The organism is Streptomyces sp. NPDC023541 (genome assembly GCF_055559995.1).
The window spans coordinates 229672-454511 of sequence record NZ_JBVHJO010000002.1; the positions used below are offsets into that span (position 1 = coordinate 229672).

224 protein-coding genes, 4 tRNA genes and 5 pseudogenes (2 of these 233 only partly in view) are annotated in these 224840 nt (G+C 70.7%); 136 read left to right on the top strand and 97 right to left on the bottom strand.

Annotation, left to right across the window (positions count from 1 at the left end; genetic code table 11):
• Positions 1-310, top strand: partial view of an AMP-dependent synthetase/ligase gene (locus tag ACZ3X1_RS04965; protein WP_356813303.1) — the final stretch only. Its footprint begins 1583 nt before the window's first position; only the last 310 of its 1893 coding nucleotides appear in the window; the start codon falls outside the window, past its left edge; it ends in the stop codon at positions 308-310.
• A 212-nt stretch (positions 311-522) separates the two neighbouring features.
• The gene (hemW, locus tag ACZ3X1_RS04970; RefSeq protein WP_356813304.1) at positions 523-1755 is read left to right on the top strand and encodes a radical SAM family heme chaperone HemW; all 1233 of its coding nucleotides are present in this window, start codon (positions 523-525) and stop codon (positions 1753-1755) included.
• Positions 1756-1768: 13 nt separating this feature from the next.
• Here the strand turns inward: hemW and ACZ3X1_RS04975 are convergent, their stop codons facing one another.
• Together ACZ3X1_RS04975 and ACZ3X1_RS04980 are read right to left on the bottom strand one after the other, a co-directional pair.
• Positions 1769-2578, bottom strand: a complete 810-nt coding sequence (locus tag ACZ3X1_RS04975; RefSeq protein WP_356813305.1) for a DUF3097 domain-containing protein — start codon at positions 2576-2578, stop codon at positions 1769-1771.
• Positions 2579-2588: 10 nt separating this feature from the next.
• Entirely contained in the window at positions 2589-3332 is a 744-nt protein-coding gene (locus ACZ3X1_RS04980) for an MBL fold metallo-hydrolase (RefSeq protein ID WP_467276689.1), read from the bottom strand.
• Positions 3333-3484: 152 nt separating this feature from the next.
• Here ACZ3X1_RS04980 and hrcA point away from each other — a divergent pair, with 152 nt between their 5' ends.
• From hrcA to era, 14 genes are all read left to right on the top strand, one after another.
• Complete coding sequence (gene hrcA / locus ACZ3X1_RS04985) at positions 3485-4501, top strand: heat-inducible transcriptional repressor HrcA (RefSeq protein WP_030649845.1); 1017 nt, start codon at positions 3485-3487, stop codon at positions 4499-4501.
• Positions 4502-5641 (top strand): molecular chaperone DnaJ, encoded by a 1140-nt coding sequence (dnaJ, locus tag ACZ3X1_RS04990; RefSeq protein WP_030649843.1) that lies wholly within the window; start codon positions 4502-4504, stop codon positions 5639-5641.
• Between the two features lie 156 nt (positions 5642-5797).
• Positions 5798-6889, top strand: a complete 1092-nt coding sequence (locus ACZ3X1_RS04995) for a nitronate monooxygenase (protein WP_467276696.1) — start codon at positions 5798-5800, stop codon at positions 6887-6889.
• Positions 6886-7629 carry a 16S rRNA (uracil(1498)-N(3))-methyltransferase gene (locus ACZ3X1_RS05000; protein WP_467276699.1) on the top strand — a complete coding sequence of 248 codons (744 nt, stop codon included), beginning with the start codon at positions 6886-6888 and terminating at the stop codon, positions 7627-7629. The genes ACZ3X1_RS04995 and ACZ3X1_RS05000 overlap by 4 nt, the downstream gene beginning before the upstream one ends.
• Positions 7630-7708: 79 nt before the next feature.
• A complete protein-coding gene (locus ACZ3X1_RS05005) occupies positions 7709-8068 on the top strand; it encodes a histidine triad nucleotide-binding protein (protein WP_030027777.1) in 360 nt (119 codons plus the stop codon).
• 3 nt (positions 8069-8071) lie between these two features.
• Complete coding sequence (locus ACZ3X1_RS05010; protein WP_362634806.1) at positions 8072-8977, top strand: ribonuclease Z; 906 nt, start codon at positions 8072-8074, stop codon at positions 8975-8977.
• 177 nt (positions 8978-9154) lie between these two features.
• Positions 9155-10249 carry a carbohydrate kinase family protein gene (locus tag ACZ3X1_RS05015; protein WP_356813310.1) on the top strand — a complete coding sequence of 365 codons (1095 nt, stop codon included), beginning with the start codon at positions 9155-9157 and terminating at the stop codon, positions 10247-10249.
• A 172-nt stretch (positions 10250-10421) separates the two neighbouring features.
• Positions 10422-11462, top strand: a complete 1041-nt coding sequence (locus ACZ3X1_RS05020; protein WP_356813311.1) for a PhoH family protein — start codon at positions 10422-10424, stop codon at positions 11460-11462.
• A gap of 13 nt (positions 11463-11475) precedes the next feature.
• Positions 11476-11973 (top strand): rRNA maturation RNase YbeY, encoded by a 498-nt coding sequence (gene ybeY, locus ACZ3X1_RS05025; protein ID WP_356813312.1) that lies wholly within the window; start codon positions 11476-11478, stop codon positions 11971-11973.
• A complete protein-coding gene (locus ACZ3X1_RS05030) occupies positions 11970-13274 on the top strand; it encodes a hemolysin family protein (RefSeq protein ID WP_356813313.1) in 1305 nt (434 codons plus the stop codon). The genes ybeY and ACZ3X1_RS05030 overlap by 4 nt, the downstream gene beginning before the upstream one ends.
• Positions 13271-13624, top strand: a complete 354-nt coding sequence (locus ACZ3X1_RS05035) for an MmcQ/YjbR family DNA-binding protein (RefSeq protein ID WP_467276712.1) — start codon at positions 13271-13273, stop codon at positions 13622-13624. The genes ACZ3X1_RS05030 and ACZ3X1_RS05035 overlap by 4 nt, the downstream gene beginning before the upstream one ends.
• Before the next feature lie 60 nt (positions 13625-13684).
• Entirely contained in the window at positions 13685-14041 is a 357-nt protein-coding gene (locus tag ACZ3X1_RS05040) for a cytidine deaminase (RefSeq protein WP_356813315.1), read from the top strand.
• Between the two features lie 336 nt (positions 14042-14377).
• A complete protein-coding gene (locus tag ACZ3X1_RS05045) occupies positions 14378-15691 on the top strand; it encodes a WxL domain-containing protein (RefSeq protein WP_467276714.1) in 1314 nt (437 codons plus the stop codon).
• A gap of 384 nt (positions 15692-16075) precedes the next feature.
• A complete protein-coding gene (gene era / locus ACZ3X1_RS05050; RefSeq protein WP_031145754.1) occupies positions 16076-17026 on the top strand; it encodes a GTPase Era in 951 nt (316 codons plus the stop codon).
• A gap of 239 nt (positions 17027-17265) precedes the next feature.
• On the opposite strand, the gene ACZ3X1_RS05055 is transcribed toward era, so the two are convergent.
• The 4 genes from ACZ3X1_RS05055 to ACZ3X1_RS05070 form a co-directional block, all read right to left on the bottom strand.
• Positions 17266-17955 (bottom strand): SAM-dependent methyltransferase, encoded by a 690-nt coding sequence (locus tag ACZ3X1_RS05055; protein WP_467276716.1) that lies wholly within the window; start codon positions 17953-17955, stop codon positions 17266-17268.
• Between the two features lie 143 nt (positions 17956-18098).
• On the bottom strand, positions 18099-18926 hold the full coding sequence (locus ACZ3X1_RS05060; protein ID WP_390076873.1) for a GNAT family N-acetyltransferase: 828 nt from the start codon (positions 18924-18926) through the stop codon (positions 18099-18101).
• A gap of 27 nt (positions 18927-18953) precedes the next feature.
• The gene (locus tag ACZ3X1_RS05065; protein ID WP_390076871.1) at positions 18954-19223 is read right to left on the bottom strand and encodes a protealysin inhibitor emfourin; all 270 of its coding nucleotides are present in this window, start codon (positions 19221-19223) and stop codon (positions 18954-18956) included.
• A gap of 9 nt (positions 19224-19232) precedes the next feature.
• Positions 19233-20306: a M4 family metallopeptidase gene (locus ACZ3X1_RS05070; protein ID WP_356815196.1), complete on the bottom strand. Its 1074-nt coding sequence runs from the start codon at positions 20304-20306 to the stop codon at positions 19233-19235.
• A 407-nt stretch (positions 20307-20713) separates the two neighbouring features.
• On the opposite strand from ACZ3X1_RS05070, the gene leuA reads away from it, so the two are divergent.
• The 6 genes from leuA to ACZ3X1_RS05100 all read left to right on the top strand — a co-directional run bounded on the left by leuA (position 20714) and on the right by ACZ3X1_RS05100 (position 28128).
• A complete protein-coding gene (gene leuA / locus ACZ3X1_RS05075) occupies positions 20714-22477 on the top strand; it encodes a 2-isopropylmalate synthase (protein ID WP_467276723.1) in 1764 nt (587 codons plus the stop codon).
• Between the two features lie 584 nt (positions 22478-23061).
• On the top strand, positions 23062-23757 hold the full coding sequence (locus ACZ3X1_RS05080) for a TerB family tellurite resistance protein (RefSeq protein ID WP_467276726.1): 696 nt from the start codon (positions 23062-23064) through the stop codon (positions 23755-23757).
• A 537-nt stretch (positions 23758-24294) separates the two neighbouring features.
• A complete protein-coding gene (locus tag ACZ3X1_RS05085) occupies positions 24295-25854 on the top strand; it encodes a nucleobase:cation symporter-2 family protein (RefSeq protein WP_467276730.1) in 1560 nt (519 codons plus the stop codon).
• A 95-nt stretch (positions 25855-25949) separates the two neighbouring features.
• Positions 25950-26696, top strand: coding sequence for a DNA repair protein RecO (gene recO / locus ACZ3X1_RS05090; protein ID WP_030649778.1), 747 nt, complete (start codon positions 25950-25952; stop codon positions 26694-26696).
• 11 nt (positions 26697-26707) lie between these two features.
• Complete coding sequence (locus ACZ3X1_RS05095; RefSeq protein WP_362634783.1) at positions 26708-27535, top strand: isoprenyl transferase; 828 nt, start codon at positions 26708-26710, stop codon at positions 27533-27535.
• Between the two features lie 26 nt (positions 27536-27561).
• Positions 27562-28128, top strand: coding sequence for a YcxB family protein (locus ACZ3X1_RS05100; protein WP_356815201.1), 567 nt, complete (start codon positions 27562-27564; stop codon positions 28126-28128).
• On the opposite strand, the gene ACZ3X1_RS05105 is transcribed toward ACZ3X1_RS05100, so the two are convergent.
• The 4 genes from ACZ3X1_RS05105 to ACZ3X1_RS05120 are packed head-to-tail and all read right to left on the bottom strand — an operon-like array spanning position 28125 to position 31251.
• Complete coding sequence (locus tag ACZ3X1_RS05105; protein ID WP_030649766.1) at positions 28125-28553, bottom strand: Fur family transcriptional regulator; 429 nt, start codon at positions 28551-28553, stop codon at positions 28125-28127. The two genes, ACZ3X1_RS05100 and ACZ3X1_RS05105, sit on opposite strands and share 4 nt — an antisense overlap.
• Before the next feature lie 42 nt (positions 28554-28595).
• Positions 28596-29459, bottom strand: coding sequence for a metal ABC transporter permease (locus ACZ3X1_RS05110; protein ID WP_356815202.1), 864 nt, complete (start codon positions 29457-29459; stop codon positions 28596-28598).
• Positions 29459-30277 (bottom strand): metal ABC transporter ATP-binding protein, encoded by an 819-nt coding sequence (locus ACZ3X1_RS05115; RefSeq protein ID WP_390076866.1) that lies wholly within the window; start codon positions 30275-30277, stop codon positions 29459-29461. Before ACZ3X1_RS05115 ends, ACZ3X1_RS05110 begins: the two co-directional genes overlap by 1 nt.
• A complete protein-coding gene (locus ACZ3X1_RS05120) occupies positions 30277-31251 on the bottom strand; it encodes a metal ABC transporter substrate-binding protein (protein WP_467276747.1) in 975 nt (324 codons plus the stop codon). The genes ACZ3X1_RS05115 and ACZ3X1_RS05120 overlap by 1 nt, the downstream gene beginning before the upstream one ends.
• A 155-nt stretch (positions 31252-31406) precedes the next feature.
• Between ACZ3X1_RS05120 and ACZ3X1_RS05125 the strand changes: the two genes are divergently transcribed.
• On the top strand, positions 31407-32789 hold the full coding sequence (locus ACZ3X1_RS05125; RefSeq protein WP_467276750.1) for a glycine--tRNA ligase: 1383 nt from the start codon (positions 31407-31409) through the stop codon (positions 32787-32789).
• A gap of 184 nt (positions 32790-32973) precedes the next feature.
• Here ACZ3X1_RS05125 and ACZ3X1_RS05130 read toward each other — a convergent pair whose 3' ends face one another.
• The 3 genes from ACZ3X1_RS05130 to ACZ3X1_RS05140 are packed head-to-tail and all read right to left on the bottom strand — an operon-like array spanning position 32974 to position 34910.
• The gene (locus ACZ3X1_RS05130; protein WP_362627672.1) at positions 32974-33567 is read right to left on the bottom strand and encodes a TetR/AcrR family transcriptional regulator; all 594 of its coding nucleotides are present in this window, start codon (positions 33565-33567) and stop codon (positions 32974-32976) included.
• A 21-nt stretch (positions 33568-33588) separates the two neighbouring features.
• Positions 33589-34671, bottom strand: coding sequence for an aldo/keto reductase (locus ACZ3X1_RS05135; protein ID WP_467276754.1), 1083 nt, complete (start codon positions 34669-34671; stop codon positions 33589-33591).
• Positions 34672-34730: 59 nt separating this feature from the next.
• Positions 34731-34910 carry a DoxX family protein gene (locus ACZ3X1_RS05140; protein ID WP_467276757.1) on the bottom strand — a complete coding sequence of 60 codons (180 nt, stop codon included), beginning with the start codon at positions 34908-34910 and terminating at the stop codon, positions 34731-34733.
• Here ACZ3X1_RS05140 and ACZ3X1_RS05145 point away from each other — a divergent pair.
• Positions 34882-35289 carry a MarR family winged helix-turn-helix transcriptional regulator gene (locus ACZ3X1_RS05145; protein ID WP_467276761.1) on the top strand — a complete coding sequence of 136 codons (408 nt, stop codon included), beginning with the start codon at positions 34882-34884 and terminating at the stop codon, positions 35287-35289. The two genes, ACZ3X1_RS05140 and ACZ3X1_RS05145, sit on opposite strands and share 29 nt — an antisense overlap.
• A 189-nt stretch (positions 35290-35478) precedes the next feature.
• Here the strand turns inward: ACZ3X1_RS05145 and ACZ3X1_RS05150 are convergent, their stop codons facing one another.
• On the bottom strand, positions 35479-36927 hold the full coding sequence (locus tag ACZ3X1_RS05150; RefSeq protein ID WP_467276765.1) for an MFS transporter: 1449 nt from the start codon (positions 36925-36927) through the stop codon (positions 35479-35481).
• A gap of 33 nt (positions 36928-36960) precedes the next feature.
• On the opposite strand from ACZ3X1_RS05150, the gene dusB reads away from it, so the two are divergent.
• The 3 genes from dusB to ACZ3X1_RS05165 all read left to right on the top strand — a co-directional run bounded on the left by dusB (position 36961) and on the right by ACZ3X1_RS05165 (position 42581).
• Entirely contained in the window at positions 36961-38121 is a 1161-nt protein-coding gene (gene dusB, locus ACZ3X1_RS05155) for a tRNA dihydrouridine synthase DusB (protein ID WP_467277573.1), read from the top strand.
• 364 nt (positions 38122-38485) lie between these two features.
• Entirely contained in the window at positions 38486-41194 is a 2709-nt protein-coding gene (gene ppdK, locus ACZ3X1_RS05160) for a pyruvate, phosphate dikinase (protein ID WP_467276769.1), read from the top strand.
• Between the two features lie 388 nt (positions 41195-41582).
• Positions 41583-42581, top strand: coding sequence for an ArsR/SmtB family transcription factor (locus tag ACZ3X1_RS05165; protein WP_185558549.1), 999 nt, complete (start codon positions 41583-41585; stop codon positions 42579-42581).
• Between the two features lie 54 nt (positions 42582-42635).
• Here ACZ3X1_RS05165 and ACZ3X1_RS05170 read toward each other — a convergent pair whose 3' ends face one another.
• A complete protein-coding gene (locus tag ACZ3X1_RS05170) occupies positions 42636-43796 on the bottom strand; it encodes an alkaline phosphatase PhoX (RefSeq protein ID WP_467276776.1) in 1161 nt (386 codons plus the stop codon).
• Between the two features lie 562 nt (positions 43797-44358).
• Here ACZ3X1_RS05170 and ACZ3X1_RS05175 point away from each other — a divergent pair.
• Complete coding sequence (locus ACZ3X1_RS05175; RefSeq protein ID WP_362627654.1) at positions 44359-44772, top strand: VOC family protein; 414 nt, start codon at positions 44359-44361, stop codon at positions 44770-44772.
• A 24-nt stretch (positions 44773-44796) separates the two neighbouring features.
• Here the strand turns inward: ACZ3X1_RS05175 and nirD are convergent, their stop codons facing one another.
• Genes nirD through ACZ3X1_RS05190 form a run of 3 tightly spaced genes read right to left on the bottom strand, consistent with a single transcriptional unit; the run spans position 44797 to position 48942 of the window.
• Positions 44797-45129 carry a nitrite reductase small subunit NirD gene (nirD, locus tag ACZ3X1_RS05180; RefSeq protein WP_356810400.1) on the bottom strand — a complete coding sequence of 111 codons (333 nt, stop codon included), beginning with the start codon at positions 45127-45129 and terminating at the stop codon, positions 44797-44799.
• The gene (gene nirB, locus ACZ3X1_RS05185) at positions 45126-47651 is read right to left on the bottom strand and encodes a nitrite reductase large subunit NirB (protein ID WP_356810399.1); all 2526 of its coding nucleotides are present in this window, start codon (positions 47649-47651) and stop codon (positions 45126-45128) included. The genes nirD and nirB overlap by 4 nt, the downstream gene beginning before the upstream one ends.
• A gap of 1 nt (position 47652) precedes the next feature.
• Positions 47653-48942 carry an NAD(P)/FAD-dependent oxidoreductase gene (locus ACZ3X1_RS05190; RefSeq protein WP_467276780.1) on the bottom strand — a complete coding sequence of 430 codons (1290 nt, stop codon included), beginning with the start codon at positions 48940-48942 and terminating at the stop codon, positions 47653-47655.
• A 361-nt stretch (positions 48943-49303) separates the two neighbouring features.
• On the opposite strand from ACZ3X1_RS05190, the gene ACZ3X1_RS05195 reads away from it, so the two are divergent.
• The gene (locus tag ACZ3X1_RS05195) at positions 49304-50080 is read left to right on the top strand and encodes a sulfite exporter TauE/SafE family protein (protein WP_467276782.1); all 777 of its coding nucleotides are present in this window, start codon (positions 49304-49306) and stop codon (positions 50078-50080) included.
• Between the two features lie 64 nt (positions 50081-50144).
• Here the strand turns inward: ACZ3X1_RS05195 and ACZ3X1_RS05200 are convergent, their stop codons facing one another.
• Both ACZ3X1_RS05200 and ACZ3X1_RS05205 read right to left on the bottom strand, forming a co-directional pair.
• Positions 50145-50774, bottom strand: a complete 630-nt coding sequence (locus ACZ3X1_RS05200) for a class F sortase (RefSeq protein ID WP_356810396.1) — start codon at positions 50772-50774, stop codon at positions 50145-50147.
• A gap of 130 nt (positions 50775-50904) precedes the next feature.
• Positions 50905-51447 (bottom strand): hypothetical protein, encoded by a 543-nt coding sequence (locus tag ACZ3X1_RS05205; RefSeq protein ID WP_390076855.1) that lies wholly within the window; start codon positions 51445-51447, stop codon positions 50905-50907.
• A gap of 332 nt (positions 51448-51779) precedes the next feature.
• Between ACZ3X1_RS05205 and ACZ3X1_RS05210 the strand changes: the two genes are divergently transcribed.
• Entirely contained in the window at positions 51780-52322 is a 543-nt protein-coding gene (locus ACZ3X1_RS05210) for a gamma-glutamylcyclotransferase family protein (RefSeq protein WP_467276786.1), read from the top strand.
• On the opposite strand, the gene dnaG is transcribed toward ACZ3X1_RS05210, so the two are convergent.
• The 4 genes from dnaG to ACZ3X1_RS05230 all read right to left on the bottom strand — a co-directional run bounded on the left by dnaG (position 52319) and on the right by ACZ3X1_RS05230 (position 57758).
• The gene (gene dnaG / locus ACZ3X1_RS05215; protein ID WP_467276789.1) at positions 52319-54271 is read right to left on the bottom strand and encodes a DNA primase; all 1953 of its coding nucleotides are present in this window, start codon (positions 54269-54271) and stop codon (positions 52319-52321) included. The genes ACZ3X1_RS05210 and dnaG overlap by 4 nt on opposite strands.
• Positions 54272-54305: 34 nt before the next feature.
• Positions 54306-55580, bottom strand: a complete 1275-nt coding sequence (locus ACZ3X1_RS05220; RefSeq protein ID WP_356810392.1) for an NAD(P)/FAD-dependent oxidoreductase — start codon at positions 55578-55580, stop codon at positions 54306-54308.
• 93 nt (positions 55581-55673) lie between these two features.
• A complete protein-coding gene (locus ACZ3X1_RS05225) occupies positions 55674-56999 on the bottom strand; it encodes a deoxyguanosinetriphosphate triphosphohydrolase (protein WP_362627636.1) in 1326 nt (441 codons plus the stop codon).
• A gap of 36 nt (positions 57000-57035) precedes the next feature.
• Entirely contained in the window at positions 57036-57758 is a 723-nt protein-coding gene (locus ACZ3X1_RS05230; RefSeq protein ID WP_390076852.1) for a sirohydrochlorin chelatase, read from the bottom strand.
• Positions 57759-58249: 491 nt separating this feature from the next.
• Here ACZ3X1_RS05230 and ACZ3X1_RS05235 point away from each other — a divergent pair, with 491 nt between their 5' ends.
• The 3 genes from ACZ3X1_RS05235 (at position 58250) to ACZ3X1_RS05245 (ending at position 61529) form a co-directional block, all read left to right on the top strand.
• Complete coding sequence (locus ACZ3X1_RS05235) at positions 58250-58864, top strand: SanA/YdcF family protein (RefSeq protein ID WP_467277576.1); 615 nt, start codon at positions 58250-58252, stop codon at positions 58862-58864.
• Between the two features lie 140 nt (positions 58865-59004).
• Positions 59005-59367, top strand: a complete 363-nt coding sequence (locus tag ACZ3X1_RS05240) for a hypothetical protein (protein WP_467276794.1) — start codon at positions 59005-59007, stop codon at positions 59365-59367.
• Positions 59368-59435: 68 nt separating this feature from the next.
• Entirely contained in the window at positions 59436-61529 is a 2094-nt protein-coding gene (locus ACZ3X1_RS05245; RefSeq protein ID WP_467276797.1) for a molybdopterin oxidoreductase family protein, read from the top strand.
• Positions 61530-61581: 52 nt separating this feature from the next.
• Here ACZ3X1_RS05245 and ACZ3X1_RS05250 read toward each other — a convergent pair whose 3' ends face one another.
• The 3 genes from ACZ3X1_RS05250 to ACZ3X1_RS05260 form a co-directional block, all read right to left on the bottom strand.
• A complete protein-coding gene (locus tag ACZ3X1_RS05250) occupies positions 61582-62046 on the bottom strand; it encodes a hypothetical protein (protein WP_467276799.1) in 465 nt (154 codons plus the stop codon).
• Positions 62047-62149: 103 nt separating this feature from the next.
• Entirely contained in the window at positions 62150-62830 is a 681-nt protein-coding gene (locus ACZ3X1_RS05255; RefSeq protein WP_467276801.1) for a hypothetical protein, read from the bottom strand.
• 70 nt (positions 62831-62900) lie between these two features.
• Positions 62901-63347, bottom strand: coding sequence for a hypothetical protein (locus tag ACZ3X1_RS05260; RefSeq protein WP_467276803.1), 447 nt, complete (start codon positions 63345-63347; stop codon positions 62901-62903).
• Positions 63348-63597: 250 nt separating this feature from the next.
• Here ACZ3X1_RS05260 and ACZ3X1_RS05265 point away from each other — a divergent pair, with 250 nt between their 5' ends.
• Positions 63598-64650, top strand: a complete 1053-nt coding sequence (locus ACZ3X1_RS05265; protein ID WP_030657144.1) for an RNA polymerase sigma factor — start codon at positions 63598-63600, stop codon at positions 64648-64650.
• Between the two features lie 93 nt (positions 64651-64743).
• On the opposite strand, the gene ACZ3X1_RS05270 is transcribed toward ACZ3X1_RS05265, so the two are convergent.
• From ACZ3X1_RS05270 to ACZ3X1_RS05285, 4 genes are all read right to left on the bottom strand, one after another.
• Positions 64744-66666, bottom strand: coding sequence for an ABC transporter ATP-binding protein (locus ACZ3X1_RS05270; RefSeq protein WP_467276806.1), 1923 nt, complete (start codon positions 66664-66666; stop codon positions 64744-64746).
• Positions 66663-68396, bottom strand: a complete 1734-nt coding sequence (locus ACZ3X1_RS05275; RefSeq protein WP_467276809.1) for an ABC transporter ATP-binding protein — start codon at positions 68394-68396, stop codon at positions 66663-66665. The genes ACZ3X1_RS05270 and ACZ3X1_RS05275 overlap by 4 nt, the downstream gene beginning before the upstream one ends.
• A gap of 159 nt (positions 68397-68555) precedes the next feature.
• Entirely contained in the window at positions 68556-70004 is a 1449-nt protein-coding gene (locus ACZ3X1_RS05280) for an FGGY family carbohydrate kinase (RefSeq protein WP_356810384.1), read from the bottom strand.
• 96 nt (positions 70005-70100) lie between these two features.
• Positions 70101-70406: a YtxH domain-containing protein gene (locus ACZ3X1_RS05285; RefSeq protein WP_356810383.1), complete on the bottom strand. Its 306-nt coding sequence runs from the start codon at positions 70404-70406 to the stop codon at positions 70101-70103.
• A gap of 145 nt (positions 70407-70551) precedes the next feature.
• Between ACZ3X1_RS05285 and ACZ3X1_RS05290 the strand changes: the two genes are divergently transcribed.
• The 3 genes from ACZ3X1_RS05290 (at position 70552) to ACZ3X1_RS05300 (ending at position 70964) form a co-directional block, all read left to right on the top strand.
• Positions 70552-70624, top strand: a tRNA-Asn gene (locus tag ACZ3X1_RS05290).
• Between the two features lie 5 nt (positions 70625-70629).
• Positions 70630-70702: transfer RNA gene (locus ACZ3X1_RS05295), tRNA-Asn, on the top strand.
• 188 nt (positions 70703-70890) lie between these two features.
• Positions 70891-70964, top strand: a tRNA-Ile gene (locus tag ACZ3X1_RS05300).
• A 157-nt stretch (positions 70965-71121) separates the two neighbouring features.
• Here ACZ3X1_RS05300 and ACZ3X1_RS05305 read toward each other — a convergent pair.
• Positions 71122-72993, bottom strand: a complete 1872-nt coding sequence (locus tag ACZ3X1_RS05305; RefSeq protein WP_467276813.1) for a tyrosine-type recombinase/integrase — start codon at positions 72991-72993, stop codon at positions 71122-71124.
• A gap of 127 nt (positions 72994-73120) precedes the next feature.
• On the opposite strand from ACZ3X1_RS05305, the gene ACZ3X1_RS05310 reads away from it, so the two are divergent.
• Together ACZ3X1_RS05310 and ACZ3X1_RS05315 are read left to right on the top strand one after the other, a co-directional pair.
• Complete coding sequence (locus tag ACZ3X1_RS05310) at positions 73121-73363, top strand: helix-turn-helix domain-containing protein (RefSeq protein ID WP_467276815.1); 243 nt, start codon at positions 73121-73123, stop codon at positions 73361-73363.
• 107 nt (positions 73364-73470) lie between these two features.
• Positions 73471-74442: a recombinase family protein gene (locus ACZ3X1_RS05315; protein ID WP_467276817.1), complete on the top strand. Its 972-nt coding sequence runs from the start codon at positions 73471-73473 to the stop codon at positions 74440-74442.
• On the opposite strand, the gene ACZ3X1_RS05320 is transcribed toward ACZ3X1_RS05315, so the two are convergent.
• Together ACZ3X1_RS05320 and ACZ3X1_RS05325 are read right to left on the bottom strand one after the other, a co-directional pair.
• Positions 74432-75205 (bottom strand): hypothetical protein, encoded by a 774-nt coding sequence (locus tag ACZ3X1_RS05320; RefSeq protein WP_467276819.1) that lies wholly within the window; start codon positions 75203-75205, stop codon positions 74432-74434. The two genes, ACZ3X1_RS05315 and ACZ3X1_RS05320, sit on opposite strands and share 11 nt — an antisense overlap.
• Before the next feature lie 9 nt (positions 75206-75214).
• Entirely contained in the window at positions 75215-75739 is a 525-nt protein-coding gene (locus ACZ3X1_RS05325) for a hypothetical protein (RefSeq protein WP_467276820.1), read from the bottom strand.
• Positions 75740-76401: 662 nt separating this feature from the next.
• Between ACZ3X1_RS05325 and ACZ3X1_RS05330 the strand changes: the two genes are divergently transcribed.
• From ACZ3X1_RS05330 to ACZ3X1_RS05370, 9 genes are all read left to right on the top strand, one after another.
• A complete protein-coding gene (locus ACZ3X1_RS05330; protein WP_467276822.1) occupies positions 76402-77517 on the top strand; it encodes a ParB/RepB/Spo0J family partition protein in 1116 nt (371 codons plus the stop codon).
• Between the two features lie 59 nt (positions 77518-77576).
• Entirely contained in the window at positions 77577-77918 is a 342-nt protein-coding gene (locus ACZ3X1_RS05335; RefSeq protein ID WP_467276824.1) for a hypothetical protein, read from the top strand.
• Positions 77915-78721, top strand: a complete 807-nt coding sequence (locus ACZ3X1_RS05340) for a class I SAM-dependent methyltransferase (RefSeq protein WP_467276826.1) — start codon at positions 77915-77917, stop codon at positions 78719-78721. The genes ACZ3X1_RS05335 and ACZ3X1_RS05340 overlap by 4 nt, the downstream gene beginning before the upstream one ends.
• A gap of 252 nt (positions 78722-78973) precedes the next feature.
• Positions 78974-79165: a hypothetical protein gene (locus ACZ3X1_RS05345; RefSeq protein WP_355406567.1), complete on the top strand. Its 192-nt coding sequence runs from the start codon at positions 78974-78976 to the stop codon at positions 79163-79165.
• Positions 79166-79460: 295 nt separating this feature from the next.
• On the top strand, positions 79461-80132 hold the full coding sequence (locus ACZ3X1_RS05350) for a ParB N-terminal domain-containing protein (protein WP_467276830.1): 672 nt from the start codon (positions 79461-79463) through the stop codon (positions 80130-80132).
• Positions 80125-81534, top strand: a complete 1410-nt coding sequence (locus tag ACZ3X1_RS05355; RefSeq protein ID WP_467276832.1) for a ParB N-terminal domain-containing protein — start codon at positions 80125-80127, stop codon at positions 81532-81534. The genes ACZ3X1_RS05350 and ACZ3X1_RS05355 overlap by 8 nt, the downstream gene beginning before the upstream one ends.
• A gap of 64 nt (positions 81535-81598) precedes the next feature.
• On the top strand, positions 81599-82108 hold the full coding sequence (locus tag ACZ3X1_RS05360) for a hypothetical protein (protein WP_467276835.1): 510 nt from the start codon (positions 81599-81601) through the stop codon (positions 82106-82108).
• Between the two features lie 665 nt (positions 82109-82773).
• On the top strand, positions 82774-83310 hold the full coding sequence (locus ACZ3X1_RS05365; protein WP_467276837.1) for a hypothetical protein: 537 nt from the start codon (positions 82774-82776) through the stop codon (positions 83308-83310).
• A complete protein-coding gene (locus ACZ3X1_RS05370; RefSeq protein WP_467276839.1) occupies positions 83310-84848 on the top strand; it encodes a terminase large subunit domain-containing protein in 1539 nt (512 codons plus the stop codon). Before ACZ3X1_RS05365 ends, ACZ3X1_RS05370 begins: the two co-directional genes overlap by 1 nt.
• A gap of 957 nt (positions 84849-85805) precedes the next feature.
• Here the strand turns inward: ACZ3X1_RS05370 and ACZ3X1_RS05375 are convergent.
• Positions 85806-86771 (bottom strand): restriction endonuclease, encoded by a 966-nt coding sequence (locus ACZ3X1_RS05375; protein ID WP_467276841.1) that lies wholly within the window; start codon positions 86769-86771, stop codon positions 85806-85808.
• Between the two features lie 149 nt (positions 86772-86920).
• On the opposite strand from ACZ3X1_RS05375, the gene ACZ3X1_RS05380 reads away from it, so the two are divergent.
• The 4 genes from ACZ3X1_RS05380 to ACZ3X1_RS05395 all read left to right on the top strand — a co-directional run bounded on the left by ACZ3X1_RS05380 (position 86921) and on the right by ACZ3X1_RS05395 (position 91122).
• Positions 86921-88735 carry a hypothetical protein gene (locus ACZ3X1_RS05380; RefSeq protein WP_467276843.1) on the top strand — a complete coding sequence of 605 codons (1815 nt, stop codon included), beginning with the start codon at positions 86921-86923 and terminating at the stop codon, positions 88733-88735.
• A 119-nt stretch (positions 88736-88854) separates the two neighbouring features.
• Positions 88855-89562, top strand: a complete 708-nt coding sequence (locus ACZ3X1_RS05385) for an HNH endonuclease (RefSeq protein ID WP_467276846.1) — start codon at positions 88855-88857, stop codon at positions 89560-89562.
• Positions 89563-89663: 101 nt separating this feature from the next.
• Entirely contained in the window at positions 89664-89858 is a 195-nt protein-coding gene (locus ACZ3X1_RS05390; RefSeq protein WP_467276848.1) for a hypothetical protein, read from the top strand.
• 382 nt (positions 89859-90240) lie between these two features.
• The gene (locus ACZ3X1_RS05395) at positions 90241-91122 is read left to right on the top strand and encodes a helix-turn-helix domain-containing protein (protein ID WP_467276851.1); all 882 of its coding nucleotides are present in this window, start codon (positions 90241-90243) and stop codon (positions 91120-91122) included.
• 20 nt (positions 91123-91142) lie between these two features.
• On the opposite strand, the gene ACZ3X1_RS05400 is transcribed toward ACZ3X1_RS05395, so the two are convergent.
• A complete protein-coding gene (locus ACZ3X1_RS05400) occupies positions 91143-91391 on the bottom strand; it encodes a hypothetical protein (RefSeq protein WP_467276854.1) in 249 nt (82 codons plus the stop codon).
• 551 nt (positions 91392-91942) lie between these two features.
• Between ACZ3X1_RS05400 and ACZ3X1_RS05405 the strand changes: the two are divergent.
• A pseudogene (locus ACZ3X1_RS05405) lies at positions 91943-92185 on the top strand (trypco2 family protein); the annotation flags it as partial.
• Positions 92186-92280: 95 nt separating this feature from the next.
• Here the strand turns inward: ACZ3X1_RS05405 and ACZ3X1_RS05410 are convergent.
• Complete coding sequence (locus tag ACZ3X1_RS05410; protein ID WP_467277623.1) at positions 92281-92604, bottom strand: hypothetical protein; 324 nt, start codon at positions 92602-92604, stop codon at positions 92281-92283.
• Positions 92605-92717: 113 nt separating this feature from the next.
• Between ACZ3X1_RS05410 and ACZ3X1_RS05415 the strand changes: the two genes are divergently transcribed.
• From ACZ3X1_RS05415 to ACZ3X1_RS05445, 7 genes are all read left to right on the top strand, one after another.
• Complete coding sequence (locus ACZ3X1_RS05415; RefSeq protein WP_467276857.1) at positions 92718-93395, top strand: hypothetical protein; 678 nt, start codon at positions 92718-92720, stop codon at positions 93393-93395.
• Positions 93396-93520: 125 nt separating this feature from the next.
• Positions 93521-93937 (top strand): head decoration protein, encoded by a 417-nt coding sequence (locus ACZ3X1_RS05420; RefSeq protein WP_467276859.1) that lies wholly within the window; start codon positions 93521-93523, stop codon positions 93935-93937.
• A 10-nt stretch (positions 93938-93947) separates the two neighbouring features.
• Positions 93948-95003, top strand: coding sequence for a major capsid protein (locus ACZ3X1_RS05425; protein ID WP_467276861.1), 1056 nt, complete (start codon positions 93948-93950; stop codon positions 95001-95003).
• On the top strand, positions 95003-95287 hold the full coding sequence (locus ACZ3X1_RS05430) for a hypothetical protein (RefSeq protein ID WP_467276864.1): 285 nt from the start codon (positions 95003-95005) through the stop codon (positions 95285-95287). The genes ACZ3X1_RS05425 and ACZ3X1_RS05430 overlap by 1 nt, the downstream gene beginning before the upstream one ends.
• A gap of 65 nt (positions 95288-95352) precedes the next feature.
• Positions 95353-95679 carry a hypothetical protein gene (locus ACZ3X1_RS05435; RefSeq protein WP_467276866.1) on the top strand — a complete coding sequence of 109 codons (327 nt, stop codon included), beginning with the start codon at positions 95353-95355 and terminating at the stop codon, positions 95677-95679.
• A gap of 29 nt (positions 95680-95708) precedes the next feature.
• The gene (locus ACZ3X1_RS05440; RefSeq protein ID WP_467276868.1) at positions 95709-96515 is read left to right on the top strand and encodes a hypothetical protein; all 807 of its coding nucleotides are present in this window, start codon (positions 95709-95711) and stop codon (positions 96513-96515) included.
• A gap of 78 nt (positions 96516-96593) precedes the next feature.
• Positions 96594-97637, top strand: coding sequence for a phosphotransferase (locus tag ACZ3X1_RS05445; RefSeq protein WP_467276871.1), 1044 nt, complete (start codon positions 96594-96596; stop codon positions 97635-97637).
• On the opposite strand, the gene ACZ3X1_RS05450 is transcribed toward ACZ3X1_RS05445, so the two are convergent.
• The 10 genes from ACZ3X1_RS05450 to ACZ3X1_RS05495 form a co-directional block, all read right to left on the bottom strand.
• Positions 97624-98670 (bottom strand): glycosyltransferase, encoded by a 1047-nt coding sequence (locus ACZ3X1_RS05450; protein WP_467276874.1) that lies wholly within the window; start codon positions 98668-98670, stop codon positions 97624-97626. The two genes, ACZ3X1_RS05445 and ACZ3X1_RS05450, sit on opposite strands and share 14 nt — an antisense overlap.
• Entirely contained in the window at positions 98670-99293 is a 624-nt protein-coding gene (locus tag ACZ3X1_RS05455) for a hypothetical protein (RefSeq protein WP_467276876.1), read from the bottom strand. The genes ACZ3X1_RS05450 and ACZ3X1_RS05455 overlap by 1 nt, the downstream gene beginning before the upstream one ends.
• A gap of 1 nt (position 99294) precedes the next feature.
• A complete protein-coding gene (locus tag ACZ3X1_RS05460) occupies positions 99295-100167 on the bottom strand; it encodes a PIG-L deacetylase family protein (protein ID WP_467276880.1) in 873 nt (290 codons plus the stop codon).
• Entirely contained in the window at positions 100164-100889 is a 726-nt protein-coding gene (locus tag ACZ3X1_RS05465) for a glycosyltransferase (RefSeq protein WP_467276883.1), read from the bottom strand. Before ACZ3X1_RS05465 ends, ACZ3X1_RS05460 begins: the two co-directional genes overlap by 4 nt.
• Positions 100886-101704, bottom strand: a complete 819-nt coding sequence (locus tag ACZ3X1_RS05470) for an aminoglycoside phosphotransferase family protein (RefSeq protein WP_467276885.1) — start codon at positions 101702-101704, stop codon at positions 100886-100888. The genes ACZ3X1_RS05465 and ACZ3X1_RS05470 overlap by 4 nt, the downstream gene beginning before the upstream one ends.
• Before the next feature lie 56 nt (positions 101705-101760).
• A complete protein-coding gene (locus tag ACZ3X1_RS05475) occupies positions 101761-102636 on the bottom strand; it encodes a glycosyltransferase (protein WP_467276889.1) in 876 nt (291 codons plus the stop codon).
• Positions 102637-102800: 164 nt separating this feature from the next.
• Complete coding sequence (locus tag ACZ3X1_RS05480; protein ID WP_467276894.1) at positions 102801-103040, bottom strand: hypothetical protein; 240 nt, start codon at positions 103038-103040, stop codon at positions 102801-102803.
• Positions 103037-103279 carry a hypothetical protein gene (locus tag ACZ3X1_RS05485; RefSeq protein ID WP_467276896.1) on the bottom strand — a complete coding sequence of 81 codons (243 nt, stop codon included), beginning with the start codon at positions 103277-103279 and terminating at the stop codon, positions 103037-103039. The genes ACZ3X1_RS05480 and ACZ3X1_RS05485 overlap by 4 nt, the downstream gene beginning before the upstream one ends.
• 420 nt (positions 103280-103699) lie before the next feature.
• Entirely contained in the window at positions 103700-104902 is a 1203-nt protein-coding gene (locus ACZ3X1_RS05490; RefSeq protein WP_467276899.1) for a helix-turn-helix domain-containing protein, read from the bottom strand.
• A gap of 115 nt (positions 104903-105017) precedes the next feature.
• Positions 105018-105680: an HAD-IA family hydrolase gene (locus tag ACZ3X1_RS05495; protein WP_355406511.1), complete on the bottom strand. Its 663-nt coding sequence runs from the start codon at positions 105678-105680 to the stop codon at positions 105018-105020.
• Positions 105681-105854: 174 nt separating this feature from the next.
• Between ACZ3X1_RS05495 and ACZ3X1_RS05500 the strand changes: the two genes are divergently transcribed.
• The 37 genes from ACZ3X1_RS05500 (at position 105855) to ACZ3X1_RS05680 (ending at position 136399) form a co-directional block, all read left to right on the top strand.
• Entirely contained in the window at positions 105855-106292 is a 438-nt protein-coding gene (locus ACZ3X1_RS05500; RefSeq protein WP_355406510.1) for a DUF6093 family protein, read from the top strand.
• A complete protein-coding gene (locus ACZ3X1_RS05505) occupies positions 106289-106711 on the top strand; it encodes a DUF6093 family protein (protein ID WP_467276904.1) in 423 nt (140 codons plus the stop codon). The genes ACZ3X1_RS05500 and ACZ3X1_RS05505 overlap by 4 nt, the downstream gene beginning before the upstream one ends.
• A 40-nt stretch (positions 106712-106751) precedes the next feature.
• A complete protein-coding gene (locus ACZ3X1_RS05510; RefSeq protein ID WP_355406506.1) occupies positions 106752-107162 on the top strand; it encodes a hypothetical protein in 411 nt (136 codons plus the stop codon).
• The gene (locus ACZ3X1_RS05515) at positions 107146-107577 is read left to right on the top strand and encodes an HK97 gp10 family phage protein (RefSeq protein ID WP_467276906.1); all 432 of its coding nucleotides are present in this window, start codon (positions 107146-107148) and stop codon (positions 107575-107577) included. Before ACZ3X1_RS05510 ends, ACZ3X1_RS05515 begins: the two co-directional genes overlap by 17 nt.
• 26 nt (positions 107578-107603) lie before the next feature.
• Positions 107604-108056, top strand: a complete 453-nt coding sequence (locus tag ACZ3X1_RS05520; protein ID WP_467276908.1) for a hypothetical protein — start codon at positions 107604-107606, stop codon at positions 108054-108056.
• 148 nt (positions 108057-108204) lie between these two features.
• Positions 108205-108696, top strand: coding sequence for a phage tail tube protein (locus ACZ3X1_RS05525; protein WP_467276910.1), 492 nt, complete (start codon positions 108205-108207; stop codon positions 108694-108696).
• 11 nt (positions 108697-108707) lie between these two features.
• Positions 108708-109310 (top strand): hypothetical protein, encoded by a 603-nt coding sequence (locus ACZ3X1_RS05530; protein WP_467276912.1) that lies wholly within the window; start codon positions 108708-108710, stop codon positions 109308-109310.
• 26 nt (positions 109311-109336) lie between these two features.
• A complete protein-coding gene (locus ACZ3X1_RS05535) occupies positions 109337-109648 on the top strand; it encodes a hypothetical protein (protein WP_355406498.1) in 312 nt (103 codons plus the stop codon).
• Positions 109645-114465, top strand: coding sequence for a phage tail tape measure protein (locus tag ACZ3X1_RS05540; protein WP_467276916.1), 4821 nt, complete (start codon positions 109645-109647; stop codon positions 114463-114465). The genes ACZ3X1_RS05535 and ACZ3X1_RS05540 overlap by 4 nt, the downstream gene beginning before the upstream one ends.
• Complete coding sequence (locus ACZ3X1_RS05545) at positions 114462-115367, top strand: phage distal tail protein (RefSeq protein ID WP_467276918.1); 906 nt, start codon at positions 114462-114464, stop codon at positions 115365-115367. Before ACZ3X1_RS05540 ends, ACZ3X1_RS05545 begins: the two co-directional genes overlap by 4 nt.
• Complete coding sequence (locus ACZ3X1_RS05550) at positions 115364-116290, top strand: hypothetical protein (RefSeq protein WP_467276921.1); 927 nt, start codon at positions 115364-115366, stop codon at positions 116288-116290. The genes ACZ3X1_RS05545 and ACZ3X1_RS05550 overlap by 4 nt, the downstream gene beginning before the upstream one ends.
• Positions 116287-117393, top strand: coding sequence for a hypothetical protein (locus ACZ3X1_RS05555; RefSeq protein WP_467276923.1), 1107 nt, complete (start codon positions 116287-116289; stop codon positions 117391-117393). Before ACZ3X1_RS05550 ends, ACZ3X1_RS05555 begins: the two co-directional genes overlap by 4 nt.
• Entirely contained in the window at positions 117390-120308 is a 2919-nt protein-coding gene (locus ACZ3X1_RS05560) for a hypothetical protein (RefSeq protein WP_467276926.1), read from the top strand. Before ACZ3X1_RS05555 ends, ACZ3X1_RS05560 begins: the two co-directional genes overlap by 4 nt.
• A gap of 66 nt (positions 120309-120374) precedes the next feature.
• Positions 120375-120695 (top strand): hypothetical protein, encoded by a 321-nt coding sequence (locus ACZ3X1_RS05565; RefSeq protein ID WP_136224778.1) that lies wholly within the window; start codon positions 120375-120377, stop codon positions 120693-120695.
• A gap of 38 nt (positions 120696-120733) precedes the next feature.
• Positions 120734-121606 carry a peptidoglycan-binding protein gene (locus tag ACZ3X1_RS05570; protein ID WP_467276930.1) on the top strand — a complete coding sequence of 291 codons (873 nt, stop codon included), beginning with the start codon at positions 120734-120736 and terminating at the stop codon, positions 121604-121606.
• Positions 121607-121632: 26 nt separating this feature from the next.
• Positions 121633-121884, top strand: coding sequence for a hypothetical protein (locus ACZ3X1_RS05575; protein WP_467276932.1), 252 nt, complete (start codon positions 121633-121635; stop codon positions 121882-121884).
• Between the two features lie 150 nt (positions 121885-122034).
• On the top strand, positions 122035-122616 hold the full coding sequence (locus tag ACZ3X1_RS05580) for a hypothetical protein (RefSeq protein ID WP_467276935.1): 582 nt from the start codon (positions 122035-122037) through the stop codon (positions 122614-122616).
• A gap of 224 nt (positions 122617-122840) precedes the next feature.
• Positions 122841-123188: a hypothetical protein gene (locus tag ACZ3X1_RS05585; RefSeq protein WP_136224774.1), complete on the top strand. Its 348-nt coding sequence runs from the start codon at positions 122841-122843 to the stop codon at positions 123186-123188.
• Between the two features lie 26 nt (positions 123189-123214).
• Positions 123215-124315 carry an AAA family ATPase gene (locus ACZ3X1_RS05590; protein ID WP_467276938.1) on the top strand — a complete coding sequence of 367 codons (1101 nt, stop codon included), beginning with the start codon at positions 123215-123217 and terminating at the stop codon, positions 124313-124315.
• On the top strand, positions 124315-125451 hold the full coding sequence (locus ACZ3X1_RS05595) for a PD-(D/E)XK nuclease family protein (protein ID WP_467276940.1): 1137 nt from the start codon (positions 124315-124317) through the stop codon (positions 125449-125451). Before ACZ3X1_RS05590 ends, ACZ3X1_RS05595 begins: the two co-directional genes overlap by 1 nt.
• A gap of 92 nt (positions 125452-125543) precedes the next feature.
• Positions 125544-126587, top strand: coding sequence for a hypothetical protein (locus ACZ3X1_RS05600; RefSeq protein WP_467276942.1), 1044 nt, complete (start codon positions 125544-125546; stop codon positions 126585-126587).
• 63 nt (positions 126588-126650) lie between these two features.
• Positions 126651-127310: a hypothetical protein gene (locus tag ACZ3X1_RS05605; protein ID WP_467276944.1), complete on the top strand. Its 660-nt coding sequence runs from the start codon at positions 126651-126653 to the stop codon at positions 127308-127310.
• Complete coding sequence (locus ACZ3X1_RS05610; RefSeq protein ID WP_467276946.1) at positions 127307-127501, top strand: hypothetical protein; 195 nt, start codon at positions 127307-127309, stop codon at positions 127499-127501. Before ACZ3X1_RS05605 ends, ACZ3X1_RS05610 begins: the two co-directional genes overlap by 4 nt.
• Positions 127498-127644: a hypothetical protein gene (locus tag ACZ3X1_RS05615; protein ID WP_366267397.1), complete on the top strand. Its 147-nt coding sequence runs from the start codon at positions 127498-127500 to the stop codon at positions 127642-127644. Before ACZ3X1_RS05610 ends, ACZ3X1_RS05615 begins: the two co-directional genes overlap by 4 nt.
• 57 nt (positions 127645-127701) lie before the next feature.
• Entirely contained in the window at positions 127702-128124 is a 423-nt protein-coding gene (locus ACZ3X1_RS05620) for a hypothetical protein (protein WP_467276950.1), read from the top strand.
• Between the two features lie 55 nt (positions 128125-128179).
• Positions 128180-128665 (top strand): hypothetical protein, encoded by a 486-nt coding sequence (locus ACZ3X1_RS05625; RefSeq protein ID WP_467276952.1) that lies wholly within the window; start codon positions 128180-128182, stop codon positions 128663-128665.
• A gap of 81 nt (positions 128666-128746) precedes the next feature.
• Positions 128747-130234, top strand: a complete 1488-nt coding sequence (locus ACZ3X1_RS05630) for a DNA cytosine methyltransferase (protein WP_467276954.1) — start codon at positions 128747-128749, stop codon at positions 130232-130234.
• Positions 130231-130656 (top strand): hypothetical protein, encoded by a 426-nt coding sequence (locus ACZ3X1_RS05635; protein WP_467276956.1) that lies wholly within the window; start codon positions 130231-130233, stop codon positions 130654-130656. Before ACZ3X1_RS05630 ends, ACZ3X1_RS05635 begins: the two co-directional genes overlap by 4 nt.
• A gap of 11 nt (positions 130657-130667) precedes the next feature.
• Positions 130668-131021, top strand: coding sequence for a hypothetical protein (locus tag ACZ3X1_RS05640; protein ID WP_467276958.1), 354 nt, complete (start codon positions 130668-130670; stop codon positions 131019-131021).
• A 438-nt stretch (positions 131022-131459) separates the two neighbouring features.
• Positions 131460-131852: a hypothetical protein gene (locus tag ACZ3X1_RS05645; protein ID WP_467276960.1), complete on the top strand. Its 393-nt coding sequence runs from the start codon at positions 131460-131462 to the stop codon at positions 131850-131852.
• A gap of 65 nt (positions 131853-131917) precedes the next feature.
• Positions 131918-132583, top strand: coding sequence for a RusA family crossover junction endodeoxyribonuclease (locus ACZ3X1_RS05650; protein ID WP_467276962.1), 666 nt, complete (start codon positions 131918-131920; stop codon positions 132581-132583).
• Positions 132584-132693: 110 nt separating this feature from the next.
• The gene (locus ACZ3X1_RS05655) at positions 132694-132993 is read left to right on the top strand and encodes a hypothetical protein (protein WP_467276965.1); all 300 of its coding nucleotides are present in this window, start codon (positions 132694-132696) and stop codon (positions 132991-132993) included.
• A gap of 277 nt (positions 132994-133270) precedes the next feature.
• Entirely contained in the window at positions 133271-133837 is a 567-nt protein-coding gene (locus ACZ3X1_RS05660; protein ID WP_467276968.1) for a hypothetical protein, read from the top strand.
• Between the two features lie 57 nt (positions 133838-133894).
• Positions 133895-134965 (top strand): N-6 DNA methylase, encoded by a 1071-nt coding sequence (locus ACZ3X1_RS05665; protein ID WP_467276971.1) that lies wholly within the window; start codon positions 133895-133897, stop codon positions 134963-134965.
• Between the two features lie 89 nt (positions 134966-135054).
• Complete coding sequence (locus ACZ3X1_RS05670) at positions 135055-135354, top strand: hypothetical protein (protein ID WP_467276975.1); 300 nt, start codon at positions 135055-135057, stop codon at positions 135352-135354.
• 50 nt (positions 135355-135404) lie between these two features.
• Positions 135405-136070, top strand: a complete 666-nt coding sequence (locus ACZ3X1_RS05675) for a hypothetical protein (RefSeq protein ID WP_467276977.1) — start codon at positions 135405-135407, stop codon at positions 136068-136070.
• A 77-nt stretch (positions 136071-136147) separates the two neighbouring features.
• Positions 136148-136399, top strand: a complete 252-nt coding sequence (locus ACZ3X1_RS05680) for a hypothetical protein (RefSeq protein WP_467276981.1) — start codon at positions 136148-136150, stop codon at positions 136397-136399.
• Positions 136400-137044: 645 nt separating this feature from the next.
• Here ACZ3X1_RS05680 and ACZ3X1_RS05685 read toward each other — a convergent pair.
• Positions 137045-138202: a carboxylate-amine ligase gene (locus ACZ3X1_RS05685; RefSeq protein WP_356810382.1), complete on the bottom strand. Its 1158-nt coding sequence runs from the start codon at positions 138200-138202 to the stop codon at positions 137045-137047.
• A 216-nt stretch (positions 138203-138418) separates the two neighbouring features.
• On the opposite strand from ACZ3X1_RS05685, the gene ACZ3X1_RS05690 reads away from it, so the two are divergent.
• Positions 138419-139681: an MFS transporter gene (locus ACZ3X1_RS05690; RefSeq protein ID WP_467276985.1), complete on the top strand. Its 1263-nt coding sequence runs from the start codon at positions 138419-138421 to the stop codon at positions 139679-139681.
• Positions 139682-139856: 175 nt separating this feature from the next.
• Here ACZ3X1_RS05690 and ACZ3X1_RS05695 read toward each other — a convergent pair whose 3' ends face one another.
• From ACZ3X1_RS05695 to ACZ3X1_RS05705, 3 genes and pseudogenes are all read right to left on the bottom strand, one after another.
• Positions 139857-141209 carry a carboxyl transferase domain-containing protein gene (locus tag ACZ3X1_RS05695; protein WP_467276987.1) on the bottom strand — a complete coding sequence of 451 codons (1353 nt, stop codon included), beginning with the start codon at positions 141207-141209 and terminating at the stop codon, positions 139857-139859.
• A gap of 69 nt (positions 141210-141278) precedes the next feature.
• Positions 141279-141600 (bottom strand): annotated as a pseudogene (locus ACZ3X1_RS05700) (TSUP family transporter); the annotation flags it as partial.
• Positions 141601-141622: 22 nt separating this feature from the next.
• Positions 141623-142294 (bottom strand): hypothetical protein, encoded by a 672-nt coding sequence (locus ACZ3X1_RS05705; protein ID WP_467276990.1) that lies wholly within the window; start codon positions 142292-142294, stop codon positions 141623-141625.
• Between the two features lie 70 nt (positions 142295-142364).
• Here ACZ3X1_RS05705 and ACZ3X1_RS05710 point away from each other — a divergent pair, with 70 nt between their 5' ends.
• Positions 142365-142805: an Lrp/AsnC family transcriptional regulator gene (locus ACZ3X1_RS05710; protein ID WP_356810378.1), complete on the top strand. Its 441-nt coding sequence runs from the start codon at positions 142365-142367 to the stop codon at positions 142803-142805.
• Positions 142806-142818: 13 nt separating this feature from the next.
• On the opposite strand, the pseudogene ACZ3X1_RS05715 reads toward ACZ3X1_RS05710, so the two are convergent.
• Both ACZ3X1_RS05715 and ACZ3X1_RS05720 read right to left on the bottom strand, forming a co-directional pair.
• Positions 142819-143445, bottom strand: a pseudogene (locus ACZ3X1_RS05715) (sensor histidine kinase); the annotation flags it as partial.
• Positions 143446-143478: 33 nt separating this feature from the next.
• Positions 143479-144516: a rod shape-determining protein gene (locus ACZ3X1_RS05720; protein ID WP_030037471.1), complete on the bottom strand. Its 1038-nt coding sequence runs from the start codon at positions 144514-144516 to the stop codon at positions 143479-143481.
• Between the two features lie 210 nt (positions 144517-144726).
• Between ACZ3X1_RS05720 and ACZ3X1_RS05725 the strand changes: the two genes are divergently transcribed.
• Positions 144727-145437 carry an esterase/lipase family protein gene (locus ACZ3X1_RS05725; protein WP_467276994.1) on the top strand — a complete coding sequence of 237 codons (711 nt, stop codon included), beginning with the start codon at positions 144727-144729 and terminating at the stop codon, positions 145435-145437.
• A 317-nt stretch (positions 145438-145754) separates the two neighbouring features.
• Here ACZ3X1_RS05725 and ACZ3X1_RS05730 read toward each other — a convergent pair whose 3' ends face one another.
• Positions 145755-146306 carry an RNA-binding protein gene (locus ACZ3X1_RS05730; protein ID WP_467276996.1) on the bottom strand — a complete coding sequence of 184 codons (552 nt, stop codon included), beginning with the start codon at positions 146304-146306 and terminating at the stop codon, positions 145755-145757.
• Positions 146307-146384: 78 nt separating this feature from the next.
• Here ACZ3X1_RS05730 and ACZ3X1_RS05735 point away from each other — a divergent pair, with 78 nt between their 5' ends.
• A complete protein-coding gene (locus ACZ3X1_RS05735; RefSeq protein ID WP_467276998.1) occupies positions 146385-147104 on the top strand; it encodes an SCO2400 family protein in 720 nt (239 codons plus the stop codon).
• An 11-nt stretch (positions 147105-147115) separates the two neighbouring features.
• Here the strand turns inward: ACZ3X1_RS05735 and ACZ3X1_RS05740 are convergent, their stop codons facing one another.
• A complete protein-coding gene (locus ACZ3X1_RS05740; RefSeq protein WP_356810373.1) occupies positions 147116-147538 on the bottom strand; it encodes a MarR family winged helix-turn-helix transcriptional regulator in 423 nt (140 codons plus the stop codon).
• A 96-nt stretch (positions 147539-147634) separates the two neighbouring features.
• Here ACZ3X1_RS05740 and ACZ3X1_RS05745 point away from each other — a divergent pair, with 96 nt between their 5' ends.
• The 3 genes from ACZ3X1_RS05745 to ACZ3X1_RS05755 all read left to right on the top strand — a co-directional run bounded on the left by ACZ3X1_RS05745 (position 147635) and on the right by ACZ3X1_RS05755 (position 150011).
• A complete protein-coding gene (locus tag ACZ3X1_RS05745; protein ID WP_467277001.1) occupies positions 147635-148657 on the top strand; it encodes an NADP-dependent oxidoreductase in 1023 nt (340 codons plus the stop codon).
• A 65-nt stretch (positions 148658-148722) separates the two neighbouring features.
• Entirely contained in the window at positions 148723-149145 is a 423-nt protein-coding gene (locus tag ACZ3X1_RS05750; RefSeq protein ID WP_356810371.1) for an organic hydroperoxide resistance protein, read from the top strand.
• Between the two features lie 65 nt (positions 149146-149210).
• Positions 149211-150011, top strand: a complete 801-nt coding sequence (locus tag ACZ3X1_RS05755) for an EI24 domain-containing protein (protein ID WP_467277004.1) — start codon at positions 149211-149213, stop codon at positions 150009-150011.
• Positions 150012-150055: 44 nt separating this feature from the next.
• Here ACZ3X1_RS05755 and ACZ3X1_RS05760 read toward each other — a convergent pair whose 3' ends face one another.
• Entirely contained in the window at positions 150056-150943 is an 888-nt protein-coding gene (locus tag ACZ3X1_RS05760) for an NAD(P)-dependent oxidoreductase (RefSeq protein WP_467277006.1), read from the bottom strand.
• Positions 150944-151039: 96 nt separating this feature from the next.
• On the opposite strand from ACZ3X1_RS05760, the gene ACZ3X1_RS05765 reads away from it, so the two are divergent.
• From ACZ3X1_RS05765 to ACZ3X1_RS05775, 3 genes are all read left to right on the top strand, one after another.
• Positions 151040-151435, top strand: a complete 396-nt coding sequence (locus tag ACZ3X1_RS05765; RefSeq protein ID WP_356810368.1) for a winged helix-turn-helix transcriptional regulator — start codon at positions 151040-151042, stop codon at positions 151433-151435.
• Between the two features lie 106 nt (positions 151436-151541).
• Positions 151542-153233, top strand: coding sequence for a hypothetical protein (locus tag ACZ3X1_RS05770; RefSeq protein WP_356810367.1), 1692 nt, complete (start codon positions 151542-151544; stop codon positions 153231-153233).
• Between the two features lie 13 nt (positions 153234-153246).
• Entirely contained in the window at positions 153247-154833 is a 1587-nt protein-coding gene (locus tag ACZ3X1_RS05775; RefSeq protein WP_467277009.1) for a DUF2142 domain-containing protein, read from the top strand.
• Positions 154834-155005: 172 nt separating this feature from the next.
• Here ACZ3X1_RS05775 and ACZ3X1_RS05780 read toward each other — a convergent pair whose 3' ends face one another.
• Positions 155006-155722: a carbon-nitrogen hydrolase family protein gene (locus ACZ3X1_RS05780; RefSeq protein WP_467277011.1), complete on the bottom strand. Its 717-nt coding sequence runs from the start codon at positions 155720-155722 to the stop codon at positions 155006-155008.
• Between the two features lie 4 nt (positions 155723-155726).
• Positions 155727-156635 carry a LysR family transcriptional regulator gene (locus ACZ3X1_RS05785; protein ID WP_467277013.1) on the bottom strand — a complete coding sequence of 303 codons (909 nt, stop codon included), beginning with the start codon at positions 156633-156635 and terminating at the stop codon, positions 155727-155729.
• 49 nt (positions 156636-156684) lie between these two features.
• Between ACZ3X1_RS05785 and ACZ3X1_RS05790 the strand changes: the two genes are divergently transcribed.
• A complete protein-coding gene (locus ACZ3X1_RS05790) occupies positions 156685-157485 on the top strand; it encodes an NAD(P)-dependent oxidoreductase (protein WP_356810363.1) in 801 nt (266 codons plus the stop codon).
• 65 nt (positions 157486-157550) lie between these two features.
• On the top strand, positions 157551-157874 hold the full coding sequence (locus ACZ3X1_RS05795) for a putative quinol monooxygenase (RefSeq protein WP_467277016.1): 324 nt from the start codon (positions 157551-157553) through the stop codon (positions 157872-157874).
• On the opposite strand, the gene ACZ3X1_RS05800 is transcribed toward ACZ3X1_RS05795, so the two are convergent.
• The gene (locus ACZ3X1_RS05800) at positions 157871-158449 is read right to left on the bottom strand and encodes a TetR/AcrR family transcriptional regulator (protein ID WP_362627573.1); all 579 of its coding nucleotides are present in this window, start codon (positions 158447-158449) and stop codon (positions 157871-157873) included. The genes ACZ3X1_RS05795 and ACZ3X1_RS05800 overlap by 4 nt on opposite strands.
• Positions 158450-158626: 177 nt before the next feature.
• Between ACZ3X1_RS05800 and ACZ3X1_RS05805 the strand changes: the two genes are divergently transcribed.
• Positions 158627-161116 (top strand): beta-glucosidase, encoded by a 2490-nt coding sequence (locus ACZ3X1_RS05805; RefSeq protein WP_467277018.1) that lies wholly within the window; start codon positions 158627-158629, stop codon positions 161114-161116.
• 85 nt (positions 161117-161201) lie between these two features.
• Here the strand turns inward: ACZ3X1_RS05805 and ACZ3X1_RS05810 are convergent, their stop codons facing one another.
• Positions 161202-162098, bottom strand: a complete 897-nt coding sequence (locus ACZ3X1_RS05810; RefSeq protein ID WP_356810359.1) for an SGNH/GDSL hydrolase family protein — start codon at positions 162096-162098, stop codon at positions 161202-161204.
• Positions 162099-162346: 248 nt separating this feature from the next.
• Between ACZ3X1_RS05810 and ACZ3X1_RS05815 the strand changes: the two genes are divergently transcribed.
• Entirely contained in the window at positions 162347-162841 is a 495-nt protein-coding gene (locus tag ACZ3X1_RS05815; protein ID WP_356810358.1) for a DUF3145 domain-containing protein, read from the top strand.
• Between the two features lie 70 nt (positions 162842-162911).
• On the opposite strand, the gene fabF is transcribed toward ACZ3X1_RS05815, so the two are convergent.
• From fabF to ACZ3X1_RS05840, 5 genes are all read right to left on the bottom strand, one after another.
• Complete coding sequence (gene fabF / locus ACZ3X1_RS05820; protein ID WP_356810357.1) at positions 162912-164177, bottom strand: beta-ketoacyl-ACP synthase II; 1266 nt, start codon at positions 164175-164177, stop codon at positions 162912-162914.
• Between the two features lie 79 nt (positions 164178-164256).
• Positions 164257-164505 carry an acyl carrier protein gene (locus ACZ3X1_RS05825; RefSeq protein ID WP_356810356.1) on the bottom strand — a complete coding sequence of 83 codons (249 nt, stop codon included), beginning with the start codon at positions 164503-164505 and terminating at the stop codon, positions 164257-164259.
• Between the two features lie 54 nt (positions 164506-164559).
• The gene (locus ACZ3X1_RS05830) at positions 164560-165564 is read right to left on the bottom strand and encodes a ketoacyl-ACP synthase III (protein ID WP_356810355.1); all 1005 of its coding nucleotides are present in this window, start codon (positions 165562-165564) and stop codon (positions 164560-164562) included.
• 19 nt (positions 165565-165583) lie between these two features.
• Entirely contained in the window at positions 165584-166501 is a 918-nt protein-coding gene (locus ACZ3X1_RS05835; protein ID WP_467277023.1) for an ACP S-malonyltransferase, read from the bottom strand.
• Between the two features lie 89 nt (positions 166502-166590).
• A complete protein-coding gene (locus ACZ3X1_RS05840) occupies positions 166591-167808 on the bottom strand; it encodes a PucR family transcriptional regulator (RefSeq protein ID WP_467277025.1) in 1218 nt (405 codons plus the stop codon).
• Between the two features lie 81 nt (positions 167809-167889).
• Between ACZ3X1_RS05840 and ACZ3X1_RS05845 the strand changes: the two genes are divergently transcribed.
• Entirely contained in the window at positions 167890-168546 is a 657-nt protein-coding gene (locus tag ACZ3X1_RS05845; RefSeq protein WP_362627563.1) for a pirin family protein, read from the top strand.
• A gap of 7 nt (positions 168547-168553) precedes the next feature.
• On the opposite strand, the gene ACZ3X1_RS05850 is transcribed toward ACZ3X1_RS05845, so the two are convergent.
• Positions 168554-169372: a serine hydrolase domain-containing protein gene (locus tag ACZ3X1_RS05850; RefSeq protein ID WP_356810406.1), complete on the bottom strand. Its 819-nt coding sequence runs from the start codon at positions 169370-169372 to the stop codon at positions 168554-168556.
• Between the two features lie 78 nt (positions 169373-169450).
• On the opposite strand from ACZ3X1_RS05850, the gene ACZ3X1_RS05855 reads away from it, so the two are divergent.
• The gene (locus ACZ3X1_RS05855) at positions 169451-169828 is read left to right on the top strand and encodes a MerR family transcriptional regulator (protein WP_467277028.1); all 378 of its coding nucleotides are present in this window, start codon (positions 169451-169453) and stop codon (positions 169826-169828) included.
• A 25-nt stretch (positions 169829-169853) separates the two neighbouring features.
• Positions 169854-170876 carry an aldo/keto reductase gene (locus ACZ3X1_RS05860; protein WP_356810351.1) on the top strand — a complete coding sequence of 341 codons (1023 nt, stop codon included), beginning with the start codon at positions 169854-169856 and terminating at the stop codon, positions 170874-170876.
• 153 nt (positions 170877-171029) lie between these two features.
• Here the strand turns inward: ACZ3X1_RS05860 and ACZ3X1_RS05865 are convergent, their stop codons facing one another.
• The 3 genes from ACZ3X1_RS05865 to ACZ3X1_RS05875 all read right to left on the bottom strand — a co-directional run bounded on the left by ACZ3X1_RS05865 (position 171030) and on the right by ACZ3X1_RS05875 (position 173981).
• Positions 171030-171872, bottom strand: coding sequence for a DUF4429 domain-containing protein (locus ACZ3X1_RS05865; protein ID WP_467277030.1), 843 nt, complete (start codon positions 171870-171872; stop codon positions 171030-171032).
• A 75-nt stretch (positions 171873-171947) separates the two neighbouring features.
• Entirely contained in the window at positions 171948-173087 is a 1140-nt protein-coding gene (locus ACZ3X1_RS05870; protein WP_467277584.1) for an alpha/beta hydrolase, read from the bottom strand.
• A 237-nt stretch (positions 173088-173324) separates the two neighbouring features.
• Complete coding sequence (locus tag ACZ3X1_RS05875; RefSeq protein WP_362627545.1) at positions 173325-173981, bottom strand: TetR/AcrR family transcriptional regulator; 657 nt, start codon at positions 173979-173981, stop codon at positions 173325-173327.
• Between the two features lie 380 nt (positions 173982-174361).
• On the opposite strand from ACZ3X1_RS05875, the gene ACZ3X1_RS05880 reads away from it, so the two are divergent.
• The gene (locus ACZ3X1_RS05880; RefSeq protein WP_467277032.1) at positions 174362-174757 is read left to right on the top strand and encodes a peptidase inhibitor family I36 protein; all 396 of its coding nucleotides are present in this window, start codon (positions 174362-174364) and stop codon (positions 174755-174757) included.
• Here the strand turns inward: ACZ3X1_RS05880 and ACZ3X1_RS05885 are convergent.
• Positions 174738-175559: a potassium channel family protein gene (locus ACZ3X1_RS05885; RefSeq protein ID WP_467277034.1), complete on the bottom strand. Its 822-nt coding sequence runs from the start codon at positions 175557-175559 to the stop codon at positions 174738-174740. The genes ACZ3X1_RS05880 and ACZ3X1_RS05885 overlap by 20 nt on opposite strands.
• 166 nt (positions 175560-175725) lie before the next feature.
• Complete coding sequence (gene aceE / locus ACZ3X1_RS05890) at positions 175726-178458, bottom strand: pyruvate dehydrogenase (acetyl-transferring), homodimeric type (RefSeq protein WP_356810346.1); 2733 nt, start codon at positions 178456-178458, stop codon at positions 175726-175728.
• Positions 178459-178919: 461 nt separating this feature from the next.
• Between aceE and ACZ3X1_RS05895 the strand changes: the two genes are divergently transcribed.
• From ACZ3X1_RS05895 to ACZ3X1_RS05920, 6 genes are all read left to right on the top strand, one after another.
• On the top strand, positions 178920-179348 hold the full coding sequence (locus tag ACZ3X1_RS05895; RefSeq protein ID WP_030819485.1) for a DUF3052 domain-containing protein: 429 nt from the start codon (positions 178920-178922) through the stop codon (positions 179346-179348).
• A 188-nt stretch (positions 179349-179536) separates the two neighbouring features.
• Complete coding sequence (locus ACZ3X1_RS05900) at positions 179537-179995, top strand: peroxiredoxin (protein WP_030819487.1); 459 nt, start codon at positions 179537-179539, stop codon at positions 179993-179995.
• A 139-nt stretch (positions 179996-180134) separates the two neighbouring features.
• Positions 180135-180710, top strand: coding sequence for a TerD family protein (locus ACZ3X1_RS05905; protein ID WP_030657021.1), 576 nt, complete (start codon positions 180135-180137; stop codon positions 180708-180710).
• A 157-nt stretch (positions 180711-180867) separates the two neighbouring features.
• Positions 180868-181443: a TerD family protein gene (locus tag ACZ3X1_RS05910; RefSeq protein ID WP_030657020.1), complete on the top strand. Its 576-nt coding sequence runs from the start codon at positions 180868-180870 to the stop codon at positions 181441-181443.
• A 34-nt stretch (positions 181444-181477) separates the two neighbouring features.
• Entirely contained in the window at positions 181478-182590 is a 1113-nt protein-coding gene (locus ACZ3X1_RS05915; RefSeq protein ID WP_362627699.1) for a DUF475 domain-containing protein, read from the top strand.
• A 123-nt stretch (positions 182591-182713) separates the two neighbouring features.
• The gene (locus ACZ3X1_RS05920) at positions 182714-183454 is read left to right on the top strand and encodes a TerD family protein (protein WP_467277040.1); all 741 of its coding nucleotides are present in this window, start codon (positions 182714-182716) and stop codon (positions 183452-183454) included.
• Between the two features lie 73 nt (positions 183455-183527).
• Here ACZ3X1_RS05920 and ACZ3X1_RS05925 read toward each other — a convergent pair whose 3' ends face one another.
• Entirely contained in the window at positions 183528-184301 is a 774-nt protein-coding gene (locus ACZ3X1_RS05925) for a TerD family protein (RefSeq protein WP_356810343.1), read from the bottom strand.
• 194 nt (positions 184302-184495) lie between these two features.
• Between ACZ3X1_RS05925 and ACZ3X1_RS05930 the strand changes: the two genes are divergently transcribed.
• From ACZ3X1_RS05930 to ACZ3X1_RS05945, 4 genes are read left to right on the top strand one after another with little or no spacing between them, the layout of a single operon-like run.
• Positions 184496-185683: an HpcH/HpaI aldolase/citrate lyase family protein gene (locus ACZ3X1_RS05930; RefSeq protein WP_356810342.1), complete on the top strand. Its 1188-nt coding sequence runs from the start codon at positions 184496-184498 to the stop codon at positions 185681-185683.
• A gap of 8 nt (positions 185684-185691) precedes the next feature.
• Positions 185692-188241: a phosphoribosyltransferase gene (locus ACZ3X1_RS05935; RefSeq protein ID WP_467277043.1), complete on the top strand. Its 2550-nt coding sequence runs from the start codon at positions 185692-185694 to the stop codon at positions 188239-188241.
• Entirely contained in the window at positions 188238-189068 is an 831-nt protein-coding gene (locus ACZ3X1_RS05940) for an HAD family hydrolase (RefSeq protein WP_467277045.1), read from the top strand. Before ACZ3X1_RS05935 ends, ACZ3X1_RS05940 begins: the two co-directional genes overlap by 4 nt.
• Positions 189065-189724 (top strand): O-methyltransferase, encoded by a 660-nt coding sequence (locus tag ACZ3X1_RS05945; RefSeq protein ID WP_356810340.1) that lies wholly within the window; start codon positions 189065-189067, stop codon positions 189722-189724. Before ACZ3X1_RS05940 ends, ACZ3X1_RS05945 begins: the two co-directional genes overlap by 4 nt.
• Positions 189725-189799: 75 nt before the next feature.
• Here ACZ3X1_RS05945 and ACZ3X1_RS05950 read toward each other — a convergent pair whose 3' ends face one another.
• The 3 genes from ACZ3X1_RS05950 to ACZ3X1_RS05960 all read right to left on the bottom strand — a co-directional run bounded on the left by ACZ3X1_RS05950 (position 189800) and on the right by ACZ3X1_RS05960 (position 192447).
• Entirely contained in the window at positions 189800-190024 is a 225-nt protein-coding gene (locus ACZ3X1_RS05950) for an FmdB family zinc ribbon protein (protein WP_356810339.1), read from the bottom strand.
• A 41-nt stretch (positions 190025-190065) separates the two neighbouring features.
• Positions 190066-190800, bottom strand: a complete 735-nt coding sequence (locus tag ACZ3X1_RS05955) for a DUF4383 domain-containing protein (RefSeq protein WP_390074757.1) — start codon at positions 190798-190800, stop codon at positions 190066-190068.
• 363 nt (positions 190801-191163) lie between these two features.
• Entirely contained in the window at positions 191164-192447 is a 1284-nt protein-coding gene (locus ACZ3X1_RS05960; protein WP_356810337.1) for a hypothetical protein, read from the bottom strand.
• A gap of 65 nt (positions 192448-192512) precedes the next feature.
• On the opposite strand from ACZ3X1_RS05960, the gene ACZ3X1_RS05965 reads away from it, so the two are divergent.
• Positions 192513-192587: transfer RNA gene (locus ACZ3X1_RS05965), tRNA-Val, on the top strand.
• 83 nt (positions 192588-192670) lie between these two features.
• On the opposite strand, the pseudogene ACZ3X1_RS05970 reads toward ACZ3X1_RS05965, so the two are convergent.
• From ACZ3X1_RS05970 to ACZ3X1_RS05995, 6 genes and pseudogenes are all read right to left on the bottom strand, one after another.
• Positions 192671-193161, bottom strand: a pseudogene (locus ACZ3X1_RS05970) (tyrosine-type recombinase/integrase); the annotation flags it as partial.
• Positions 193158-193355 (bottom strand): helix-turn-helix domain-containing protein, encoded by a 198-nt coding sequence (locus ACZ3X1_RS05975; RefSeq protein ID WP_467277049.1) that lies wholly within the window; start codon positions 193353-193355, stop codon positions 193158-193160. The gene ACZ3X1_RS05975 and the pseudogene ACZ3X1_RS05970, both read right to left, overlap by 4 nt.
• A 448-nt stretch (positions 193356-193803) precedes the next feature.
• A pseudogene (locus ACZ3X1_RS05980) lies at positions 193804-194890 on the bottom strand (ATP-binding protein); the annotation flags it as partial.
• 674 nt (positions 194891-195564) lie between these two features.
• A complete protein-coding gene (locus ACZ3X1_RS05985; protein WP_467277051.1) occupies positions 195565-196413 on the bottom strand; it encodes a hypothetical protein in 849 nt (282 codons plus the stop codon).
• A 341-nt stretch (positions 196414-196754) separates the two neighbouring features.
• Positions 196755-198296 carry an AAA family ATPase gene (locus tag ACZ3X1_RS05990; protein WP_467277053.1) on the bottom strand — a complete coding sequence of 514 codons (1542 nt, stop codon included), beginning with the start codon at positions 198294-198296 and terminating at the stop codon, positions 196755-196757.
• Between the two features lie 71 nt (positions 198297-198367).
• Positions 198368-199564 (bottom strand): DNA cytosine methyltransferase, encoded by a 1197-nt coding sequence (locus ACZ3X1_RS05995; protein ID WP_467277055.1) that lies wholly within the window; start codon positions 199562-199564, stop codon positions 198368-198370.
• Positions 199565-200174: 610 nt separating this feature from the next.
• On the opposite strand from ACZ3X1_RS05995, the gene ACZ3X1_RS06000 reads away from it, so the two are divergent.
• Complete coding sequence (locus ACZ3X1_RS06000) at positions 200175-201005, top strand: hypothetical protein (RefSeq protein ID WP_467277056.1); 831 nt, start codon at positions 200175-200177, stop codon at positions 201003-201005.
• Between the two features lie 45 nt (positions 201006-201050).
• On the opposite strand, the gene ACZ3X1_RS06005 is transcribed toward ACZ3X1_RS06000, so the two are convergent.
• Both ACZ3X1_RS06005 and ACZ3X1_RS06010 read right to left on the bottom strand, forming a co-directional pair.
• Positions 201051-201716 (bottom strand): DUF4389 domain-containing protein, encoded by a 666-nt coding sequence (locus ACZ3X1_RS06005; protein WP_390074761.1) that lies wholly within the window; start codon positions 201714-201716, stop codon positions 201051-201053.
• A 183-nt stretch (positions 201717-201899) separates the two neighbouring features.
• A complete protein-coding gene (locus ACZ3X1_RS06010; protein WP_099895366.1) occupies positions 201900-201974 on the bottom strand; it encodes a 50S ribosomal protein bL37 in 75 nt (24 codons plus the stop codon).
• A gap of 115 nt (positions 201975-202089) precedes the next feature.
• Between ACZ3X1_RS06010 and ACZ3X1_RS06015 the strand changes: the two genes are divergently transcribed.
• A complete protein-coding gene (locus ACZ3X1_RS06015) occupies positions 202090-202749 on the top strand; it encodes a TRADD-N-associated membrane domain-containing protein (RefSeq protein ID WP_390074763.1) in 660 nt (219 codons plus the stop codon).
• Positions 202750-202765: 16 nt separating this feature from the next.
• Positions 202766-202990, top strand: coding sequence for a DUF2277 domain-containing protein (locus ACZ3X1_RS06020; RefSeq protein WP_356810318.1), 225 nt, complete (start codon positions 202766-202768; stop codon positions 202988-202990).
• A 10-nt stretch (positions 202991-203000) separates the two neighbouring features.
• On the opposite strand, the gene ACZ3X1_RS06025 is transcribed toward ACZ3X1_RS06020, so the two are convergent.
• From ACZ3X1_RS06025 to ACZ3X1_RS06040, 4 genes are all read right to left on the bottom strand, one after another.
• The gene (locus ACZ3X1_RS06025; RefSeq protein ID WP_467277061.1) at positions 203001-203534 is read right to left on the bottom strand and encodes a hypothetical protein; all 534 of its coding nucleotides are present in this window, start codon (positions 203532-203534) and stop codon (positions 203001-203003) included.
• A gap of 197 nt (positions 203535-203731) precedes the next feature.
• On the bottom strand, positions 203732-204376 hold the full coding sequence (locus ACZ3X1_RS06030) for a DedA family protein (protein ID WP_362627511.1): 645 nt from the start codon (positions 204374-204376) through the stop codon (positions 203732-203734).
• A 221-nt stretch (positions 204377-204597) separates the two neighbouring features.
• Entirely contained in the window at positions 204598-206256 is a 1659-nt protein-coding gene (locus tag ACZ3X1_RS06035) for an alkaline phosphatase D family protein (protein WP_467277063.1), read from the bottom strand.
• Between the two features lie 141 nt (positions 206257-206397).
• Entirely contained in the window at positions 206398-207042 is a 645-nt protein-coding gene (locus tag ACZ3X1_RS06040) for an HNH endonuclease family protein (RefSeq protein WP_356810403.1), read from the bottom strand.
• Positions 207043-207582: 540 nt separating this feature from the next.
• Here ACZ3X1_RS06040 and ACZ3X1_RS06045 point away from each other — a divergent pair.
• A complete protein-coding gene (locus tag ACZ3X1_RS06045; RefSeq protein WP_467277065.1) occupies positions 207583-208164 on the top strand; it encodes a TMEM165/GDT1 family protein in 582 nt (193 codons plus the stop codon).
• Between the two features lie 208 nt (positions 208165-208372).
• A complete protein-coding gene (locus ACZ3X1_RS06050) occupies positions 208373-208894 on the top strand; it encodes a DinB family protein (protein ID WP_467277593.1) in 522 nt (173 codons plus the stop codon).
• A gap of 33 nt (positions 208895-208927) precedes the next feature.
• Here ACZ3X1_RS06050 and ACZ3X1_RS06055 read toward each other — a convergent pair whose 3' ends face one another.
• Both ACZ3X1_RS06055 and ACZ3X1_RS06060 read right to left on the bottom strand, forming a co-directional pair.
• Positions 208928-209629, bottom strand: coding sequence for an HAD-IA family hydrolase (locus ACZ3X1_RS06055; protein ID WP_356810313.1), 702 nt, complete (start codon positions 209627-209629; stop codon positions 208928-208930).
• A 182-nt stretch (positions 209630-209811) separates the two neighbouring features.
• On the bottom strand, positions 209812-210540 hold the full coding sequence (locus tag ACZ3X1_RS06060) for a peptidoglycan-binding domain-containing protein (protein ID WP_467277068.1): 729 nt from the start codon (positions 210538-210540) through the stop codon (positions 209812-209814).
• A 371-nt stretch (positions 210541-210911) separates the two neighbouring features.
• Here ACZ3X1_RS06060 and ACZ3X1_RS06065 point away from each other — a divergent pair, with 371 nt between their 5' ends.
• The gene (locus tag ACZ3X1_RS06065; protein ID WP_467277072.1) at positions 210912-212981 is read left to right on the top strand and encodes a DHA2 family efflux MFS transporter permease subunit; all 2070 of its coding nucleotides are present in this window, start codon (positions 210912-210914) and stop codon (positions 212979-212981) included.
• Between the two features lie 22 nt (positions 212982-213003).
• Here the strand turns inward: ACZ3X1_RS06065 and ACZ3X1_RS06070 are convergent, their stop codons facing one another.
• Positions 213004-213528 (bottom strand): GNAT family N-acetyltransferase, encoded by a 525-nt coding sequence (locus ACZ3X1_RS06070; RefSeq protein ID WP_356810310.1) that lies wholly within the window; start codon positions 213526-213528, stop codon positions 213004-213006.
• A 107-nt stretch (positions 213529-213635) separates the two neighbouring features.
• Here ACZ3X1_RS06070 and ACZ3X1_RS06075 point away from each other — a divergent pair, with 107 nt between their 5' ends.
• Entirely contained in the window at positions 213636-214031 is a 396-nt protein-coding gene (locus ACZ3X1_RS06075; RefSeq protein WP_356810309.1) for a nuclear transport factor 2 family protein, read from the top strand.
• An 85-nt stretch (positions 214032-214116) separates the two neighbouring features.
• Here ACZ3X1_RS06075 and ACZ3X1_RS06080 read toward each other — a convergent pair whose 3' ends face one another.
• Positions 214117-214458: an antibiotic biosynthesis monooxygenase family protein gene (locus ACZ3X1_RS06080; protein ID WP_356810308.1), complete on the bottom strand. Its 342-nt coding sequence runs from the start codon at positions 214456-214458 to the stop codon at positions 214117-214119.
• Between the two features lie 107 nt (positions 214459-214565).
• Between ACZ3X1_RS06080 and ACZ3X1_RS06085 the strand changes: the two genes are divergently transcribed.
• Positions 214566-216644, top strand: coding sequence for a bifunctional glycosyltransferase 87/phosphatase PAP2 family protein (locus ACZ3X1_RS06085; protein ID WP_467277077.1), 2079 nt, complete (start codon positions 214566-214568; stop codon positions 216642-216644).
• Positions 216645-216654: 10 nt separating this feature from the next.
• On the opposite strand, the gene ACZ3X1_RS06090 is transcribed toward ACZ3X1_RS06085, so the two are convergent.
• Positions 216655-217596, bottom strand: coding sequence for a GlxA family transcriptional regulator (locus ACZ3X1_RS06090; RefSeq protein WP_467277081.1), 942 nt, complete (start codon positions 217594-217596; stop codon positions 216655-216657).
• A gap of 108 nt (positions 217597-217704) precedes the next feature.
• Here ACZ3X1_RS06090 and ACZ3X1_RS06095 point away from each other — a divergent pair, with 108 nt between their 5' ends.
• Positions 217705-218220 (top strand): PaaI family thioesterase, encoded by a 516-nt coding sequence (locus tag ACZ3X1_RS06095; protein WP_362627483.1) that lies wholly within the window; start codon positions 217705-217707, stop codon positions 218218-218220.
• Between the two features lie 155 nt (positions 218221-218375).
• Here ACZ3X1_RS06095 and ACZ3X1_RS06100 read toward each other — a convergent pair whose 3' ends face one another.
• Positions 218376-219620: a cytochrome P450 gene (locus ACZ3X1_RS06100; RefSeq protein WP_356810304.1), complete on the bottom strand. Its 1245-nt coding sequence runs from the start codon at positions 219618-219620 to the stop codon at positions 218376-218378.
• 242 nt (positions 219621-219862) lie between these two features.
• On the opposite strand from ACZ3X1_RS06100, the gene ACZ3X1_RS06105 reads away from it, so the two are divergent.
• Positions 219863-221032 (top strand): steroid 3-ketoacyl-CoA thiolase, encoded by a 1170-nt coding sequence (locus tag ACZ3X1_RS06105; protein WP_467277086.1) that lies wholly within the window; start codon positions 219863-219865, stop codon positions 221030-221032.
• 151 nt (positions 221033-221183) lie between these two features.
• Here ACZ3X1_RS06105 and ACZ3X1_RS06110 read toward each other — a convergent pair whose 3' ends face one another.
• The 4 genes from ACZ3X1_RS06110 to ACZ3X1_RS06125 form a co-directional block, all read right to left on the bottom strand.
• The gene (locus tag ACZ3X1_RS06110; protein ID WP_467277088.1) at positions 221184-221588 is read right to left on the bottom strand and encodes an aggregation-promoting factor C-terminal-like domain-containing protein; all 405 of its coding nucleotides are present in this window, start codon (positions 221586-221588) and stop codon (positions 221184-221186) included.
• A gap of 247 nt (positions 221589-221835) precedes the next feature.
• Positions 221836-222765, bottom strand: coding sequence for an ECF transporter S component (locus tag ACZ3X1_RS06115; RefSeq protein ID WP_467277090.1), 930 nt, complete (start codon positions 222763-222765; stop codon positions 221836-221838).
• On the bottom strand, positions 222762-224543 hold the full coding sequence (locus ACZ3X1_RS06120; RefSeq protein WP_356810300.1) for an ABC transporter ATP-binding protein: 1782 nt from the start codon (positions 224541-224543) through the stop codon (positions 222762-222764). Before ACZ3X1_RS06120 ends, ACZ3X1_RS06115 begins: the two co-directional genes overlap by 4 nt.
• Positions 224540-224840, bottom strand: partial view of an energy-coupling factor transporter transmembrane component T gene (locus tag ACZ3X1_RS06125; RefSeq protein WP_467277093.1) — the 3' portion only. Its footprint extends 860 nt past the window's final position; the window shows 301 of its 1161 coding nt (coding positions 861-1161); its start codon lies off the right edge, out of view; the stop codon is at positions 224540-224542. The genes ACZ3X1_RS06120 and ACZ3X1_RS06125 overlap by 4 nt, the downstream gene beginning before the upstream one ends.

A 224840-nucleotide genomic window follows, 5' to 3' on the forward strand; every position in this document is an offset into this window, starting at 1 on the left:
CTGCACCGCCCTGATCGCGCTCGACGAGCCGTCGATCCTGGTCTGGGCGGCCGAGAACGGGCTGGAGGGCCGGACGTACAAGGAGGTCCTGGCGGCGCCCGAGACCAACCGGCTGATCGAGACCTACGTCCAGACCCTGAACGAGGGCCTCCAGCGGTGGCAGACGGTCAAGAAGTTCCGGATCCTGCCGCGCGACCTGGACGTCGAGCACGGCGACCTCACGCCCAGCCTGAAGCTGAAGCGGCCGGTGGTCGAGCGTGAGTTCAAGCACCTGATCGAGGAGATGTACGAGGGGTCGCGCGAGGCGTAGCGCCTGCCGCGGGCCAGGCGGGCCGGGCGGTGGCCCGCCCCGCGGCCCCGCTGCTCCCCGGCGGGCCCGGGGAGGGCCGGGGCTGCGGGGCCGTGCTTCCCTGCGGGTCCGCTCCCCGGGGCTCCGCCCCGGACCCCGCGCCCGGAACGCCGGCGGGGCCGCAGTGGTGCCCGGCGGGGCCGACCACGTGCCGGGTGCGGGATGATGGGGGCATGCCTTCCGCACTCCCCGACGGTGAACCCATGCCCGAAGACGGCTCACTGCCGTCGCATGCCCTGGCGGGCGCGGGGGAGCGGCCGCTCGGGTTCTACCTGCACGTCCCGTACTGCGCCACGCGCTGCGGGTACTGCGACTTCAACACCTACACGGCCACCGAGCTGCGGGGCACCGGAGGCGTGCTCGCCTCCCGCGAGAACTACGCCGACACCCTGATCGACGAGGTCCGCCTCGCACGGAAGGTCCTCGGCGACGACCCGCGGCCCGTCCGCACGGTCTTCGTCGGCGGCGGCACGCCGACGCTGCTGCCCGCCGCCGACCTCGTGCGGATGCTCGCGGCGATCCGGGACGAGTTCGGCCTGGCCGACGGCGCCGAGATCACCACGGAGGCCAATCCGGAGTCCGTCGACCCGGCGTACCTGGCCGAGCTGCGCGCCGGGGGCTTCAACCGGATCTCCTTCGGCATGCAGAGCGCCAAGCAGCACGTCCTGAAGGTCCTGGACCGCACCCACACGCCCGGGCGCCCCGAGGCGTGCGTCGCCGAGGCGCGCGCGGCGGGCTTCGAGCACGTCAACCTCGACCTGATCTACGGCACGCCCGGCGAGAGCGACCAGGACTGGCGGGACTCCCTCTCCGCCGCCCTCGGGGCCGGCCCGGACCACGTCAGCGCCTACGCGCTGATCGTCGAGGAGGGCACGCAGCTGGCACGCCGGATCCGCCGCGGCGAGGTCCCCATGACCGACGACGACGTCCACGCCGACCGCTACCTGATCGCCGACGAGGTCATGGCCGAGGCCGGCTACTCCTGGTACGAGGTGTCGAACTGGGCCACCTCGGAGGCCGGCCGCTGCCTGCACAACGAGCTGTACTGGCGCGGCGCCGACTGGTGGGGCGCCGGGCCGGGCGCGCACTCGCACGTGGGCGGCGTGCGCTGGTGGAACGTCAAGCACCCCGGTGCCTACGCCGCCGCCCTCGCGGAGGGCCGCTCCCCGGGAGCGGGGCGCGAGCTGCTGTCGGAGGAGGACCGCCGCGTGGAGCGGATCCTGCTGGAGCTGCGCCTCGTGGACGGCGTCCCGCTGTCCCTGCTCGCCCCGGCCGGCCTCGCGTCCTCCCGCAGGGCCCTCGCGGACGGCCTCCTGGAGTCCGGACCGTACGAGGCGGGGCGGGCCGTCCTGACCCTGCGCGGGCGGCTGCTGGCCGACGCCGTGGTCCGGGACCTGGTCGACTGACCAGGCGCCGCCTTCAGGCGTCGCCGCCGGCCGTGACGAAGTCGATCAGTTCTTCCACGCGGCCCAGCAGGGTCGGCTCCAGGTCCTTGTAGGAGCCCACCCGGGACAGGATGTGCTGCCAGGCGGCCCCGGTGTTCTCCGGCCAGCCCAGGGCCCTGCAGACGCCCGTCTTCCAGTCCTGGCCGCGCGGGACCACCGGCCACGCCGGGATGCCCAGCGCGGACGGCTTCACCGCCTGCCAGACGTCCACGTAGGGGTGGCCCACCACCAGGACGTCCGGCGAGGTCACCGAGGCGGCGATACGGGACTCCTTCGAGCCCGGCACCAGGTGGTCCACCAGCACCCCCAGCCGGGCGTCGGGCGCCGGACCGAACTGCGCCACCACCGCCGGGAGGTCGTCGACGCCCTCCAGGTACTCGACCACCACGCCCTCGATGCGCAGGTCGTCGCCCCAGACCCGCTCCACCAGCTCGGCGTCGTGCCGGCCCTCGACGTAGATCCGGCCCGCACGGGCCACCCGTGCCCGGGCGCCGGGGACGGCGATCGACCCCGACGCCGTACGGGCCGGCGCCGACGGGCCCCGGGGCGGGCGGACCAGGGTGACCACCGCGCCGTCCAGCAGGAAGCCCCGCGGCTCCATCGGGAACACCCGGCGCTTGCCGAAGCGGTCCTCCAGGGTCACCGTGCCCGCCTCGCAGGCCACCACCGCGCCGCAGAAGTCCGTACCCGCCACCTCGACCACCAGGTCCGGTTCCGCGGCGACCTCCGGCACGGCCCTGGGTCGCTTCCACTGCGGGGTCAGGTCGGGGGAGTACTCGCGCATCCGGCCGACACTAGGAGAGCCGCGCGCCTCCCGGCAACGACACGCCCGAACGGGCCGCCGGTGTGGCGCGTTGCGCACGCACGAACCCAGCGGTGACCACCGCTCCGTGACCCGGCACGTACAGCGCGTCCTCACCGCCCAGCGACAGCAGCCGGTCCAGGGCGGCGGGCCACTGCCGCGGCACCGCGTCCGGGCCGGCCGACGGCTCGCCCGACTCCTCCACCAGGTCCCCGCAGAACACCGTCTCGCGCTCGCCCGGGACGAAGACGGCCAGGTCGTGCCCGGTGTGCCCGGGCCCCACGTTGGCCAGCAGCACCTGCACCCCGCCCAGCTCCAGCGTCCACTCGCCCGAGACCGGATGGGCGGGCAGCACCAGCTGGTCCACCGCCTCGGCCGCCTCCTCCTCCGCGAGCCCGTGCCGCACCGCGTCCCCGCGCAGCTCCTCGCGGCCCGACGCGAGCAGCGCGTCCAGTCCGACCGCCCCGAAGACCTCGACCCCCGCGAAGGCGGACGCTCCCAGCACGTGGTCGAAATGACCGTGCGTGAATGCGATATGGGTCACGCTCCGGCCCGTCAGCCGCTCGGCCTCCGCCCGCACCCGCGCGCCCTCGCGCACGCTCGAACCGGGGTCGATCAGGAGGACGGACTCGTCCCCCACCACCAGTCCCACCGTGCAGTCCCACACCGGCAGACGCCGCCGGCCGGCCCGTCCGGTGAGCCGTTCCCAGCCCGCCTCTTCCCATCGCACGTCCATGCCGCGACGCTACCCTGGCGGGCCTCCCTTGCCAGGGTCTCCGTACCCGGCCGTACACTGAGCGGGGGATTCTTGGCACTCGAACGGACAGAGTGCCAACGAACGCCAGAACTCGGCAGAACACGGCAACGGATCACGCTGGAGGTGTGCGCATGCTCAGCGAACGCAGACTCGAAGTGCTGCGCGCCATCGTCCAGGACTACGTCGGGACGGAGGAGCCGGTCGGCTCCAAGGCGCTCACCGAGCGGCACCGGCTCGGCGTCTCGCCCGCCACCGTGCGCAACGACATGGCGGTGCTGGAGGAAGAGGGCTACATCGCCCAGCCCCACACCAGCGCCGGCCGGATCCCCACCGACAAGGGCTACCGCCTCTTCGTCGACAAGCTGGCGGGGGTCAAGCCGTTGTCGACGCCCGAGCGCCGGGCCATCCAGAACTTCCTCGACGGAGCCGTCGACCTCGACGACGTCGTGGGCCGTACGGTGCGGCTGCTCGCGCAGCTCACCCGGCAGGTCGCGGTCGTGCAGTACCCGAGCCTGACCCGGTCGACCGTCCGGCACGTGGAGCTGCTCTCGCTCGCCCCCGCGCGTCTGATGCTCGTACTGATCACGGACACCGGACGCGTCGAGCAGCGGCTCGTCGACTGCCCGAGCCCCTTCAGCGAGGCCTCGCTCGCCGACCTGCGGGCCCGGCTCAACAGCAGGGTCGTCGGCCGGCGCTTCACCGACGTCCCCCCGCTCGTCCAGGACCTCCCGGAATCCTTCGAGGCCGACGACCGCGGCACGGTCTCCACCGTGCTGTCGACCCTCCTCGAAACCCTGGTCGAGGAGGCGGAGGAGCGGCTGATGATCGGCGGTACCGCCAATCTCACCCGCTTCGGACACGATTTCCCCCTGACGATCAGGCCGGTGCTGGAGGCGCTGGAGGAGCAGGTCGTGCTCCTCAAGCTGCTCGGCGAGGCCAATGAGTCGGGAATGGCCGTAAGGATCGGGCACGAGAACGCCTACGAGGGGCTCAACTCCACGTCGGTCGTCTCGGTCGGTTACGGTTCGGGCGGCGAAACGGTCGCCAAACTCGGCGTGGTCGGACCGACCCGCATGGACTACCCCGGAACGATGGGAGCGGTACGCGCAGTGGCACGTTACGTCGGACAGATCCTGGCGGAGTCGTAAGTGGCCACCGACTACTACGCCGTTCTCGGCGTACGCCGCGACGCATCGCAGGACGAGATCAAGAAGGCCTTCCGGCGCCTCGCGCGTGAACTTCACCCGGACGTGAATCCGGACCCGAAGACGCAGGAGCGCTTCAAGGAGATCAACGCGGCCTACGAGGTGCTCTCGGACCCGCAGAAGAAGCAGGTCTACGACCTCGGGGGCGACCCGCTGTCCTCCTCGGGCGGTGGCGGTGGGGCCGGCGGCTTCGGAGCGGGCGGCTTCGGCAACTTCTCCGACATCATGGACGCCTTCTTCGGCCAGGCCTCGCAGCGCGGTCCGCGCTCGCGTACCCGCCGCGGCCAGGACGCCATGATCCGCCTGGACCTGGAGCTGGACGAGGCGGCCTTCGGGACGACCAAGGACATCCAGGTCGACACGGCCGTCGTCTGCACCACCTGCTCCGGTGAGGGTGCCGCCCCCGGCACCTCGGCGCAGACGTGTGACATGTGCCGCGGCCGCGGTGAGGTCTCGCAGGTCACCCGGTCCTTCCTGGGCCAGGTCATGACCTCGCGGCCCTGCCCGCAGTGCCAGGGCTTCGGCACCGTCGTCCCGACCCCGTGCCACGAGTGCGCGGGCGACGGCCGGGTCCGCTCCCGCCGCAGCCTCACGGTCAAGATCCCGGCCGGTGTCGAGAACGGCACCCGGATCCAGCTCGCGGGCGAGGGCGAGGTCGGCCCCGGCGGCGGTCCCGCCGGCGACCTGTACGTGGAGATCCACGAGCTGGCGCACCCGACCTTCCAGCGGCGCGGGGACGACCTGCACTGCACGGTCACCATCCCCATGACGGCGGCCGCGCTGGGCACCAAATGCCCGCTGGAGACGCTCGACGGCCTGGAGGAGATCGACATCCGGCCCGGCACCGGGTCCGGCCAGGCGATCCCGCTGCACGGGCGCGGCGTCACGCACCTGCGCGGCGGCGGGCGCGGTGACCTGATCGTCCACGTCGAGGTCACCACCCCGGGCAAGCTGGACGCCCAGCAGGAGGAGCTGCTGCGCCAGCTGGCGAAGCTGCGCGGCGAGGAGCGGCCCATGGGCCAGTTCGCGCCGGGCCAGCAGGGCCTGTTCAGCCGTCTGAAGGACGCGTTCAACGGTCGCTGACCGAAGGGCGTGCACCGCTTCGAGCCCGGCAGGGGGGATCCCCCGGCCGGGCTCTTCGCGTGGCCCGCAGCCGGCCGCGGGCCCGCCGGGAAGGGGACTATGCCAGGCGAATGCGGTGATTCGGCCCCATGGGCCGGACGTGGCACGATGCAGTCCATGTCCACCGCGGCGAACGGTCTCTCCTCCCACCCGATCGTGCAGGCCCCCATGGCGGGCGGCGCCTCCTGCCCGCCGCTCGTCGCCGCCGTGTGCGAGGCGGGCGGGCTGGGGTTCCTGGCCGGGGGCTACAAGACCGCCGACGGGATGTACCAGGAGATCAAGCAGGTGCGCGCGCTCACCCGGCGCCACTTCGGCGTCAACCTCTCCATGCCGCAGACCGGGTACGTCGACCCGGCCGCGGTGGAGGCGTACCGCGGGCAGCTGGCCGGCGAGGCCAGCTGGTACGAGATCTCGCTCGCCGAGGAGGACATCATCGGCACCAGCGACGACGGCTACGACGCCAAGCTCGCCATCCTCCTCGAAGACCCGGTCCCGGTCGTGTCGTTCACCTTCGGCTGCCCGGACTCCGCGGCCCTCGCCGCCCTGCGCAAGGCCGGTACGTACACCGTCGTCACGGTGACCTCCGTGGAGGAGGCCCGCAGCGCCCAGCGGGCGGGGGCCGACGCCGTCTGCGTCCAGGGCGTCGAGGCCGGCGGCCACCAGGGCACCCACCGCGACGACCCGCAGATCGACGGCACCGCTGCCGTGGGACTGCTCGCGCTGGTGGCGCAGGTACGGGAGGCCGTGGCCCTGCCGATCATCGCGGCGGGCGGCGTCATGCGCGGCGCGCAGATCGCCGCACTGCTGGCGGCCGGCGCGGCGGCGGCGCAGCTCGGGACGGCCTTCCTGGTCTGTCCGGAGTCGGGTGCGGACCCCGTGCACAAGAAGGCGCTGACCGACCCGCTCTTCGTGCGGACGGAGCTGACCCGGGCCTTCTCCGGGAGGCCGGCGCGGGGGCTGGTCAACCGCTTCGTGCGGGAGCACGGCCCCTACGCCCCGGCCGCCTACCCCCAGGTCCACCACCTGACCTCGGGGCTGCGCAAGGCGGCCGCCGCGGCCGGCGACCCGCAGGGCATGGCCCTGTGGGCGGGCCAGGGGCACCGGCTCGCACGGGCGCTGCCGGCGGCGCAGCTGGTGGAGGTGCTGGCGGCGGAACTGGCCGAGGCACAGAGCACGTTGAAGGACATGCAGATGAGGAGTGCGTCATGACGGCCCCGGTGTTCGTGGTCGCAGAGGTCCCCACGGGGGCGGAGTTCGTCCTGGACGGCCCGGAGGGCCGGCATGCCGTGTCCGTGAAACGGCTGAACCCGGGCGAGCGGGTCGTCCTGACGGACGGCCGGGGCGGCTGGGCGGAGGCGGTCGTCAAGGCGGCCGAGGGCAAGGACCGGCTCGTCGTCGCGGTCGCCTCGGCCGGGCGGGAGGAGGAGCCCGCGGTCCGCATCACCGTGGTCCAGGCCCTGCCCAAGGGGGACCGGGGCGAGCTGGCCGTCGAGACCATGACCGAGACCGGCGTGGACGCGATCGTGCCCTGGCAGGCCTCGCGCTGCATCACGCAGTGGCGCGGCGACCGCGGCGCCAAGTCCCTCGCCAAGTGGCGGGCCACGGCCCGGGAGGCGGGCAAGCAGTCCCGCCGGGTCCGCTTCCCGGAGGTGGCCGAGGCCATGTCCACCAAGCAGGTCGCGGCGCTGCTGGCCGGCGCCGACCTGGCGATGGTCCTGCACGAGGACCGCGACACCCCGTCGCAGGCCCTGGCCACGGCCGAGCTGCCCGCCTCCGGTTCCGTCGTCCTCGTGGTCGGCCCGGAAGGCGGGGTCTCCCCGGAGGAGCTGGAGGTCTTCGCCGCGGCCGGCGCGCACCCCTACCGGCTGGGCCGTTCCGTCCTGCGGACCTCCACCGCCGGCACCGCGGCCACGGCGGTCCTGCTGGCCCGTACCGGACGCTGGGCCTGACCGGCCGAAATGCACGCCCGCCGCGGGCGCCCGGCTGGATACGATGCCCGCACCGATCAACATCACGGGAGGGTGAGCAATGGCCGGGGAACCGCAGGCCGACTGCCTGTTCTGCAAGATCGTCGAGGGTGCCGTCCCGGCGACGGTGGTCCGGGAGACCGAGACCACCGTCGCCTTCCGGGACATCAACCCGCAAGCGCCCACGCACGTGCTCGTCATCCCCAAGGTGCACTACCCCGACGCGGCCTCCCTCGCGGCCGCCGAGCCGGGCGTCGCCGCCGACATACTGCGTGAGGCCGCACAGGTCGCCGCCGACGAGAAGATCGACGACCACGGTTACCGGATCGTCTTCAACACGGGCTCCGGCGCCGGGCAGACCGTCTGGCACGCCCACGCGCACGTCCTGGGCGGCCGCGGCCTCCAGTGGCCCCCGGGGTAGCACGTGTCCGTCAGGGAGTTCGTGGTGCTGGGCACCGCCAGCCAGGTGCCCACCCGCCACCGCAACCACAACGGCTACCTGCTGCGCTGGGACGGCGAGGGCATCCTCTTCGACCCGGGCGAGGGCACGCAGCGCCAGATGCTGCGTGCCGGGGTGGCCGCGCACGACATCAACAGGATCTGCGTCACCCACTTCCACGGCGACCACAGCCTCGGCCTCGCCGGGGTGATCCAGCGGATCAACCTCGACCAGGTCCCGCACCCCGTCGCCGCGCACTACCCGGCGTCGGGGCAGAAGTTCTTCGACCGGCTGCGGTACGCCACGGCCTACCGGGAGACCGTGCCGCTGCTCGAAGAGCCGGTGTCCGAAGACGGGCCGGTGGCGCGCGGGGCCTCATACGTCCTGGAGACCCGGCGGCTCTCGCACCCGGTGGAGTCCTTCGGCTACCGGATCACCGAGCCCGACGGGCGCCGGATGGTGCCCGAACAGCTCGCCCGGCACGGGATCAAGGGACCCGACGTGGGCCGGATCCAGCGGGAGGGGCGGCTCGGCGGGGTCACGCTGGAGGACGTCAGCGAGCCCAGGCCCGGGCAGCGCTTCGCCTTCGTCATGGACACCCGGCTCTGCCCCGGCGTGGACGAGCTCGCCGACGGCTGCGACATGCTGGTGATCGAGTCGACCTTCCTCGACGAGGACGAACGGCTGGCCACCGACCACGGGCACCTCACCGCCGGCCAGGCGGCGCGGGCGGCGCGGGACGCGGGGGTGCGCCACCTCGTGCTGACGCACTTCTCGCAGCGCTACACCGATCCGACCGAGTTCGAACGCCAGGCGCGGGCGGCGGGCTTCGAAGGGGAACTCACCGTGGCCGCGGACCTGATGCGGGTGCCGCTGCCGAAGCGGGGCTGACGCGGGCGGCCAGGGGGAGCGCGCCGCCCCGGGCCGCCCCCGCGGGTTGTCGATGATCGGTTCGGAGGGCATGTTCGAGGTGACCTGCGCCACACTGGGTTTTGATCGCGCCCGGGCGGGAAGGCCTGGCAGCTTTCACCGAGAAACGACCCTTCGAGATCAGCAGGGGAGACCACCGTGGCCAGTGGGGACCTCGACAGCCGCACCGCAGCCCTGGACCCGCTCGGTCCGCTGCGCGACCCGGAGGAGCCGGGCTGCGACGTCTTCCTGACCGGAACGGTCTTCCTCGACATCATCTTCACCGGCCTCGACTCGGCGCCCGTGCGCGGTACGGAGTCCTGGGCGCGAGGCATGGGCTCCAGCCCCGGCGGCGTCGCCAACATGGCCACCGCCCTGGCCCGGCTCGGCCTGCGCACCTCGCTCGCCGCGGCCTTCGGGGACGACCACTACGGCGAGTACTGCTGGGACGCTCTGGAGCAGGGCGAGGGCATCGACCTGTCCATGTCGCGCATCATCCCGGGCTGGCACAGTCCGGTCACGGTCTCGATGGCGTACGAGGGGGAGCGCACGATGGTCTCCCACGGCCACGAGGCCCCTCCGCCGGCGGGCCCCGGGCCCGTCCCGCAGTGCCCGCCGCGGGCCCGCGCCGCCGTGGCCTCGCTGGGGCCCGGCCGCGGCGAGGAGTGGATCGGCGAGGCAGCCCGGCGCGGCTCGCGGGTCTTCGCGGACGTGGGCTGGGACGAGAGCGGGCGCTGGGACCTGGGGGCCCTGGCAGACCTGGAGCACTGCGAGGCCTTCCTGCCGAACGCCGGCGAGGCGATGCGGTACACGCGCACCGAATGCCCCCGGGCGGCGGCCCGCGCACTGGCCGAGAAGGTGCCGATCGCGGTGGTGACCATGGGCCCCGAGGGCTCGTACGCGGTGGACGGGCGCACCGGGGAGACCGCGCACGTCCCCGGCATCGCCGTCGACGCCCTGGACCCCACGGGGGCGGGGGACGTGTACGTGGCGGGCTTCGTCACCGGGACCCTGGCGGGCTGGCCGCTGGCGGACCGGCTGGCCTTCGCCGGGCTGACCGCCGCCCTGTCGGTCCAGGAGTTCGGAGGCTCCCTGTCGGCCCCCGGCTGGCCGGAGGTCGCCCACTGGTGGCGGGCCGCCCCGCACGCGCTGCGCGGCCGCTACGGCTTCCTGGACGACCTGATCCCGTCGGCCGCCACACCGGCCGCCCGGCGCAGAGCCGTGCCGACCATCGGCTTCCGGCACTCCGCGTAGCCGGGGGAGCGCGGAGCCGGGCGGCGGCGCGGGCGGCGGCGCGGGCGGCGGCGCGGGCGGCGGGTAAAACCTCTCGGGGAAGCAGCGGCGGCGACGTACGCTTGGTACTCCGGAGGTCGTCGATCGGCGCGGCCCCTCAGCGGGAGGTATGCGCAGGCCACAGTGCCGGCCCATGACTCAGACACCGACAGCCCACATCCCCGCGCCGGGGCAGGCGCGAGCGCACTTCACCGTACCGGCGACGCACCCGATGGTGACGGTGCTCGGCTCGGGCGACGCCCTGTTGCGCGTGATCGAGAAGGCCTTCCCGAAGGCCGACATCCATGTTCGGGGCAATCAGGTCAGCGCGATCGGAGAAGCGGCGGAAGTCGCCCTGATCCAGCGACTGTTCGACGAGATGATGCTGGTGCTCCGCACCGGGCAGCCGATGACGGAGGACGCAGTGGAACGCTCGATCGCCATGCTCAGGGCGAGCTCGAACGGCAACGGCGACGGGCCCGAGACGCCCGCCGAGGTACTCACCCAGAACATCCTCTCCAGCCGCGGCCGCACCATCCGGCCCAAGACCCTCAACCAGAAGCGGTACGTCGACGCGATCGACAAGAACACGATCGTCTTCGGCATCGGCCCCGCCGGTACCGGAAAGACCTACCTCGCCATGGCCAAGGCGGTCCAGGCCCTGCAGTCCAAGCAGGTCAGCCGGATCATCCTGACCAGGCCCGCCGTCGAGGCGGGGGAGCGGCTCGGCTTCCTGCCGGGCACCCTCTTCGACAAGATCGACCCGTACCTGCGCCCGCTCTACGACGCGCTGCACGACATGCTCGACCCCGACTCCATCCCGAGGCTGATGGCGGCGGGCACGATCGAGGTCGCGCCGCTGGCCTACATGCGCGGACGCACGCTCAACGACGCGTTCGTGGTCCTCGACGAGGCCCAGAACACGACCACCGAGCAGATGAAGATGTTCCTGACCCGGCTCGGCTTCGACTCGAAGATCGTGATCACCGGTGACATCACCCAGATCGACCTTCCCGGCGGGGCCAGGAGCGGTCTGCGCCAGGTCCAGGAAATCCTCGACGGGGTACCGGACATCCACTTCTCCAGGCTCACGTCCGAGGATGTCGTCCGGCACAAGCTGGTCGGCCGTATCGTCGACGCGTACGAGAAGTACGACGACGGCCAGCAGGCCGCCACCGGCTACCAGCGGAAGTAGACCCCAGCGCACCATGTCGATCGACGTCAACAACGAGTCCGGAACCGAGGTCGACGAGCAGGCGATCCTCGACATCGCCCGCTACGCGCTCACCCGGATGCGGATCCACCCGCTCTCGGAGCTCTCCGTCATCGTCATCGACGAGGACGCGATGGAGCAGCTCCACATCCAGTGGATGGACCTGCCGGGCCCCACCGACGTCATGTCCTTCCCGATGGACGAGCTCCGTCCGCCGACCAAGGACGAAGAGGAGCCCCCGCAGGGGCTCCTCGGCGACATCGTGCTCTGCCCCGAGGTCGCGAAGAAGCAGGGTGAGGAAGCCCCGACGCAGCACTCCATGGACGAGGAGCTCCAGCTCCTGACCGTCCACGGGGTGCTGCACCTGCTCGGCTACGACCACGAGGAGCCGGACGAGAAGGCCGAGATGTTCGGCCTCCAGGCGGCCATCGTGGACGGCTGGCGCAGTGAGCGCGGGCTGACCGGCCCGTCCCCGGCTCCCACCGTCTCGTGAGCGCCCCGCAACTGATCACCGGCGCGGTGCTGCTGGTGGTCGTGGCCTGGTTCGCGGCGTGCGCGGAGTCCGGCATCGCCCGCATCTCGATCTTCCGTGCCGAACAGGCCGTACGGGAGGGCAGGCGCGGCAGCGAGAAGCTCGCCCAGGTGGCCGGCGACCCCACCCGCTACCTCAACGTGGCGCTGCTGGTCCGCGTCACCTGCGAGATGGCGGCCGGGGTGCTCGTCACCTACGTGTGCCTCGACGAGTTCGGCGAGAACTGGACCGCCCTGCTCGCGGCCATCGCCGTGATGGTGCTGGTCTCCTTCGTCGCCGTGGGCGTCTCCCCGCGTACGATCGGCCGCCAGCACCCGCTGAACACGGCGACGGCGGCCGCGTACGTCCTCGTACCGCTCGCCAGGATCATGGGACCGGTCCCGCAGCTGCTGATCCTCGTCGGCAACGCGCTCACGCCCGGCAAGGGCTTCCGCAAGGGACCCTTCGCCTCCGAGGCCGAGCTGCGGGCGATGGTCGACCTCGCCGAGAAGGAATCGCTCATCGAGGACGACGAGCGCCGGATGGTGCACCAGGTCTTCGAACTGGGCGACACGCTCGTGCGCGAGGTGATGGTGCCGCGCACCGACCTGGTCTGCATCGAGCGCTACAAGACGGTCCGTCAGGCGACCACGCTCGCCCTGCGGTCGGGCTTCTCGCGCATCCCGGTCACCGGGGAGAACGAGGACGACATCGTCGGGATCGTCTACCTGAAGGACCTGGTCCGCAAGACGCACATCAGCCGTGAGGCCGAGGCCGACCTGGTGTCGACGGCGATGCGGCCGGCCGTCTTCGTGCCGGACACCAAGAACGCGGGCGACCTGCTGCGCGAGATGCAGCAGGTGCGCAACCACGTGGCCGTCGTGATCGACGAGTACGGCGGCACGGCCGGCATCGTCACCATCGAGGACATCCTCGAGGAGATCGTCGGCGAGATCACGGACGAGTACGACCGGGAGCTCCCGCCGGTCGAGGACCTGGGCCAGGACCGCTACCGGGTCACGGCGCGCCTCGACATCACCGACCTCGGCGAGCTCTTCAAGGTCGAGGCGTTCGACGACGAGGACGTCGAGACGGTCGGCGGGCTGCTGGCGAAGGCGCTGGGGCGGGTACCGATCGCGGGAGCCTCGGCGATGGTCGACCTGCCCGACGGGCGGCCGCTGCGGCTGACGGCCGAATCGCCGGCGGGCCGGCGGAACAAGATCGTGACCGTACTGGTGGAACCGGTGGCCGCGGCGGGTGCCGCGGGGGAGGAGGGGGAATGACCCCGGCGCAGCTGCGGGAGTTCCTGCTGGGCTTCAACGCGGCGGTGGAGGAGTTCCCCTTCACGCCCGAGACCTCGGTGTTCAAGGTGAAGGGCAAGATGTTCGCACTCAGCGCGCTGGACGCCGAGCCGCTGAAGATCAACCTCAAGTGCGAACCGGAGCTGGCGGTGCGGCTGCGCGAGGAGCACGAGGCGATCGCGCCGGGCTACCACATGAACAAGCGGCACTGGAACACGGTGACCGTGGGCGGGATCCCCGACGCGATACTGCGCGAGCTCGTCGAGGACTCGTACGACCTGGTGGTCGCGGGGCTGCCGCGCGCGGAGCGCCTGAAGCTCGACCGGCCCTGATCCCGGTCCGCGGCGGGGTCGTTGCACGGCCGGGCAGCGGCGCTCCCTATGCTTTCGACCATGACGGAGAGCACCGGGATCGACCCCGAGGACAGCAAGATCATCACGCTGGCGCGCAGCGCCCGGGCCCGCAACGGGGTGCCCGAGGGGGCGGCGGTACGGGACGAGACGGGACGGACGTACGTCGCCGGGACGGTGGAGCTCGACTCCCTGAAGCTGAGCGCGCTGCAGACCGCGGTCGCGATGGCCGTGGCCAGCGGTGCTCGCTCCCTGGAGGCCGCGGCCGTCGTGAGCGCGGCCGAGGCTCCGGCGGAGGCCGACCGCGCAGCCGTCCGCGACCTCGGCGGCCCGGACACCCCGGTCCTCCTGGCGGCTCCGGACGGCACCCTGAGGTCCACGACCCCCGCCGGGTCGTAGCCGCCCATCCAGCCCCGCCCGGGGCCGTTTTCCGTTCCTGCGGCGCCACCCTGCCGGCCTCGCCCCAGGGGGCGCCGCCGCAGCCGCTGCGCAAGCACGTGCAGGCGGCCCCGGGGGTGGGCCCGACGGCCCACCGGCGTACGTTCCGGGCCACCGGGGGCGGCGGTGCCACGCTGTCATCCCCTGATGGGCCATCAGTTGATGCCGGGCCCCCGCATTGACTTCTCCCGCCGCCCGCTCGTGAATGGCCCCCTGCGCGGGGCTCGGCGCGAGAAAACCAGGGGGCGGGCAGTGCGAACACGGGCGCGGAACCGTAGATGGCCGGCGGCGGTCGCCGTGGCCGCACTCGCGGCCACGGCCGCAGGCACACTCGGCGCACCCGCCGCGGCCGAGGGGGAGACGCCCCCGGGACAGGTGGAGTTCCCCACGCAGTGCCTGGCGCCCCAGGAGGCCGGACTCCCGCCCGCCGACGGGCCGACCACCGCCCGGATCACCGTGGACGACCCGGCACCCCGCGTCGGCGACACCGTCACCGTGACCTACCAGGTGGTCAGGACCCCGGCCCGGAACCCGGCCGGCGGGGCCGGCGGCGAACTCCCCGCCGACGTGCTCACCCCGACCGGCCGGATCCTCCTGGCGGGCGCCCAGAGCGGCGAGGTCACCGTCGTCGGCGCCGAGCGCAACGACCCCGTCCCGGCCGGCGCGCCCCTGCCCGCCGTGACCATGACCGGCACCTTCACCGTCACCGCGCCCGGCGAGATCACCCTGGCCCCGGGCCCCTACACCCTGCACACCGGCCACCCGGCGGACCTCGACACCACCTGCACCGCCGCCGGCCCCGCCTCCGACCCGTCCGCGGCCCCCGTCTCCGCCCGCCTCACCGCCACCGAACTGCCCACGGCCAACCTGCGCAGCGTGTTCCTCGCCGCCGCCCACGGTAGGCCCGGTGCCGGGGTCGGGGTCACCGCCGCCGGATTCCCCCCGGGCGCGGCCGTGACCGTCGCAGGGCGGGCCGGCGCCGCCCAGACCGCCGACCGGGTGAGCGCCACCGCCGACGACCTGGGTACGGCCGTCCTGGAGTTGCCGGTCACGGACCGAACGACCACCGCCGTCGTCGCGTACGAGGGCGCGGCCTGGTCCGCGCGGCAGGGCTCCGGCCCGGCCGCGTACACGGTCGTCGACGCCGCCCCGCCGGCGTCCGCCACCCAGAAGGTCACCGCCACCGTCGAACCGGGCGCGCTCGGCATGACCCAGGCGGGCCGGGACATCACCCTCGGCACGGTCCCGTACGGCGACGGGGGAGCCGCCCCCGGCCGGATCGGCACCGTGACCGTCACCGACGCCCGCGGCGGCCCGGCAGGCTGGTCCCTGACCGGCAAGGCCACCGTCTTCACCGGACCGGGCGGGATGCGCATCCCGGGCGCGTCCCTGTCCTGGACCCCGTCCTGCGTGGCGGCCCCGGGCAGCCGGAGTACCTGTACGCCGGGCAGCGCGGGCGTCGTCGGCCCGCAGGGCGCGCTCCTGGCCTCCACCCCGGACGGCCCGCTGGTCGGCGGCACCTTCACCATCGACGCGACGGTTGCCCTGCACGTCCCGCCGTACACCCCGCCGGGCGCCTACACGGCGGTCCTGACGCTGACCCTGTCGTGACGTGTTCAGCCTCGCCGGCGATCGAGGCGCGGGGGGCCGGGCCGAAACGGCGCCGCCGCGGAGATCTCGTACACCCTCCACAACACCGGCAACGCCACCCCCCGGCCCCGCGCCGGCCTCACCGCCTCCGGCGCGCTCGGCCGCCGGCTGCTCGGCCGCGGGCTCACCGGGCTGCCCGCCGAACTGCTGCCGGGTCAGGAAGTGCGCCTCGCAACCCGTTGGGACGGCCTGCCCGACACGGAATGGGCACAGGTCACGGTGCATGCGCGGGCCGACGGAACCACAGCTCAGGGCCGTGCGGCCCACGCCGGGCACCCGCCGCTCGCGCCCGTGCCGGCCGTCGTCGCACTGGTCTGGTCGGCGCTGGGAGCCGCATCGGGGAGAATGGCCCGTATGAGCGATCGTTCCCCCGAGTCCACCGCCCCGCACCGTGCGGGCTTCGCCTGCTTCGTCGGCCGTCCCAACGCCGGCAAGTCGACCCTCACCAACGCACTCGTGGGCACCAAGGTCGCGATCACCTCCAACCGGCCGCAGACCACCCGCCACACCGTCCGCGGCATCGTGCACCGCCCCGACGCCCAGCTCGTCCTCGTCGACACGCCCGGCCTGCACAAGCCGCGCACCCTGCTCGGCGAGCGCCTCAACGACATCGTGCGCACCACCTGGGCCGAGGTCGACGTCATCGGCTTCTGCCTGCCGGCCGACCAGAAGCTGGGCCCCGGCGACAAGTTCATCGCCAAGGAGCTCGCGGGGATCAAGAAGACCCCCAAGATCGCCATCATCACCAAGACCGACCTGGTCGAGTCCAAGGTGGTGGGCGAGCAGCTCATCGCCGTCCACCAGCTCGCCGAGGAGCTGGGCTTCGAGTGGGCCGAGATCGTCCCCGTCTCGGCGGTCGGCGACAGCCAGGTCCAGCTGCTGGCCGACCTGATCGCGCCGCTGCTGCCGGAGAGCCCGCCGCTGTACCCGGAGGGCGACCTCACCGACGAGCCCGAGATGGTCATGGTCGCGGAGCTGATCCGCGAGGCCGCGCTGGAAGGCGTGCGCGACGAGCTCCCGCACTCCATCGCGGTCGTCGTCGAGGAGATGATCCCGCGCGAGAACCGCCCGGCGGACCGCCCGCTGCTCGACATCCACGCCAACGTCTACATCGAGCGGCCGAGCCAGAAGGGCATCATCATCGGCCCGAAGGGCTCCCGCCTGAAGGAGGTCGGGATGAAGTCGCGCAAGCACATCGAGGCGCTGCTCGGGACCCCCGTCTTCCTCGACCTCCACGTGAAGGTCGCCAAGGACTGGCAGCGGGACCCCAAGCAGCTCCGCAAGCTCGGCTTCTGACCGGCGGACACGCTCCAGTGGGTGCCTCGCCGATCTTGCCGGGCTCGCGTGATACGGCCTGATCGACAGGGCACCCCCTAAGGGCTGTCCCGTGACCCGGCGGGCGCACGACGACAGCCACGGCACCTCGCCGCGTTGTCGGAACGCCCGGATACGCCCAGTATCAGCACGCTCCTCCGCCTTGCGATGCACCGCATCTGACGCCGCGCGCTGATCCACCGGGGGTTACGGGACAGCCCTTAGGCAAGGCGCCGGACCGTCAGCACGTTGTCGGGGCGGGTCCCGGGCCGGCCCTCGGGGTCGGTCATGGGCTGGACGTGCTCCGCCGCGGTCAGGACCTCCCAGCCGCCCTCCGGCAGCTCCAGCTGCGCGAGGACCTCCTCCGGGTTCGGGAAGTGCATGTCCGCGTGGACGTCCGGGTTCCACGACGGCCCTCCCGCGTGGCCCACCACGAGGAGGGTCCCGCCGGGGGCCACCGCGGCGGCGGCCCTGCGCAGGATCCGCTCGCGCGGGAACTCGCCGTAGCTGTGCAGGAAGCACGCCGAGACGAGGTCGAACTCCCCCTCGGGGAAGGACTGCGCGAAGTCGTGCCGCTGCCAGTCGACGAGGTCGGCGACCCCGGCCTCGTCGGCGTGCTCGGCCGCGCGGGCGAGAGCCACCTTCGAGATGTCGGTGGCGGTGACCCGCCACCCGCGGCGGGCCAGCCAGACGGTGTCGGCGCCCTCCCCGCAGCCGAGGTCGAGGGCCCGGCCGGGGGCGAGGTCCTGGGTCTCACGGACCAGGAGGGCGTTCGGATTGCCGCTCCAGATGCGGGCGCTCTCGCTGTAGCGCTCGTCCCAGAACTCCTCGCCGCCGGCGACCGGGCCGTTCTCGTTCTCCGGCGTGTTCGCGTGCGCGTGCTGGTGCGCGTGGTGGTCGTGCTTCGACATGGGGGCCTCTTCCGCTCGGCGTCTCGTGCCACCGATGCTGCGCCCGCCCCACCCCGACTGGCAAACCTTGTTGCCGACCCGGCAAACAGGGCCGTGCGGTCAGAACGGTGCCGGCCGCCCCCGCGGCAGCCGGAACCGGTCGCTCACGCCGCGGGCTCCGCCGGCGGCTCGGCGATCAGGGCCGTGGCCACCCGGCGGAAGCCGGCGCGGGCATAGATCCGGGCCACGTCCTCGTCGCCGGCCGAGAGGAAGACCGTACGGGCGCCCCGCTCGCGGGCCTGCGCGACGAGGGCCGCGGTGACCCCGAGGGCCAGGCCCTGGCGGCGGGCCGACGGGAGGGTGCCGACGCCCACCACCTCGGCGACGTCGCCGACCGGGTTGAACATGCCCGAGCACAGGACCACGCCGTCCCGCACCGCCGCGGCCATCCCCGAGGTGCCCGCGGCGAGCTTCGCCGAGACGTTCGCCCGGTGCGGCTCCGCCGCCGGGTCCGCCGCCGCAGCCGCCAGCTCTGCCGGGCCGGCCTCGCCGACGGCGGTCCCCGGGGCGGCGAAGGCCAGCCCAGGGACCGCCACCGCGGCGGCCAGCAGGGGGTCCTCGGCGTCGAGCAGCCGCACCTCCGGGTGCGGGGGCAGCTCTTCGCCGGCCTCCAGCACCATCAGCGGGTGCGCGTGGACGTGGAGCCCCGCCGCCTCCACGGCGGCGCGCAGCGCGGGGCTGGTCTCGGCGACCCACTCGAAGGCCTCGGGCACGCCGAGTTCGCGCTGGCGGGCGAGCACCCGCTGCACGTCGGCGGCGCTCGCGTCGGAGCCGCCGAGCGCGGGCCGCGCGTAGAACGGCCAGCCCGAGCCCTCCTGGACGAACAGGGTCAGCGGCCCGAAGTCCTCGGCCCGGGCCCCGCCCACCCGCGGCACCGCGTCGTAGTACCGCTCCAGCTCGGACAGCATCGGATCGATCATGTGATTGGTCATCCGGTCATCCAAGCGCAAGGGCGTCCCTCAGGCACCTTCTTTCAGGACCCGTGAGATCAGCGCCCGCTGGGCCTCCGACAGGCGCGGCTCGGCGCAGGAGACCGTCCGCCCGTCCACCGTGATCCGGTACGAGAAGCCGTCCCGCACCCGGTCCGCCGGGTCGCCCGGCGGACCGGGCCGCAGGGCGAGCTGGGCCAGGGCCTTCCATTCCTCCTCGTCCGCCAGGCCCGCGGTGTCCACCTCGGCCCGGCGCTCGATGCCCGCGAAGCCGCCCGTCCTCACCACCTGAATCCGCATGGGAGCCCTCTACCCCGCCAGCGGGACGCCCACGGCCGACCACGCCTTCTGAAGGGCCTGGTGCTCCGCCCCGCCGTCCCCGTACCGGGTGGCGGCGGCCGCCGTCGAGAGCCGGGCGAAGTCCGCGAAGTCCGCCTTCGGGGTGAGGTCCCCGCCGGTCAGGGTGTCGTACCAGATCTGTCCGGCCCGCTCCCAGGCCTTGCCGCCGAGCTCGGTCGCCGCGATGTAGAAGGCGTGGTTGGGGATGCCCGAGTTGATGTGGACGCCGCCGTTGTCGCTGTGGGTGTTCACGTAGTCGTCCATGGTGGCCGGCTGCGGGTCCTTGCCGAGCTCGTCGTCGTCGTACGCCGTGCCCGGCGCCTTCATCGAGCGCAACGCGACCCCGGTCACGTCGGGGCCGAGCAGCCCGGCGCCGATCAGCCAGTCGGCCTCCTCGGCCGTCTGCTCCAGCGAGTACTGCTTGATCAGGGAGCCGAAGACGTCCGACATGGACTCGTTCAGGGCACCCGACTGGCCGCGGTAGCGCAGGTTCGCCGTGTACTGGGTGACGCCGTGCGTCAACTCGTGCCCGATGACGTCCACCGACACGGTGAAATCGAGGAAGAGGTCCCCGTCCCCGTCGCCGAAGACCATCTGCCGGCCGTCCCAGAAGGCGTTGTTGTAGTCCTCGCCGTAGTGGACGCTGGCTTCCAGCGGGAGTCCGGAATCGTCGATCGAGCGGCGCCCGAAGCCCTTCAGGAACAGCTCGTACGTCGCCCCGAGTCCCGCGTAGGCGCGGTTCACGGTGGCGTCCTTGCTCAGCGGGTCGCCCTCCTCGCGGACCTTCGTCCCGGGGAGCTGCGTGCGGTGCTGGGCGTCGAAGATCGTCCGCTGAGGGTCGTCCCCGGCGGGCGCGGCGAGCGTGGGCACGATCCCGCGCACGGCGGTGACGCGGCGCCGGGTGCGCAGCAGGGAGTCGCGTTCGAGGGTGCGCTGGGCGAGGTCGGCGCGCCGGGTGTTGCCGGACAGTGCGGCCTTGTCGAGGAGGTGCGGCGGCACGACCGTGCAGAAGACGGGGAAGCGGTGAGTGTGGGAGGCATCCATGCCCGGCAATGTGGCACCGCGTCACCTCGCTGTCACTAGGTGCAACCATGATTCATTCGGTTGTGTCACGTCCCCCCGCTGCAGAAACGTGCCTGGTGTGATCGCACGGCCGCTCCGAGGGGTCTTTCGGGGGATCGCCCCGACCTGGACCCGGCGAACGAGGCTTGGCTCACATTTGGTGCAAATCGGACGCTCGGGTCTTGCATACTGAAACAGGTCCTCGCGTTACGGCGCGGCTCGGATAGGCTCGGCCCATCATGCGTTTCGGGCTGCTTCTCCTTAGCTGCCGCGGCGAGGGTCTGTAGTCGTAGGCCGGCCCCCTCCCCGCGGAGTTTGGTGTTGCGGTTTTTACGACCGCCGTCGGCCGTCCCAGCGAACTACCGCGGACACGCGAGGAGCCCAACGCCATGAGCCAGCAGCCTTTTGTCGGTCGCCCCACGCCCATCACGAACGCGACCCACTCCCAGAAGCCCTCCGGGATGCCGATCCACAAGTACGGCTCGTACGAGCAGGTGGACATCCCGGACCGCACCTGGCCCGATGCCCGCGTCACCAAGGCCCCCCGCTGGCTGTCCACCGACCTGCGGGACGGCAACCAGTCGCTGATCGACCCGATGACCCCGGCCCGCAAGCGCGAGATGTTCGACCTGCTGGTGCGCATGGGCTACAAGGAGATCGAGGTCGGCTTCCCGTCCTCCGGCGAGACCGACTTCGCCTTCGTGCGCTCCATCATCGAAGAGGGCGCGATCCCGGACGACGTGACCATCTCCGTACTGACCCAGGCCCGCGAGGACCTGATCGAGCGGACCGTCGAGTCCCTGGTCGGCGCCAAGCGCGCCACCGTGCACCTGTACAACGCGACCGCGCCGACCTTCCGCCGGGTCGTCTTCCGCGGCTCCAAGGAGCAGATCAAGCAGATCGCCGTCGACGGCACCCGCCTGGTCATGGAGTACGCGGAGAAGCTGCTGGGCCCGGAGACCACCTTCGGCTACCAGTACAGCCCGGAGATCTTCACCGACACCGAGCTGGATTTCGCCCTGGAGGTCTGCGAGGCCGTCTGTGACGTCTGGCAGCCGGCCGAGGGCCGCGAGATCATCCTGAACCTGCCCGCCACCGTGGAGCGTTCGACGCCGTCCACCCACGCGGACCGCTTCGAGTGGATGGCCCGCAACCTGACCCGTCGCGAGCACATCTGCATCTCGGTCCACCCGCACAACGACCGCGGCACCGCCGTCGCCGCCGCCGAGCTGGCCCTGATGGCCGGCGCCGACCGCATCGAGGGCTGCCTGTTCGGGCAGGGCGAGCGCACCGGCAACGTCGACCTGATCACGCTGGGCATGAACCTGTTCTCCCAGGGCATCGACCCGCAGATCGACTTCTCGCAGATCGACGAGATCCGCCGCACCAGCGAGTACTGCAACCAGATGCCGGTCCACCCGCGCCACCCCTACGCGGGCGACCTGGTCTACACCGCCTTCTCCGGCTCCCACCAGGACGCCATCAAGAAGGGCTTCGACGCCATGGAGGCCGACGCGGCCGCCCAGGGCAAGACCGTCGACGACATCGAGTGGGCGGTCCCCTACCTGCCCATCGACCCCAAGGACGTCGGCCGCTCCTACGAGGCGGTCATCCGGGTCAACTCGCAGTCCGGCAAGGGCGGCGTCGCGTACGTCCTGAAGAACGACCACAAGCTGGACCTGCCGCGCCGCATGCAGATCGAGTTCTCCCGGATCATCCAGGCCAAGACGGACGCCGAGGGCGGCGAGGTCACGCCCAAGGCGATCTGGGACGTGTTCTGCGACGAGTACCTGCCCAACCCGGAGAACCCGTGGGGCCGCATCCAACTGCGCTCCGGCTCGACGGCCACCGACAAGGACGGCACGGACACGCTGACCGTCGAGGCGGTCGTGGACGGCGTGGACACGGTCCTGAACGGCACCGGCAACGGTCCGATCTCGGCCTTCTTCGACGCGCTGGCCGGCATCGGCGTCGACGCCCGCCTGCTGGACTACACCGAGCACACCATGAGCGAGGGCGCGTCCGCCGTGGCCGCCTCCTACATCGAGTGCGCGATCGACGGCCGTGTCCTGTGGGGCATCGGCATCGACGCCAACACCACCCGCGCCTCCCTGAAGGCGGTCATCTCCGCCGTCAACCGCGCGGGGCGCTGACCACTCGTACGTGAGCCCCGCTCCTCCGGCCGGAGGAACGGGGCTCCGTCGTCCCCCGGGCCGCGGGGCGCGTCAGCGGGCCAGGTAGCCGCCGTGCACAGGCCCGATGGCCATGACGTGGTCCCAGGCCCGCGCGGTGGTCTCCCGTACGTCCGAAAGAGGGAGTACCCCGGCGTTCGCCACGGCGACGTCGAGGCGCCCCGTAGGCCTCCACGGCGGCGGCGACCATCGTCCGGTTGTCGTCCGGATCGGAGACGTCACCGCGCACCGCGGTGATCGTGTGGCCCTCGGCGGCCAGATCCGTACGCGGCGCCTCGACCCCGGGGCCGGTGATATCGGCCCCGGTCACCCGGCGCCGGAGCGTGCCATCAGCACGGCGGTGGCCCGGCCGATGCCGCTCGCGGCCCCGCCACCAGACACGACTGCTCGTTCATGCGGCAGCCCCTGAGCGGAACCGGGGGTGCAGATCGGCCAACTCCCGGGCGGGGGACATGTTGTCTTGTCGCACGACTGACGCATCCTCACCGATGTGGCTAACATCACGCCAACCCGGCGATGCTGCCGGACGACCACGGAGGTGCGACGTGCTGCCAGTTCGGGGTGGGGACGGCCGGAAGCTGACGGTCTGGGGCATCCGTACCACCTGGAGCACCGTGAGTGACGGGGAGTTCTTCTGCCCGGACTGCGGTGGGGACCGCAACTACCGCAGGCGCACCGGCCGCCGCCGGTTCACCGTCCTCGGGGTGCCGCTGCTGCCGCGCGGGCAGGCGGGGCCCGTGGTCGAGTGCCAGGGCTGCCGCGCGCGCTTCGGCACCGACGTCCTGGACCACCTCACCACCACCCGGTTCACCGCGCTCCTGCGCGACGCCGTGCACACCGTGGCGCTGGCCGTGCTCACGGCCGGCGGGACCGCCTCGCGCAGCGCGCTGGAGGCGGCCGTGTGCGCCGTACGGGCCGCGGGCTTCCAGGACTGCACCGAGGAGCAGCTGGAGTCCCTCGTGGAGGCGCTGTCCACGGACGAGGGCCGGCTCGGGCTGTACGACATCCCGGAGTGCTGCGGGGCCGCGCTGTCGATAGAGCTCCACGAGGCCCTGGAGCCGCTCGCCCCGCACCTGGCCGGCCCGGGCCGGGAGTCGATCCTGCTCCAGGGCGCGCGGATCGCCCTCGCGGACGGCCCGTACATCCCGGCCGAGCGCGAGGTGCTGGCCACCGTGGGGTCGGCGCTGCGGATCGGCGCGGACGAGGTGACCCGGCTGCTGTCGGCGGTGCGCGCGCCCTGAAGGGAGCCGGAGCCGCCCCGGAACCGTCCGGAACGAGTCGGTCGGACGTAACGATCCGGCCTCGTGGGGGCCGAAATCTCGCCTGGTGAACACTTTGTGAACAGCGGAGTCGACGACTCCGGGCCCGTTCCGGCCGCCTTCAGGGGCGCCGGAAGGGGCCCTTCTCTTTTGCTCCACCGAAGGGCCGCAAAGCACGTCGTGGCAGCTCGCAGCCAGTGCTGTTCGCACTCGCAGAGCCGGATCGCCTTCCTTCGGAAGGCCGGGCTCATACCCCTGCGCCGGATTCTCCACCACTGGAGAAATCTACAGATCTGGTGCCCGGTGAGGTCAACAGTTTGTAGAAGTCGACGATATCTGTGAGGCCTCCCACAGGCGTTCAATTCCGGTCACACGCCGAGAAGCCGCCGCCCCGCACAGCGGGACTTCGACCCACGTGAACGTACTGAAAACCCTGGCGAACCAACGGGTTAACGACCCACTTCGCCCAGGGATAACCAGATCTCCTCTCACTTACCTACCTTGAAGGGCAAGGCTGAGATGGCACGTGTCGCCGCCCGGCTTTCCACTGGCGGAAAGCAGAGCACGCACCCGGTCGACGAGGTGCTCCCCCTCCCCAAGCTCGCGCTGTACGGCTTCCAGCACGTACTCGCCTTCTACGCCGGCGCGGTGATCGTCCCGATCATCGTGGGCAGCGCACTCAAGCTGAGCCCTGAACAGCTGGTCTACCTGATCAACGCGGACCTCTTCACCTGCGGCATCGCGTCGATCATCCAGGCCTGGGGCATCGGCCGGATCGGCGCGCGACTGCCGCTGATCCAGGGCGTGACCTTCACCGCCGTGTCACCGATGATCGCCATCGGCCTCGGAGCGGGCGGCGGAACGGCCGCCCTGCTGGTCATCTACGGCGCGGTCATCACCGCCGGCATCGCCACCTTCGCCTTCGCCTGGCTGCCCGCCAAGGCGTTCCGGACGGTGATGCGGCTCTTCCCGCCGGTCGTCACCGGCACGGTGATCACCGTCCTGGGCATCGTCCTGATCCCGGTCGGCCTCAACGACGCCGCCGGCGGCCTCGGCAGCCCCGACTTCGGCGAGCCCGAGAACTTCGCCTACGCCGGCGGCACGATGCTCTTCATCCTCATCCTGATGAAGATCGGCAAGCCGTTCCTCTCCAGCATCGCGATCCTCCTCGGCCTGGTCGTCGGCACCGGGGTCGCCTTCCTCCTCGGCGACGCGAAGTTCGGCGACGTGGGCAAGTCCGACTGGATCGGCGTCACCACCCCCTTCCACTTCGGCGTCCCGAAGTTCGAGTGGTTCCCGATCGTCCTGATGCTCATCGTCATGCTGATCACCATGGTGGAGACGACCGGTGACACCTACGCGGTCGGCGACATCGTCGGCAAGGAGGTCGACAGCGAGACCGTGGCCCGCGCCCTGCGTGCCGACGGCGCCGCCACCGCCCTCGGCGGTGTCCTCAACTCCTTCCCGTACGTGGCCTTCGCCGAGAACGTCGGCCTGGTGCGGATGACGAAGGTGAAGAGCCGCTTCGTGGTCGTCGCCGCGGGCGTCTTCATGATCGTCCTCGGTCTGCTGCCCAAGGCCGCCGCGATCGTCGCCGCCGTACCGCACGGCGTCCTCGGCGGCGCCGCGACCGTCATGTTCGCCATGGTCGCCCTGGCCGGCATCCAGACCCTGGGCAAGGTGGACCTCAAGGAAGAGAAGAACGCCCTGATCGTCGGCGTCTCCCTCGCCTTCGCCCTGCTCCCGGCGACCGTCCCGGTCTTCTTCACCAAGCACATGGACGCGGACCTGTCCTCGCTGCTCAACAGCGGTGTCACCCTCGGCGCCACGGCCGCCATCGTGCTCAACCTCATCTTCAACGGCCTGGCCGAGGACAACGCCCACGACGCCCCGGAGGCGGGAGCCCGGGCCCTCGCCGAGGCGGAGGTCGACACCGCGCCCGGCTCCGACGCCACGGCCGCCGAGGCCCCCGAGGTCCCTGCAGCGGTACCGGCCCGGGCCGCGGCGTCCGCCGCCCCCGCCGCCTCGGCCGAGAAGGCGGACGACGCCGACCCCACGCCGTCCCCGTCCGCTCCCTGATCCTCCCAAGGGGTGCTGACCCCTCGCCCGGACCGACGTCCGGGCGAGGGGTCGTCGCTGTCTCCCGGCGGGTCCCCGTACGGGACAATGGGCGCATGAGTCTGTTCCGCGACGACGGCATCGTGCTGCGCACCCAGAAGCTGGGTGAGGCGGACCGCATCATCACGCTGCTGACCCGGGGCCACGGACGGGTACGGGCGGTCGCCCGCGGGGTGCGGCGCACCAAGTCCAAGTTCGGCGCCCGGCTGGAACCTTTCTCCCACGCCGACGTGCAGTTCTTCGCCCGCGGCAGCGAACTGGTGGGCCGCAGCCTGCCGCTCTGCACCCAGACCGAGATCATCGCCCCGTACGGCAACGGCATCGTCACCGACTACGCCCGCTACACCGCCGGCACCGCCATGCTGGAGACCGCCGAGCGGTTCACCGAGAACGAGGGAGAGCCCTCCGTACAGCAGTACCTGCTGCTCGTCGGAGCCCTGCGCACGCTCTCGCGCGGCGAACACGAACCGCACCTCATCCTGGACGCCTTCCTGCTGCGCTCCCTCGCCGTCAACGGCTACGCACCCAGCTTCGAGGACTGCGCGAAGTGCGGGATCCACGGCCCCAACCGGCACTTCTCCGTCGCCGCGGGCGGGGTCATATGCGGGGACTGCCGGGTGCCCGGCAGCGTCGTACCCTCGTCGGAGGCCATCGCCCTGCTCAGCGCCCTGCTGACGGGCGACTGGGGGCATGCCGACGCGTGTGAGGCGCGTCACGTGCGGGAGGGCAGCGGGCTGGTCTCCGCCTATTTGCACTGGCATCTGGAGCGCGGGCTACGCTCCCTGCGATACGTCGAGAAATAGGAGCTGGGCACATGGCACGACGCGGGATTCTGGGACGCTCTCGCCGGGAGTACAAGGTTCCCGAGCCGCACCCCTCCGGTGCGGTCCCGCCGAAGATCCCCGGCGAGCTGGTCCCGAACCACGTCGCCGTCGTCATGGACGGCAACGGCCGGTGGGCCAAGGAGCGCGGCCTGCCCCGCACCGAAGGGCACAAGGTCGGCGAGGGCGTCGTGCTCGACGTGCTCAAGGGCTGCCTGGAGATGGGCGTCAAGAACCTGTCCCTGTACGCCTTCTCGACGGAGAACTGGAAGCGCTCGCCCGACGAGGTCCGCTTCCTGATGAACTTCAACCGCGACGTCATCCGGCGGCGCCGCGACGAGATGAACGAGCTCGGCATCCGCATCCGCTGGGTCGGCCGCATGCCGAAGATGTGGAAGTCGGTCGTCCAGGAGCTGCAGGTCGCGCAGGAGCAGACCGTCGACAACGACGCCATGACCCTGTACTTCTGCGTGAACTACGGCGGCCGCGCGGAGATCGCCGACGCGGCGCAGGCCATCGCCCGGGACGTGGCGGCGGGCAGGCTCGACCCGTCGAAGGTCAACGAGAAGACCTTCGCCAAGTACATCTACTACCCGGACATGCCGGACGTGGACCTGTTCCTGCGCCCGAGCGGCGAGCAGCGCACCTCCAACTACCTGATCTGGCAGAGCGCGTACGCCGAAATGGTCTTCCAGGACGTGCTGTGGCCGGACTTCGACCGGCGCAACCTCTGGGCGGCGTGCCTGGAGTACGCCCAGCGAGACCGCCGCTTCGGCGGCGCCGTTCCCAACCAGCCGGAGGCACCCGGCGCGGCGGGCTGACGGGCTCCGGCCTAGGATCCCTGCCCATGGACGATACGGGCGGGGATCAGCTGTACCGGATACACGAGGCGGCAGGGGGCGGGCAGGCGATCGAGCTCCGCTACCGGCCGACGGTGGTGGACATGGCCGAGGCGCTGAGGTTGCGCAACCGGACCCCGGCCGGGCGTCGCCAGCGACGGCCGTGGTTCCTCCTCGGCCTGCTGGGCCCAGTGCTCGCCGCGGCGCTGATCTGGCAGGACGGCGGGCCGGAGCCCGTGTCGGCCGGGCTGCTCGCGCTCGTCGTCTTCAGCTGGGTCTTCGTGTTCTCCGGGCACCGGATCATGGCCCGGGCCCACCGGGGCGTGCTCGACGCGGCGGGCGACTGCCGGGCGGTCGTCGACGGCGACGGGGTGGCGGTCACCGGGTCGGGGACCTCCACGCACCACCGGTGGACCGCGCTGGCGCACTACGCGGAGACGCCGGCCCACTTCGCGGTGTTCTCGGCCGACAGGCAGGCGCTCACGGTGATGGTGCTGCCGAAGCGGGGCCTCGCCGACCCTGCGGACGCGGACCGGATCCGGGCGATCCTGGACCGGAACCTGGACCGGATCTAGAGGGCGGCCGCGCAGTCGGCGCAGGTGCCGAAGATCTCCACCGTGTGGGCGACGTTCACGTAGCCGTGCTCGGCCGCGATGGACTCCGCCCACTTCTCCACGGCCGGGCCCTCCACCTCGACGGCCTTGCCGCACTTGCGGCAGACCAGGTGGTGGTGGTGATCGCCGGTGGAGCAGCGGCGGTACACGGACTCGCCGTCGCTGGTGCGCAGGACGTCGACCTCTCCGGCGTCCGCGAGGGACTGAAGGGTGCGGTAGACGGTGGTCAGGCCCACGGAGTCACCACGGTGCTTGAGCATGTCGTGGAGTTCCTGGGCGCTGCGGAACTCGTCCACCTCGTCCAGCGCCGCAGCCACTGCGGCCCGCTGGCGGGTGGATCGTCCTCGTACTGGCGCGGTATTCATCTCGCCAGGCGCAGTCGCCACCGGTTCCTCCTCGTATAGGCCTGCGGCCATTGTGCCAGCCCGCTAGACCTTCACATCGTCGCGCGTGCAGACCTCTTCGACCGCCGGGGCGGCTTTGGCCCGGCGGCGGGCCAGGGGAGCGGAGAGGGCGGTCAGCACCACGAAGACGCCGATCGCGAGCAGCACGATCGTCGCGCCCGAGGGCACGTTGATGTAGTAGGTGGCCGCCGTGCCGGTCAGGGAGACGGTGACGCTGATGGCCATGGCCAGGCCCAGGGTGGTGGCGAAGCTGCGGGTGAGCCGCTGGGCGGCGGCGACCGGGATCACCAGCATCGCGCTGACCAGCAGCAGGCCGACGATGCGCATGGCGACGGTGACGGTGACCGCGGCGGTGACCGCGATCAGCAGGTTCAGGGCGCGTACGGGCAGCCCGGTGACCCGGGCGAACTCCTCGTCCTGGCAGACGGCGAAGAGCTGCCTGCGCAGACCGACCGCGACGGCGAGGACGAACGCGGCGAGGATCGCCATCGCGGTGACGTCCTCGGTGGCGACCGTGGTGATCGAGCCGAACATGGAGCCCAGGAGGCTGGCCGTCTGGCCGCCACCGAGGTTGATGATCATCACACCGCCGGCCAGGCCTCCGTAGAAGAGCATGGCGAGGGCGACGTCCCCGCTGGTCCTGCCGCGGGCGCGGATCAGCTCCATGCCGACGGCGCCGACGACGGCGACGAGGGTCGCCATCCATACCGGGCTGGTCTGGAGGACGAAACCGAGAGCGACACCGGTCATGGCGACGTGGCCGAGGCCGTCGCCCATGAGCGCCTGGCGGCGCTGGACGAGGTACGTGCCGATGGCGGGGGCCGTGATGCCGACCAGGGCGGCCGCGATCAGCGCTCGCTGCATGAAGGCGTAGTCGAGAATGTCCATCAGCTCAGCAGTCCCGTCCGCAGGGGCTCGGCGTCGTGCGCCGCGTGGGGGTGTACGTGGTCGTGGCCCGGCAGGGCGTGCTGGCCCACGGCCTCCGGCGGCGGGCCGTCGTGGACGACGCAGCCGTCGCGCAGCACGACGGCGCGGTCGATCAGGGGCTCCAGCGGGCCCAGCTCGTGCAGGACGAGCAGGACGGTGGAGCCGGCGGCGACCTGCGCGCGCAGGGCGCTCGCCAGGACCTCCTGGTTGGCGAGGTCCACGCCCGCCATCGGCTCGTCCATGATCAGCAGTTCGGGTTCGACGGCGAGCGCCCGGGCTATGAGGACGCGCTGGTGCTGGCCGCCCGAGAGGGCGTCCACCGAGACGTCGGCGTGCGAGTCCATGCCGACCAGGGCCAGGGCGTGCTCTATGGCGGCCTTGTCGGCCTTGCGTAGGAGCCCGAAGCGGGAGCGGGCGAGCCGGCCGGAGGAGACGACCTCGCGGACGGTGGCCGGGACGCCGCCGGCGGCGGTGGTGCGCTGCGGGACGTACCCGACGCGCGACCAGTCGCGGAAGCGCTTGAAGTCGGTGCCGAAGAGGCTGAGGGAGCCGTCGCTCAGCGGGACCTGGCCGACCACGGCGCGGACGGCCGTGGACTTGCCGGAGCCGTTGGCTCCGAGCAGGGCGACGACCTCGCCGCGCCGGACGGTGAGGTCGATTCCGCGCAGCACGGGGCGCGAGCCGAGCGAGGCCTTGGCCCCGCGCAGGGATATGACGGGCCGGTCGTCGGCCGGTCGGGGCGGGGACTGCATGGCTCGCGCCTCCGTTGCTGCTGTCATCACTTGGCTCCGAGTGCCTTCTGGAGGTTCTTCAGGTTGGACCGCATGACCTCGAAGTAGTCGGCGCCCTGGGACGTGTCGGTGATGCCCTCGAGCGGGTCGAGGACGTCGGTCTTCAGGCCGGTGTCCGTGGCGAGGGTCTTGGCCGTCTTGTCGCTGGCCAGCGTCTCGAAGAACACGGTGGTGACATTGTCCTTCTTCGCGACCGCCTGAAGATCCTTCATCCGGGCCGGGCTCGGCTCGGACTCGGGGTCGACGCCGGAGATGCCCTCCTGGTCGAGGCCGTAGCGCTCGGCGAGGTATCCGAAGGCGGAGTGGGTGGTGATGAAGGTCCTGGAGGCCGTGTTCTTCAGGCCGTCCTTGAACTCGGTGTCCAACGCCGCCAGCTTGCCGACCAGTTCGTCGGTGTTCTTCTTGTAGTCCGCCGCGTGGCCGGGGTCGGCCTTCTCCAGGGCCGCGCCGACGCCCTTGGCGATCTCCGCGTACTTGACCGGGTCGAGCCAGACGTGGGGGTCGGTACCGCCCTCGCCCTGGCTGTGGTCGTGGCCCTCGCCCTCGGTGTGGGCCTCCTCGGCGGCGTGGTCGTGGTCGGAGGCGCCGTGGGCCTCCAGCTCGGTGAGGGTGGCTGCGTCGACGACGTTCTTCACGCCGGACTGGGCGACGGCCTTGTCGACGGCGGGCTGCAGGTTCTTGAGGTAGAGGACCACGTCGGCCTCGCCGAGCTGCGCGGTCTGCTTGGGAGTGATCTCCAGGTCGTGCGGTTCGACGCCCGGCTTGGTCAGGCCGTCGACCTTCACGTGCTCCTTGCCGATCTGCTCGGCGACGAACTGGAGGGGGTAGAACGACGCCGTCACGCCGAGTTTGCCGTCCTCGCCGCCGGCGGCACCCGCTCCGGAGCAGGAGGTCAGGGCCGTGGCGCCGAGGGCGACGGCGCCGGCGAGGGCGGCGGTGGGTATGAGGCGTCGTACGTTCATGACATCCATTTTCATCAAAGATGGAAACGATTGTCAAAAACCCAGGTGGGAGGGCCGGGCGGGCGGGCGTGGAAGGGGAACCGATTTGAAAGCGGGGGTGCGGGCGCCGGTAACCTAAAGACTTCGCCGTTCGTCCTCGTAATGAAGAGAGCACCGTGGCCGCCGACAAGATCGAAACCATCGTCAGCCTGAGCAAGCGCCGTGGCTTCGTTTTCCCGTGCAGTGAGATCTACGGCGGCTCCAAGGCCGCCTGGGACTACGGCCCGCTCGGTGTCGAGCTCAAGGAGAACATCAAGCGCCAGTGGTGGAAGGCGATGGTCACCGGGCGTGAGGACGTCGTCGGTCTCGACTCGTCCGTGATCCTGGCCCCCGAGGTCTGGGTGGCCTCCGGCCACGTCGCCACTTTCTCGGACCCGCTGACCGAGTGCACCTCCTGCCACAAGCGCCACCGCGCCGACCACCTCGAAGAGGCGTACGAGGCCAAGCACGGCCGCCTCCCCGAGAACGGCCTGGCCGACATCAACTGCCCCAACTGTGGTGTGAAGGGCCAGTTCACCGAGCCCAAGCAGTTCTCCGGCATGCTGGAGACCCACCTCGGCCCGACCCAGGACACCGGCTCCAAGGCGTACCTGCGCCCCGAGACCGCGCAGGGCATCTTCACGCAGTTCGCCCAGGTCCAGGTCACCTCGCGCAAGAAGCCGCCCTTCGGCATCGCGCAGATGGGCAAGTCCTTCCGCAACGAGATCACGCCGGGCAACTTCATCTTCCGCACCCGCGAGTTCGAGCAGATGGAGATGGAGTTCTTCGTCAAGCCCGGCGAGGACGAGCAGTGGCAGGAGTACTGGATGCAGGAGCGGTGGAACTGGTACCGCGACCTCGGCATCCGTGAGGAGAACATCCGCTGGTACGAGCACCCGAAGGAGAAGCTGTCCCACTACTCGAAGCGCACCGCCGACATCGAGTACCGCTTCAACTTCGGTGGCAGCGAGTTCTCCGAGCTCGAGGGCGTCGCCAACCGCACCGACTACGACCTCAAGGCGCACGCCGCGGCCTCCGGCCAGGACCTCACCTTCTTCGACCAGGAGGCCGGTGAGCGCTACACCCCGTTCGTCATCGAGCCGGCGGCCGGTGTGAACCGCGCCATGCTCGCCTTCATGCTCGACGCCTACAACGAGGACGAGGCCCCCAACGCCAAGGGCGTCATGGAGAAGCGCACCGTGATGCGCCTCGACCCGCGCCTGTCCCCGATCAAGGTCGCCGTCCTGCCGCTGTCCCGCAACGCGCAGCTGTCGCCGAAGGCCAAGGGCCTGGCCGCCGACCTGCGCAAGAACTGGAACATCGAGTTCGACGACGCGGGCGCCATCGGCCGCCGCTACCGCCGCCAGGACGAGATCGGTACGCCGTTCTGCGTCACCGTCGACTTCGACACTCTGGACGACAACGCGGTGACCGTGCGCGAGCGCGACACCATGAAGCAGGAGCGCGTGTCCCTGGACCAGATCCAGGGCTACCTCGGCAGCCGCCTGCTCGGCTGCTGACGGGCGCCGCACGAACGACCGGTGGCCCGGCGCGCACTGCGCGCCGGGCCACCGGTCGTTGTCGTACGTCGTAGGGGAACCGTAGGAACCTTGACAGCGTACGGACAAGGTGGGGGCGCCAAAAATGATCACAAAGCCGCGCCGGAAGGCCTGTTCGGGATGTCCGGCGGGTGCCGGAGGTGCCTCAGGCGCGCAGGCCCCTGATCACCAGAGCGGTGACCGCCTCGAACTCCGCGAGGATGGTGGGGGAGAACCATTCCGCCGCGTACTGCGGGTCGTGGAAACGGCCGGTGGCGTCGAAGACCGCGCGGGCCGCGGCCGGCACGTCGGGTGCCGCGAGGGAACCGTCGGCGACGCCCTGCGCGATGATCCGGGCCAACTGGTCGATCAGCTCGGTCAGATGCTGCTCCACCGTCCCGCTGTTCTCGGCGAGGAGCACCGTGTACGTCGCGAACAGCTCCGGATCGTCGCCGGCCTTGTGGCGCTTGGCCGCGAACAGCGCCTCCAGCCACGCCTCCAGCTTGGAGGGTGCGCTCTCGGCGGGGGCCGAGGCGATCCGCTCCAGCACGACGACGCTCTTGGCGAGCCAGCGGTCGGTGACGGCCTCGCGCAGCGCGGCCTTCGAGGGGAAGTGCCGGTAGACGCTGCCGTGGCTCACTCCCAGGGCGCGCGCCACGTCCACCACGGTCGCCTTGGTGGGGCCGAAGCGACGCAGCACCTCCTCGGTGGTTTCGAGGATGCGCTCGGGGGTGAGGGGCTCGGCGGCAGCGGGTGGCATGGGTACGACCGTACCGCCAGCTCAGTGCTCGCTGTCGAGGTGGGCCATCTGCGCTGCCGGATAGCGCTCGCCCGCCGCCGCACCGGCGGGCACGGCCTCCTCGACGGCGGCCAGGTCTGCCGGGCTGAGGGTGAGGTCCATGGCACCCAGTGCCTCGGTGAGGCGGTCGCGGCGCCGGGCGCCCACCAGCGGCACGATGTCCTCACCGCGCGAGAGCACCCAGGCTATGGCGATCTGGGCGACGCTCACGCCCTTGTCGTCGGCGACCTTGCGCAGGGCGTCGACGAGGTCCAGGTTGCGGTCGAGGTTCTCGCCCTGGAAGCGGGGGCTCATCCCGCGGAAGTCGCCCGGGGCCAGGGTTCGGTCGCGGGTGAAGTGGCCGCTGATCAGGCCGCGGGACAGCACCCCGTATGCCGTGACGCCGATGCCGAGCTCGCGGGCGGTCGGCAGGATCTCGTCCTCGATTCCGCGCGAGATCAGTGAGTACTCGATCTGGAGGTCGCAGATCGGGGCCACGGCGGCGGCCCGGCGCAGGGTGTCGGCGCCGACCTCCGAGAGGCCGATGTGGCGCACGTGCCCGGCCTGGACCGCTTCGGCGATGGCTCCGACGGTCTCCTCGATCGGCACGTCCGGGTCCACGCGGGCGATCCGGTAGATGTCGATGTGGTCCCGGCCGAGCCGCTGGAGCGAGTAGGCCAGGAAGTTCCTGACGGCCTCGGGGCGGCCGTCATAGCCGGCGAAGCCGCCCTCGACCGTGCGCAGCGCGCCGAACTTGACGCTGGTCAGCGCCCGGTCGCGGGCCGCCGCGGACGCCGTGCGGAGGGCTTCGTTGATCAGCAGCTCGTTGTGGCCCATGCCGTAGAAGTCGCCGGTGTCCAGCAGCGTGTTCGTGCCCTCGGGGACGGCGTCCAGGTACGCGTGGACGGTCGCGATGGACTCGGCGCGGTCGGCTTCCCCGTAGAGGGCGGACATCCCCATGCAGCCCAGCCCGAGCGGGAAGACGCAGGGGCCGGTGCTGCCGAGGCGCCGCGGGCGGGCCGTGGTCGTCGTGGTGGTGCCGACCGGGTCGGCGGTGGTCGCATCGATGGTCTCGTTCCTGGTCATGGAACGAGAATGACAGGACGGGTGACAGATTTCAATATCTGTCACCCGTCAGTGTCGGGTCAGGCGAGGACGCGCAAAGTCATTGCCGCCGCGGCGACGAGCGCGAGGCCGGCCGCCGGTGCGAGCTCGTAGTCCTTGACCCGCAGGTGGCTGATGAGGGCGCCGATGAAGTAGAGGGTTGCGCCGGACCCGGCGGCCACGCCGAGCGGAGTGACCCACAGGCCCGCGACCAGGCCCATCGCGCCGGCGGCCCAGGCTCTCGGCGCGGCCGGCCTCACCCCGCGGCACGTGGTGACGCTGATGCACCTCGAAGGCGGCCCCATCAGCCAGCGGGCGCTCGCCGACCGGCTGGAGGTCGACCCGAGCGTGCTCGTCGGAGTCCTGGACGACCTGGAGGGCGAAGGCCTCGCAGAACGCCGCCGCGACCCCGCCGACCGCCGCCGCCACAACGTGGCCATCACCCTCGCCGGGCAAGCCGCTCTGGCGAAGACGAACGCAGCCCTGGACGAGGTCGAGGACGGCATGTTCGCGAGCCTGTCGGTCCAGGAACGCGACCGTCTGCGCGCCCTTCTGGACCGGGTCAACACCTCGGCCGAGGACTTCGACTGCGGCGAGTAGGGGCCGCCGTCCGGCAAGGTCCGAAAGACACTGCCCAAGGGCTGTCCCGTAAGCCCCGGTGGATCAGCGCGTGGTGTCAGACGCGGTGCATCGCAAGGCGGAGGAGCGTGCTGATACTGGGCGTATCGGGGCGTTCCGACAACGCGGCGAGGTGCCGTGGCTGTCGTCGTGCGCCCGCCGGGACAGCCCTTAGCCGCGCGCAGACCCCACGGCCGCGGCGGGTCCGCTGGCCTCCTCCAGGGTGCGGGCCGTGCGTTCCGCCGTCCCGCGGGCCCAGGTGCCGCTCGTCGCCGCGCCCACGACCAGGACGAGCAGCCCGCACAGGGTGATGATCCACCAGGCCGGCTGGGCGGCCCCGGAGAAGTCCTGGCCGCCGGCCAGGCCGGCCGCCAGGACCGAGCCGATGACCGCGACGCCCAGTGTGCCGCCCGTCTGCCGGCTGGTGGAGGCGATGGCGGCCGCGACACCCGCCTGGGAGCGCGGCATCCCGGACACGGCCGTATTGGTGATCGGCGCGTTCACCATGCCGAAGCCGAGCCCGAACAGCACGTACCCGGTGAACAGGAGCGGGTTGGACGTCTCCGCCTCGAACAGGGCGAACAGCAGCCCGCTCGCCGCCATCGCCACTCCCGCGATCAACAGGCAGATCCGCGGCCCCCGGCTGCCGACCAGCCGCCCCGCCAGCGGTGCGAACAGCACGGTCAGGCCGGCCATCGGCAGCATGTAGAGCCCCGCGTGCAGGGCGCTGAGCCCCCGGACGTCCTGGAGGTAGAGCGTGTTCAGGAAGAGGAAGCCGGCCAGCCCGGCGAAGGCGCTGATCGCGATCACCGTCGAGCCGCTGAAGGGCGCGCTCCGGAAGAACCGGAGGTCGATCAGCGGCTCCGCGCGCCGGGGCTCGTGGACCAGCAGGCCCACGAGCGAGGCGACGGCCACCACCGCGCACCCCATGATCAGCGGCGAGCGCCAGCCGGCGGCGGGCGCCTCGATGATCCCGTACGTCAGGCTGCCGAGCAGTGTGATCACCAGCACCTGACCCAGCGGGTCGGGGCGGCGCGGCCGGGCCGCCCGGGACTCCGGGATGTGGCGCAGGGTCAGCACGAGCGCCGCCAGGCCGATCGGCAGGTTGATCAGGAAGATCGAGCGCCAGCCCACGGAGTCCACCAGCACCCCGCCGATCAGGGGGCCCGCGGCCATCGAGATGCCTCCGACCGCGCCCCACACGCCGATGGCCCGGGCCCGCTCGGCCGGATCGGTGAAGGTGTTGGTGATGATCGACATCGCGACCGGGTTGAGCATCGCGCCGCCGACCGCCTGCACCATCCGGAAGACGATGAGCCAGCCGAGGCTCGGCGCGAGGGAGCAGAGCAGCGAGCCCAGCCCGAAGGCCAGCAGACCGGCGACGAACACCTTGCGGCGGCCGATCCGGTCGGCCGTGGAGCCCATGAGCATCAGCAGCGAGGCGAGGACGAGCGTGTACGCGTCGATGGTCCACTGCAGCCCCGCGACCGAGGCGTCGAGCTCGCGGCGCATCGACGGGAGCGCGACGTTGAGCACGGTGTTGTCGAGGCTGACGATGAGCAGGCTCATGCAGCAGATCGCCAGGACGATCGTGCGCTGCCGGTGACTCGGCTCGATCATGCGCCGATGCTACGTCCGCCCGACCCCCTCGGCATGCGGGACAATGGGCGGATGACCACGCTCCCTCCGCCTCTCGCGATCGGCCCGCACACCGTGCAGCCCCCGGTGGTGCTCGCGCCCATGGCCGGCATCACCAATGCCCCGTTCCGTACCCTCTGCCGGGAGTTCTCGGGCGGCAAGGGGCTGTTCGTGAGCGAGATGATCACGACCCGCGCCCTGGTCGAGCGCAATGAGAAGACCATGCAGCTGATCCACTTCGACGAGACCGAGAAGCCCCGGTCGATTCAGCTGTACGGGGTCGACCCGGTGACGGTGGGCAAAGCGGTCCGCATGATCGTCGAGGAGGACCGGGCCGACCACATCGACCTCAACTTCGGCTGCCCCGTCCCCAAGGTCACCCGAAAGGGCGGCGGCTCGGCGCTGCCGTACAAGCGCAACCTGCTGCGCGCGATCCTGCGCGAGGCCGTTGCCGGGGCCGGCGACCTGCCCGTGACCATGAAGATGCGCAAGGGCATCGACGACGACCACCTCACCTACCTCGACGCGGGCCGCATCGCCGTCGAGGAGGGGGTCACCGCCATCGCCCTGCACGGACGGACCACCGCGCAGCACTACGGCGGCAACGCCGACTGGGAGGCCATCGCGCGGCTCAAGGAGCACGTGCCGGAGATACCGGTCCTCGGCAACGGCGACATCTGGTGCGCCGAGGACGCGCTGCGCATGGTCCGCGAGACCGGCTGCGACGGCGTGGTCGTGGGCCGAGGCTGCCTGGGGCGGCCGTGGCTGTTCAACGACCTGGTGGCGGCCTTCGAGGGGCGGCCGGAGGACTTCCACCGGCCCACCCTGCGCGAGGTGGCCCGGAGCATGCACCGGCACGCCCAGCTGCTGGGGGAGTGGATCGGCGACGAGGCCCGCGGCGTGATCGACTTCCGTAAGCACGTCGCTTGGTACCTCAAGGGCTTCTCGGTCGGGTCCGAGATGCGCAAGAAGCTCGCGGTGACCTCTTCGCTGGCCGAGTTGGACGCTCATCTGAGCGAGCTCGACTTGGATCAAGCATGGCCGGAGAGTGCCGACGGTCCGCGCGGCCGGACGTCCGGAAACAACCGAGTTGTCCTGCCCGACGGCTGGCTGAGGGATCCGTACGACTGTGCGGGCGTGGGCGAGGACGCGGAACTGGACACCTCCGGAGGCTGACAAATCGCCCTCCGTGGTGCGTGATATACGCCACGCATGGGAGAGGTTTCGCTCAGATGAGCAGATAAGTCACGGGTAAGACTTTCAAAGGGTGGCACTGGGTGCCACCCTTTGTGTGTTCAATACTTGAACGCAAATGTATCGATGATCGCTCATCCGAGCGTGAACAAGCCTCAGTGGCACCCTCTCCCTTCGGGACCTGAACGCTCTTGGTGCTTTCTGGTTACCCCTGAGTTACTTTCGATCTGCTGGCGCACGGGTGGTTACGGCCGCATGACGGCCAAGTGGACGTACCCAGAAGCCTTCGATCTGGGTATGTTCCTGGCCGTCAGGGCAGCCACCGAGCCTCGAGGAGTCGAGACCCGTGTCGGAAAACAAAGATCAGAAGTTCGTCTACGACTTCACCGAGGGCAACCGCGACCTCAAGGACCTTCTCGGCGGCAAGGGTGCCAACCTCGCCGAGATGACCAACCTGGGTCTGCCGGTCCCTCCCGGCTTCACCATCACCACCGAGGCCTGCAAGGTCTACCTCGAGAGCGGCTCGGCCCCGGCCGCGCTGCGCGACGAGGTCAGCGCCCACCTTGCGGCCCTGGAGTCGAAGATGGGCAAGAAGCTCGGACAGTCGGACGACCCGCTGCTGGTCTCCGTGCGTTCCGGTGCCAAGTTCTCGATGCCCGGCATGATGGACACCGTCCTGAACATCGGCCTCTCCGACGAGTCGGTCACCGGCCTCGCCTCCCAGGCCGGCGACGAGCGCTTCGCGTGGGACTCGTACCGCCGCCTGATCCAGATGTTCGGCAAGACCGTCCTCGGCGTCGAGGGCGAGCTCTTCGAGGACGCCCTCGACGAGGCCAAGGCCGCCAAGAAGGTCACCGTCGACACCGACCTCGACGCCGCCGACCTGAAGAAGCTCGTCAAGGTCTTCAAGAAGATCGTGGCGAAGGAGGCCGGCCGCGAGTTCCCGCAGGACGCCCGCGAGCAGATGGACCTCGCCGTCGAGGCCGTCTTCAACTCGTGGAACACCGACCGCGCCAAGCTCTACCGCCGCCAGGAGCGCATCCCCAGCGACCTGGGCACCGCGGTCAACGTCTGCTCGATGGTCTTCGGCAATCTGGGCCCCGACTCCGGCACCGGCGTCGCCTTCACCCGCGACCCCGCCAGCGGCCACGCGGGCGTCTACGGCGACTACCTCCAGAACGCCCAGGGCGAGGACGTCGTCGCGGGCATCCGCAACACCGTGCCGCTTGCGGACCTGGAGTCCATCGACAAGGCCTCGTACGACCAGCTCATGACGATCATGACGACGCTGGAGAACCACTACAAGGACCTCTGCGACATCGAGTTCACGATCGAGCGCGGTCAGCTGTGGATGCTCCAGACCCGTGTCGGCAAGCGCACCGCCGGCGCCGCCTTCCGCATCGCCACCCAGCTCGTGGACCAGGGCCTGATCGACGAGGCAGAGGCCCTCCAGCGCGTCAGCGGCCACCAGCTGGCGCAGCTGATGTTCCCGCGCTTCGACGAGGGTGCCAAGACCACCCTGCTCGGCCGCGGCATCGCCGCCTCCCCGGGCGCGGCGGTCGGCAAGGCCGTCTTCGACTCCTACACGGCCGTCAAGTGGTCCCGCTCCGGCGAGAAGGTCATCCTGATCCGCCGCGAGACCAACCCGGACGACCTGGACGGCATGATCGCCTCCGAGGGCATCCTGACCTCGCGCGGCGGCAAGACCTCTCACGCGGCCGTCGTCGCCCGCGGCATGGGCAAGACCTGTGTCTGCGGCGCCGAGGAACTCGACGTCGACACCAAGCGCCGCCGCATGACGGTCGGCGAGACGGTCATCGAAGAGGGCGACGTCGTCTCCATCGACGGCTCCACCGGCAAGGTCTACCTCGGTGAGGTGCCCGTCGTACCCTCCCCGGTCGTCGAGTACTTCGAGGGCCGCATGCACGCCGGCGCCGACGACGCCGACGAGCTCGTCGCCGCCGTGCACCGGATCATGGCGTACGCGGACCGCGTCCGCCGCCTGCGGGTGCGCGCCAACGCCGACAACGCCGAGGACGCGCTGCGCGCCCGCCGCTTCGGCGCCCAGGGCATCGGCCTGTGCCGCACCGAGCACATGTTCCTCGGTGAGCGCCGTGAACTGGTGGAGCGACTCATCCTCGCGGACACCGACGAGGAGCGTGAGGAGGCACTGAGTGCCCTCCTGCCGCTGCAGAAGAAGGACTTCGTCGAGCTCTTCGAGGCGATGGACGGCCTGCCCGTCACCGTCCGCCTGCTCGACCCGCCGCTGCACGAGTTCCTGCCCGACATCACCGAGCTGTCGGTGCGCGTCGCCCTCGCCGAGTCCCGCAAGGACGCCAACGAGAACGACCTGCGCCTGCTCCAGGCGGTCCACAAGCTGCACGAGCAGAACCCGATGCTGGGTCTGCGCGGTGTCCGCCTCGGCCTGGTCATCCCCGGTCTGTTCAAGATGCAGGTGCGGGCGATCGCGGAGGCCGCTGCCGAGCGCAAGAACGCCAAGGGCGACCCGCGCGCCGAGATCATGGTCCCGCTCGTGGGCACCGTCCAGGAACTGGAGATCGTCCGCGACGAGGCCGACCAGGTCATCGCCGACGTCGAGGCCGCCACGGGCACCAGCCTCAAGCTGACCATCGGCACCATGATCGAGCTGCCGCGCGCCGCGCTGACCGCCGACCAGATCGCCGAGGCCGCGCAGTTCTTCTCCTTCGGTACGAACGACCTGACCCAGACGGTGTGGGGCTTCTCCCGCGACGACGTCGAGGCCAGCTTCTTCACCGCGTACCTGGAGAAGGGCATCTTCGGGGTCTCGCCGTTCGAGACCATCGACAAGGACGGCGTCGGCTCGCTGGTCCGGCACGCGGCCAAGCTGGGCCGGGCCACCCGCCCCGACCTCAAGCTCGGCGTCTGCGGCGAGCACGGCGGTGACCCCGAGTCCGTCCACTTCTTCCACGAGGTCGGCCTCGACTACGTCTCCTGCTCGCCCTTCCGGATTCCGGTGGCGCGCCTGGAGGCCGGTCGTGCGGCCGCCGAGGCGAAGGGCAGCGACAGCCGCTGACCCCGCCTGGCCCCCCAAGGGCCCCATAAGACCGCGCCTGTCCCCGGGTTCCCTGACTGCCCGGGGGCGGGCGCGCCTCAATTTGTTGTTCAATAAATCTTTACGCCAGCAGGCGGTGGACGGATCCCCACCCGTCCACCGCCGCTGTCATTCTGCCGGGCACGTCGGCGCTTCCCAGTGCGACCGACCGCCAGGCCCCGCAAAGCCCCCCACGGCCTTCGCGGAGCGTTTCGGTCGCACCGGAGTGTGCCCGGCGGAGTACAGGATTTCGGTTGTCACGCCCCTGCCGAAAGGGGTTTCAACTGTGGCCGAAAGGGCGTGGTGACCACGTGTGACTGTGTGCATACTCATGGGGCGGGGGGATTGCGGTTGCACAGGTGGGGGTTCGGTGCTGCGTATCCATTTCACTGGAGTGGACCTGGCACGCGTACGGATGGCAGGGCGTCCCGATGCGTTGTGGGAAACGATTCTCAGCTTTCACCGCTTAAGAGACCGGCGCGACGCCCGGTTGTTCGGTGAATGGCGTACGGAAACCCGGAGCAGGTTGAACAGTGAAACACGCACGCTCGGTATGCTCATACCGAGCCGCGGTTATTTCCCCGATTTCCTGACCCCTGTGGAGGGACAGTACGGGTGGGACGTGGGCCTCGACGCGCTGCGCGGGATCCGTCCCGAGCGCATGCGCCGCGAGCTCCAGCTGCTGGGCGCCGGAGCGCCCACGACACCGCGGCTGCGGGACTTCATGGAGGGCGGCACCAAGCAGCTCCCGAGGCTGATGGGCGAGCTGCGCGCCTACCACCGGGCCGCCGTGGAGCCGTACTGGACCCACATACAGGCCCAGATAGAAGCCGAACGGGCGGCACGCGGCCGCGCGTTGCTCGACGGCGGAGCCGACGAGCTGCTGGCCTCGCTGCCGCCCATGCTGCGCTGGCGGGCCCCGGTACTGGAATGCGACTACCCCGTGGACCGGGACGTACGGCTGCGGGGGCGCGGGCTGCTGCTCCAGCCGTCCTTCTTCTGCCGGCGCACCGCCGTGACCCTGCACGACCCGGAGCTGCCGCCGGTGCTGGTCTACCCGGCCGCCGCGCAGCTGGCCTCCGCGCCGGGGAGCGGCGAGGCGGCCCGGCCCGCGGAGGACCAGCGCCAGCGCACCCTGGGCAAGCTGGTCGGGCACACCCGCTCGGTCGTGCTGCGGGCCATAGGGGACGGTGCCACCACCAGCGAGCTGGCCCGCCGGGCCGGCGTCTCGCTGGCCTCCGCGAGCCAGCACGCCTGCGTGATGCGCGAGGCGGGCCTGGTCACCACCCTGCGCCGCGGCAACGCGGTCCTGCACACCGTGACGCCGCTGGGAGCGGCGCTCCTCAAGGGCGGGGCGGTGGCGTCGTGAGACGCCGGCGGCCCCCCGGCCCGGGAGCGGGCCGGGGGGCCGCCGGGACGGCCGTCAGGTGCGGAAGGGGCCCGTCACCTCGTAGGTGATGCCGCCGGAGGAGCTGCCGCTCGTACCGCGCTGGCTGGAGAAGTAGAGGCGGTTGCCGGCGGGCGAGAAGGCCGGTCCGGTGATCTCGGAGGAGGACTGGCCGGTGATCCGCAGGAAGGGCGCCACCACGTCGTCCGGGGTGATCACGCATATCTCCATGTTGCCGCCGTCCTCGGCGACGTACAGGTCGCCGTACGAGGAGCCGGTGACGTTGTCGACGCCCGTCAGCGGGGCGGCGCCGCCGGGTACGAGCGAGTCGTCGTAGGCCAGCTCGTACGTGTTGTTTGCGAGGTTGAGCTGCCAGACCCGGTTGTCGCCCTTGGTGGTGAACCAGACGGTGTCGTTGGCGTAGTGGCAGCCCTCGCCGCCGTTGAACTTCTTGGAGCCGGAGACCTGGCTGCGGGTCACCGTCGGGGAGCCGTCCGGGTCCGGGACGTTCTGCCAGGTGAAGGAGCCGGAGGTGGCCGTTCCGGCCTTGAGGACCTGGAGGGTGCCGGAGGAGAGGTCGCCCCAGGTGGTGGGGACGAAGCGGTAGAAGCAGCCGCTCGTCTCGTCCTCCGTCAGGTAGATCACCTGGCGGACCGGGTCCGCCGCGGCCGCCTCGTGCTTGAAGCGGCCCATCGCCGGGCGCTGGACGGCCGCGTTCACGCCGTACGGGTCGGATTCGTAGACGAAGCCGCGGTCGACCTCCTCGCAGGACAGCCAGGTGTTCCACGGTGTCTTGCCGCCGGCGCAGTTCTGCCGGGTGTTCGAGAGGATCCGGTACGCGCCGGTGACGGTGCCGGAGGAGTCGAACCTCACCGCGCTCGCGCCGCCGGAGGGGTTGATCTCCGAGTTGGACACGTAGATCCAGCCCGAGCCGTCGGCGTAACAGGCACCGCCGTCGGGTGCGCTGTGCCAGGTGTACGAGGTGCCGCTGACGGTCTGGCCCGAGCGGGCGATCACCCGACTGGTGAAACCGCTCGGGAGCATGATGCCGTTGGCGTCGGCGGCACCGAGCGCCCCGTACGGGCCGGCCCCGGGCTGGGCGGGAGCCGCGTAGGCCGCCCCGTGCATCAACGTGCCGCCGAAGGCGGCGGCCGACGAACCGATCACTGCGCCGCGCAGGAAGGTACGACGTTCCACGGTCACTCCTGTGGGAGGAAGGCCCCGCGGCCGGTCGGACGCGGGGTCGCACGCGTCGAGGAACCTAGGAGACGCCAGTTGACGTGGCGCCAAATCCTCATTACGCCCGAGCGACCGGTCGGCGTTCAATCCTGCGGCGGGGATTTCCGCGCGCCCGCGGCTTTCTTTACCGAAGGCCTCCGGAACCCGGCCACATCGGCGCCGGGCGGATTCGCGGGGTCGGACCCGCCTGCGGCAGACGGCGTTCGCACAGCGCCGCGTCCGCGAAGACCCCGTGCCCGGCCGTCCCCGGTACGGGCCGCAAGGCGGGCCGCACCCACCAGTTCCGGCCTGTCTCGGAGGCCGGGGTTTAGGCTCCCCCGCCCGGTGTCCCACCCGGTCAGGCCTGCTGGGCCCCGCGGTGCTCAAGCTGCGTTCACCGCCCTGACCTGCGATGTCGTCGGTCCGGCAGGAAAGTTCAGAAAAACTTCGCGAGCGGCGATGAGTTTTCCCCGGCCCCGCGGTCTACCTCTCGAAAGCACCGATTGAACGCACCGACCGAGCAGCAGAGAGAGGGACCTCGATGTCCGCGACCATGATCTTCGTCAACCTGCCCGTCAAGGACCTGGACGCCAGCAAGGCCTTCTGGGGCAAGCTGGGCTACTCCTTCAACGCCCAGTTCACCGACGAGAACTGCGCCTCCATGGTCATCAGCGACACCATCGTCGCGATGCTCCTCACCGAGGCCCGCTACAAGGACTTCACCCACAAGGAGATCGCGGACGCCACGAAGACGTCCGAGGTGCTCCTGTGTCTGAGCGCCGAGAGCCGCACCGCGGTCGACGAGCTGGTGGACGGGGCCCTGGCGGCCGGCGCCACCGAACCCCGTCCGGCCCAGGACCACGGCGTCATGTACGGCCGTGCCTTCGACGACCTCGACGGCCACACCTGGGAGATCATGTGGATGGACCCGGCCGTGATCCAGAAGCAGGACTGACCGCCGGGCCCACCACCCCTCCGGTCAGGAGGTCGCGGCGGTCCGCACCGGGTAGGTGAGGACCGCCACCTCCTCGTCGTCCAGGCAGCGCCCCGTCTCCAGGTCGAAGCGCTGCTTGAGCAGCGGGGAGGCCACGAAGGGCCGGCCCGCCGCGGCCCCCACCAGACCGCGCGAGAGCACCTGCGCCCCGGTGAAGGGGTCCTGGTTGCCGATGGCGTACGCACGCCCCGCACGGTCGACGAACACCGCGGCCTGGCTCCCGTCGGGCAGCAGCGCCGCGACCCCGCGCCCGGGGATGAGCGCCGACAATTCGCACACCGTCAGCCAGCCCTGCGCCACTTGCAGTTCCACGGTCATCGGACGGCACCTCCTATGGTCAGGACGGCCAGGTCGGGCTTGACCTGGTCGCGCTCGGGGACGAACTGCACGGTCGGGTCGGGGGCGCCGGGCGCGTTCACGAAGGACACGAACCGGCGCAGCCGCTCCGGGTCCTGGAGCGTCTCGGCCCATTCGTCCCGGTAGTGGGCCACGTGGTCGGCCATCAGGGACTCCAGCTCCGCGCACAGCCCCAGCGAGTCGTGCACGACCACGTCCCGCAGGTGGTCCAGGCCGCCCTCCAGCCGCTCCAGCCAGGTGGAGGTCCGCTCCAGCCGGTCGGCGGTGCGGATGTAGAACATCAGGAACCGGTCGATCAGCCGGATCAGTTCCGCGTCCGACAGGTCCTGGGCGAGGAGGTCGGCGTGGCGCGGCGTGGCACCGCCGTTGCCGCCCACGTAGAGGTTCCAGCCGCTCGCCGTCGCGATGACCCCGAAGTCCTTGCTCTGCGCCTCCGCGCACTCGCGGGCACAGCCCGACACCGCCGACTTCAGCTTGTGCGGGGCGCGCAGCCCCCGGTAGCGCAGCTCCAGGTCGATGGCCATCCGCACGCTGTCCTGGACGCCGTAGCGGCACCAGGTCTGCCCCACGCAGGACTTCACCGTCCGCAGGGCCTTCCCGTAGGCGTGTCCGGACTCGAAGCCGGCGTCGACGAGCCGTGCCCAGATCCGCGGGAGCTGGTCAACGCTCGCGCCGAACAGGTCGATCCGCTGACCGCCGGTGATCTTCGTGTAGAGCCCGAAGTCGCGGGCGACCTCGCCGATCACGATCAGCTTGTCGGGGGTGATCTCACCGCCGGGGATGCGCGGGACGACCGAGTAGGAGCCGTTGCGCTGCATGTTCGCGAGGAAGTGGTCGTTGGTGTCCTGGAGGGCGGCCTGCTCCCCGTCCAGGACGTAGCCGCTCGCGCCGAGCGTCGCCGCGAGCGAGGCGATGATCGAGCCGACGGCGGGCTTGCAGACCTCGCAGCCGTCGCCGCCGCGCGCCTCGGGGCGGCCGTGGCCGTCGAGGATCTGCTCGTAGGAGGTCAGCCGGCGGGTGCGGACGATCTCGTAGAGCTCGGCGCGGGTGTACGGGAAGCAGCCGCACAGCCCCTTGTCGGCGGCGGCCGGGAGCAGCTGCCCGATGACCTTGAGGCAGGAGCCGCAGCCGGTACCCGCCTTGGTGCACTTCTTGACCTCGGGGAGGGTGGTGCAGGCGGTGATGGCCTTCTTCGTGACGTTGTGGCAGGAGCAGATCACCGCGTGGTCCGGGAGCGCGGACGGCCCGAGCGCGACGGGCGCGCCGACGCCCGCGGGCAGGACAAGCTGCTCGGGGGCGACGGGCGGGACGCTGCCGGTGAGCGGGCGCAGCAGGCCGTAGGAGTCGGCGTCGCCGACCAGGACCCCGCCGAGGAGGACCCCGTCGGGGGAGACCACCAGCTTCTTGTAGACGCCGGAGCGGGAGTCGGACCAGACGACGTCGAGGCTGTCGGGGGTGTTTCCGTGGGCGTCGCCGAAGGAGGCCACGTCCACGCCGAGCAGCTTCAGCTTGGTGGAGAGGTCGGCTCCGGTGAATTCCTTCTCCCGGCCCAGCAGGTCGTCGGCGGCGGTCTCGGCCATCTCGTAGCCGGGGGCGACCAGGCCGTAGACGCGGCCGTCGACGGCCAGGGCGCACTCGCCGATGGCGTAGACGTGCGGGTCGGAGGTGCGGCAGCGGGCGTCGACCGCGATACCGCCGCGCTCGCCGACGTCCAGACCGGCGTCGCGGGCCAGCTGGTCGCGGGGACGGACGCCGGCGGAGAAGACGACGAGGTCGGTGTCGACGGTGGAGCCGTCGGAGAGCCGCATTCCGCTGACGCGGCCGTCCTCGCCGGTCACGACCTCCTGGGTGCCGACACCGGTGTGGACGGTGAGGCCCATGGACTCGATGGTGCGCAGCAGCGCGGCGCCGCCGCCCTCGTCGACCTGGACGGGCATCAGGCGCGGAGCGAATTCGACGATGCGGGTGGCGAGACCGAGGCCCTGGAGGGCGCCGGCGGCCTCCAGGCCGAGGAGTCCGCCGCCGACGACCGCGCCCGTGGTCCTGTCCTTCGCGTACTCCTCGATGGCGAGGAGGTCCTCGATGGTGCGGTAGACGAAGCAGCCGGCGGCGTCCTTGCCGGGGACGGGCGGCACGAAGGGGTAGCTGCCGGTGGCCAGGACCAGCACGTCGTACGGGAACACCTGCCCGGAGCGGGAGGTGACGGTGCGAGCGGCCCGGTCGATGTGCTCGGCAGGGTCGTCGAGGTGGAGGGCGATGCCGTGCTCGTCCATGAACCCGGCCGGCGTCATGGACAGGTCCTCGGGGGTGCTGCCGGAGAAGTACGAGGTCAGGTGCACGCGGTCGTAGGCGGGCCGGGGCTCTTCGCAGAGCACGGTGATCCGGTGCGTGGTGGTGACCCCGCGCTCGGCGAGCGCTTCGAGGTAGCGCTGGCCGACCATGCCGTGCCCGATGAGCACGATCGTGGGCAAGGGCTCGGTCATGTCAGTGGCCTCCGTCGTCGGTGAGCAGGTGGAACAGGTCGTGCGGTGGTTCCCCGCCCTCCCAGGTGCGGGCGAGGGCGCCCACCGTGGAGAGTTCGCCGAGCAGCACCCCGCCGACGAGGCGGTCGCCGCGCAGGACGACCTTGCGGTAGGTGCGCCGGGTGCCGTCGGTGAGACGGACCACGTCGTCGCCGGGCAGGGCGGTGGTCTCGCCGAAGGCGGCGAGGTCCAGGGAGTCGTCGCCGGTCCCGCCGAGGGTGAGGCGGGTGAGGGCGCGGGTGCCGGTGTAGGGGGCGGAGCCGCCCGTCAGGACCGCGGCGAGGGCGTCGGCCTGCTCCAGGGCGGCGCCGGCCAGTCCGTAGACCTGGCCGGCGTGTTCGGCGCAGTCGCCGATGGCGTGGATGCGGGGGTCGCTGGTGCGGAGCTCGTCGTCGACGAGGATGCCCTTGCGGGTCTCCAGGCCGGCGGCCTGCGCCAGGCCCGTGCGGGGGCGTACGCCGCAGGCGAGGACGACGATGTCGGCCTCCAGCCGGTAGCCGTCGGCGAGCTCGACGCCGGTGACCTTGCGGGGGCCCGCCGCGGCGCCCGGGCGCGGCGCCGCTGCCGGGGGCGCGGCCCCGGCACTCACGCTCCTCGAATGCCGGAGGGGCTGGATTTCCAGGCCGCGGGCCCGGCATTCCGTGTGGATCTCCACGCCGAGTTCGGTCAGGTGCGTCGCCAGCAGGGCGGAGGCTTCCGCGTCCAGTTGGCGTTCCATCAGGCGCTCGCCCTGCTGGGCCAGGACCACCACCGCGCCGCGCGCGGCGAGCGCCCGGGCGGCCGAGACGCCCAGCAGACCCCCGCCGATCACCACCGCCCGCACCCCCGGACGTACGGCCGCCGAGAGCGCCAGGCAGTCGTCCATCGTGCGGAACGCGTGTACTCCGTCCGGGAGTTCCCGCCCCTCGGGTTCGAACAGGCCGCGCAGCGGCGGGAGCACCGCGTTCGATCCGGTGGCCAGTACCAGCGTGTCGTACGGGGCCATCGTGCCGTCGTCGCAGTGCACGGTCCGGTCCGCGCGGTCGACGCGCACCGCCCGGACCCCGCGCCGCAGCACCGGGCCGGGGGCCGGGAGGGAGGTCACCTCCGGCGCGTACCGGCCCGCCAGGACCTCGGCGAGCAGCACCCTGTTGTACGGGACGTGGGTCTCCTCGCCGAGGACGGTCACCGTCGCGGCCGGGCCCAGCCGGCCCGCGAGCCGCAGGCCCGCGAGGCCGCCGCCGATCACCACCACACGCTTTTCCGAGGTCATGCCATGAGGGTGCGCGGCCGCTGTTTCCCCGCCGCATCGCCTCTGTTACCCGGACGGAACGCCGACCTCAGCGACCGGTTCAAGGGTCGGTGAGGCCCTCCTCAAGGCCGCCTTGAGGATCATCACGGCCTCCGCAGACCCTCGCCGGTGCGGACGGCGCCGGCCGTACTGGCCCGCGTACCCCCGGGCGGGGCGGCTCGCGGCGGGGCTGGGGGCGGCCGGCGTGCCGGTCGGCAGTGGCTCACCGCGGTCGTGGACCCGGCCGCTCCGGACCGGGCCCCGGCCCGGCAAAGCTCAACCTTTGCGCAACTTTCCGGCGATTGAATGGTCACTGCACCCGACAGCTCCATAGGGTCGGTACGTGCCTGACATATCTACGACCGTGATCATCGTGCTGTGCGTGGCCGCCGCGGCGGCGGGCTGGATCGACGCGGTGGTGGGCGGCGGCGGCCTGCTGCTCCTGCCCGCCCTCCTGTTGGGCCTGCCCAACGCGCATCCCGCCACCGTCCTCGGCACCAACAAGGCGGTGGCCATCGTCGGCACGGCCGGCGCGGCCGTGACGTACGCCCGCAAGGCCCCCGTGGACGTGAAGCTCGCCGTCCGCATCGGCCTGGCCGCGCTCGCCGGATCGATGGGGGGCGCCGCACTCGCCGGCGGCATCAGCAAGGACGCCCTCCGACCGATGATCATGGTGGTGCTGGTGGTCGTCGCCGGCTTCGTGCTCTTCCGGCCCGGCTTCGGCACCGCCCCCTCCACCTCGCCCGTCAGCCGTGCCCGGGTGCTGCTCGCCATCGGTCTGGCCGGCCTCGGCATCGGCTTCTACGACGGCCTCATCGGACCGGGCACAGGCACCTTCCTGGTGCTCGCGCTCACGGCCCTGCTCCACCTCGACCTGGTCACGGCCTCCGCCACCGCCAAGATCGTCAACTGCTGCACCAACGCGGGGGCGCTCGCGATGTTCGCCTACCAGGGCATGGTCCTGTGGCAGTTGGCCGCGCTGATGGCGGTGTTCAACCTGGCCGGCGGCACGATCGGCGCCCGGATGGCGCTCAAGAAGGGCAGCGGCTTCGTCCGCGGGGTGCTGCTGACCGTGGTCGGCGCGCTGGTGGTCAAGCTCGGCCTGGAGCAGTGGGGCTGACCGGCCGCAGTCGCCAGGGGGTGTCCTCGTCGAGGCCGGGCTCGCCCCGATCGACGAGAGACCCCTAGTAGGTCCCGGTGAGGTGGGCGAAGACGACCACGTTGCCTCGGTAGCCCGTCCGCGGTGAGAACCCGCCGCCGCAGGTGATCACCCGTAGCTCGGCGCGCGACGAAGGGCCGTACACACGGGTGTCGGGGAAGGTCCTGGCATCGTGGACCTCGACCGCGTGGACCGTGAACACCGCCGTACGGCCGTCCGCGCGCGGGACCTCGATCGAGGCGCCGCGGCGCAGCGCGCCCAGGTGGTAGAAGACGGCAGGCCCGGCGGAATCGTCCACGTGCCCGGCGATCACTGCGGTGCCGGTGGCGCCCGGGGTGGTGCCCTCGCGGTACCAGCCGGCGATGTCCCGCCGGTCGGGCGGAGGCACTTCGAGATGGCCGGCCCGGTCCAGCCCGAGCCCGATCAGCGGGGCGTCCACCCGGATGGAGGGGATCCTGATCCGGCCGGGCGGCGAGCCGGGGAGCGGGGCGATGCCGGGGCCGACGACGCCGGCGGCCGTCAGGGCGTCGGCCGGGGAGGGCAGCGGTGGCCCGACCGGCTCACGGGAACCGCTGGTCACCAGCCAGATGCCGATGCAGGCGGCGAGCGCGACGAGTCCCCCGTGGCGGGCGGTCGGACGGAAGTCGCCGGCCATGCGTACCCCCTCCGCGTCTCGTCCGAGGTGACTGGCCGTCGCCCGGCCCCGCGAACGGGGGGGACCTCGCGGGGCGGGCGACGGGGGACGGTACCGGTCGGACCGCGGCCGGAGCCGCGGTGGGCGTCCGTCAGCTCCGCGTGCCGCTCGCCCGGCGACGCAGGAGCCAGGTACCGCCGACGGCGGTCGCGGCCAGTACGGCCGCTCCCGCCGCGATCTTGGCGGGGTCGGTGGTGGTGGTCGTGCCACCGCCCACCCCGGTGTTGACGTGGCCTTGCGGGCCGCGTTCGGTGACCACCAGGTCGCCGGTCGCGAACTTGCCGTTCGCGCAGGTCGCCCCGATGCCGTAGGTGCCGGGACGGGTGCCGCGGGCCACCTGGAACTGCCCCACGACCACCTCCTTGTGGGTGCCCGGGACCAGCTTGAACCGGCCGCCGCCGACCGTGGTGGCATCGCCGTCGGCGTGGCTGCGGGGGCCGCAGGCGGCGGTGTTCACGGTGACGGTCGCGCCGGGGGCGGCGGACTTCGGCCAGACCTCCAGCGCGGCGAAGTCCCCGGGCGCGAAGCCCACCATGCCGAGGTCCGCGGCGGCGACCGCGCCGGCGACCGGGCCGGTGAACGCGACGGCGGTCAGCGCGGTCGCGGTCAGCACGTGTGCGGTACGTCGGCGCATGGGACTCTCCCTGAGATGCGGGGTCGTGTATCCGAGGAAACCCGGCCCGCCCGCCACCCGCCTGCTGATGTCCCGTCAGGTCGGCCCAGCCGCGCGCCGGCAGGGGGTGTTCTCACAGGTCAGGATGGGTGTGGGGCCATCCGGGCCGCCCGCGCCGTCCGGGTGACCGACTGGCCCGGACGGCCGCCGGCCGGAGCAGGGTCCGACACCGGACGGCCGGGCCCACGGGTGCCGGGCGGTTGCGCGACAGCGGTGCGTACGGTGGTGGGGCGCGTGAAGCCGGGACTTCAGGCCCGGCCGCGCGGCGCCGCGCCACAGCCGAGGGAGGGTCCGTGACATCGGTCGAACGGCCGCAAGAGACGACCACCGTTCCGCTCCCGTTCTTCGTGTACGGGACCCTGCGCCCCGGCGAGGTCAACCACGACCTGTTCCTGCGCGGCCGCACCGCCTCCGAGGAGCCCGCCGTCCTCCCGGACGCGGCCCTCTACGACGGCCCCGGCTATCCCTACGCTGTCCACCGGCCGGGCACCACCGTCGTCGGGGAGCTGATCACCGCGGCGCCGGGCGGCTACGGGGCACTGCTGGCCGCGCTGGACCGGCTGGAGGAGTACGAGGGCCCAGGGCGGCCGGGGAACGTCTACGACCGGATCGCCCGCGAGGCCCTGCGCCCCGACGGCACCGCCGTGCGCGCCTGGGTTTATCTGGCGGCCCCGCTGATCGCCCGCGACCTGCGGGAACGAGGGACCGAGATACCCGGGGGCGACTGGTTCAACCGCTCCGGCGATCCGTCCCGGCACTCCCTGCAACCGTGCCAGGAGGTGCCTTGCCGATCATGCCGGGCCGACGGCCGGCATGATCGACAAGAGAGCCCCTAGAGCCCTTCGGCGCCGCGGTTGCGCAGTCGCTGGCCGTACTGCTGGAGGACCCACAGCTCCTCCTGCACCGCGGCCAGTTGCTCCGGCGGGGCCTGCGCGCCCAGCCGGGACAGGGTGCCCTGGATCTCGTGGACCCGGCGGTCGACCGCGCGCAGCCGCACCTGGACCAGCTGGACCCCGGCGTAGACCTCGTCGACCGTCTTCGCGTGGATGGCCTCGACCGCCAGCTCCGTGACGAGGGCGCGCACGGTGTCGTTCGGGGCGGCCTCGCGCACCCGTGCCAGGTAGTCCTCGGTGCCGAGCGAGGCGCCGCCCGCGTCCATGATCGCTTGGCGCACGGCGGCGTAGGGCGGGGCGGTGAACTCGTCCATCCCGTACGCGTCGAAGGCCGGGGAGACCAGCGCGGGCCGCTGGAGGGCCAGCTTCAGCAGCTCGCGCTCGGTGCGGTGGGCGGGGCTGCGCAGGTTCAGCGCGGGGCCGCCGGCCGGCTGGGCGGCGGGTGCCTCCGCGGCCTCGTAGGAGGGCCGGCCCCGCTGCGGACCGCCGCGTTGCGGACCGCCCCGCTGGGGGCCGCCGTGCTGCCCGCCCTGCGGTCCGCCGCCCTGGCCGCGCTCGCGCGCCCACCGGGCGAGCTGGGCGACCCGCTTGACCACGAACTGCTCGTCGCGGATGCCCAGCATGCCCGCCAGCTGGACCGCGGACTCGTGCTGGATGGCGACGTTCTTGATGTTGGCGACGACCGGAGCGGCCTCGTCCAGGGCGGCCGCCCGCCCGGCCGGGTTCTCCAGGTTGTGCCGGGCGACGATGTGGCGCAGCGCGAACTCGAACAGCGGAGTGCGGGAGTCCACCAGGGAGGCCACCGCCGCGTCCCCCTGGGCGAGGCGCAGGTCGCAGGGGTCCATCCCGCCCGGGGTGATCGCGATCGAGGTCTCGGCAGCGAACTTCTGGTCGTCCTCGAAGGCGCGCAGGGCGGCCTTCTGGCCCGCCGCGTCGCCGTCGAAGGTGAAGATCACCTCGGCGGTGGCGTTGTCCATCAGCAGCCGGCGCAGGATCTTGATGTGGTCGCCGCCGAAGGCGGTGCCACAGGTCGCGATCGCGGTGGTGACGCCGGCCATGTGGCAGGCCATCACATCGGTGTAGCCCTCGACCACCACGGCCCGCGAGGTCTTCGCGATCTCCTTCTTCGCCAGGTCGATGCCGTAGAGGACCTGGGACTTCTTGTAGATCGCCGTCTCGGGGGTGTTCAGGTACTTCGGCCCGTTGTCGTCGTCGCGCAGCTTGCGCGCGCCGAAGCCGACCACTTCGCCGCTGATGTCGCGGATCGGCCACATCAGCCGGCCGCGGAAGCGGTCGATCGGCTTGCCGCTGCGGCTGTCCTGGGCGAGCCCGGAGGTGATCAGTTCCTTGTCGGTGAAGCCCTTGCCGCGCAGGAAGCGGGTCAGATGGTCCCATCCGGCGGGGCTGTATCCCACGCCGAAGTGGGCGGCCGCGGCCTGGTCGAAGCCGCGCTCCGCCAAGAACTTGCGGCCGATCTCGGCCTCGGGGCCGTCCAGCTGGTCGACGTAGAACAGGGCGGCCGCCCTGTGCGCCTCGACCAGCCGGATGCGCTCACCGCGGCCGCTGGTGCCGGCGGTGTAGCCGCCCTCCTCGTACCGCAGGGTGATCCCGGCCAGGCCGGCCAGGCGCTCGACCGCCTCGGAGAAGGAAAGGTGGTCGATCTTCATGACGAAGTCGAGGGTGTCCCCGCCCGCCTGGCAGCCGAAGCAGTGGTAGAGACCCTTGCTGGGGCTGACCTGGAAGGAGGGGGACTTCTCGTCGTGGAAGGGGCACAGGCCCTTGAGGTTGCCGCCACCCGCGTTGCGCAGCTGGAGGTAGTCGGAGACCACGGCGTCGATCGGGACCGCGTCCCGTACCGCCTTCACGTCGTCGTCGTTGATCCGTCCTGCCACCCGTGAAGTCTACGGCCGGGCGCGGACAAACCCGTCAGGCCCCCTCCGCCGGAACCAGCGAGGCAAGCGGAACCGACGGGTCCGCGAGGGCCTCGCGGTCCACGGGCGCCTTTGACCTGATCAGCGCCTGGATGTGCTCGGTGACGTCCCACACGTTCACGTTCATTCCGGCGAGGACCCGACCCTCCGACAGCCAGAAGGCGATGAACTCCCGCTTGCCGGCGTCCCCGCGGACCAGCACCTGGTCGTAGCCGCCGGGCGGGGCGTATCCGGAGTACTCCAGGCCCACGTCGTACTGGTCCGAGAAGAAGTACGGCACCCGGTCGTAGCTGACCGGCTGTCCCAGCATCGCCCGGGCGGCGGCCGGGCCGCCGTTCAGCGCGTTGGCCCAGTGCTCGACCCGCAGCCGGGTCCCGAGCGCCGGGTGGTGGGCGGCCGCCACGTCGCCGACCGCGTAGACGTCAGGGTCGGACGTGCACAGCGAGGCGTCCACGGCGATGCCGCCGCCGTGCTCCCGGTCGACCAGGGCCAGCCCGGAGGTCTCGGCGAGCGCCGTCCGCGGCGCGGCCCCGATCGCGGCGAGCACCGCGTGCGCGGGGTGCTCCTCCCCGTCGTCGGTACGGGCGGCCAGCACCATGCCGTCCTGGCCCACGATCTCGGTCAGCCGGGCCCCGAAATGGAAGCGCACCCCGTGATCGGCGTGCAGGTCGCCGAAGAGCCGGCCGATCTCGGGACCGAGCACGGCGTGCAGCGCGGTGGCCTCCGGTTCGACGACGGTCACCTCGGCGCCGTACCCGCGGGCCGCGGCGGCGACCTCCAGGCCGATCCACCCGGCGCCCGCGATCAGCAGGTGGCCGTTGTCCCTGCCCAGGCCGGCCAGGACGTGGCGCAGCCGCTCGGCGTGGGCCAGCCGGCGCAGGTGGTGCACCCCGGCCAGCCCGGTGCCGGGGATGTCCAGGCGGCGCGGCTCGGCGCCGGTGGCCAGCAGCAGCTTGTCGTAGTGCACGACCGTGCCGTCCCCGAGGACCACCCGCTTGGCTTCACGGTCGAGGTGGACGGCCGGCTGGCCGAGGTGCAGCTCGATGTCGGAGGCCGCGTACCAGGACGGCTCGTGGACGAAGACGCTCTCGCGCTCCTCCTTGCCCGTCAGGTAGCCCTTGGACAGCGGGGGGCGCTCGTAGGGATGGTCACGCTCGTCGCCGATCAGGATCACCCGCCCCGTGAACCCCTCCGACCTCAGCGTTTCGGCCGCCTTCGCCCCGGCGAGTCCCGCGCCGACGATGACGAATGTCCGGTGTGCGTCGACCACCTGATGCCTCCTCATAACCTCTACGCCACATGCGACCACATGCGAGCGTCCCGCACTGAGCCTGCCGCGTGAAGGGGGAGTGGCTCGATCAGCTCACCCTTCGGCGCGTCGGGTGCGCCGGGTGAGGCGTGCGTGAAGGGAACGGGCGGAAGCGTCGGTGAGACACGCGATCTGATCGATGACCGCGCGCTTTCGGGCCCTGTCGTCCGCGGCGGTGTCGAAGATGGCGCGGAACTGCGGGTCCAGGCCCTCGGGGGCGCGGGCGCTGAGCGCCTCGGCCAGTTCGGCCAGGACGATGCGCTGGTCGGCGCGGATGCGCTCCTGCTCGTCGCGCTGCATGACGTACAGGTCGGCGACCGCCTTGAGGACCGCGCACTCGTTGCGCGCCTCGCGCGGGACCACCAGTTCGGCACCGTACCGGGTGAGGCGGCCCGAGCCGTACGCCTCCCGGGTGGCTCCTTCGGCGGCCAGGCAGAAGCGGCCGATCAGCTGGCTCGTGGCGTCCTTCAGACGGGCCTGGGCGACGGCGGAACCGTCGTATCCGTGCGGCCACCACTCCTGCTCCATCAGCCGGTCCAGGGCGGCGCGCAGTTCCTCGGGGGAGGTGTCGGCGGGGACGTACCGGCCGATGGCGACCCGCCAGATCGCGGCCCGCTCGGGCTCGGCGAACAGGAGGTTGGGGTCGAGGTGCCCGGCGTGCAGGCCGTCCTCGAAGTCGTGGACGGAGTACGCGACGTCGTCCGCCCAGTCCATGACCTGGGCCTCGAAGCACTTGCGGTCGGCGGGCGCGCCGAGCCGCAGCCACTCGAAGACGGGCAGGTCGTCCTCGTACGCCCCGAACTTGACCGAGCCGGGGTCGGTCGGATGGCCGCCGCGGGCCCACGGGTACTTGGTGGCGGCGTCCAGGCAGGCCCGGGTGAGGTTGAGGCCGACGCTGACCTGCTGCCCGCTCGCCGGGTCGGGCACGAACCGCTTGGGCTCCAGCCGTGTCAGCAGGCGCAGTGACTGGGCGTTGCCCTCGAAGCCGCCGCAGTCCTTGGCGAACTCGTTGAGCGCCTCCTCGCCGTTGTGGCCGAAGGGCGGGTGGCCCATGTCGTGCGAGAGGCAGGCGGCCTCGACGAGGTCGGGGTCGCAGCCGAGCGCGGCGCCCAGCTCCCGTCCGACCTGGGCGCACTCCAGGGAGTGGGTCAGGCGCGTACGGGGGCTGGCGTCCCAGTCGTACGAGCGGCTGCCGGGGGTGACCACCTGGGTCTTCCCGGCGAGGCGGCGCAGCGCGGCGGAGTGCAGCACCCGGGCCCGGTCGCGCTGGAAGGCGGTGCGCCCGGGCCGTTTGTCGGGCTCGGCGGCCCAGCGCTCGGTGTCGGCCGGGTCGTAGGGCGAGTAGAGGTCGTCTGCGGGGGCGTGCGCGGTGCCTTCCATGACAAGACGGTAACCGCAACGACTGACAAACCGGGATCAGGCGGAGACGAGTTCCGGCCGGGGGCGGGCGGCGGGACGGCCCAGGGCCTCGTCGTAGCGGCGCAGCAACAGCCGCGCCAGGGCCGGGTGGTCGCCCAGGGGGGCGGCGGCGAGGGCGGGCGAGGCATCGGCGGTCTGGGTGGCGAACCGGCCGGGAGCGGCGAAGTACGAGGCCACGGCGATCCGGTGGTGGCCGCGGGCGGAGAGGGCCCGGACCGCCTCGGGGGCGCTGGGAGCGGTGGCCGAGGCGTAGGCGGGCACCACCGGGACGCCGCCGAGTCGCCCGGCGAGCAGGGCGGCGGTGCGGCGGGTGTCGGCGGCCGAGTCGGGGTCGCGGGACCCGGCGGCGGCGAGCACCACGGCCGTGCCGGCGGTCCAGCCGGCCTCCACGAGCCGCTCGTACAGGGCCTCGACGAGCAGCGGGTGGGGGCCCAGCGGGGCGGCCACGCGGGTGTCCAGGTGGGTGGCCCGGGCGGCGGCCGCGGGGAGGTCGCGCTTGACGTGGTACCCCCGGCCGAGCAGCAGCGGGACGAGCACGGCCGCGCCGGACGTCGCGCGCAGGGTGTCGTCGAGCAGCGGCTCGTTCAGCTCGATGTGGCCGAGCCGGACGTCGAGGCGCGGGCGGAGCTCGCGGACCCGTTCGAGGAGGGCGAGGGCGGTGCGCAGGGCGCGCGGGTCCCGGCTGCCGTGGGCCACGGCGACGAGGGTGGGCTGCTGCATGGGCGGTCTCCCAGGGGGCGGGTGCGGGGCGGTCGCAGTCCGCTGAGCTGCGTGCCGAGTTGGGCGGTGATCCGGGTCAGCAGCTCGGCCGCGCTGCCGAACGGGAGGGAGGGGCTGTCGGGAGGGTGCACCGGCTCCGTCATGAACCGATCCTGCGGGTCGCACATTGCGGGTGCGTTGCGCGGGGGTGACGGGTGTTTGCGGGGTGCTCACTCGGTCGTTCGTACGAGTGAAAGGGGGCGGCGGCGGAACTCCGGGCCAGTCGGTGATCGTCAATGTGTGCGAACGGTGTGTGGTGCGGGCGGTGCACGGGAGGGGCGGTCATGGAGATCAAGGGCTGGGCGAGGGCTGTCGCGAGGGCGGTGGCGAGGTCGACGGCGCGAGCGAGGGCGGGAGCGAGGGCCGTGGTGGGCGCGGTGGCGGACCGGCGGCCGGGACCGGCGCGGCGGCTGCGGGGGGTCCCGGCCAGGCGGCTGGCGGTGCAGGCCGTCATGGCGGCCTGTGTGCTGGCGCTGCTCCCGTCGGCGTGGACGCACGCGTCGGCCGCCGACCGGCTGCGGACGACGGCCGAAGCGCCCGCCGCCGACGTGGCGGTGGTGTTCGGGGCCGGCCTGTGGCGGGGGCGGCCCACCCCCTATCTCGCCGACCGGCTCGACGCCGCCGCCGAGCTGTACCGAACCGGCAAGGTGAAGGTCGTCCTGGTCACGGGGGACAACAGCCGCCGGGAGTACGACGAGCCCGACGCCATGCGCAGGTACCTGACCGACCACGGGGTTCCCGACACCCAGATCGTCAGCGACTACGCCGGCTTCGACACCTGGGACTCCTGCGTGCGGGCCAAGGAGATCTTCGGGGTCGAGCGGGCCGTGCTGGTCACCCAGGGCTTCCACATACGCAGGGCCGTCGCCCTGTGCCAGGCGGCGGGCCTGGACTCGTACGGCGTGGGCGTCGCCGACGTGCACGACTCCACCTGGTACTACGGCCAGGCGCGCGAGTTCTTGGCCTCGGGCAAGGCGGCCCTGGACGCGGCCTTCAAGCCCGCACCGCACTTCCTGGGGCCGAAGGAACAAGGGGTGTCGCGGGCCCTGGCGGCACTGGGAGACTGACGCACCGCTAGATGGGGAAACACCTGACGGGCCGCTGACGCGTGCGGCGGCTCCCGCCCGCCGCACGCCATGCCGCCCCGCCGGTCCTGCGGCCGCATAATCGCGTGCCTCGACGGGGGCGCCGGGCTACGGTCCGCCCTGTGCAACAAGTCGACCACACCACCGCACCCCTGTTGCGCGACGTCCTCCCCGGGCTGAGCGCCGAACTCGTCCGACTGCTGGAGGAGGAGGGTGAACGCGATCTCGCCGTCTGCGCCCACGACCTCCGACTCCTCGCCGACTGCGGCTGCGGTGACGACTTCTGCCAGAGCTTCCGCACCGAGCCCCACCGGCCGGGGACGCCCTACGGGCCGGGCCACCGCAACGTGGCGCTGGTCCCGGCCAGGGGGTGCCTGATCCTCGACGTCGTCCACGGCCGGATCATGTTCGTGGAGGTCCTCGACCGGCCCGAGCTGCGGCCGGCCCTCGCCGCAGCCCTCACCGGGGGCGGCGCACCGTGCTGAGGTGGAGCACCCCGAGCCGTAACGCGGGGCGGCGGCGGGCGTAACACCCCCGACGCACGCTGGACCGTATGCACACCCCGGGAGCCACCACCGCCACCGCCACGCACTGCCCCTACTGCGCGCTGCAGTGCGGGATGAACCTGCGCCCCGAGCTGGGCGGCGCGGGCGTCACGGTGGAGGAGCGCGCCGACTTCCCGGTCAACCGGGGCGCGCTGTGCGGCAAGGGCCGCACCGCGCCCGCCGTGCTCTCCTCCCGGGTGCGCCTGACCGAGCCGCTCGTCCGCACCCACGCAGGGCGGCTCGAACCGGCGACCTGGGAGGAGGCCCTCGACGCCGTCGCCGCGGGCCTCGCCCGCACGGCCCGCGCTCACGGGCCCGACGCGGTCGGCGTCTTCGGCGGCGGCGGGCTCACCAACGAGAAGGCGTACGCGCTCGGAAAGTTCGCCCGCGTCGCCCTGCGCACCTCGCAGATCGACTACAACGGCCGCTTCTGCATGTCCTCGGCCGCCGCCGCGCACCAGAAGGCCTTCGGGCTCGACCGCGGCCTGCCCTTCCCGCTGGAGGACATCCCCCGCACCGGCTGCGTGATCCTCGTCGGCTCGAACCTGGCCGAGACCATGCCGCCCGCCCTGCGCTACCTCACCGAGCTCAAGGCCAACGGCGGCACCCTGATCGTCATCGACCCGCGCCGCACGCGCACCGCCGAGCAGGCCGACCTGCACCTGGCCCCGCGCCCCGGCACCGACCTCGCCCTGGCCCTCGGCCTCCTGCACCTCGTGGTCGCCGACGGCCGCACCGACGAAGAGTTCATCGCCGCCCGCACCACCGGCTGGGAGGAGGCCCGGGCCGCCGCCATGGCCCACTGGCCCGAGCTGGTGGAACGGATCACCGGCGTCCCGGTCCCGGCCCTGCGCGAGGCGGTCGGCCTCTTCTGCGCCCCGGACTCCGCGATGGTGCTGACCGCCCGCGGCCCGGAGCAGCAGTCCAAGGGCACCGACACCGTCGGCGCCTGGATCAACCTGTGCCTGGCCACCGGCCGGGCCGGCCGCCCGCTCTCCGGCTACGGCTGCCTCACCGGCCAGGGCAACGGCCAGGGCGGACGCGAGCACGGGCAGAAGGCCGACCAGCTCCCCGGCTACCGTAAGCTCACCGACCCGGCCGCGCGGGCGCACGTCGCGGAGGTCTGGGGCGTCGACCCCGACAGCCTCCCCGGGCCCGGCCGCAGCGCCTACGAACTCCTCGACGCCCTCGGCACCGACGTGAAGTCCCTCCTGCTGATGGGCTCCAACCCGGTGGTCTCGGCGCCGCGCGCCGCACACATCGAGGACCGGATCCGCTCACTGGACTTCCTCGCCGTGGCCGACGTCGTGCTGTCCGAGACGGCCGCCCTCGCGGACGTCGTCCTCCCCGTCACCCAGTGGGCGGAGGAAACCGGCACCACCACCAACCTGGAGGGCCGCGTCCTGCTGCGGCGCCGCGCCCTGACCCCGCCCCCGGGGGTCCGCAGCGACCTAGACGTCCTGCACGGGCTCGCCGCCCGCCTCGGCGTCGAGAAGGGCTTCCCCACCTCCCCCGAGGAGGTCTTCGACGAGCTGCGCCGCGCCTCGGCCGGCGGCCCGGCGGACTACTCCGGCATCACCTACGCCCGCATCGAGGCCGAACAGGGCGTCTTCTGGCCCTGCCCCGAGGGCTCCACGGGCACCGAACGCCTCTTCCTGGACCGCTTCGCCACCGACGACGGCCGGGCCCGCTTCGTCCCCGTCGCCCACCGTGACGCCGCGGAGGTCCCCGACGCGGAGTACCCGCTCCTGCTCACCACCGGCCGCGTGGTCGCCCAATACCAGTCCGGCGCCCAGACCCGCCGGGTGGAAGAGCTCAACGAGGCCGCACCCGGCCCGTTCGTGGAACTGCACCCCCGCCTCGCCGCCCGCATCGGCGCGGTCGACGGCAGCCCCCTGGCGGTCACCTCCCGGCGCGGCCGCGCCGTGGCACCGGCGCGGATCACGGACGCCATCCGCGCGGACACGGTCTTCATGCCCTTCCACTGGCCGGGCGAGGGCCGCGCCAACACCCTGACCAACCCGGCCCTGGACCCCACTTCGCGCATGCCGGAGTTCAAGGTCTGCGCGGTCCGCGTCGAGCCGGTCCAGGGCCCGGCCTGATCGGCGGGGCGGGCCGGGGAGCGCCGCGAGGGCAGACCCGGGCCGGCCCCGCCTACTTCGCGGGGAGCGGTTCCAGGACCACGCTGCCGGGCAGTGCCGCGGCCATGTCGTAGGCGTAGACCCCGGGCCGGACCCAGATGAACCAGTTGCTGGCGGCGACGATGGTGTGACCGTACGCCCGGCGTCCCACCTCGATGCTGTCGCCGACCTCGTCCCTGCTGAAGCGGGCCGTGCTCAGCACGTCGATGTCGTTGTAGACCGTCGTTCCACGGTGCTGCACCTCGCAGACCCCGTTCGACCCGTGCGGGAAGACGTTGCGTACCGTCACCTTGCAGTCGAAGCCGCCCTTCCCCAGGGCGGTGACCACGTCGTCGACCGTGGCGTACTCGGGTCCGGCCGGCACGTTGCCCGGCATCGGCGTCAGCGGAGGGCGTCCCCGGTCCTTGTCGACGAGGCCGCACGCGCTCAGTGTCAGCAGCATCCCCAGCAGCAGGGGGACGCACTTCGGTGTGCGCATGCGTCACTTGCTCCTCGGCGGTGTGGGCGCCGGGCCCGGGCTGGGGGAGGGAGTACCGGGTTCGGCGGGGCCGGTGCCCGTTCCGGTGTGCGGCCCGCCGCCCTCATGGTAGATCGGGTCGACGGAGACGTGGTGTCCGGCCGGGGTCTGCGACTCGAGCTGCCGCACGGCGCCGGATCGCCAGGAGCAGCTTGCGGCTGATGCCGGTCTCGGCCGCGGCCCGGTTCACCGCGGCGAACTGGGCCGGAGAGACGTTGATCGGGTGCAGTCCGTCCGTCCCCCCCGCCAGGGCCAGGGCGACCGCCAGCGGGGACCCGTGCGTCAGGGCCTCCTTGGCCAGCTTCGGATCGGAGACCGCGGTCAGACCCTCGATCGTGCGGAGGACGCGCGCCGTGTCCACGTCGGCCTGGCCGGCCTTCCGCAGGGCTTCGGTGATGATTCCCTGCGCGTGGTCGACGGGTTCGAGGTGCTCGGTACTGCCCTGCGGCACCATGACGGGCTTCGCCAGCTGGACCCGGCCGCTGTCGTCGACCTTCAGGTCACGGGCGCGGGCGCAGTCCAGGGCGCTGTTCAGGTCCCGCTGTGCCCCCACGATCGCCTCGGCCAGGTCTTCGTAGGCCTTGGCCATCGCGCGCAGGGCCAACGCGGACGTCTCGTAGTCGTCGGCGTGCTTCACGAACCGTTCCGTGGCGGCGCGTCCGGCCTCGCCGACCCAGCACCGGTCGACCGTCCGGGCGACGTCCTGGCGCGCGTACGAGGCGAGGCCGTCGCACTGTTTCGCCACGGCCACCGCGTCGTCGGCCGCGGTGCGCCACTTCTGCGGATCGGCCTGCTTCAGTTCGGGACGGAAACCATCAGGCGCCCTCCAGCACGCCGCCGGCCGCGCGCAGCCGGTCGGCTATCGCCTGGTCCTCGGCGTTGACGGCGTTCGTGTTGCCCGTCGTCAGGGCGTCGGCCGCGTCGTCGACCAGGTCGGCGAACTCCCGCAGTCGGCGCTGCCAGGCGGCCACGCAGTCGTTGCTGGCCGTCCCCGCCGCCCACCCGGCGTGGCTTCGGCCCACGGCCTCGGCGTCGTCGAGTGTGGACCTGCCCCGGGCCTCGGCGTTCGCCGTACGGATCCCGGACGCCTTGGAGCGCACGGGGCCGTGGACGAGGGCGAGGTCGGGGTCCCCCGCCGCAGGGGCCGGGGTCGCGGAGGGGCTCGCTGAGGGAGCCGGTGACGGCGACGGCCCGGCGGAGGCCAGACGCAGGGCGGCGTCCCCCTTCGCCCGTGTCCATTCCGCTTCGAAATCGAGCGTCATGTCCCCAGCCTCGCACACCCCGATTCGCACTGGGGTACCCGTTTTTGACAGGGGGTCAGTCATCTGTACGCGGTCCGGCAATCGATCATCTCGGACATGTGTCCGACCCGCATCGGGGTTCCCGGCCGAGGGTAACCATCGGTCACGCGCCGGACTCAGAAAGTGCTCGCACGCCCCTCGTGGCAGCGATGCGTCTTACCCCACACTGAATGCGGTGCCCCCGTCCTCGGAGCCCCTGGAGGTCGCACCCGTGCAGACCCGGACCCTGACCGTGAACGCGAGCGAGTCCTCGGAGGCCAAAGCCGTGGACGAAGAGCCCGAGGTACTGGAGCTGATCGAGCCGGTGCCCGTGCAGCGCAGGCGGGACAGCGGCGAGAACGGGGGCGGAGCGGGACCCTCCGCCGACCTGTTCCGCCAGTACCTGCGCGAGATAGGCAGGATCCCGCTGCTCACCGCCGCGGAGGAGGTGGATCTGGCACGGCGTGTCGAGGCCGGGCTGTTCGCCGAGGAGAAGCTCGGCACCACTCCGGACCTCGACTCCCAGCTCGCCCTCGACCTCGACCGGCTCGTCGTCATGGGACGCATGGCCAAACGCCGTCTCATCGAGTCGAACCTGCGCCTGGTCGTCTCCGTCGCGAAGCGGTACGTCGGCCGCGGGCTCACCATGCTCGACCTGGTGCAGGAGGGGAACCTCGGGTTGATCCGGGCCGTTGAGAAGTTCGACTACGCCCGCGGGTACAAGTTCTCCACCTACGCCACCTGGTGGATCCGGCAGGCGATGTCCCGGGCACTCGCCGACCAGGCCCGGACCATCCGCGTGCCCGTCCACGTCGTCGAGCTGATCAACCGCGTCGTGCGCGTGCAGCGCCGCATGCTCCAGGAACGCGGCTACGAGCCCACCGCCGAAGAGGTAGCCGTCCACCTGGAGCTGACCCCCGAGCGCGTCCTGGAAGTGCTGCGCCTCGCCCAGGAGCCGGTCTCCCTGCACGCCCCCGTCGGCGAGGAGGACGACGTCGCGCTCGGCGACCTCATCGAGGACGGCGACGCCGCCTCCCCCGTGGAGTCGGCCGCCTTCTTCCTGCTGCGCGAGCACCTGGAAGCGGTCCTGTCGACCCTCGGCGAACGCGAGCGCAAGGTCGTGCAGTTGCGGTACGGGCTCGCGGACGGGCGGCCCCGCACCCTGGAGGAGATCGGCCGGATCTTCGGCGTGACGCGCGAGCGGATCCGCCAGATCGAGTCCAAGACCCTCAACAAGCTGCGCGACCACGCCTTCGCCGACCAGCTGCGCGGCTACCTCGACTGAACGACGGCAAAAGAAACGGCAAGGGGGAACGGGAACGGGAAGGGGAACGGGAAAGGGCGCCCCGAAGGACGCCCCCACCCGCTCATGCCGTGGTCAGTCGACCTCGGCGACCGCCTGGGCGAACTGCGCCGCGTACAGCCGCGCGTAGGCACCGCCCGACGCCAGCAGCTCCTCGTGCGTGCCCTGTTCCACGATCGAGCCGCTCTCCATCACCAGGATCAGGTCGGCGTCGCGGATCGTGGACAGCCGGTGCGCGATCACGAAGGACGTCCGGCCGTGCGCGAGCCGCGCCATCGCCTTCTGGATCAGCACCTCGGTACGGGTGTCCACCGAGCTCGTCGCCTCGTCGAGGACCAGGATCACCGGGTCCGACAGGAACGCCCGGGCGATGGTGATCAGCTGCTTCTCGCCCGCGCTGACGCCCGCGCCCTCGTCGTCCAGCACGGTGTCGTAGCCGTCCGGCAGGGTCCGGATGAACCGGTCCGCGTGCGCCGCCCGCGCCGCCTCCTCGATCTCGGCGCGCGTGACCTCGCGCGAAGCACCGTAGGCGATGTTCTGCGCGATGGTGCCGCCGAACAGCCAGGTGTCCTGGAGCACCATGCCGATGCCGCCGCGCAGCTCCTCGCGGGTCATCTTGGCGATGTCCACCCCGTCCAGGGCGATCTCCCCGCCCGTGACCTCGTAGAACCGCATCAGCAGGTTCACCAGGGTCGTCTTGCCGGCGCCCGTCGGGCCGACGATCGCGACCGTGTGGCCCGGCTCCACCGAGAGCGAGAGGTTCTCGATGAGCGGCCGGTCCGGCTCGTAGCGGAAGGCCACCTTGTCGAAGGTGACCTGGCCGCGCAGCTCCTGCGGACGCTCCGGCACGTCGGCGTCGCGCTCCTGCTCCGGAGCGTCCAGCAGCTCGTAGACCCGCTCCGCCGAGGCGACCCCGGACTGCACGAGGTTCGCCATCGACGCGACCTGGGTCAGCGGCATCGAGAACTGCCGCGAGTACTGGATGAAGGCCTGCACGTCACCGATCGACAGGGTGCCGGAGGCGACCCGCAGCCCGCCGACCACCGCGATCAGCACGTAGTTGATGTTCGAGATGAAGAACATCACCGGCTGCATGATGCCGCTGACCAGCTGCGCCTTGAACGAGGCCCGGTACAGCGCCTCGTTCTGCTCGGCGAAGACCGCCGCGGACTCCTTCTGCCGGCCGAAGACCTTGACCAGGTTGTGCCCCGAGTACATCTCCTCGATGTGGGCGTTGAGCGTGCCGGTCGTCTTCCACTGCTCCACGAACTGCGGCTGCGACTTCTTGCCGATCTTCGCGGCGACGTAGACCGAGACCGGTACGGTCCCCACCGCGACCAGCGCCAGCAGCGGCGAGATCCAGAACATCATCGCGAGCACGCCGACGATCGTCAGCAGCGAGTTCAGCAGCTGACCCATCGTCTGCTGGAGCGTCTGGCCGATGTTGTCTATGTCGTTGGTGGCCCGGCTCAGCACCTCGCCGCGCTTCTGCTGGTCGAAGTACGACAGCGGCAGCCGCGACAGCTTCGCCTGGAGCTCCTCGCGCATCCGGTACAGGGTGCCGTTCATGACGTGGTTCGACAGCCGGGTCGCGACCAGCATCAGCAGGCCGGCCAGGGTGAAGACCACCAGCGCCCAGATCGCCACGACCCCGACCGCGCCGAAGTCGATGCCCTGGCCCGGGGTGAAGGCGGTGCCGGACAGCATGTCCGCCATGCCCTCGTCACCGCGGGCGCGCATTCCCTCCAGCACCTGCTGCTTGGTCACACCGGCCGGCATCTCCCGGCCGACGATCCCCGCGAAGACCAGGTCGGTGGCTTCGCCGAGGATCTTCGGTCCGACAACGGCGCAGGCGACACTGCCGACGACGGCGAGGACCATGCCCCACAGCTTGGCCCGGTCCTGCGCGAGCTGGGCCAGGAGGCGCTTGCCCGATCCCTTGAAGTCCAGGGACCGCTGGGCCGGCCCCATCATCATCCGTCCTCCGGGCCCGCTCATGCGGCCTCCGCCTCCGTCAGCTGGGAGAGCACGATCTCCCGGTAGGTCTCGTTGCCGGCCATCAGCTCGTGGTGGCGTCCCTCGCCCACGACCCGGCCCTCGTCCAGGACGATGATCCGGTCGGCGTCGCGGATCGTGGCGACCCGCTGGGCGACGATGACCACGGTCGCGTCCACGGTCTCGCGCGCGAGCGCCGCGCGCAGCGCCGCGTCCGTCGCGTAGTCCAGGGCCGAGAAGGAGTCGTCGAAGAGGTAGATCTCCGGGCGCTGGACGAGCGTGCGGGCGATGGCCAGACGCTGGCGCTGGCCGCCGGAGACGTTCGTTCCGCCCTGGGTGACGGGGGCCTCCAGACCGCCCTCCAGCGCCGAGACGAATTCCTTGGCCTGGGCGACCTCCAGGGCCTGCCACAGCTCTTCGTCGCTGGCGTCCGGGCGCCCGTAGCGCAGGTTGGAGGCGACGGTGCCGGAGAACAGGTAGGGCTTCTGCGGAACCATGCCGACCGTCCTGGCCAGCAGTTCGGGGTCGAGCCGGCGTACGTCCTCGCCGTCGACGAGCACTTCGCCGCCGGTCGCGTCGAAGAGCCGCGGCACCAGGCCCAGCAGCGTGGACTTCCCGCTTCCGGTGGAGCCGATCACCGCCGTGGTCTCGCCGGGGCGGGCCACCAGGTCCACGCCGCGCAGGACCGGGGCCTCGGCACCCGGGTAGCCGAAGTCGGCGCCGCGCAGCTCCAGCAGCCCGCGGCGGGTGAGTTCGCGCACCGGGTCGGTGGGCGGGACGACGCTGGACTCGGTGTCCAGCACCTCCTGGATCCGCTCCGCGCAGACCTCGGCGCGCGGAACCATCATGAACATGAAGGTGGCCATCATCACGGACATGACGATCTGCATCAGGTAGGCGAGGAAGGCCGTGAGCTGGCCGATCTCCATGCCGCCGCTGTCGACGCGCATCGCACCGAACCAGATGACGGCGACGCTGGAGATGTTCACGACCACGATCACGGTCGGGAACATCAGCGCCAGCAGCTTGCCCGAGGCCAGGGAGACGCCGGTGAGATCGGCGTTGGCCTCGCGGAAGCGGTCCTTCTCGTAGTCGTCGCGGACGAAGGCGCGGATCACGCGGTTGCCGGTGATCTGCTCGCGCAGCACCCGGTTCACGGTGTCCAGGCGGTCCTGCATCTGGCGGAACAGCGGCCGCGTCCTGTAGACGATGGCGCCCACCGAGATCCCGAGTACGGGGACCACGGCCAGCAGGACGCCCGACAGCTGTACGTCCAGCGAGAGCGCCATGGCGATGCCGCCGACGCACATGATCGGGGCCGACACCATCAGGGTGAAGGTCATCAGCACCAGCATCTGGACCTGCTGGACGTCGTTCGTCGTACGGGTGATCAGCGACGGGGCGCCGAACTGGCCGAGCTCCCGGGCGGAGAAGCTCTGAACCCGGTCGAAGACGGCGCCGCGGACGTCGCGCCCGACGGCCGAGGCCGTGCGGGCGCCGTAGTAGACGGCCCCGACGTTGCAGACGAGCTGGATGAGCGACACGCCGAGCATCAGCGCGCCGAAGCGCAGGATGTAGCCGGTGTCGCCGTTGACGACACCGTTGTCGATGATGTCGGCGTTCAGGGTGGGCAGGTAGAGGCTGGCGCTGGTCTGCAGCAGTTGCAGCAGGACCAGCGCCGAGATGGGTTTCCGGTACGGACCCAGATGGGTCCGCAGAAGTCGTATGAGCACGCGCAGGCTCCGGTCGGCACGATCGAGGGGTTCACCCCATCTTCGGCCAATCGGCCCTGTGATCCCCACCGGATTTCGCAAAGGCCGGTCAAAAGGACCAGCCCCGCCGCGCGGGTCCTACGACCTTCGCGGCGGGGCCGGAAACAGCGTCGCTGCCGCTCAGAACGCGCCGGGGTGGATCTGCTCCCGCGTCGCGACGTACTGCTGGCGGACGCCCTGCCAGGCCGCGAACTCCTCGCCCGGCTCGAAGACCTGCGCCGCGGGGGCGGGCCAGACGGGCGGGGTGTGCGCGGCCAGTGTGCCCCGCGCCACGCCGAGGGCCCAGGCCGCCTGGCGGGCCGCGCCCAGCGCCGCGTAGTCGGCCGGCGCCGGTACGACGACCTGCGTGCCGAACAGCCCGGGGGCCGCCGCCTGCACGGCGGGCAGCTCGGCGGCCGCGCCCAGCAGGAACACCCGGCGGATCTCGACCCCGCGCGAGCGCAGGACGTCGAGGGCGTCCACCAGGCCGCACAGCATGCCCTCGAAGGCCGCCCGGGCCAGGTGCTCCGGCTTCATCGAGTCCCGGCGCAGGCCGCTCAGGGTCCCGGCGGAATGCGGCAGGTTCGGCGTCCGCTCACCCTCCAGGTACGGCAGGAGTACGAGGCCGTGCGCGCCCGGCGTCGACTTCAGCGCGAGCTCGGACAGCCCCTCCAGGTCGGTGCCGAGCAGCTCGGCGGTGCCGCGCAGGGCCCGTACGGCGTTGGAGGTGTTCACCACGGGCAGGTGCATGCCGGTGGCGTCGGCCAGGGAGGTGATCAGCCCGCCCGGCTCGGACAGCGCCTCGTGGTGCACCGCCATCACCGAGCCGGAGGCACCGAGGGAGACCACCGCGTCGCCGGGGCCCAGCCCCAGGCCGAGCGCCGCGGCCATCGTCTCGCCGGTGCCGGCGGATATCAGCAGCCCCTCGGGCGTGGTCCCGGCGGCGTCGGCCGGGCCGAGCACCTCGGGGAGCAGCGCCCGGTGCCCGAGCGCCAGCTCGACCAGGTCGGGGCGCCAGGCTCCGGCGGCCGCCGACCAGTAACCGGTTCCGGAGGCGCCGCCGCGGTCGGTGGTCCGCCGCGCCGGGCGGCCGAGCAGCTGCCAGACCAGCCAGTCGTGCGGGGACATCAGCACGGCCACCCGGCGGGCCGCCTCGGGCTCGGTGCGGGCCAGCCAGGCCAGCTTCGCGACCGGCTGCGCGGAGTGCGGGACCGAGCCCACCGCCTCGGCCCAGGCGTGCCGCCCGCCGAGGGCTTCGGTGAGGTCGGCGGCCGCGACCTGGCCGCGCTTGTCGTTGCCGACGAGGGCCGGGCGCACCAGGGTGCCCTGCGGGTCCAGCGGGAGCAGGCCGTGCTGCTGCGCGGAGACCCCGATGGCCTGGACCCCCTCCAGGATCCCGCCACCCGCGGCCTCGCCGAGCGAGAGCAGCCAGGCCTGTGGATCGGTTTCGTGGGGGCTGGCGCCGTCCGGTTCGCCCACGGGCTGTGGATGGGGTGCGTACCCCTGGCGCAGCACGGCGCCGGTCTCGGCGTCACAGACGACGATGCGTGTGAAGGCGGAAGAGCTGTCCAGCCCGGCGACTATCCCCATGCGGAGAATTCTGCCGCACGCGGGGCCGGTGTCGACCGTCCCGGAGCCCCTGAAACCTCATGGGTCCCAAGGGCTCCGGATGTGGCCCGTGGCACGTCAGGTGTTGCTGGTGCCCCACTCGTCCTCGGCGGCCTGGCCGCCGGCCCGGCCGCGCAGTCCGCGCACCCGGCCGGCGAGCGAGTCCGGTACGGCGTCGCCGACCTTCTCGCTCACGGCGGCGAAGGCCTTCCCGGCGTACTCGCGCCCGGTGTGGCCCGCTGTCTCGGCGGCGTTGCGCACCGCGGGGTTCTGCGCGACCTGCCGGGCGGACTTCTTCAGCTTCTCGTAGCGCTCGCGTCCGGCCCGCGTTCCGAGCACGTACCCGAGAGCCAGTCCGACCACGAACGTGACCTTGTACCGCATGCCTGTCACCCTTCGTCGTGTGGTGCCCGGCCTGCTGTCGATACCGATTGGCGGAGCACCCCCCTGCTTGCGCTAATCTATGTCTCGCAACGGGCGCTCGCCCCCCGGCAAGGCCGGAGGTGGGCTGTTCGATGCACCGCAGCAATCCCCTGTAGCTCAATTGGCAGAGCAGCCGGCTGTTAACCGGCAGGTTACTGGTTCGAGTCCAGTCGGGGGAGCGCAGTCCCCTGTAGCTCAATTGGCAGAGCATTCGGCTGTTAACCGGAGGGTTGCTGGTTCGAGTCCAGCCGGGGGAGCAAGGCAGAGAAGAGGGCCCTACGGGGTCCTCTTTTCTCTTTATCGGCCTTTTCGGGAACCGGGCAGCCCTCAGCGCGGTCTCTCTGAACAGGCGAAGCCGATCATGCGAGGCATCCGAAGCAGGAGATCGTATGAGCGGCTATGCTGCGGCAGACGGCGCGCACACGTGTACGCGCCACGCCGTGAAGGGGCGGTAGCTCAGCCGGTTAGAGCAGCGGACTCATAATCCGTCGGCCGTGGGTTCGAGTCCCACCCGCCCCACTGCACACCAGGTGTGCAGAAACGATCTGACCAGGGACTTCTCTGGTCGCGCGAGTCACTACGGTGATCCTGGCGGCCCTCCGGGGCCGCCTTTCGCGTTCCATGGGCGCTGCGGGGACGCTGCGGGGACGCGGCGGCAGCGACGCGGGGACAGACGTCACCCGGTGCTGACGGAAGCCTTACGGGTGCCTGTCAGGAAGCGGCGCACCGGCTCGTCACGGCCCATCGCCGCTGTGCGGTCGATCACGAGGCGAACCAGCGCCATGGTCTTCTTCTGGTCGTCCGGGATCCGGTCCGCGAGGTTCTCGGTCCGGATGACGTCGTAGCCCCGCTCCGCGCAGTGGGTCCGAAGCCATGCCTCGGCCGTTTCTGCCGCACGCTCAGCCGCTTGGACCTCCGCGCGAATCTGGCCGAAGACTTCACCGCCGGCGGCCGCTTGAACGCCGATCGTCCACTGCGGGCCCCGGGCGGAGCTGGCGGCGTGAGCGAACAGCACCGCCACGTCCTGGGCGAAGGCGCTGTCCGGGATCGTGAGGGCCTTCTTGACCGTGTACGTGAGCTCACCGCCGCGAGGTACGACGGCGACCGTCGACTCGGCCTCGGTCCGGAACAGCTCGGGCAGGACGCTGGTGTAGGTGTCCGAGGTGATCTGCCGCGAGCTGTGGCCGAGACGCTCCTGGACCACCTTGATGTCGTTGTTGGCGAGCAGGGCGAGGCTGGCCGAGAGGTGGCGCAGGTCGTGCAGGCGTACGGGCGGGAGGCCCGACAGTTCGACCAGCCGCTTGAACCGCCGGCTGATCCAGTCGGGGTGGAGTGCAGCGCCGTTCTCCATGGTGAAGACGCAGCCCGACTCGACCCACGCCTCCTCGCCCTCCCACTCAGCGCGTTCGCGCTCCTGGTTGGCCCGGTGCGTGGTGAGGACGCGGCCGGAGTGGCTGCTGATGCTCATGGTGCGGACGCTGTCGGCCTTCGGCTCTTCGCCGTAAACGCGATACGCGACCTCAACGAGCTGCGCCGAGATCCGCATCCGTAGCGCGGTCAGACTGACCTCCGTCCAGGGGAGGGCTGCCATCTCACCGCGGCGCGGTCCGAGAAAGGTGAACGTGTCCCACAGGGCGTAGAGGCGGTCATCCGCCACGAAGTCCAGGAACTCGCCAGCCTGCTCGGGCGTCCAGACCATCACAGGGCCGGGCTTCTCGCCCGTGCGCTTCCAGTGCTCTACGCGCTCAGGCGTCCACACCAACGGCTTGGGCCGCTTGACGGGAGGTAGCTCAATGAGCGCCGCCCAGTTGGTCTGGTATTCGAGCCGCTTGATCCCGCTGTTGAGGAAGCTGCTCAGGGTGGCGTTGATGCGGTGGAGCGTGGCCGGCCCCGTGATCTTCCGCAGGCCGCGCGCGCCCTCCCTCAGGGCGGCGTTGGCCGCCAGGTAGGCGCTGCGGGTCTTGCGCCGTTCCTCGGGCTTTCCAGATGCGCGTATCCATGCTTCGCGCGCGGCGTCGCGCGCCTGGGTAAGTTCCATCACCCGGCCGTGGTGAAGCAGGCGTTCCGCGTTCTCCTTCTTGATGGCCGCGTACATGGCTTCGATGTGCCGCGCGTGGAGGTCGTTGCGCTTGATGTGCCCCAGGTAGGGCATGAGGTACAGCCGGATGTGCCCCTCGTACCCGTGCGAGGTTGTCCGGGCGAGGCTCCCCTTCCGCTCAACCCAGGCGGTGAGGTCCTCCCCCACAGTGGCCGAACTCAGGACATCCGTGACCCCCTCGGCCTTCTTGAGCGCCTTCTTGGCCTCCGTCTTGGCCTTGTCCTGCGTCTCGAAGCCGCCACGGCGCACTCTCCGGCGCCTTCCGTTCTTGCCGGGCTCCAGCTCGAAGTAGAAGTACCAGGTCGAGTGCCCCTTCTGCTTGAGCTTCGGGCAGGTGGCTCCGACCTCCTTCATCTTTGGCGTGCCGTCGCTCAGGAGCACCGGCTCGCCAGCCTCGTTGAGGACCGGGACCTTGCATGCGCACCTCCTGAAGTAGCTGATGTCAGTCATGACTCTCCCCCTGCTGATGTGGCCTACGTGCTGATCTTTGCCGCTCTGTGAGACATGTTGCCCCAACACTGGAGTGTTGGAGTATTCTTATGTCTAACGTTGGCGCGGGGGAGAACGCGACGACGAGATGACAGTGAAAGAGAGCTCGGGAACCGGCTCCGCTGGGATGACCTTGGAGGAGCTACTGGCCCTTCCGCCGACGGTGAACGTGTCGACGGCGGCGCGGGCGCTCGGCATCGGCGTGCACAAGGCGTACGCCTTGATCAGGTCTGGTGACTTCCCCGTGAAGACGCTCGCCCTCGGCGGTACGACACGCGTGCCAGCTGCCGCCTTGTGGCGTGCGCTGCAGGTTGAACCGCCGAGCCGCTAGCTGCGGCGGCGGTCATCGATCTTGAGACGGAGCGTGCCATTGGTACGGACCGTGACCTAGGATCGGGCCGCCACGGGGGAGAACAAGAAGAGATCGGACGGAACCGCATGCCACGGCTCTACGGATTCGAGGACAACTCGCGGCGCCGCCTCCACGAAGACGAGGTCGGGCCGCTGCGAGAGATGGTCAGCCGCGCCCTTCTGGACCCTCCGCAGTCCGACGGGGATATCGCTGTGTGGGCCAACGCCCAGGGCCACCGGGGGACCCTCGGGGGTGAGTGGAAGGACGCGAGTATCGGTCGCCTCCTCAAGAACCCCGCCATCGCTGGACTGAGGCGAGACGAGAACGGTGAGCTGGTCGACGCCGGCCACCCCGGGGTCATCACCCCTGCGGAGTTCATGGCGCTGGAGGAGCGCCACGCCAAGCGGAAGAAGGCAACGCCCGACGCCCCCTACTCCTATCTCCTCACGGGAGACGTAGGGGGCATCGCTTCGTGCGGTAAGTGCAAGCAGCATCTGACCGGCGCTCGCAACAACGCGGGGAGCCCCGGGTACCGCTGCCGTCCGAAGGACAAGCAGGGAGTGGGCGGATGCGGGGAGGTCCGTGTGAACGCGGAGCTCCTTGAGACCTACGTCGCCGAGTACCTCGTTGCAGAACTCCTCAAGCCGGACGTGCGGGCGAGCATTGAGGCCGCACAGGAAGCCGCTCGCGCGCAGGTCGACGACCTCAAGAAGGCGATTGCGGAGCTGGAGGAGCGAGGACGCGACGTCGCCGAGTTGTACGGCCGTCGGCAGATAGGCCGAGATGCCTTCCTTGCCGCGCAGAACGCCGCGACCGACGAGATCAAGATCAATCGAACCCGCCTCCGGTTCGCGGAGCAGATGGCGAACTTCAAGCTTGGTGGCGCCCGAGACCTCGTCCGATGGTGGAACACAGCCCCGCACGCCTCCAAGCAGGCCATCGCCTTGCTGCTCCTGGAGGGCGTGCGGGTGTTCCCGGCCAGCGCGAAGGGTGTACGTACGATCGAGCCCGGCCGCGTGGTCTTGGACTGGCGGAAGGGCCGAGCCGTTACGCGGTGACCTGGTCAGCCTTCCGCTGAGTGAGTCGCCGGCCGACCATGGCCATCGTGAGACCGGTGATCAGAGCTACCGTGGCGAGGCCGGCGAGGAGAGGGGAAATGATCTCTTCGTACCGCAACGGCCAGGGGTGCCGGAGGTAGTGGAGCACCAGGTACGAGCCCTTGCTGATCGCGTAGGCGACGCCGAGGACGGCCGCGGCCGCCGAGGTGGCGAGACCTCGGCAGGTCCAGGTGTGGCCGCGGCGCGACGTCGACAGGGCCATGCCGGAGCAGAGAAAGGCGATCTCGCCGCACGTGATGGCGACGTAGGTCAGGTAGACCAGAAGGTAGACGGTCACGCCGGGTTCCGCCGCGAAGCCGGTGGTGAACTCCATGTCGGGGCCAGTGGTCGCGATGAACAGCGGCAGCATCGCCGCCAGCACCGCGATGCCGAGGGCGACCCGCGCGTAGAGGCTGGCCTTCAGCACCTCGTGGTTGTACGACCAGTCCACCAGCATCAGCTGGAGGCTTCCGCACCACAGGACGGCGCAGATGTGTGCCCCAAGCTTGGCCGAGTTGTTCATGCCGGTCAGGTCTTCAAGCGGGCTCTCGACCGCCGGCACGGCCAGGAGGACGCCGATCGTGCAGACACCGAAGGCAACTGCGCGGGCAGCGCGGGCGATCCGGTACTCACTCCGGTCACGCAGCCGCCAGGCATCTCGGGCGGAGTACCACGTCCCCACAATCCCGACCAGAGTGCATATGCCAAAGACGATGCCGTCCATGATGGTCTTTCAGAGTCCTTCCAAATCAGAGACGGCCCGATCGGCAGCCTCGGTAAACGACAGACGGCGACGCCGGCCGGGTCGCGGCGGCTCCACCATGGGCGGCAGCTCCGGCACCTCCGGGATGTTGGTGTCGGTCTTACCGTGTCGTTTTCGGATCGCACGCGCGGCCTCCACCAGCTCCGCGGCGCCCGCTTCCCCCAGGTCGTGGATCAGCCGCAACGCCTCCCGGGCGTCCGCCTGCCCTTCGTAGACCTCCAAGGAGGTCAGGCCGTTGTACCCAGGAAGGAAGAAAGCTACCGGAGCGTCGAATGCCCGTGCGAGTCCGAGGGTCTGTGACGTTTTCGGGTCACTCTTCTCGCCGTTCAGGAGGTCGGCGATGACCTGGTGGGTCATCGCCGGCTTGCCGCCGGGAGTGGCCGCAGTCGCAACCTCCAGGGCGCGCAGGCTGGGGCTCTTGCCGACGCGGCCAGCCTTCCGACGCAGCAGCAGTGCCAGCTTGCTCGCCAGTGGTATGTCGGGGCCGGAGGGCATAGGCGGGTCCTTCGTGGCGGCCACCGAGCGGCCGCGGTGGATGGTGGCGGAGTGGCTGGAGTGCGGCAGCCGGGGCTAGTTGGGAATCTATCGGTCCGATCAATTGTCTATCTTCATTGACATTAGGTCACTCTCCGAAGCAGGATCGTTGTAGATCCGTTGGATCATGATGCTAGAGGTGCGGGCATGCCCGCACCTCTAGGCTGCGGCGGTGCTGAGTGCACCGATGTACGCCAAGGTGTGCCGCGTACGGAGGTGTGTCGGGATCTATGTTCTGCTGCGAAGGGTGGGGGAAGTGACTGGGCGACACGGAGGGGTGCGGCGTGGCGGTCGAACTGGAGAGGGTGCTCGCGCGACTGGGGGAGTCGCGCGGCGAGGCGTTCGTAGACCTCGGAGACGACGCGGCGCATGACCTGCTGGCCGCCTTCGCGATCGTTGCCCCTACAGCGGTTCCCCGCCGGCCGCCGGGTGTATCCCGCGTGACCGCCGGGGCTTGCGGGGGTGCAGAGTGAACCGGGCCCGGCGTGACCTTCTGGTCGCGCCGGGCCTCTGACGTGCAGAAACTTTCAGGCAAATGTGGACCCACCTCAGGAATGCATATAGAATAGAACTACAAGGAGCGGGGAGGAAACCTCACTCCGAACGACCTCTTGGAGAATCAGATGGGTACCAAGACCGCCAGCCTCAAGCTCGCTCAGATCCACCGCAACGAGGGTCAGCCTCGCGAGCACTTCGACGAGGCCGAGCTCAAGGAGCTGGCCGACTCGATCAACGAGCACGGCCTGCTCCAGCCGATTGTCGTTCGTAAGCGCGAGAAGGGCGGCTACGAGATCGTCGCCGGCGAGCGCCGCTTCCGGGCCCACGAGATCGCGGGCAAGATCACCATCGATGCCCGGATCATCACGGGTAACGACGGCGAGGCCATTGATGATGCGGCCGCCTTCGAAAAGGCCATGGTCGAGAACATCAACCGAGCCGACATGCTGCCGCTTGAAGAGGCCAAGGGCTTCAAGAAGCTCGTCGACATGCAGGGTTCGGACGTCGAGCTCAAGGACGCCGTCCAGATCGTCGCCAAGAAGGTCTCGAAGACGGTGCAGTACATCAACGCACGCCTCGCCCTTCTCGGCCTGAGGCCCGAAGTCGCCGCCGCCGTGAACCTTGGCCACATCGGCACCCAGGCAGCCGTCCAGATCGCCGCGCTGACCAAGGACAACCAGAAGGGCGTCTTCGAGAAGTGGAAGAAGGGTGACCTGACCGACAACCAGCTCGTCCACATCGCCTACGCCATGCGCAAGCAGGAGAAGGCGGCGACCCAGGACTCCATGGTCGAGGTCGAGGAGATGACCCCCGAGCAGAAGGCCGAGCGCACGAAGGAGACCACCAAGACCAAGACGGCACTCGACGAGATCGAGCGTCTGTGCGGCCTGCTGGAAGACGTCTCGAAGACCGACGCCCAGCACCTGTCCAAGCTCCTGGCCGGGGAGGTCAGGCAGCGCCTGGAGCAGCTGGACCGTGCCGCCAAGCGTCTGGAGAAGGCGCGCTTCCAGGTCCGACAGGCCGTAGCGCACGCGGAAGCCAGCGCGATCATCGTCAGCGCCGAGGCGGAGGCGCCGGACCTCGCCGCTGAAGCGGAGGCCCTGATGGCGGCCGCTGTCGAGCCGGAGGGTGGCGCCGACGCGGCATCGGGCGCCGAGCAGGAGCCGGAGGGCAACGCCGCCGCTGATGAGGAGTCGGAGACGGTAACGGGCGACACGAAGTCGACCGAGACCGCCGCCTGATCGACCAGTCCAGGGCGGGCGGCCTCAACGGCCGCCCACCCTTCTCCAAGGAGCCCACAGTGATCAACGACATCCACCACATGCGCAACGTCAACCAGTGCCTGTTCACGACCGCAGAGCCGGGCAACGCCCTCAAGGAGTACGACCCGCAGGCTCAGGAGCTCGTCGAGCGCGCGGCCGGACGCCTGGCCTTCGCCCGCGCCGGCCAGGCGGACGGGGCCACTCAGGAGGCGGACGACCTCACACGTGCTGCCACGGCCGAACTCCTGGGCGCGGCCGGTGGCTCCGTCTCCGTACGGTTCGCGCTCATGGTCGCGGCCCGTCTCGTCGAACTCGAAGCCGAGCTGATCCAGGCGCGCGCAACCTCCGTCAGCGAGTCCGGCATCGAGGGCCGATCGTGAAGATCGACGCCGACGTACTGGACACCATCCGATCCGCACGCTGCGACGGGCCGATCCTGTTCCTCAGCGGCCAGCTCGAAGACCGCCTCTACCAGCGCGTGAACCTCGCACTCTCGGCGGTCGGTGGGAGGTGGAACCGCTGGAAGTGCGGCCACGTCTTCCCCGTCAACGCGGCCGACGCCATTGCCGGTCTGCTCGCCGAAGGGGAGGTGACCACCGACGCCGAGCGCGGCTACTTCCCCACGCCGCCCGCCCTCGTCGACGAGGTTCTCGACCTTGCGGACTTGCAAACAGGACAAGAGGTCCTCGAACCGTCCGCGGGTACTGGTGCCATGGCTGAGCGGATCGCTGACCGCGGCGCCGTGGTCGACTGTGTCGAACTGGACCCGGGCCGTGCCGAGATCATCCGAAACCGAGGCTACGCCCGGCAGGTGACCGTCGCAGACTTCCTCACCCTGCCGGTGACCGCGCGCTACGACCGTGTGGTCATGAACCCGCCGTACGCCAAGCAGCTCGACATCCGTCACGTACAGCGCGCATTGCGGTGGATCCGCCCCGACGGGCTGCTCGTAGCGGTGATGTTCGCCGGTCTCACCTTCCGGGCCAACGCAGTGGCAGCGGACTTCCGCAGCCAGGTGCGCGAGGCCCGCGGCACCATCACGCCGCTTCCGGATCACTGGTTCAAGGGCGTCCGGACCGTCCTGACCGTGATCCCGGTGCGCTCACAGTTGCCCGCGCTCGCGCGAGGCCCCGCTGATGCGCCGGTATCGGAGCCGAGGGCATCTCAGGACGGCCTCTTCTGAGACCAAAAGATAGATACCAACACTGACTAGTGTTAGTGTCTACTTGCTGGCCGGCGGTACGAGGAAGCCGACCAGCGACGCCGTGGCATGCGGCAACTCCTCGGTGCCTGGCGGGTGGCCAACCCCCCGCGCCCTGCTCGCCAGGCACCGGCCTCGTTCCAAAGCGAGACCAAGGAGCAGCCCGCCACCTTCCTCACGACCGTGGTGAATCCGCCCCCACCGGGGGCGGATTCCGCGCAGAAGGAGCGTCACGTGGGCGACGGCTACGTCGATCCGAACTACCGCGGCGATCCCGCGGACTACCCGCTCTACCTCAGGCTCCTCGCCGAAAGGGACCGACTCCCCGCCAAGCTGCGGATCCGGGAACCCGACCCGGAGGGGCCGCGCAACCTTGCCGCGCTTGAAGCGGCGATCAGCACCCGACTCAGGAAACGAGCATCATGACCACGGACAAGGCGCCCAGCACAACAGGAGCCGGAGCCCTCGGAACCTCCGACCGGGAGCCGCCCGTGCCAGGGGCGATCTGGTGCAACTCCTGCTCCTCGTGGTGCCTGCCTTCCGGCATCTGCCGCTGCAACAACCGCTGACACCGCAACTGGAGCGGGCGCCCTAGCTGGCGCCCGCTTCGGTGTTCCCGACGCTCGCGGAGCTGAAGCGGCCGCCGGCGGTAGAGAACCAACCGACTAGGCTGGCTTTCCGTAGGGCGCGGGGAACGGCCTACAAGAGGGACGCCACGCCCGTGAACGCCACGCCCGCCAACATCCCCGACGAGCTACTGCCCCTGGCGGTGCCCGTCGCCGACCTCACGCCGTTCCACCGCAACCCCAGGAACGGCGACGTCGCCTCCATCCGCGAATCGCTGACGATCAACGGCCAGTACAAGGCCATCGTCGTCAACCGAGGCACCCACACCGGGCGCCCCGGAGAGATCCTCGCCGGCAACCACACCTTCCAGGCCGCGGTCGAACTCGGCTGGGAGAACCTCGCGGCCACATGGGTCGACGTCGACGACGAAGCCGCCACACGCATCGTCGTCGTCGACAACCGGACCTCTGACCTCGCCGGCTACGACTCGGCCCTGCTCGCCGAGATCCTCGAGGAACTCCCGGACCTCCAAGGCACGGGCTACGACCAGACAGCCCTCGATGAACTCCTCGACCACTCCCTGCCCGCCGTCCTCCCGGCGGAGACCATCGCTAGCGAAGGAGACAAGGTCAAGGACGAGCACCTCCAGTGGGGCTTCATCCAGTGGGGCACCACCCGGGTTCAGATCACCGCGGACGAGGTCGAACGCCTCAACGCGACCCACACCGCGTACTACGAGCGGCGCGGCACCGACTCCGGCTTCGGCCACTACCTCCTCGACAGCGGCGTCGCCGCCAGCGACGACCCGGAGGTCGTTGATGCCTGAGTTCGTCGCGAACTTCCCCCTGGCCGGACTCAAGCCCGCCCCCTACAACCCGCGCCGCCTGTCCGAGAACGCCTTCGAACGCCTCAAGCAGAGTCTGGCCCTGTTCGGCTGTGTAAAGCCGGTCATCGTCAACGGCAACGGCATCCTCATCGCGGGTCACCAGCGCACCAAGAGCCTCAAGGCCAACGGCGAACAGACCGTGCCCGCCCTGCTGCTGGGCAAGCACGTGACCACTCACGACGAGGTCCAGTTCAACCTCCTGCACAACTCCGTGGAGACCGACGGTTCCCGGGTTCGCGCGCCTGCCGCAGCTGACGACGTTCACGGGTGGGAGTGGATCGAGCCCCAGGACATCGCCGTGGTGGCACGTGGCAACGCTGCCATCCAGGAAGAGATCCGCCGCCTCGTCACCCGATACGGGCCTTGGGGCTCGATCGTTGCCGACTCCGCCGGCCGAGTCATCCTCAACAACGACTATGCGGTGGTGGGCCACGACCTGAAATACCCGGTGCTGTGCTACCGCGTGTCCGTGCAGGAGGCCGACGAACTTATCGAATGGTTGGAAGGCGACTACGGCGTCTACGACTACACCCAGCTCGGCATCAAGGCGTACAACCAGCACTGGTGCCAGATGCACCGCCTCGGCGGCGACGAAGGGGACTCTCACAAGTCCACCACCTACGAACGCTACGTCCTGCCCGAAATCAAGCAGGGGCAGCGCATCGTCGACTTCGGGGCCGGTGAGGCGGCGTACATCAAGCGTCTTAAGGAACAGGGGCACGATGCCCACTGGTACGAGCCCCACGTGAAAGCCTCCGGCAAGAAAAATGCACTCGACATCGCGGCGACTGTGGCGCACATCCGGGACCTCCAGCGAGATGTCCAGGCCCACGGGCTGTACGACGTCGTCGTACTCGACAGCGTCCTGAACTCCGTCACCTCACTAGAGTTCGAAGAGCACGTCATTGCCGCCTGCAACTCGCTGCTCAACGCCTCGGGCGTCTTCTACACCGGTACGCGTTCCCTCGGCTCCATCGAGCGCAAGCTCGCGGGCCGGAAGCACCGCAACAACGGGAACTACCGGCGAGCCCTGGAGTTCCTGGACGAGAACGGCTTCGCCGCAACGTTCCGCAGCGGGGTGTGGACCATGCAGAAGTTTCACACCCCAGAGACCCTGCGTGCGCTGCTGTCGAAATACTTCGCCGACGTGGAGATCCTGGGAAATCCGAACGGCGGGAACATCTACGCACGCTGTCGCCGGCCGCTCCCCATCGTCCCCGCGGTTCGTCGCGAGTCACTCGAAGTTGAATTCAACATGGAGTACCCGCAGGGATACCGACACAACCGGCACAAGCCGCTCGTGCAGACCCTCTTGGACATGTGCGAGCGACGAAATGCGTGAATCGGAATTCCCGCCAATTCTTATATAATTAGAGGGTGAATCTTTTATTTCAGGGGGGAATTCGATGAAACCGCCAAAAATTCGAATTGAGCGCGGGGAGAGGCTGTATCACTACCTGTGGCTCAAGTACGTCACGGGTATCGACCTCACCCAGCACTGTGCCCGCTCCCTGCATGGCCCTTACAGCCGGGACGTGCAACAGGACGGCCCGCAAGACCTCACCGCCACGCTCGACGCAAACAGGTACGCCATCGCCTACTACCTGTGCGGCGTCACCACCAGCCCCTACCGATGGGAGGACAACCCGCACCTCGCCTTCGAGCGCGCCCCGGGCTATCACGTCGAGATCCAGGTCAAGGACCTCAAGGTCACCCTCGACGACGCCAGGCCGATCCCGTTCACCGACAAGCACATCCCGCCCGACGACCCCAACGCCGGCAACAAGCGGTATGCCGCCTGCCGGAACTGGCAGTTCGCCCATCACCTGCGCGCCGCCGGCGTCGTGACGATCCCAGGCGAGCGCCCACGCGGCCTCGGAACCGGCAGCGTCCCCGGACAGATGACGCTGATGTAGACGGGCGGTCAGCGCCGGCCGGGTGGAAACCGGGTCGGCGCTAACCGAATCCGCAGGCTCAGTGATCCGGTTCGCGCCCGGATTCGTCTTGGCCACCGTCACCGTCAGACGTCCGGTCCCCTCGCCACCTGTCAGCGACGTCCCGAACCGCGTCAATCAGTGACGCGCACTGACCCGCGATCGGTACGAGAAGCACCAGGCAAAGGGAAACGACCCCGCTCCATTGCAGGACCATGGTCGTAGCTGAATCCGCCGACATCGGCTCTCCTCAAAACGGGGCCGTGCCGAGCACTCGAATACGCCGATGCACCCGGACGACCACATGGGTGATCGACCGAGTTCCATCCGACGCTGAAACCGTTACTGCTCTGCTGCGTGACCAACTGTGGCCACGGGGAGCGTTGGAACGGAGCCGCTATGCTCATCACGGGTCACTCACCGTTTGAACAGGCATTTCGTCGGAATGCGCCGTCTACACGGATTGCGACTGGCTGACGCAGGCACTGCCCGGCCAGCACGAATCTCCACGCACGAAGCTAACACCCACGCACCTGCGTCGTCCCGGCTTTCGCTCAGGAACCAACTGACCGGCGTCTGGACGGCCGCACGAAGTGCGATCATGGCGGTGGGCGTGGGGGCGCACCGAGCTGTGGAGGAGCCCCGCGGTGGGACGCCCTGACAAAGCCGCGCGTGCGGCCATCGCGCGCCGCCGCTCGGACGCCATCGACCTACGCCTCGCCGGCGTCGACTGGCTGTCCATCGCCAGAAAGCTGGCCGCTGACCCGGCCGTGAACGCCGACGGGGTCGCATACCCCCAGGGCTACGGGATCGAGCGGTACCGCAAGGGTCAGGAGCCCCCCGACGAGCAGGCCCTGATTCACGCCGCCTGCCGAGACGTCCGCAAGGCCCTCGACGACCGCCGCACCGAACTGAACCACGACGTCGACGCGATGCGCGCCTTGGAAGCAGACCGTCTCGACCGGCTGTTCCTCGTCGCCTACCGGAAGGTCGTCCGCGACCAGGACCTCACCGCCATCGACCGTGCTCTGCGCGTCATGGAGCGGCGCGCACGGCTGCTCGGCCTCGACATGCCCACCCGTACCGAACTCGCCGGCCCGGAAGGCGGGCCCGTCCAGGTTGCGACGGCCACGACGGACGAACTCGCCGCGCTCATCGACCTCACTGACCAGGCCGATAGCTGATGAGTAGCCGAGACCGCGAGGCCCTTCTCGCGCAGTACGGCACGCTGCCCACCGAGCAGCGCCGTGCCATTGCCGCCCAAGCCTCGCCCGAACTCCGCGCCCAGCTCGTAGTCGTGGAGAAACGTCTCGCCATGGACCGCTCCCCAGGCGCCCTGGCCGCCGTCCTGACCGACGGCCGAGAGATGCAGGCACCCCACCTCGATCTCATCGACAAGGCGTTCATCGACATGGCCGAAGGCCGGCTCGACCGCGTCATGCTCACCATGCCCCCGCGGCACGGCAAGAGCCGCCGCGCCAGCCGATGGGCACCCCTGTGGTACCTCCGGCGAAACCCCGGCCACCGCATGATGATCGCCAGCTACAGCTCCGACCTCGCCGACGATCACGGCCGCTGGATCCGCGACGCGATCCTCACCTGGGGCGAAGACCTCGGCATCCACCTCAAGCCCGGCAGCCAGGCCGCCAACCGCTTCGACATCGTCGGCGGCGAGGGCGGCCTCCTAGCCGCCGGTATCGGCGGCGGCCTCACCGGCCGTGGCGCCCACATCGCCATCGTCGACGACCCCGTCAAGGACATGGCCGACGCCGATAGCCCCACCATGCGCAAGCGTGCGTGGGACTGGTGGACCTCCGTCCTCCAGACCCGCATCGAGCCCAACGGGGCGATCTGCGTCATCCAGACGCGCTGGCACGAAGACGATCTCTCCGGCCGCATTCTGGCGTCCGAACGCGACGCCTGGCACGTCATCGACCTGCCCGCCCTCGCCGACAGCCCTGATGACCCCCTCGGCCGCCCCCTCGGTCAACCGCTCTGGCCCGAGCGGTTCGACACCACCCACCACGCCAAGACCCGCAAGCGCGTCGGCGAACGAGTCTGGGGAGCCCTCTACATGCAGAAGCCCCGCCCACCCGAGGGAGGCGTCTGGAAGCGGAAGTGGATCGAGGCAGCCCGGATCAACGCCGTCCAGTTCTCCGGCCTCGACATGGCCCGGATCGTCGTCGCCGTCGACCCCGCCGGCGGCGACTCCACCGTGAACGACGAGACCGGCGTCATCGGCCTCGGCCGCGACTTCGACCGACACCTCTACCTGCTGGCCGACAGGTCCGGCCCTATGGGGGCCAATGACTGGGGCATAGCCGCCTGCCGCCTCGCCCTCGAACTCAAGGCAGACGCACTTGTCGTCGAGAGCAACTACGGCGGCGACATGGCCAAGCAGATTCTCCGCCAGGCATGGGAGCAGCTGCGCGCTGACGGCATCACCAAGGGTCTGCTCATGCCGATGATCCTGGAAGTCACCGCCAAGGTCGGAAAACGCCTGCGCGCCGCACCAGTCGCCCAGCTCTACGAACAGGGCCTCGTCCACCACGTCGGCGAGTACCCCGAGCTCGAAGACCAGATGGTCACCTGGGTCGAAGGCATGGACAGCCCCGACAGGATGGACGCTGCCGTACACGGCCTGACGGAGCTCGCAGACCCGGACCAACTCGATGTCGTTGTCAACGACACCGAGGACGGCCGGTTCGACGGCCGGAGGTAACCCCACCCTCGCACATAGGTCGATGTGCTCTTTAGCGATTGACGCTTATAACTTGACGCAGCTGGAGTACGTTGAGTCTTATGTGTCAGCGACCTGGATCGGCCGGACGGGTACACCCATCCGTACGATCGGCGGCCGCAGAGCAGAGGATGGTGCCGGGCTGTCAGCGCAAGCCAACAACCCGGCAACCGGTGCAGGTCGGGGACGTTTTCCGGTAGCCCCTACCTTGCGGTGGTGCAGGAACGGCGGCTGATCACTGGTTCGTGAACCAGCCCGTGATCCAGGCTGCAACCTGGATCAACAGGAAGGCCAGCCGGCCGTTCCTCTCCCTCTTGGACGGATCCTTGGGGCTACGGTGACGCCCGCGGTCCCTTTGCATCGAACTCTCCCACCTTCCAGGCACCATCCCGGTATCTGGTGCGTAATGTGCCGGGAAGGCAGAGGAGTTCAGCGCGTCCATCGTCAACATAAGTGACGGCACCTTCGGTCGGGGCGGAGTTGTGGATATCCCCAGCCCCCTGTGGACAGCTCCGGTGGAAACGGCCCAATGAGGAAACGGCCCCGTGTAGCGTCGCGATCATGCTGATGAGCGGAAGAGCGGTACGGGTAACCGCTGCGGGGATAGCCCTCTGGGCAGGGCTGATGGCGTGTGCGGGCGCACCTAGCGAGCCCTCCTTCGACGAGAAGCGGGACCAGCACGTTGCCGAGCTGAAGGCTGCGGGTGACCTGGGCCGCCGGGAAGGGCTACTCGCCCAACGTCGCAAGCTGGCGGACGGCGTCCCAGCCACCGCCGCAAGTCCGACCCGAGCTGAGTGCGAGCAGCGGTGGACGGATGCGGGTCGGAAGGAGAGAACGGCTGGCGCCCGTGACGCGTTCGTCGGAGCCTGCGCCAGCTTCCCTGTTCCCGGCCTGGCTGGCCACCCCGCAGCGGTCGCGGAGGCCGAGAGGCCTTAGGCGCTAATCCCCGAGCATCAGGCTCGCCGGGAAGTAGCAACTGCCTGTCTCATTCGCGTGTCGCTTCTTGCGGGCCAAGAGCTCGTCGAGCCGGACGCGGTCGTCCAGCACGCAGAAGAGGTCGGTGCCATCCATCGTGATGAAGGAGGTGCCTTCGCGAAAAACAGCGCGGGCTCCCGACGTGAAGCCGTTCACGCTGACGAAGAGCCCCAGTGCGTTCTTGCCCTTGCTGCGCACCTTGTCATTGAACTCCCGCAGCCGTCCCGCCTCAACGGACTCCTTCAGCCACTTTGCCTCGATCACGTAGTCGTCCGTGTCGAAGGTGAAGGATCCGTCGATCTGCTCGTACTCCAGCTCGTAGGCGAGGCGCGGTTGCATGTCGTGCAGTCTGAACAGGGCATTCAGCAGAATCTCGAACTCACGCCCGGCCTGCTGGCGGTTGGTCTCCATCTGGAGCCGGAGGAACTCCTCCTTGAGCTCGGCGAGCCGCTCAGAGAACCCGCGGCGGTACTTCTCCCGCTCCTCAGCAGCAGCCTGCTCCGCCTCCACGGCAGCTCGCTCCTCCAACAGGCCTTGCAGACGATCAGTCCAGGCCCGAAGCTCGGCAACGGCATCGCGTGCCTCAGCCAGCAGTTTCTCTGAGTTCTCGTGCCTCTTGAGGCTGGGGAAGGAATCCCGCTGGGCCACTTCGAGCATGATGGACAGGGTCAGGTCCTTGAACCGGTCCTCGCCAGCCTTCAAGCGCGCGACGAAGGCGCTGGCAAAGCGGATCTTGTAGTCGGTGAAGTCGAGGCCGACTACGAGCTCCGGATACTCCTCGGACCGTACCCGGATGAATTCGGCAAGCTCAGGCTTGTACCAGAAGATCCTGGCCAACGCCTCGGTAAGGGCCTCGTACGCCGCCGGATGAATCCGCTGTGCTCGCATAGACGTCACGTAGCTCGCGCTCCTCCCCGTCGCGGTCAGCATCAGTGCTGACCCCAGCCCGATGATGTTACCCAGGGACACTGAGCCAGTGCTCTGCGAAGTGTCAACCGGCCGATGAGCGGCCCGTGGTCGGCCACACCCGGCGCTAACCTGAATGGGCGGCGCGGGGGCCGACTGCCTGGAGAACCGCTGTGGGCCTGCGCAAGCTGATCACCGACGTATGGAGCTGGCTCGACTACAAGCCGGTCATGGCCGACCCCCGCCGTCCCGGCCGCAACGCTTGGTCCGACCTCACGTCCTCCTGGGTCCCAGATGAGGATCTGCGACGGTTGTCCGCGTACCGGCTTCTAGCCGCCTACGACTCCAACCAGGCCGGCCAGGTCGCCGCGATCACCGGTGATGACGCTGCGGGCGGGGAGCGGCGGGAGCTCGGGGACGCGAGCAAGCTGATCGATACTGCCCTGGGCTACCTGCTCGGATCGGAGCAGACGATCATCGTGCCCGGCGCGGAGCAGACCGCTGGCGAGGAGCCCGAAGGACATGCGGAGGCCGCCGCGGTGCAAGACCGTCTCCGGGCCTGGGCGGAGAAGGAGCTCCTGCCCCTGCGCCTCCAGCAGGCCGAGCGGACCGCGCTCCTCCTCGGCGACGCCGTCTACTCTCTGGCCTGGGATCCCGCCAAGGGCCGCGTCCTCCTCCGCACGTGGGACCCGGGCCTGTACTTCGCCGAGTGGCCGGACGACGAGCAGGACTCAGGCGAGTTCCCAACCCGCGTGCACCTTGCCTGGGAGATCCCCGAAGACGTACGCCGCGGCACCAAGGCGAGACTCCGCCGCATCACCTACGAGCTCGCACCGATCGCGCCCGCCAGCCGTCCCGCCACGACCAAGGACGGAGCTTACGTCCGTGAGTCTGTTGCCGGAGACGACGGCATCGCCCTGCTGGTGCCCGGTGATGCCCAGGACCGCAAGACCGGGATCATCACCCGCACCTATCCGTGGGCGGCAGGACGGCCCTCCGCCTACACGTGCTACCTCACAGACGCCGAATGGGACCTCGATGACCTCAAGCACTCCGACCTGCTGTACGACCTGCCCCTCCACAAGGCGACCTTCCGAGCCCGCTCCGACGGCGAAGTCCTCGACCGGCTCGACCTCCAGGTCGACTTCATCCCCCTGATTCACATCACCAACACCATCCCCCACTCTGGCGACCACTGGGGCAAGCCCACCCTGGCCACTGTCCTTCAAGCCCTCGACGAGCTGTCCGCCACCGACACGGACGCCTCCGGTGCGAGCGCCACCACAGGCTCCCCGATCATCGGTCTCGCCGGGGCCAGGCTCCCGATCGACCGGAACACGGGGCAGCCTCTGCCCCTGAAGGTGCGAGCAGGCACGGTGTGGCAGCTCAACGACGGCGGACGCATGGACGTCCTCGATACCTCCGCCCAGCTCGCCGAACTCCGCTCCAGGGTCGACCACCTCCTCGACCGCATCGCCGCCAACAGCCGCATCACCGCCGCGGGCCTCGGCACCCTCGATCCCACCGGCCTCCCGTCCGGCTACGCCCTCGCCCTCGCCCTCGGCCCGCTCGACTCCCTTGTCGGCGGCATGCGCCTGGCCCGGGCCCACAAGTACGCGATCATGCTGCGCATGGTGCAGCGCCTCCACCAAGCCGGTCATGCGCAGGGGTGGCCCGCCGGGGAGTCCGCGCCCGCACAACTGGCGTGGGGTCCCCACACCCCCACCGACCGAGCGGCGATCCTCGAGGAAGTCGTCAAGGGGGTAGGCGCTGGTGTGCTGTCCGTCGAGACCGGCGTGCGCATGCTCCAGGACGCCGGGTACCCGATCGATGACGCGCAGGACGAGATCGAGCGCATTCAGGCCCGGGCATTCGACGCGGCAGCGCGGTTGGCGGACGCTACAGGTGACAACGCTGCAGTGCGGCGCTACCTCGGGCTGCCGGAAGCCAAGGAGAGCGCGACAGTCCCACTGATCCCGGGACCCTAAAGGCTGCCGGTTCGCTGCCGGATAGCTGCCGCTTCCTTGCCGCTTAGCTGCCGGATCTGTATCGTGCTGCTTGCCGGGGGCGTCCCCGCGCGTTTGAGGACCGTGGAGGAGGTGTCTTGATGGCCGAGGTGAAACCCCCGCCGGGCGCGAAGCGACGTCTTGCTGAGTACCTCGCAACGGAAGTCGGGGAGGGTGGCACCTTCACCCTGGAGCAGCTCCAAGAAGCCGTTCCCGACACGCGGGACCTCACGCGTCGGCTACGTGACCTGAAGGCTCACGGCTGGGAACTTGCGACACCGCGAGAGACGGGCACCAACTCCTATCAACTGCTCAAGGTCGGCGAGAGGGTTTGGGAGTCAACCCGCCGCCTGGAGTTCCCGCGGCTCAGGCAAGCCCGTCAACGAGCCGCCGTCCTGGAACGCGACAACTACCGGTGCGTGATGTGCGGCACGGGCGCCGGCGAGCCGGAGGCCTCGGATCCGGCGGAGGCCGCCCACTTGGAAGTGGCGTTCAGAACGCCCATCTCTGCGGGAGGATCGGACGATCTCGACAATCTGCTGACTCTCTGCGCGAACTGCCACCGCGCGTTCGACCGGAAAGGTTGGGGCGGCACGGCTGATTCCGTCATGGAGCAAGTGCGGGATCTTTCCGTGCAGCAGAAGACCGTCCTTCTTGCCTGGATGGCGGCAGGGCAGCGGACTCTGTCGCCGGTAGAGCGAGCGTGGACTGCCTACCGAAGGCTGTCACCAGAGGATCAAGGGCTGCTTCGGCGCGAACTCGCATCGCAGGTCGAAGAGCTTGCAGGAGGCCAGGATTTGGCGAGGTAGCTCGCCCCAGACTCCGCCGACCCCGAGAACCTTCCACAGCTGCCCGGGGCCGGCGGCTAGCCACACCCATCGCGATCAACGGAAGGAGGTGACGTACCTCCATGATGACCCATCCCTCGGAAGGCGAGCGCAAGCCCGTCACCGACTGGCTGACGCTCCTCATCATCCTGCTGATGATGTTGAGCATCCTGATTGCCGCCGGTTCCTGGAACCCGCAGCAGATCGGCGAAATGCTCGGGGCGCTGCTGGCGACCCTGCTGACCTCAGCGAGTGTCGGGGCCGTGCGCCGGGCCTGAGCTAAACCTGGCGGCGGCGCTCGTGGAGGGCCGCCGCCAGGCCGCATTCGTCAATGCGCGGAACTGCGGTCAGCGCGCCCCCCGTGCTAGGTCCGGTTCGCTTCGATCTGGAGGGGGAGGAGATCGTGGGGAAACGGATTCGAACCATGGCTTGATTGGAGCACGAGTTCGATTATGGTGACATCCTCGTCGTAAGCGGTCTTTACGGGCAGATAGGTGACAGGTCATGGCATTGGGGTGAACTCTTCTCGGCCCGTGCACGCTGCTGCGTCTGCGAGAGACGACACTCGCAGCAAGGCCCGTTGATCGTTATCGCGCAGCGAATACGTTCGCCCGGGCACCTGTGGCTGCTAGACAGTTCCGAGCCGGAGGTAGACCGCCCGTGGCGGTGAACGGAAACCCGACCGTCAGAAGGCGTCGGCTGGGCGCGGAGCTGCGTCGGCTCCGTCTGGCCAGTGGTCTGACGAGTACGCAGGTGGCCGAGTATCTGTTGATCTCGCAGCCCAAGATCAGCCACTTGGAGAACGGCCGCCGCGCCATCAAGCCCCGTGATGTGCGGGACCTGTGCGCCCTCTACCAAGTCACGGACCAGCGGGTCATCGACTCCTTGATGCGGATGGCCACGGAAGCAGACCAGCAGGGCTGGTGGGTGGTCTGCGGCGATGTCCCCTACGCCGTCTACATCGGCCTGGAGACGGCAGCCTCCTCGATCCACTCCTACGAACCCCTGGTTGTCCCCGGCCTGCTGCAAACTCCCGCCTACGCGGCCACGGTCATCGAGGAAACGATCCCTCTGGCCACGCCCGAACAGATCGCCGTGCGCCGTGAGGTCCGGCTGCGCCGCCAGTCCCGGGCCCACCACCCGGCCCGGCGCCTGCGCTTATGGGTGGTACTGGATGAATCCGCACTGCGCCGCGTCGTCGGCAGCCCGCAGATCATGCGCGAACAGCTCCAGTACCTGAACCACCTCGGCGCGCAGCCGCACATCACCGTGCAGGTCCTCCCACACAGCGCGGGAGCCCACCCCGGCCTCTCGGGACAGTTCTCTATCCTCGACTTCCCGGACGCCCCCGGGGCGGGGACGGTGTATCTGGAACGGTTCACCAGCGATCTCTACCTGGAGAAGCGATCCGACGTGCGGCACTTCAGCGCCATGTTCGACCGCCTTCAGGCCCAGGCCCTGAAACCGGAGCACACCCGCCAGTTCATCACCCGCGCTACTGAGGAGCTGCCAGCCGCCGGATCGCTGCCCGGCCGACCGTGAATCGCCGCACCGGCCGCAGGTCACTGCGTCGCGTACAGCCGCTCGCGCAGGTACAGAAGGGCGGCGGTGTCAGCGACGGCGGCCAGGTCGGTCAGCAGGGTGCGGATGGCCGCGTCGTCGCCGTCGCGGACTGCCCGCACGATCTGCTCGACCGTTTCGCGTACGGACGGATCGATGCCTGCCGGACCGGCCGGGGCCCAACCAAGGCCGGCCGGTCCGGCAGGCTCGCCGGGCCCGGCGCCCGCCGGGGTGCCTGGCACTGCCGTCATGTCATCCCCTAACGGATCGCCCCGTCGCAGGTCACGGCCTGCGGGACGGGCGTGCGGACCGCGCTACGATCAGGCCTGGCCGCCGACGGTACCGGGGAGTCGGGAGCGGCGCTTCGAGACAAGCTGAGGGGAATCGTGAGTCGTCTTCCGGGTCGTCAGGCCGGACGCTGTGCCGGAACCCGAACGACACAGCCGTGAATCATGGGTGTTGGCGGCATGCCCGCTTCGTCCGGCTACGGGAGGAACTCGCTCTCGGCGAACTCCCGCAGGCCTGGGGTAAAGAACAACGCTCGCGCCGGTTGCAGCGCGACGGCCCGGCCGCATAGGCGACGGGAGCGGGGCGAACTTACGACCCCGTTCGGCGCACTCCTGATGGTGGAGTGGGTTACTGATGGGCGGCCCCGCCCCGTCGTCGCCGCACGATATAGCGACACGATCAAGCTAACAGCCCGCCGGCACAACGTGCGGCACTCTGCCGTCGTCCCCGAATGGCTGGCGCGGACAGGCGCTGGCACCTTGTGTATGCCAAACATGGGGCTATGAGGCGAGACATGTCCAAGCTTGAGCAAGAGTCGTTGACATTGCCAGACGTGCTTGCTGCGCTCGGAAGAGATCTTTGGATTGCTCAGAGCCGAGCGCAGGACGACGGCGCATATGGGCTTTCCCTTGAGCACGTCACAGTAGAGCTTGAACTGGCAGTCACTAAGGCAAGTGGCAGTGAGATGAATGCGGGTATCCGTGTTTGGAGCGTAGGCGCTGGCGGATCGCGCACCAGGGACTCTACCCAGGCGACGTCACACAAGCTCACATTGGATCTCACGCTCTCCGATGTGGGGCCGGAGGATGACAGCCCCCCTAGCCTCTCTCAAAGCGAAGACCCGAACGCTCCTCAAAGCCCGACGACCACCCTGGCGGCGCCCGCGAACCCCAGGAGTACCCGCTCCGCCACAAGCCGGGGAGCGGGGAAGCATGGTGTCGTCGCGCGTAGGGAAGAGGCCACGGCGAAGAAGACGACGACAGCGAGGGCCACGACAAAGAAGGCCACGACAGCGAAGGCGACGGCGAAGAAGGTCACGGCAAAGAAGGCCACGACAACCAAGGGGACGGCGAAGAAGGCCACGCCTGCGAAGAGGGCAGAAGCGTAGGCAGACAGCGTGGGGCGGCTTACCGCCGTCCCCCTGTCGGCGCGAAAGACGTCGGCTGTAGTGGTCATGTCTGTACCGTCTCTGACCGGCTTACGGCCCGATGAGAAAACGGCCCAGTCTGAAGGCGAGGCTAGACTGATCAACGGCGTGGGGGCGCTGGAGACCTTGACGAGGTTCACGCATGACGCGCCTGCTCCCTTCGCCGCTTGCGCCGGTCGGCTACCGCCGCGACGGCCGCCCGATCTACCCGATTCTCGGTGCCGCCCCGAACGACCTCTCGTCCGATCCCGCCGACCCGGCGGATCCGCCGACCTCGACCGTTTCCCAGGACGACCTCAACCGCCTTCTAGCCCGAGAGAAGACCCAGGGCGGCCGAGCAGCTGTGAAGAAGCTCCTGGGGGACCTCGGATTCGACACCCCCGAGGCACTGGGCGAGTTCATCACCACGAAACGCGAGGCGGATCAGGCCGCCCTGTCGGATGTCGAGCGCCGCGAACAGGCCGCGGCCGAACTGGAGCGGCAGGCCAATCAGCGCCTTGCCGACGCGGACGCCCGGGAGCGGGCAGCGGTCCGTCGCGCCGTGCTCGCCGGACTGGGGGCAAGCGGAGAGGACCTGGCGGACGCCGTCGTCCTAATCGAGCGAGCCCTCGCCGATCAGCCGGAAGCCGACGAAGCCGCCGTCACCGCCGTTGCTGAACAGCTCAAGGAGCGACGGCCGAGCCTCTTCGGTCAGCAGACCCCGCCGCCGGCGCCTGGAGGCTCACCCGCTGGGGGTCCGCCGAGCCGTGGGGGATTGGTGCCGCGGCCGGGCGCCGCCGGTCTGGAGATGGCCCGCCGCCGCGGTTTCGTCTCCGGCTGACCCGCACGTACCGCTCCCATCGGCGGGCAAGCCGGACCAGGGGACCACGCCCCTCTCTTCCGTGGACGACGCCACCGCCCTGGTGTGCGCCTGCCCCCGCTTCGCGTCCCACGGGAGGACAGGCTGTGACCATCCAGCCGATCACCACGTCGTTGTCGTACACCGCTGACCGGGCCTGGCTCGGCAGCCTGCACGGCACCGACTCCACCGAGACGATCACCCTCGACGTCTCCAAGCTGTCCGCCGCGCACATCCAGGCGTCCACCGACACCAGCCAGCCGTACGGCCGGGTCCTGTCCGGGGTGCCGGTCGGGAAGATCACCGTCTCCGGCCTCTATGGATCCTTCGACCCTGCCGCAGCCGACGGCCGCCAGAACTTGGCCGGCTTCGTGTTCGCCGAGACCCTGTACGCCCCGTCGGCGGCGAAGGTGCCCGCGGCGCTCCTGTGGCACGGCGTGGTCGTCACGGCGAAGGTGCCCGGCGGCATCGATACCACCAAGGTCACCGCCTCGGTGACCGGCCCGCAGATCCGGTTCGTGTGAGGAGACGACGATGACCATTCAGGACCTGATCAAGAACGTCGCGGTCAACGACCTGACCACCTTTGCCCGCGCCATCCCCTCGCAGGCGGACCACCTCCTCACCAAGGTCGGCGGCATCATCCCGACCCTGGAGCAGGACGAGGTGAAGTGGCGGGTCAAGGACAACGGCCGGTACGTCAACGTCGCCAAGTACAGGGCCTTCGACGCATCAGTGCCGTTCGCGACCCGCGAGGCGTGGCAGACCACCCGCGAGGGCATGCTGCCCCCGCTCGGCCAGAAGCTGCTCGTCGGTGAGCAGGAGCAGATCCTCCTGGAGGCGTCGCGCGGTGCGGACGAAGACCGGCTGATCGAGCTTCTCTACGACGACACCGAGCGTCATGTCGAGGCCATCCGCTCCCGCATCGAACTCGCGTGGGGTGACGTGCTGACCGACGGCAAGTTCACCCTCGCCGCCGAGAACGGGCTCACGATCGAAGTGGACTGGGGCGTCCCGGCCGGCAACATGCCCACGGTGCCGAAGCTGTGGTCCGACCCGACGTCGGATCCGATCAAGGACGAGCTGGCCTGGATCCAGTACCTGGACGACCGCGGCGCTCCAGCGCCGGAGATGGCACTGACCAGCCGCAAGGCGTTCTCGTTCCTCGCGGCGAATAACGCCTACCGCGCGGCGTACTACGGCAGCGTCAACCCGTCGAACACCCCGACGGCGACGCTCACCCCCCAGCAGATCAACGTGGTGCGCGACAACTACGGCCTGCCGCCGGTCACCTTCTACAAGGGCCAGGTCCGCGTCGACGGCGTCCAGACCAAGGTGCTGCCCGAGGACCGGTGGATCCTGCTGCCCCCGGACCGCTCCAAGTGGGGCCAGACCATCTTCGGCGTGACGGCTGAGGCCCTCGCCCTTTCGCGGGGCACGAACCCCGAGATCACGAAGGAGGACCGGCCGGGAATCGTCATCACCCGCGGCGCGCAGGACGACCCGGTTCAGATTTGGACCAAGGGCGCAGCCGTGGGCATGCCGGTCCTGCACACCCCGGACGCCCACCTCGTTGCGAAGGTGATCTGATGGGCCGCCTCGTCGCCGCCGTTCACGTCCAGCACCCACAGACCCGGGAGTGGGTGGTCCTGGAGCCCGGTGATGAACCGGCATCCGAACTCTCTGCCGAGATCACCAACCCCGGCGCCTGGGAGAGCGGCGTGCTGCCCGAGCTTGAGGACCAGGCCGAGGACGAGGGGTCGCCCCCCTTCGGCTTCGCCCCGGACGAATCGCCCCAGCCGGAGCCGGAGCCGGACCCCGATCCGGAATCAGCGCCGACTCCGCAGCGCCGCCGTAAGACCGCCACCACGTGACCCAACCCGACCGGGACCGCCGACTCCCCACGAGCGGCGGTCCCCCTGCTTCGCAAGGAGAGCCCGTGAACCCCGCCGTCCTCGCTTGGCTCCTCGCCCAGCTCGGGCCTGCCACCGACCAGACCGACCTCACTGCCCGCTACGCCCGACTGGCCAGCGCCCGGGAAGTCGCGCGCGAGGTCCTCTCCGAACGCCGCGCCAAGCTGCTGGTCGAACCGCTGCGGATGACGGTCGACGGCGTCGTCACCATCGACCAGAGCAACAACCTCCAGGGCCTCGAACGTCAGCTTGGCGCGCTCACCGACACCTCGGCCCCTGACGATCCGGTCGCCGGCGAACCAGGCATCGAGCTGGTCACTGCGCCGCTCGTACCGGCCCGCCGGACCCGGTAGCCGCAGTGGCGTACGACTGGCCGCCGCTGGTGCCCGGCGACCCGGACGAAGTCGCCCGGCGCGTCGCGGCCGTACTCGACGAAGCCTGGAACCGACTCGCCGCGCAGCAGGAACGCGTACTCAAGACCTTCGAGCAGCAGCCCCGCGGCCGCCTGGTGCTGCTCACGCTTGAGGAGTTCAAGCGCGCTGTCCGGGCGTTCCGCCGCGAGGTCGATGCCGAGGCCGTCGCCTTCGTCCGCAGGCAGCTCCCGCACCTGTACCAGCGAGGCGCCGAGCGGGCTGCCGAGCGGCTCGGCGCCCGGTTCACCTGGACGATGATCCACGGTGACGCCCTGATGAGCCTGGCCAGCGACTCGTACAACGACTTCCTCCGGCGGTCCGAAGAAGCCGAGCGGATGGCTACCAAGTTCTACCGCGCCGCACGGGCAGCGGCCCGTCTCGAGGTCCCCCTCCTCGCCGCAGGCAACGTCACCGCGAAGCAGGCAGCGTCGAACCTTGCAGCGCGGCTTCGAGACGAACATCAGCTCGCCCACGTCGTCTACCGCAACGGTGCCCGGGTGCCCATCGGCGTGTGGGCGGAGGCCGCGACCCTGGCGAAGAGCGCGGTGGCCTACAACGCGGGCACCCTCAACCGCACCCGCGAGGCCGGCGTCAGGTACGTGGAGGTCTTCGACGGCATGGACTGCGGGTGGGTCAGCCATCAGGATCCAGACAAGGCGGCCCGCACGATCCGTAGCGTTGAAGAAGCTGCCGAATTCCCGATAGCCCACCCGCGCTGCAGGCGGTCCTTTGGCCCCCGTCCCGACATCGAGCCTGGCTCCGTGGAAGCCGTCTGAACGGTGGGCTGAATGATCAAGTGGCGTGTTCATTGATCCTTGTGCGCAGGGCGGGTCGGCTCCCGTATCGTCCCGTGGGTGACCATCACCCCAATCGCTGACAAGATCCACATTCCGGACGAGGAGCTGTCGGGGCTCGCCGGTACCTTCGGGATCGGAGCCGTCCATGAGCGGCGTCACCTGCCCGACGGGCTGATGAATGTGAACTGGCGGCTTGATGCGGCGGCCGGCACGTTCGCTCTCAAGCGTGTGACGGATGTCCCTCTGGAACGGCTGCGCCGTAACCTCGGTGTACTCGGGTTCCTCGGCGATCATGGTCTCCCCGTGTGCGCGCCGATCTTGGCCAGTGACGGGTCCCCGGTGGCTGAGACCCCGGGCGGCGGGTACTGCCTGTTTCCCTGGGCGGCTGGCGAGCACATTCCCGGTGCTTCGCTCACGCTGGGGCAGGCCGCGGCGCTCGGCGGACACATCGCGAGGCTTCACGTCACCCTCTCGTGGGCCGCTGATGGCCGCACGCTGCCCCGGACCCCGGAGTCCCTCGCCGTTGACGTCACGAGCGTCGAGAGGGCCGTGGAGAAGGCGGAGCGGCTCGCGGTTGCCGTGGCCGCGCAGGGCAGCGAAAGCACCTTCGATAAGGAGGCCGCAGTCGCGTTGAAGGCCCGGCGGGCAATGATCGCCGCACACGTCGACCGCCTTCCGGCCGATGAGGTCCCCGTCGGCCCGTATGGCTGGACCCATGGTGACCTCCAGTACCGGAACCTGTTGTGGTCCGGCAGCGAGCTGTCTGCGGTCCTCGACTGGGACCGGGTTGCCGTCCGCCCCTATGCAGAAGAGGTGGTGCGGACGGCACAGGTCCAGTTCGGCGGGGCAGAGGGATTCGATCTTGAGCGGGTGGCGGCGTTCGTAGGGGGGTACCGGTCGGTGGCGCCGCTGTCGACGGCCGCGCTTGAGGATGCGGTGCACCGGTTGTGGTGGAAGCGCCTCACGGACTTCTGGCAGCTGGAGTTCCGCTACAACAAGGGCGACCACTCCTTCGACGAGCTGTTTACCCAGGACGAGGCGCTGCTGCACTGGTGGACGGACCGGCTTGACGAGGTGGAGGCGGCGTTCACGTCGGTGTGAGGCCGAGGGCGACGATTTCCGGCAGGACGGGGCGGGTGTAGCGGGCGGCATCGAGTCGGGCCCGCTCCCCGGCCCCCCGGTGGTTCATGGCGTGGATCGCGGCCGCCCATTCCGTGAGGTCGGCGTCGGCGGGCAGGACGGTCCCGCCGGCACCGACGGCTTCGGGGATGCCACCCCGGTCGGTGCCGATGGTGGGCACTCCGTGCAATGCCGCTTCGACGATCACCCGAGGGAAGGCGTCCTCGACAACGGACGGCACGAGCAGGAGCCGGTGCGACCGGTAGAGCGGGGCCATGTCGTAGACGCGGGGAACGTACGTCACGTTGGGGTACTGCCGGAACTCGGCTGCTGTATTCCACCAACCCTCGACCAAGGTGAAGTGTTCCTCAGGCATGGCTTGGATCAAGCCGTGCATGAGCCGTGATCCCTTCGCGGGAATCGGGTTGATCATGAGTACGGGGCCGTCGTCTCGCTCCGTGTTCACGGTGCCGGGGCCCGGTTGCGTGAATGGCGGGTACCACAGGGACATGCGGGTACCAGCTGGACGACCTGCGCGGTGGCGCACGAACTCCGAGACGGCCAGGCCGACATGTGGGCGGCCGGCCAGGACGCCGAGCCCGGTGCCGGATACCGAGTGGCAGATGCCTGCGGTGAGAGCGTGGGCGCGGGCTTCGGCCGCGATGTCGGCGCTGCCTTCCTGCGAGGTGAAGACTACGTCGGGCCGGATGTCGGTGAGCAGCGCGGCGAGTGTGGCGGGGATGCGGTCCTGGGCGACGGCGATGCAGTCCACGCCGTTCCACCAGTAGCGCACGGCACCGCTGGCCGACTCGTGTGGGGTGTGGTTGGTGTCGAGGTAGGCGGTGATTTCGGCGAGCTGTCCGGGGCCGTCCCACGGCGGTTGGTGGGCGCCGAGGTAGACCACGCGCCACCCGGCGGCGGCGAGTTGTTCGGCGAGGAGCTGTTGGGTCACCTCGGCTCCGCCGATGAGGAATGGGGGCGGGGTGCGGCGCCAGGCGATGAGGGCGGTGGGCATCACTTCGTCCAGTGGAGTATCAGGGCGCGGGCGGCTTCAGCGACGTCAGTGGGGGTGGTGTCGGCGGGCAGCAGGGTGACCTCTCGCGAGACCGGTTCGGCGCCGGATGTGGGGGTGGTGAAGTAGGAGCGGGCGTGTTCGAGGAATGCGGGGTTGTGAAGGAAGTAGTCGGACTCCGCAGCCGCGTGCCCGATGATCTTTCGCCGCAGGTGGAGTGTCTCGGGGGGAACGTCGAGGTAGATGGTGTGGTCAGGCTTGAGGTGCGGCATGTTTGCGAGGCAGGCCCGCAGCCGTGCCTGCACGTTGTAGCCGTACAGCTTGTCGAGGGCGTAGGCGTGGGCGAGGAGGGTGTCCACCGACCGGTCGAGGATGATGAGGTCGGCAGTGGACTCGGTGACGGCGGCGACCCGGGCGGCTTCGATCTGCATGAACTTGTCGAACGCCGCGACCTGCTCGACGGCGGATCCGGTGCGCGCGGGCGGGATGTCCTCGCGACGGTCAATGTGGTCGACGTAGCAGGCCGACACGAACGCGTGGGGACCGATGCCGCGCATGCCCCGGAGCCGTTTGATCGTGGACGACTTGCCTCCGTAGGAGGCGCCTTCGAAGGCGACGATTGTCATGTCAGTGCTCCGTCCTGTAGAAGCGTTCCGCGTAGAGCCCGCCGTCGAGGAGGTCGGCAGCGATCGTCCAGGCGTGGCGGATCGGCCGGTACTGCTTGCGCGGGGGGCTCATCTGCGAGCCGTGCATCCGGAGGACGGTGACCTTGTCGAGGACGACGGGGGTGATGTCGACCAACTCGGGCAGCAGGGGGCTGCGACCGGACCGGGTGTTGAAAAGGTGGAGGTCACAACCGGCGAGCGCATACGTCGACCAGAAGGCGAGGTCCTCCCAGAACCAGCGGCAGCCGAGCCGTACGGCAGCGTCGTGCACCAGAAGGTGGTCGGGGTGGCGGGTGACGGCGGCGGGGGCGAGCAGTTCAGCGCCGGGGTTCTGCTTGACGAGGGCGTGGAGGTCTTCGGTGATCTGGTCAAGGTGGCCGGGGTCGTAGGACCGGTAGGGCGGGTCGGCGTCCTTGTAGCTGAGGAGGCGACGGGCGGCGCCGAGTGGGGCGAGCGCGGCCGCACCCTCCTGGGCCCGCAACTGCGATACGGCCTCCTCGGTCGTCAGGCTGGCTTCCACCGTGGGGTGGACGCTGCGTGAACGGGTGAAGACCGTGACCACGGTCAGCGGCCTGGGGTGGGCGAGGAAGGTGCCGGAGGCAGACAGCGCGAAGTCGTCGTGGTGGGGCTCGATGGCGAGCACCGGCCGTCCGGTCGGGGTGCGGAATTCGACGTGGTGGACGGCCCCGCCGTGAGGGGCGGCGAGTTCGAGCACCTGGTGGTCGCCGGCCGCGTACCGGGCGGCGAGGCGCGTGTTGTGTGCGGCGTGCGCGCGGTCAAGGTCGTCGGGGAAGGTGTAGATGCCGGTGTGGTCGGGGACGGGAAGCTGGTTCATCGCACGGTGCTCCCATACCAGTGGCGCCACATGCGGGGCGAGGCCAGGCGCCGGCGGGCAGTGAAGGGGTTCTGCCACCACAGCATTCGCGCGGTGGACCACTGGTCGTAGCGGCGGGTGGAGGGGCGAACACGGAGATCGTCCAGGATGGCGACGGGGCAGTCGGTCTGTCTGCCGTGAGCGGTGAGCCTGGCGAAGAACTCGACGTCCTCGCTCATCAGCAACTCCGGCCGGTACCCGCCGACGGCTTTGAATGCGTCGGCGGTCGCGAACTGGGCGACGCCCTGTGCTCCACCCCGTCGCGTGCGGTAGTGGTCCCAGTAGGCGCACAGCAGTCGGGCGCCGAGTCGGGCCGGGGTGTAGAGCGGGGGGATCGCCCCACCGACGGCTCCGGCGTCCACGGCCGTGGTGGCGGCGGTGAACGTGTCGAGCGGGAGTGCTACGTCGGCGTCGGTGAAGAAGAGGAGGCTGCCGGTGGCGGCCGCGGCGCCGGTGTTGCGGACGGCGCCGATGCTGCGGACGGTCTCCGTGATGACACGGGCGCCCAGCTGGGCGGCGAGGTCGGCGGTGGTGTCGGTGCTCGTGTTGTCGACCACGATCACCTCCCCCGTACCGCCGGTAGTGGCGTGCCAGTGGTCGAGGGCGGCGAAGACGGTGGGCAGGTATCGGGGGAGGTAGGCAGCTTCGTTGTGGGCGGGGATCACCACTGAGAGAGTGATCATCTGGGGCTCCTCACGGTGCGCGGGGTGTGAAAGAAGCGGGGGTGCTCGTGGGCCAGCTCGGCCAGGCGCCGGGTCCAGCGGGAGCGTTCCTCACCGGGCGGGGCAGTTGCCTGGCAGCGGGCGGTGTGGAATACGCACCAAGCCGTAAGACGGGTGTCATCCAAGGCGAGGGGGTAGGCGCCAGTAACGGTGAGACGGCCGCGCACCGAGACGGCGTGGGCCATCACCAGGGCCTGCGCGACGTCTGCTTCCCGAGGGCCAGGGGTGGCGTCGGTGAAGTCGATCAGGTGGCGTGTGGCCTCCGGGCCGGCGATGACGACGTTGTCGAAGTGCACGTCGCCGTGGCACCACACCAGCGGTACCAACGCTGGGGTTTCGGAGAGGACTTCGAGAGCGGGCGCGATCCGGCCGATGGCACCGGCATCGCGGTGACGCAGGGACGTGACATCCTCGAAGAACGGCCTTCGGGGTGTGCGAGGGGCAACGGGCGCCCTATGGAGGCGGCCGAGGAGGCGCCCGACGTCGCGCAGAGCGCGGTCGGTAGTGATTTGCCCAGCCCGAACGGCGGCGCCGAGGGTGAGTCGGCCGAGGTCTTCACTGATCAGGGCGGTGAGGTCAGTGCCCTTGACCCGGCCTGCGGCGAGGACCCGGGCCGTGGGCACAGAGCCCGCGGCGGCGCGGATCGCGGCGGCTTCGGTCACTGCGTTACGACGTGTGGCGGCCGCGTACAGCTTGACCACCACCGCACGACCATCTGCGAGGCCAGCACGGTAAACGGAGGTGCGGTTGCCGATGGCAAGGCGTTCTGCGGTCACGGGCCGGACAGCGAGGAGGCTCGTGCAGGAACGCACGACGGCCGGAGGCAGGCCGGTCACCGCCAAGCCCCCACAGCACCCAGGCGTCGTACATGCCGGTTGGTAATCCTGAGGTGCGCCCGGTAGTCGCGGACGTCGTCGGTGGGAGGGCAAAGGGACGACCACGGTTTCTCGGGGCCGATGAAGTGAACCAGCGCGGCGGACGGGTCTGGGCGCAAACTGCGGCGGACAACGCGGCGCACCCATTCACCTCGTTCGAGGAACCGGCCGGTCTCGAACCGGTTGAAGCGGGACGGGACGGGGTGTACGCGCCCGGTACGCAGTAGCCAGAGGTTCAGAGCGTCCTGGTCGTTGTGCAGGATGTGAGCCCGATGCTTGACCAGGGCGCCGGCGACTCCCTGGCGCATCGCGGGGATGTCCGCAGTGTGTGCCCAGAGCATTCCGGCGTTGTAGTAGGGGCGGCCGCGCCAGTGGGGCCAGCGGTCGGCAGCGCCGGGAAGCGCGGGGCAGGCCCCGACGGCAGGGTTGAACTCGTCCGCGACGGCGCCGATCCGGCCGGGCTGGAGGGATGCGAGCGGGCTGGTGATGTCGTCACGCACGTGGGTGTCGGCGTCTACGTAGATCAGGTAGGGGCGGCGGACGAAGTCACGGGTGAACTCGAATCGAAGGTAGGTGGTGATGGTGATGTAGCTGTCGTCGGCCATGTGGGAGGCGGCGAGCGGGGGCCGGTAGGCCAGGTCGAAGGACCCGAAGCCGCACCGCTTCGCGAGGTGCGCAAGGAGGAGGGCGTGGGCCGGCGGGAGGTCCATGGTCAGGACCCGCAGCGCCGCGCCGCGGCGCGCGGCGGGGGTGAGGCTGTCGGCAAGGGAGGTGACGGCCGCAAGGCCGGGGAGCAGGTAATGCCGGTCAATGCACAGGCCGAATGCGTACACGTGGGTTCGCCTTTCGAGCGTGGTGCTGCGCAGGGTCGGGATGGTGGGCCCCGCGGCCCGAGGCCAATGCCGCCGGGGAGGGGCCGGTAGCAGGCGTCCCGGGGCGCGGGGCAGCCCGAAGCTCCGGCGTGGCCCGTCGGACAGGCGGGCGGGGCCAGATGCTTTCAGAGGGTGGTGCGGTCAGCGCAGCGGCAGGCCCGGGCGTCCTCGTCGGCGTGCGGGTCGATGTCGGGACGGGCCGCCGCCGGCCATTTCGGTTCGGGTGCGGCGTGGTCGTGCGCGGTGCCTGTATGGGCGAGGAGCAGACCGACCGCGACGTGTCCGGCGGCCCAGATGGCGGTGAGGAGCGAGCCGACCCGGTCTCTGGGTAACCGGGGCGGGGTGGCAGCACGGCGGGTGTTCACAGGCCGTCCGAGTGAGTCTCGGGCCGGTCATGGCGGGTGCCGTCCAGTTCACTCCAGCCGGAGGCGCCTTCGAGGACGTTCCGGCGGCGGGCCTGCTGGCTCGGCGTGCGACGAGGAACCGACGCCGTGGCGACCACGAGGAAGCCGCCGCGGTCGCGGATCAGGGCGCCGAGCCGCTCGAACTCGGCCGAGTCGGAGGCGACGTGGGCCTGGTCCGCGACGACGATGCCCCGGACCATTCCGTTACCGAGGGCATCAGTTATGCCACGCCATCCAAGGCGATCGATCAGTGGAACGTCCGGGTCTGGGTCGGACCAGGCCCCCGCTACGGGCCACAGGCGGGCGTCAGCGTAGCGACGGGCGCACGCCTCCGATTCCTGGATGGTGGCAGCGAGCGGGGAAGAACTGTAGACGGCGACGGGAACATGTCCGATACCGCCGCCGTGCGGGTTCGTCGGCATGGTCCAAGCGTCGCGGGGCGGAGATGATCGGCCCAGGCACGAGGCATGGCAATCGTCGCAACTCGCGGTCCGCCAGACTGCCATGGGGCGTGGCGGTGGGTTGTCGTGGCCGAGCCTGGACTGCTACGCCCCGTGACAGTTGCCCAGGTGAGGGACAGTCAGGCTGACACGGGACGTGGCGGTTGAGGGACGGACTGGTCAATGCACGCCGAAGGGCACCCCGGCAGCGTGGGCAAGGCCGCGAAGGCGGGCGACGGAGACGCCAGTTAGCCGGCTGATGATGACGCCAGGGAGCATCTGGTGACGCACCCAGCCGGGTGCCATCCGGCACACACTGTCGAGAGTTTCGGCGGCCTGATCCCACCTGCGGCATTCGAGGTGCGTGAGGGCGACGTCAAGGCCGTACCTGGCGCGGGTCGCCAGGGGGACGTCGTTGCCCAGGTGGACGGTATCCATGAGGCGCAGCGCGCCGGCGGTGTCGCTGAGGGCGACGGCGATGCTCATCGCCTGTGTGGCGGCGTACATCGGACCGTAGGGCTGGGCGTGGTCGCCACGGGCGTGCTCGGTGCCGATGCGTGCTGCGACTGCATGAGCTTGGGACAGGTATTCGCGGGCGGTGTCAGCGGTGGCGCCGCCGCGGGAGGCGGCGACAGCGGCGTTGGTGACGAGCTGCCCGTACACCGACAGCCGGTCCGGGTCGTGTTCGCTCATCCTCGGCTCGATGCGGTCGGCCTGTGCGGCTGCGAGGGCGAAGCCTTGGGCGGTGCGGCCGTCGCGAAGGTTCACCCACGCCGTTGTGGCCGACAGGTGTGCGTCCCGCAGATCGTCCCCGGCTTGCGCAGCGATCTGTCGACCGTAGGTGAGGGCGGCGTAGGCAAGATCGCGGGAGCCCAGGACATTCGCCATCATCCCGGCCGTCTGGAAGGTGTCAGCGAGGAGGCCGGCCGCCTGTTCCTTCTCGGCGTGATCGGCGTGGTCGTAACGGGCCCGCGCTTCGGGGAGGAGGCGGGTGAGGAGGGAGCCGAGATGGGTGTACTGGCCGGACCAGTAAGCGGCGTCGGCGTGGCGGACGACGCCGCGGAGCTCGTCCAGGGTGCCGGGGTTGGTGTCAGCGGGAATGCCGATCGCGGCGTCGTGGGTGACGGCGGACAGGGCCCGGAGGGCGGAGCGTTCATCGCGGTCCATGGAGCGGCGGGGCGCTTGCTGGCCGAGTAGGACGGCGATGTCCGTGCCGAGGGCATGGGCGACGGACAGGAGGGACGCGATGGAGGCGGTCCCGCCACGTTCGAGCTTGCGGATCACGCCGACGGATACGCCGGCAGCTTCGGCTAAGCCCTCCTGGGTCATGCCGCTGCGGAGGGCCTTTAGTCTCTCGCTGTTCGTGTACTCCGACCACTGCACGCGCGCACCTCCTGTGATGAGTGAGGTACGGACCGTACAGGGGGTGGAGTGGCTGCCGACAGGGGTCGACCGGCCGGGAGTTGACGGCTTCCGGCCTGGTCGGCGCCACCGGCGTTCAGACGGTGAGAGGAACGCTTAGTCCGAGGAGGGATTCCAGCTCCGAGACCGTCGCCTCCTCATCGGTAACAAGGACTGTGGTGATGCCGAAGGCGGCTGCCGGGGGAAGGTTCACGGGGTGGTCGTCGGCGAATACGCATGCCTCGCCGGGAAGGCCAAGTCGTTCGAGGGTGAGCTGGTAGATCGCCGGGTTGGGCTTGGCCATACCTACCTGTTCGGAAATGACGTGGACGTCGAAAAGACCCCAGATCCCGGCATGCTCATAAGGGTTGTGAGGGTCCATTCCGAAGCTGTTCGAGAGCAGTGCGGTCCGGAGGCCGGCGTCGCGTGCGGCCTGTGCGAGGGCAGCCATCCGGCGTGCGGTCGGCACGCCCGACCAGGCTTGGCCCATCAGGTTCGTCGGGTCCACACCAGGGCCGATCAACGGCGCCGTGCGGGCGTTCCACTCCGCTTGCCCAATCTCCCCGACTTCGAGGGCCTCGTACAGTCGACGTCCTTCGGGATGATCGTTCAGCGTTGACCGCCATGCTTCGGGGTCGAGCCCCTGAGCGGCGCACCACTCCCGGTGGACGGGGCGCGGGTCAGCCGTGAGGACCCCGGCAAAGTCGAGAATGAGCCCCCGAAGGGCTGGGCGAGTTGCGCTGTCGGTGGGGTGCGGCATGCGGTGGACGTCCCTTCCATGATGGCCTCACTTGGGACCGTACAACCCGCCTGCCCCTGAGCGCGGGGTGTGAGGGGCTTCGCGTGCAGGGGATTGGCGCGCCACAGCCCGACAGCGTGGGCTGATGACTCCACCGTGGCGGCCTGTGTCAGCAGTTCGGCATACGCTCGTGGCATGAGCACTCCCACTGAGGGGCTGACTCTGGGGGGCGTCAGCGCAATCGTCGAGAAGAAGATTCTCACCAGCAGAATCAGGATCGAGCGCAAGGGTGAACCGGTGTTCAACCCGGAGACCGGACAGTACGAACCAGGTCCACCGGTCGAGGTCTACGAGGGGCCAGGAGCGATCTTCCCTGCTGACGGCCCTTCCGTGGTCCTGCACCTGGCAGGGCAGGCATACGTGGACGACACGCGATCGCGGTACAGGCTGCTAACGCCGCTCTCCGCACCCGTCGCATCCAGGGAAGATGTCGTCCGGATCATGGAGTCGACGGATCTGGCCGCCGTCGGTCGGACCTGGCGCGTACTGGACATAGGCGAGACCGCCACCCTGAGCGTCGTGCGCACCACCTGGGTCGACCAGAACACGCAGCGAACGGGGGCAACTCCGTGACCACAGGAATCAATCCGGACGAGGTTCGCCGTCACCTTGAGACTGCGCTCCTCGTCGACACCGTGCGCATCACCCGACCAACCGGCGCCGCTCCGCTCGACCTGGACACCGGCCTCGTCGGCCCCGTGCCGGTGGAGGCCGTTTACGAGGGCCCGGGAGCCGTGCTGTCCGGGCACGGACAGGTGACCGCGGAGGGAATCGTCGGCCGCCAGTGGTTGGACGACACCGTCTCCTGGTATCGGCTGCTCACTCCTCTGGGTGCTCCGCTTCCGGATCGGTACGACCGGGTGGAGGTTACGGCCGCGCGCTCCGGCAGCCCCGCGACCGTCGGGCGGATCTGGCAGGTACTTGACCCCTCTGAGGCCTCCACCGTCGAGCTGGTCAGGGTCACGCGCCTTGATGAGATCACCCCGCCCTGAGCGAATCCGGACCATCCGCGATCGGGCATACGCTCGAATCATGGAGATCACGACCAACCCGCTCACCGACCCTCACCACGTGCGGATCACCTCAGACGCCAGCGGTGGAGCTGTGGCTCTCGACGGCGTCGACCTGTCCCGCCTCGTCCAGGGCTACACGCTTCACCAGATGGCTGGCCAACCGGCCCAGTTGATCCTTGAGTTCGCGCCCGGACGACCCGCCACGGAGTACGAAGGCCTCGCGCGGGTCGCCGTCGGCGTTCCGTACGAGCCGGGCGAGGCTGCCGAACGCTTCCTGGCGGCCATCGACGTCGCGCTCTTGGAGCAGGCCGCCATGCACCGCATGGACCTGGGCAGCGGTCGGTTCACAGCAGCCGTCGTCGAACAGCTTCGGCAGTGGGCTCGGGGCGAAGCCGAGGAAGGGAAGACGCCCGATGCCCTCCTCGGCTAACCCGCACCCGAACGCCCACAGCACAGCAGGCGCCTACACGAACGCCGCCCAGATCGCCGCGCTCCTCGACGCCCGAGCTGCCAGAACCCTGCCGGAGACGCTATCCGTTGTGCAGCACCACGCCATGCTCCTCGAAACCCGGATCAAGGCGCGAGCTTCCGGACGGCCTGGCCCCAACGCCCCGACCGGCGACTACCGGCGCAGCTGGACCCATGAGGTGTCCACCGACGGCGTGACCGTGACCGCTGCCGTCGGCACGAACAAGCCCCAGGCGCGGCGACTGGAGTACGGCTTCGTCGGGGCCGACAGCCTCGGCCGCATCTACAACCAGGCCCCTCTACCGCATGTGGGACCGGCAGTTGAAGAGGTCCGCCCCCTCTTCCTCGCCGCACTCGGTGACGCCATCGGAGACTGACCGCTCCTGCATACCGCAGGAGGAGATTGGAGAAGCTCGTGCCCGTCTCCGGCCGCGAGGTGTCCCTCGCCGTCCAGAAGATGCTGTCCACCGCCACCACCCGAAGCTGTGGGTACGGAACTGCACCCACCACCTCCAGCACACCCACCGGCGCCCAGGTCCCGTACGCCGTGCTCTACCCGCTGGGACTCACGACCGACGGGCCGCCGTACGGACAGGCCGACGGCGACGCGAGGGCGCTGCTGCAAGTCACCAGCGTGGCCACCACGGCTGAGCAAGCAGAGTGGATGGCGGACCGAGTACGCGCGGCGATGCTGGCCCGAAAAGGCGGCAGCAACGGCGCATACGCCACCGACATCACCATCCCGGGTTGCGCCGTACTGAGGCGGGCCCTGGACAAGGAGGAAGGCGTAGCCGTCGCCGGCGGCATATACAGTTACGTGCAGCGGTATGTGGTTGAGGTGACTGCGCTCTCCTGACCAGCACCGCCCTCACCGCGGAGGCCCCCACGCGGACGTCCGGCCGAATTCGGTACGGGCTGATTCCCCAGTCGCGCTGCGCGCGGCTTCGTGGGGACGGGCCTCCGGTGCGTGCCGCTCCAGGGGTGTCCCCGGAGAGCGAGAATCAGTGGGTACCACCCAGCAGCGGTTCATGCGGCGTGGAACGACCGCGTTCTTCTTCCTGAAGGCCATAGCCGCCCCTTCCAACATCCCGACGCGGACGGAGCTGACCGGCGCCAACGCGGTCAACTTGGCTGAGGCCATCTCGGACATCGAGGGCTGGGCTCTCGAGAACGTCCCGATCGAAACGCCGGACATGGCGAGCGAGTTCACTACCTCGATCCCCGGCGAGGACAAGGCCGACAACAGCAGCTTCACCCTGTACGAGGACAAGGTCGACGACACCCTGGAGATACTGCTGTCCAAGGGCAGCGAGGGCTTCGTCGTCATCCTCCGCAAGGGCGACATTGCCCTGTCCAAGTCCATGGACATCTTCCCGGTCCGCGTGGGCAGCCGGTCCGCCACCTACACGGCCGGCGCTGAGCCCGCGAAGTTCAAGGTCAGCTTCGGCATCACGGCGAAGCCCACCCTGGATGCCGCAATCCCGGCGAAGGCGTAAGGGGAAGCCGCATGTCCACACACACCCCTCCCCCCTCGGCTGTGGCCCGCGACCCTCACTGGGCCGCCAAGATGCAGCGCCTCCGCGCACGGCGCCTGGCCGAGCGGACTCTGTCCATCTGCGACGACCCGGCCCTGAAGGCCGCCGTCACCGAAGCCGCCCTCCGCCTCGCGCGGGCGCGCACCGAAGCGCAGGCAGCGTCGATCGAGCAGGGCGTCAGCGAATCCGCCCGGTCCGAGTGGGTAGCCCAGCGGCCTGAAGTCCTCGCCGCCGAAGGCGAGCTCGCCGACGCCCAGCAGGAACTCGACGAGGCCACGGAGCGGCTGACCTTCCGGGCTCTGCCGCGCCCGGCATGGGAGCAGCTGCTTCGCGAGCACCCCCCGACCGAGGCCCAGGCCGACGCGGGCATGGAGTACAACGTCGAGACGTTCCCCGCGGCGCTGATCGCCGCGTGCCACATCGAACGCGACGAGGCCGGCGCGGAGGTGCCGAGCATGACGGCAGCCGACGCCCAGGACCTCCTGGACGCGTGGGGCGACAGCGACGCCAAGGCTCTCTTCACGACGGCGTTGGTCGTCAACCAAACCATCCGCGCAGACCTGGGAAAAGGCTGATCCAAGACCCGGCGTTTCGGGCCGAGATGCAGCTGTGCGCCTCGTACGGCATCCCGCACAGCCACTTCTCGGGCGCCGGGGATGGCCGTTGGTCGGCGCTCGACCGGGCGAAGGCGCTCGCGTACCTGGCCTACACCCAGGCGTCGTGTGACGGGTGCGGAACGCGAGCCGCCGAGTGGGACGAGGGCATGGGCGGTGACCGGTTCGCTTACGTGCCCGAGCCGTACCGATGCCCTGGCTGCGAGCTGATCGAGATGGAACGCGAGCAGGTCCCGGATGGGGCCGAGGGCCGGGGGATGAAGATCGGGCTGCGGCCCCGGAAGGACGTGACGCCGTGAGCGGCGCCTACACCCTCTACGTCAACCTCATGGCCAACACTGGTGGCCTCACCACCGGCCTTCGGGGCGCCGCCGGCCAGCTGCGCAGCTTCGACAACGGCCTGGCCGGAGTCGGGACACGTCTGGGTTCGGTTCGGAACGCCACCGAGGCCCTGACCCGGGCGCAGGCAGCCGCGTCCGCCGAGGCGATCCGGTCTCAGGCCCGGGTAACCCAGGCAGCGGAGCGGGCGGCAGCCGCACAGCAGGTCGTCACGCGAGCCCACCGCGCACAGGCCCTCGCCGCTTCCCTGGCGACCCGGGCCCAGGAAGCGCACACAGCAGCCACCCTCGCTGGCGAGCGTGCGGCCCGCGCGCAAGCCCTCGCCCAGACCATGGCGTCGCGGGCCCAGGCCACGGCCGGTGCGGGCGCGGCCGCCGCCGCTCGCACCGCGGCCGCCGCCCAGGTCGCAGCAGACCGCGCAGCCCAGGCCCACACTGCTGCGCAGACCCGCGCCGCCGCAGCGCAGCTCGCCGCGACCCGGGCCAGTGGGATGGCCCAGCGGGCTTCCACCGGGCTTGCCGACGCGGAGAACCGTGCCCGCACTGCGGTCACGGCCCGGGACCAGGCGCAGCGCGCCGCAGCCCGTACCGCACAGGCCTCCGCCCAGCAGATTGCGCAGGCGGAGAGCCGTCTGGCAGCGGCCTCGTCCGCTCGGGCAACGGCGTACGCGCAGGGCGGCCTGGTCATCGGCGCCGCTCTCGGTGTCGGCGTGGCCAACGCCATCCAGCTGGAGCGGGCCATGGCGAACGTCATGACGATCTCCCAGCAGATCACCGCGAAGAACGTCTCCGCGTTCACCGACGAGATCGTCCGCCTCTCTACCGAGCTTCCCCAGACCGCGGAGCAGCTCGCCGAGGGCCTGTACCAGATCGTCTCCACGGGCTTCGACGGCTCGGAGGCGATGTCCATCCTCAACGTCGCCGCCCAGGGCGCCTCCGCCGGCCTGACCACGACGGAGACTTCGGCGCGGGCACTGCTCGGTGTGCTGAAGGCCTACGGCCTTCCGGCGTCGCAGGCCAGCGACGTGATGGACACGATGTTCCAGACCGTCAACCTGGGCGTCGTCTCCTTCGAGGAACTCGCTCAGCAGCTCGGCGATGTCGTACCGATGGCCGCGGCCGCTGGCGTCGAGTTCGACGACCTCAGCTCAGCTCTCGCCGCGATCACCCTCGCCGGTATCCCTGCCGCCGAGGCCGCGACCGCGCTGAACATGATGATGACGAGAATGGTCAAACCGACCAGGGAGATGCGCGACGCCATCAAGGACCTCGGCTACGAGTCCGTGGCCTCCGCCATCGCCCAGGACGGGCTGTACGTCGTCGTCAACAAACTGCGTGAGGTCACCGGCGGCTCGGCCGACGCCATCGCCAACATGTTCAAGGACATCAGGGCGACGCGCGCCATGCTCGCCCTGTCCGCGGCGGACGGGAAGAACTACGCCGACACCTACAAGGGCATCGCCATCGAGGTGGCCCGCGCCGGCGCTGCCGAGAAGGCCTACGCCATCCAGCTGGACACCACCGCAGGTCAGTGGGCCCTCTTCCGGAATCAGGCCACTGCCCTGGGGATCGACCTCGGGCGGGCTCTCCTCCCCGCGCTCCAGACCATCGGCGAGTACTTCAATATCCTCGCCGGAGCGATCAACGACCTGCCGGGCCCCGTGAAGTCCCTCATCGGCGGGTTCCTCGCCCTGGCCGCGGCGGGCCTCCTGCTGCGCGCGGCCGTGGAGAAGGCCAGCGTGCAGCTTGCCACCTTCCGGACCAACCTCGCCGCAGCGCGTGCCGGAGGGTCCGCCTTGCCCGCCGTCCTCTCCGGAGCAGGCCTTGCCGTCACCGGCCTGGCCACCCTGGTCACCCTCGGCGTCGCCGCATACGCCGCGTACTCCGCGTCCAAGCAGCAGGCGAAGGCCGCGACGCAGGAACTCGTAGAGGCAATGCGCGCCGAGCGCACCGAGGGTGAACAGGGAGCCGGGCTCCGAAAGCTGACCGAACAGCTCACGAGCAGCGGCGACCTCGAGAAACTGCGCGCGGCAGGCGTCTCCGCAGAACAGGCCATCGACGCCATCATCAACGGCGGCCAGCGGTACAAGGACGTTCTCGAACAGATCCAGACGGCCAAGCAGGCCACCGTGAAGGAAGTCGGCAAGGCCGTCACCTACGACGAATCCTTCGACCGAGCCCGTGGCGTGCTTGAACGCCAGCACCAGATGTGGGGCGATGCGGTGAAGAAGGAGGCCGAACTCGCCGCCAACATGGACATCGTCAACGCCAAGATCAAAAACAGCCGGATCGAACTCGCGGGCGCGTGGGATCTGACGGCGATGCTCCCCGTCGACAAGAACGGCGCCCCGAAGTTCACCGACGAAATGCAGGCCATGGGCAAGGCCCTGGCCGACATCGTCGACCCGGCCAAGGCGTGGAAAGCCGCCCAGGACGAGGTGGCCGAGGCCAACCGCAAGGCCGGTCGGTCGGCGGATTCCGCGAAGGCGAGCCTGGCCGACTACATGGAACAGCTGCGAAAGCAGCTGTCTGCCCAGCGCGACTGGCAGAAGAACCTCGGAGCCCTCGCGGCCAGCGGCCGACTCGAACTGGTCGACCACTTCGCCAAGCTCGGCGTGGACGCCGCCCCGATGCTCGACGAGCTCGTCCGCCAGCTCGACAAGGGCGGCGGGAAGGTTGCCGACGAGCTGGAGGCGATCATCCAGGAAGGGGCGTCCCGAGCCACGCCCGCCTTCCGCGCCGGCCTTGAACAACTGCCGGGCATCGCCGCGAAGTACGGCAAGGACATCGCCCAGGCATGGGCGGACGCCTCGGCCACGAACAACCCGGGAAAACTCGGCGAGGTCATGCAGCGCATGGCGCTGGCCGACATGGGCCGAGCCGCGTCGCAGCTGCCGCAGGACGCCCGGGTCACGATGCAGCAGGGCATGAAGGTCCTGGCCGAAACGGCTGCTCGCGGCGGGAAGGACGCCGCCGAAGCCATGAAGACGGCCCTGCTCAGCGGCGACCTCGAAGGCGTGCGGACTCAGCTCCAAGCGATCTTCGGCGCCGACATGCCCATTAGCCCGCCCGATCTCTCCCGGGTCGTCGCCGCCTTCCAGCTCGCCGGCGGCCAGGCCAATGCCGAGTGGAGCGGTGCCCTGAGCTTGATCCAGATGACAGCAGCGACGAAGGGCACCGCCGCAGCACAGGCCCTGACCTCCGCTCTGCTGTCTGGCGACATGGGTGCGGTCAAGGCCAACCTCGACGCCATCGGTGTGTCCGTCCAGAACATCCCCGGATCGAAGACCATCTCCGTCAACGTCTCCGCGCCCCCGCCGCCCCCCGTCGTCATCTCGATCCTTTACCGCCGCACCCCCATGCCGGGCGACAACGACGGCAACGGGATCCCCGACCTCGTCCAGGCCCCGCAGGCGAACGGCAGCGTGCTGTCCTTCTATGCGAACGGCGGCGTACGGGAGCAGCACGTCGCGCAGATCGCACCCGCCGGCGCCTGGCGGGTGTGGGCGGAGCCAGAGACTCAGGGAGAGGCCTACGTACCCCTCGCCGGCTCGAAGCGACCGCGGTCCAAGGCGATCGTCGAAGAGGTCGTGCGCCGGTTCGGCGGGGAGGTGGCCTGGTACGCCGACGGCGGCCTCTCCGGCTGGTCGTACCGTCCGGGTGTCCCTGAACTCTCCTCCCTGTCCTCTATCCGTAGCGACTCGATGAGGAAGGTGAAGAAGGGGGGCAAGGAGTCCGAGGTCTTCGACCTGGCGCTGTTCGAGAAGAACCTGGGCAAGGCCGCGCGCCGTGCCGCCGACTGGCGCCGCGACCTGGCGACCGTTGCCCGCCGCGCCGGCCAGGACGTCGCCGACGCCCTGGCCGACATGGGGGAAGACGGCATCGAGCTGACCAAGAAGATGGCCAACGGCAGCTCGAAGTACATCAAGGACATGACCGACGACCTCACGGCCCTGGGGAAGGTCGCCCGTGCCTCGCTGGGCGACTTCACCAACCAGCTCAAGGCCGCCGTCGACAACCAGAAGACCTTCGAGGAGAACCTCGCGAAGCTCGCCGCCTGGGGATACACGGACCTGGCGACCCTGCTGGCGGAGCAGGGAGACAAGGCTGCGGAACAGGTCGCGGCCGAGGCAGCGCGTTCCCAAGGAGCAGCGAAGGAAGCCAACGACGTCAGCAAGCGCGCCAAGGAGGTCATCTCCGGCGACGCCCTCAACGATCTCGTGCAGATCATCGGCGCGATCCGGACGAGCCGGACCGGCATCCACGACGTCGCCGACACGACGAAGCTGGACGAAGACCGGATCATCGAAGTGTCCCTGCTCGGGCAGGGCCGCATCCGGCAGGTCCTGGGCGGCCAGGCCGAGCGATTCCTGAACGACCTGGCGCGAGCACAGCGCGGGCTGTCCTACGCGGACGGCGGGATCCTGACGCCGGGCGTGTATGCGACGAGCAACGGGATAGTGCGATTCGCCGAACCCAGCACCCAGGGCGAGGCGTTCATCCCCCTGGGCGCGGCGAAGCGCGGTTCAGCGGAGCGGGTCCTCGCCGACGTCGCCCACCGGTTCGGGTACCGGCTCACCGCGCCCGGCACAAGCACCCCGCGGGTGGTGGAAGCCAAGCCCGAGAGCAGGACCGTGGTCATCGTCCGAGACGAGCACCCGGCCCCGCTCATCGGCACCCAGAACATCCGCATCGACCGGCCCGGGGCGACCGAGCAGCAGATTTCGGCAGCGGTCGGCTACCAGGTGCGCCGCGCGAAGCGGGGTGGGGTGCGATGACCGCGGCCCTTCGTGACCACCGCCACGAGCTCGGAGGCGTACCCATCGGGGTCGGGACCTCCGTCGTCATCGCGACGATCGAGGGGCTGGGCCGCCCCGAGGTGCGCACCGGGGACGTCGACCCGCCCCACGCTGACGGTGTCTGGCTCGGCGCCGACTACTACGCCGGCCGTGCCGTCCGTATCAGCGCGGGCATCCGTACCCCCGGTGACCAGGCCGCAGCCCTGGATGTCCTCGCCGAACTCCAGCACGTCCACGACGACCCGCGCCTCCGGCTCACCGGCGGCGCGACCACCGACCTGCGGCTCAAGCTGCCCGGCCGGGACGTACGGGTCCTCAAGGGACGCCTCCGCCGCCTCGATGCTGACCTGTCGTCCCTGGTGTACGGCTGGATCCCCATCGACCTGGAGTTCTTCGCCGCTGACCCGTACTTCTACAGCGACGAGCAGCAGCAGACCACCATGTCCCTCAACATGATTTCCGACGGCGGATTCACCGCCCCCGTCGTACCCCCGGTCACCGTCAACCCGGGGCCAGACGCCAACCGTCGGCCCGGCTGGATCACCGTCGACGGCGCGGAGCCCGCGTGGCCCGTGCTGCGGATAACCGGCCCCTGCGCCAATCCGTCCATCACCCACGTCCAGTCCGGCCGGTCCCTCCAGCTGAACACCACGATCGACGCGGGCGACTGGATCGAGATCGACACGCGGCCCACCTGGCGATCCGTCCTGCGCCGCAACGGCGGTCACGTGAACCTCACGCCGGGCTCGCGCATCGACACCTTCAACCTGCCGCCCGGCCGCAGCGAGCTCCGCTGGCAGGCCACCGACCCCACCAACAAGGCCCAGTTGACCGTCTCCTGGCGCGCAGCCTGGGCAACCCTCACTCGGGAGCAACAGTGACCCTGACACCCGTCCCCCTGCTCACCAACGGGGGCACGCACAGCGCCCAGAGCTTCCGCATGATGATCCGCGACCTCGCCAGGGGATCCGAGGGCGTCACCGAAGGCAACGACCTGAAGGTCACGCCGTTGACGGTCCCCGCCGGCGGCGTCCTCGTCGGCGACGGCTCCGGCGTCGTGCGCGGCCGCGCGGTTCCCTGGCAGGGCCACTACACCGCCTACAACATCGGCACCGAGCAAGTACCGATCGCCCCGACCGGCGGCACCCCGCGTACGGACCTGGTCGTGATGCGGGTCCTCGACCCCGAGTACGAGGGCAACCGCAACCCGGCCAAGGACAAGATCGTCTACTTCGACGTCATCCCAGGAGTGTCCGCCACGGCGACCGCCCCGCCGCCCGGGTTCTCCGCGATCCCGCTGGCCCGCATCAACCTCCCGGCCAACACGGGCACTATCACCGCGGCGATGATCACCGACCTGCGCCGTATCGCCAACCCTCGTCGCGACCGCCGGATACACATGATCCGGGGCTTTCCCTACAGCCAGTCACCGACCGCCGCGGAAAAGTGGAGCGACTGGCCCGCGGAGGGACGCGTGCAAATCGAGATCCCCACGTGGGCAGTCACCTGCAACCTCGTCACTCAGATCGGGGTCCGCTTCTCCGGCAACCCCTATACGCGACTGCGCCACAAGTTCGGCACCATGTTCGGAGCCGAGATCACCATGGACGACGACGCCGTAACCGGCTGGTCCCGCGAAAACATCTTTCTCGGCGACAGCCCGCAGATCACCCCTGCCCTGCGCGGCACCACTCAGTGGCTCAGCATCCAGACCAACCCGATGCCCGGCTCGAAGTTCACCCTCGACGTCAACGGAGCCAGCAACCTGATCTTCGACGTGGAGTTCGTCGAGGGGGTGCTGTGAACCCGACCGGTTACCGCTACATAGCTCAGCACGCACTGTCCGGCGAGATCCTCTCCTCGGACGTCCCGTTGACGGACGTCGAGTACGGGCCGGAGCTCAACGGGCCCGGCGCGCTGACCGCCACCCTCTCGCCGCGCTTCGCCCACTCGCGCCCGGACATCGCCGACGAAGGCAACGTCCTGATCTACGTCGAACGGGACGGCGTGCTCCGCTGGGGCGGCCTGCTCTGGCAGTCCACACCCGAGGACCGCACGCTGTCCCTGGAGGCCGCCGGCTGGAGCAGCTACCTCCAGCGGAGGCACGACATCCACGGGGAACTCGACGGCCGGGGCCCGTACGTCTACGCCGACCCGTGCCAGGTGATCCGAGACATCTGGGCCTACGCCCAGTCGCTGCCTGACGGGAACCTCGGCGTCACCGTGGATTCCACGCAGTCCAAGGCGAAGGTCGGCACCCCGGCCGAACCGCTGCGCTTCGCGTGGTGGGAGGAGCCGGTCCTCGGCGACGCGGTCGACGACCTGGTGGCCGCCGCCGAGTCCCCGGACTACACCTGCGACACGCAGTGGGGAAGCGGCGGCAAGATCGTCCGACGGGTGCGGCTCGGCTACCCGCGACTCGGCGCCCGCCGCACCGATATCGCCTTCACCAGCGGTATCAACGTCATCAACTCGCCGGCCATCCCACGCTCGGCGGACGAGTTCGCCAACACGATCATCGCCACCGGCGCCGGCGAAGGCCGCTCCCGGCGGCGCCACGTCGACTCCGTCCGCGATGGGCGGCTCCGCATGGAGTCCGTCCTTGCGCTGCCAGACGTGAAGGGCACCGACATCCTCGCGCGCAGGGCTGCGGCTGAACGCAAGCGCCGCCAGCTCCGGGGCACCGTGGAACAGATCAGCATCCGCCCCGACCACCCTGCCGCACCCCTCGGTGCCTTTCAGATCGGAGACGACGTCTTCACGCAGGTCAGCACCGACTGGGCCGACTTCGCAGGGTGGATGCGCATCGTCGGCTGGAGCGTACGCACTGGAGGACCCGAAGGAGAGACCGTGACCGTCCTGCTTGAGCGCGCCGACGCTTTCCACTACGGGGCGGCAGACGCATGACCAACATCGACATCGGCACCCGTCTGGCCGCCATCGAACGCCGCCTCGCCACCGCCCAACGATCCAGCCGACTCGCGCATGCCTCTCTCGAAGACACCGCCCTCGAGGTCTTCGACGAAAGCGGATCCCTGCGCGCCGTCATCGGTCAGCAGCCGGACGGCACCTCCGGCGTCGTCGCGGTCAACGGCCCGCCCCCGCCCCAGCCCGCGAAGCCCGCGCTGGCCCCAGTCCTCAGCGGCGTGGCAGTCACCTGGGACGGAGGCTTCCTTGATGCCCAGGTGCCACCGCTGGACTTCTCCCGCATAGAGATCCACGCGGGCAGCACCGACGGCTTCTTCATCAACGAGACGACGCTGCGCGGCACCCTGGAATCGCCTCGGGGCGGCACGCTCATCATCCCGGCCAGCGAGCCCCTGTTCGTACGCCTCATGGCTCGCAACAGCTCCGGCACCGCGGGCGACCCCTCTCCGCAGGCGGGTCCCACTGGCCCGGCAGCCGTTGTCGCGCAGGACGTCCTCGACGGCATCATCGACGAGACGAAACTGGCCGAAGACGCTGTCGGGCGTATGCACATCCAGGTCGGAGCTGTCGGACACACCGAGCTCGGCGTCGGTACCGGCAACCTAGTTCCGGATCCGTCGTTCGAGGGCCAGCTCACCGCCCAGCTGCTCCTGGCGAATGCGGCGTGGTCCACGACCAGCGGCAACCGGTCCCCGCGCGCTGTGCGCGGGATTGCAGCTCCCACCACACAACCCCTGCAACTGACCGAGCTTCCCGTCAGCCCCGGGGACCGGTTCTTCCTCGCAGCCGACATACGGGCCTCTTCGGACTGGGCGGGCGACTCGGCCCGCTTCTACATGCGCTGGCTCGATGCAGCCGGAGCGGTCCTCTCCTACGGCATCCTCAAGGCCACCCCCACCGCGGGAGGGCCCTGGACCCGCTACAGCGCCCAGGTCCAGGCACCGGCCGGTGCCGTCAAAGCCATCGTCGCGCTCTCGATCTACCTGGGCACCGGCGGCACCTTGGACTACGACAACGTCGAAGTGCGCACGGTCGTCGCTGCGGGCATGGTGCTCGCCGAGTCCATCGGGACTCCCGAACTTGCCGCTGGAGCCGTGACCGCGACCAAGGTCGCAGCGAAGACCCTGACCGCCAAGGAGGTCAAGGCGCTCTCGTTGACCGGCGACGAGATCGCCACCAACACCCTGGTCGCACGCCACATCGCCGCAGGCCAGCTCAACGCGACGCACTTGGCGATCGGCGTGGACGGGAACCTGGTCGCTGACCCCAGCTTCGAAGGACCGATCACCGTCGGCCGACTGAAGACCGACTGGACGGTGGTCACCCCGGGGCGCGACAGCGCCAAGGCCCTGCGCGTCGACTGCACCGCCACGGCCACCGCGAACTACAACTTGCAGCTCGGCTCCTTCCCCGCGACGGCAGGGCAGAAGGTCTGGCTGTCCGTAGACGTTCAGACCTCGGCCGACTGGAACGGCAGCAAGGTAGGCATGTACGTGCGGTGGGACGACGCTACCGGTGCACTGCTCGGGTACAGCTCCGTCAACGCCACGCCCACCCCAGGATCGCCTTGGCAGACCCTCTCCGGTCTGGCCCCACTCGCGGCCCCTCCGCAGGCCGCCGTCGGCTTGATCAAGCTCCTGGCCGACGCCAGCAGCGTCGGCACGGTGACCTTCGACAACGCCCACTGCCGCATCGTCATCGGATCAAGGCCGACCGGAGCCCGCGCAGAGATCAGCCCCGTCGGACTTCGCCTGTACGACAACGAGGGCGGCGAACGCGTAAGCCTCGTCACCGGCCAGCCCAACTTCCTCACCCTCGCGGGCTCCGACGGGGCGGCGGTGGCCACCATCGACGATCGCGGAAACGGAGCCTTCGGCGACCTTGCCGTAGCCGGCGCGTTCAGCGTTGGCGGAGTCCGGCTGGACTCCCGCCTGGCGGAAGCCCCCCGCGGCGTCGTCGCCATCGGCCGGTACACCGGGGGAGTCCAGGGTGGCGCTGGCACGTACGGCTTCATGGAGCTGGCCTTCAACAGCGACCCGACCCGCATGTACCGCATCGTCTTCGACGCCCACGTCGACCCCAATGCCGGTGGAGGCGAAGCCGTGGTCACCCTCCGGGACGGAGGCGCCAGCACCCCCTCGATCAACTCGCCGAGCCTCCAGGAGACCGTCCTTCCCCTCGGAGGCGGCTGGCAGCGCGTGCACCTGGAAACCGTGCAGCCCGGCCGGGACCTCGGTGCGGGACTGCATCGGCTCCTGACGACCTTCCGGGTCCAGTTCGGTCCGGCCGGCCAGGTGCTGACCATGTTCGGTGGCGCCGGATTCCCCGCCCACATGCTCGTGGAGGACATCGGCCCCTACGTCCCCGACACCGGGATCCTCAACGCCGGCGGCGGCACCGCCACACCGCCCAAGCAGCAGTACACCAAGACGTACACCGCGAGCTGGTCGGGAAGCTACGCCAACCGCGCGGGCTACAACAGCTACTACAACTCCCAGTGCGTCCAGGGGTACTACTCCAGCACCAACGGAACCCAAGCCGCCTTGATCGGCTTCCCGTCGTCCCTGGCCTCTGACCTTGCAGGGGCCTCCATCCAGAGCGTCGAGCTCTACCTGTACTACGCGCACTGGTACTACAACTCGGGCGGCAAGGCCGTCATCAAGGCCCACAGCCACGCATCCCGCCCCGGTACCTTCAGCTGCGACAGCGACTCCCAGACGATCGAGTGGGGCAAGAACGTCGGGAAGTGGATCGACATCACCTCCATCTTCGACTCAACGAGCTGGAGGGGAGTTGCGCTTGACCCCAACAACACCTCCCTGGACTACTACGGGCGTGCCGAAGGCGTCGGGGAAGGGCACCCGCCACAGCTCAAGGTCACGTACGTGAAGTGAATCGGGACCGATCGGCACCAGCCGTAGACTGAGGACTGGCGCGGGGCCGACTCACTGGGGAGCACCGTGACCAGCCCGAACCAAGATCCCACGCCCTGGGAGCTGCTCCGCGCTGTTCAGCAGCTGCGTGACGATCTTCGCGCTGACTTCGCAGCCCTGGCCAGTCGGCTGGAGCAGATGGTCACCAAGGACGTGTACGCCGCCGACCAGCGGGCGGTCGAGCAGCGAATCGGCACTCTCGAAGACGACCTCGACGAGCTTCGGGAACAGCGCGAACGCGAGGCAGCCGACGCCCGAACGAACCGGCGCCTGGCTCTCTCAGCCCTCGTCGCACCTGTCGTGGTCGCACTCCTCGTCGCTGTGCTGCTGGCCAAGCTGGACCTCTAACACCCATCCCGGCGCGGGGGAGTTCTGGAAAGCGCCTGATGGCAACACCGCTCACCGCGGACCGAGTCCTGTCCGCGTTCAAGGCCGCCGGCCTCACCGTCGAGGAGGTAGGCGACTGGCGTAACCACAACCGCAACCACCGAGGGCCCTTCGGCCCTGTCCACGGCGTCATGATCCACCACACGGTGAGCCGGGGCACGGCCTACTCGGTTTCGCTGTGCTACGACGGGCACAGCGACCTGCCCGGACCCCTGTGCCACTCCGTGATCGACAAGGCGGGGGTGATCCACCAGGTCGGGCACGGCCGCACCAACCACGCGGGCAAGGGCGACAGCAGGGTTCTGGCTGCGGTGCGCGCTGAGTCCGCCCTGCCGACCGACACCAGGGCCGACATCGACGGCAACACCCACTTCTACGGTGCCGAGCTCATCAACCTGGGCGACGGCGAGGACCCGTGGCCGCCCGAGCAGGTCGAGGCGGCCGCCCAGTGGGCTGCCGCGCTGTGCCGCGCGCACGGGTGGACGGCGGCCTCCGTGATCGCCCACAAGGAGTGGCAGCCCGGCAAGATCGACCCCACCTTCGACATGGACGCGTTCCGGCGCCGGGTGTCGGGAATCCTGGCCGACGCCGGCAGCAAGCCGCCCACCGGAACCAAGCCTCCGCAGGGAGGAGCCCCGGTGTTCCCCGGCCGCAACGCCTTCGGCCCGGGGAAGTCCAACGAGCACATCCTGCGCCTCGGCCAGCAGCTCGTGAAGAAGGGCTTCGGCTCGCACTACCGCGTGGGCCCGAGCCCCGAGTGGGGCGAGGCCGACCGGCTCAACACGGCCGCCTTCCAGCGCGCCCAGGGGTGGAGCGGTAACGACGCCGATGGCCTCCCCGGCCCCGAGACGTGGCGCCGTCTCTTCGCCTGACCCATCCCCACCTTCGAGGAGCAGCCTTGAACCTGTACGCATCCCTGATCCGCACCGGCGTCCCGGCCGCTGTCGGCTGGCTCGTAGCCCTGGCGCTGAAGGTCGGCCTGGAACTGCCCGCTGACGCGGTCACAGGGGTCCTGACCCCGGCCGTCATCTTCGCCTACTACGGCCTGTTCCGCCTCGCCGAGCAGCACGTCTCTCCGCGGTTCGGCTGGCTGCTGGGCTACGCACGCCCGCCGAAGTACGACACGCCGCCGCCGGCGCCGACCGCCTGATCCGACCCGCACATGGAAGAGGGCCCCTGCCTCACGGCAGGGGCCCTCGACCTCTTGGAACCACCACCATACCAAGCAGAACGCCGCATCCGGCCCCCCGACACCATGGATACAATCTATATGCAGAGCTGGCGCGGGTGAGGAGTGAAAGTGGTTCGTCAGGCGAAAGACGGCAAGCCGTACCTGGTGGGGGTCAAGGAGTTTGCGGCGCTCTACGGCGTGCGCCCGCTTCAGGTGAGTCAGTGGATCAGTCGCGACAAGCGGCTCGACTACGAGTACGCACGGATCATCTCGGGCTCGCCGTACTGGCTGCTGGACTTCGCGAAGCGGTACGGCGCGACAACCCCCCGGCCGAAGCAGCTGGACGAGGCCGTTCTCCAGCGCCTCGTGGAGGAACAGCAGCCGGGGTACTGGGAATCGCGTGTCGAAGACCTCCCCGCGATGGTGGGGCAGTCGGAGATCGCGGTGCTTTTCGGGCTGCCCGACAGCGCCGGAGTCCGCAATGCCGCGAAGACGGGGCGGCTTCGGCCGGCGGACTACACCCTCTCGGGCTCGCCGATCTGGCTCCTCGAACCCCTCCTTGAGGACGCGCCGGCGCTGAAGGCGAGCGCCCGCGGCGGAGGCTGGACGATCAACGAGGGGGCGCGTGATGCGCTCCTGGCGGGGACCTACGACGGCCATGGGTCGAGGATCATCCCCCGCGGGCCGGGAGTCGCAAAGGACGCCGTTTAAGCACCATTTGAGGTGATCCAGTTCTTGTTTCAACCCCCAATTGCATATAGAATAGTGGCATGTCATCGCGTTGCGATGGCTACCGCGAGTTCCGGGTCGACCATCGAGGAGACGTTCGTGCGAGATCCGCCGCAGCCTGCCGGTGCTGTTCGAGATCGACATGACCCCACATCGAAAGATAGATTCCAACACTGAACCGTTGGTTTGTATCCCGAGGGGGGATCATGTCTGAGCAGCCCACCCTGTTCGGCCTGGACGACATCCAGCCCGTGCGCCTCCCGGACGGTGTCCGCGAGCTCACCATCCAGCAGCGGTTCGAGGCGTTCCACGCCTTGAATCCCTGGGTCATGCGTCACCTGGAGAACCTCGTCCAGGACGCCATCGACAGGGGATTCCAGCGCATCGGCATCGGGATGCTCTTCGAGCTCCTGCGCTACCGCTACGGCGAGGCAACGCGGGGCGATGAGTTCCGGCTGAACAACGACTACCGCAGCCGTTACGTACGCATGCTCATCGGCAACCGCCCCGACTGGGCGGACTTCTTCGAGATCCGTGCGCTGCGCGCTGCCTGACCCACACCACGACCTCTTGGAGAGACGTGTCCCAGCAGCAGACGCCGACGCGACCGGCGTCCCCCAAGCTCAAAACCCGCAAGCCGACCGGCCAGGTCCCGTACCCGCTGGTCCTCATCGAGGGTGAGGAGGGCAGCGGCAAGTCCTACGCCGCCGCCCAATTCTCGGCCTCCCCGCTCACCGGCCAGACCTACTGGATCGACCTGTCAGAGGGGTCCGCCGACGAGTACGCGGCCATCGAGGGCGCCGACTACCTCGTCATCGACCACGACGGTTCCTACCGCGACATCCTGGAACAGGTCGAGGCCGTCCACGCAGAAGCGTGCCGCGCCGCCGAAGCTGGTGAGCCGCCCGTGGTCCTCGTCATCGACTCCGGATCCGCGCTGTGGCGCATGCTCACCAACTGGACCCAGGAGCGAGCTCGTCGCACCAGGAAGAACAAGGTCGTGCTCGCCTCCGACCCCGACGCCGGCATCGACATCCCCATGAACTTGTGGAACGACGCCGTTGACCGCTGGGCACGGGTCATGCACCTCCTCCAGACGCTTCCCGGCATCGCGATCGTGCTTGCTCGCGGCAAGGAAGTCTCGGCTGTGGACGACAACGGCAACCCCGTCTCGGGCCGTAAGGAGTGGAAAGTCTCCGGCCACAAGGACCTCGGGTTCGACTCCACCGTGTGGGTGCGCATGAAGCGCGACGAGGACCCGCACATCATCAAGGCGAGGTCACTTCGCCTCCGAGTTGAGAAGCGCCGCCCGTTGCGGCTGGCCGACTTCTCCATCGAGGACCTGGTCTTCAACCGGCTGGGCTGCTCCGCGAAGTCTCAGCCCCGCGTCATGCCGGTGCTCGCCGGCGACAGGCTGGCCCCGTGGCTCAAGCGGGTGGAGGAGACCACGGAGAAGGAGGCCCTCGCCGAGCTGTGGCGAAAGACGCGGCCTGACGTGTCGGGGCTCACCCGGCAGGAGGCGTCGACCATCCAGGCGGCAATCAGCGATCGACTCGTCCAGATCGAGAACCCCCAGGACGACATGGATCAGGCGCTCAGTGGCGACGTCGCTGCGCAGCTGCGCGCCGCAGTCGAGCGGGGCAAGGGCGCCGACGGCGTGACCGAAGGGGAGGCGGCCTGATGACTGCCCAGCCTGTGAGCAGCCCGTCGCTGTGGCCCGCAGCGCACACCCAGGACGCGCGGCGTCCCAGGTCGCTCCAGCGTCAGCTCGGCGCGTCCGACACCGTGTGCGAGCGCAGGGCTGCATACATCCTGTCGGGCGCCGAACGGACGGACAGCTCTGACAAGCGCGCCGCGATTCTCGGCACCTACCTTCACGAAGGGCTGCTGGGCTCCGCCCGTACCGAGTACGGGTGGCTCGTGGAGACGTCGGTGGCCGACGACACCATCCGCGGCCACGTCGATGCCGTCCACCTCGACGCTCCCACTGCCGCACGACTGCCCAAGCGCCTGCGGCCGACGGAACCGGCCGACGTGGTCACCGTCGAGGACGTGAAGACGAAGAGCACCTTCCTGTGGGACAAGGTGGTCCGCTACGGAGCCACCGCAGCGGAGATCCGTCAGGTCTACCTGTACGCCGATCTGCTGCGCACGGTGGGCTGGGAGGACAAGCACGGACAGAAGCCCTTGGCGCGGCTCGGCAAGGTCGACGTCCGGCGCATCCGGTTCCGTTTCGTCAACCGCGACAACGGGGCTGAGCACGTCCAGGAGTTCGACTTCGACAAGGCCGAAGCCACCCGCGCCCGCTGGTGGGTACAGCGCGTCATGGAGTACGAGACCCCCGAGGAAGCCAGCCGGTCCTTTGACGGGCCGGGACTGGACCCCATCTGCGACAACTGTCCCTTCCGCACCCCGTGCTGGGGGGATCCGAAGACACCCGGAGCTGCCGTGCAAACGGTCCTCATCCACGATGACGCCGACCGCGAAGCGGCGCTGTCCGAGTACGTGCGCGGCCACGAGATGGAGGCCGAGGGCAAGCGGATCAAGGCGAGGGTCCGCAAGAAGCTCGATGACTCGCCGGCGGGCATCTACGGCCTGAACCAGCTCGCGTGGACTGGAGGCAATGCCGTCCAGGAAGTCGACCGCGAGGCAATGATCGACACCTTCGACGCCCTCGGTGTGCCGGTCCCCGAGAAGTCCGGAGCCGACTTCGAGCGCATGGAGGTCGTAATGAAGGAAGTCGGGATGGCCATCCCCATGCGGACGGCCGCGAAGAAGACGACGCGCGCCATCCGAGTCACCCCCGTCCCCCAGTAGCGGGCCCCCGCCCGTCCTCATCAGCCCCGCCACTGCGACCGCCGCAGTGGCGGGGCCCCCCGTCCTGCCAGAAACACCGCCAAGGGGCCCCGTTGTCTATCCACCTGATGGTCGTTGCCAGCTACCTGCCGAAGGAAGTGATCTCGCAGAGCCAGAAACTCGCGCTGCAGAAGCTCGCCGACTCCGCCGACGACGAGACCCGCCTGTCCCGTCCGGGCCTGGCGCGACTGGCCGCCTGGGTCGGCGTCAACGAGAAGCGCGCGATCACCTTGGTCACCGAGCTGGTCGCCAAGGGCCTGGTGGAGCGTGTCCAGACGGGCAAGGCGGGGCGTGCTGCGGTCTACAGGGTCTTTCCCAACGGCATCCCTCCAATCCCCAGCACCGCCGACCTCAAGGCACGCCTGGAGGCCCAGCGGGCCGCTCCGAAGAACGCCGCGAAGGCGCGACCGGGCGTGAAGCGGGCAGCTCCTGCCAAGCCTGCGATGACGGCCCAGGACGTCGAGGACCGGGTAAAGGACAAGGCTCAGGCTCCGCAGGAGAAGCCTCCACAGGGTGGGTTTCACGCGGGGAACCCTGCGGGTGACCAAAGCCGGGTTCCGCCGGTGGAACCCGGGAAGTTCCAAGCTGGGAACCCTGTCGGTTCCACCGGTGGAACCCCTTCCTTCCTTGGTTCTTCCTCTGTTCTTCCTTTCCCCCCTACCCCCGCGGCTGGCGCCGCAGGGGAGCCTTCCGGCGAGGCCGGTATGACCGACCAGCAGGACCCGGCGCAGGGGCGGGGATGTGCCAAGCACGTAGACAAGCCCGCTTCCTCCTGCCGCGCTTGTGGCACCAATCCGCGCGCGGAGCGCAAGAGGCAGCAGGCCCAGGAGCGTGACGTCGCGCGGCAGGCGAACGACGACCACTGGGATCAGTGGCACCGTGATGCGGACGAGCGCCGGCGTCTCGCCGACCTCCGGGCCGGGGCCGTGCTGGAGGCGCAGAGTGCGGCCAAGAGCGCGGTCCGAAACTGGAAGGACGCTGCCCGGAAAAAGAGTTCAGCCCCGGCACGAAAGTCCCGCAGGAATGTGGACACCCCCACGGATGCATATAAAATAGAAGAAGCAGGGGAGGGGTTCGATTCCATGAAGGCGCCCTGAAGCGCCTTCAAAGATAGATCCCAACTCTGTACTGTTGACCGCCAGCGACCTCTTGGAGAGATCATGAACCGCGAGGCTTTCCAGCTCGCCCCGATGCCGGAACACGGCAACACCACCGACCCGCTCTGGCGGGCACTGTGGGACGCCTACGAGCCGGTCATCACCCCGCTCCGCCGCATGCCGCTCGTCGCCGACATCGAGCTGTGCGGCGGGATGTACGGCATCACCGCCGAACTGGCCGACTACAGCTACCTGCACATCTCGTCGGACGACGTGCTGCCCACCGACCCGAATCAGGTCCGGGGCTGGCTCGTGCAGCGCCTGAGCGACCACAACCCGACGATCCGGGACGTCATCTACGACTCCACCGAGGCAGGCGCGCACGCCGCCCACGGCAACGACCACGTAACGCTGTTCAACGCGATCACCGCGTTCGTCGCCCGCCGTCGGCTCGGTCTCCGGTTCAGCCCCGTCAAGGCCGTCAGCATCTCCGGACTCCGCAGCGACCTCTCCGGCATGGAGCACATCTGCGACTGCTTCCCGCGCTCCCTGGACGCCGTCGCCCGCTACAACCGGGAAGTGGCCATGCTCCGCCTCATGGGGTGGCGCCCCCTTCACCAGCAGGGCGGCAACGAGTGGCCGCTGTCCGTCTGGGTCCACGACGGGGCGGTCGTCACCGTGGCCGTCACCCTGGCGGGCTGGAACGCGGAGCGAGCGGCATGAGCGACCAGCAGGCCCAGAACAACGAGCCCTCCTGCAACCACATCTTTGCCCACCCGCAGACACCGCAGCAGCGCGAGCGCGTTGAGGCCGCCCTCGAGAACGCGCGGCTGACCGGCGACGCCCAAGGCGTGCTGATCGCCGTGGCGCAGTTGACCGGGCCGTGCGACGTGCGTGACGGGAGGCAGCCGTGACTTGGCTTCTTGCCTTCGCCTGCGGCATCGCCGCCGGACTCGCCGTGATCGTCGCGCAGGAGCTGCGCTACGAGACCCGGATGCGGGCCCCGCGCTGCATGACCTGCGGCGGACAGCACCGCATCCACGCCGCCCACAAGTAGCACCCCGCCCGGCCGCCATCACGGCGGCCGGGACCCACAGACCTCTTGGAGAACCCGATGACGCAGAACACCGGAGAGAGCTATCAGCTCCCCGACGACAATCACCTCGCCCAGGCGCTCGATCGCGCCGAGGCCCCGGACGCCAAGGCAGACGACGTCGCCCGCACCATGTGCCTGCTGCTCGCGGCCGAGGTGCGCGACATCCTCACCGGCCACGAGTACCCCGCCCCCTTCGATGCCACCGGCCTGGAACTCCTCTGCACCGCCGAAGGGGCGGTCAGGACATCCGGTGCCTACTGGACCGGCGACGGTACCCGTCGGGAGTTCGAAGAAGCGGGCGCCGAATACCACCTCAACGCCTGGGCGTGCGAGCTCGACAACACCAACCGCGACACCTGGTCCCCGCTCTGTGAACTCCTCAGCGACAACGGCGACACGGTCCGCTACCGCCTCGACCTGATCCGCGCCGCCGCGCTGTGACGCCCCGCCCGGCCGCCGCCGCGGCGGCCGGGCTCAGACCTCTTGGAGACAGCACATGAGCTACGACTTCTTCATCGTTGGCGAGAACCGCGCCATCCGCGGGGGCGGCCCGAACGACACCCTCTACCTGTCCGGCCTCCAGGGCGCCAGCCTCCTCGACACCATGGCCCACTTCGGCATGACGGTTGAGACGGACCGCCCGCAGTGGCCCACCCTGGAGGAATACGGCGTCGAGCTTGCCCACCTCTCGGACACGGCCGAGCTGACCGAGGAGCAGCAGAGCGCGAAGGCTGCATTCGTCGCCGCCTACCAGGGCGTCCGCGAGGCCACCGAAGAGCAGCCCGAAGGCATCCCCGCGTACAAGCTCCGCTACAACGACGGGTTCTGGACCACGCCGGACGAGATCGCCGCCGCCCTCGCCCGCTACGAGGCCCACCCCAACTACGACTGCGCCGAACTGCCCTTCGGCGACCAGACCTGGGCCCGCTGGATCGCCTTCCTCCGCGTAGCCCAGGCCGCAGGCGGCCTGCGCACCCTCTGACCCCTCACCCCGCCTCACCCTGCCCCGCCCCGGCCTCCCGCCGGGGCGGGGCCCCGGCAGACCTCTTGGAGCACCACCACCGTGAACCGCGTCATCGACCTCCTGTGCGGCGCCGGCGGCAGCAGCACCGGCCTCACCGAAGCCGGATACGAGCTCGTCCTCGGCGTCAACCACTGGCAGCTCGCCATCGACAGCCACGCCGCCAACCACCCCAACGCCGACCACGCCTGCATCGACATCACCGGCTTCCCCATGAAGTACCTGCCCCGCGCGGACGTGCTGTGGGCGTCCGTCATCTGCACCGAGATCAGCCCCGCCGGCGGCCGCCGCCGCGAATCCGAACAGCTCGACATGCTCGACGGTCTCGACGACTGGAACTCCCTCCCCAAGGACGCCTTCGAACGCACCCGAGCCACCGCGTGGTGCGTCGTCCGAGCCGCCGAGGCGAAGAAGTTCAAGGCCGTCATCGTGGAGAACGTCGTCGAATTCGGCCTCGACTGGCTGCTCTTCCCCGAGTGGATCGCCACCATGGACAAGCTCGGCTACCGCGCACAGATCGTCTCCGTCTCGAGCGCCCACGTCGGAGACGAAACGAATCTGCGCGCCCCCCAGTGGCGAGACCGCATGTACTGCGTCTTCACCCTCAAGACCATGCGCGCACCCGATGTCGAGCCCCGCCCCCTCGCCCACTGCGTGGACTGCGGCGAGGACGTGCCCGCCCGCCAATCCTGGAACAACGAGAAGCAGCGCATCGGCAAGTACCGGAGGGACTACATCTACTGCTGCCCCAACACGGACTGCGGCCACGCGATGGTTGAGCCGTACGTGCGGCCAGCAAGCGACATCATCAACTGGGCCGACCTCGGCGGCCGCATCGGCGACCGCCGCAAGCCGCTGGCGGAGACCACCATGGCCCGCATCCGGTCGGGCCTGGCCAAGTTCCCGTACGAGCCGAGCGGCATCAACCTCGTCCACGGCAAGAACGGCGGCGACCGCGCATTCGCCATCGGCCGCCAGCCGCTGCCGACCCGCACCGTCAAGCAAGGCGATGCCCTCCTCGTTCCCACCGGCGGATCGTGGAACACCGAGCCCGCATCCGTGGACGTCCCGCTGCGTACCCGCCTCACCCGTGAGAGCGAGGCCCTGGTCACCGTCGACCCGTTCATCATCGAGTACCGCAACAACGCCACAGCGTCCCGGGCCACCGACCCCCTCGCGACCGTCACCGCCCAGGGCAACCACCACGGACTCGTCGTGCCCGGCGGCGTCGCCCCAGCCATCGCCCGAAACACCCTCGTCATCCCCTACCGCAAGGCCGCCGTCAAGACTGCGGCCGAACCGATCCACACCCTCGCCACCCGCGACTCCGCCGGTCTCGTACGCACCGCACCCGCCGTCGAGGACTGCTACTTCCGCATGCTGAACCCGCGCGAGCAGCTCCTCGGCCAGCGGTTCCCCCAGAAGTACGTCGTCTACGGCAACCAAGCCGAGCAGACCATGCAGGCCGGGAACGCGGTCTCCGTGAACGTCGCGAAGTGGCTGGGCCAGCAACTGGAGGCCGTCCTGTGACCGGACCCCGGCAGACCACCGAAACCCACGTGACCGCTCACGCCCCCTGCTTCGGCGACGACAACTTCTCGCCCGCCGCAGACCGCTGGACGGACATCAGCGGCCTGCGCGACATCTGCGACCCGCTCCTGTACGTCTGCGGCCGCTGCCCGTTCAGGGCCGCATGCATCCGCCAGGTCAACCCGGCCAAGGCCGCGTTCGACGGCGTGTGCGGCGGCCGCATCTGGAACGACGGCACGATCCTCGCCGCGGTCGACGGAGCCGACGACAGCGAGCTCCTTCCGCCCGTCGGCCGTCAGTCCTGCGGCAGCAAGCAGGGCGTCCGCGCCCACCGGCGTGCCGCCGAACGCATGTGCACCAAGTGCGACAACCACCTCAACCGCCACGAGCAGCTTGCCCTCGCCCTCGACGAAGCATCCTGACTGGAGCGACCATGACCGACCCCACCATGCGCGACCTCCTGGCCCCGGTGGCCGCCATTGCCCTGATCGCCCAGGCCAACCCGGATCTGCCCGTTCCACGGATCGACCTCGGCCCCGTATTCGACGACAACGACCACCACCGGCTCGGCATCCAGCTCTACTTCGACCGGCCCGACACCGGCATCTACGAGCGGTGGGCGGCCCTCATCGGCAGCGAGAACCCCGACTCGCACACCAGGCCCTCCAACGCGTACCCCAACGCGACCGTCCGGCGCACCTACGGCACATACGCCGGCGTCGTCATCGAGGCCGTCGCCCACCAGGACAACACCGCAGCAGACGCCGCTGCTGCCGACGCCGCCTGACCTGCTCCACGGCCGCCCCGGACCCACCCCGGGGCGCCACCCGAAGGGGATCCCACCACCTATGACCGACCACGTCGACCCTGTCGCCGACCCGCAGACCAGAACCGTACGAATCTGCGCGGACCTATGCCCCACGTGCATCTTCCGCCCCGGCAACCTGATGCACCTCGCACCTGGCCGCCTTGCCCAGCTCACTGCCCACACCATCGCCAGCGAGGGGCACATCGTCTGCCACGACACCCTCGGCACTGGCGTCGGCTCCATCTGCGCCGGCTACGCCGCGCACCCCGTGGGCCGGAAACGATCCCTGGCCCTGCGGCTCGTGGACGCGGGGGCCTTGAGCGCCAGCCTGACCGGGGTGGCCGCCACGGGCAGCGACTGCCCCCACCCCAGTCCCGCCCCAGTCAGCCCAGGCGCAGCCATACACAAGGAGCAGTCATGACCCCCGCCCTCGTCACGATGATCCCCGCCGACGTCATGGGTTTCGACGGCCGGACGTACCCCGCCCTTGTCAGCGGACCGGGCATGCACGGAGGAGTCAATCCGTACTTCTCGCTCGACACCATGCGCGCCATAGCCGCTGACACGGCAGCCGACGTGGCCAGACACGGCCACGACCGAGTAGATGCCGTACACGTCATCGAGGGAGGCACTGACGCCAGCGGCAATCCCCAGGCCGTCGTCCTCGCGATCAGCTGGGGCTACTACGAGCAGGACGGCCCGAAGGGCATCACGCGGATCATCAGCCCCACCGAGCAGGGTCTCTACCCCGGCGCGGGTCTGGAATGGGTCTGGGACCTGGCCGACGACCCGTCCACCGAAACCCGCTGAACACCCCGGGCGGGGGCGACCGGTCTCCGCCCCCGCCCGGCACCCCCACCAGCAAGGAGCTGATCATGACCCACATTTGGCCCGGCCGGACATTCGTCTCCTGCCACCCGATGGACCTGGGAGACGTCCGGCTGCGCGTGGTCAGCTACACCGAAGGCGAAGCCCGAGCCGTCGTCGTCGACGCCAACACGGGCAAGCGCCGCCGGGAGATCCTCACCGTGTCGTTGCACCCCACCGCACGAACCCGCACCGGCAAGCCCAGGCTGACCGGGTACGCGCCCGCCAGCGAGGACGAGGCCCAGGCCGCCCTGCCCCACGCGGGGGCCGCCGAGAAGGACTGGTTCGACGGCCTGCCCGGCCGACGCTTCCTCATCCGACTGCCGCCGGGCCTGGACCTGCTGAACGCCAACGATCGGCTCCACCACCATCAGCGAGCGCAGAAGACCCGAGCCCTGCGGCAGGCCGCACGCTTTGCCTCGCGAGGCCTGCCCAGCCTCGACCGGGTCCACGTCATAGGCGTGTTCCACCCGCAGGACCGCCGGCGCCGAGACCCGGCCAACTGGTACCCCAGCTTCAAGGCGCTGCTGGACGGCATGGTGGACCAGGGCGTGCTCCAGGACGACGACCACACCCGTCTTGTCGGCCCCGACATGCGTATCGGAGAGGTAGCGGCCAGTCCCCGGCTCGCCCTCCACATCCGAGACCTCGGTGGCTCTGACCTGCTGAAATAGTCCTGCCTCACGCCAAGTTCTTGCCGGGCGATCTTTGCCACCCCCCGAAATGCATATAGAATAGAAACAGAGAGAGGGGGGAAGCCCCTCCGGATCCAGGGGAGGGAAGCATGATGCTCGGCACCTACCAGCGCGGCGACATCGAGGCCAAGCTGAGCGCCGACGCCCGGCTCGACCGCGCCGAGGTCGTGGGGCTGATGGGGCTGATCGACGAAACCCTCACGGAAGCCGCCCGGCGCATGCTCGGCTCCACCGACGCCGACTGGCAGTTCCTCTTCGCCGACGAGATCGTCGACGCGCTCCTCGCGCTCCTCATTCCCATGGCCGACCGGCCCCACCCCTGCGACGAGCTGGAGTCGGCCGCCGTCATCTTCCGGGTTCTGTGCGGCACCCTCGCTTGCCGCGGTTGACCCTCCATGTCCGGGCGGCCGCCGCCGGCCGCCCGGGCCTCGCTCCAACGGAAAGACGCTCAATGAACTTCCAGCAGGTCGCCGTCGGTCTCTTGGTCTGGATCGGCCTCGACATCCTCATCGTCACCGCGTACGCCCTTATCCGAGCCCGCGAACGCTCCTGACGCGCTGAAGATCGCCCCCTCAGTTCCCTTTATGCACGCCCACCCCTGCCCTGAATGCCTATAGAATAGGCATTTGGAGGGGATGGGCGGGCCTCACCTACCCAGGAGTCACCGTGAAGCGACACGAACCCGCCTCCATACCCACCCACGAGCACCACCTCGGCGCCATGGCCCTGCTTCTCTTCGTGCACCAGCCAGACGAGCGCCACCTGAAGGCCGCACTGACCAACGTCGAAAAGGCCCTCGACCGCAGCTGGCGAGACCGCCCGGACGACCTGGCGAACCTGCCCCTGGCCCAGTACCGGGACCTACTGCGCTACTTCGCCGCACCTCAACTGCTCGACCTCGCCTTGCAGCTCGTCGGTCCCGATGCCGTCCCCCGCCTGGCCAGCGAGGCCAGCGCCCACCTCGCCGCACTCCTGACCCTGTACCCCCCGCGCCCCATCTGGTGGGTCACCTTCCGCGCCGATGGCAACACCATCCGTCCCGTGAGCGCCGAGCAGCCGCCAGTCGGAGGAGCCGCACACGACAGCCGACTCCGGCAGATCGCAGACGACGGCCTCGCTGTCGCCGCAGTCAACGCCACCTCCAAGGAGGACGCCCTCCGCGAGATGACCCGCATGTGGAACCAGTTCGTGGCGCACGGAAGCCCCACCGGCCGCCCGCTCGACCACCAGTGACCCCCAGGTGGGGGCGGCTACGGATCGGCCACCCTCACCCTCACCGAGAGAGACGCCATGCAGCTCGACCTGTTCAGCGAAGACCAGCCCCGCAAGGCCCCCGCATCCACCCCGCCGGCCACCTTCCGAGCGGCGCTGCCTGACCTCCCCCCTCCGCCAGCCCCCGTCACCATCGCCATCCCTGCTCGCCGCCCGCACCAGGCCGCCGCGCCCACCCCGCCCCCACCCCACCCGGCGAACCGGCACTACGTACCCCTCCAGCGCAACCCCCACCACGCCGCACACGACATCGCCCAAGCCGTCGAAGCTGCCTGGCATGGGGCCCACGGCGGCAACCGACTGGAAATCCCCGCGGGCGTCGTCGCAGCCCTCGCCCTGTGGCCGCTGCGTGGCCCGGATGCACCCCTGGCCGCCCACTGGTGGCTTGACCTCAACGACGAGGACTTCCTCGCCGCCCTCCGAGAGTGCTGGGCCAGGTGGTGGATCCAGCGCCCCGACCTCATCGATCGCGCAACTCTCCTTCACCGGTGGCTCGACGACGAGCGCCCCGAGCCCAACCGCATCAAGGCCGTCCGCGCGGTGGCCCGCGCAGCCCTGACCGGCGGGCTGCTTCACCTCGCCAGCGCCGCACCCGACTTCCAGGGCAGCTCCGATGCCGACGTGCTCGGCGCGGTCATTACCGTCATGAGGTCCCACGGTGCTCGCGAGGCGCTGGCGGAGATCTACACACCACCGGAGCTCAGCGAGCTGATGGCGCGGATTCTGCTCACCGACGAGCCGCCGACCCCGGGGATGAAGTTCAACGACCCGTGCAGCGGCACCGGGGGGATGTACCGCGCCGCAGCCCAGCACATGCGCGAGCAAGGGCTCAATCCCCACGACTTCGGCTGGGCCATGACGGACATCGACCCCCTGGCCGCCGCCGGCGCGGCCGTCAACGCGATCTTGTGGGACCTCGGCCCGCACGTCCTGGTGGCCTGTGCCGACACGTTGACCGAAGGTGACCCGTACGTTCGCGCGGCGGCCGAGTGGCGGGAGTCGCATGCGCGCCGGGACCGGATGGTGGAGGGTGCCCAGTTCCTGGCGCGCATCCGCCGCCTGGAAGCCACCCTGACGGGCGCCGCTTAGGGTTCTGACCTGCTCAAACTTCTTGTGGCACGTTCTTGTGCCCCCCGTGAACGCCTATAGAATAGAAGTAACGAAAGGGAGGGAACCCCATGAACCGCAACCAGGCCGTCGCCGTCCAGATCCACGCCGACCGCTACACGATCATCGGCGACAACATCCTCATCGCCCCCAGCGACGACGACGTCCGCCGCGTCAAGGCCCAGCTGACGCCCAACCGAGACGGCGACGTCACCATGCACCTCACCCTCATCCACCCCGACACCGGCCTCATCGACGCCATCGAGGTCGTCTACGGCCGCAGCGCCCCCGCCACCCGCTTCGCCGGCGTCGTCGACGACTACATCGGCTTCTGGTTCGGCGACCAGACCGGCACCTACCCCGAGCTGTAACACCACCCAGCGGGCCCGCCCCACCCCGGGGCGGGCCCCCGCATGACCTCTTGGAGACCGAAGTGCTCATCAACGACGAAGCCACAAGGCAGGTCGCCGAAGCCGTCTGCAATGCCCTGGGCATCGGATTCAGCCTTCGCGACACAGTCCTCGCCAACGGGGCGGCCGAAATGGGATACCCGGACGGCCGCGTCCTGGGCTTCCGCCCCATCTTCGGCGGCGCCTTCGTCCAGCTGTGGATCATCGGAAACGCCAAGCCCGCCGGCGAAAGCGAACCTCCCACCCTCGGCCTGCTCGACGGCCAGCTCTACCACGCAGCCATCTCCCTCATCGATGCCGAGGACACCGACCCGGCGGACCTCATCCTCGAGAAGCTCACCAACGACCTCCTGCCCGCCTTCGAGTTCAAACCCCACTACGTCGGCCACCGACCGTGGGAGGAGGCGTTCAGCCATGCACTCGCCGCCGCAGTGGCTGAGTCGCATGCAGAGCCCGCGTCGACGCCCACCCCGAAGCCCACATCTGATGCTGGCCAGGAACCTGAACCCGGTGCGGGTCGGGATCCGGAATCCACGTCGGCAACCGAGCCCCACGCGGGCAGCAACCCGCCGACGAAGCCCGAGCCCGAGGCCAAGAGCCCCAACGCCACTCGGAGGAAGACACCCGCCGCCCGGAAGCCGAGGCGTCGGCCTGCGGCCGCAGCCGAACCCGCATGAGCGCGGCACAGTGGCCGCTCCGTCTGGCCCACTCAACTGCGACACCCCCCCACTACCCGTGAGGCAGGATGACCGACATGAGCGAGCCGCTGATCCACGAACTCGAAGACGACGCCACACCGCGGTTGGACAGCCACACGTACAACGCCGGGGGCGTGGGTGTTCGACGCGACCTGGTCGACGCTGTGCTGGCCGCGTGGGCCAGGATCTCATCGGCAGGTGATCCCGCCGAGCCCCTGAAGAACGTCAACGCTGCAAGCATCACTGGGGTCGACAACCTGGCCAGACTTGCGGCTGAGGCAGTTGTCCAACAGATCACTAGGCCGTAATCGGTTCGCCCACTAAGCTCAGTACCGACACGCGAACCGGCCTGTTGAAGGCCACGAGGCTCCGCTCCCCGAGTACGGGGGGCGGAGCCTCGCTGCGTTGGAATGAGAATCCGCTGCGCTGTAGTTCGGAACTCGCTGGTTGAGCGGATGTGGGCTCGTCTGCCTGAGCGGAAGCGACCTGAAGTGGACCGTCCGGGGACGGCGAGGGGACACAAGGGCAGGAAGAGACAGGCAAAGAGTGGAGCAAACTGACACGTCGCGGCGCGTCTGACCTGCGAAAACGGCATAGATCGGAGTCAAGCCGCACAGGCCGCCAAGATCCCGAGAGGACTCATAATCCGTCGGCCGTGGGTTCGAGTCCCACCCGCCCCACTGCGAGCCGCAGGTGCAGAAACGATCGCACCTGCGGCTTTGGCGTTTTCCGGGGCTGCCGGGCCGTCAGGCGCGCTCGCCCGGTGGCTGCGCCCGCAAGGGGCCGAGCAGGCGGCCGAGCAGGCGTTGACGAGCAGCGGCAGGACGTCGGGGGCGACGCAGGGACGCGGCGGGGCGCGTCGCGCAGGGTCTCGACCGGCCGCGTCCCGTCCTGAGGCGCGGGCGCGCCGACCGCGCGCCCGCGCCTTGGGGGGTTTCCTGGGGAGCGGCCCGTCAGAAGTCCTCCGTTTCGTCCACGAGGTGGCGCAGGACGTCCGTCAGGTCCTGGCGGCGGGCGTAGGCCGCTCGCTGGCGGTGGGCGCCCGAGCCGTCGCGCAGGAGGGCGGCGAGGGTCTTGGCCGCATGGTCCAGGTCGCCGGCGGCGGCCAGTTCCGGGGCGACCAGGTCCAGCAGGGCCTCCGCGAGGTCGGCCGCCGGGAGTTCCGCGCCCGTGTACGGGTCGAGGCCGAAGCCCTCCAGGCCGTCGTGGGCCGCCCGCCAGCGCGCCAGGCGCAGTACGTCGTCCCGTACGGCCGGCTCGGGGCGCTGCTCGCGGATCTCGCGCAGCGCGGTGGCCACCAGCGCGCGGGCCAGTTCGGCCTGCAGGACCGCCGAGTCGACGTCCGGGGACATGTCCGGCGCCCGGAACTCCAGCGTCGGCCAGTGCCCCGAGGGGCGGAGGTCCCAATAGACCATCTTGGTGTCCAGGGCGGCCCCCGAGCCGAGCAGGGTCTGCACGGAGCGCCGGAAGTGGGCCGTGGACGTGAAGTGCGGAGGCGGACCCGCCGAGGGCCAGCCGGACCAGGCCATCGCCCGCCAGCTGGAGTGGCCGGTGTCCCGTCCGCCCCAGAACGGCGAGTTGGCGGCCAGCGCGATCAGCGTGGGCAGCCATGGTCTGATCCGGTTGGACACCGCCACCGCCGTGTCCACGTCGAGCGTGCCGATGTGGACGTGGCGGCCGCAGCTGACCAGGGTGTCGGTGAGCGCGCCGAAGCGGCGGTGCTGCTCGCGCTGGCGCGGCTCGTCATCCGTCAGGTGCAGCGGCCCCTCCACCGCGAGGACCGGCGAGGGCGCGGCCAGGAGCCGGCAGCCGTGGGCGCGGGCCGCCCGCCCGAGGGTGCGCCGCAGCGTGACGAGTTCGGCGCGCAGCGAGGCCGCCGAGTCGGCAACCGGGGTGGATATCTCCACCTGATAGCGGGTGCCTTCGGGGTGCATCTCGCCCGGCAGCCCGGCGGCCGTCGCCAGGACCAGCGGGGCGGCGGGGACCACCCGGAGCGTGCGGGCGTCGACGAGCAGGAACTCCTCCTCGACGCCGACGGTGAGGGGCACGGTGGGGCGCACCGTCTTCTGCGTCGTACCGGTGCTCGTGGTGCTGTTGCCAGGTTCGATCACTACGCCTCCCTGGACATACGAGTCTTTTCATCATGAGCTGAACCCGAGGGGAGGAGCGCACGCCGATTCGGTCAAATGTCCGGTGATAGTGGCGAGTTACCGGCAATAAGCCCTCTGCTCCGGGAGCCCGGAGCAGGGTGGGGCGACTGTTGCCGGTGTGCGAAGAAGGCGGACGGCGCCCTGGGGGCGCCGACGGGCTGATGCTTATCATCCGATGTGACTCGTACTACTGAGCCGACCCGCCCCCGGCGGCGAATATTCGCCGACCTCACCCCGCTGAGCGCGTCCCCGGACTACCGGAGACTGTGGCTCGGCGGAACGATCTCCTGGGTCGGCCAGGCGATGACCGCCCTCGCGATCTCCCTGCAGGTCTACGACATCACCCGGTCCAGCTTCGCCGTCGGTCTGGTGGGGCTCTTCTCCCTCGTCCCGCTGATCGTGTTCGGTCTCTACGGCGGTGCCGTCGCCGACACCGTGGACCGGCGCAAGCTCGGCCTCTACAGCTCCCTCGGCGCCGCCGCACTGTCGGTCCTACTCGCTGCGGCCGCACTGCTCGGCTACCACCGCGTCTGGTTCCTGTACGCCGTCGTCGCGCTCCAGGCCGTCTGCGGGGCGCTGACCGGACCGGCGCGCTCCGCCATGATCCCGAGGCTGCTGCCTGCGGAGCAGCTGCCCGCGGCCAACGCCCTGAACTCCGTGACCATGACCTTCGGCACGATGGTCGGCCCCGCCCTGGGCGGGCTGATCGTCGCCGTCGGGGGCTACGAGTGGGCGTATCTGATCGACGCCGTGACCTTCACCGCCGCGCTCTACGCGATGTGGCGGCTGCCGTCGATGAAGCCGGACCGGGCCGAGGGCGCGCGGGGGAGGGCCTCCGTCGCCGACGGACTGCGCTTCCTCGGCACCCGGCCCAACATCCGGATGACGTTCTTCACCGACATGGCCGCGATGGTGCTGGCCCAGCCGAAGGCGCTGTTCCCCGCCATCGCCCTCCTCTGGTACGGCGACGAGGCGACAACGGTCGGCCTGATGGTGGCCGCGATCGCCGCCGGGGCGCTGATGGGCGGTCTGTTCTCCGGCTGGCAGTCCCGCATCCGGAGGCACGGGCTGGCGATCCTGCTCGCCGTCGCCGGATGGGGGTCGGCCATCGCGGTGTTCGGCCTCACGCGGAACCTGTGGCTCGGCCTGTTCTTCCTGGCCCTGGCCGGCTACGCGGACACCGTCTCGATGGTGTTCCGCACCACCATGCTGCAGGCCGCCACCCCCGACGACATGCGCGGGCGCCTCCAGGGCGTCTTCATCGTGGTCGTCGCCGGCGGGCCCCGGCTCGGGGACTTCCTCGCCGGGACCGCCGCCGACCTGACCTCCCCGGCCGTCGCCGTCACGTGCGGCGGACTGGCCTGCGTCCTGGTGGTGGGTCTGCTGGCCCTGAGATGGCGCAACTTCGCCCGCTACGACGCCGATTCGCCGCAGCCCTAGGGAGTGTCGTCAAAGTGGCGTCGGCCGCCCGAAGGGCGGGGCAGGCCCCGCCGGGCAGGCGGGACTTTGAGGACACGACCTAGCGGCTGGGTCCTGCTGGTCAGCGACGACAACGAGCCGGCCCAGCAGGTGCCACGGTCCTACCGGATCGAACTCCGGCTGCGGGCCCGCCCCTCTAGCGGGTGTCCTCCGGGCCGACGATGCCGCGGGCGACGCCCAGCGCCACCAGGTCCTGGGGCCGGATGCGGAGCTGGTCCGCCGTGGCGGGGGCGGCCGACGGGGGGCGCTTGAGGATGGCCGCGGCCAGTTCCGGGGCGATGACCGAGAAGTAGCTGTCCGGGGTCACCCAGGTGTTCCCCGGCGCGGCCAGCGCGAGGGCGCCGCCCGAACCGCCCTCGCCGATCAGGAGGGTGGTGACCGGGACGGTGGCCGCCGCCAGCGCCGCGAAGGTGTCGGCGATGGCGGCGCCCGCGCCCGCGTGCTCGGCGGCGGCGTCGTTGGCCGCGCCCGGCGTGTCCACCAGGGTGAGGACGGGGACCCCGAGCCGGTCCGCGAGGCGGACCACGCGGGCGGCCGTGCGGTATCCCGCCGGGCGGGTGGCGGTGCCGCACTGGGCGGCGTAGGCCACGGCCCGGCCCTCCCGCAGCCCGAATCCGCACAGCATGCCCGGATCCGTGCCGCCCGCCCGGTCCCCGGAGAGGTGCAGGCGGAGCTCGAAGTACGCGTCCAGGTACGCCTCGGCGTGCGGCCGGCCGGGGTCGCGGGCCTGCCGTACCGCGTCCCAGCCGGTGTCGGGCGGTCGTACGCCGGCCAGCGCGGCCGGCGGCTCGACCGGGCCGCCGGAGCGGGGCGCGGCCAGGACGCGGAGCCAGTTCGCGAGGGTGCCCGGCAGGTGGACGGCGGGGACCACGGCGTCCACGTGGCCGGCGGCGTACTGCCCCTCGGCGGTGTAAGCCGCCGGGTCCGCGTCCGCCGGACGGACCCGGGACCCGGCGAAGCCGACCTGTGCGCCGGGCAGCGCGAGGACGACGTCGGCCCCGGCCCCGAGGGTGGCCCAGCCGCCGCCGGTGGTCGGATCGCGCAGCACGGCGAGCTGGGGGAGTCCGGCGGCCCGGGTCAGGACGCTCTGGCGGGCCACGCGCTGCAGCTGGGTCAGCGCGAGCATGCCCTCCTGCATGCGGGAGCCGCCCGTGGCGATGAGCGAGACCAGGGGGAGGCGCCTCTCGCGGGCGTGCGCGTACGCGGCTTCGAGCCGGTCTCCGGTGCGCCGGCCCAGCGAGCCGCCGAGGAAGCCGAACTCGAAGGAGACCAGGACGGCTTCGCGGCCGCCGATGCGGGCGGTGCCGGTGACGACGGACTCGTCTTCGCCGGTGCGCTCGGTGGCGCGGGCACGGGAGTCGTCGTAGCCGGCCCAGGCCAGCGGGCCGTCGGCGGGGGACTCCCCGCGGGGTGCGGGGAGCTCGGTGAAGCTGCCGGTGTCGGTCACGGAGGCGATGGCCGCGCGGGCCGAGAGTCGGGTCGTCGTCACGGGTTCACCCCAGGTCGGATAGGCCGAAGTCGTGTCCGGGCGACAGTACTTCGGCCGGGGCCCGTGCCGTCAGCGCAGGAACTGGACGGCGTACAGCGCCCGATGGCCGCGGCCGGGGAGGCGAGCAGGAGCCGGAGCGCGGTCTCGGGCAGCCGGGGCTGGATCCGGGCGCCGAGGTGTCCGCCGAGCAGGCCGCCCGCCCCGCACGACGGCGCCAGGGCCCGGTCCGGGGCGACGGAGCCCGTGGCGGCGAGGGAGAGCAGTGCGTACGTGGCCGCGCCGACGACCGAGGTGACGAAGCCGCGGCGAGCGCGGCGAGCGCGGCGGGGGCGACGGTGGCGACCGGCGTTCCGCGGCCGACCAGGATCGGGCCGAGGAGGGAGCCGCCCCCCGATTCGCGGGCCGGACGACCGTCAGGGGAGGGGCAGGGCGATCTTCACCGCGTAGGCGGCGACCAGGCCGTAGCCCAGGCGGAAGGTCCAGACGCGGGCGGTGGCGGAGATGCGGGCGCCCGTGAGGGCGCCGAGGGCGACGAGGGCCTGCTGCCAGAGGAGGGAGGCCGCGCCGACGCCGACGAGGAAGGCGGCCCCCGCCGGGCCGGAGCCGAGGGTGGCGCCCTGGGCGGTGGTGAGGGCGGCGAAGTAGAGGGCGGTGGTGGGGTTGACCGCGGTCAGGGCGGCGTAGCGGGCGAAGGTCGTGGCGGGCCGGAGGCCGGTGGCGGTCCGCGCGGCGCCCGAGGTGCCGGCGGCCGCGCCCGGGCCGTCCGCCCCGGGCGCCGGCGGGACCGCGTACTTCGGGCGGGCTCCGGCGAGGCCGTGGGCCGCGATGGCCAGCAGGATCGCCGCCGAGGCCAGCCGGACCCACGCCTCGACCGGGGAGATGTGGGAGGCCGCCCAGGGGCCGACGGCCGTGGCGAGGGCCGCGTAGCCGAGGTCGACCGCGGCGATGCCGGTGGCCGCGGCCATCGCGGTCCGGCGGTGCCGCATCGCCTCCTGGAGCAGCAGCACGCTCATCGCGCCCATCGGCATCGCCACGCCCAGACCGGCGGCGGCGCCCGCCAGAGCCGGCGTCATCAGTTCGCTCATGCGGGGAAGCGTCCTCCTGCACCCCCGCGGTACGAGCACGAGTATCGGCTCGGACTGCGAGAATCGCGGCATGGACCGCCTCGACAGGGAAATCCTCGGCATTCTGCAGCAGGATGCGCGGATCTCGTACCGCGACCTCGGAGCCCGCGTCGGCCTCAGCGCCAACGCCACCGCCGACCGGGTGCGGCGGATGCGCCGGGAGGGGGTGATCCGCGCGTTCACCGTCGTGGTGGATCCGGCCGCCGACACCGCCGGCGGCCTCGTCGTCTTCATCGACGTCACCCTGCGCCAGGACACCACCAACGAGGAGTTCGAGCGCCAGGTCGCCAAGCTCCCCGGGATCACCGAGGTCGTCCACGTGACCGGCGCGCACGACTACCTCGTACGCGCCCGGGCGGCCGATCCCGCCGCCCTCGACGGTCTGCTGCGCCGCCTGAAGCGGGAGGCGGGGGTGGCCCAGTCCAACACCCGGATCGCCCTGCGCGCGGCCAACCGCCCGGGCCGGCCCTGACGCGGGGCCCGCGTCAGAGCGCCGACTCCCACGTCACCGTCGTGCCCCGCGTCCCCGATTGCGTGCGGCCGTCGTCCGTCACCGTCAGGCGGACCCGGGCCGGGGACGCGTCGACCAGCACCTCGATGGCGGTGACCCCGCTGCGCCGGTGCGCCGCGGCCAGGGCGCCGCGCAGGGCCGTGAGCAGGTCGCCCGCCACGGCCGCCGGGAGCAGGGCGTCCACCGCTCCCGCGAAGTGCACCGACGGCTGGAAGCCGAGCAGGAACGCCGCGCCGCCCGTCTCGCGCAGGACCCGTCCCCGGCAGGTGGTCGGGGCGTCGGTCGGCGGCTGCTGGAGGGCGAAGACGGCCGTGCGGACCTCTTGGATCGTGGAGTCCAGCTCGTCGACGGCGCGGGTGAGTTCGTCGCCGACCGTGTCCCCGTGGGGCGCGTTCTCGGCGCGCCTGCGCGTGCTCTCCAGCATCATCTCGGTGGCGAACAGCCGCTGGACGACCAGGTCGTGCAGGTCCCGCGCGATCCGGTCGCGGTCCTCGTACACGGCGAGCTGCTCCCGGTCGTGCTGGGCGTCCGCCAGTACGAGGGCCGGCGCGGCCTGGGAGGCGAACTGCGAGGCGAGCAGCCGGTCGACGGCACTCGTCGGACCGGTCGGCGGGCCTCCCGTGCCCTTCGTCCGTCATCCGGCCAGCGGGTTGAGGACCATGGGGGCGATCTTCCCTTCGAGCATCGCGCCGAGACCCATGACGGCGCACACGTCGGGCCGTTCGGCGATGGCGACGGGCATTCCGGTGGCGTCCCGCAGCATCTGGTCCAGGCCCGGCAGCAGGGCGCTGCCGCCCACCATCATGATTCCCCGGTCCGTCAGGTCGGCCACCAGGTCGGGCGGGCAGTCCCGCAGCACCTTGCCGATCCCGTCGAGGACGGCGGTCAGCGGCGTGTGGATGGCGTCCCGCACGGCAGCGGTGTCCACGTGGACGGAACGCGCCAGTCCGGTGGCGACGTCACGGCCGTGGATGAGGGTGGAGGCCGGCCCCCCGGAGGTGAGGCCGTTGCCGTGCAGGGCCAGTTGGAGCGGTCGGACGGCCTGGCTGGGCAGCATCAGCTCGTGCGCGTGGCGCAGGTGCTGGACGACGGCGTGGTCGATGGCCTCGCCGCCGACGGGGATCCGCTGGGCGGTGACGATCGAACCGAGGGAGAGGACGGCGACCTGGGTGGCCGCGGCCCCGCACACCATGATCATCGTCGCGGTCGGCTGCTCCACGGGCAGTCCGCAGCCGACGGCCGCCGCGATCAGGGTGTCGACCAGTTCGACACGCCGTGCGCCGAGTCCGACCAGGGTCTCCACGGCCGCCCGCTGGGCGAGGGGGTCCGCGTCGTGCGGGGTGCAGGCGGCGGCTCGCAGCCGCGGCTTGCGCCGCAGGGCGCGCCGCAGCTTCTCGCCGAGGAGGTGGCGCAGCATCCGCTGGGCCATCTCGATGTCGACGACGGTGCCGCCGGAGACGGGGCGCACGACCCTGATGTAGTCGGGCGTGCGGCCGGTCATCCGCTCGGCGAAGGTTCCGACGGCGATGAGTGCGCCGGTGCGCGTGTTCACCGCGGCGACGCTGGGTTCGTCGACCACGAGGCCGGCGCCCTTGACGTACACGCGGGTCCTGGCGGCCCCCAGGTCGACGGCGACGTGGCAGCGGCGCAACTGCTCAAGACTGACGGTCACGGCAGAACCTCCCGAGAGCGCTGACGCAAGAGGACCGGCGGAAGTGCCGGTCACTTTCATATCATCCCGGGTATTTCGGACTATTCGCCCGTTGGAATGCTCCGGCCGGGGGTGCGTCGCGGCTGCATGGGGGTGGATTTCTGTACCGACAGGCAGCAGCATGCCCGCACTGCACGCGCTACTCGCGCGTAACAAGGTAAGGGGGAACCGATGCTGACGGCCCGACAGGGACCGATCGTGCTCCTGGCGCTCTGCCTGGCGCTCGTGGCACCCGCCGCGGCCCATGCCGCCGGCCGGGGACCGGCCCCCGCTCCTGACCGGGCATCACCGCGCAGCCCGGTGGTCTTCGTGCACGGGTACAACGCCGGCCCGGGCGTCTGGGGGTCCCTCCGTGCCGACCTGCGCGCCGACGGGTACACCGACGCGGAGCTCTTCTCCTTCGGCTACGACACCCACCAGTCCGTCAACGAGGTCCTCGCCGGCCGGCTCGCCGCCTACGTCGAGCAGGTCCGCCGGGAGACCGGCGCCGCCAAGGTCGACCTCGTGGCGCACTCCTTCGGCTCGCTGGTCAGCCGCTGGTACGTCAAGTTCGGCGGGGGCGCGGCCGCCGTCGGCCACTGGGTCTCGCTGGCCGGGCCCAACCGCGGCACCTCCACCGCCTGGGCCTGCGCCCTGTGGGACCAGGCGTGCCGGGACATGACCCCCGGCTCGTACGTCGTGAAGAACCTGGGCGGCGGGGACCCGACCCCGGGCACGGTGAGGTACGCGACCTTCTGGTCGAACTGCGACGAGGTGATCAACCCCGACGACAGCGTCCCGCTCCTGGGCGCCAGCAACACGCCGGTCGGCTGCCTGGCGCACAACGACCTGCTCGGCGACGACGGCACCTCGGCCGCGGTGCGCGCCTTCCTCACCTCGTAGGCGCGCATCCGAACGGCCCCGTCCTCGAACTGGGACCGGAAGGTCCGGTCGTACCGGCGCCCGCCGGCTGCCCGGTCCCCGGGCGGGCGCGGCCCCACGCCCCGCCGGGGTCCTCCGCGCCGCTGGTCCTCGCCGCGCCCGGGTCCCTGTCGGTCGGCGCGGGTACGTGACGGCCGGGTACGCGCTGTCGCCGCTCCGGCGGATCGCGCACAGCGCCCGAAAAGCCCACCGCCGGGAAGTGTCCGCAAAGCAGCCTCGGCCGCCCGAAGGGCATGCGTGCCAGGCCCCGCGGCCAGGCGGGACCATGACGACACGACTTAAGGGGTGTCCACGCGCTGGAGCAGGCCGTAGGTGAACTCGGCCACGCAGGGCCGGCCCTGCGCGGTGAAGGCGAGGCGCCAGCGCGTCGGCGCGGTGCCCTCCATCGGCCGGACCGGCGCGAAGGCCCGTGCCACCTCGTCCACCGTCGCCGACCAGGGCAGCAGGTCGCCCGGCGACTCCAGTACGGGCCCCCGCGCACCCGGGGCCCGTACGAGCCACTCGTTCCACACCGCCCCGTCCGGAGCCGCCAGAACCTCGAACCGCAGGTCCGGCCAGAGCGGCAGCGGCCACAGCAGGGCCTCGCACTCCAGGTCGCCGATCGTGCGGTGCTCGGCCGACTCCGGTGCCCCGAGCACCGAGCGGTACCGGGCCAGCGCCCCGCGGGCGCGCGGCGAGCGCACCATCGCCTGCCAGCGCTTGTTCGCCTCCCGCTGGTCCGCGAGCGAGGCGCCCAGCCGGCGGCGGGCCTCGTCGGCGAGGTCGGGCTGGAAGTCGGCCATCCGCCGCAACAGCACCAACTGGAACCCGGCCGGCCCGAAAAATGTCATGGAGGGAACGATTCCACACAGGATCCTTACGTTCTCGGGATCCGGATGTTGCCGCACACGGCGTAGCCTGCGGGCGCCATGAACTATTGCCACGCCTGCCGGAGGCACCTCAACGGCGCGCTGGCGTGCGCCGGATGCGGAACGCCTGCCGAGTACCTGATACCTGCCGCGCCCGCCGCCGGGCCGCCCGTCGTGGAGGGGCCCGCCGCGGACCCGCCGGCCGCGCTGGCCGATGTGTTCGCGGACTCGCTCGTGGTGCTCTCCACCCCGAACGAGCGCAGGGCCGGCGCCCGGCGGCGGGCCGCGAACCGGCGCCGTCGCCGGACCGTGGTGACCCTCTCGCTGGGCGTGCTGCTCGCGGCCGCGGGCTCCGTGATGGTGGCGGGCATGGCGGCCGACGGGGAGCGCACCGACCGGGCCTCGACGGTGGTGCTGACCGACGACGGCCCCCAGCAGCCCGCCCCGCTGCCGGACATGCCGACGGCCGGTGCGCCCACGGGCTCCGGCAAGGCCACCGCGAAGGCCGGCGGCTCGACCACGAAGAAGTCGGGGACCGGGGCCCCCTCCGGCAGCGCCGGGCAGCCGGAGGCGACGGAGGCCGTGTCCGACCCGGGCCCCTCGGCGTCCGGGAGGGCCTCCCGCAGCCCGGGCCCGAAGCCCTCCGTACAGGGCGGCGGTTCCGGCTCACCCTCGCCGGGCGGCACCGGCGGCAGCCAGAAGCCGACACCGACCCAGTCCCAGAGCCCCGCCCCCACGCCCACGCCGACGAAGGACTGCTGGCTGTTCTGCTGGTTCTAGGGGCCGGCCGGTCAGGCCAGCATCCGCTTGAGCAGGTCGCGCAGCACGGCCCGCTCCGCCGGGGACAGCCCGGCCAGGGGCTCGCGCGCGAAGTCCAGCGACTCGCGCAGCCGCTCCGCCGTCCGCAGGCCCTCCTCGGTGGGGGCGGCGAGCTTGACCCGCCGGTCGGCGGGGTCCGGGCGGCGCTCCACCAGGCCCCGGCCCTCCAAGCGGTCGATGATGCCCGTCACGTTGGACGGCTCGCACCGCAGCTTCTGTGCGATGCGCCGCATGGGCGTCGGCTCCATCGCGAGCAGGTTCAGCACCTTGGCCTGGGCACCGGTCAGCTGATGGCTGGCCGCCGCGTGCTCGTACTCCATGTGGTACCGGGTCACGACGTCACCGATGAGTTCGACGACCTCGACGGTCACTGGGTCTACACGACGACTGGGCATGGATCCAGAGTAACCATTTACTTGACAACATGAAATATCCAGGCGCATGGTTGTTTCACCTAGTGAAGCAATTTGGTTCTTACCAGGAGCGCCGCAATGCCTGAGATTCCCGCCGTGAGCCGCGAGTGGCACCTCGTCCGTCGCCCGCAGGGGTGGCCCGTCGCCGAGGACTTCGCCCTGCGCGAGGTGCCCGTGTCCGCCGAACCCGCCGCCGGCCGGATCCTCGTGCGCAACCTGCACATGTCCGTCGACCCGTACATGCGCGGCCGGATGAACGACGTGAAGTCCTACATCCCGCCCTTCCAGCTCGACCGGCCCATGGACGGCGGCGCGGTCGGCGAGGTCGTCGCCTCCAACGCCGAGGGCTTCTCCGCCGGCGACCACGTCCTGCACGGCCTGGGCTGGCGCGAGTACGCGGAGCTCGACGCGAAGCACGCCACCAAGGTCGACGCCTCCCTCGCCCCGCTCTCCGCCTACCTCGGCGTCCTCGGCATGCCGGGCCTGACCGCCTACGCCGGCCTCTTCGAGGTCGCCTCCTTCAAGGAGGGCGACTCCGTCTTCGTCTCCGGCGCCGCGGGTGCGGTCGGCGGCCTCGTCGGCCAGTTCGCGAAGATCAAGGGCGCGTCCCGGGTGATCGGCTCGGCCGGCTCGGACGAGAAGGTGACGCTCCTCACGGAGAAGTACGGCTTCGACGCCGCCTTCAACTACAAGAACGGCCCCGTCGCAGAGCAGCTGCGCGCGGCCGCCCCCGAGGGCGTCGACGTCTACTTCGACAACGTCGGCGGCGACCACCTGGAGGCGGCCATCTCCTCCATGAACGTGGGTGGCCGCGCCACCCTCTGCGGTGCGATCGCCCACTACAACGACACCGAGGTCGCCCCCGGCCCGCGCAACCTCATGCAGGTCATCGGCAAGCGGCTGCGTCTGCAGGGCATCCTGGTCAGCGACCACGCCGGGCTCCAGCAGCAGTTCGTCCAGGACGTCGCCGGATGGCTGCGCTCCGGTGAGCTGCGCTACGACGAGACGGTCGTCGAGGGCGTCGAGAACGCCACCTCCGCCTTCCTCGGCATGCTCCGCGGGGAGAACACCGGAAAGATGATCGTTTCCTTCACCGGTTAGGCTCACCCCACGACCGTCGTGACCGTGGGCGCGAGTCGCGGCGATTACCAGGAGGAACATTCTTCATGTCCATCCAGCAGTCCGACGTCGCGTACACCGCCGTGGCCACCGCCGAGAACGGCCGCGACGGCCGCGTCGCCACCAACGACGGCCAGCTCGACGTCGTCGTGAACCCGCCCAAGGAGCTCGGTGGCAGCGGCGCCGGCACCAACCCGGAGCAGCTCTTCGCCGCCGGCTACAGCGCCTGCTTCCAGGGTGCTCTGGGCGTCGTCGCCAAGAACGTGAACGCCGACATCTCCGGCTCCACGATCACCGCCGAGGTCGGCATCGGCAAGAACGACGAGGGCTTCGGCCTGATCGTCAAGATCTCCGCCGTGATCCCGAACGTGGACGCCGCCACCGCCAAGGAGCTCATCGAGAAGGCCCACGAGGTCTGCCCGTACTCCAAGGCCACCCGCGGCAACATCACCGTCGAGCTCGCCGTCTGATCCGGCAGCCGCACGGCGGAGGCCGCACCCCGAACGGGGTGCGGCCTTCGCCGTACACTGGCGCCATGCGCGATCTTGCGGGGGGCTTCCGGTATCTGCTGGCCGGACAGCGATGGGTGTTGGGACACGGGCGATGGCTGGGCTTCGGGCTGCTGCCCGGCCTGGTCTCGCTCGCCCTCTACGCCGGCGCCCTCATCGGGCTCGGCTACGGCGCCGACGACCTGACCGCCTGGTCGACCCCCTTCGCCGACGACTGGTCCGCCCCCTGGCGCGGCCTCTTCCGCGGCTTCCTCACCGCCCTCTTCTTCGGCCTCGGGCTCTTCCTCTCCGTGATCACTTTCACCGCCGTCACCCTGCTGATCGGCCAGCCCTTCTACGAGTCCCTCTCGGAGCAGGTCGACCGCAGCGAGGGCGGCGAGGTCCCGCGGTCCGGCCTCCCGCTCTGGCGGGAGCTGTGGATCTCGGCCCGGGACAGCGTGAAGGTGCTCGGGCGGGTGGTGCTGTACGGCATCGGGCTCTTCGTCCTCGGCTTCGTTCCGGTGATCGGCCAGACCGTCGTCCCGGCGCTCGGGTTCTGCGTCTCCGGCTACTTCCTGACCCAGGAGCTCACCTCCGTCGCCCTCCAGCGCCGCAAGGTGGAGCTGCCCGAGCGGCTGGTGCTGCTGCGGTCCCGGCGGCTGCTGGTGCTGGGCTTCGGAGTGCCGCTGGTGCTGGCGTTCCTGGTCCCGCTCGTCGCGGTGTTCCTGATGCCGGGCGCGGTGGCGGGAGCCACCCTGATGGCGCGCGACCTGATGCGCACCGACGAGTCACCGGCCTCCGAGGCCACCCCCGCGGACTTCGGACCGCCGCCGCCGGCCTTCTCGTAGACCGCCGGCCGCCGGCCGCCGGTCCGGTCGCAGGCCCGGATCGGCTACGGCTTCAGCAGCAGGATGGCCCCCGCCGTGTCCTCCCCGCCGTGGACCGCCGGGTCCGCCGTCAGCCGGCGGCGCATCAGGTCCAGGTACGGGGAGATCAGCTCGGCACTGACCCCCTGCTCCTGCGCCGTGCGGAGCAGGGTGCCGCTGGCCGCGACCTGCATGGCGAGGTTGGACACCACCCCGGTGGTGAAGTCCCGCGACGTGAGCCGATCGGCGGCGTTGCCGACGAAGAAGCCCATCGCGCCCAGCCACTCGGACAGCAGCGGAGCCAGGTCCTTCGGGGCGATGTCCTCGCCCTCGGTCAGCGCGTAGGCGTGCGAGATGCCGGCGAACAGCCCGTACATCGCGCTGAGCAGCGCCACGTCGTGCAGGGCGGCGTGCCCGGGGTCCTCCCCGACGAAGCGGGCCCCGGCAGGGACCTCCAGCGTCGCGCGGTGGGTGTCGAACAGGGCGCGCGAGCCGCTGTAGAAGACGTACCCGCCGGCCTCCGGGACGCCGATCATCGTGGGGGTGGCCATGATCCCGCCGTCGGTGTACCGGGCGCCCCGGGCCTCGGCCCAGGCGGCCCGGGCGCGGGCCTCGGCGGGGGTGCCGGTGGTGAGGTCGACGAGGTCCTTGCCGGTCAGGTCGACGCCCTCCAGGGTGGAGCGGACGCTGGCGTCGTCCAGCAGGCAGGTCACGACCAGGGCGTTCGCCGCGACCGCGGCCGCGGCGCTCGCGGCGACGACGGCGCCCTCGGCGGCGAGCGGCCCGGCCTTGGCGGGGGTGCGGTTCCATACGGTCAGGGAGTGCCCGGCCGCGAGCCAGGTACGGGCGAGGGCGGTGCCCATGTCGCCGAGTCCGAGCAGGGTGAGCGATTTCTGCGGTGTGGTGTCGGTCATGGCGTTTAGCCTGGTGGCAGGCAGTGGGGCGCTCAAGTACGCACTTCGGAGTGGGTGGTTACCCCAAGGTGAGCGAGCAGGTCGGGAGGGTGCGCGATGGCGGTGGCACGAAGGCCCGGTGCGGATCACTGCGGGATCGCCGCGGCGATGTCCGTGATCGACGGCAAATGGAAGGTGTCGCTCCTGTGGGAGTTGGAGCAGCGCCCGCGCCGCTTCGGTGAACTGCGCCGGCTCGTCCCCGGCGTCTCCGAGAAGGTGCTCGCCGCCCAGCTGCGCGAGCTGGAGACCGACGGCATCGTGCACCGCGAGGTCTACGACGAGGTCCCGCCGCGCGTCGAGTACTCCCTGACCCCGCTGGGCCAGGACCTGAACGCCGCCCTGGAACCGCTGGGGGAGTGGGGCACCAAGCACCTCCTCCCGGATTCGGCCCAAGGGGCCGGGCCCGTAGGATGCATCCCAGCAAGTGCCAAGGCTGTCTCTCACTGCCCTTGAGTTCGCCCTGGCCCGGAGCTTCGGCGGGGGGCCGGTGTCGCGCAGCGGCTTGCCGAGCCAGGACCGGCCACCGGGCCGAGGACCGACCAGCAGTAGGGACACAGCAGTGACAGTCAGTACCGAGGGCACGGCGACCGTGCTGCCCCCGGGCGGACCGGCCGCGCCCGCCCGCCCGATACCGGCCGCCCGGCGCGGGCTCGGCTCACGCGGCACGCTCCTGCTCCTCGAAGCCGCCGTCGCCTTCGCCGCGGCGCTCGTGCTCCCGCTGCTGGCGCGCGGCTTCAACTTCAACCCCCTCGACCGGATCGCGCAGGTCAGCGGCCTCGCCGCGATCCAGCTGCGGTTCGCGCTCATCGGCCTGGTCTTCATCGGCGCGGTGGCGCTGGCCGTACGACTGCGCGGGGGCCGGCACTTCGACCTGGCCACCCGGTTCGCCTCCGCCGCCCTCGCAGGCCTGGCCAGCGGCTTCGTCGCCGCCGGCGCGGTCGTCGCCCTCCACGGGACGCCCTGGCCGATGTTCGGCCTCAACGGCGACAGCGGCCGCATCGTCGAATGGGCCCACGCCGTGGCCAACGGCCGCCCCTCGGGCTCGCCGGTCTACCCGCCGGCCCCCCTGCACACCCTCGGCCACTACGCCGAGTGGTTCCGCGGCGGCAACACCGCGTACGCCTTCAAGGACCTCCAGATCCTCGGTGCCGCCGCGTTCGGACCGCTGGTCTACCTCTCCTGGCGCATGCTGCTCGGTCCCGTCCGGGCCCTCGCCTTCGGCGTCGCCCCCGCCTTCGCGCTGATCGACGCGTACAAGCCGTACAGCCAGACCGTCCTCGTCGTGCTGGTGCCCGTCCTGGTGGCGATGGTGGTGTCGCTGAGCCGCAGCGGCACGCAGGGCTGGCGCCCCCTGCTGCTCAAGGGCGCGGGATTCGGCGCGCTGCTCGGCGTGCTCTTCCTCACCTACTCGGGCTGGTTCCTGTGGAGCGCGGCGGGTGTGCTGTTCGCCGCACTGCTGTACTTCCCGTGGCGGGACGGCCGGCTCGGCCGGATCAAGGGCGCGGCCTTCCTCGGAGCCTCCCTCGCGGCGTTCCTGGTGGTCGCCGGGCGCTACCTCATGGTCATGCTGACCGAGGGGCAGACCACCAAGGACTACAACTTCCGGTTCGACAACTTCACCGACCCGGCGTACTACCTCATGTGGCGCACGGACATGCCCGGCAAGGTCGGCGAGTGGCCGCTGCCCGGCGAGTACGGCGGGGTCGGGCTGTTCGCCCTGGTCACCTTCGTCGGCCTCGGCGCCGCGATCTGGCTGGGCATGCGCAAGCCGATGGTGGTCACCATCGCCGCCATGTTCATCAGCGCGTGGGTGATGCGCATGTACATCGCCTCGCACATGTACGAGACGCAGACCGTCCAGCTCTACACCCGCACGAACAACCAGCTGCTCTACTGCGGGCTGCTGCTGTGCGCGCTCGTCGTCCACCTGGTCTCGCAGCGGATGGCCGCGCGCCGCGCGCAGTCCTCGGCGGACGCCGAACCCACGGCGGCCACCGCGGACGCGGGGGGCACCGGTTTCCCGGGCCGCGAAGGCGCGGTGATCGGGGCCATGTGCGCCCTGCTGCTGCTCCTCGGCACCGTCTCCTCCTCGATGGCCGACCGCTACATGCCGGCCAAGGAGAACACGTACCGGATCCTGCCGTGGGTGTCGCACACCATCACGGAGCAGGACGGCAGCTGCCCGAAGTACGCGCCCGGCGGCACGTGCTCCAAGGACGGCGACCAGAGCTGGCTCAGCTTCATCCGATGACCCCGGGGGACCGATGACTTCCGCACTGACGCGGCTGGCCGACTGGTCGGCCAGGACACCCAAGCGGCTCTGGCTGATCTCGTTCGCGCTGTTCTTCACGCTCACGGGCGCGTGGGCGGCCGCCAGTCCGCTGGGCAGCTCTCCCGACGAGCACGCGCACTTCATCCGCGGCGCCGCCGTCGCCAGGGGCCAGATCGGCGGGACCGAGGTGATGGTCCCGCACACGGTCGCGGGCATCGAGGGCCACTTCGCCGAGACCGGGGTGCAGCTCCCGGAGTGGTACCGGAACCTGCCCGCCGTGCACGAGTGCTACTCGTGGCGGGAGGCGCAGCCTGCGTCCTGCGCGCCGTCGCTCGGGAACTCCGAGAAGATCATGCAGGCCACCACGGCCGCCGGCCGCTACCACCCGGGCTACTACCTGGTGACCGGCTGGCCGAGCCTGCTGGTCGACGGCCCCAAGGGGCTGTACCTCATGCGCTTCATGTCGGCGCTCCTCTGCTCGGCGCTGCTGGCGAGCGCCGTGGTCACGGCCGCCGAATGGCGGCGCCGGTCGCTGGCGATGCTCGGCGTGTTCGCCGCGGCCACGCCGATGACGCTCTACATGGCCGGCATGGTCAACCCCAGCGGCGGCGAGATCGCCGCCGGGATCCTGGTATGGACGGCCCTGCTGTCGATCGTCCTGTCACCCGACCCGGTGCTGCTGAACCGCCGGCTGGCCAGGCTGGGCGTCGGCGGCCTGGTGCTGATCAACATCCGGCCGCTCGGCCTCATCTGGTTCGGTGGGGCGGTCGTCTTCTGCCTGCTGCTGACGCTGCGGCGCGGAGTGCTGGGACAGGTGCTGCGGCGCAAGGCGCTGTGGCTCTGGACGGGCCTGCTGGGCCTGGCGACGGCCGGTGCGCTGCTGTGGGCGGCGGGGCACCCCGACAACTCGAAGATCGACATCCCCGACTCGCTGACCACGGGCGTGGCCGCGAAGAAGACCCTCGGCAACACCGAGGTCTACATCAAGCAGATGCTCGGATTCTTCGGCTGGCTGGACACCCCCGCCCCCGCCCTCATGTACCTGGTGTGGATGGGGGTCCTCGCGACCGTCGTCGTGCTGGCTCTCGTCCACGGCCGCACGCGCGACGTGGTGGCGGTCCTCGGCATGCTCGCGGCCGTCGTGATGGTGCCGGTGGTCGCGCAGGCCTCCCAGGCGGAGCGGATCGGCATGGTGTGGCAGGGCCGCTACCTGCTGCCCTTCGCCGTCGGCCTGCCGCTGATGGCCGTGCTGGTCTGCGCCACGCGCGCCCCCGGACACGGCTTCCCCTGGCGGCGGCTGGTCGGGTTCTCCGTCGCCGGCCTCGCCCTGGCCGACGTGGCGGCCTTCTACTGGACGCTGCGGCGGTTCGCCGTCGGCACCAAGGGCTCGTGGGTGGCGACCTCGGCGCACTGGGCGCCGCCCGGCGGCTGGGCCCTGTGGACCTGCGTGTACGCGGTGGCCGCCGTCGCCGTCGTGCTGCCCGCCCTGCTCCCCGACCGCGAGAACGCCGCCGCGCGGCACCCGGACCGCGCCGCCCCGCGTCCGGACCGCCACCCGCGGGTCCACGAGCCCGCCTGACGCCGCACGGCCGAAGCGGCCTGACGCCGCACGGCCGTAACGGCCTGACGCGACGCCGCACGGCCGAACCGGCCCGGCGCACCGAGGTCGAAGCGGCTCGGTGCACTGCGGCCGAGGCGGCCCTGCGCCGCACGGCCGTAGCGGCCGGGTGCACCGCGGCCGGTCGGCCCCGTCATTCGGCGGGGCCGATCTCGGCCGTCACCACCGACGGGGTGCGGTCGTCCGCCTCGGCGAGCAGCGCCCCGTCCGGCGCCCATACGGCCGCGCCGCCACAGCCGGTCCACGGGCCCGCCCGGCCGACGTGGTTGGCGAGGACGACGTACAGGCCGTGCCGCTCGGCGATCCCCGGGTACACGGTGGCGCGCTCGTGGATCCCGTCGCCGGTGCCGTAGAGGGAGCTCGCCAGGTGGACCCGGCAGCCGTCGGCCGCGCCGCGGCCCGGCACTCCGGGGAAGTGGTTGTCGTAGCAGACGCCCAGCGAGAAGCGGACGCCGAGGAGTTCGAAGCTCCCGTCCTCCGTGCCGGCCTCGAAGACGTCCTGCTCGCGGCGGAACAGGTGCTGCTTGCGGTACGTCGTCACGTGCGCTCCGTCCGCGTCGTGGACCAGCGTCGCGATGGCGGGCCGCGGGCCCTCACCGGGCAGGGCCACGTTGACCGCGGTGGCGATACCGGCGGCGCGCACCGGGTCCAGCCGGGGGTCGTCGGCGGCCGTCCAGAGGCCGGGGTCGGCGGCGAGCGCCTCCAGCTCGTAGCCGGTGAGCGTGAACTCGGGGAACACGACCAGCGCGGCGCCCTGCTCACGGGCCGTCACGGCGAGGGCGGCGGCCCGCGCGGCGTTCGACCGGACATCGGCGGGGACGCACGTCATCTGTGCGGCGGCGATCTTCACCGGCTCAGGATGCCAGTCCGGCCGCGGCCTCCTTCAGCAAGGCCAGCAGGGCCGCGGCGGCGGGGGAGGGGGCGGTACCGCGCGGGGTGGCCGCGTACACCCCGCGGCGGGGGGCGTCGTCCGCGTGCAGGGGGACCAGTGCGAGGTCGGGTCGTACCGCGGAGGCGGCGAGTTCCGGGACCAGCGTGACGCCGAGCCCGGCGGCGACGAAGCCCTGCTTGGCGATCCAGTCGGCGGCGACGAAGCCCGTACGGGGGCGGAAACCGCCCGCCAGCGCCGAGTGCATGAGGGTCTCCTCGGGGCGGGTGCCGGCGGCGATCCACTCCTCGTCGGCCAGTTCGGCCAGTCGCAGGCCGGCCCGCCCGGCCAGCCGGTGGCCGTCCGGCAGCGCCACGTACATCCGCTCGTCCAGCAGGTGGTGCGCGGTGCACTCCCGGGGCGGCCGGCCGGAGTTCTCGGCGACGACGGCGAGGTCGAGCTCCCCGGCCGAGAGGAGGGCGAGGTGCTTGGCGGAGGGACCCTCGGTACGGGTGACGGCCACGCCGGGATGGCGGGCCCGGAAGGCGGCCAGCGCCCGCGGCAGCAGCGCGGCGTCGGCGGTGGAGAAGGAGCCGATCCGCAGCCGCCCGGCGCCGAGGGTGCGCAGCGTTTCGAACTCGGCGCGGGCGGTGCGCAGGCGTTCGCCGACGGCCTCGGCGTGCGGGAGCAGCACGTGGCCGGCCTCGGTGAGGCGGACACCGCGCGGGAGGCGGTCGAAGAGCGGGGCGCCCCACTCGTCCTCCAGGGTCTGGATCTGCCGGGAGACGGCGGACTGGGTGTAGCCCAGGGAGCGGGCGGCGGCGGTGAGGGAGCCCAGGCGGGCCACGTGCAGGAAGACCTCGTACAAGCTCTGCGGAGTGGGCATGGCGGCCATGCTAGACAGTCGCTTGTCGCATGGACGGGCCGTGTCTAGCGTCGTGGGCATGGACACAGCGCAGAAGATCGCATTCCTCGGGCTCGGCAGCATGGGGGCTCCGATGGCCCGTCACCTGCTCTCGCGCGGCCACGAGCTGACGGTGTGGAACCGGACGCCGGAGAAGGCGCGGCCGCTGGCCGGGGCCGGCGCGACGGTCGCCGCCTCGCCCGCCGGGGCCGTCCGCGACGCGGACCTCGTCATCACCATGCTGGCCGATCCGGCGGCCCTGCGGGCCGTCGCGGAGAGCGTGCTGCCCGCGCTGCGGCCCGGCGTCCACTGGATCGACACCTCGACGGTCGGGCCGGACGCGGTACGGGAGCTCGCCGGGCGGCTGCCGGCGGGGGTGACGCTGACCGACGCGCCGGTGATGGGGAGCGTCGACCGGGCGGCCGCGGGGGAGTTGTGGGTGCTGGCGGGCGGTGACCCGCTGCCCGGTCCGGTCCGGCGGGTCCTGGACAGCCTCGGCGGGGTCACCGTGTGCGGCCCGGCCGGTTCCGGCGCGGCGCTGAAGCTGGTGCTGATCAACGCGGCGGTCGGCGGGGTGGCCCTGGTGGCCGAGGTGCTGAGGCTGGGCGGCGCCCTGGGCCTGCCGGAGGAGCTGGTCCGCGGACAGCTGGCCCGCGGGCCGCTGGCGGGCGCGGTGGCCCGTGCGTACGCCGATGCCTCGGACTTCCCGGTCTCCCTGGCCGCGAAGGACGTGGCCCTGGCCACCGCCCACGCGGCGCTGCCGGTCCTGGAGTCGGTCCACGCCGCCCTGACGTCCCGTCCGGACCTGGCCGACCGGGACCTCTCCGCCCTCCGCGCCTGACCAGGCCGGGTCGGCGGGCCGGGACTTCGCCCCACGGTCCGGATCAACCTGCATAAAATGCCTGTGTGATCTTCATTGTGGTGAAATTCCCCGTCAAGCCCGAATACGTCGACGCGTGGCCCGACAAGGTCGCGCCCTTCACCCGCGCCACCCGCGCCGAACCCGGGAACCTCTGGTTCGAGTGGTCGCGCAGCCTGGAGGAGCCGGACACCTACGTCCTGGTCGAGGCATTCCAGGACGGCGCCGCCGAGGCGCACGTCACCTCGGAGCACTTCCGCGCCGCACTGGAGACCATGCGGCCGATGGTGACCCGTACGCCCGAGATCGTCAGCACGACCGTCGAGGGTGCGAACGGCTGGAGCCGCATGGGCGAGCTCCGGATCGACTAGGCGGCGTCGGGCCCTCGCAGCAGGGTCAGGAAGGCCCGGAAGGCGGCGGGCATGTCCACGGACTCGGGGGCCAGCAGCCACTGGTACTGCAGTCCGTCCATGACCGCCGTCAGAAGCGGGGCCGCCTGCTCCGGGGTGAGCCCCGAGGGCAGGCGGTCGCCGAACTCGGCGCGCAGCACCGCCGCCATCTCCGAGCGGACCTGCGCGTAGCGCTCGGTGAAGAACTCCCGGGCCGGATGCCCCTCGGTGACGCTCTCGCCCAGCAGTGCCGAGAAGGTCTGCACGATGCCCGGGCGCATGGCGTTGTACTCCACCAGCGAGGCCAGCAGGTCGAGGCGCCAGGTGTCCGCCGCGGCGCGCGAGCCGCCGCCCGTGTCCCACCGGTCGCGTTCCTCCAGCACCGCGACGAGCAGCGCCTCCTTGGTCGGGAAGTAGTGCAGCAGTCCCTGCTGGGTCAGGCCCACGCGCTCGGCGACCGTGCCCAGGGACGCGCCCCGGTAGCCGCGCTCCGCGATCACCTCGACGGCCGCGCGGACGATCTCCCCGCGGCGTTCCTCGCTCCTCGCCCTGGCCATCGCCATGGCACTCCTTCCGTCCACTCCCGTCCGCAGGACCGTAGGAGGACCGTACGGCATTCGAACATCACGAAGAGATAACAAACCCTACCGTTCAACAGGCAACAGGTTCACGATGGGGGCACCGCACCGCACCGCACCGCGCAACCGCACCGCTCTCGACGAGGAGGCTCGGCCGTGACCGATGCCGATCAGGTCCGCGACCAGATACGGGACGACGCCGTGGAGGCGGCGCTCGGCAAGCTCGATCTCGACACCAAGGCCCTTCTCCTGGCGGGCCGCGACATGTGGTCCCTGCCCGCGATCCCCGCCATCGGGCTGCAGTCCCTGGTCATGTCCGACGGCCCCGTCGGGGTCCGCGGCGTGCGCTGGACCGCCGACGACCCGTCCGTCGCCCTGCCCTCCCCGACCTCGCTCGCCGCCGCCTGGGACCCGGAGCTCGCCCGCCGCGCCGGCCGGCTCCTCGCCCAGGAGGCCCGCCGCAAGGGCGTCCACGTCCTGCTCGCGCCCACCGTCAACCTGCACCGCTCCCCGCTCGGCGGACGGCACTTCGAGTGCTACTCCGAGGACCCGTACCTCACGGGGGCCATCGGCAGCGGCTACGTCAACGGCGTCCAGGACGGCGGCGTCGGCACCACGGTCAAGCACTTCGTCGGCAACGACGCCGAGACCGACCGGTTCACCGTCGACAGCGTCATCGCCCCACGCCCGCTGCGCGAGCTGTACCTGGCCCCCTTCGAGGCCATCGTCGCCCATGCCCGCCCATGGGGCATCATGACCGCCTACAACCAGGTCAACGGCACGACGATGACCGAGCACCGGTACCTCGTGAACGAGGTCCTGCGCGGCGAGTGGGGCTTCGACGGCGCCAACGTCTCCGACTGGATGGCCGCCCGCTCCACCGCCGGCGACATCCTGGGCGGCATGGACGTGGCGATGCCCGGCCCGACCACCGTCTACGGACCCGCCCTCGCCGAGGCCGTGCGCGCCGGGGAGGTCCCCGAGTCCGCCGTCGACGAAGCCGTGCGCAACGTCCTGCGCCTCGCCGCCCGCGTCGGGGCCCTGGAGGGCGCGCCCCCGGTCGTCGAGGCTCCCCCGGCCCCCGTCGACGGCCAGGCGCTGGCCCGCGAACTCGCCGCCCGCGGGTTCGTCCTCGTCCGCAACGAGGACGGCGCCCTGCCGCTGGACGCCTCCGCCGGCCGTACCGTCGCCCTCCTCGGGGCGGCCGCGCGCGATGCCCGGGTGCTGGGCGGCGGCAGTGCCACCGTCTTCCCCGAACGGGTCGTCTCCCCGCTCGACGGACTCGCCGCGGCCCTCCCGGAGGGGGCCCTGACCTACGCGGTCGGCGCCGACCCCTCCGAGGAACTCACCCCTGCCGACAAGGGCTTCGAGCTCGTCGCCGTGTGCCGCGACGCCTCGGGGGCCGTCCTCGGCGAGGGCGGCCTGCCCACCGGCCAGGTCCAGTGGATCGGCGACGACCTGCCCGCGGGCGCCACGTACGAGGCCATGGCGAGCATCGAGGTCCGCGGTACGTTCGTGCCGCGCGAGAGCGGTGAGCACGCCTTCGGCACCCGAGGACTCGGCGCCTTCGCCCTCGCCGTCGGCGGACGGCGGCTGTGGAGCGGCGTCCAGGAGATGGGCGACGAGGCCGACCCCTTCGAGGCCTTCTTCGGGGCGCCCAGCGAGCGCGCCCGCGTCACCCTCGCCGAGGGCGAGCCCGTCGAGGTGTCACTGACCTTCCAGGTCCCCAACATGAGTGCGCTGCCGCTCAGGGCGATCATGTTCTCGCTGCTCCACCTCCCCCCGCGGCGCGACCCCGACGAGCTGATCGCCGAGGCGGTCGAGGCCGCCCGCGCCGCGGACACCGCCGTCGTGGTCGTCGCCACCACCGAGCGCGTGGAGTCCGAGGGCTTCGACCGGAGCGACCTCGCCCTCCCGGGCCGCCAGGACGACCTGGTGCGGGCCGTCGCCGCCGTCAACCCGAACACCGTCGTCGTCGTCAACGCCGGCTCCCCGGTGGAGCTCCCGTGGCGCGAGGACGTCGCCGCCGTCCTGCTGACCTGGTTCCCCGGGCAGGAGGGCGGGGCCGCGCTGGCCGACGTACTCCTCGGGGACGCGGAGCCGGGCGGCCGGCTGCCCACCACCTGGCCCGCCCGGTTCGCCGACGCGCCCGTCACCGAGGTCGTCCCCACGGACGGCCGCCTGGAGTACGGCGAGGGCCTGTTCATCGGCTACCGGGCCTACGAGCGGCGGGGCGTCACCCCCGCCTACCCCTTCGGGCACGGCCTCGGCTACACCGACTGGGCGTACGAGTCCCTGGAGGCCACCGCCGAGACCGTACGGGTCCGCGTCACCAACACCGGCACCCGGCCCGGCCGCGAGGTCGTCCAGGTCTACCTGGCGCCCGTGGACACCGCGTCCGACGGTGCGTCCGACGGCACGCGGAGCACGGCCGTCGAGCGTCCGGCGAGCTGGCTGGCGGGCTTCGCGAGCGTCGCCGCGGGCCCCGGCGAGAGCGTCGAGACCGAGATCCCGCTGCCCGCCCGGGCCTTCGAGGTCTGGGACGAGGAGGCCCGCGGCTGGCGCCGGATCGGCGGTGCCTACGAGGTGCGCGCGAGCCACGCGCACGGCGACACCCGGCTGACCGCGACGCTCGACATCGCGTGACACTCCGTATGGCCGGAAACCACCCCTGAGAACCGGTCCGGGGACGGGCCCTGACACCCGTCCCCGGACCCTCCGCGCACTGACGTCAACGCGGCGGCTCCGCCGCCGTCACCTGGCGGTGTGCCAGTTCCGCCAGCCGCGCCTGTCCGTCCTTGCCCGGGTGGAACCAGTCCCAGCGGCTCAACTGCTCCGCCGCGAAGGGGTACTGGAACACCGCGCCGCCGTCGTAGCGGCACAGCGCGTCCTTCCCGCAGACCTCGCGCAGCACCTCGTTGTACTCGACCACCCGTGCCCGCACCTGCTCGCGCCGGGCCTTGGCCCCCGTGGCCAGCGACAGCGGATCGGCGAGCATCGACTGGCAGATGCCCAGCTTCCACACCTGGCGCACCATCGGGAGGTCCTTGCCCTGCTCCCACAGCCGCTGCAGGTCCGGCACGCTGGAGACGTACACCTGGGAGGTCGGGGACGCGGCCCGCAGCTGCGCGAGGGCCTGCTCGAAGCCGGACCGGAAGTCCGCCACCGGGGTCATCGACGAAGCGGTGGGCCGGCAGGCGTCGTTCGACCCCACCATCACCGTGACCAGGTCGGGCTTGTGCGCGGCGGCCGCAGTCAGCTGGGCCGGCAGGTCCGCCATGCGCGAGCCGGTCACCGCGTAGTTCCAGCTGCGCTCGGGCACCGCGGCCTGCCCCAGCAGCCGGCTGGCGAGGGAGCGGACGGCGGGGTCGTTGCCGGTGGCCCAGGAGACCTCGGGGCAGTCGGCGAGGACCGAACAGGCGTCGAAACCACGTGTGATGGAGTCGCCGGCGGCCGCGACCGAGGTGGGCGCCGTGTTCCACCGGGGCCCCGACTGCGCTCCGCGCTCGCCGCGGTCGGGCGACCCGCCCGACTGACACCCGCTCAGAGCCCCGGCCAGCAGCGCGACCGCCGTGCCCGCGCCCGCGAGAGTACGGCGCGCGCGGCGTCCGGCGGCGGTGGTGCGCATGGGAAGGACCCCTCCTTGTGGCCCCCACGTCGACCGGGGGGCCTGGTGAGTGAAAGCTCTGTGTTTACCGGTCTTGGAGCGACCGTACGTCACACCATGACCCCTGGCGCACGGTAGCTTTTTCCCGTGGCGTTTCGGCCGCAGGTCCCGTAGCGCAATGTCAAATAATTTCCGTTACATTACATCACGTCACAAACTGTCCGTTTTCTGGAGTTTATTCCCGACCTCGTCCACCACTGGAGGTCCCGGTGACGACACGTGGAGTTCTGTACGTGCATTCCGCACCGCGCGCGCTCTGCCCGCACGTGGAATGGGCCGTAGCGGGCGTGCTCGGGGTGCGGGCGAACCTCGACTGGATCAGGCAGCCCGCCTCCCCGGGCACCTGGAGAGCCGAGTTCTCCTGGCAGGCCGAAGCGGGCACCGCGTCGAAACTCGCCTCCGCGCTGCGCGGCTGGCACCTGCTGCGCTTCGAGGTGACCGCGGAGCCCTGTCCGACCGCCGAGGGCGAGCGCTACAGCTCCACACCGGAGCTCGGCATCTTCCACGCCGTCACCGGTATGCACGGCGACATCCTCATCCCGGAGGACCGGCTGCGGGCCGCCCTGGCCCGGTCGGCGCGCGGCGAGACCGAGCTGGAGGCGGAGATCGCCAAACTGCTCGGCAAGCCCTGGGACGACGAACTGGAGCCCTTCCGCTACGCGGGCGAGGGCGCGCCCGTCCGCTGGCTCCACCAGGTGGTCTGACCCCCCGTCCAACGCGGAAGGCCCACCCGGGATCACCCGGGTGGGCCTTCTGCCGTGTTTCAGGGGCGCACTAGACCGTACGGAACGCCAGGGTGACGTTGTGGCCGCCGAAACCGAAGGAGTTGTTGATCGCGGAGATCGGACCGTCGGCCGGCAGCTTGCGCGGCTCGCCGATGACGATGTCGGCGTCGATGTCGTCGTCGAGCGCGTCGACGTTGATCGTCGGCGGGGCCAGCCGGTGGTACAGCGCGAGCACGGTGGCGACGGTTTCGATACCGCCCGCGCCACCCAGCAGGTGACCGGTCATCGACTTGGTCGCGGAGATCGCGATGTGGTCGAGGTCGTCGCCCAGGACCTTGCGCAGGGCCTTGATCTCGGCCGTGTCACCCTGCGGGGTGGACGTGGCGTGCGCGTTGACGTGGACCAGCTCGGCCGGGTCGAGACCCGTGTTGTCGAGCAGGTTCTGCACCGCGGCCGCGACACCGCGGCCGGTCGGCTCGGGCTGCGCGATGTGGTGGCTGTCCGCGGACAGGCCCTGGCCCAGCACCTCGCAGTAGACCCGGGCACCGCGCTTGGCGGCGTGCTCGGCGGACTCCAGGATGACGACGCCCGCGCCCTCGCCCAGGACGAAGCCGTCACGGGCCTTGTCGTACGGACGCGAGGCCGTCTGCGGGTTCTCGTTGTTCTTCGACATCGCCATCATGTTGGCGAAGGCGGCGATCGGCAGCGGGTGGATCGCGGCCTCGGTGCCGCCCGCGACGACCACGTCGGCGCGGCCGGTGCGGATCATCTCGACGGCGTAGCCGATGGCCTCGGCGCCGGACGCGCATGCGCTGACCGGAGTGTGCACGCCCGCTTGGGCGTTGACCTCCAGGCCGACGTTGGCCGACGGGCCGTTCGGCATGAGCATGGGAACGGTGTGCGGGGAGACCCGGCGCACACCCTTTTCCTTCAGTACGTCGTACTGGTCGAGCAGTGTGGTGACACCGCCGATGCCGGAGGCGATCACGGTGCCGAGCCGGTCGGGTGCGATGGACTCGTCCTCGCCGGCCGGGGCGGTGTAGCCGGCGTCGGCCCACGCCTCGCGGGCCGCGATGACGGCGAACTGCGCCGAGCGGTCCAGCTTGCGGGCCAGCGGCCGGGGGAGGACCTCACTCGGGTCCACGGCGACAGGGGCGGCGATGCGTACCGGGAGTTCGGCGAAGCGCTCGCCCTCCAGGGGCTTGACGCCGGAACGGCCGGCGAGCAGACCTTCCCAGGTCGAAGCGCTGTCGCCACCCAGCGGAGTGGTTGCGCCGATACCGGTGACGACCACGGTGCGATTGGTCGGGCTCACAGGAATTCTTTCTCCACGTCTCAGGGGGTGCTGAATTGTCACGGCGCCACCGCCGGGTGGCGACAAACGCTCGTCAGGCTCAGGCCTGGTTCTTCAGGATGTAGTCCGCGGCGTCGCCGACCGTCTTGAGGTTCTTGACGTCCTCGTCCGGGATCTTGACGTCGAAGCGCTCTTCGGCGGCGACGACGACCTCGACCATGGACAGGGAGTCGACGTCCAGGTCGTCGGTGAAGGACTTGTCGATCTCGACGTCCTCGACCGGGATGCCCGCGATCTCGTTGACGATCTCGGCGAGGCCCTCGACGATCTCTTCCTGCGTGGCGGCCATGTGGCGCTCCTTCTCTGGTAACTGGGTAGGAAGACCGGGATGTGGATCCCGGCCCTAGGGGAGGGTAACGACCGTGGCGGCGTAGACGAGCCCCGCCCCGAAGCCGATGACGAGCGCGGTGTCGCCGCTCTTCGCCGCTCCGGTCGCCAGGAGCCGCTCCATGGCGAGCGGGATCGAGGCGGCCGACGTGTTGCCGGTGGTTTCCACGTCGCGGGCGACCGTGACGTGCTCCGGCAGCTTCAGAGTCTTCACCATCGAGTCGATGATCCGCATGTTCGCCTGGTGCGGGATGAAGACGTCCAGGTCCGACGCGGTGATCCCGGCGGCGTCGAGCGCCTGCTGGGCCACCTTGGCCATCTCGAAGACGGCCCAGCGGAAGACCGCCTGACCCTCCTGCGTGATGGCCGGGAACTTCTCTCCGGCGTCCTTGCCGAGGTACTCGTCCCACGGCACGGTCTGCTTGATCGTGTCGGACTTGTCGCCCTCCGAACCCCACACCGTGGGGCCGATGGCAGGCTCGTCCGACGGGCCGACGACCACGGCGCCGGCGCCGTCGCCGAACAGGAAGGCCGTCGCGCGGTCCTCCAGGTCCGTGAGGTCCGAGAGCCGTTCCACACCGATGACGAGGACGTACTGCGCGGAACCCTCCACCACCATGCCCTTGGCGAGCGTCAGGCCGTAGCCGAAACCGGCACAGCCCGCGGAGATGTCGAAGGCGGCGGGCTTGACGGCGCCGATCCGGTGCGCGATCTCGGTCGCGACGGCCGGGGTCTGCTTGAAGTGCGAGACCGTGGAGACGATCACCGCACCGATCTGCTCGGGGGCGACACCGGCGTCGGCCAGCGCCTTGCCCGAGGCCTCCACCGACATCGCGGCGACGGTCTCCTGGGGCGAGGCCCAGTGCCGGGTCGCGATGCCGGAGCGGGAGCGGATCCACTCGTCGGACGAGTCGATGGTCTCGAGGATGACCTCGTTGGGCACCACACGGGTCGGGCGGTAACCGCCGACACCGAGGATGCGGGCGTAGGGGGAGCCCTTGGCCGGCTTGATCTTGGACATGCTGTGTGGGCTCCTTCTCTCAGGCCGTCAGTTCGGCGACCAGCGCCGCGGCCTTCTCGAGATCGTCCGGGGTCTTCAGCGCCACGCTCGGTACGCCCTTCAGCGCGCGCTTGGCCAGACCCGTCAGGGTGCCACCGGGAGACAGCTCGATGATCCCCGTGACGCCCAGCTCGGCGAACGTCTCCATGCACAGGTCCCAGCGGACCGGGTTCGCGACCTGGCCGACCAGGCGGGCGACGACGTCGGCGCCCGTGGTGATGACGAGGCCGTCCTTGTTCGAGACGTACTTCAAGGCGGGGTCGGCCGGGGAGAGGGCCTCGGCGGCCTTCGCCAGCTCGGCGACCGCGGGGGCCATGTGGTGCGTGTGGAAGGCGCCCGCGACCTTGAGGGGAACGACCTTCATGGAACCCTCGGGCTTGTCGGCCTGCAGGGCTTCGATCTGCTCCATCGTGCCGGCGGCGACGATCTGGCCCGCGCCGTTGATGTTGGCCGGGGTCAGGCCGAGGTTCTCCAGGTGCGCGACGACGACGGCGGGGTCCCCGCCGAGTACCGCGGCCATGCCCGTCTCGGTGACGGCGGCGGCCTCCGCCATGCCCAGCCCGCGGGTCCGGACGAACGACAGCGCGTCCTCGTCGGGCAGCACGCCGGCGATGGCCGCTGCGGTGATCTCACCGACACTGTGGCCCGCGACGGCGCCGAAGGCCGAGGTGGAACCCAGCGCGGAGGCGGACAGCAGGCCGGCGGCGACCAGCAGGGGCTGGGCGACCGCGGTGTCGCGGATCTCCTCGGCGTCGGCCGTCGTGCCGTAGCGCGCGAGGTCCAGCTTGATGGCGTCCGACCAGGCGGCGACGCGGTCAGCGGCACCGGGGAGGTCGAGCCAGGGAGTCAAGAAGCCGGGCGTCTGAGCGCCTTGGCCGGGAGCGACGAGTACGAGCACCCTCACACTCTCTCTTGTGGATGGTCCCTGCCGCCCGTGGGGACAGGGACCAAGAACCGTCGGGGTAATTGTTGATGTCCCACAAAATCTTAGGACTGGGTATCGCCGTCAGCCAGACGCCCCAGAATCAGGGCGATCCGCAGCGTGAACGCCGACCGGACATCCGACGGCGACCAGCCGGTGACGTCGGTCACACGTCGTAGCCGGTAGCGCACCGTATTGGGGTGCACGAACAGCATCCGAGCAGCCCCTTCGAGGCTGCTCGCCTGCTCCAGATAGACGCTCAACGTCTCCAGCAGTGCCGACCCCGCCTCCTCAAGCGGTCTGTAGATCTCCTCCACCAGCTGTTCCCTGGCAGCCGGATCGGAGGCGATCGCGCGTTCCGGCAGGAGATCATCCGCCAGGACCGGCCGCGGCGCGTCCTGCCACGCCGTACAGGCCTTCAGTCCGGCCGCCGCGGCCTGGGCCGACTTCGTCGCGTTCAGCAGGTCGGGCACCACCGGGCCGGCCACCACCGGGCCCGCCGCGAACGGCCCGATCAGGGACTTGGCCACCCGCATCGGGTTGTCGCTGCCCCCCGCGATGACGACCAGGCGGTCCCCGAGCACACCCGTGAGGACCTGGAGCTTGTGGTGCCGGGCCGCGCGCCGGATCGCCTCGACCGTCAGCTCGCTGTCGCCCTCCGGGGCGGTGCCGAGCACCACGCACACGTGCTCCGGGGAGTTCCAGCCCAGCGCCGCCGCCCTCGACAGCGCGCCCTCGTCGGCCTCGCCGGACAGCACCGCGTTGACGACCAGGGACTCCAGCCGCGCGTCCCACGCCCCGCGCGCCTCGGCGGCCTGCGCGTACACCTGGGCGGTCGCGAAGGCGATCTCCCGCGCGTACACCAGCAGCGCCTCGCGCAGGATCGACTCGTCGCCGGGGGCCGCCACCTCCTCGATCGCGGTCTCCATGACCTCGATCGTGGTGCGGACCATCTCGACGGTCTGACGCAGCGTGATCGCCCGGGTCAGCTCGCGCGGAGCCGTGCCGAAGACGTCGGTGGAGATCGCCTGAGGAGTCTCCGGATGCCGGAACCACTCGGTGAACGCGGCGATACCGGCCTGCGCGACCAGGCCGATCCACGAGCGGTTCTCGGGTGGCATCGCCCGGTACCACGGCAGGGTCTCGTCCATGCGCGCGATCGCGTTGGCGGCGAGCCGGCCGGAGGACTTCTCCAGGCGGCGCAGCGTCGCGGCGTGCGGATGGGCGGGAGCGGGATGCGCGGCGTGTGTGGCGGGCGAATGCTCACGTTCGGGTTGAGGCACGGGACAAGACTGCCTTATCGGGAAGGCTGCGCCGAGTCCGGTCCCGCGCCGGGCCCCGGCCCGGCCGCTACGGTGGCCCTCATGATTGATGTACGCCGCGGCGCCGACCGGTACGAGGGAGGGGACCCGGCGGCCGGGATCACCACCCGCCACGCCTTCTCCTTCGGGTCCTTCTACGACCCGGACAACCTGCGCTTCGGCCCCGTCCTGGCTTGCAACGAGGAGACCCTCGCGGCCGGCGCCGGCTTCGACGAGCACCCGCACAGCCACACCGAGATCGTGACCTGGGTGATCGACGGCGAACTCACCCACCAGGACAGCACCGGCGAGAAGAGCACCGTCCTGCCCGGTGACGTCCAGCGGCTCAGCGCCGGATCCGGGGCACGCCACGTCGAGCGCAACGACGGCGACCGGCCGCTGCGCTTCGTCCAGATGTGGCTCTCGCCGCTCGCCGCGGGCGGCGACCCCTCGTACGAGGTGCTGCGCGGCGTCCCCGACGGCACGCCCTACGAGGTCCCCGCAGCCGGCGCCGCCCTGCACGTACGGCGTCCCGGCGCGGGCGAGCGGGTCGCCGTACCGGCCGCCGAGCGGGTGTACCTGCACGTCGTGCGCGGGGACCTGCGCCTGGACGGCGCGGAGCTGGGACCCGGGGACTCGGCGCGGATCACCGCCGAGAAGGGGCTGGAGATCATCGCCGGGTCCCCGGGGGAGCTGCTGATCTGGGAACTGCCGGCCTAGGGGAAACCTAGAGGGAGCGGAGTTCGGCCAGGACCGCGTCGGTGAACGGCGTCCAGGCCTCGACCGCCCACGGGCCGAAGGGCCGGTCCGTGAGCGCCACGCACGCGGCGCGCGCGTCCGGGTCCACCCACAGGAAGGTGCCGGCCTGCCCGAAGTGGCCGAACGCGCGGGGCGAGGACGTGCTGCCGGTCCAGTGCGGGGACTTGCGGTCGCGGATCTCCAGGCCGAGGCCCCAGTCGTTGGGGGACTGGCTGCCGTACCCCGGCAGGACGCCCTTGAGCCCGGGGTGGACGACGGAGGTCGCCTCGGCGACCGTACGGACGTCGAGCAGCCGGGGCGCCTGCAGTTCCGCGGCGAAGCGCAGCAGGTCGGCCACGGTGGAGACGCCGTCCTTGGCGGGCGAGCCGTCCAGCGTGGTCGACGCCATGCCCAGCGGCTCGAAGACGGCCTGGTGCACGTACTCGGCGAAGGGGATGCCGGTGGCCTTGGCGATGTGGTCGCCGAGCACCTCGAAACCGGCGTTCGAGTACAGCCGGCGCGTGCCGGGCGCGGCCGTCGCGCGGTGCTCGTCGAAGGCCAGGCCGCTGGTGTGCGCCAGCAGGTGACGGACCGTCGACCCCTCCGGTCCGGCCGGCTCGTCCAACTCGATCGCGCCTTCCTCGTGGGCGACGAGGGCGGCGTACGCGGCGAGCGGCTTGGTGACCGACGCCAGCGCGAAGCGGTGGTCGACGGGGCCGTGCGAGCCGGCGAGGCTCCCGTCCGCACGTACGACGGCCGCCGCGGCGGTGTCCACCGGCCAGGTCTCGATGATCCGCAGGCTTTCCATGCCGTTGACGGCCTCCTTGCTGTCCATGCGGCCGAGCCTACTTGCTTGGAGTGCACTCAAGGGTTTTAGCGTGGGGCCATGAGCCAGAGCCTGACGCAGACGCGGTACACGATCAGCGAGGTGGCGGCCCGGACCGGCCTGAGCCAGCACACCCTGCGCTGGTACGAGCGGATCGGGCTGATGCCGCACGTGGACCGCTCCCACTCGGGCCAGCGCCGCTTCACCGACCAGGACCTCGACTGGCTGGGCTTCGTGGGCAAGCTGCGCGCCACGGGGATGTCGGTGGCGGACATGGTCCGGTACGCCGAACTGGTCCGCGAGGGCGAGCACACCCGCGGGGAACGCCGTGAGCTGCTGGAACGGACGCGGCGCGAGGTGCGGGCGCGGATCACGGAGCTGACGGACGCACTGGCCGTACTTGACTACAAGATCGACATGTATGCGGGCACACGATGAAGACGGTTTCGCGGAGGGGACAGCGATGACGGATTACGGCAACACCCTGGACCGGGCCGAGCTCGGCAAGGGCGGCCCGAGGGTCGGCGTCCAGGGTTTGGGCTGCATGGGCATGAGCGAGTTCTACGGCGACACCGACGAGGCAGCCGCCCGGGAGACCCTGGAGGCGGCGCTGGCCGCCGGGGTCACCCTCTTCGACACGGCCGACGTCTACGGCCGCGGCCGCAACGAGGAGTTCCTCGCCCCGTTCGTGGCGGCGCACCGGGATGAGATCACCCTGGCGACGAAGTTCGCCATAGAGCGCACCGACGACCCCGCCCACCGGGGCATCCGCAACGACCGCGCGTACGTCCGCGGTGCCGTCGAGGGCAGTCTGCGCCGGCTCGGCGTGGACGTCATCGACCTGTACTACATGCACCGGCGCGACCCGGCCGTGCCGCTCGCCGAGTCGGTGGGCGCCATGGCGGAGCTGGTGCGGGAGGGCAAGGTGCGCCACCTCGGGCTGAGCGAGGTCACCGGAGCGGAGCTGCGCGAGGCGCACGCCGTGCACCCGATCGCGGCGCTCCAGTCGGAGTGGTCGCTGTTCAGCCGGGACGTGGAGCGCAGCGCGGTGGCCGCGGCGGCGGAACTGGGCGTGGCCTTCGTGCCGTACTCCCCGCTCGGCCGGGGCTTCCTGACCGGGTCCTTCGCGGACGCGTCCGCGGAGCTGTCGGAGAGCGACTTCCGGCGCCACCAGCCGCGCTTCACCGGCGACAACGCAAAGACGAACGCGGCACTGCTGGCCCCGGTCCGGGAGATCGCGCGGGAGCTCGGGGCGAGCCCCGCGCAGATCGCCCTGGCCTGGGTCCAGCAGCGCGCGGCGGTGCACGGGCTGACCGTGGTCCCGATCCCGGGCACCCGCCGGGCGGAGCGGCTGCACGAGAACATCGCGGCGACCCGGATCGCCCTGACGCCCGCGCAGCTGGCCCTGCTGGAGCCGATCGCCGCGCAGGTCGCCGGCGACCGCTACCCGGACATGACCTTCACCTCGGCGGCGCGGGAGGCGTAGAGGCGGGCCGCGTCACGGGTGCCGGGCCCGCAGCACCGCGAAGGCACCCCAGAGGGCGAGGGCGGCCAGGACCAGGCTGGTTCAGACCGTGTGCTGAACGCCGCGTCACATGTCAACGGGCGCCTTTGTCGGGCGGGTTGGGGACCGGGCCGTTTAGCGGGACTCGGCGGTGAAACGGTTCCGCAGGGTGGCGTACTCGCCGTCGGTCAGCAGGCCGGCCGAGTAGAGCTCGCTCAGGTGCCGCAGCCGCTCGTCGCCGGAGCGGCCCCGTGCGGCGGCGACCGGGGTGCGGCTGCGCGTGGCGGCGAGGACGGCCGCGGCGAACGGCAGCGACTCGTGGACCGCCCCGTAGCCGACGCTGAAGACGGCCGTCGCGAGATCGTGGTCCGGGCGGGGGTCGGGCGGGGTCTGCTGGGGTTCCCGCAGCAGCAGGCGCAGGTGACCGCCGGTTCCGCCGGGGGAGCGCCACTCGACGCCGGTGAGCTCGGCCAGCGGGTACTGCTGGTCGCCCGCCTTCCACTTCGTGCCGGTGGCACCGGTGCGTGACCAGTGGAAGCCGACCGACGAGCCGTCGAAGCCCACCCGTGCGTCGTACGCCTTCAGCTGGAGCGGCGGCTGCGGGACGTCGACCAGGAAGCGCGGGGCGGGCTCGGCGGCGTCGGACCCGAGCCGGGAGCGCAGGGCGGCGGCGAACGCGGCGGCCGACGTCGCCCGCTCGCCCGGCAGCACCATCCGGTACGGGTCGCAGGCGTCCTTCAGCTGTCCGGCGGCGGCCTCCATCAGCGGGTCGGCGCCCGGCCGCGGCACGGCGCGCAGGACCACCGTGTCCCGCCTTCCGGCGGTCACGGTCACAGCGGACACCGCTTCCAGGGGGATCCGGCGCGAACCCAGCGCTTGCCACAGTCTTGGCGTTCGCATCCCCCGAGCGAAGCGGATGAGCACCGAGTCCGAGTCGAACTCCCAGACGGCATGGTTTCCGGCCAGTACGTCACCCATGCGCCACATGGTAGAGGGCGCCGCCCCCGCGCGTCCCCCTCGAGGCGGGAGCCGTTTTCCGCGCCTCTACGCGCGTCAGTCCCGCTCTGTCCCGGAAATTCCCTGCCGACACGTGTCGTCGCCGGTCGCGCACACAACGGAAGCGAACGCGCCGGTTCCGATCTTGGCGAAGTTGGCCACCGAGTCCGTACCTGGCGCGAAATAGCCGGTGTGGCTCTTGGCCCTGGCCGAGGACAGCAGCCGCGCGCCGAAGTCCGGGGATACCGGATCGGCGCCGTGGCCCAGCCCGCCGACCTCCAGGTGCGGCACGTCCGCGATCCAGTCGCCCTCGTCCCGCGTCGCCCAGACCCGTGCCGAGGTGCGCAGGCCCGCGACGTTCTCCGCCCGCATGCCGGGGCTGCCCGCCACCACCACGTCCGTCACCCGGTTCGGCAGCTCGTGCGCGGCCACCCCGCACACCACCGACCCGTAGCTGTGGCAGAACAGCGCCACGCTCGAATTCCCGGGGAGGGAGACCGTCAGCGCCTTCAGCCGGACGGCGCCGTCGAAGGCCATCCGGCCCGTGGCGGCGTCCATGCCGACCCCGGTGGGGGCGGTGTAGCCGGCCCAGGCGATGACCGCCGTCCGGCTGTTCGGCGCGGCCGCCCGCTCGGCCGTGTGCAGCGCCTCGGCCATGCCGACCGGGGAGGTCAGCCGGCGCTGGGTGCGCTCGAAGGTGAGGAGGTCGGTGTCCACGCCGGGAACGATCACCGAGACCCGCTCGGCGCCGGCGAGGTCGCCGAAGACCTCGGCCACCCGACCGCCGCCGGTGGGGTCGAACGCGAGGATCTGCCGCCCCGGTTCGGCCAGCGAGGCGAAGCGGTGGGAGCGCCGGGTGGCCTCTGCCCGATCGGCCGGGGTCAGCGCGACGTCGCGACTGCGGGCCTCCTCCACCGGGCGGGCCTTCTCCAGGCCGTGTTGGTTGGCCCGGTAGCGGGTGGCGATCGGCGCCCCGTCGAGGTTGCCCACGACGAGCGGGTAGCCGTCGGCGAGTCGGGCCCGCTGCGCGCCGTCGAGGCCGGCGAAGAAACGCGCCACCGTCCGCACGGGGGCGTCCGCCGGCGGCACCGGACGGCCGTCCAAGCGGGCCTTGGACCAGGCGTCGAGGGCCGCGGCCCGCAGCGGCGGGCCACCCTTCGGCCGGTGCACGGCCGTCCAGCCCGTGGTCGCCAGCATGATGAAGACGACCGCCAGCGCGAGCAGGGCGCGCAGGGCGGCCGGGCGCGGGTCGGCGCCTGGAACGGTGGTGTGGGCGAGGCCGGGCAGATTCACTGGGATCAGCGTAGGAGACCGATTCCGGGCGTGGCGCGCCGGGTGACGGGGTTCACGCCCGACCGTGGGACCCCGGGCGGGGCGAACGGGCGGCCGCCGGGGCCTGGGTGAAAGATCCGGAATGCGCGTTTCGGGAGTGGCTCAGTGCCAGCGCCCCGCCAGAGCTGGGCCGATGCCGTCGAGGTAAGTGTCCGTCAGCCGGCGGATCGCCTCCACGCTGGTGTCGTCGCCCCGTCCCCAGAGCCGCCCCGTGACCCTCATCACGCCGAAGAACGCGGCGACCGCCACCCGGGGCCGCGGGTCGGCGTCCACGTCCAGGCCCTCGCGGGCGGCGATCAGCCGGGAGATCCGCTCCTCCAGGCACGTGGAACGCCGCAGGTGTACGGCGAGCAGGGCCGGCGTGGACTCGATCAGACGGTAGCTGCGCATGTAGAGGTCGACCGGGACCACCTCGCGCAGGGCGTCGTCGACGGTGTCCCACACCGCGAGCACGGCGCCCCGCATCGCTTCCAGGGGCCCCTCGGCCGCCGGCCGGGCCTGCAGTTCGGCGACGAAATGCGATTCCACCAGGTCCTGGACGGCGAAGACGACCTCTTCCTTGTTGGCGAAGTAGCGGAAGAAGGTGCGCTGGGACACCGCCACGGCCGCCGTGATCTCGTCGACGGTGGTGCGCTCGTACCCCTGGGAGACGAAGAGCGCGAGCGAGGCGCGCAGCAGCGCGCTCCGCGTGCGCAGCTTCTTGCGTTCGCGCAGTCCGCCCACCGGCGCCGCCGGCGCCGTCCGCTTGTCGATCGTCACCGCGGGGCTCCTTCCTGACGCCGGGTGGGCGGTCAGATTACCCGTGCCCGATGGCGCCGCGGCCGATCCGTTGAGCCGTTTTGCGAACGGCCGGCAGGCACGGCCGCACGCGAACGGCGGGTCGCGCATGACACGTTCGGGTCGGCCACGGGGAGCGCCCGCAGCTCCACGGGGGCGGGCGCGGGCTTCCGAGCAGGCCCCGGACGGGTCAACTCCGCACGGGGCGAAAGGCCCGCCGGACGGTTCCACCGGGACTGTCGCCTATCAGGGTGGACCCTCCCCGGGCCCCTTCCCCTCAACCGTCACCGCAGGTCAGCGTGGTGTCGGCGGAGCACCGGAAGCGGTCCGGGCGCCCGCCGTCCACAAGGAGTTGACCCGTCATGCGTACGTGTGGAACCATGCGCGTCACCACCACCCTCGCCGCGACCGCCCTGGCCCTCACCGCCCTCATCCCGAGCACCGCCGGCACGGCGCACGCCGCGGGCCCGCCGGGCCTCGGGGCCTGCGCGAGCGGACAGCTGTGCCTGTGGGCGAAACCGGACTTCAAGGGCACCCGGCAGACCCACGAGCTGAGCACCCTGGACATCAACAGCTGCACCGCCCTGCCCGCCGGCACCAGCGCCCAGTCGCTGGTCAACCGCACCGGGCGCCCGGTCACCACGTACCAGTCGGCGGAATGCGCGGAGACCGGCGAGTTCCAGACCTATCCGGGCGACGGGGTCTGGCTGCCCCAGTCCCCTTACCAGGTACGGGCCTTCAAGGTGTGGGAGAGGTAGCCCCACGCTGCGCGGCGAGGTCGCCCGGCCCGGCAGTGGTCACCTGGGCGATGGCTGCCGGGGCGGTGGCCGTTTCCGCGGCGCCGCCCAGGCGGGCGACCTCGCCGCGCAGCGCCCGTACCTCCGCCTGGAGCTCCCGGATCGCGGCGAGCTGGAGCCGCTCCGCCTGGTCGTCGCGTTCGAAGCGGGAGATGAACCACGCGGCGATGTTGGCGGTCACCACACCGAGCAGCGCGATCCCGGACAGCATCAGCCCGACCGCCAGGACACGGCCGAGGCCGGTGGTGGGCGAGTGGTCGCCGTAGCCGACCGTCGTCATCGTGGTGAAGGACCACCACACGGCGTCGCCCAGGTTCTTGATGTTCCCCTCGGGGGCGTCCCGCTCCACGCTCAGCACGGCCAGCGAGCCGAACATCAGCAGTCCGACGACCGCCCCGGCCACGTACGTCGTCAACTGGATCTGCGGGGCCATCCGGGCCCGCCGGCCCACCAGCATCAAAGTGGCGACGAGCCGCAGCAGCCGCAGCGGCTGCACCAGCGGCAGCACCACGGCCGCCAGGTCCAGCCAGTGGGTCCGCACGAACCGCCGCCGGTCCGCCGAGAGGGCCAGCCGCACCAGGTAGTCGACGGCGAAGGCGCCCCACACCACCCACTCCACGGAGGTGCAGGCGCCGTGCACCCGCGCGCTCGCGTCCGGAGCGACGATGGGCACGGCGTACGCCACTGCGAAGGCCACGGCGAGGACGAGCAGCGGGGTCTGGGTCCGCCGCTCCCACAGCAGCTGGCGGGATGGTTCCTTCATGCGCAGCATCGTAAGCAACGCATAAAAGGGCGCGGGCCCCGGCCGGAGCCGGGACCTGCGCCCAAGACCGCCCACGCGGCGTCCAGCCGTCGGCAGCGGGCGGGCGGGGTGAGGCCCGGGCTCGACCGGCCCGCGCCCCACCCCGTCCGTCGGGCCCCGGCAGGGGTCAGGCGTCGCCGCCGGCCGCGCCCGGGTCCGCCGCCGCCACGTCCAGCAGCCGGTACTTGTCGACGGCCTGCTTCAGCGCCGAGCGGTCCACCTTCCCCGCCTTGGCCAGCTCGGTCAGCGTCGCAAGCACCACCGACTGGGCGTCGATGTGGAAGAAGCGCCGGGCCGCACCGCGCGTGTCCGCGAAGCCGAAGCCGTCCGCGCCCAGCGAGGTGTACGCGCCGGGCACCCACCGCGAGATCTGGTCCGGAACGGAGCGCATCCAGTCCGAGACCGCCACGAACGGCCCCTCCGCACCCGACAGCTTCCGCGTCACGTACGGGACCTGCTGCTCCTCCTCAGGGTGGAGCAGGTTGTGCTCCTCCACCTCGACGGCCTCGCGCCGCAGCTCGTTCCACGAGGTCGCCGACCAGACGTCCGCCCTGACGTTCCACTCCTCGGCGAGGATCCGCTGCGCCTCCAGCGCCCACGGCACGGCCACACCGGACGCCATCAGCTGGGCCGGGATGGAGCCCGACGCGCCCTGGGAGACCCGGTGGATGCCCTTGAGGATGCCGTCCACGTCGACGTCCGCCGGCTCCGCCGGGTGCTGGATCGGCTCGTTGTAGACGGTCAGGTAGTAGAAGACGTCCTCGGCCTCGGGACCGTACATCCGGCGCAGGCCGTCCTGGACGATGTGCGCGATCTCGTACCCGTAGGCCGGGTCGTAGGCCACACAGCCCGGGTTCGTCGAGGCCAGCAGCTGGGAGTGACCGTCCGCGTGCTGCAGGCCCTCACCCGTGAGGGTGGTCCGTCCCGCGGTGGCACCCAGTACGAAACCGCGCGCCAGCTGGTCGGCCATCTGCCAGAACTGGTCACCGGTGCGCTGGAAACCGAACATCGAGTAGAAGACGTAGACCGGGATCAGCGGCTCGCCGTGCGTCGCGTACGCCGAGCCCGCGGCGATCAGCGAGGCCGTGCAGCCCGCCTCGGAGATGCCGTCGTGCAGCATCTGGCCTGTCGGGGACTCCTTGTACGCGAGCAGCAGGTCGCGGTCGACCGCCTCGTACTGCTGCCCCAGCGGGTTGTAGATCTTGGCGCTCGGGAAGAAGGCGTCCATACCGAAGGTCCGGTACTCGTCGGGCGCGATCAGCACGAAGCGCTTGCCGATCTCCTTGTCCCGCATCAGGTCCTTCAGGATGCGGACGAAGGCCATCGTGGTGGCGATCGACTGGTGGCCCGAGCCCTTCTTCGCGGCCGCGTAGGTCTTCTCGTCCGGCAGCTGCAGCGGCTTGGCGCGCACCACGCGGGTCGGGACGTAGCCGCCGTGCGCACTGCGCTGGTCGTGCATGTACTGGATCTCGGGCGAATTGCGGCCCGGGTGGTAGTACGGCGGCGCGCCGCTCTCCAGCTGCGCGTCCGTGATCGGGATGTGCAGGCGGTCACGGAAGCGCTTGAGGTCGTCGACCGTCAGCTTCTTCATCTGGTGCGTGGCGTTGCGGCCCTCGAAGTTCGGGCCGAGCGTCCAGCCCTTCACCGTCTGCGCCAGGATCACCGTCGGCTGGCCCTTGTGCGCCTTGGCCGCCGCGTACGCCGCGTACACCTTCTTGTGGTCGTGACCGCCGCGGCCCAGGTGCTGGATCTGGTAGTCGGTCATGTTCTCGACCATCGCGCGAAGCCGCTGGTCACCGCCGAAGAAGTGCTCACGGATGTACGCGCCCGACTCGGTGGCGTAGGTCTGGAACTGCCCGTCGGGCGTGGAGTTCATCTTGTTGACCAGGATCCCGTCGCGGTCCTGCGCCAGCAGCGGGTCCCAGGAGCGGTCCCAGATCAGCTTGATCACGTTCCAGCCGGCGCCCCGGAACTGCGACTCCAGCTCCTGGATGATCTTGCCGTTGCCGCGCACCGGGCCGTCGAGGCGCTGCAGGTTGCAGTTCACGACGAAGGTCAGGTTGTCCAGACCCTCGCGGGCGGCGATCGACAGCTGCCCGAGCGACTCAGGCTCGTCCATCTCGCCGTCGCCCAGATACGCCCAAACGTGGGACTTGGAGGTGTCCGCGATCCCGCGCGCCTCCATGTACCGGTTCATCCGCGCCTGGTAGATCGCCCCGAGCGGGCCGAGGCCCATCGAGACGGTCGGGAACTCCCAGAAGTCCGGCATCAGCCGCGGGTGCGGGTAGCTGGAGAGGCCGTACGGGGCCTTCGACTTCTCCTGGCGGAACGCGTCGAGCTGCTGCTCGGTGAGCCGGTCCAGGAGGTAGGCGCGGGCGTAGATACCGGGGGAGGCGTGGCCCTGGAAGAAGATCTGGTCGCCGCCGTCGCCCTCGTCCTTGCCCCGGAAGAAGTGGTTGAAGCCCACGTCGTAGAGGGATGCGGACGAGGCGAACGTGGCGATGTGGCCGCCGACGCCGATCCCGGGACGCTGGGCGCGCGAGACCATGACGGCCGCGTTCCACCGGGTGGCGTTGAGGACCTTGCGCTCGATCTCCTCGTTGCCGGGGAAGAACGGCTCGTCCTTGGTTGCGATCGTGTTGACGTAGTCCGTGCTGCGCATCTCGGGCACGGCCACGCGCTTCTCGCGCGCCCGCTCGATCAGGCGCAGCATGAGGTAGCGGGCCCGCTCACGGCCCCGCTCGTCGACCGCTGCGTCCAGGGAGTCGAGCCACTCCTGCGTCTCCTCCGGATCGAAGTCCGGGACCTGACTCGGCAGGCCGCCAATGATGATCGGATTGCGATCGGATGCGGAAGCCACGCTGTTCCTTCGCTGTCGGGGGAGTCGTGCCTTGTGTTCGCCGCCTCCCATGGTCTTACGCTCGGCCGTAATCGTCATCCGTACCACTGGGTAATCCCTGCGATCGGCGGGGACACCCGGCAGGTGCGGCCGGGTCCGGTTCCGCGGTGCGGGGTGGCGGGTGCGACCAAATCGCAACCTTACGCCCAAGCCGGTCAGCGGCCCCGGGAGGCCGTTCGTCCCTCAAACAGGTAGGAAAGTCCTCATGCGATGCGAATGAGCTGGAATGGTGTGGGATGAATCACCAGAGGTGCACACGGGCACCCTGAAAGTTGCGGCGAGACGGCCGCAATCGTCACCGTTTCGACGGTCTCGGCGGCCGGGTACTTGCGCGATCCGCCGCGCCCGTGTGGACTACGCCCAATGCTGCGCGTACGCGCGCCGCCGAAGAACATTCACCGAACATGAGCAGGAGGCACCCCGTGAGCGCGACCGCGGACCACGCGGAGAGCCTGGCCGCCCGGCTGGGTTTCCAGTCCGAACAGGTGGTCCAGGAGATCGGCTACGACGACGACGTCGATCAGGAATTCCGTGACCTCGTCGAGGAGCACGTCGGCGAACTCGTCGATGAGGACTACGACGACGTCGCCGACGCGGTGCTGCTGTGGTTCCGCGAGGACGACGGCGATCTGACGGACGCGCTGGTCGATGCCACCGAGCTGGTCGAGGACGGCGCACTGATCCTGCTGCTGACCCCCAAGACGGGCCGTGACGGCTACGTCGAGGCCAGCGACATCAGCGAGGCGGCCGAGACGGCCGGTCTCTCGCAGACCAGGAGCGTCAGCGTCGGCAAGGAATGGGCCGCCACCAAGCTGGTGACGCCCAAGACCGCCGCCAAGTCCAAGCGCTGAGCCGCGCCCGCTGCCGAGCGGACACGCTTCCACACCCCGTCGACCAGGTAGAGCCCGGTCGGCGGGGTGTGCGCGTTTCACGGCCCGGGCACGCCGGGACGGATCCGGGGGCCGGGCAGAACACCCCATAGGCTTTGACTCACCCGAACAGCCCAACGCAGGGATGCGGGAACGAAGGGATGCGAGAGATGGCCATCGAGGTCGGCGACAAGGCCCCGGACTTCGAGCTCAAGGACAACCACGGCGCCACCGTGCGGCTCTCCGACTTCCGGGGGGAGAAGGCCGTGGTGCTGCTCTTCTACCCGTTCGCCTTCACCGGTGTGTGCACCGGTGAGCTGTGCGAACTGCGCGACCAGCTCCCGCGCTTCCAGAACGACGACGTCCAGCTCCTCGCCGTCTCCAACGACTCCGTGCCGACCCTGCGGGTCTTCGGGGAGCAGGAGGGCCTGGAGTACCCGCTGCTGTCGGACTTCTGGCCGCACGGCGAGACCTCCCGCGCGTACGGCGTCTTCGACGAGGACAAGGGCTGCGCGGTCCGCGGCACCTTCATCATCGACAAGGACGGCGTGGTGCGCTGGACCGTCGTCAACGGACTGCCGGACGCGCGTGACCTGAACGAGTACATCAAGGCGCTCGACAGCCTCTGAGCGCCTCTGCGCGGGCCGTTACGCGCAGTTCCCTGCGAAAACCGCTTACAGGCGGGAACCCGTCACTAGGATCGAAACGTTGATCCGGTAGCAACCGCACGACGGGGCACCGCCCCACACAGAACCCAATGGAGGACCCGTGGGAGTCAGCCTCAGCAAGGGCGGCAACGTCTCGCTGACCAAGGCCGCGCCTAACCTGACGGCGGTCATCGTCGGTCTGGGCTGGGACGCTCGCACCACCACCGGTGTCGACTTCGACCTCGATGCCAGCGCGATCCTGACCAACGACCAGGGCAAGGTCGCCAGCGACGCGAACTTCGTCTTCTTCAACAACCTGAAGAGCCCCGACGGCTCGGTCGAGCACACCGGTGACAACACCACCGGTGAGGGCGAGGGCGACGACGAAGCGATCAAGGTCAACCTCGCCGGCGTCCCGGGCGACGTCGCCAAGATCGTCTTCCCGGTCTCGATCTACGAGGCCGAGACCCGCCAGCAGAGCTTCGGCCAGGTCCGCAACGCCTACATCCGCGTGGTGAACCAGGCCGACAACACCGAGCTCGCCCGCTACGACCTCTCCGAGGACGCGTCGACCGAGACCGCCATGGTCTTCGGCGAGCTCTACCGCAACGGTGCGGAGTGGAAGTTCCGTGCCATCGGCCAGGGCTACGCCTCGGGCCTGCGCGGTATCGCGCAGGACTTCGGCGTCAACGTCTGAGTCTGAGAGCAGCATCCGTCCGGCGCCGTGCACTGTGTGTACGGCGCCGGACCTGCTTCGTACGCTCCGGCACCCCACCGCTTGACCATTCCACCGTTCCACCGCTCGACCGCTCGACCGTCACATCGCCACACCGTCGTCCGGGGAGGACCACAACATGGGCGTCACACTCGCCAAGGGGGGCAATGTCTCCCTGTCCAAGGCCGCACCGAACCTCACCAGGGTTCTGATCGGTCTCGGATGGGACGCGCGCTCGACCACGGGAGCCGACTTCGACCTCGACGCCAGCGCGCTGCTCTGCAACGGCGGCCGGGTGCTGGGGGACGACTACTTCGTCTTCTACAACAACCTGACGAGCCCCGACGGCTCCGTCGAACACACGGGGGACAACCTCACCGGCGAGGGCGACGGCGACGACGAGTCGATCATCATCGACCTCACCCGGGTGCCGGCGAATGTGGACAAGATCGTCTTTCCGGTCTCCATCCACGAGGCGGACACCCGCCGACAGAGCTTCGGCCAGGTCAGCAACGCCTTCATCCGCGTCGTCAACCAGGCCGACGGCCAGGAACTGGCCCGCTACGACCTCTCCGAGGACGCTTCCAGCGAGACCGCGATGATCTTCGGCGAGGTCTACCGGTACGGGGGCGAATGGAAGTTCAGGGCGGTGGGGCAGGGGTACGCGTCAGGGCTCCGGGGCATCGCTCTAGACTTCGGGGTCAACGTTTCGTAAAGCCGTACACAGACGCATGGGGTGCCAGGTGCCAGTGGTTCTGAAAACCTTCGGCTGGTCGTTCGCCATCACGGCGCTCGGCCTTGCCTTTGCCGCGTGGCAGTGGGGGTGGGAGGCGTTCGGGGTCGTGCTGATCCTGTCGGTCCTCGAAATCTCGCTGTCGTTCGACAACGCGGTCGTCAATGCCGGAATCCTGAAGAAGATGAATGCCTTCTGGCAGAAGATCTTCCTGACCGTCGGCATCCTGATCGCCGTCTTCGGAATGCGGCTGGTCTTCCCGGTGGCGATCGTCGCCATCAGTGCGAAGGTCGGCCCCATTGAAGCCATCGAACTGGCCCTGGACCAGCCCGAGCAGTACGAGGCCCTGGTCACCGACGCCCACCCGGCCATCGCCGCCTTCGGTGGAATGTTCCTGCTGATGATCTTCCTCGACTTCATCTTCGAGGAGCGTGACCACAAGTGGCTCACGTGGCTGGAGCGCCCGCTCGCCAAGCTCGGCAAGGTCGACATGCTGTCGGTCTGCATCGCCCTGATCGCGCTGCTGGTCTCTGCCATGACCTTCGCGCTCAACGCCCACACCAGCACCGGACACCAGGACAAGTCCGCCACCGTGCTGCTCGCCGGCGTCGCCGGCCTGATCACCTACCTCGTCGTCGGCGGTCTGTCCTCGTACTTCGAGGACAAGCTGGAGGAGGAAGAGGAGCGCGAGCACGAGGAGGAGGAGAAGGCCAAGGCCGCGGGCAAGCCCGTCTCCGCCGTCGGCCTCGCCGGCAAGGCCGCGTTCTTCCTCTTCCTCTACCTGGAAGTCCTCGACGCCTCCTTCTCCTTCGACGGGGTCATCGGCGCCTTCGCCATCACCAACCACATCTTCTGGATGGCGCTCGGCCTCGGTATCGGAGCGATGTACGTCCGTTCGCTCACCGTCTACCTGGTCCGTCAGGGCACCCTGGACGACTACGTCTACCTGGAGCACGGCGCGCACTACGCGATCGGCGCGCTCGCGGTCATCCTGCTGGTCACCATCCAGCACGAGATCAGCGAGATCATCACCGGCCTCATCGGCGTGGTGCTGATCGCCGCCTCCTTCTGGTCCTCGGTGCGCCGCAACAAGCGCCTGGAACTGGAGGGTTCCACCGCCGAGGCATGACCGCGGCGTTAATGCGGAACGCTCCAATGCGGGGCGGTCCACCGGGTTCACGGACCCGGCGGGCCGCCCCGTTTCCGTAGGCTTCGCGGGGACCAGGGGACCAGGGGATCAGGGGGGTAGGGGATGGGCTTCTTCGACGGCATCATGGGCAGCCGTGCCGTGCAGTTCCAGTCGGGCAGTGCCTCGTCGAACGCGATCGAGCTGACCAAACGCCAATCGACGGTGTCGCTCACCAGGCAGGGCGCCGTCCACGGCAACCTGCGCGTCAATCTGTCCTGGCGCATGCGCACCTCGGACATCGGCGGCCGCTCGGGCCAGAGCGGCCAGCTCTTGCGCCACCCGTTCAAGCTGTTCAAGCCGGACATGGTGCAGGCGCACACGCAGGGCATGGTCAACGTCGACCTCGACATGGGCTGCCTGTACGAGCTGACCGACGGCACCCGCGGCGCCGTCCAGCCGCTGGGCAATCTGCTGGGCGACCTCAACGACCCGCCGTTCGTCAAGCTCAGCGGTGACGACCGGTTCGGATCGGGCTCGGGGGAGACCCTCTACATCAACCTCGACCACGCCGACGAGATCAAGCGGCTGCTGGTCTTCGTCTACATCTACGACCAGACCCCGGCCTTCGACCGGACGCACGCCATGGTGACGCTCTACCCCGTGACGGGCCCGCGGATCGAGATCCCGCTGGACGAGCGGCACCCGCAGGCCCGCTCCTGCGCCGTCGTCTCCCTGGAGAAGTCCAAGGGCGAGCTCGTCGTCAGGCGCGAGGTGAAGTTCGTGTACGGGTTCCAGTCCGAACTGGACCGGCTGTACGGCTGGGGGCTCCAGTGGGGGCGGGGCTACAAGAGCACCAAGAGGTGACCGCAGGAGCCCCCGGAACGCTTGCGCGCCCGGTCCCGCGCCCGGGGCACGTGCCCGTGCCCCGCCCGCGTCCTCAACGCCGGATGAACTGGGGTCCCTGCACCGGCAGCCGGAAGGACGGGTCGCCGCCCGGACCGGGCACCGGAGCCGGGGACACCGGCTGCGGGTACCCGTAGGCGGGCTGGGCGGCCGGCGGAGCCTGCGTCGGCGGGGCCATCGCGGTGGTCTGCTCCGAGGCCGGCCCCCCCGAGGAGGCAGCGGGGCCGGAGGCGGCGCCCGTGCCCGCGTCGGGCTCGGCGGCGTTCTCGTCGACCGAGATCCCGTGGTCGGTCGCCAGGCCCACCAGGCCGTCGGAGTAGCCCTCGCCGAGCGCCCGGAACTTCCATCCGTCGCCCCGGCGGTACAGCTCGCCGCAGATCAGCGCCGTCTCCGCACCGGTTTCCGGCCGTACGTCGAAGTAGGCCAGCGGCTCGGCGCCACCGGTCGCGGTGGCGTCGTACAGGAGGATCCGCAGGTCGCGGACCCGCTGGAAGGGGACGTCCTCGGCGGAGGCGACCACCAGGATCCGGTCCACGGCCGGGGTGACCGCCCGCAGGTCCGCCTGGACGGCGTCGGTGATCGCGTCGCCGACCTGCTTCTTGCCGAGGCGCCACACGGCGCCCGAGGGGTGCCGGGGCTGGTTGTAGAAGACGAAGTCCTCGTCCGAACGCACCCGGCCGTCCGGGCCCACGAGCAGCGCCGAGGCGTCCACGTCCGGCACCTCGGGACCGCCGGTCCAGCGCAGCACCGCCCGGACCGCCACGGGGGCCACCGGGATGTTCGAGCCCTTCTGCATCGCGTGCGTCATGCACGTCATCCTGCCCTCCCGGGGTGGAGCGGGACAATGCGGCCCCCCGTAGGGCCTTGTACCGATCGCGAGAGCTGGGCATGGTGCAAGAGGGTTACCTGAACTTCATGTGCTTGAGGAACTCTTGACTCACGTTCGTACGTACTATTACCGGCCATGCCAGTTGGGCCGCCGAGGCAGTACGGGGGAAGCACATGCGTCACTTTGGGCACGTATCGCCCACGATCCGTAAGGACCTCTTCCACCAGGAACCGGCGGAATTCACCGGGGCCTCGCCCGCCCGCGTCCTCGCGGCGGCTCTCGGGGCCACCCTCTACAGCCCGGCCACCCGCCCCGCGCTGGCCGCGGACATCCGCAAGCAGGCCGGCCGCGGAGTCGTCTCCATGGTCCTCTGCCTGGAGGATTCCATCAGCGACTCCGACGTCGTCGGAGCCGAGGAGAACCTCGTCCGCCAGTTCGCCGACCTCGACGGCGACAGCGCCGGCGGTGCGGCGGACGGTGCGGGGCTCCCGATGCTCTTCATCCGCGTCCGCACGCCCGAGCAGATCCCGGACCTGGCGCGCCGCCTCGGCCGCTCGGTGCGACACCTGGCCGGATTCGTACTCCCGAAGTTCGACGAGCGACGCGGCATCCCCTTCCTCGAAGCCGTCGCCGACGCGGAAGCCGCGAGCGGCCGGGCCCGGCTGTATGCCATGCCCGTCCTGGAGACGCCGGAGCTCCTCCATCTCGAAACCCGCGTCGAAGCCCTCGCCGGCATCTCCCGCACGGTCAACAGCCACCGCGAGCGCGTCCTGGCGCTGCGCCTCGGCGTGACCGACTTCTGCTCCGCCTACGGGCTGCGCCGCACCCCCGACATGACCGCCTACGACGTGAAGATCGTGGCCGGCGTCATCGCGGACGTCGTCAACGTCCTCAGCAGGGCCGACGGCACCGGCTTCACCGTGACCGGCCCCGTCTGGGAGTACTTCCGCAGCCAGCAGCGCCTCTTCAAGCCCCAGCTGCGCCGCAGCCCCTTCCTGGAGGAGGGCGTCGAGGAGCTGCGCACCGCGCTGATCGAGCACGACCTGGACGGACTGCTGCGCGAGATCGAGCTCGACCGGGCCAACGGGCTGCTCGGCAAGACCTGCATCCACCCCGCCCACGTCACGCCCGTGCATGCCCTGTCGGTGGTCTCCCACGAGGAGTTCTGCGACGCTCAGGACATCCTGCGGCCCGAGCGCGGCGGCGGCGGAGTGATGCGTTCCGCTTATACGAACAAAATGAACGAGGTGAAGCCCCACCGGGCCTGGGCCGAGCGCACCATGCTGCGCGCCGAGGTCTTCGGTGTGGCGAAGGAGCAGGTCGGCTTCGTCGACCTGCTCACGGCCGGGCTCCAGGTGTGAGGGGGCCGGTGCCGAAGCGGACGACGAGGAAGGACAAGACGATCGACGAGGTGTGGTCGGGTACGTGGGTCGCTGACCGGCTGGGAGTCGGCCTGCACGACTCCGAAAGGGGTCCGCGGCCGGGCCAGCGGCTGAGCCCGCGGCTGACGGAGCTGCTCGGGCTGGCCCTGCGGCGCAACCCCAAGCGAGCGCACCTGCTCGTCTCGCAGGTGCTGGGCAAGCACGTCCCGCAGTCCCCGCGCACGGTGTACGCCGCCGGGTACGGCCTCGGGACGCGCGTCCGGGCGCTGCTCGGCGAGGACGGCGCGGCCGCGGCCGTGGTCCTCGGCTACGCCGAGACCGCCACCGGGCTGGGGCACTGCGTCGCCGACGGCCTCGCCGCCGCCCCCTACCTGCACTCCACCCGCCGGCCCGTGCCCGGCGTGGCGACGGCCGGCGGCTTCGAGGAGGCGCACTCGCACGCCACCTCCCACCTGCTGCTGCCCGAGAACCCCGAGCTGCTCGCGGGCGACGGGCCGCTGGTCCTCGTCGACGACGAGTTCTCCACCGGCAACACGGTCCTGAACACCATCCGCGACCTGCACTCCCGCCACCCCCGCTCGCACTACGTGGTCGTCGCCCTCGTCGACATGCGCTCTGCGGCCGACCGCGACCGGCTCACGGCCTTCGCCGCCGAGCTGGGCGCGCGGGTGGACCTGATCGCCCTCGCCTCGGGCACGGTGTCCCTCCCGGACGGAGTCCTGGCCAAGGGCCAGGCCCTGGTGGAGGAGTACGAGACCGCCACCGCCGCTCCCGTCACCGCCCCCGCCCCGGCGGCGCAGGTGCCGTCGCCCGTCGTCCGGGTCGACCTGGACTGGCCGCACCGGCTGCCCGACGGCGGCCGACACGGCTTCACCCCCGCGCACCGGCAGCGCCTGGAAGCCGCCCTGCCGGACCTCGCCGCGCAGCTCACGGCCGCGCTCGGCACCGAGCCCGGACGGGTCCTCGTACTCGGCAACGAGGAGCTGATGTACGCGCCGCTGCGCCTCGCGAAGGCGCTGGAGGAGGCCGGCGCGGCCCGCGAGGTCCGCTTCTCCACCACCACCCGCTCCCCGGTGCTCGCCGTGGACGATCCCGGCTACGCCATCCGCACCCGGCTCGTCTTCCCCGCACACGACACCCCCGCCGACGGTCCCGGCGACCGATACGCGTACAACGTCGCCCGCCCGTCCGGCGGCGCCGGCTTCGACACCGTCGTCGCCGTCGTGGACTCGGCCGGCGACACCCCCGAGCTGTACACGGGACTCCTCGCGGCCCTCGCCCCGCACACCGGCCGCATCGTGCTGGCCGTCCTCCCGTCCTACACACCGCCCCTGGCGTCCCTCGCCTCCCTGGCGTCCATACCTTCCCGCACGCCCGACCACCGGCAGGAGCCGATCATGACCGAGCCCCTGCGCGGCCCCGCCTTCTCCTCCTACGCCCCCGAGGACGTCGGCTGGCTGCTCCAGGACCTCTCCGGCGTCCGGCTCGAAGCCCCGACCGAGGAGCGCGAGGAGGCCATCCAGGCCGGCGGCGCGCACTACGCCGAGTCCCTGCCCGTCGAGTACCAGCCCTCGCCCCAGTACCAGGAGCTCTACCGCAGCGCGCTGGCCGCCTCGGCCGCCCGCGTGGCCCGCGCCGTCGGCACGGTCACCGAGACCGTCCTCGCCGAGCGCTCCCCCTCCCCGGTCCTGGTCTCCCTGGCCCGCGCCGGCACCCCCGTCGGCGTCCTGATGCGCCGCTGGGCCCGCGCCCGCCACGGCCTGGACCTACCGCACTACGCCGTCTCCATCGTGCGCGGCCGCGGCATCGACGCCAACGCCCTGCGCTGGCTGGCCGCCCACCACGATCCCGCCGACGTCGTCTTCGTCGACGGCTGGACCGGCAAGGGCGCCATCACCCGCGAGCTGAAGGCAGCCCTGGAGGAGTTCCCGGGCTTCGACCCGGAGATCGTCGTCCTCGCCGACCCCGGCTCGTGCGTGCCCACGTACGGCACCCGGGAAGACTTTCTGATCCCGTCCGCCTGTCTCAATTCCACCGTCTCCGGTCTCATCTCGCGTACGGTTCTCAGGTCAGACCTGGTCGGACCCGCCGACTTCCACGGCGCGAAGTTCTACCGCGAGCTCGCCGGATCCGACGTCTCCGTCGAATTCGTCGACGCCGTCGCCGCCCACTTCGACGACGTGGCGGACGCCGTCGACGAGGAGGTCAAGGAGCTCCTCGCGGCCGACCGCACGCCGACCTGGGAGGGCTGGGCGGCGGTCGAGCGGATCAGCGAGGAGTACGGCATCCACGACGTGAACCTCGTCAAGCCCGGCGTCGGCGAGACCACCCGCGTACTGCTGCGCCGGGTGCCGTGGAAGATCCTGGCGCAGCGCGGCGCCGGGGCCGACCTGGACCACGTACGGCTGCTCGCCGAGCAGCGCGGGGTCCCGGTGGAGGAGGTCGACGGACTGCCCTACACCTGTGTCGGCCTCATCCACCCCCGATACACGCGCGGCGCCACCGGCGCCGACGGAAAGGCTGTGGCCTCCAAGTGACCGTCCTCGTAGCCAGTGACCTCGACCGCACGCTCATCTACTCGGCGGCCGCCCTCGGCCTGACCATGCCCGACCCGGTGGCCCCGCGGCTGCTGTGCGTCGAGGTCCACGAGAGCAAGCCGCTGTCCTACATGACGGAGACGGCCGCGGCACTGCTGGCGGAGCTCACCGAGGACCCGTCCGTCGTCTTCGTCCCCACCACCACCCGCACGCGCAAGCAGTACCAGCGCATCCGCTTCCCCGGCCGCCCCGCCCGGTACGCGATCTGCGCCAACGGCGGGCAGCTCCTCGTCGACGGCGTGCCGGACCGCGACTGGCGGCGGCAGGTCGCGGCGCGCCTGGCCGAGGAGTGCGCCCCGCTGGAGGAGGTCCACGCGCACCTGCTGGCCGCCGCCGACCCGGCGTGGCTGCGCAAGGCGCGGCTCGCCGAGGACCTCTTCGCCTATCTCGTCGTCGAACGGGCCCTGGTCCCCGACGAATGGCTCAAGTCCCTGACCGAGTGGGCCGGGGACCGCGGCTGGACGGTCTCCCTCCAGGGCCGGAAGATCTACGCCGTTCCCCGTCCGCTCACCAAGAGCGCGGCGATGCACGAGGTCGCCCGCCGGACCGGAGCGACCACGACCCTGGCCGCCGGCGACTCGCTCCTGGACGCCGACCTGCTGCTGGCCGCGGACGCCGCCTGGCGCCCGGGCCACGGCGAACTGGCCGACGCGGCCTGGACGGCGCCCTCGGTGACGGCCCTGCCCGCGGCGGGCGTCCTGGCCGGCGAGGAAATAGTGCGCGCATTCGCCCGCGAGGCCGGGCGGCTCGGCAGACTGGACGCATGAGCAAAGGCAACAGCACGAAGATCACGGACGAGCTGTACCGGTACATGCTCGACCACAACCCCCCGCTGGACGCCGTCCAGCGGGGGCTGGTGGCGAGGACGTACGCCACGTTCCCCGACGTCGCCGGAATGCAGTCCGCGGAGGAGCAGGGGCCGCTGCTGGCCTTTCTCGTCCGCCTGACCGGCGCCCGGCTCATCGTCGAGGTGGGCACCTTCACCGGCTTCTCGGCCCTGTCGATGGCCCAGGCACTGCCCGCCGACGGCCGCCTCATCGCCTGCGACGTCTCCGAGGAGTGGACGGCGTACGGCAGGGAGGCCTGGGAGGAGGCCGGCGTCGCGGACCGCATCGAGCTGCGCATCGCGCCGGCCCTGGAGACCCTGCGCGCGATGCCCGCCGAGCCCCACATCGACATGGCCTACGTGGACGCCGACAAGGAGAGTCAGATCGACTACTGGGAGGAGCTCGTACCGAGGCTCCGCACCGGCGGACTGATCGTCACCGACAACACGCTGTACCACGGCACGGTCCTCGACGAGTCGGCCACCGGCTCGGCGGCGGGCGTGCGCGCCTTCAACGACCACGTCGCGGCGGACCCGCGCATGGACTCCGTCCTGCTGGCGATCTCGGACGGCCTGACGCTCTCGCGCAAGCGGTAGCGGTAGCCCCAGCAGAGGCGGCGGGATGGCGGCGGGGTGTCGGCGTCCGGGCTTCGGGCCGGCCCGGGCCGGCGGTCAGCCGCAGCCGCCGCCACCGCAGCAGCCCCCGCCGCCTCCGCCGCCCATGGGACGGGCGGGCGCGGGGGCGCTGCTCGACCCGCCCACGGCGACGGCGGACAGCAGCTTGACGGTGTCGGCGTGCCCGGCCGGGCAGTCGGCGGGAGCGGAGGACTCGGCCATGGGGCGGCTGACCTCAAAGGTGTCGTCGCAGGTCCGGCAGCGGAATTCGTAACGAGGCATGCGCACAGGCTAAGCGCGCCCGCCGCCCGTCCGCTACGGCTCTAGACGGTGTCGGGCCGCACGAGCCGTCCGCGCGCGGCGCGTGCCCGGTCCTCCCGGGCCGCCTGCTCTGGGTGGCGGGCCCGCCAGTACGGATTGTCGTGCGGCAGCGCGCTGCCCACCCGCCCGTACATCCCGAACCACATCAGCATCACGCCGACGACGAAGCTGAACAGCACGTTCTGGATCTTGAAGGCCAGGAAGTTCAGCTCCGTGTCGAGCAGGGCGAGGTTCACGAACCCGCTCGCGATGAACAGCACGCCCAGCACGATGTTCAGCGTCGAGGCGAAGGTCCCGCCCACCACCATCCCGACGATCAGGAGGCCGCCGATGCAGATCGACAGGACGCTCAGCGCGCCGTTGGTGTTCAGCGCCAGCACCGTGTCGCCGCCCGTGTCGAAGAACCCGATCCGGTCGACGAGGCCGAGGATCCCGAACACCACCAGCAGCAGGCCGGTCAGCCCCGCCCCGACCCGGTACACCTGGCTGAGCTTGTGATCTGCGGGCAGATGCTCGTCGAGCCGGGCATTGACGGGATGCAGGGCGCGCTGCACGCGCCGCCCGATGGGGTGCGGGTCCGGGGGCACGCTCGTCTCGTACGGCTCGTGGGCCACGTAGGGCGCGTAATGCTCATGGGGCTCGGTGCACCCGTACGACGCATGAGGCACGTACGGCGCGTGGGACGCGGGTGGGGGCGTCTGGGACGCACGCGGCCTGTGGAAGGTGTGGGCAGCCATGGAGGCCTCCTCTGCTCCGTCCCGTACCCCCAGCATCCGCCGCAGGCCGTCCCGCGACAACCAGTACGAAGAACGCCCCTGGATCGTCTCCTTCCGCCTCACATGCGGAGGAGCCGGTGGACGTACTCGGCAGCCCCGACACTGCGGCGGGGCGCGGTACCTTGCCACGCGGACCCGGCCACAGCCGAAAGAGACGGCCCAAGGGCTGTCCCGTCACCCCCGGCGGGCGCGCGGCGACAGCTACGGCACCTCGCCGCCTTGTCGGAACGCCCCGCTACTACCGGTATCAGGACGCTCCTCCGCCTTGCGACGCACCGCGTCCGACGCCGTGCGCCGATCCACCGGGGAATCACGGGACAGCCCTCAGCCGTGGCCGCGCTCCTCCCGGATCCCGCTCACCACCCGGTTCACGGAAGCCCTTACGGCCTCCATCTCCTGCAGGAACGCCCAGTAGTCCGGGTGCCGCCCCTCCAGCCCCTCCAGCGCCCGGCCCACCCGCGCCACCGCATCGTCCAGCGGCCGCGCGTGCCGCGGATCGGGCACGCTGCGGCCCGCCATCGCCAGCCGCTGCGCGTCGCGGATCGCGAAGCGGGTCCGGTCGACCTCCGCCCGCGGGTCCCGCGCCACCGCCTCCAGCCGCGACAGCCGGTCCTGCGCCGCCGACACCGCCTCGTCCGTCGCGTCCAGCGCCCCGCGGACCGCGTCGATCAGCGTCCCCACGTCCGCCCAGCGCTGCTCGTCACGGGCCACGCCCGCCTCCCGCAGCCGCTCCTCGGCCCGCGACACGTCCCGCACCGCCTCGTCCGGCACGTGCTGGAGGTCCTGCCAGCACGCCGCGCTGAACCGCCGCCGCAGCTCGCTCAGCACCGGATCCACCCGGTCCGCCCGGTTGCGCAACGCCTGCGCCCGCGTCCGCAGGCTCACCAGCCGCCGGTCGATCTCCGCCGCCCGCTCGGGCAGCCGGGCCGCCTCGGCGCGTATGGCCTCCGCGTCGCGCAGGATCCGGTCGGCGCGCTGAACCGTCTCCTGCACCCCGTGCAGGGCCGCGCCCTGGTTCAGCTTGGTCAGCTCCGGCCCCAGCGCCGCCAGCCGCGCCGCCAGGTCGTCGGCCCGCATCCCCTTGGCCCGTACGGCGTCCAGTGCGTCACTGGCTCCGATCAGCGCGGCCCTGGCCCGCTCCCGGGCCGGCGCGACCCGCGCGAGCTGCGTCTCGGCCTTGTCCAGCAACGGCTGCAGGCCCTGCGCGAACCGCTCCAGCTCCCCTTTGACCCGCAGCAGTTCATCGCGGGCGCGGGTCAGCTCGTCCCGCGCGCGCGTGGCCACCGAGGCCTCCAACTCCGCCCGGTCCAGATCGTGCGCGTCGACCGCCTCGATGTAGACGTGGCTGACCTGGTCGATGCGCTGCCCGAGCGCGGCGAACCCCTCGGTCGCCTGCCGCGCGGCGGGCGACCCGTCGGCGGCGGCGATCGTCTCGATCGAGATCCGCAGGTCCCGCTGCGCCGTGTCCAGCTCGTAGAACGCGGCCGCGGCGGCATCCTTGGCCGCCTGCGCATCCGCCCGCCGACTCTCGTCCCGCCCACCGAACCACCGCCGGGATGCCGTCGTCACAGTCCCTCTCCCGTACGTGTCCGCCATGCCCCGGTCCATTCTCTCCCACGGGAACCGGTTTGCGTGGGGGGTGTGCCCGGCATGTAGGCTGTCCACTCATCCACGGGTGCGTAGCTCAGGGGTAGAGCGCTGCTCTTACAAAGCAGATGTCGGCGGTTCGAAACCGTCCGCGCCCACCAGCCAAAAGGCCCCCCGCCGATCATGGTTGGGGGCCTTTGACGGCTAAAAGTGACGGCAGTCCCTCACTCGCTCGGCCGCCGGTCAGGGTCCGGCGGTCCAGGTCGATGTCGGACCAGCGCAGCCCGAGAATCTCGCCCCGGCGCAGCCCCAGGGCGTCCGCACTTCGCGGTCGCGGCGGAGGTCTGGGCGGTGACGGCAGCCAACATCCGCCGAACGTCCGGCACGCCGAGGGTCTCCAGACGCTTGGAGCCCAGGTGCGGGATGAGGTAGAGCCGGACGTGCGTCTCGTACTTGGCGTACGTCGTCTTCTTGCGGTCCTGCCTGACGAATGTCTCCAACCAGTAGGGCAGCCACTCGGAGAGCTTGGCCGAGCGGGTGGGCGTCGGGATGCCCTGGCGGTCGCGCAGCACGAGTTCTTGCCGCTTCGCGTCGCACTCCGCCCACGTCTTGCCGTACACGGTTTCCGGGCGCGGGTGCCGTCGGGCTGGGGGACGTAGGCGCGCGCCTCGTAACGCCCGTGCTGCGCTGCCAGATGCTGCCGGCGCCGTTCGGGTTCCTCTTGCGTGTCGTCAGGCGGCTTCCTCCAACTTGGCTTCCAGGTAGGCGCGAACGCTGTCTGCGGGGATCCGGCGCGAACGGCCCTCGGTGAAGCTCGGGAGGGCGCGAGAGCGGATCGGGTTGTAGACGGTGAAGCGGCTGAGCCGCAGGGCGGCCATGACCTCGGGGACGGTCAGGGCCTGGTGCGTGGTGGGCAGGGGGGAACTCACAGCGGCCTCCGGAGTGGTGGTCAGTGCGTGTGTGTCCGAGGTAGGGATTTCTGCGTCACTGTGTCATCTGCGTCACTCGGGTCTTTGACCTGCGGGTTTGAGTGACGCAGGGGTTTGAGGGTTGCGTCACGGGTGACACAGCCGTGCGTCACGGGGTGACGCAGGTGACGAACGGTGACGCAGAAAATTGGGCTCTGCGTCACCGCTGTTTATGCAGGTCAGAGCCGATTTTCTGGGCCGTCGTGACGCAGGTGACGCAGCGTCTTCCTACTTAGGAAAAAGAGAGGGGCTTATGTCAGTTGTCTGTGCGCCTTCGGGCGAAATGGGGAGCCGCGGAGCGGCACGCCCGTTGGGCGGCGGCGCGGCCGCCGAAGAACAAGAAGATCACCGGCCGGCCAAGGCGGGGGGTGCTTCTCTTGCTTGTGCGGCCGCCCCGTCGACGCGAGGTCTAGAAGAGGTCCTTCTGCTCGTCCTGCCGGGGCTGGGGCCGGGCCATGGCGATGTAGCGGGCAGTGTTGATGCGGCCCCAGTCGACGAGGACACCGCGGGCGGCGAGGACGGGTTGGAGGCGCTTGAGGCGGTCGGAGAGGACATTGCCGGTGGTGGGCCGGCCCTTGGGCTGGGGCCGGAAGTCCTCGCCGGTGTAGAGCTGGGTCAGCGCGTGCAGCCACTCCGTGGACGTCATCCGGGTCTCGCTGCCGGGTTCGATGTCGGCGGCGCGCTTGAGGACGGTCTGGGCGAGGAGGTCGCCTTCGATGACGTCGTCGTTGGGTCGTCGAGGCTGGCCCGGTAGGCGTCCAGCGCGCCGAAGCTGCGGCGGCGGCGTCGAGCTGTGCACACAGGTGGGCGAAGTCGGCCATGCGCAGGTCGGTCGGGATGTCCGCTCGGGCGGCGCGGACGCTGACGGCCAGGTCGAGGACGGAGCCGAGGATCACGGGCAGGTCCCGCGCGAACTCCGTCCACAGCTCCGCCTCGGTCCGCCGCACGCGGGGGCGTTCCAGCCGGAGAGGCAGGAGGCGTTCGGCGAGGTCGGGCCGGATCACGCCCACGTCGATGCCGGTTAGCAGGAGGGGGCGGCGGTAGCGGGAGCGGACGACGTCTCCGTCGGTGAACAGGGCGCGCTTGATGTTCTCGGCGCCGGTGACGATGCAGCACATGAGGTCGGAGAGGTCCGGGCCGAGGTGGGAGAAGTTGTCCAGGCCGGTGATCCACCCGGCGGCAACGGCGGTGATCAGGTTCTCTTCGTCCTTAGGCGGTCGGCGCAGGTCTCCGCTCATGCCCTCGATGATGCGGACGAGCATCTTGCCGGCGGTGGACTTGCCAGCGCCCTGGGGGCCGGTGAGGAACGGGGCGGGGACGGGATGTCGGGGCCGAGGCAGCTGATGAGCCAGGCCAGGGCCAACCCTTCGCTCTGGGCTGTGGAGAAGTTGACCAGGCGCATCAGGAGGTCGATGCCTTTGCCCGTCGGTGCCCTTGACGGGGAGGGGGAGTTCGCCCGTGAGCTGGGTGCGGCGCCAGCAGACCTCGCGGGGGTCGTTCTCGGCGATGGTCTCCGGAGTGACGTTCTCCGGCTTCTCGACCACCACACCGTGCTTGTTCCACGAGAATGACCCGAACGCGATCTACTTCTCGGAGAGCGACCTTTCCCTCCCGAGGCCAACGAGCCGCACGTGCGGTACGACGGCGATCGCGCAATCGTGATCGGTGCTCTAAAGTGCTTCCGCCGGATAGGGCCGTGAAGCGCAGCCCGACCATCTCCGGAGGGTGACGCGGTGGGGTTTCCCAACCCCGCCAAGGCTCGCTTGGCTCGCCGTCGCGCCGCCCTCCTTGCCTTGGTCGCCGGGCCGAGCGCCGACGCCCGCCCGCGCTTACAAGGGGGCGAAGACCAAGCCGGGGTCAGGATGAGAAGGCGCAGCCAAAGTCAGAGCAATGCCTCCGGCGGGGATCGGCCGGCACCGGGATGGACGGGGCACGGTTGCCGAGTGCGAGCCCGTTGGGGCGTGCGTGGGGAGCTCCCATCCCGTCCGCCGTCGACCAGGGCAGAGCCGAGCAGACGCGGCCCATGGGGTTCGTACAGTAGCGCGCTCCACCTGGACGCCATGAACCACGCCTGCTCAACGGGTGTGGTCGACGGCGGACGGGGTGGGTGGTGGTGACGGTAGGCGCGTAATTGCACGTAGTGGTTACAAAGGGGCGCTTACTGAACCTCTCACCCCGGCTTGAAACCCTCCATATGGCGAGGTCCGACAATGTGAACCGGAGAGCCGGATATCGATCCAGCAGCCTTACTAACGACTACTTCGTCTGGGCCAACTACATACCCGGCCACCGCAGGAGCGATCTTCTCCTTCACTTCAGTAATATAGGTAGAAATCTGATGATAGCCATCCCTGGAAACGTAAGCGGCGTCTCCGAACTTGCATTCGAATAGATGGGCTGATTTTCCAGGCCGCACTAGAGCGATGTCAGCCCCCATTGGGGAATCTCTGCCGAATGCCTCCATGGTTAGAGCTTGATAGGACGACTGCTCGCCGTAGTAAGACCACATTGATTCTGACTCAAACCACAGGTCCCAGGTCACGCCATCCTCAGAAACAGCCTTGTAGTGTGGGCCGCCTGCTAGGCTAGCCGAAAGCGGCCTCATACTTTTCAACGTCCAGCCGGCATCAAGAAGTGACTTAAGGAGCACACCGAGCATCCCAAGGTGAAAAAGACGCCACCTCACTTCCTGTACCGGCATAAGATGCCTTCGAGCAAATTCCATCAGACTAGTAGAATGTGAATCGCGCAGATAGCTCGCCACTGGAGCGAGGACTGTCCACGGTGACCCTGAAACCCTTAGAGACCGCACTTCGGGAACAGTCGGCATTTGCCCTGTTGCATCACTGATGGGTGGCAGCTTTAGAAGATTTGCTGCGGCCGCCATCTGCGGTTTTGACTCATTTTTGAGCGAGGGGTCTACTTTGACGGCATCCCTTCGCATCGAAACAACTTCATCCAGGACCCACCGCAGAGTCCTGGCCATGATCTGGTCAGGGATCCTGTCACGTCGGTTCACCACATAACGCTCTGGCGGCCACGGTCCTTGTATTCGGGTCTCCACCCAGTGCGTGCCAGGCCCAGGGGAGCTTTCAATCCGACGTTGCCTGTTACTAGCAGCCGGCAAGGAGTCCAGCCACACGTTTACGTCTTTGGGCCAAGTCGATAGCAAAGGAAGGAGTTCGGCGAACATTACGCGTCTGGCTCGCCGTTGCACATCCGATGAGATCCAGTGAACTTCACTCCAATCATCGTCTACCCCAGCCAACGCCTGATATAGCTGCGCCTTACTACTCCAACCTCTAAGAACTTCCGCAAGGCCAGCCTCTGGGACTGCATAATTCCCACCTCTAGGCACAATTATCGCCCCAGATGCTGAAGCTGCTCACGAATCCAGGACCATTCTTCCCCGAACATGTCGGACCGCATCATGCTCTCACCGAGTCGATCCAGAATTTCGTCATCCTGCCGCGAGAGCCACGGCCCGAAGTTCGTCAAATAGGACTCGGCCATGAGAGGAGTTACCTCATCTCCTGGCTCGGCGAGGCCTATCACAACACTGCCAGGGAGTGCAAGGAACAGTGCTGGCCCCATGGCCGTACTTGAATCCGCGCAATGGATTTCGTACAAGCGAACAATCAGTCTACCGATATCACTCGATACGGTGGACTCTAGTTTGTAGCTGAGCATCCTTTCGGTAATCAACTCTTGAAACAGCTCAACCGAAGGTGGTGGTACGGGAACCTGAGCGAATCTACGGCCCAGTGCGAGGCCAAACCGAAACACCCGCTGGGCATCAATAGAGTTGTACGTACCAATAAGACGCCACTCTTGCCCAGCGAGGTACTGCACGACTACCTTGCGATCTTCGTCGCCTTCCTCTTCATCAGGTGATTCCTTCTCGCACACGCTACGAGAGCCAGACGTCCACCCTAGAAGAATCTCACGACTTGATCCCGGAGAGACTCGTCCAACCGTGACGGCCTGGCCGTCGCTTCCGGTCAGCCACGTGAGAAGGCCACCGAAGATGCGATCCATGTCAGCCCTGTTAGCTTCATCCAACAGGAGCCATTTGTCTTCTTCAATCGCCTGCAGAACGAAACCGGGAGTGAAGCGAAGTCGCCCTGAGTCATCTACGCTGTCACCGCCAACGAGTTCACGTGTTGTCCAGCTCTCATCGGCGGTTACCATCATCAGCTCGTGCCCCATGGTCATGCCGAATTTTCCCGGGTCCTCTCTGACCTCGCGAATAATCTCCTGGACGAGTGAAGACTTACCAGTACCGGGAGGGCCCACAAGCATGACTGCCTTATGCGAAGAAATCGCGTTACGAAGCATCCGACGCGTGCGCGGATCGAGCTTCAATGCAGGGATGGCAGCTGGCGCAGAAATGTTCGGCTGTTCTTCGACCGGAGGCAAGGTTTCATCTAGTCCTAGCTGATGGTCCACCTTGGTTTTCTCTGAAATTACTTTGCTGATATCAAAAGGAGACAAGTCCTTTAGGAGCCTATTTAGAGTCGCATCGCCAGCCGCATCGGAAGCCGCGACGTATGCGGCCAGCGGAAACCATTCAGGTTGGGTGCCCTCTTGACGCTGAAGCAAAAGTAGAGGCTTAGCCGTACGGGCGGCGACCTTTCTTGCGGCATCAAAGGTCGCTGGACCTTCGTCGCTCCGCTGAATCAGAGCCACTAGGAGAGAGGCCTCTTGAGCTCGCGGCGATTGAACCATCCGAACACTGAGATTACCCGCCTTACTTACATATCCCGTATAGATACGCGTAGCGGGCAAACCGGTAAGATTCGCCAAATAGGCCTCAAGAGCGCGATACTTGGATACGCTCGGTGACGAGTGATCAACGTCGGCAAGCAACGCTTGGAGGGTCTGCAACTTTTCAACGGTCACAGACCGTAGGCTAGCGCTGCTGATCAAGCTGTGGATGTGCCTTGACGCATCTCAAGCAACGGGGCTCCGCGCTACCGACGAGGTACGGCCTCCGCCATCGGGCTAGCCATCCACTCAGCATGTCGCTTGACCGCAAGCCCGAACGCCTCGTCATAGCGAAGCCGGCTCACTTCAAGGCGTCCGTAAAATCCAGCGGTGGCGCGAAGGCTCAAGGGAACCGCCTTGGCTAGGTCCACGCTCTCAAGGAGATGCCGATATGGCTGCCGCTCGGGCCACATGCTCGCGTCGACCGACCACCGCTGGTCGGCGTCACCCCAAGCAGCGGTTGGCCATCGGTCACCCTTGGGCAGAATGCCGCAAACCATGGCAATGGGGGTTCCCGGGGTTCGCAGTCTCTCCCCCAGCCATTGAGCAACGCCGACAGTTACTGCATTTCCCACTAGCTTCCATCGGGTGCCGGAGCGACCAAACGCCTGTGCGGGCGCTGTCCAATTGCCGGGGAAGCCCTGCAGAGTCTCAGCATCCGTTAGGTCTGGCGTGACGATGGCCCGCCCTGTTGGGGCGTCTCGAACCCACAGGGCAGGTGGAGACGGAATCCCTAGGCTGGAGCCACCTTTCAGGGTTGGCAACGCATCCTGTGCCCACCCAAGGCCCGTGCGCCCTTCGGTCCAGTAGAAGCCATAGGCATCGTCCCGATAGTGCTCCACGCCTGGTTCACCGGCGTCGTCGGCGAAGAGGACAGTTCGTGGGTCATGGGTACGCGAAGCCACCATGATCACTCGCTGCCGCCGCTGCGGCACCCCCGTGAACCGCGAGTCGACCAGGCGATAGGCCCACCTGTAGCCCAGCCGCTCAAACTCCGTGACCAGGTACTCCATGGCAGTGCCGCGATCGAGCACCAGCATGTTGCGGACGTTCTCGATGACGACCCACGTAGGTGAAGCCTCGGCGAGGAGCTCAAACAGGTGCTTGACGAGGCCGGATGCTTCGCCGTGAATGCCGGCAGTGCGACCTGCTTGCGACAGATCAGTGCAGGGGAAACCGGCAGTCACGACATCGACGTCGGGCAGATGCTTGAGATCTTTAATGTCTCCATGCAGGGGGGCATCGGGAAAATGATGCTTCAGCACGGCCTGCGCTGGTTCCCACCACTCGCACAGGAGCTCAGCCTCGAAACCAGCCCGGCTGAGACCAAGCTCCAGCCCTCCGATGCCTGCAAACAGGCCTGCAACAGTGGGCGGTCTCTGAACGGTAGTGGAGTCGAGCATGCTAGACATCGTCGCACGCGACACTGACAGCACCACGCTGGTCAAGTGCACCCCTAGCGATCTTTTACTGTGTGTAGCATCACGATCACGCCGGAATGCTCCCTTCTGTTATTTTATGGTGTGAAATGTTCGGCGTGAGGAGCCCATCGCCCACACGACCGTGCCGCGGACCGGAAGCCGGAGTCGCGCGACCGTGGCCTTGTGGCCATGCGGAGGGCAGATCGGATGACCGCCCCGCCCCATAGCCATGGACCAGGCGCCTTGACCTGCACAAACATTGCAGCCGCGAGCGGCCTCCGGAGCCATGTGCCAGCAGGTGTGTTTTGACGGCAGCTGCTGGCAACGGCTGCGCACACCGGGGGGTCGAGGCTGATCTTGACCCGATGGTTGGAGAGCAGGCCGGCGGGTTATCCGATGTCGCCTGCCTGGTCTGTCGAGCTTACAAAGCAGATGTCGGCGGTTCGAAACCGTCCGCGCCCACCAGCCAAAAGGCCCCCCGCCGATCACGGCGGGGGGCCTTTTGCGTCCGACGCCGAGGCGGTCAGCAGCCTTGGGGGCAGATGCCAGGGGCGTTCGACCCTCGCATCTTGATTGCGGCACCATGACGGGCATGGATTTTGAGGGGATAGGGGCGGTGTCTGCGGCCGTCGTGGCGGGCGTGGCGATTCCGGCGAGCATGCTGGTGGGCCGATGGCAGATGAGGGCCGCCCTGCGTACGGCGGAAGCCACCGGTGAGGCGGGGCTGGCGCAGGCCGAGTCTGCGTATCGTGCGGCGTTGGATGCGGTTCGCGCCCAGGCGAATGCTGCTCACCTGCAGTGGCGTCGAGGGATTCAACGGGACGCCTACGCCTCTTTCCTCCTTGCGGCGAACCGGGTGCAGGAGCTGGGCGAGCGATTCGTCGGGGACAACGAGGCGGACCTGTCGCCGGAGACCATCAGAGCCGGGGAGGCCGAGATGGACGACGCCCTCGTGAGCCTCAAGGCGGCTCAAACAGTCCTTGAGCTGGAAGGCCCTGACGACGTGGCCGCCCCTGCCGCAGGAATGACGGACGCCGCCCAAGTGATGGGGTATCACCTGGGGAAGCAGGCTGTCTACGAGCGAGCGTTGGGCAGGCTCGGCCGAATGCTGGATGACCAGTCACCCGGTGTAAGTGCTGCTGCCGAGAGGCTCATGGACGCGCTCGTCGGCCTCCGCTCCAATGGCCCCGCGGAGCAGGACGTGCCGACGGGGCGGAACACTCGGTCCTGTAGTGACGCACGGGGCGCGCTTCCACCGGGCACCCTGGACGACGGCGAGTTCAGAGCCCTGCTGGAGGGGTTCACATCCCGTCCCCCGGCCCTCAGCAGCTCGTACCTCGATGCCGTTCAGCGCTTCCGTGAGAACGAAGAGCGCTTCGTGCGTGCCGCCAAGATCGTGCTGCACGCTCCACCCGGTTCGTAGGGCCAGGCTCACTCTTACGCCCGGCCCCATGGGGTGTTTCGCCGATCAGGCCGGGCTCGCGGGGTCGGGGCCGCCCAAGTCCAGGCGGAACGGAGGGTACTTGTCGGTCATCAGGGAGGCGTAGGCGAGTACGCGCAGCGTCCAGCGGACCAGGCCCATGAGGAGGTCGAACAGGCCCCGTGGGTAGCGCCCGGTGAAGGCCAGGATCAGCACGGCGACGAAGGACAGCAGGCCGATGAGGCCGGAGAACGGGCTGTAGTCCTCCATGTACCGGTACGCGCTCCAGCCGCTGGTGATCAGCATGCCGACCACCAGCAATTGCGGGATGACCAGGAGCCACTTGACCAGGACCAGCCGGCGGGAAAGGCGGTCCGGATATTCCACGTCCACGCGGACCGGGTATTCCGGAACGTCCTTGAGGGTGAACGGCGGGTATTTGTCGGTGGCGAGCACCATGGAGCAGTAGTACTGGACGCGGGTGCTCCAGCGTATGACGCCGACGCTGAAATCGAAGAGGGGCCGCGGGTACCGGCCGGTGACGAGGATGCAGAAGAACGCGACCACGCTCACCAGCAGGAAACCGACCTGCAGGAAGAGCAGCACGATGTAGTGCGGGATGGCGAAGATCCACTTGACCAGCCACATCCATCGGGTGAGCAGGGGATCCGGCGTCGCCTCGACGCGCAGGGGGTAAGCGGGAATGGAAAGCACGGCTGTCACATCATTTCTTGCTCGCGGGGACGGTTGTTGCTTCTCCGCCATTAGGCCCCGCGGTACAGATGTGCGTCATGCCACTGGAACGCGTGGCAGGGGAATCCGTGACTTGACGAGTGCGCATTCCGCTGAGACGCGAAGACCCCCGGCCCGGAGGGGGTCGGGGGTCTTTCGGACGGCTCAGGCGTTGGGGCGCTTGCCGTGGTTGGCCTTCTTCTTCTTGCGGGCCCGCTTCTTGTTGCCTCGCTTGGCCATGGTGACAGTCTCCCTACTCTCGGTGACCTTCATGACGCCGTCAGTCTAGGCGCGGGCCGGGACGTCCGCATCAGGGCCTCTTGGCCGGTGCGGCAGGGCGTGGGATCGTCGGGAGATGGGCGAGTGGCTCGCATGGGGCGCGGTGGGCGCGGCGGTGGTCGTGGCCGTGCTGGTACTGGCGATGACGGAGCGCTCCCTGGGGGCGGGCTTCGAGCGGAAACGGGACGAGGAGCGAGCCCGACTGCTCGCCCACCTCGCCGAAGCGCCCGGCCCTGAGGCAGGGCCGCCGACCGCCGTGCCGGGGTCCCGGAAGTTCGAGGACGTCGGGGGCGGCCGACGGCCGCACGCGCAGCTCGGTGACCGACGGGACGACTTCACCCCGATCCTCGTGGAGTACTACGCCTACGGGCTCACGCAGGCGCGCAGCAGCTTCGGGACGAGCCAGCGGTTCGCCGGCGCCGGCGCGGCGATCCTGCTCGTCGGCATCGGGCTCGCCGTCCGGAAGGCCGAAACCGGCGGGGAGCTGTACCTCGGCATCGTCACCAGCGCGACGGGCCTGGTCACGACCCTGATCGGGCAGCTCTTCCACCGGCGGGCCGACATCGCACTGCGGCACATGGCCGACCAGACCGCCGCGCTTCGCGACGACCGCCGGGCCGCCGAGACGACCCAGCAGGCCATCGGGCTGCTGGAAACGGTCGACGACCCGGAGCTGCGGGCCCGCCTCCAGGCCGGATTGATCATGAAGCTTTCCGGGGCCGAGCTGCCCCGGTAAGCGGGATAGTGGAGACATGTGCCGATCGATTAAGACCCTGCGCCCGCCCGCCATCCCCGAGAAGGCGACCGAGGAGGAGATCCGGGCCGCCGCCCTGCAGTACGTACGGAAGGTGTCCGGGTTCCGAGTGCCCGCCGCACACAACCGCGAGGTGTTCGACGAGGCGGTGGACGCCATCGCCGAGGCCACCGCGGCCCTGCTCGACGGCGTGCACGTACGGGGGCAGACCGCCTCGGTGTGATCCGGGGGCGCTACCCGGCGGCGGCGCGCCGGCGCAGGACCCACACGCCGCCGATCAGGGCGCCCACGGCGAGGGTGCCGCCGACGGCGATCTGGGCCGTGCTCATCGAGCCGACGCTGCCGCCCGTCCCGCCCCGCGCCGCGCCGGAGGCGACCTGGAGGGAGGCGGTGACGCGCTCGCCGCCCGGACCGCCGCACTCGAAGAGGACCCGGTGCGTGCCGGGGCCGGCGTTGTTGAAGACGGTGGCGCTGCCGAAGAGGTTGGTGGCCTCGCGGTTTCCGGGGGCCAGCCGTACTTCACTGAACGCCGTCGACGTGACCCTGGCGACCTTGGTCCCGCATCCCTCGACGTTCAGGGCGACCCGGCCGCCCGGGGCGACCGTGGTGGGGGAGACGGTGGCGGAGGGGGCGGCGTAGGCGAGCGTGACGGGTGTGGCGGCGGCGACGATGAGGGCGGCGGCCGCGGCGGTCATCAGACGGCGCGGAGCGGCGGACCGCGAACGGGGCGCGGTGGCCGGCGGCTGGGCGAGCGGCGTGGCGGGCATGGAGAGAACTCCTCGGCTCCTCGAAACGGTGCGGCCAGGCCACGGATGTGACGCGGATTCGGTTGCGCACCGTCCTCTGGACGCTAGGAGCCCATCGCGGAAGCGGCGATCGGGGCCGGGTGAACGGGTGAGCCACTGCTCCACCCGGGGGAGCCCGCCGCCCCGGAAGCCGGCCCGGAAGCCGCCCCGGAAGCGGCCTACGCCGACGGGGTCGCGGCCACAGCCGAGGGCGGCCGGCGCACCAGGAACGCCGCGAGGGCACCCGCGGCGAAGAGCGCGACGATGGACACGGCCGTGCCGAGCCACTGCGTACCCAGCCACTGGGTGCCGAAGTAGCCCAGCGCCACGCTGTACCCGGCCCACGCCATGCCCGCCAGGACCGACCAGGGCAGGAACTCCGCCACCTTGCGCTGGGTCTTGCCCGCGCCCAGGGACACCACCGAGCGCCCCGCCGGGGCGAAGCGCGCGATCACCACCAAGGCGCCGCCACCGCGCGCGAGGGCCGTACCCAGGCGCTCCTGGGCACGCGTCAGCCGACGCGAGCGGGCGATGGCCCGGTCCAGCCGGGCCCCGCCGTGCCGGGCCACCCGGAACGCGGCCATGTCACCCAGCACCGACGCCGTCGTCGCGATCACGAGCAGCAGCAGGATGTCCGGCACCTGCTCGGGCCCAGGTACCGGCACCGGGGCGGCGGTCCCGGCCGCAGCCGCCGCTGCCGCCGCGGCGGTGATCACCAGAACCCCGCTCGGCAATACCGGAAGGAAGACGTCGAGCACGATGGACGCCGCCACCAGGGCGTAGATCCATGGGCTCGCGGTCAGCGACCCCAAAGTCTCAAACAAAGCGGGACTCCCCAGTCCGGTTGACGTGCTGCGGCATGAAGCGCCGCGACGTCGCGGGGGAGCGGCAGGGGCGGCTGACAGCCATACAGCGTACGCCCGGCACTCCTGCCCCGGGAGCCCGGGGCGGACCGTGCACCACAGCAGTGTCCACTCCACCGCCTCCCGCCCGGCCCCGCCGTCCGACCCCGACCAGGCCCCGTCATCCGGCCGGAGTCATTCCCCTACTCGGCCGCCGTGAGCTCCCGGTCCAGCACCGTCACCAGACGGGCCCCCTCCCGCTTCTTGCGCGCCTGGTCCAGGCGCAGCCGAGCCGTCCGCCCGGACAACGCCAGCGTCATCAGCTGGTTCCCGAACCAGGGACCACCCGTACGACGCCAGTTCAGCGGCGGCCGACCCGTCCGCCCGTGCAGGGAGAAGCCGCGCCCCAGCCACCGGCCCGTCCGCGACCAGCCCAGCCGAAAGCCCCACTTCACCACGGTGTGAATGGAATTGTGAACCGGCGAGCAGGTCAGTTGAAACACCCGCGCCGTGCTCGGTATTCGGGGCTCGGCCACATACGCGTGGTGCACGTCCCCCGACAGGACGCACACCGTCGCAGGCGCCCGCGGCCCCGTCCCCACCTCCTCGACCAGATCCGTCAGCGCGGCGAACGACGCAGGGAACGCCGCCCAGTGCTCCAGATCGCTGCGCCGCCGCAGGTCCTCACCGATCCGGGCCCACCGCGGCCCGCGCTCCCCGCGGCACAGCGCCGCGTTCCACGTCTCCGCATCGTGGATCAGCGGCGGCATCAGCCAGGGCAGTGAGGACCCGATCAGCAGATGGTCATAACCCCCGTGCCCGGCGAGGGCGTTCTCGCGCAGCCACTGCTGCTCCGCCGGATCGAGCATCGCGCGCCCGTCCTCGGCCAGCACCCGCCCGGCGCGCGTGTCCACCATCAGCAGCCTCGTCCGCCCGAAGTCGCGCCGGTAGCTCCACCGCACCGAGGCCGGATCGGCGTCCGCCGCGGACGCGAAGGCCCGCAGTGCGTCCGTGCCGTCGGGATCCGCACGGACCGCCCCGTACAGCCCGTCGGCCTCCAGCTCGGCGGGCGAGAGATTGCCCAGGTGCTGGTACACCCAGTACGACATCAGACCGCTGAGCACCCGCTCGCGCCACCACGGGGTCGCCCGCATCTCCGCGAGCCACGCCGCGCTCGTGTTCCAGTCGTCGATGACGTCGTGGTCGTCGAATATGTGCAGGCTCGGCACCGTCGACAGCAGCCAGCGGATCTCCGGGTCGAGCCACGACTCGTAATAGAGCCGGGTGTACTCCTCGTAGTCCGCGACCTGGGCGCCGGGCGCCTCCCGCAGATCCCGGCGGGCGGCGAGCCACTGCCGGGTCTCCCGCGACAGGGCATCGGCGTACACCTGGTCTCCGAGCAGGAGCAGGAGGTCCGGGCGCTCCGACTCCGGGTCCGCGGCCAGCCGCGCCGCGAGGGTGTCGAGCGCGTCCGGGCCGTGCGGCCCGCGCTTGCCGGCGGGCGGGGCGGCCTGACGGCAGGAACCGAATGTGATGCGCAGCCCCAACGCGGGCCGGCCCGGCCCCGCCACGACCGGAGTGGTGACCGTGCTCGGCGGGAAGCCGCTTTCGGGCAGCGGCCACACCTGCCGTCCGTCGAGCAGCACCTCATAGGCCGTCGTGGCGCCCGGGGTCAGGCCGGTCACCTGCACCAGCGCGTAGTGGTGTCCGGCTATCTGGAAGGTCCGCGCGCTGCCGCCGGCCCCGTCCGCGCACCGCACTTCGGCCGTGCACGGGCGGTCGGCCTCGACCCATATGGTGGCCGCTCCGCCCGTTTCCCAGTCGACGTGGCGCAGCAGCGGCCCCAGACGCAATCCGGCCATGCAACTCCCCCTCCTCCGTAGCCCCTTGGATCACGGTACGACGGGGAGGGGGAGCGACGCCTCCCCCTGGCGGGGGAGAGATCGACGGGCAGGGCCGGCAGTGGGCGGACGGCGGACGAAAAGTGGTCCGTCAGCAGCCGTTCAGCAGCCGTTCAGGACGTTCACCAGGGCGGTCTTCTCGCCCGAGTCCATGCTCAGACCCCAGTACTGCTTCACGTCGACCCACATCCGCGCGTACGTACAGCGGTAGGCGGTCCGCGGCGGCAGCCACTTGCCGGGGTCGAGGTCACCCTTGGCCTGGTTGACGTTGTCGGTGACCGCGATGAGCTGGGGGCGGGTGCGGTCGTTGGCGAACTGCTGGCGCTTGGACGTGGTCCAGGAGGAGGCGCCGGAACGCCAGGCCTCGGCGAGCGGGACGACGTGGTCGATGTCGAGGTCGCTGGCGACCGTCCACGTGGCCCCGTCGTACTCCGAGTACCAGCTTCCGCTCACCGCGGCGCAGGCGGAGTCCTGGACGACGTTCACGCCGTCCCGCTTCAGCACGGTCTCGCGGGTGTTGCAGGAGCCGGAGACGGTGCTCCAGTGCGGGAAGAGGTCGCGGCTGTACCCGCTGGTGGATCCTTCCGTCTTCGGCGTGACCGTCGCCAGGTACGCGCGGGCGGCCGAGGCGCTGATGGGGGTGGGCGGGGCGGCCGCGGCGGTGGGGGCGTTGACGAGGGAGGTGAGCGCGGCCAGCGCAGCTGCTGACGCGAGCACGCCAATTCGACGCGCGTAGACGGTGGGTATGAGTGCCATGAGGGGCTCCCTGGGTGCGGGGGGTGCGGCCGTGTCGCCCCGGCGGGGCGTGGCCATGCTGGCGCCGCCGGGTTGCGAGGGGGTGGGCGCCAGATGACAGCGTGGCGACATGAGCACGTCACATCAAGCCGCGCAAGGGCCCAGATTTAAATAGAAGTTGAGATTCCGCCATGGCCGGGCGGCTCGAACGGCGCTGGGGGGCGGCCGAGGCCGGGGCAGGCCGGGACACGGCCGGACCAAAGACCCATTCCGGCCCGCCACCTGCGTCGCGTACCCTGTTCGGAGCAGAAGGGGAGTAGCTCTTCGCCGGAACGTCGACATACTGCTGGGTCACCCAGCCGGCGCCCGGAGGCAGACCGCGCACAGCGGTCGGCCAGCGAGACCTTCGGCCGCAGTGTCCTGTCCCGGCGTGGGCGCGTTCCGTACGCGCACGCGCGTGCCAGGGCGCCGCCGAGCCGAAGCGACCCCTGACACACCCCAGGTCTCTCGGTACCGATGGCGCCCTGCCCGACCGATTGAGGTTCCACCCCCGTGTTCAGCTTCAGCATCACGGCGATCGCCTTCGGCGTCGTCTTCCTTGCCGAACTCCCCGACAAGACGGCCCTCGCCGGCCTGATGCTCGGCACGCGCTACCGCGCCTCCTACGTCTTCGCGGGGGTCGCCGCCGCCTTCGCCGTGCACGTCGCGCTCGCCATCGCCGCGGGCAGCGTGCTCACCCTGCTCCCGCACCGCCTCGTCCAGGCCGTCGTCGGCGTCCTCTTCCTCCTGGGCGCGGCCATGCTGCTCCTGAAGAAGGACGACGGGGACGAGGAGGTCAAGCCGCCCGCCGACCAGTCCTTCTGGGAGGTCTCGGCGGCCGGCTTCATGCTGATCCTGGTCGCGGAGTTCGGCGACCTGACCCAGATCATGACCGCGAACCTGGCGGCACGGTACGACGACCCCGTCTCCGTCGGCATCGGCGCCGTGCTGGCCCTGTGGGCGGTCGCGGGCATCGGCATCCTGGGCGGCCGCACGCTGATGAAGTACGTACCGCTGCGGCTGATCACCAAGGTCGCGGCAGCCGTGATGGCGGCGCTGGCCGTGTTCTCGCTGTACGAGGCCGTCGCGGGCTGACATCCCGGGGTGCGGTGCGGGTGTGCGGGTGCAGGTGCGGGTGCCGGTACAGGTGCCGGCCGGTGCCGGTGGCGGAAACTCCGTTGCGGACGGCGGGGCCGGGGGGCACGCTCGGCGCGTGATCGACTCGACCTCCCCCACCGGCCCCGGCCCGGCCTCCGGCCCTGGCTCCGGGCCCGTCCCGGACCGCCGTTTCGGCTGGTCCAACATGTTCGTCCACCCCGACGAGGACACGCGTGCCGACGGAGGGTTCCGGGGCGAGCGGGACGTACTCGCCGGCTACCTGCGCGACCAGCGGATCACGCTGGAGCTCAAGTGCGCGGGCCTCGACGCGGAAGCCCTGGCCAGGCGCTCGGTGGAACCCTCCGACCTGTCCCTGCTGGGTCTCGTACGCCACCTCGCGGGCGTCGAACAGTACTGGTTCCGGCAGGTCATGGCGGGCCAGGACGTACGCCGGCACTACCGCTCGCAGGAGGAACCGGCCGGGGAGTTCACCGGCGCGCTGGCCGACCCGGCGCTGGTGGCGAACGCGTGGGCGACCTGGCGGACCGAGGTCGCCTTCGCGGAACGGCTCGTCGCACAGGCTCCCGGCATGGACGTCACGGGCGATTGCGGCGGCGAGCCGATGGAGCTCCGCGAGGTGCTGGTCCACATGATCGAGGAGTACGCCCGCCACAACGGCCACGCGGATCTCTTGCGGGAGCGCATCGACGGGCGCGTGGGACAGTAGGTCTGCGTCGGCGTGCCCCTTCGGGGCGTGCCGCTACCGTGCGGGCGCGTCCTGGGGCTCCGGCCGCACCGTGATGCGGATCGAGCCGTCGGGGTCGGTCGTGACGGCGAGGGATGTCAGGTCCGGGACGTGCACCGTCGGGCCGTGCTCGGCGGCGCGGGGGCCCACGCCGATCACGCGCATGCCCGCCGCCCGGCCGGCGGCGATGCCCGCGGCCGAGTCCTCGAAGACGATGCAGTCGGCCGGGTCCACGCCCAGGGCGGCGGCACCCTTGAGGAAGCCCTCGGGGTCCGGCTTGCTGGCGCCGACGGACTCGGCCGTGACCCGTACCTCGGGCATCGGCAGCGCGGCGGCCGTCATCCGGGCGGCGGCGAGGGCGGCGTCGGCGGACGTGACCAGGGCGTGCGGAAGGCCGTCGATCGCGGCCATGAAGGCAGGGGCGCCGACGACGGGGACCACGCCGTCGGTGTCGGCCGTCTCACGCGCGAGCATCTCCGCGTTCTCGGCGAGGTTGACCTCCATGGGGCGGTCCGGCAGCAGGACGGCCATGGTGGCGTAGCCCTGGCGGCCGTGGACCACCTTCAGGGCCTCCTGCGGGTCCAACCCGTGGGAGACCGCCCAGTCGCGCCAGCAGCGTTCGACCACCGCGTCGGAATTGACGATCGTGCCGTCCATGTCGAGGAGCAGGGCCTTGGCGGTGAGGACTGCGGGTGCGGTGGTGGTGCTGGCCGGCATCGACGGGCTCCAGACGGGCGGGAAAAGAGAACAAGTGGTTCCGTCCACCGGTCAGGGAGTGAGGACGGAACCACTTTGTTCCATCACGATACAAAACTCGAGGGGTCTGCGCCACTCGCGGGCGTGTGACCCCTGTCGCCCTGTTTCCGGCCCCTGGCCTGCTCGCCCCCGCCGGCCGCGGCCTACCCCTCCAGTGCCTTGCGGGTGATGGGTCCGTACACGCCCCACTCCTGCGCGTCGATCCCGTGGTCGTACTGGAACTCCGAGAGGGCTTCCTCGACCCTCCAGTCGAACTTTCCGTGGAACCTGCCCCGGTACAGCCCCTGCGCCGCCAGCAGCCGCTGGAGCTTCTCCACCTCCGGACCGGAATCCCCGTAGCGGAGGACCGGTGCCTGCGCGGGCGGGCTGGAGGAGCGGCTCGTGCTCGGCGAAGCACTCGGCGACGGGGGCGCGGAGGACGCGGAACGGGACGCGCTCGGCGAGGCGGACGGCGAAGCCGATTTCGAGGCGGTCGGCGACTTGGACGCCGACGGGGACGCGCTGCTCGCGCTCGGCGCGACCGGAGCGGCGCTCACGGCGGGCGCCGAGGCCTTCGCGTCCAGCAGGGTCGTATCGCCGTCCGTGGAAGCGGGCAGCACCCACACCGCCACGGCCGTGCCGCTGAGGGCCACCGTCGCCGCGGCTCCGATCAGCAGCGCCAGCGGCCGGCGGCGGGAAGCGGAGCCGGACCGCTCCTGCGGGCCCCCGCCCCCACCCCCGCCCCATTCCCCTTGTTCTCCGCCGTGGACCGGGCCCGACGCGAGGTCCGCCGCTGACGCCGTGCGGAGCTGCATCGTCTCCGCCGGGTGCGGCGTGTGCGCCGGGCCCGCCTGCCAGGGGCCGTCCTGCCACGGCCCGGCCGCAGGCGCCACGGGTAGCCCGTATGCCGGAGTGTCGTCCTCCGCCTCCGTCACCGGGTGCGGCGCAGGTATCGGCGGGGGAGTCACCACACCGGACACGGGTTGCGGCGACGGCTGCTCGGCCCCCGCGGGAAGCTCGCCGGGGTCGGACAACGTCACGTACGGACGGATGCGCAGAGGGTTGAACCCCACACCCGGCGCACACCCGCAGGCGGCGCCGGCAGCGTCGCAATTTGGACAGTGCTCACCGTTCACTGGGACTCCCTCCCTGGCTTATTGCCTGCGATTATGCAGACCCGCCGCGGCCCTCCCAACCGCCCGAGAGGCCATAACCGGACACACCGCTCAGGATGGAGGTGTTGATCCGGCCGGAGGAGGAATCGATGGCTCAGGACGCGACCAAGGGTGCCGTGGACCCCCTTCCCGGCCCGCAGAAGACCGGCCCCGCCGGCGAGCACAGCGCCCGCGAGGTGCTCGTCCCCATCGGCGCACTGCTCCTGGGCCTGCTGATCGCAGCACTCGACCAGACCATCGTCTCCACCGCCCTGCCGACCATCGTCAGCGACCTCGGCGGTATGGCCCACCTGTCCTGGGTCGTCACCGCCTACATGCTCGCCGCCACCGCCGCCACCCCCCTGTGGGGCAAGCTCGGCGACCAGTACGGCCGCAAGAAGCTCTTCCAGTACGCCATCGTCCTCTTCCTGATCGGGTCGGCCCTGTGCGGACTGGCCCAGGACATGCCCCAGCTCATCGGTTTCCGAGCCCTGCAGGGCCTGGGCGGCGGCGGGCTGATCGTGCTGTCGATGGCGATCGTCGGCGACCTCGTCCCGCCCCGCGAACGCGGCAGGTACCAGGGCCTCTTCGGCGGCGTCTTCGGCGCGACCAGCGTGCTGGGCCCCCTGCTGGGCGGCGTGTTCGTCGACAACCTCTCCTGGCGCTGGGTCTTCTACATCAACATCCCCATCGGTCTCGTCGCCCTCGTCGTCATCGCCGCCGCGCTGCACATACCGGCACGCCCCTCGAAGCACACCATCGACTACCTCGGCACCTTCCTCATCGCATGCGTCGCCACCTGCCTCGTGCTCGTCGCCTCCCTCGGCTCCACCTGGGGCTGGGGCTCGGCCCGGATCATCGGCGTCGCCGTCCTCGGCGTCGTGTTCCTCGCCGCCTTCCTCCTCGTCGAGCGCAAGGCCGCTGAACCCGTCCTGCCGCTGGGCCTTTTCCGCATCCGCACCTTCACCCTCTGCTCGGCGATCAGTTTCGTCGTCGGCTTCGCGATGTTCGGTGCGATGGTCTACCTGCCGACCTTCCTCCAGATCGTCCAGGGCGTCTCACCGACCATGTCCGGCGTCCACATGCTGCCGATGGTCATCGGCATGCTGATCTCCTCCACCGCCTCCGGCCAGATCGTCAGCCGGACCGGCCGCTGGAAGATCTTCCCGATCACCGGAACCGCCGTCACCGCCATCGGCCTGCTCCTCCTCCACCAGCTGCACCGCACCAGCTCCACCTGGGAGATGAGCCTCTACTTCTTCGTCTTCGGCGCCGGGCTCGGCCTGGTCATGCAGGTCCTCGTCCTCGTCGTGCAGAACGCCGTCAGCTACGCCGACCTCGGCGTCGCCACCTCCGGTGCCACCTTCTTCCGCTCCATCGGAGCCTCCTTCGGCGTCGCGATCTTCGGCACGGTCTTCACCAACCAGCTCGACGACAAACTGGCCACCTCCCTGGCCGGCGTCACCCTGCCCGCCGACGCCGGCATCCCCCAGCTGGAGGCGGACCCCCGGGCCATCGGCGCCCTCCCCGCCGACCTCCGCCCGCGCGTCCTCGACGCCTATGCCACCGCCATCACCGACGTCTTCCTCTACGCCGTCCCCGTCGTCCTGATCGCCTTCCTGCTCGCCTGCCTCCTGAAGGAGGACAAGCTCCGTGCCTCCGTCACCGCACCCGACGTGACCGAGACCCTGGCCTCCAACCCCGTCCACCGCTCCTCCCACGACGAGGTCGCCCGGGCGCTGACCGTCCTCGGCACCCGCGAAGGCCGACGCCACGTCTACGAGAAGATCACCGAGAAGGCCGGCTACGACCTGCTGCCCGCCTCCAGCTGGCTGCTGCTGCGGATCAACAAATACGGCTCCGCGGAACCCGCACTGCTGGCCGAGCGCGTCAACGTGCCGCTGAAGGTCATCACGGACGCCGCCCGCCAGATCGAGGAGCGCGGACTCGCCGTCCGGGAGGGCCTTCCGCTGGTCCTGACCGAGCGGGGCAGCGAGGCCGCCGCGAAGCTCAGCGACGCCCGGCAGGAGTCCCTCGCCGAACTGCTCGGCGACTGGTGGGGCCCCGACCGGCCGACCGACCTCGTCAAACTGGTCGCGGAGATCAACACAGAGCTCTGCGGATCCGACGCCGAGGAGCCCTACGACGCCGAGCCCCGGCGCGACCACGCCGCCCGCTAGGCGGTGTCTCGACGGTCGGTCCTCAGACCAGGCGCTTCTCGAACCAGTGCTCCGCATACGGGCCGGAGTTGTACGCGGGTATCTCCGCATAGCCGTGACGCGCATACAACGCGCGGGCCTCCACGAGGTCCGACCGGGTGTCCAGCCGGATCCGCTCGGCGCCCAGCGCACGGCTCTGCGCCTCCAGGGCGCCGAGCAAGGCCGCCCCGCCGCCGGTGCCGCGGGCGCGCCGGTCGACGTACACCCTGGTGAGCTCGGCGGTCACCGCGTCGAGCAGGCGGATGCCGCCGCACGCCAGTGCCTCGCCGTCCAGGCGGCCGACGACGAACTGGCCCGTCGGCGGTTCCAGCCCGTCGTCAGGGAAGTCCAGCAGCCCCTGGTCGATCTCGGCCTCGGTGACCTCGCGTTTCCAGTACCGGCCGGCGACCTCGGCGTAGTAGGCGCGGCGCAGCCGGGTGGCATCGCTCGTGCTGAACGGCTCGGGGGACACGGCCCAGGCGGGTGAGGGGGTGCGCTGTTCGCTGTGAGTGTCGCTGTGAGTGGTCATGGCGTCATTGTGGAGTTCGCGCGCGATGTCCCGCGTGGAATATCCACATTGGCGGGCCGATGATAGGAAAAACGGCAATTCTGCTGACCCGGAGGGTGTGAAACGCCATGGCAGAGCATCCGGACTGTGCCCTGATCCGCCGCGGCTACGAGGCCTTCGGCAACGGCGACATGGACGCGCTGGCCGCGCTCATGACCGCCGACGTCATCCACCACGTGCCCGGCAACAACCCCATGTCCGGACACCACAAGGGCCGGGAGCAGGTCCTCGACTTCTACCGCCGCCTCGGCGAGGAGACGAACGGCACCTTCCAGGTGCACCTGGAATCGGTGCTCGCGGACGGCCGCGGGCACGTGATGAGCTTCCACACGGCGCGCGGTGACCGCGGCGACCGCGGCATCGAGATCCGCGAAGGACTCTTCTTCACGATCGTCGGCCACAAGATCACCGACATCGACCAGTGCACCGCGGACATCGACGAGGAAGACGCCTTCTGGAGCTGACCGACCCTGATCCCGCGGCCCGTGCCGACCCCGAGACGACCGTCCGGACCCCGGACCCGCCCGGGGTCCTGGCAGCGCCTGAGCGTCAGGCCTTCTTCGGCGCCGCCTGCTGCACGACCTCGAACGACCACACCGTCGAAGCCGAGGCCGCCGGCTTCGGCCGCTCCGCGCCCGCCGGCCCGCCTTCGCCGCCGCCACCCTGGTGAGCGGCCTTCATCGGCCCCTCCATCCACGCCTGGAAGTCCTCCTCCGACCGCCACCGCGTGTAGACGAGGTACTGGTCGGTGCCCTCCACAGGGCGCAGCAGCTCGAACCACTCGAAGCCGTCCGAGCTCTCCACCGCCCCGGCGCGCGAGGCGAAGCGCCGTTCCAGGACCTCCCGCTGCTCGGCGGGAACCGTCAGTGCGTTGATCTTCACGATGCTCATGGGAGCCATCCTAGGGACCCTTCGGGGGATATCGTCGTGCGGGTAACGGAGCGCGGCAGCCAGGCGAAGTCGGGGTTGCGGTCAACACGGCGGGAGGCCGGCGAGGCGTGGCGAACGCGGCAGAGCACAGCACAGCGGACGGACATGCCGGGGTCATAGGCGGTAACAGCAGGCTCGGCGCGGCGCGTCTCCTCCTGTGGGCCCTGGCCGGCGCCCTCGCCGTCAGACAGGCCGCCGCGGTGCTGCGCGTGCCACCCGCCGAGTGGCTGGGCGGCCTCCACCTCCCCGGCAGCCTTCCGAGTTCGGGCGGCGGCTCCGGCGGCGGTGCGGTCACCTCGGTCTACGACGTCGGACAGTTCGCCGGCACCCCCTTCGCCGGGCTGGTCCTCAAGCCGCTCGTCGGCCTCGCCGCGCCCTCCCTGGAGGTCGCCTGGACCTGCGTGACGCTGCTGTTCGTCGCCGCCATGGGGCTCGTCGCCGCCCGCGGCCTGCCCGACCCCGTGCCGCGCCGCACCGCGCTGCTCGCCGCGCCCGTCCTGACGGCCCTGATGATGGTCTCGCTGCCCGTCCGCGAGGCCGCCTCACCCGGCCGGACCGCCGTGGTTCCCGTCCTGCTGGTGCTCCTGGCCGTCTTCCGCGTCCCCGGCGACCGGCCCGCGGGCTTCCTCGTCGGCCTCGCAGCCGCGCTCCAGCCGGCCCTGCTGCTCTTCGCCCCGCTGCTGTGGCTGACCGGACGCCGCCCCGCCGCGCGGACCGCCGCCGTGACCTTCGCCGCCGCCACCGCGCTGTCGTGGGCGGCCCTGCCGCGCGACTCCTGGACGTACTGGGTGCACCACCTGGCCGGCACCGGCCTCGGCGGCGCCCCCGACGGCCTCGCCAACCAGTCCGTGCACGGCGCGCTGCTGCGCCTCGGCCTGACCGGGCCGGCCGAGGTCCTGCTGTACGCCGCCCTCGCGGGCCTCATCGTCTGGTCCGGCCTGCGCCGCGCGGTCCGCTACGCCCGCGACGGCCAGCTGCTGCTGGCCGTCGCCGTCACCGGCTGCGTGGCCGTCGCCGTGTCCCCGACCGGCTGGCGCCACCAGCTGCTGTGGGTGCTGCTCGCCGTCGCCGGCAAGATCGGCAAGCGCGCCGCCGACCGGCGCGTGTGGCCGGTCGCCGTCGTCCTCGCCATGACCCTGCCGAGCACGGTCCTGTTGCCGAACCTGACCGCGCTGGCCCCCCTACGCGACAACGTGCTGCTGCTCACCGCGGTCGCCGCGGCCTGCGCGGTGCCGTTCCTGCCGCGCTCGTCGCCGTACTGGCGTGACCCCGTCCCCACCGACTACGGGCGGCCGGCGCAGGCCCGCTGGTCGCGCGTGCCGCTGCTGCCGTTCTGGCGGCGCGTGCTGTCCCGCCCGAACCTCCTGCTGGAACTGCTGCTGATACGGGTCGGCTACTCGCTCTACTCCCACATCCGGGCTGCCGCGCCCACCAGCCGCTCCCTCGCCGAGGGCAACGGCAGCGAGATCCTGGGCATCGAGCGGGCGCTGGGCATCGACATCGAGCACGCCGTGAACCACGCCGTGGTGGACACACCCTGGCTGGAGGCCTTCTTCGACTTCTACTACACCTCCTTCCACTTCGTGGTCCCGCTGACGATCCTGGCGGTCCTGTACTGGCGGCGCCCCGGCGACTACCGCTGGGCCCGCGCCTCCCTGGGCCTGGCCACCGTCCTCGCCCTCGCCGGCTTCTGGCTCTACCCGCTCGCACCGCCGCGCCTGATGCCGGGCCTCGGCTTCGTCGACACCGTGCACGGTCCCCAGGACCTCGCCAACCCGTCGTACGGGGCGATGACCGCGATCTCCAACCAGTACGCGGCGATGCCCTCGCTGCACTTCGGCTGGTCGCTGTGGTGCGGGATCGTGATCGTGGTGCTGGCCCCGAAGGGCTGGCAGAAGCTGCTCGGGGCACTGCACCCGCTGATCACGGTGTGCGCGATCGTCGCCACCGCCAACCACTGGGTGCTGGACGCGGTCGGCGGAGCGGCCGTCGTCGCCGCCGGCTTCGGGCTCGTCCACGCGCTGTCCGGGCCGCGCGGCCTGCACGTGAGCGTCCCGGCGCAGCGCGCCGACGGCGCGGAACGGGAGGCGCCCGACACGCCCGACACGGCACCCGCCGCCCAGCCCGTCGCGCGGTCGCGCCCCTGAGGGCAGCCCGTCAGCCACCGCCGCGCCGCCTGCGCAGCAGCGTGCGCAGCGGCCCCGGGCTCTCGTACCCGACCCGCCGGGCTACCGCCGCCAGCGGCAGGGCCGTGGTGCGCAGCAGGTGTTCGGCCTGTTCCACACGCAGGTCCTGCACCAGCCCGACCGGCGTGCGGCCGAGCGTACGGGCGACCGCGCGCTGGAGGGTGCGCTCGCTGACGCCGAGGTCCCGGGCCGCGTCCGCGATCGGAGCCGGCTCGGCGAGGCGGGTCCGCGCCCACTGCTCGAAGGCGGCGACGAGCGGGTCGTGGCGGGCCAGCGCGCTGGGGATGGCGTACGCGGCCTGCGAGGCCCGGTCGTCGACGACGAGGTAGCGGCGGACCAGGTCCGCGAGGGCGGGGCTGCGCGCCCCGACGATCGACAGGGCCAGGTCGAGGTGGCCGAACGCGGCGCCCGCCGTGGTCACCCCGCCGGAGCTGACGACCATGCGCGTCTCCTCCAGCGTGACCCGGCGGTAGCGGTCCCGGAAGAGGGGGGCCAGCCACCAGCTGGTCGTCGCCCGCTGCCCGTCCAGCACTCCGGCCTCGGCCAGCAGGAACGTTCCGGTGCAGGAGGTGGCGAGCGGGGTGCCGCGCTCGCGGGCCTCCGCCAGGATCCGGCGGGCCGGGCGGTACGCGGCCGACGCGACGGCCTCGACCAGGGCCTCCGGGCGGCGTTCCCTCAACGCGGGCACCACCAGCAGGTCCGCGTCCTCGGCCACGGCGGCCGGAGCGGTGTCGATGCGGTGGCCGAGGCCGGTGCGGACCCGGCGCCGCACGCCCACCGTCACGATGTCGAAGGCCGGCGGCGGTGCTCCGGCCACCCGGCGGCGCAGCGCATCGGCCGTGTGCAGCACGTCCAGGACGGCCGAGATGCCCGAGTCGAAGACCCCGTCGAGGGCCAGTACGGCGATTTTCACCGCTCCACGGTAGCGCCGAGCAGCCCCTGCCGGGGCTGTCGGAATCCGTACGGAAGCTGCCGGATCCGACACTCCCCGTTCGGCCGGGCGGCCCCTAGGGTCGTTGCCATGACCACGTATGACACCAGTGCCCCGCTCCGCAGCCGTACCCACAGCTGGCAGCCACGGCCGGACATGACCCCGGAGATCCTCGGCATGAGCGGCCTGGAGATCCTCCGGGCGAGCCTGAAGGGCGAACTGCCCGGCGCGTCGATGATGAGCACCCTGGGGTTCCGGCTCACCGAGGCCGCCGAAGGCGTCGCCGTCTTCGAGGGCGACCCCGGCGACCACCTGCTCAACCCCATGGGGACGGTGCACGGCGGCTTCCTGGCCACCCTGCTCGACTCGGCGCTCGGCTCGGCCGTGATGACCATGCTCCCGGCCGGCACCGCCTACACCACGGTGCAGCTCGGGGTGCACATGATCCGGCCGGTCATGGCGGACACCCCCGCCCTGCGCTGCGAGGGCACCGCCCTGCACGTCGGGCGGACCACGGCCACCGCCGAGGCCCGGGTCACGGGCACGCACGACGGCAAGCTGTACGCCCACGCCACCACGACCTGCGCGATCCTGCGCACACGCTGATCCGGGGCGCGCCCGGCGCGGGCCGAAGGGGCGCCGCTGTGAGCGAGGATCACCCCGGTCGGTGGGTCCGCCACTCGAACGGCGGGGCCGGGCGACCGGGGGACGGCAGGGGCCGGGGCGTGGGAGGAGCGGCCCCTGCCGTCCTGGGTCACCGGTCAGCCGTGGCTGACCCGGAGCTCCTTGATGCCGTTGAGCCAGGCCGCGCGCAGGCGGCGCGGATCCTGCCCGGCCATCCGCAGGTCGGGCAGCGCGTCGGCCAGGGCGTTGAAGATCAGGTCGATCTCCATCACGGCGAGGGACTTGCCGAGGCAGAAGTGCGGGCCGCCGCCGCCGAAGCCCAGGTGCGGGTTCGGATCGCGGGTGATGTCGAAGACGTCCGGGTTCTCGAAGACCTCCGGGTCGTGGTTGGCGGAGGAGTAGAACATCCCCACCCGGTCGCCCGCCTTGATCTTCTGGCCGCCCAGCTCGGTGTCCTGGGTGGCGGTGCGCTGGAAGGACACCACCGGGGTGGCCCAGCGGACGATCTCCTCAGCGGCCGTGGACGGCCGGGTCGCCTTGTACAGCTCCCACTGCTCGGGGTGGGTGAGGAAGGCGTGCATGCCGTGGCTGATGGCGTTGCGGGTGGTCTCGTTGCCCGCGACGGCCAGCAGCAGCACGAAGAAGCCGAATTCGTCGGAGCCGAGGTTGCCCTGGCCCTCGGCCGCGACCAGCTGGGTGACGATGTCCTGGGCCGGGCACTCCTTGCGCTGCGCGGACAGGTTCATCGCGTAACCGATGAGTTCCATGGCGGCGTTGGAGCCGACCTCGGCCGTGATCGCGTACTCCGGGTCGTCGTAGGCGATCATCTTGTTCGACCAGTCGAAGATCTTCGCCCGGTCCTTCTGCGGTACGCCGATCAGCTCGGCGATGGCCTGCAGCGGAAGCTCGCACGCCACCTGCGTGACGAAGTCGAAGCTGCCGTCGGCGGCCGCCGACGCGGCCTCCTCGACGATCTTCCGGGCCCGGTCGCGCAGGGCCTCCTCCAGGCCGCGGATGGCCCGCGGGGTGAAGCCGCGCTGCACGATCTGGCGTACGCGGGAGTGTTCCGGCGGGTCCATGTTCAGCATGATCAGCCGCTGGGCATCTATGGCATCACGCTGGATGTGCTCGTTGAAGCGGATGATCGCGGTGTTGGTGGTCGAGGAGAACAGCTCGGGGTGCGTGGAGACGTACTTGACGTCCGCGTGCCGGGTCACGGCCCAGTAGCCCTCGTCGTCGAAACCGGTGACCCCCCGCCGCTGCGGGCACCACCACACGGGTGCGGTCTGCCGCAGCTGCGCGAACTCCGGGTACGGGACCCGGCTTTGGAGCAGGTCGGGGTCGGTGGCGTCGAAGCCGTCGGGGAGCGCGGGGCAGGACATCGGGCAACTCCAAAGTCTGATGGACCATCAGAAGTTGGCTCGAAGGTAGTAACGAGTTCTAGAAGTGACAAGGGGCGGCGCGCCAACTGTTGCGTGTGGAATCCGTGCAGGCCGCGTGCAAGACCCTTGCGTGCCGGGGCCCCAGGTCATAAGACTGCGGATAGAACTAGAACGCGTACTAGTTCGGGGCGGGGCGCCGGGACGGCCCGCCGCGCTGGCGCTGTGGAGGAGAGGACGAGCTCATGGCCGCGGAACCCGTCATCGTCGAAGCCGTACGCACACCCATCGGCAAGCGCGGAGGCGCGCTCGCCAACCTCCATCCCGCCTACCTGCTCGGTGAGACCTACCGCGAACTCCTCGCCCGTACCGCGATCCAGCCGGACTGCGTCGAGCAGATCGTCGGCGGTACCGTCACCCACGCCGGCGAGCAGTCCATGAACCCCGCCCGCAACGCCTGGCTCGCCATGGGGCTTCCGTACGAGACGGCGGCGACGACCGTGGACTGTCAGTGCGGCAGCTCCCAGCAGGCCAACCACATGGTCGCCAACATGATCTCCGGCGGTGTCATGGACATCGGCATCGCCTGTGGGGTGGAGGCCATGAGCCGCGTGCCGCTTGGCTCGGGCTCCAAGCACGGCCCGGGCAAGCCCTTCCCGGACGAGTGGAACGTCGACCTCCCCAACCAGTTCGAGGCCGCCGAACGCATCGCCCGCAACCGCGGCCTGACCCGTGAGGACGTCGACCGCCTCGGGCTGCAGTCCCAGGAACGGGCCCGGACCGCCTGGGCCGAGGAGCGGTTCAAGCGCGAGACCTTCGCCGTGCAGGTGCCCACCACGGAGGAGGAGCAGGCCGCCGGCCAGGGCATGTGGCGCCTGGTCGACCGGGACGAAGGCCTGCGCGACACCAGCATGGAGGCCCTGGCCCGGCTCAAGCCGGTCATGCCCACCGCCGTGCACACCGCGGGCAACTCCTCGCAGATATCCGACGGAGCCGCCGCCGTGATGTGGGCCTCGCGCAAGATGGCCCGCGCCCTCAAGCTCAAGCCGCGCGCCCGGATCGTCGCCCAGACGCTCGTCGGCGCCGACCCCCACTACCACCTGGACGGGCCGATCGACGCGACGCGGGCCGTGCTCGGCAAGGCCGGGATGTCGCTCAAGGACATCGACGTCGTCGAGATCAACGAGGCCTTCGCCTCCGTCGTCCTCAGCTGGGCCAAGGTCTTCGACCAGGACATGGAGAAGGTCAACGTCAACGGCGGCGGCATCGCCCTCGGCCACCCCGTCGGCGCTACCGGCGCCCGCCTGATCACCACCGCACTGCACGAGCTGGAACGCCGCGACAAGGAGTTCGCCCTGATCACCATGTGCGCAGGCGGCGCACTGGCGACCGGGACGATCATCCAGCGCCTCTGACCGCGCACGCGCGCACACCCCCCGCGCGCAGGCGCCCGCGATCCCGTGGGATGGGATGCAGAAGGCCCCGGGGGCCGGACCTGGGGAGGCCGGCCACCGGGGCCTTCGAACGTCTTGCTACTGCTACTGCTGCGGCAGCGTGTGCTGTGGCTTAGTACCAGTGGTTGGCCTGCCAGAAGTTCCACGCCTGGACCGGGCTGCCGTAGCGCTCGTTCATGTAGTCCAGGCCCCACTTGATCTGGGTGGCCGGGTTCGTCTTCCAGTCGGCGCCCGCGGAGGCCATCTTCGACCCCGGCAGAGCCTGGACCAGGCCGTACGCGCCGGAGGAGGCGTTCGTCGCGGACGGGTTCCAGCCGCTCTCGTGCGAGACGATCTTGTCGAAGGCCGCGAACTGCGCCGGGTCCTTGATCATCTGCTGCGCGATCGCCTTCGCGCCCGTCGGAGCGGCCTGCGCGGGGACCGCGGCAAGCATGGAACCGGCGACGCCCAGGGCGAGGACGGAACCCGCGAGGGCCTTCTTGGAAGCGGCGATGCGGCGGATGACGGCGTTGGACACGGATGAACCTTCCGAAGGGGGCAAGGGCGGTCGCGGGCATGTCGAGGACATGCGTGAGCCACTCACGCGAGGGAGAGAGGTTCGTCGGCGGCGGGTGGAGTACCCCTGCCGCCCTGCGACTCATCCAGTTCTACAGACGCCCCGACGCCCTGGCAAAGACGCCGTCTACTAGCCCACCCCGCACGTCGGGACCGTCGACCCCCGCTCAAACCGGGCGAATGCGCCCTTACCGGCCCTGTGGGGTCCACTACCCGCCCTCGTATGTGACCTGCGTCCTGTGGGCCGCCTCACCGGCCAAGCCCCCGGAACTCACCCTCGGTGGTCGGCCGGCACACCCGTCGGTGGCAGGTTCACGGGCCTCCACGCCCCCGGAATCGAAGGAGCCGGCGGCGTCGAAGGCAGCTTTGCGAGTCGCCCGCCGCAGCGCCCTGAGCAGGGTGCCCCCGAGCGCGAGCGTCAGTACGACCGTGAGCGTCCCCCGGCCCAGGTCCCACCCCAGCGAGGTCGCCAGGTAGTACGCGACGAACCTCGCGAGGTTCGCGGCCAGCGGGTCCCCCGGATGGAAGGAGATGCCCAGCGTGAGGTCCTGGATGATCACCCAGCCCTGCAGGTTCATGACCGCCCCGTACGCGAAGGAGCCGGCGAAGCCGTACGCGGCCAGCATCAGCAGCTCCGCCCGGCCCCGGATCCGCTCCGGACCCGGCAGCATCCCGGCTCCCAGCGAGAACCAGCCCATCGCCAGCATCTGGAACGGCATCCACGGCCCGACCCCGCCCGTCAGCAGGGCCGAGGCGAACATCGTCACCGAGCCCAGGACGAAACCGAAGCCCGGACCCAGGACGCGGCCGCTCAGCACCATCAGGAAGAACATCGGCTCCAGCCCGGCCGTGCCCGCGCCCAGCGGCCTCAGAGCCGCCCCGACGGCCGCGAGCACGCCGAGCATGGCCACCGCCTTCGCGTCCATGCCGTTGTCGGCGATCGTCGCCACGACGACGGCGACGAGGAGCGGCAGCAGCGCCGCGAACAGCCACGGGGCGTCCTGGGAGTGGGCCAGGCCCGACTGGCGGTCGGCGAGCAGCGGCCACCCGAAGGCCGCGACGCCGATGAGCGAGACGAGGATCAGGGCGGCGGCGGCCCGGGGGCCGATCCGGACCGGGCGGCTCGCGAGGCGGCTCATCGGGTCCGCTCCGCATCGAGGGCCTCGGCGACCTGGCGCACCGTGAGCCAGTGGCCCGGCGCCAGCACCTTCGCCACCTGGGGGGCGAAGGCGGGCGAGGAGACCACGACCTCCGCCGTCGGGCCGTCCGCGACCACCTCCCCGCCGGCCAGGATCACCACGCGATCGGCCAGTTCGGCGGCGAGCTCCACGTCATGCGTGGCCAGGACGACGGCGTGCCCGTCGGCGGCCAGGCCGCGCAGGATCTCGATCAGGCGGGCCTTGGCGGCGTAGTCCAGACCGCGGGTGGGCTCGTCGAGGAGCAGCAGGGCGGGGCGGCCCGTGAGGACCAGCGCGAGGGCCAGCGCCAGGCGCTGCCCCTCCGAGAGGTCCCGGGGATGGACATCGCCGGGCACCCCCGGCAGCAGGCCGGCGACGAGGTCGCGGCAGGTGCCGGGGGGCGCGCCGGCGTCGGAGTCGGCGGCGGCGCACTCGGCGGCCACGGTGTCGGCGTAGAGCAGGTCGCGCGGCTCCTGCGGGACGAGGCCGACGTGGCGCACCATCTCGGGCGGCGGGGTGCGGTGCGGGGTCCGGCCGCCGACGGTCACCTCGCCGGTGGCGGGGGCGAGCGTACCGACGAGGGCGGCGAGCAGGGTGGACTTGCCGGCGCCGTTGCGGCCCATCAGGGCGATGGTCTCGCCGGGCGCCACCGTGAGGTCGACGGCGCGCAGCACGTCGGTGCGGCCGCGGCGGACGCCGAGGTTCCGGGCCCGAGCGGTGTCGCCTGCGGCGGGCTCGGCGGGTTTCGGCTTGCTCCGGCCCAGCAGGCGGCTGAGCAGCCGCGGTGCGGCGTCGCCGCCGGGGGCGCCGCGCCCGGACCCCCGCGCCTCAAACGCCGGCGGGGCTGAAAGGCCGGGGCTCCGCCCCGCACCCCGCGCCTCAAACGCCGGCGGGGCTGGGTTGCCGGGCGCGGAGCCCGCCGTGTGCGACAGGCGGTCCCGCAGGGGTGCGGACAGGCGGCGGGCGTCGCGGACCGACAAGGGGAGGGGGGACCAGCCCGCGAGGCGGCCCAGGGAGACCACCGGCGGGCAGACCGGGGAGACGGCCATCGCCTCCGCCGGGGAGCCCAGGACCGGGGCCGCGCCGGGGGCGGGCAGCAGCAGGACGCGGTCGGCGTACTGCACCACCCGCTCCAGCCGGTGCTCCGCCATCAGCACGGTGGTGCCCAGGTCGTGGACCAGCCGCTGGAGGACCGCCAGGACCTCCTCGGCCGCCGCCGGGTCCAGCGCGGACGTCGGCTCGTCCAGCACCAGCACCTTCGGGTGCGTGGTCAGCACCGACCCGATCGCGACCCGCTGCTGCTGGCCGCCGGACAGCGTCGTGATCGGCCGGTCGCGCAGCTCGTTCAGGCCCAGCAGATCGAGGGTCTCCTCCACCCGGCGCCGCATCACCGCGGGCGGCAGGCCCAGGGACTCCATCCCGTAGGCCAGCTCGTCCTCCACCACGTCCGTCACGAAGTGCGCGAGGGGGTCCTGGCCCACCGTGCCCACCACGTCCGCGAGCTCGCGCGGCCGGTGCGTACGCGTGTCACGGCCCGCGACCGTGACCCGGCCGCGCAGGGTGCCGCCCGTGAAGTGCGGGACCAGCCCGGAGACCGTCCCCAGCAAGGTGGACTTGCCGACCCCGGACGGGCCGACCAGCAGCGTCAGCTCGCCCTCCGGGACCACCAGGTCGACGCCCTGCACCGAGGGGCCTTCCGCTCCGTCATAGGTGACCGACACCTGCTCGAACCGGATCACTGCGACGCCTCCTTCGGCGGTACGGGGGCCACGAAGGCGGGCAGCAGGCCGATCAGGACCGCGGCCGCCGGCCACAACGGCAGCGTGGGCGCCACCAGCGGGACCACGCCCGGGTGCAGACCGGCAGGGTCGACACCGCCGGCCCGGATCAGCAGGCCCGCGACGGCCGCCCCGGAACCGGCGACCAGCCAGGCACGCGCACCCCACCGGTCGGGCCGGTAACGGGTGCGCACCGACCGGCGGCCGCCCAGCCGCAGACCTGCCAGGGCAGACGCCGCGCCGATGCCGAGCACGGGC

Bases quoted from the DNA above. Each gene is read 5' to 3' on its own strand.
- hemW (WP_356813304.1), top strand. From the start codon at position 523: ATGCCTTCCGCACTCCCCGACGGTGAACCCATGCCCGAAGACGGCTCA.
- ACZ3X1_RS04975 (WP_356813305.1), bottom strand. From the start codon at position 2,578: ATGCGCGAGTACTCCCCCGACCTGACCCCGCAGTGGAAGCGACCCAGG.
- ACZ3X1_RS04980 (WP_467276689.1), bottom strand. From the start codon at position 3,332: ATGGACGTGCGATGGGAAGAGGCGGGCTGGGAACGGCTCACCGGACGG.
- hrcA (WP_030649845.1), top strand. From the start codon at position 3,485: ATGCTCAGCGAACGCAGACTCGAAGTGCTGCGCGCCATCGTCCAGGAC.
- ACZ3X1_RS04995 (WP_467276696.1), top strand. From the start codon at position 5,798: ATGTCCACCGCGGCGAACGGTCTCTCCTCCCACCCGATCGTGCAGGCC.
- ACZ3X1_RS05000 (WP_467276699.1), top strand. From the start codon at position 6,886: ATGACGGCCCCGGTGTTCGTGGTCGCAGAGGTCCCCACGGGGGCGGAG.
- ACZ3X1_RS05005 (WP_030027777.1), top strand. From the start codon at position 7,709: ATGGCCGGGGAACCGCAGGCCGACTGCCTGTTCTGCAAGATCGTCGAG.
- ACZ3X1_RS05020 (WP_356813311.1), top strand. From the start codon at position 10,422: ATGACTCAGACACCGACAGCCCACATCCCCGCGCCGGGGCAGGCGCGA.
- ybeY (WP_356813312.1), top strand. From the start codon at position 11,476: ATGTCGATCGACGTCAACAACGAGTCCGGAACCGAGGTCGACGAGCAG.
- ACZ3X1_RS05035 (WP_467276712.1), top strand. From the start codon at position 13,271: ATGACCCCGGCGCAGCTGCGGGAGTTCCTGCTGGGCTTCAACGCGGCG.
- ACZ3X1_RS05040 (WP_356813315.1), top strand. From the start codon at position 13,685: ATGACGGAGAGCACCGGGATCGACCCCGAGGACAGCAAGATCATCACG.
- era (WP_031145754.1), top strand. From the start codon at position 16,076: ATGGCCCGTATGAGCGATCGTTCCCCCGAGTCCACCGCCCCGCACCGT.
- ACZ3X1_RS05055 (WP_467276716.1), bottom strand. From the start codon at position 17,955: ATGTCGAAGCACGACCACCACGCGCACCAGCACGCGCACGCGAACACG.
- ACZ3X1_RS05060 (WP_390076873.1), bottom strand. From the start codon at position 18,926: ATGACCAATCACATGATCGATCCGATGCTGTCCGAGCTGGAGCGGTAC.
- ACZ3X1_RS05065 (WP_390076871.1), bottom strand. From the start codon at position 19,223: ATGCGGATTCAGGTGGTGAGGACGGGCGGCTTCGCGGGCATCGAGCGC.
- ACZ3X1_RS05070 (WP_356815196.1), bottom strand. From the start codon at position 20,306: ATGGATGCCTCCCACACTCACCGCTTCCCCGTCTTCTGCACGGTCGTG.
- leuA (WP_467276723.1), top strand. From the start codon at position 20,714: ATGAGCCAGCAGCCTTTTGTCGGTCGCCCCACGCCCATCACGAACGCG.
- ACZ3X1_RS05085 (WP_467276730.1), top strand. From the start codon at position 24,295: ATGGCACGTGTCGCCGCCCGGCTTTCCACTGGCGGAAAGCAGAGCACG.
- recO (WP_030649778.1), top strand. From the start codon at position 25,950: ATGAGTCTGTTCCGCGACGACGGCATCGTGCTGCGCACCCAGAAGCTG.
- ACZ3X1_RS05095 (WP_362634783.1), top strand. From the start codon at position 26,708: ATGGCACGACGCGGGATTCTGGGACGCTCTCGCCGGGAGTACAAGGTT.
- ACZ3X1_RS05100 (WP_356815201.1), top strand. From the start codon at position 27,562: ATGGACGATACGGGCGGGGATCAGCTGTACCGGATACACGAGGCGGCA.
- ACZ3X1_RS05110 (WP_356815202.1), bottom strand. From the start codon at position 29,459: ATGGACATTCTCGACTACGCCTTCATGCAGCGAGCGCTGATCGCGGCC.
- ACZ3X1_RS05115 (WP_390076866.1), bottom strand. From the start codon at position 30,277: ATGACAGCAGCAACGGAGGCGCGAGCCATGCAGTCCCCGCCCCGACCG.
- ACZ3X1_RS05120 (WP_467276747.1), bottom strand. From the start codon at position 31,251: ATGAACGTACGACGCCTCATACCCACCGCCGCCCTCGCCGGCGCCGTC.
- ACZ3X1_RS05130 (WP_362627672.1), bottom strand. From the start codon at position 33,567: ATGCCACCCGCTGCCGCCGAGCCCCTCACCCCCGAGCGCATCCTCGAA.
- ACZ3X1_RS05135 (WP_467276754.1), bottom strand. From the start codon at position 34,671: ATGACCAGGAACGAGACCATCGATGCGACCACCGCCGACCCGGTCGGC.
- ACZ3X1_RS05140 (WP_467276757.1), bottom strand. From the start codon at position 34,910: ATGGGCCTGGTCGCGGGCCTGTGGGTCACTCCGCTCGGCGTGGCCGCC.
- ACZ3X1_RS05150 (WP_467276765.1), bottom strand. From the start codon at position 36,927: ATGATCGAGCCGAGTCACCGGCAGCGCACGATCGTCCTGGCGATCTGC.
- dusB (WP_467277573.1), top strand. From the start codon at position 36,961: ATGCGGGACAATGGGCGGATGACCACGCTCCCTCCGCCTCTCGCGATC.
- ACZ3X1_RS05175 (WP_362627654.1), top strand. From the start codon at position 44,359: ATGTCCGCGACCATGATCTTCGTCAACCTGCCCGTCAAGGACCTGGAC.
- nirD (WP_356810400.1), bottom strand. From the start codon at position 45,129: ATGACCGTGGAACTGCAAGTGGCGCAGGGCTGGCTGACGGTGTGCGAA.
- nirB (WP_356810399.1), bottom strand. From the start codon at position 47,651: ATGACCGAGCCCTTGCCCACGATCGTGCTCATCGGGCACGGCATGGTC.
- ACZ3X1_RS05190 (WP_467276780.1), bottom strand. From the start codon at position 48,942: ATGACCTCGGAAAAGCGTGTGGTGGTGATCGGCGGCGGCCTCGCGGGC.
- ACZ3X1_RS05200 (WP_356810396.1), bottom strand. From the start codon at position 50,774: ATGGCCGGCGACTTCCGTCCGACCGCCCGCCACGGGGGACTCGTCGCG.
- ACZ3X1_RS05205 (WP_390076855.1), bottom strand. From the start codon at position 51,447: ATGCGCCGACGTACCGCACACGTGCTGACCGCGACCGCGCTGACCGCC.
- ACZ3X1_RS05225 (WP_362627636.1), bottom strand. From the start codon at position 56,999: ATGGAAGGCACCGCGCACGCCCCCGCAGACGACCTCTACTCGCCCTAC.
- ACZ3X1_RS05230 (WP_390076852.1), bottom strand. From the start codon at position 57,758: ATGCAGCAGCCCACCCTCGTCGCCGTGGCCCACGGCAGCCGGGACCCG.
- ACZ3X1_RS05235 (WP_467277576.1), top strand. From the start codon at position 58,250: ATGGCGGCCTGTGTGCTGGCGCTGCTCCCGTCGGCGTGGACGCACGCG.
- ACZ3X1_RS05245 (WP_467276797.1), top strand. From the start codon at position 59,436: ATGCACACCCCGGGAGCCACCACCGCCACCGCCACGCACTGCCCCTAC.
- ACZ3X1_RS05250 (WP_467276799.1), bottom strand. From the start codon at position 62,046: ATGCGCACACCGAAGTGCGTCCCCCTGCTGCTGGGGATGCTGCTGACA.
- ACZ3X1_RS05260 (WP_467276803.1), bottom strand. From the start codon at position 63,347: ATGACGCTCGATTTCGAAGCGGAATGGACACGGGCGAAGGGGGACGCC.
- ACZ3X1_RS05270 (WP_467276806.1), bottom strand. From the start codon at position 66,666: ATGAGCGGGCCCGGAGGACGGATGATGATGGGGCCGGCCCAGCGGTCC.
- ACZ3X1_RS05280 (WP_356810384.1), bottom strand. From the start codon at position 70,004: ATGGGGATAGTCGCCGGGCTGGACAGCTCTTCCGCCTTCACACGCATC.
- ACZ3X1_RS05285 (WP_356810383.1), bottom strand. From the start codon at position 70,406: ATGCGGTACAAGGTCACGTTCGTGGTCGGACTGGCTCTCGGGTACGTG.
- ACZ3X1_RS05305 (WP_467276813.1), bottom strand. From the start codon at position 72,993: ATGACTGACATCAGCTACTTCAGGAGGTGCGCATGCAAGGTCCCGGTC.
- ACZ3X1_RS05310 (WP_467276815.1), top strand. From the start codon at position 73,121: ATGACAGTGAAAGAGAGCTCGGGAACCGGCTCCGCTGGGATGACCTTG.
- ACZ3X1_RS05315 (WP_467276817.1), top strand. From the start codon at position 73,471: ATGCCACGGCTCTACGGATTCGAGGACAACTCGCGGCGCCGCCTCCAC.
- ACZ3X1_RS05320 (WP_467276819.1), bottom strand. From the start codon at position 75,205: ATGGACGGCATCGTCTTTGGCATATGCACTCTGGTCGGGATTGTGGGG.
- ACZ3X1_RS05325 (WP_467276820.1), bottom strand. From the start codon at position 75,739: ATGCCCTCCGGCCCCGACATACCACTGGCGAGCAAGCTGGCACTGCTG.
- ACZ3X1_RS05330 (WP_467276822.1), top strand. From the start codon at position 76,402: ATGGGTACCAAGACCGCCAGCCTCAAGCTCGCTCAGATCCACCGCAAC.
- ACZ3X1_RS05355 (WP_467276832.1), top strand. From the start codon at position 80,125: ATGCCTGAGTTCGTCGCGAACTTCCCCCTGGCCGGACTCAAGCCCGCC.
- ACZ3X1_RS05360 (WP_467276835.1), top strand. From the start codon at position 81,599: ATGAAACCGCCAAAAATTCGAATTGAGCGCGGGGAGAGGCTGTATCAC.
- ACZ3X1_RS05370 (WP_467276839.1), top strand. From the start codon at position 83,310: ATGAGTAGCCGAGACCGCGAGGCCCTTCTCGCGCAGTACGGCACGCTG.
- ACZ3X1_RS05375 (WP_467276841.1), bottom strand. From the start codon at position 86,771: ATGCTGACCGCGACGGGGAGGAGCGCGAGCTACGTGACGTCTATGCGA.
- ACZ3X1_RS05385 (WP_467276846.1), top strand. From the start codon at position 88,855: ATGGCCGAGGTGAAACCCCCGCCGGGCGCGAAGCGACGTCTTGCTGAG.
- ACZ3X1_RS05390 (WP_467276848.1), top strand. From the start codon at position 89,664: ATGATGACCCATCCCTCGGAAGGCGAGCGCAAGCCCGTCACCGACTGG.
- ACZ3X1_RS05400 (WP_467276854.1), bottom strand. From the start codon at position 91,391: ATGACGGCAGTGCCAGGCACCCCGGCGGGCGCCGGGCCCGGCGAGCCT.
- ACZ3X1_RS05410 (WP_467277623.1), bottom strand. From the start codon at position 92,604: ATGACCACTACAGCCGACGTCTTTCGCGCCGACAGGGGGACGGCGGTA.
- ACZ3X1_RS05415 (WP_467276857.1), top strand. From the start codon at position 92,718: ATGACGCGCCTGCTCCCTTCGCCGCTTGCGCCGGTCGGCTACCGCCGC.
- ACZ3X1_RS05425 (WP_467276861.1), top strand. From the start codon at position 93,948: ATGACCATTCAGGACCTGATCAAGAACGTCGCGGTCAACGACCTGACC.
- ACZ3X1_RS05430 (WP_467276864.1), top strand. From the start codon at position 95,003: ATGGGCCGCCTCGTCGCCGCCGTTCACGTCCAGCACCCACAGACCCGG.
- ACZ3X1_RS05450 (WP_467276874.1), bottom strand. From the start codon at position 98,670: ATGCCCACCGCCCTCATCGCCTGGCGCCGCACCCCGCCCCCATTCCTC.
- ACZ3X1_RS05455 (WP_467276876.1), bottom strand. From the start codon at position 99,293: ATGACAATCGTCGCCTTCGAAGGCGCCTCCTACGGAGGCAAGTCGTCC.
- ACZ3X1_RS05460 (WP_467276880.1), bottom strand. From the start codon at position 100,167: ATGAACCAGCTTCCCGTCCCCGACCACACCGGCATCTACACCTTCCCC.
- ACZ3X1_RS05465 (WP_467276883.1), bottom strand. From the start codon at position 100,889: ATGATCACTCTCTCAGTGGTGATCCCCGCCCACAACGAAGCTGCCTAC.
- ACZ3X1_RS05485 (WP_467276896.1), bottom strand. From the start codon at position 103,279: ATGGTCCGGGGCATCGTCGTCGCGGACCAGGCCCACGTCGCCTCCGAC.
- ACZ3X1_RS05495 (WP_355406511.1), bottom strand. From the start codon at position 105,680: ATGCCGCACCCCACCGACAGCGCAACTCGCCCAGCCCTTCGGGGGCTC.
- ACZ3X1_RS05500 (WP_355406510.1), top strand. From the start codon at position 105,855: ATGAGCACTCCCACTGAGGGGCTGACTCTGGGGGGCGTCAGCGCAATC.
- ACZ3X1_RS05510 (WP_355406506.1), top strand. From the start codon at position 106,752: ATGGAGATCACGACCAACCCGCTCACCGACCCTCACCACGTGCGGATC.
- ACZ3X1_RS05515 (WP_467276906.1), top strand. From the start codon at position 107,146: ATGCCCTCCTCGGCTAACCCGCACCCGAACGCCCACAGCACAGCAGGC.
- ACZ3X1_RS05530 (WP_467276912.1), top strand. From the start codon at position 108,708: ATGTCCACACACACCCCTCCCCCCTCGGCTGTGGCCCGCGACCCTCAC.
- ACZ3X1_RS05535 (WP_355406498.1), top strand. From the start codon at position 109,337: ATGCAGCTGTGCGCCTCGTACGGCATCCCGCACAGCCACTTCTCGGGC.
- ACZ3X1_RS05545 (WP_467276918.1), top strand. From the start codon at position 114,462: ATGACCGCGGCCCTTCGTGACCACCGCCACGAGCTCGGAGGCGTACCC.
- ACZ3X1_RS05560 (WP_467276926.1), top strand. From the start codon at position 117,390: ATGACCAACATCGACATCGGCACCCGTCTGGCCGCCATCGAACGCCGC.
- ACZ3X1_RS05570 (WP_467276930.1), top strand. From the start codon at position 120,734: ATGGCAACACCGCTCACCGCGGACCGAGTCCTGTCCGCGTTCAAGGCC.
- ACZ3X1_RS05585 (WP_136224774.1), top strand. From the start codon at position 122,841: ATGTCTGAGCAGCCCACCCTGTTCGGCCTGGACGACATCCAGCCCGTG.
- ACZ3X1_RS05595 (WP_467276940.1), top strand. From the start codon at position 124,315: ATGACTGCCCAGCCTGTGAGCAGCCCGTCGCTGTGGCCCGCAGCGCAC.
- ACZ3X1_RS05605 (WP_467276944.1), top strand. From the start codon at position 126,651: ATGAACCGCGAGGCTTTCCAGCTCGCCCCGATGCCGGAACACGGCAAC.
- ACZ3X1_RS05610 (WP_467276946.1), top strand. From the start codon at position 127,307: ATGAGCGACCAGCAGGCCCAGAACAACGAGCCCTCCTGCAACCACATC.
- ACZ3X1_RS05620 (WP_467276950.1), top strand. From the start codon at position 127,702: ATGACGCAGAACACCGGAGAGAGCTATCAGCTCCCCGACGACAATCAC.
- ACZ3X1_RS05625 (WP_467276952.1), top strand. From the start codon at position 128,180: ATGAGCTACGACTTCTTCATCGTTGGCGAGAACCGCGCCATCCGCGGG.
- ACZ3X1_RS05640 (WP_467276958.1), top strand. From the start codon at position 130,668: ATGACCGACCCCACCATGCGCGACCTCCTGGCCCCGGTGGCCGCCATT.
- ACZ3X1_RS05645 (WP_467276960.1), top strand. From the start codon at position 131,460: ATGACCCCCGCCCTCGTCACGATGATCCCCGCCGACGTCATGGGTTTC.
- ACZ3X1_RS05650 (WP_467276962.1), top strand. From the start codon at position 131,918: ATGACCCACATTTGGCCCGGCCGGACATTCGTCTCCTGCCACCCGATG.
- ACZ3X1_RS05655 (WP_467276965.1), top strand. From the start codon at position 132,694: ATGATGCTCGGCACCTACCAGCGCGGCGACATCGAGGCCAAGCTGAGC.
- ACZ3X1_RS05665 (WP_467276971.1), top strand. From the start codon at position 133,895: ATGCAGCTCGACCTGTTCAGCGAAGACCAGCCCCGCAAGGCCCCCGCA.
- ACZ3X1_RS05670 (WP_467276975.1), top strand. From the start codon at position 135,055: ATGAACCGCAACCAGGCCGTCGCCGTCCAGATCCACGCCGACCGCTAC.
- ACZ3X1_RS05680 (WP_467276981.1), top strand. From the start codon at position 136,148: ATGAGCGAGCCGCTGATCCACGAACTCGAAGACGACGCCACACCGCGG.
- ACZ3X1_RS05705 (WP_467276990.1), bottom strand. From the start codon at position 142,294: ATGAGCGAACTGATGACGCCGGCTCTGGCGGGCGCCGCCGCCGGTCTG.
- ACZ3X1_RS05710 (WP_356810378.1), top strand. From the start codon at position 142,365: ATGGACCGCCTCGACAGGGAAATCCTCGGCATTCTGCAGCAGGATGCG.
- ACZ3X1_RS05725 (WP_467276994.1), top strand. From the start codon at position 144,727: ATGCTGACGGCCCGACAGGGACCGATCGTGCTCCTGGCGCTCTGCCTG.
- ACZ3X1_RS05730 (WP_467276996.1), bottom strand. From the start codon at position 146,306: ATGACATTTTTCGGGCCGGCCGGGTTCCAGTTGGTGCTGTTGCGGCGG.
- ACZ3X1_RS05735 (WP_467276998.1), top strand. From the start codon at position 146,385: ATGAACTATTGCCACGCCTGCCGGAGGCACCTCAACGGCGCGCTGGCG.
- ACZ3X1_RS05740 (WP_356810373.1), bottom strand. From the start codon at position 147,538: ATGCCCAGTCGTCGTGTAGACCCAGTGACCGTCGAGGTCGTCGAACTC.
- ACZ3X1_RS05745 (WP_467277001.1), top strand. From the start codon at position 147,635: ATGCCTGAGATTCCCGCCGTGAGCCGCGAGTGGCACCTCGTCCGTCGC.
- ACZ3X1_RS05750 (WP_356810371.1), top strand. From the start codon at position 148,723: ATGTCCATCCAGCAGTCCGACGTCGCGTACACCGCCGTGGCCACCGCC.
- ACZ3X1_RS05755 (WP_467277004.1), top strand. From the start codon at position 149,211: ATGCGCGATCTTGCGGGGGGCTTCCGGTATCTGCTGGCCGGACAGCGA.
- ACZ3X1_RS05760 (WP_467277006.1), bottom strand. From the start codon at position 150,943: ATGACCGACACCACACCGCAGAAATCGCTCACCCTGCTCGGACTCGGC.
- ACZ3X1_RS05765 (WP_356810368.1), top strand. From the start codon at position 151,040: ATGGCGGTGGCACGAAGGCCCGGTGCGGATCACTGCGGGATCGCCGCG.
- ACZ3X1_RS05775 (WP_467277009.1), top strand. From the start codon at position 153,247: ATGACTTCCGCACTGACGCGGCTGGCCGACTGGTCGGCCAGGACACCC.
- ACZ3X1_RS05785 (WP_467277013.1), bottom strand. From the start codon at position 156,635: ATGGCCGCCATGCCCACTCCGCAGAGCTTGTACGAGGTCTTCCTGCAC.
- ACZ3X1_RS05790 (WP_356810363.1), top strand. From the start codon at position 156,685: ATGGACACAGCGCAGAAGATCGCATTCCTCGGGCTCGGCAGCATGGGG.
- ACZ3X1_RS05800 (WP_362627573.1), bottom strand. From the start codon at position 158,449: ATGGCCAGGGCGAGGAGCGAGGAACGCCGCGGGGAGATCGTCCGCGCG.
- ACZ3X1_RS05810 (WP_356810359.1), bottom strand. From the start codon at position 162,098: ATGCGCACCACCGCCGCCGGACGCCGCGCGCGCCGTACTCTCGCGGGC.
- ACZ3X1_RS05825 (WP_356810356.1), bottom strand. From the start codon at position 164,505: ATGGCCGCCACGCAGGAAGAGATCGTCGAGGGCCTCGCCGAGATCGTC.
- ACZ3X1_RS05830 (WP_356810355.1), bottom strand. From the start codon at position 165,564: ATGTCCAAGATCAAGCCGGCCAAGGGCTCCCCCTACGCCCGCATCCTC.
- ACZ3X1_RS05845 (WP_362627563.1), top strand. From the start codon at position 167,890: ATGATTGATGTACGCCGCGGCGCCGACCGGTACGAGGGAGGGGACCCG.
- ACZ3X1_RS05850 (WP_356810406.1), bottom strand. From the start codon at position 169,372: ATGGAAAGCCTGCGGATCATCGAGACCTGGCCGGTGGACACCGCCGCG.
- ACZ3X1_RS05855 (WP_467277028.1), top strand. From the start codon at position 169,451: ATGAGCCAGAGCCTGACGCAGACGCGGTACACGATCAGCGAGGTGGCG.
- ACZ3X1_RS05860 (WP_356810351.1), top strand. From the start codon at position 169,854: ATGACGGATTACGGCAACACCCTGGACCGGGCCGAGCTCGGCAAGGGC.
- ACZ3X1_RS05865 (WP_467277030.1), bottom strand. From the start codon at position 171,872: ATGGGTGACGTACTGGCCGGAAACCATGCCGTCTGGGAGTTCGACTCG.
- ACZ3X1_RS05870 (WP_467277584.1), bottom strand. From the start codon at position 173,087: ATGCTGGCGACCACGGGCTGGACGGCCGTGCACCGGCCGAAGGGTGGC.
- ACZ3X1_RS05880 (WP_467277032.1), top strand. From the start codon at position 174,362: ATGCGTACGTGTGGAACCATGCGCGTCACCACCACCCTCGCCGCGACC.
- ACZ3X1_RS05885 (WP_467277034.1), bottom strand. From the start codon at position 175,559: ATGAAGGAACCATCCCGCCAGCTGCTGTGGGAGCGGCGGACCCAGACC.
- ACZ3X1_RS05900 (WP_030819487.1), top strand. From the start codon at position 179,537: ATGGCCATCGAGGTCGGCGACAAGGCCCCGGACTTCGAGCTCAAGGAC.
- ACZ3X1_RS05910 (WP_030657020.1), top strand. From the start codon at position 180,868: ATGGGCGTCACACTCGCCAAGGGGGGCAATGTCTCCCTGTCCAAGGCC.
- ACZ3X1_RS05920 (WP_467277040.1), top strand. From the start codon at position 182,714: ATGGGCTTCTTCGACGGCATCATGGGCAGCCGTGCCGTGCAGTTCCAG.
- ACZ3X1_RS05925 (WP_356810343.1), bottom strand. From the start codon at position 184,301: ATGACGCACGCGATGCAGAAGGGCTCGAACATCCCGGTGGCCCCCGTG.
- ACZ3X1_RS05930 (WP_356810342.1), top strand. From the start codon at position 184,496: ATGCGTCACTTTGGGCACGTATCGCCCACGATCCGTAAGGACCTCTTC.
- ACZ3X1_RS05945 (WP_356810340.1), top strand. From the start codon at position 189,065: ATGAGCAAAGGCAACAGCACGAAGATCACGGACGAGCTGTACCGGTAC.
- ACZ3X1_RS05950 (WP_356810339.1), bottom strand. From the start codon at position 190,024: ATGCCTCGTTACGAATTCCGCTGCCGGACCTGCGACGACACCTTTGAG.
- ACZ3X1_RS05955 (WP_390074757.1), bottom strand. From the start codon at position 190,800: ATGGCTGCCCACACCTTCCACAGGCCGCGTGCGTCCCAGACGCCCCCA.
- ACZ3X1_RS05960 (WP_356810337.1), bottom strand. From the start codon at position 192,447: ATGGACCGGGGCATGGCGGACACGTACGGGAGAGGGACTGTGACGACG.
- ACZ3X1_RS05995 (WP_467277055.1), bottom strand. From the start codon at position 199,564: ATGCTCGACTCCACTACCGTTCAGAGACCGCCCACTGTTGCAGGCCTG.
- ACZ3X1_RS06000 (WP_467277056.1), top strand. From the start codon at position 200,175: ATGGATTTTGAGGGGATAGGGGCGGTGTCTGCGGCCGTCGTGGCGGGC.
- ACZ3X1_RS06015 (WP_390074763.1), top strand. From the start codon at position 202,090: ATGGGCGAGTGGCTCGCATGGGGCGCGGTGGGCGCGGCGGTGGTCGTG.
- ACZ3X1_RS06020 (WP_356810318.1), top strand. From the start codon at position 202,766: ATGTGCCGATCGATTAAGACCCTGCGCCCGCCCGCCATCCCCGAGAAG.
- ACZ3X1_RS06025 (WP_467277061.1), bottom strand. From the start codon at position 203,534: ATGCCCGCCACGCCGCTCGCCCAGCCGCCGGCCACCGCGCCCCGTTCG.
- ACZ3X1_RS06035 (WP_467277063.1), bottom strand. From the start codon at position 206,256: ATGGCCGGATTGCGTCTGGGGCCGCTGCTGCGCCACGTCGACTGGGAA.
- ACZ3X1_RS06050 (WP_467277593.1), top strand. From the start codon at position 208,373: ATGTTCGTCCACCCCGACGAGGACACGCGTGCCGACGGAGGGTTCCGG.
- ACZ3X1_RS06055 (WP_356810313.1), bottom strand. From the start codon at position 209,629: ATGCCGGCCAGCACCACCACCGCACCCGCAGTCCTCACCGCCAAGGCC.
- ACZ3X1_RS06065 (WP_467277072.1), top strand. From the start codon at position 210,912: ATGGCTCAGGACGCGACCAAGGGTGCCGTGGACCCCCTTCCCGGCCCG.
- ACZ3X1_RS06070 (WP_356810310.1), bottom strand. From the start codon at position 213,528: ATGACCACTCACAGCGACACTCACAGCGAACAGCGCACCCCCTCACCC.
- ACZ3X1_RS06075 (WP_356810309.1), top strand. From the start codon at position 213,636: ATGGCAGAGCATCCGGACTGTGCCCTGATCCGCCGCGGCTACGAGGCC.
- ACZ3X1_RS06080 (WP_356810308.1), bottom strand. From the start codon at position 214,458: ATGAGCATCGTGAAGATCAACGCACTGACGGTTCCCGCCGAGCAGCGG.
- ACZ3X1_RS06095 (WP_362627483.1), top strand. From the start codon at position 217,705: ATGACCACGTATGACACCAGTGCCCCGCTCCGCAGCCGTACCCACAGC.
- ACZ3X1_RS06100 (WP_356810304.1), bottom strand. From the start codon at position 219,620: ATGTCCTGCCCCGCGCTCCCCGACGGCTTCGACGCCACCGACCCCGAC.
- ACZ3X1_RS06105 (WP_467277086.1), top strand. From the start codon at position 219,863: ATGGCCGCGGAACCCGTCATCGTCGAAGCCGTACGCACACCCATCGGC.
- ACZ3X1_RS06115 (WP_467277090.1), bottom strand. From the start codon at position 222,765: ATGAGCCGCCTCGCGAGCCGCCCGGTCCGGATCGGCCCCCGGGCCGCC.